Annotated in this window: 200 protein-coding genes and 1 tRNA gene (2 of these 201 running past the window's edge); 97 read left to right on the top strand and 104 right to left on the bottom strand. The window is 52.8% G+C overall.

Annotation, left to right across the window (positions count from 1 at the left end; translation table 11 throughout):
* Positions 1 to 86: the end of a TrmB family transcriptional regulator gene (locus Q399_RS0105590; protein ID WP_031566465.1), read on the top strand. 811 nt of this gene lie to the left of the window's left edge; the window shows 86 of its 897 coding nt (coding positions 812–897); its start codon lies beyond the left edge, outside the window; it ends in the stop codon at positions 84 to 86.
* Positions 83 to 1,588 carry a serine hydrolase domain-containing protein gene (locus Q399_RS0105585; RefSeq protein WP_031566463.1) on the top strand — a complete coding sequence of 502 codons (1,506 nt, stop codon included), beginning with the start codon at positions 83 to 85 and terminating at the stop codon, positions 1,586 to 1,588. Before Q399_RS0105590 ends, Q399_RS0105585 begins: the two co-directional genes overlap by 4 nt.
* 7 nt (positions 1,589 to 1,595) lie before the next feature.
* Here Q399_RS0105585 and Q399_RS0105580 read toward each other — a convergent pair whose 3' ends face one another.
* Complete coding sequence (locus tag Q399_RS0105580) at positions 1,596 to 3,476, bottom strand: S41 family peptidase (RefSeq protein WP_031566461.1); 1,881 nt, start codon at positions 3,474 to 3,476, stop codon at positions 1,596 to 1,598.
* A gap of 208 nt (positions 3,477 to 3,684) precedes the next feature.
* Between Q399_RS0105580 and Q399_RS0105575 the strand changes: the two genes are divergently transcribed.
* From Q399_RS0105575 to Q399_RS0105555, 4 genes are all read left to right on the top strand, one after another.
* Positions 3,685 to 4,155 carry a BamJ family beta-barrel-assembly machinery protein gene (locus tag Q399_RS0105575; RefSeq protein WP_031566458.1) on the top strand — a complete coding sequence of 157 codons (471 nt, stop codon included), beginning with the start codon at positions 3,685 to 3,687 and terminating at the stop codon, positions 4,153 to 4,155.
* A gap of 217 nt (positions 4,156 to 4,372) precedes the next feature.
* Positions 4,373 to 5,137, top strand: a complete 765-nt coding sequence (locus Q399_RS0105565; protein WP_031566455.1) for a hypothetical protein — start codon at positions 4,373 to 4,375, stop codon at positions 5,135 to 5,137.
* 190 nt (positions 5,138 to 5,327) lie between these two features.
* On the top strand, positions 5,328 to 6,320 hold the full coding sequence (locus Q399_RS0105560; protein WP_037045563.1) for a DUF1852 domain-containing protein: 993 nt from the start codon (positions 5,328 to 5,330) through the stop codon (positions 6,318 to 6,320).
* A gap of 30 nt (positions 6,321 to 6,350) precedes the next feature.
* Positions 6,351 to 7,412, top strand: coding sequence for a methionine synthase (locus Q399_RS0105555; protein WP_031566451.1), 1,062 nt, complete (start codon positions 6,351 to 6,353; stop codon positions 7,410 to 7,412).
* Positions 7,413 to 7,442: 30 nt separating this feature from the next.
* On the opposite strand, the gene Q399_RS0105550 is transcribed toward Q399_RS0105555, so the two are convergent.
* The 3 genes from Q399_RS0105550 to Q399_RS0105540 all read right to left on the bottom strand — a co-directional run bounded on the left by Q399_RS0105550 (position 7,443) and on the right by Q399_RS0105540 (position 8,708).
* Entirely contained in the window at positions 7,443 to 7,781 is a 339-nt protein-coding gene (locus tag Q399_RS0105550; protein ID WP_031566449.1) for a hypothetical protein, read from the bottom strand.
* A 164-nt stretch (positions 7,782 to 7,945) separates the two neighbouring features.
* Positions 7,946 to 8,305 carry a nucleotidyltransferase family protein gene (locus Q399_RS0105545; protein WP_245612835.1) on the bottom strand — a complete coding sequence of 120 codons (360 nt, stop codon included), beginning with the start codon at positions 8,303 to 8,305 and terminating at the stop codon, positions 7,946 to 7,948.
* Positions 8,298 to 8,708 carry a nucleotidyltransferase substrate binding protein gene (locus tag Q399_RS0105540; protein WP_031566445.1) on the bottom strand — a complete coding sequence of 137 codons (411 nt, stop codon included), beginning with the start codon at positions 8,706 to 8,708 and terminating at the stop codon, positions 8,298 to 8,300. The genes Q399_RS0105545 and Q399_RS0105540 overlap by 8 nt, the downstream gene beginning before the upstream one ends.
* Before the next feature lie 198 nt (positions 8,709 to 8,906).
* Here Q399_RS0105540 and Q399_RS0105535 point away from each other — a divergent pair, with 198 nt between their 5' ends.
* From Q399_RS0105535 to Q399_RS0105515, 6 genes are all read left to right on the top strand, one after another.
* Positions 8,907 to 10,274 carry a flavin monoamine oxidase family protein gene (locus Q399_RS0105535; protein WP_031566442.1) on the top strand — a complete coding sequence of 456 codons (1,368 nt, stop codon included), beginning with the start codon at positions 8,907 to 8,909 and terminating at the stop codon, positions 10,272 to 10,274.
* A 121-nt stretch (positions 10,275 to 10,395) separates the two neighbouring features.
* Positions 10,396 to 10,866 carry a hypothetical protein gene (locus Q399_RS0105530; protein ID WP_031566440.1) on the top strand — a complete coding sequence of 157 codons (471 nt, stop codon included), beginning with the start codon at positions 10,396 to 10,398 and terminating at the stop codon, positions 10,864 to 10,866.
* Between the two features lie 291 nt (positions 10,867 to 11,157).
* A complete protein-coding gene (locus Q399_RS0105525; protein WP_031566438.1) occupies positions 11,158 to 12,132 on the top strand; it encodes a hypothetical protein in 975 nt (324 codons plus the stop codon).
* Between the two features lie 185 nt (positions 12,133 to 12,317).
* Entirely contained in the window at positions 12,318 to 12,869 is a 552-nt protein-coding gene (locus tag Q399_RS0105520; protein ID WP_051685768.1) for a HEPN domain-containing protein, read from the top strand.
* 273 nt (positions 12,870 to 13,142) lie between these two features.
* Complete coding sequence (locus tag Q399_RS21855) at positions 13,143 to 13,478, top strand: AAA family ATPase (RefSeq protein ID WP_157836236.1); 336 nt, start codon at positions 13,143 to 13,145, stop codon at positions 13,476 to 13,478.
* Positions 13,439 to 14,851 (top strand): ATP-dependent nuclease, encoded by a 1,413-nt coding sequence (locus Q399_RS0105515; RefSeq protein ID WP_031566431.1) that lies wholly within the window; start codon positions 13,439 to 13,441, stop codon positions 14,849 to 14,851. The genes Q399_RS21855 and Q399_RS0105515 overlap by 40 nt, the downstream gene beginning before the upstream one ends.
* A gap of 135 nt (positions 14,852 to 14,986) precedes the next feature.
* Here Q399_RS0105515 and ilvA read toward each other — a convergent pair whose 3' ends face one another.
* From ilvA to ilvG, 4 genes are all read right to left on the bottom strand, one after another.
* Positions 14,987 to 16,546 (bottom strand): threonine ammonia-lyase, biosynthetic, encoded by a 1,560-nt coding sequence (gene ilvA / locus Q399_RS0105510; protein WP_245612842.1) that lies wholly within the window; start codon positions 16,544 to 16,546, stop codon positions 14,987 to 14,989.
* 143 nt (positions 16,547 to 16,689) lie between these two features.
* The gene (gene ilvD / locus Q399_RS0105505; protein WP_031566427.1) at positions 16,690 to 18,540 is read right to left on the bottom strand and encodes a dihydroxy-acid dehydratase; all 1,851 of its coding nucleotides are present in this window, start codon (positions 18,538 to 18,540) and stop codon (positions 16,690 to 16,692) included.
* A gap of 380 nt (positions 18,541 to 18,920) precedes the next feature.
* Complete coding sequence (ilvM, locus tag Q399_RS0105500; RefSeq protein ID WP_031566425.1) at positions 18,921 to 19,181, bottom strand: acetolactate synthase 2 small subunit; 261 nt, start codon at positions 19,179 to 19,181, stop codon at positions 18,921 to 18,923.
* 17 nt (positions 19,182 to 19,198) lie between these two features.
* Positions 19,199 to 20,866, bottom strand: a complete 1,668-nt coding sequence (gene ilvG, locus Q399_RS0105495; protein ID WP_031566423.1) for an acetolactate synthase 2 catalytic subunit — start codon at positions 20,864 to 20,866, stop codon at positions 19,199 to 19,201.
* Between the two features lie 523 nt (positions 20,867 to 21,389).
* Here ilvG and Q399_RS0105485 point away from each other — a divergent pair.
* Entirely contained in the window at positions 21,390 to 21,653 is a 264-nt protein-coding gene (locus tag Q399_RS0105485) for a DUF1289 domain-containing protein (RefSeq protein WP_031566421.1), read from the top strand.
* Here Q399_RS0105485 and Q399_RS21420 read toward each other — a convergent pair whose 3' ends face one another.
* The 4 genes from Q399_RS21420 to Q399_RS0105465 all read right to left on the bottom strand — a co-directional run bounded on the left by Q399_RS21420 (position 21,654) and on the right by Q399_RS0105465 (position 27,309).
* Positions 21,654 to 23,318, bottom strand: a complete 1,665-nt coding sequence (locus tag Q399_RS21420) for a sensor histidine kinase (RefSeq protein ID WP_031566419.1) — start codon at positions 23,316 to 23,318, stop codon at positions 21,654 to 21,656.
* 252 nt (positions 23,319 to 23,570) lie between these two features.
* On the bottom strand, positions 23,571 to 25,352 hold the full coding sequence (locus Q399_RS0105475) for an alpha-amylase family glycosyl hydrolase (protein ID WP_084164104.1): 1,782 nt from the start codon (positions 25,350 to 25,352) through the stop codon (positions 23,571 to 23,573).
* A 130-nt stretch (positions 25,353 to 25,482) separates the two neighbouring features.
* Positions 25,483 to 26,460: a catalase family peroxidase gene (locus Q399_RS0105470; protein ID WP_031566415.1), complete on the bottom strand. Its 978-nt coding sequence runs from the start codon at positions 26,458 to 26,460 to the stop codon at positions 25,483 to 25,485.
* A gap of 126 nt (positions 26,461 to 26,586) precedes the next feature.
* Positions 26,587 to 27,309: a putative 2OG-Fe(II) oxygenase gene (locus Q399_RS0105465; protein WP_157836235.1), complete on the bottom strand. Its 723-nt coding sequence runs from the start codon at positions 27,307 to 27,309 to the stop codon at positions 26,587 to 26,589.
* Between the two features lie 132 nt (positions 27,310 to 27,441).
* Between Q399_RS0105465 and Q399_RS0105460 the strand changes: the two genes are divergently transcribed.
* A complete protein-coding gene (locus Q399_RS0105460; RefSeq protein WP_031566411.1) occupies positions 27,442 to 27,915 on the top strand; it encodes a GNAT family N-acetyltransferase in 474 nt (157 codons plus the stop codon).
* Here Q399_RS0105460 and Q399_RS0105455 read toward each other — a convergent pair.
* The 8 genes from Q399_RS0105455 to Q399_RS0105420 all read right to left on the bottom strand — a co-directional run bounded on the left by Q399_RS0105455 (position 27,912) and on the right by Q399_RS0105420 (position 36,564).
* A complete protein-coding gene (locus Q399_RS0105455) occupies positions 27,912 to 28,475 on the bottom strand; it encodes a hypothetical protein (protein ID WP_157836234.1) in 564 nt (187 codons plus the stop codon). The genes Q399_RS0105460 and Q399_RS0105455 overlap by 4 nt on opposite strands.
* A gap of 100 nt (positions 28,476 to 28,575) precedes the next feature.
* Positions 28,576 to 29,280, bottom strand: a complete 705-nt coding sequence (locus tag Q399_RS0105450) for a hypothetical protein (protein WP_031566407.1) — start codon at positions 29,278 to 29,280, stop codon at positions 28,576 to 28,578.
* Positions 29,280 to 29,990: a HEAT repeat domain-containing protein gene (locus Q399_RS0105445; RefSeq protein WP_211253171.1), complete on the bottom strand. Its 711-nt coding sequence runs from the start codon at positions 29,988 to 29,990 to the stop codon at positions 29,280 to 29,282. The genes Q399_RS0105450 and Q399_RS0105445 overlap by 1 nt, the downstream gene beginning before the upstream one ends.
* A gap of 77 nt (positions 29,991 to 30,067) precedes the next feature.
* A complete protein-coding gene (locus tag Q399_RS22445) occupies positions 30,068 to 30,190 on the bottom strand; it encodes a hypothetical protein (protein ID WP_281172201.1) in 123 nt (40 codons plus the stop codon).
* A gap of 284 nt (positions 30,191 to 30,474) precedes the next feature.
* Complete coding sequence (locus tag Q399_RS0105435) at positions 30,475 to 33,675, bottom strand: efflux RND transporter permease subunit (protein ID WP_031566402.1); 3,201 nt, start codon at positions 33,673 to 33,675, stop codon at positions 30,475 to 30,477.
* The gene (locus Q399_RS0105430; protein ID WP_051685767.1) at positions 33,675 to 34,742 is read right to left on the bottom strand and encodes an efflux RND transporter periplasmic adaptor subunit; all 1,068 of its coding nucleotides are present in this window, start codon (positions 34,740 to 34,742) and stop codon (positions 33,675 to 33,677) included. The genes Q399_RS0105435 and Q399_RS0105430 overlap by 1 nt, the downstream gene beginning before the upstream one ends.
* Positions 34,743 to 35,015: 273 nt before the next feature.
* Positions 35,016 to 35,708, bottom strand: a complete 693-nt coding sequence (gene rsuA / locus Q399_RS0105425) for a 16S rRNA pseudouridine(516) synthase RsuA (protein WP_031566398.1) — start codon at positions 35,706 to 35,708, stop codon at positions 35,016 to 35,018.
* A gap of 67 nt (positions 35,709 to 35,775) precedes the next feature.
* Positions 35,776 to 36,564, bottom strand: coding sequence for a substrate-binding periplasmic protein (locus tag Q399_RS0105420; protein ID WP_084164100.1), 789 nt, complete (start codon positions 36,562 to 36,564; stop codon positions 35,776 to 35,778).
* A 290-nt stretch (positions 36,565 to 36,854) separates the two neighbouring features.
* Between Q399_RS0105420 and Q399_RS0105415 the strand changes: the two genes are divergently transcribed.
* A complete protein-coding gene (locus Q399_RS0105415; protein WP_031566393.1) occupies positions 36,855 to 38,201 on the top strand; it encodes a sodium-dependent transporter in 1,347 nt (448 codons plus the stop codon).
* 82 nt (positions 38,202 to 38,283) lie between these two features.
* On the opposite strand, the gene Q399_RS0105410 is transcribed toward Q399_RS0105415, so the two are convergent.
* From Q399_RS0105410 to sstT, 9 genes are all read right to left on the bottom strand, one after another.
* Positions 38,284 to 38,712 carry a hypothetical protein gene (locus Q399_RS0105410; protein WP_051685766.1) on the bottom strand — a complete coding sequence of 143 codons (429 nt, stop codon included), beginning with the start codon at positions 38,710 to 38,712 and terminating at the stop codon, positions 38,284 to 38,286.
* 207 nt (positions 38,713 to 38,919) lie between these two features.
* Positions 38,920 to 39,744, bottom strand: coding sequence for a DUF417 family protein (locus Q399_RS0105400; protein WP_051685765.1), 825 nt, complete (start codon positions 39,742 to 39,744; stop codon positions 38,920 to 38,922).
* 94 nt (positions 39,745 to 39,838) lie between these two features.
* Complete coding sequence (locus tag Q399_RS0105395; protein ID WP_031566385.1) at positions 39,839 to 41,437, bottom strand: methyl-accepting chemotaxis protein; 1,599 nt, start codon at positions 41,435 to 41,437, stop codon at positions 39,839 to 39,841.
* A 246-nt stretch (positions 41,438 to 41,683) separates the two neighbouring features.
* Complete coding sequence (gene cysQ / locus Q399_RS0105390; protein WP_031566382.1) at positions 41,684 to 42,463, bottom strand: 3'(2'),5'-bisphosphate nucleotidase CysQ; 780 nt, start codon at positions 42,461 to 42,463, stop codon at positions 41,684 to 41,686.
* A 15-nt stretch (positions 42,464 to 42,478) separates the two neighbouring features.
* Positions 42,479 to 43,105, bottom strand: a complete 627-nt coding sequence (gene cysC / locus Q399_RS0105385) for an adenylyl-sulfate kinase (RefSeq protein WP_031566380.1) — start codon at positions 43,103 to 43,105, stop codon at positions 42,479 to 42,481.
* A 213-nt stretch (positions 43,106 to 43,318) separates the two neighbouring features.
* Complete coding sequence (cysN, locus tag Q399_RS0105380; RefSeq protein ID WP_031566378.1) at positions 43,319 to 44,728, bottom strand: sulfate adenylyltransferase subunit CysN; 1,410 nt, start codon at positions 44,726 to 44,728, stop codon at positions 43,319 to 43,321.
* Positions 44,728 to 45,630, bottom strand: coding sequence for a sulfate adenylyltransferase subunit CysD (gene cysD / locus Q399_RS0105375; protein ID WP_031566375.1), 903 nt, complete (start codon positions 45,628 to 45,630; stop codon positions 44,728 to 44,730). Before cysD ends, cysN begins: the two co-directional genes overlap by 1 nt.
* Positions 45,631 to 45,678: 48 nt before the next feature.
* Entirely contained in the window at positions 45,679 to 47,091 is a 1,413-nt protein-coding gene (cysG, locus tag Q399_RS0105370) for a siroheme synthase CysG (RefSeq protein ID WP_037045559.1), read from the bottom strand.
* Between the two features lie 254 nt (positions 47,092 to 47,345).
* Positions 47,346 to 48,578 (bottom strand): serine/threonine transporter SstT, encoded by a 1,233-nt coding sequence (gene sstT / locus Q399_RS0105365; RefSeq protein ID WP_084164098.1) that lies wholly within the window; start codon positions 48,576 to 48,578, stop codon positions 47,346 to 47,348.
* Positions 48,579 to 48,758: 180 nt separating this feature from the next.
* Between sstT and Q399_RS0105360 the strand changes: the two genes are divergently transcribed.
* The 8 genes from Q399_RS0105360 to Q399_RS0105320 all read left to right on the top strand — a co-directional run bounded on the left by Q399_RS0105360 (position 48,759) and on the right by Q399_RS0105320 (position 56,838).
* On the top strand, positions 48,759 to 49,919 hold the full coding sequence (locus Q399_RS0105360) for a tetratricopeptide repeat protein (protein ID WP_031566368.1): 1,161 nt from the start codon (positions 48,759 to 48,761) through the stop codon (positions 49,917 to 49,919).
* A 130-nt stretch (positions 49,920 to 50,049) separates the two neighbouring features.
* The gene (locus Q399_RS0105355; protein ID WP_157836233.1) at positions 50,050 to 51,264 is read left to right on the top strand and encodes a hypothetical protein; all 1,215 of its coding nucleotides are present in this window, start codon (positions 50,050 to 50,052) and stop codon (positions 51,262 to 51,264) included.
* Positions 51,254 to 52,312 (top strand): sensor histidine kinase, encoded by a 1,059-nt coding sequence (locus tag Q399_RS21415; RefSeq protein WP_051685763.1) that lies wholly within the window; start codon positions 51,254 to 51,256, stop codon positions 52,310 to 52,312. The genes Q399_RS0105355 and Q399_RS21415 overlap by 11 nt, the downstream gene beginning before the upstream one ends.
* The gene (locus Q399_RS0105345; protein WP_051685762.1) at positions 52,309 to 53,139 is read left to right on the top strand and encodes a LytR/AlgR family response regulator transcription factor; all 831 of its coding nucleotides are present in this window, start codon (positions 52,309 to 52,311) and stop codon (positions 53,137 to 53,139) included. Before Q399_RS21415 ends, Q399_RS0105345 begins: the two co-directional genes overlap by 4 nt.
* A gap of 281 nt (positions 53,140 to 53,420) precedes the next feature.
* Entirely contained in the window at positions 53,421 to 53,981 is a 561-nt protein-coding gene (locus tag Q399_RS0105340; protein ID WP_031566360.1) for a hypothetical protein, read from the top strand.
* Positions 53,982 to 54,005: 24 nt separating this feature from the next.
* Complete coding sequence (locus tag Q399_RS0105335) at positions 54,006 to 54,707, top strand: ABC transporter ATP-binding protein (protein WP_031566357.1); 702 nt, start codon at positions 54,006 to 54,008, stop codon at positions 54,705 to 54,707.
* 14 nt (positions 54,708 to 54,721) lie between these two features.
* On the top strand, positions 54,722 to 55,939 hold the full coding sequence (locus Q399_RS0105330) for an ABC transporter permease (protein ID WP_031566355.1): 1,218 nt from the start codon (positions 54,722 to 54,724) through the stop codon (positions 55,937 to 55,939).
* 134 nt (positions 55,940 to 56,073) lie between these two features.
* Complete coding sequence (locus Q399_RS0105320) at positions 56,074 to 56,838, top strand: outer membrane lipoprotein-sorting protein (protein ID WP_051685761.1); 765 nt, start codon at positions 56,074 to 56,076, stop codon at positions 56,836 to 56,838.
* A gap of 53 nt (positions 56,839 to 56,891) precedes the next feature.
* Here Q399_RS0105320 and Q399_RS0105315 read toward each other — a convergent pair whose 3' ends face one another.
* From Q399_RS0105315 to Q399_RS0105305, 3 genes are all read right to left on the bottom strand, one after another.
* Complete coding sequence (locus tag Q399_RS0105315; RefSeq protein ID WP_031566350.1) at positions 56,892 to 57,626, bottom strand: phosphoadenylyl-sulfate reductase; 735 nt, start codon at positions 57,624 to 57,626, stop codon at positions 56,892 to 56,894.
* A 63-nt stretch (positions 57,627 to 57,689) separates the two neighbouring features.
* Positions 57,690 to 59,408, bottom strand: coding sequence for an assimilatory sulfite reductase (NADPH) hemoprotein subunit (gene cysI, locus Q399_RS0105310; RefSeq protein WP_031566348.1), 1,719 nt, complete (start codon positions 59,406 to 59,408; stop codon positions 57,690 to 57,692).
* Complete coding sequence (locus tag Q399_RS0105305; RefSeq protein ID WP_031566346.1) at positions 59,408 to 61,219, bottom strand: assimilatory sulfite reductase (NADPH) flavoprotein subunit; 1,812 nt, start codon at positions 61,217 to 61,219, stop codon at positions 59,408 to 59,410. Before Q399_RS0105305 ends, cysI begins: the two co-directional genes overlap by 1 nt.
* A gap of 315 nt (positions 61,220 to 61,534) precedes the next feature.
* Between Q399_RS0105305 and Q399_RS0105300 the strand changes: the two genes are divergently transcribed.
* Complete coding sequence (locus Q399_RS0105300; protein WP_031566344.1) at positions 61,535 to 62,344, top strand: DUF2884 family protein; 810 nt, start codon at positions 61,535 to 61,537, stop codon at positions 62,342 to 62,344.
* 98 nt (positions 62,345 to 62,442) lie between these two features.
* Here Q399_RS0105300 and Q399_RS0105295 read toward each other — a convergent pair whose 3' ends face one another.
* A complete protein-coding gene (locus Q399_RS0105295; protein WP_031566342.1) occupies positions 62,443 to 62,910 on the bottom strand; it encodes a hypothetical protein in 468 nt (155 codons plus the stop codon).
* Between the two features lie 184 nt (positions 62,911 to 63,094).
* On the opposite strand from Q399_RS0105295, the gene Q399_RS0105290 reads away from it, so the two are divergent.
* On the top strand, positions 63,095 to 63,442 hold the full coding sequence (locus Q399_RS0105290; protein WP_037045556.1) for a RidA family protein: 348 nt from the start codon (positions 63,095 to 63,097) through the stop codon (positions 63,440 to 63,442).
* A 3-nt stretch (positions 63,443 to 63,445) separates the two neighbouring features.
* On the opposite strand, the gene Q399_RS0105285 is transcribed toward Q399_RS0105290, so the two are convergent.
* The 5 genes from Q399_RS0105285 to ubiK form a co-directional block, all read right to left on the bottom strand.
* The gene (locus Q399_RS0105285; protein ID WP_084164096.1) at positions 63,446 to 64,033 is read right to left on the bottom strand and encodes an ankyrin repeat domain-containing protein; all 588 of its coding nucleotides are present in this window, start codon (positions 64,031 to 64,033) and stop codon (positions 63,446 to 63,448) included.
* 134 nt (positions 64,034 to 64,167) lie between these two features.
* Complete coding sequence (locus Q399_RS0105280; protein ID WP_031566333.1) at positions 64,168 to 65,688, bottom strand: catalase; 1,521 nt, start codon at positions 65,686 to 65,688, stop codon at positions 64,168 to 64,170.
* A 96-nt stretch (positions 65,689 to 65,784) separates the two neighbouring features.
* Entirely contained in the window at positions 65,785 to 66,630 is an 846-nt protein-coding gene (locus Q399_RS0105275; RefSeq protein WP_157836231.1) for an alpha/beta hydrolase, read from the bottom strand.
* Positions 66,593 to 66,745 carry a hypothetical protein gene (locus tag Q399_RS22070; protein ID WP_157836230.1) on the bottom strand — a complete coding sequence of 51 codons (153 nt, stop codon included), beginning with the start codon at positions 66,743 to 66,745 and terminating at the stop codon, positions 66,593 to 66,595. Before Q399_RS22070 ends, Q399_RS0105275 begins: the two co-directional genes overlap by 38 nt.
* 9 nt (positions 66,746 to 66,754) lie before the next feature.
* On the bottom strand, positions 66,755 to 67,015 hold the full coding sequence (gene ubiK / locus Q399_RS0105265; RefSeq protein ID WP_031566328.1) for a ubiquinone biosynthesis accessory factor UbiK: 261 nt from the start codon (positions 67,013 to 67,015) through the stop codon (positions 66,755 to 66,757).
* Between the two features lie 98 nt (positions 67,016 to 67,113).
* Between ubiK and Q399_RS22185 the strand changes: the two genes are divergently transcribed.
* Positions 67,114 to 67,293, top strand: a complete 180-nt coding sequence (locus tag Q399_RS22185) for a hypothetical protein (protein ID WP_169739300.1) — start codon at positions 67,114 to 67,116, stop codon at positions 67,291 to 67,293.
* Complete coding sequence (gene rep / locus Q399_RS0105260) at positions 67,268 to 69,283, top strand: DNA helicase Rep (protein ID WP_031566326.1); 2,016 nt, start codon at positions 67,268 to 67,270, stop codon at positions 69,281 to 69,283. The genes Q399_RS22185 and rep overlap by 26 nt, the downstream gene beginning before the upstream one ends.
* Here the strand turns inward: rep and Q399_RS0105255 are convergent.
* Together Q399_RS0105255 and Q399_RS0105250 are read right to left on the bottom strand one after the other, a co-directional pair.
* Positions 69,257 to 71,851, bottom strand: a complete 2,595-nt coding sequence (locus Q399_RS0105255; RefSeq protein ID WP_031566324.1) for a sensor domain-containing diguanylate cyclase — start codon at positions 71,849 to 71,851, stop codon at positions 69,257 to 69,259. The genes rep and Q399_RS0105255 overlap by 27 nt on opposite strands.
* Positions 71,852 to 72,141: 290 nt before the next feature.
* Positions 72,142 to 72,540, bottom strand: a complete 399-nt coding sequence (locus Q399_RS0105250; protein ID WP_031566321.1) for a c-type cytochrome — start codon at positions 72,538 to 72,540, stop codon at positions 72,142 to 72,144.
* A gap of 554 nt (positions 72,541 to 73,094) precedes the next feature.
* On the opposite strand from Q399_RS0105250, the gene polA reads away from it, so the two are divergent.
* Positions 73,095 to 75,884 (top strand): DNA polymerase I, encoded by a 2,790-nt coding sequence (gene polA / locus Q399_RS0105245; protein WP_031566318.1) that lies wholly within the window; start codon positions 73,095 to 73,097, stop codon positions 75,882 to 75,884.
* Positions 75,885 to 76,705: 821 nt separating this feature from the next.
* On the opposite strand, the gene yihA is transcribed toward polA, so the two are convergent.
* The gene (gene yihA, locus Q399_RS0105230; RefSeq protein ID WP_031566317.1) at positions 76,706 to 77,338 is read right to left on the bottom strand and encodes a ribosome biogenesis GTP-binding protein YihA/YsxC; all 633 of its coding nucleotides are present in this window, start codon (positions 77,336 to 77,338) and stop codon (positions 76,706 to 76,708) included.
* A gap of 196 nt (positions 77,339 to 77,534) precedes the next feature.
* Here yihA and Q399_RS0105225 point away from each other — a divergent pair, with 196 nt between their 5' ends.
* The 3 genes from Q399_RS0105225 to Q399_RS0105215 all read left to right on the top strand — a co-directional run bounded on the left by Q399_RS0105225 (position 77,535) and on the right by Q399_RS0105215 (position 79,845).
* On the top strand, positions 77,535 to 78,137 hold the full coding sequence (locus Q399_RS0105225) for a c-type cytochrome (protein WP_245612834.1): 603 nt from the start codon (positions 77,535 to 77,537) through the stop codon (positions 78,135 to 78,137).
* A gap of 651 nt (positions 78,138 to 78,788) precedes the next feature.
* A complete protein-coding gene (gene yihI / locus Q399_RS0105220) occupies positions 78,789 to 79,370 on the top strand; it encodes a Der GTPase-activating protein YihI (RefSeq protein ID WP_031566313.1) in 582 nt (193 codons plus the stop codon).
* Positions 79,371 to 79,374: 4 nt separating this feature from the next.
* Positions 79,375 to 79,845 (top strand): DUF2489 domain-containing protein, encoded by a 471-nt coding sequence (locus Q399_RS0105215; RefSeq protein ID WP_031566311.1) that lies wholly within the window; start codon positions 79,375 to 79,377, stop codon positions 79,843 to 79,845.
* A gap of 58 nt (positions 79,846 to 79,903) precedes the next feature.
* Here the strand turns inward: Q399_RS0105215 and Q399_RS0105210 are convergent, their stop codons facing one another.
* Entirely contained in the window at positions 79,904 to 81,184 is a 1,281-nt protein-coding gene (locus tag Q399_RS0105210; RefSeq protein WP_031566308.1) for a metal-dependent hydrolase family protein, read from the bottom strand.
* 119 nt (positions 81,185 to 81,303) lie between these two features.
* Here Q399_RS0105210 and hemN point away from each other — a divergent pair, with 119 nt between their 5' ends.
* Entirely contained in the window at positions 81,304 to 82,665 is a 1,362-nt protein-coding gene (gene hemN / locus Q399_RS0105205) for an oxygen-independent coproporphyrinogen III oxidase (protein WP_031566305.1), read from the top strand.
* Between the two features lie 22 nt (positions 82,666 to 82,687).
* Here hemN and Q399_RS0105200 read toward each other — a convergent pair whose 3' ends face one another.
* Positions 82,688 to 83,215, bottom strand: a complete 528-nt coding sequence (locus Q399_RS0105200) for a DUF1285 domain-containing protein (RefSeq protein WP_031566303.1) — start codon at positions 83,213 to 83,215, stop codon at positions 82,688 to 82,690.
* A gap of 93 nt (positions 83,216 to 83,308) precedes the next feature.
* Here Q399_RS0105200 and Q399_RS0105195 point away from each other — a divergent pair, with 93 nt between their 5' ends.
* The 3 genes from Q399_RS0105195 (at position 83,309) to Q399_RS21410 (ending at position 89,033) form a co-directional block, all read left to right on the top strand.
* A complete protein-coding gene (locus tag Q399_RS0105195; protein ID WP_084164092.1) occupies positions 83,309 to 84,157 on the top strand; it encodes a mechanosensitive ion channel domain-containing protein in 849 nt (282 codons plus the stop codon).
* Complete coding sequence (locus Q399_RS0105190) at positions 84,154 to 84,894, top strand: DUF481 domain-containing protein (protein ID WP_031566298.1); 741 nt, start codon at positions 84,154 to 84,156, stop codon at positions 84,892 to 84,894. Before Q399_RS0105195 ends, Q399_RS0105190 begins: the two co-directional genes overlap by 4 nt.
* Positions 84,895 to 85,067: 173 nt before the next feature.
* Complete coding sequence (locus tag Q399_RS21410; RefSeq protein ID WP_051685760.1) at positions 85,068 to 89,033, top strand: PAS domain S-box protein; 3,966 nt, start codon at positions 85,068 to 85,070, stop codon at positions 89,031 to 89,033.
* Between the two features lie 51 nt (positions 89,034 to 89,084).
* Here the strand turns inward: Q399_RS21410 and Q399_RS0105180 are convergent, their stop codons facing one another.
* Genes Q399_RS0105180 through Q399_RS0105170 form a run of 3 tightly spaced genes read right to left on the bottom strand, consistent with a single transcriptional unit; the run spans position 89,085 to position 93,079 of the window.
* Positions 89,085 to 91,346 carry a M14 family zinc carboxypeptidase gene (locus Q399_RS0105180; protein WP_051685759.1) on the bottom strand — a complete coding sequence of 754 codons (2,262 nt, stop codon included), beginning with the start codon at positions 91,344 to 91,346 and terminating at the stop codon, positions 89,085 to 89,087.
* A gap of 57 nt (positions 91,347 to 91,403) precedes the next feature.
* Entirely contained in the window at positions 91,404 to 92,000 is a 597-nt protein-coding gene (locus tag Q399_RS0105175; protein ID WP_031566290.1) for a response regulator transcription factor, read from the bottom strand.
* Positions 92,001 to 92,011: 11 nt separating this feature from the next.
* Positions 92,012 to 93,079: a sensor histidine kinase gene (locus Q399_RS0105170; RefSeq protein ID WP_037045553.1), complete on the bottom strand. Its 1,068-nt coding sequence runs from the start codon at positions 93,077 to 93,079 to the stop codon at positions 92,012 to 92,014.
* A gap of 270 nt (positions 93,080 to 93,349) precedes the next feature.
* Between Q399_RS0105170 and Q399_RS0105165 the strand changes: the two genes are divergently transcribed.
* Positions 93,350 to 94,438 carry a sugar-transfer associated ATP-grasp domain-containing protein gene (locus tag Q399_RS0105165; RefSeq protein WP_031566286.1) on the top strand — a complete coding sequence of 363 codons (1,089 nt, stop codon included), beginning with the start codon at positions 93,350 to 93,352 and terminating at the stop codon, positions 94,436 to 94,438.
* On the opposite strand, the gene Q399_RS0105160 is transcribed toward Q399_RS0105165, so the two are convergent.
* The 5 genes from Q399_RS0105160 to Q399_RS0105140 form a co-directional block, all read right to left on the bottom strand.
* The gene (locus tag Q399_RS0105160; protein ID WP_157836229.1) at positions 94,435 to 95,307 is read right to left on the bottom strand and encodes a substrate-binding periplasmic protein; all 873 of its coding nucleotides are present in this window, start codon (positions 95,305 to 95,307) and stop codon (positions 94,435 to 94,437) included. The genes Q399_RS0105165 and Q399_RS0105160 overlap by 4 nt on opposite strands.
* Positions 95,308 to 95,357: 50 nt before the next feature.
* Entirely contained in the window at positions 95,358 to 96,590 is a 1,233-nt protein-coding gene (locus Q399_RS0105155) for a sensor histidine kinase (RefSeq protein ID WP_031566281.1), read from the bottom strand.
* Positions 96,587 to 97,288 (bottom strand): response regulator transcription factor, encoded by a 702-nt coding sequence (locus Q399_RS0105150; protein WP_031566279.1) that lies wholly within the window; start codon positions 97,286 to 97,288, stop codon positions 96,587 to 96,589. The genes Q399_RS0105155 and Q399_RS0105150 overlap by 4 nt, the downstream gene beginning before the upstream one ends.
* On the bottom strand, positions 97,285 to 97,644 hold the full coding sequence (locus Q399_RS0105145; protein ID WP_157836228.1) for a DUF3019 domain-containing protein: 360 nt from the start codon (positions 97,642 to 97,644) through the stop codon (positions 97,285 to 97,287). The genes Q399_RS0105150 and Q399_RS0105145 overlap by 4 nt, the downstream gene beginning before the upstream one ends.
* 87 nt (positions 97,645 to 97,731) lie before the next feature.
* Positions 97,732 to 98,466 (bottom strand): sporulation protein, encoded by a 735-nt coding sequence (locus Q399_RS0105140; protein WP_031566274.1) that lies wholly within the window; start codon positions 98,464 to 98,466, stop codon positions 97,732 to 97,734.
* Positions 98,467 to 98,650: 184 nt separating this feature from the next.
* On the opposite strand from Q399_RS0105140, the gene Q399_RS0105135 reads away from it, so the two are divergent.
* Entirely contained in the window at positions 98,651 to 98,995 is a 345-nt protein-coding gene (locus Q399_RS0105135) for a hypothetical protein (RefSeq protein ID WP_157836227.1), read from the top strand.
* Between the two features lie 47 nt (positions 98,996 to 99,042).
* Here Q399_RS0105135 and sbcC read toward each other — a convergent pair whose 3' ends face one another.
* The 4 genes from sbcC to Q399_RS0105115 form a co-directional block, all read right to left on the bottom strand.
* Positions 99,043 to 102,381 carry an exonuclease subunit SbcC gene (gene sbcC, locus Q399_RS0105130; protein ID WP_031566271.1) on the bottom strand — a complete coding sequence of 1,113 codons (3,339 nt, stop codon included), beginning with the start codon at positions 102,379 to 102,381 and terminating at the stop codon, positions 99,043 to 99,045.
* The gene (gene sbcD, locus Q399_RS0105125) at positions 102,381 to 103,646 is read right to left on the bottom strand and encodes an exonuclease subunit SbcD (RefSeq protein WP_245612833.1); all 1,266 of its coding nucleotides are present in this window, start codon (positions 103,644 to 103,646) and stop codon (positions 102,381 to 102,383) included. The genes sbcC and sbcD overlap by 1 nt, the downstream gene beginning before the upstream one ends.
* A 60-nt stretch (positions 103,647 to 103,706) precedes the next feature.
* Entirely contained in the window at positions 103,707 to 104,585 is an 879-nt protein-coding gene (locus Q399_RS0105120; protein ID WP_031566269.1) for a CPBP family intramembrane glutamic endopeptidase, read from the bottom strand.
* 69 nt (positions 104,586 to 104,654) lie between these two features.
* Positions 104,655 to 105,446 carry an acyl-CoA thioesterase gene (locus tag Q399_RS0105115; protein ID WP_031566268.1) on the bottom strand — a complete coding sequence of 264 codons (792 nt, stop codon included), beginning with the start codon at positions 105,444 to 105,446 and terminating at the stop codon, positions 104,655 to 104,657.
* A gap of 103 nt (positions 105,447 to 105,549) precedes the next feature.
* Here Q399_RS0105115 and Q399_RS0105110 point away from each other — a divergent pair, with 103 nt between their 5' ends.
* Positions 105,550 to 105,897 (top strand): putative quinol monooxygenase, encoded by a 348-nt coding sequence (locus Q399_RS0105110; protein ID WP_031566267.1) that lies wholly within the window; start codon positions 105,550 to 105,552, stop codon positions 105,895 to 105,897.
* A 19-nt stretch (positions 105,898 to 105,916) separates the two neighbouring features.
* On the opposite strand, the gene Q399_RS0105105 is transcribed toward Q399_RS0105110, so the two are convergent.
* The 4 genes from Q399_RS0105105 to Q399_RS0105090 form a co-directional block, all read right to left on the bottom strand.
* Complete coding sequence (locus Q399_RS0105105; RefSeq protein WP_031566266.1) at positions 105,917 to 106,534, bottom strand: glutathione S-transferase family protein; 618 nt, start codon at positions 106,532 to 106,534, stop codon at positions 105,917 to 105,919.
* A 93-nt stretch (positions 106,535 to 106,627) separates the two neighbouring features.
* The gene (locus tag Q399_RS0105100; RefSeq protein ID WP_157836226.1) at positions 106,628 to 107,134 is read right to left on the bottom strand and encodes a DUF6436 domain-containing protein; all 507 of its coding nucleotides are present in this window, start codon (positions 107,132 to 107,134) and stop codon (positions 106,628 to 106,630) included.
* Positions 107,100 to 108,590 (bottom strand): methyl-accepting chemotaxis protein, encoded by a 1,491-nt coding sequence (locus tag Q399_RS0105095; RefSeq protein WP_051685755.1) that lies wholly within the window; start codon positions 108,588 to 108,590, stop codon positions 107,100 to 107,102. The genes Q399_RS0105100 and Q399_RS0105095 overlap by 35 nt, the downstream gene beginning before the upstream one ends.
* Before the next feature lie 123 nt (positions 108,591 to 108,713).
* Positions 108,714 to 109,367 (bottom strand): NAD(P)-dependent oxidoreductase, encoded by a 654-nt coding sequence (locus tag Q399_RS0105090; RefSeq protein ID WP_031566263.1) that lies wholly within the window; start codon positions 109,365 to 109,367, stop codon positions 108,714 to 108,716.
* 152 nt (positions 109,368 to 109,519) lie between these two features.
* Here Q399_RS0105090 and Q399_RS0105085 point away from each other — a divergent pair, with 152 nt between their 5' ends.
* From Q399_RS0105085 to Q399_RS0105070, 4 genes are all read left to right on the top strand, one after another.
* Complete coding sequence (locus Q399_RS0105085; protein WP_037045550.1) at positions 109,520 to 110,404, top strand: LysR family transcriptional regulator; 885 nt, start codon at positions 109,520 to 109,522, stop codon at positions 110,402 to 110,404.
* A 70-nt stretch (positions 110,405 to 110,474) separates the two neighbouring features.
* A complete protein-coding gene (locus tag Q399_RS0105080) occupies positions 110,475 to 110,978 on the top strand; it encodes a DUF2059 domain-containing protein (RefSeq protein ID WP_031566261.1) in 504 nt (167 codons plus the stop codon).
* A gap of 78 nt (positions 110,979 to 111,056) precedes the next feature.
* Positions 111,057 to 111,782: a type 2 periplasmic-binding domain-containing protein gene (locus Q399_RS0105075; protein ID WP_031566260.1), complete on the top strand. Its 726-nt coding sequence runs from the start codon at positions 111,057 to 111,059 to the stop codon at positions 111,780 to 111,782.
* Between the two features lie 78 nt (positions 111,783 to 111,860).
* The gene (locus Q399_RS0105070) at positions 111,861 to 112,550 is read left to right on the top strand and encodes a glutathione S-transferase family protein (RefSeq protein ID WP_031566259.1); all 690 of its coding nucleotides are present in this window, start codon (positions 111,861 to 111,863) and stop codon (positions 112,548 to 112,550) included.
* On the opposite strand, the gene Q399_RS0105065 is transcribed toward Q399_RS0105070, so the two are convergent.
* Positions 112,547 to 113,422: a DMT family transporter gene (locus Q399_RS0105065; RefSeq protein WP_031566258.1), complete on the bottom strand. Its 876-nt coding sequence runs from the start codon at positions 113,420 to 113,422 to the stop codon at positions 112,547 to 112,549. The genes Q399_RS0105070 and Q399_RS0105065 overlap by 4 nt on opposite strands.
* A gap of 137 nt (positions 113,423 to 113,559) precedes the next feature.
* Entirely contained in the window at positions 113,560 to 116,265 is a 2,706-nt protein-coding gene (locus tag Q399_RS0105060; RefSeq protein WP_031566257.1) for a choice-of-anchor B family protein, read from the bottom strand.
* 88 nt (positions 116,266 to 116,353) lie between these two features.
* Between Q399_RS0105060 and Q399_RS21405 the strand changes: the two genes are divergently transcribed.
* Together Q399_RS21405 and Q399_RS0105045 are read left to right on the top strand one after the other, a co-directional pair.
* Entirely contained in the window at positions 116,354 to 117,097 is a 744-nt protein-coding gene (locus Q399_RS21405; protein ID WP_031566256.1) for an MbnP family copper-binding protein, read from the top strand.
* Positions 117,088 to 118,269, top strand: a complete 1,182-nt coding sequence (locus tag Q399_RS0105045; protein WP_051685753.1) for an MbnH family di-heme enzyme — start codon at positions 117,088 to 117,090, stop codon at positions 118,267 to 118,269. The genes Q399_RS21405 and Q399_RS0105045 overlap by 10 nt, the downstream gene beginning before the upstream one ends.
* 23 nt (positions 118,270 to 118,292) lie before the next feature.
* Here the strand turns inward: Q399_RS0105045 and Q399_RS0105040 are convergent, their stop codons facing one another.
* From Q399_RS0105040 to miaB, 12 genes are all read right to left on the bottom strand, one after another.
* A complete protein-coding gene (locus Q399_RS0105040) occupies positions 118,293 to 119,732 on the bottom strand; it encodes a sugar porter family MFS transporter (protein ID WP_031566254.1) in 1,440 nt (479 codons plus the stop codon).
* A 78-nt stretch (positions 119,733 to 119,810) separates the two neighbouring features.
* Positions 119,811 to 120,899 (bottom strand): FecR family protein, encoded by a 1,089-nt coding sequence (locus Q399_RS0105035; RefSeq protein WP_031566253.1) that lies wholly within the window; start codon positions 120,897 to 120,899, stop codon positions 119,811 to 119,813.
* Positions 120,892 to 121,467: an RNA polymerase sigma factor gene (locus tag Q399_RS0105030; protein ID WP_037045548.1), complete on the bottom strand. Its 576-nt coding sequence runs from the start codon at positions 121,465 to 121,467 to the stop codon at positions 120,892 to 120,894. The genes Q399_RS0105035 and Q399_RS0105030 overlap by 8 nt, the downstream gene beginning before the upstream one ends.
* A 133-nt stretch (positions 121,468 to 121,600) precedes the next feature.
* The gene (locus Q399_RS0105025) at positions 121,601 to 122,305 is read right to left on the bottom strand and encodes a DUF6445 family protein (RefSeq protein ID WP_051685752.1); all 705 of its coding nucleotides are present in this window, start codon (positions 122,303 to 122,305) and stop codon (positions 121,601 to 121,603) included.
* Positions 122,306 to 122,309: 4 nt separating this feature from the next.
* Positions 122,310 to 123,038, bottom strand: coding sequence for a SapC family protein (locus Q399_RS0105020; protein WP_031566250.1), 729 nt, complete (start codon positions 123,036 to 123,038; stop codon positions 122,310 to 122,312).
* An 18-nt stretch (positions 123,039 to 123,056) separates the two neighbouring features.
* A complete protein-coding gene (locus tag Q399_RS0105015; protein WP_051685751.1) occupies positions 123,057 to 124,649 on the bottom strand; it encodes a tryptophan halogenase family protein in 1,593 nt (530 codons plus the stop codon).
* A gap of 352 nt (positions 124,650 to 125,001) precedes the next feature.
* Positions 125,002 to 125,550, bottom strand: a complete 549-nt coding sequence (locus tag Q399_RS0105010) for a glycine zipper 2TM domain-containing protein (RefSeq protein WP_031566248.1) — start codon at positions 125,548 to 125,550, stop codon at positions 125,002 to 125,004.
* Positions 125,551 to 125,673: 123 nt separating this feature from the next.
* A complete protein-coding gene (gene lnt, locus Q399_RS0105005; RefSeq protein WP_245612832.1) occupies positions 125,674 to 127,398 on the bottom strand; it encodes an apolipoprotein N-acyltransferase in 1,725 nt (574 codons plus the stop codon).
* A 21-nt stretch (positions 127,399 to 127,419) separates the two neighbouring features.
* Positions 127,420 to 128,286, bottom strand: coding sequence for an HlyC/CorC family transporter (locus Q399_RS0105000; RefSeq protein ID WP_031566246.1), 867 nt, complete (start codon positions 128,284 to 128,286; stop codon positions 127,420 to 127,422).
* A gap of 21 nt (positions 128,287 to 128,307) precedes the next feature.
* Positions 128,308 to 128,763 carry an rRNA maturation RNase YbeY gene (gene ybeY, locus Q399_RS0104995; protein ID WP_031566245.1) on the bottom strand — a complete coding sequence of 152 codons (456 nt, stop codon included), beginning with the start codon at positions 128,761 to 128,763 and terminating at the stop codon, positions 128,308 to 128,310.
* Positions 128,764 to 129,873 (bottom strand): PhoH family protein, encoded by a 1,110-nt coding sequence (locus Q399_RS0104990; RefSeq protein ID WP_051685809.1) that lies wholly within the window; start codon positions 129,871 to 129,873, stop codon positions 128,764 to 128,766. It lies immediately after the preceding gene.
* A gap of 92 nt (positions 129,874 to 129,965) precedes the next feature.
* Entirely contained in the window at positions 129,966 to 131,402 is a 1,437-nt protein-coding gene (gene miaB, locus Q399_RS0104985) for a tRNA (N6-isopentenyl adenosine(37)-C2)-methylthiotransferase MiaB (RefSeq protein ID WP_031566243.1), read from the bottom strand.
* 204 nt (positions 131,403 to 131,606) lie between these two features.
* Here miaB and Q399_RS0104975 point away from each other — a divergent pair, with 204 nt between their 5' ends.
* Positions 131,607 to 132,014 carry a type 2 periplasmic-binding domain-containing protein gene (locus tag Q399_RS0104975; protein WP_031566242.1) on the top strand — a complete coding sequence of 136 codons (408 nt, stop codon included), beginning with the start codon at positions 131,607 to 131,609 and terminating at the stop codon, positions 132,012 to 132,014.
* A gap of 38 nt (positions 132,015 to 132,052) precedes the next feature.
* Positions 132,053 to 133,198 carry a hypothetical protein gene (locus Q399_RS0104970; RefSeq protein ID WP_157836225.1) on the top strand — a complete coding sequence of 382 codons (1,146 nt, stop codon included), beginning with the start codon at positions 132,053 to 132,055 and terminating at the stop codon, positions 133,196 to 133,198.
* A 20-nt stretch (positions 133,199 to 133,218) separates the two neighbouring features.
* Here the strand turns inward: Q399_RS0104970 and Q399_RS0104965 are convergent, their stop codons facing one another.
* From Q399_RS0104965 to Q399_RS21395, 8 genes are all read right to left on the bottom strand, one after another.
* On the bottom strand, positions 133,219 to 134,073 hold the full coding sequence (locus Q399_RS0104965) for a DMT family transporter (RefSeq protein WP_245612831.1): 855 nt from the start codon (positions 134,071 to 134,073) through the stop codon (positions 133,219 to 133,221).
* 35 nt (positions 134,074 to 134,108) lie between these two features.
* Complete coding sequence (locus Q399_RS0104960) at positions 134,109 to 138,581, bottom strand: EAL domain-containing protein (RefSeq protein ID WP_245612830.1); 4,473 nt, start codon at positions 138,579 to 138,581, stop codon at positions 134,109 to 134,111.
* A 143-nt stretch (positions 138,582 to 138,724) separates the two neighbouring features.
* Positions 138,725 to 139,717 carry a cobalamin biosynthesis protein CobD/CbiB gene (locus Q399_RS21400; RefSeq protein WP_157836224.1) on the bottom strand — a complete coding sequence of 331 codons (993 nt, stop codon included), beginning with the start codon at positions 139,715 to 139,717 and terminating at the stop codon, positions 138,725 to 138,727.
* Between the two features lie 13 nt (positions 139,718 to 139,730).
* Entirely contained in the window at positions 139,731 to 140,429 is a 699-nt protein-coding gene (mtnN, locus tag Q399_RS0104950; RefSeq protein WP_031566233.1) for a 5'-methylthioadenosine/S-adenosylhomocysteine nucleosidase, read from the bottom strand.
* Positions 140,430 to 140,512: 83 nt separating this feature from the next.
* A complete protein-coding gene (locus Q399_RS0104945; RefSeq protein WP_031566231.1) occupies positions 140,513 to 141,397 on the bottom strand; it encodes a pirin family protein in 885 nt (294 codons plus the stop codon).
* Between the two features lie 86 nt (positions 141,398 to 141,483).
* On the bottom strand, positions 141,484 to 142,056 hold the full coding sequence (locus tag Q399_RS22440; RefSeq protein WP_031566228.1) for a methylated-DNA--[protein]-cysteine S-methyltransferase: 573 nt from the start codon (positions 142,054 to 142,056) through the stop codon (positions 141,484 to 141,486).
* A gap of 1 nt (position 142,057) precedes the next feature.
* A complete protein-coding gene (locus Q399_RS0104935; protein WP_084164089.1) occupies positions 142,058 to 143,512 on the bottom strand; it encodes a DNA-3-methyladenine glycosylase 2 family protein in 1,455 nt (484 codons plus the stop codon).
* Between the two features lie 80 nt (positions 143,513 to 143,592).
* A complete protein-coding gene (locus Q399_RS21395; protein WP_051685748.1) occupies positions 143,593 to 144,570 on the bottom strand; it encodes a hypothetical protein in 978 nt (325 codons plus the stop codon).
* A gap of 74 nt (positions 144,571 to 144,644) precedes the next feature.
* Between Q399_RS21395 and Q399_RS0104925 the strand changes: the two genes are divergently transcribed.
* Positions 144,645 to 144,989 carry a HopJ type III effector protein gene (locus Q399_RS0104925; protein ID WP_031566219.1) on the top strand — a complete coding sequence of 115 codons (345 nt, stop codon included), beginning with the start codon at positions 144,645 to 144,647 and terminating at the stop codon, positions 144,987 to 144,989.
* 40 nt (positions 144,990 to 145,029) lie between these two features.
* Here Q399_RS0104925 and Q399_RS0104920 read toward each other — a convergent pair whose 3' ends face one another.
* Positions 145,030 to 145,416, bottom strand: a complete 387-nt coding sequence (locus tag Q399_RS0104920; protein WP_031566217.1) for a response regulator — start codon at positions 145,414 to 145,416, stop codon at positions 145,030 to 145,032.
* Between the two features lie 271 nt (positions 145,417 to 145,687).
* Here Q399_RS0104920 and Q399_RS0104910 point away from each other — a divergent pair.
* The 6 genes from Q399_RS0104910 to pdxH all read left to right on the top strand — a co-directional run bounded on the left by Q399_RS0104910 (position 145,688) and on the right by pdxH (position 150,990).
* Positions 145,688 to 145,764 (top strand) — tRNA-Trp (locus tag Q399_RS0104910).
* Between the two features lie 33 nt (positions 145,765 to 145,797).
* Entirely contained in the window at positions 145,798 to 146,235 is a 438-nt protein-coding gene (locus Q399_RS0104905; protein WP_031566212.1) for a hypothetical protein, read from the top strand.
* Entirely contained in the window at positions 146,232 to 146,687 is a 456-nt protein-coding gene (gene rimI / locus Q399_RS0104900) for a ribosomal protein S18-alanine N-acetyltransferase (protein WP_031566210.1), read from the top strand. The genes Q399_RS0104905 and rimI overlap by 4 nt, the downstream gene beginning before the upstream one ends.
* 169 nt (positions 146,688 to 146,856) lie before the next feature.
* On the top strand, positions 146,857 to 148,455 hold the full coding sequence (gene prfC, locus Q399_RS0104895) for a peptide chain release factor 3 (protein WP_031566207.1): 1,599 nt from the start codon (positions 146,857 to 146,859) through the stop codon (positions 148,453 to 148,455).
* 26 nt (positions 148,456 to 148,481) lie between these two features.
* Positions 148,482 to 150,221: an arginine--tRNA ligase gene (argS, locus tag Q399_RS0104890; protein WP_031566205.1), complete on the top strand. Its 1,740-nt coding sequence runs from the start codon at positions 148,482 to 148,484 to the stop codon at positions 150,219 to 150,221.
* Positions 150,222 to 150,345: 124 nt separating this feature from the next.
* On the top strand, positions 150,346 to 150,990 hold the full coding sequence (gene pdxH / locus Q399_RS0104885) for a pyridoxamine 5'-phosphate oxidase (protein WP_031566203.1): 645 nt from the start codon (positions 150,346 to 150,348) through the stop codon (positions 150,988 to 150,990).
* A gap of 17 nt (positions 150,991 to 151,007) precedes the next feature.
* Here the strand turns inward: pdxH and trpD are convergent, their stop codons facing one another.
* Positions 151,008 to 153,401 (bottom strand): anthranilate phosphoribosyltransferase, encoded by a 2,394-nt coding sequence (trpD, locus tag Q399_RS21850; protein WP_084164088.1) that lies wholly within the window; start codon positions 153,399 to 153,401, stop codon positions 151,008 to 151,010.
* 196 nt (positions 153,402 to 153,597) lie between these two features.
* On the opposite strand from trpD, the gene Q399_RS0104875 reads away from it, so the two are divergent.
* From Q399_RS0104875 to Q399_RS0104845, 7 genes are all read left to right on the top strand, one after another.
* Complete coding sequence (locus tag Q399_RS0104875; protein ID WP_031566198.1) at positions 153,598 to 154,125, top strand: GNAT family N-acetyltransferase; 528 nt, start codon at positions 153,598 to 153,600, stop codon at positions 154,123 to 154,125.
* Between the two features lie 193 nt (positions 154,126 to 154,318).
* Positions 154,319 to 155,005 carry a TetR/AcrR family transcriptional regulator gene (locus Q399_RS0104870; RefSeq protein ID WP_031566196.1) on the top strand — a complete coding sequence of 229 codons (687 nt, stop codon included), beginning with the start codon at positions 154,319 to 154,321 and terminating at the stop codon, positions 155,003 to 155,005.
* Entirely contained in the window at positions 154,998 to 155,957 is a 960-nt protein-coding gene (locus Q399_RS0104865; protein WP_031566194.1) for an HlyD family secretion protein, read from the top strand. The genes Q399_RS0104870 and Q399_RS0104865 overlap by 8 nt, the downstream gene beginning before the upstream one ends.
* Positions 155,944 to 156,846 carry an ABC transporter ATP-binding protein gene (locus tag Q399_RS0104860; RefSeq protein WP_031566192.1) on the top strand — a complete coding sequence of 301 codons (903 nt, stop codon included), beginning with the start codon at positions 155,944 to 155,946 and terminating at the stop codon, positions 156,844 to 156,846. Before Q399_RS0104865 ends, Q399_RS0104860 begins: the two co-directional genes overlap by 14 nt.
* A gap of 270 nt (positions 156,847 to 157,116) precedes the next feature.
* Positions 157,117 to 158,238 (top strand): ABC transporter permease, encoded by a 1,122-nt coding sequence (locus tag Q399_RS0104855; RefSeq protein ID WP_031566191.1) that lies wholly within the window; start codon positions 157,117 to 157,119, stop codon positions 158,236 to 158,238.
* Between the two features lie 194 nt (positions 158,239 to 158,432).
* Positions 158,433 to 160,121 carry a M20/M25/M40 family metallo-hydrolase gene (locus Q399_RS0104850; RefSeq protein ID WP_157836223.1) on the top strand — a complete coding sequence of 563 codons (1,689 nt, stop codon included), beginning with the start codon at positions 158,433 to 158,435 and terminating at the stop codon, positions 160,119 to 160,121.
* Positions 160,122 to 160,226: 105 nt separating this feature from the next.
* Complete coding sequence (locus Q399_RS0104845; RefSeq protein WP_031566187.1) at positions 160,227 to 161,042, top strand: TatD family hydrolase; 816 nt, start codon at positions 160,227 to 160,229, stop codon at positions 161,040 to 161,042.
* A 9-nt stretch (positions 161,043 to 161,051) separates the two neighbouring features.
* Here the strand turns inward: Q399_RS0104845 and Q399_RS0104840 are convergent, their stop codons facing one another.
* Positions 161,052 to 161,690 (bottom strand): AhpA/YtjB family protein, encoded by a 639-nt coding sequence (locus Q399_RS0104840; RefSeq protein ID WP_051685745.1) that lies wholly within the window; start codon positions 161,688 to 161,690, stop codon positions 161,052 to 161,054.
* Between the two features lie 79 nt (positions 161,691 to 161,769).
* Between Q399_RS0104840 and serB the strand changes: the two genes are divergently transcribed.
* Together serB and Q399_RS0104825 are read left to right on the top strand one after the other, a co-directional pair.
* Entirely contained in the window at positions 161,770 to 162,801 is a 1,032-nt protein-coding gene (serB, locus tag Q399_RS0104830) for a phosphoserine phosphatase SerB (RefSeq protein WP_245612829.1), read from the top strand.
* A complete protein-coding gene (locus Q399_RS0104825) occupies positions 162,798 to 163,694 on the top strand; it encodes an alpha/beta fold hydrolase (protein ID WP_031566181.1) in 897 nt (298 codons plus the stop codon). Before serB ends, Q399_RS0104825 begins: the two co-directional genes overlap by 4 nt.
* 7 nt (positions 163,695 to 163,701) lie before the next feature.
* On the opposite strand, the gene Q399_RS0104820 is transcribed toward Q399_RS0104825, so the two are convergent.
* Positions 163,702 to 166,239: a PilZ domain-containing protein gene (locus Q399_RS0104820; RefSeq protein ID WP_031566179.1), complete on the bottom strand. Its 2,538-nt coding sequence runs from the start codon at positions 166,237 to 166,239 to the stop codon at positions 163,702 to 163,704.
* Positions 166,240 to 166,333: 94 nt separating this feature from the next.
* Between Q399_RS0104820 and radA the strand changes: the two genes are divergently transcribed.
* The gene (radA, locus tag Q399_RS0104815; protein ID WP_031566177.1) at positions 166,334 to 167,698 is read left to right on the top strand and encodes a DNA repair protein RadA; all 1,365 of its coding nucleotides are present in this window, start codon (positions 166,334 to 166,336) and stop codon (positions 167,696 to 167,698) included.
* Positions 167,699 to 167,751: 53 nt separating this feature from the next.
* Here the strand turns inward: radA and Q399_RS0104810 are convergent, their stop codons facing one another.
* Positions 167,752 to 168,501 (bottom strand): outer membrane protein assembly factor BamD, encoded by a 750-nt coding sequence (locus tag Q399_RS0104810; RefSeq protein WP_031566175.1) that lies wholly within the window; start codon positions 168,499 to 168,501, stop codon positions 167,752 to 167,754.
* Positions 168,502 to 168,626: 125 nt separating this feature from the next.
* Between Q399_RS0104810 and rluD the strand changes: the two genes are divergently transcribed.
* The 3 genes from rluD to clpB all read left to right on the top strand — a co-directional run bounded on the left by rluD (position 168,627) and on the right by clpB (position 173,104).
* A complete protein-coding gene (rluD, locus tag Q399_RS0104805; protein WP_031566174.1) occupies positions 168,627 to 169,601 on the top strand; it encodes a 23S rRNA pseudouridine(1911/1915/1917) synthase RluD in 975 nt (324 codons plus the stop codon).
* Complete coding sequence (gene pgeF, locus Q399_RS0104800) at positions 169,601 to 170,377, top strand: peptidoglycan editing factor PgeF (RefSeq protein ID WP_031566172.1); 777 nt, start codon at positions 169,601 to 169,603, stop codon at positions 170,375 to 170,377. Before rluD ends, pgeF begins: the two co-directional genes overlap by 1 nt.
* A 141-nt stretch (positions 170,378 to 170,518) precedes the next feature.
* Positions 170,519 to 173,104 carry an ATP-dependent chaperone ClpB gene (gene clpB, locus Q399_RS0104795; RefSeq protein WP_031566170.1) on the top strand — a complete coding sequence of 862 codons (2,586 nt, stop codon included), beginning with the start codon at positions 170,519 to 170,521 and terminating at the stop codon, positions 173,102 to 173,104.
* 50 nt (positions 173,105 to 173,154) lie between these two features.
* Here the strand turns inward: clpB and Q399_RS0104790 are convergent, their stop codons facing one another.
* Entirely contained in the window at positions 173,155 to 173,610 is a 456-nt protein-coding gene (locus Q399_RS0104790; protein WP_031566167.1) for a DUF4124 domain-containing protein, read from the bottom strand.
* Between the two features lie 162 nt (positions 173,611 to 173,772).
* On the opposite strand from Q399_RS0104790, the gene Q399_RS0104785 reads away from it, so the two are divergent.
* Together Q399_RS0104785 and gshA are read left to right on the top strand one after the other, a co-directional pair.
* Positions 173,773 to 174,216, top strand: a complete 444-nt coding sequence (locus Q399_RS0104785) for a CBS domain-containing protein (RefSeq protein ID WP_031566163.1) — start codon at positions 173,773 to 173,775, stop codon at positions 174,214 to 174,216.
* A 111-nt stretch (positions 174,217 to 174,327) separates the two neighbouring features.
* Entirely contained in the window at positions 174,328 to 175,923 is a 1,596-nt protein-coding gene (gene gshA / locus Q399_RS0104780) for a glutamate--cysteine ligase (RefSeq protein WP_031566158.1), read from the top strand.
* Positions 175,924 to 176,167: 244 nt separating this feature from the next.
* Here the strand turns inward: gshA and Q399_RS0104775 are convergent, their stop codons facing one another.
* Together Q399_RS0104775 and Q399_RS0104770 are read right to left on the bottom strand one after the other, a co-directional pair.
* Positions 176,168 to 177,436 carry an HlyC/CorC family transporter gene (locus Q399_RS0104775; RefSeq protein ID WP_031566157.1) on the bottom strand — a complete coding sequence of 423 codons (1,269 nt, stop codon included), beginning with the start codon at positions 177,434 to 177,436 and terminating at the stop codon, positions 176,168 to 176,170.
* Positions 177,437 to 177,505: 69 nt separating this feature from the next.
* Positions 177,506 to 178,303 (bottom strand): cytochrome C assembly family protein, encoded by a 798-nt coding sequence (locus Q399_RS0104770; protein ID WP_031566154.1) that lies wholly within the window; start codon positions 178,301 to 178,303, stop codon positions 177,506 to 177,508.
* Between the two features lie 135 nt (positions 178,304 to 178,438).
* On the opposite strand from Q399_RS0104770, the gene ffh reads away from it, so the two are divergent.
* From ffh to Q399_RS0104735, 6 genes are all read left to right on the top strand, one after another.
* Positions 178,439 to 179,806 (top strand): signal recognition particle protein, encoded by a 1,368-nt coding sequence (gene ffh, locus Q399_RS0104765; RefSeq protein ID WP_031566152.1) that lies wholly within the window; start codon positions 178,439 to 178,441, stop codon positions 179,804 to 179,806.
* 339 nt (positions 179,807 to 180,145) lie between these two features.
* Positions 180,146 to 180,397: a 30S ribosomal protein S16 gene (rpsP, locus tag Q399_RS0104755; RefSeq protein WP_031566147.1), complete on the top strand. Its 252-nt coding sequence runs from the start codon at positions 180,146 to 180,148 to the stop codon at positions 180,395 to 180,397.
* 28 nt (positions 180,398 to 180,425) lie between these two features.
* Entirely contained in the window at positions 180,426 to 180,950 is a 525-nt protein-coding gene (gene rimM / locus Q399_RS0104750; RefSeq protein ID WP_031566145.1) for a ribosome maturation factor RimM, read from the top strand.
* 17 nt (positions 180,951 to 180,967) lie between these two features.
* Positions 180,968 to 181,720 carry a tRNA (guanosine(37)-N1)-methyltransferase TrmD gene (gene trmD / locus Q399_RS0104745; RefSeq protein ID WP_031566142.1) on the top strand — a complete coding sequence of 251 codons (753 nt, stop codon included), beginning with the start codon at positions 180,968 to 180,970 and terminating at the stop codon, positions 181,718 to 181,720.
* A gap of 25 nt (positions 181,721 to 181,745) precedes the next feature.
* Positions 181,746 to 182,105 carry a 50S ribosomal protein L19 gene (rplS, locus tag Q399_RS0104740; protein ID WP_031566140.1) on the top strand — a complete coding sequence of 120 codons (360 nt, stop codon included), beginning with the start codon at positions 181,746 to 181,748 and terminating at the stop codon, positions 182,103 to 182,105.
* Between the two features lie 216 nt (positions 182,106 to 182,321).
* A complete protein-coding gene (locus tag Q399_RS0104735) occupies positions 182,322 to 183,548 on the top strand; it encodes a threonine/serine exporter family protein (RefSeq protein ID WP_031566138.1) in 1,227 nt (408 codons plus the stop codon).
* Positions 183,549 to 183,562: 14 nt separating this feature from the next.
* On the opposite strand, the gene Q399_RS0104730 is transcribed toward Q399_RS0104735, so the two are convergent.
* On the bottom strand, positions 183,563 to 184,294 hold the full coding sequence (locus tag Q399_RS0104730) for a substrate-binding periplasmic protein (protein WP_051685744.1): 732 nt from the start codon (positions 184,292 to 184,294) through the stop codon (positions 183,563 to 183,565).
* 384 nt (positions 184,295 to 184,678) lie between these two features.
* Here Q399_RS0104730 and Q399_RS0104725 point away from each other — a divergent pair, with 384 nt between their 5' ends.
* The 5 genes from Q399_RS0104725 to Q399_RS0104705 all read left to right on the top strand — a co-directional run bounded on the left by Q399_RS0104725 (position 184,679) and on the right by Q399_RS0104705 (position 189,941).
* Positions 184,679 to 185,737: a 3-deoxy-7-phosphoheptulonate synthase gene (locus Q399_RS0104725; RefSeq protein WP_031566134.1), complete on the top strand. Its 1,059-nt coding sequence runs from the start codon at positions 184,679 to 184,681 to the stop codon at positions 185,735 to 185,737.
* Between the two features lie 7 nt (positions 185,738 to 185,744).
* A complete protein-coding gene (gene tyrA / locus Q399_RS0104720) occupies positions 185,745 to 186,893 on the top strand; it encodes a bifunctional chorismate mutase/prephenate dehydrogenase (protein WP_051685743.1) in 1,149 nt (382 codons plus the stop codon).
* Between the two features lie 78 nt (positions 186,894 to 186,971).
* Complete coding sequence (gene mtgA / locus Q399_RS0104715; RefSeq protein WP_031566129.1) at positions 186,972 to 187,676, top strand: monofunctional biosynthetic peptidoglycan transglycosylase; 705 nt, start codon at positions 186,972 to 186,974, stop codon at positions 187,674 to 187,676.
* A 210-nt stretch (positions 187,677 to 187,886) separates the two neighbouring features.
* Positions 187,887 to 189,377 (top strand): alanine/glycine:cation symporter family protein, encoded by a 1,491-nt coding sequence (locus Q399_RS0104710; protein WP_031566127.1) that lies wholly within the window; start codon positions 187,887 to 187,889, stop codon positions 189,375 to 189,377.
* A gap of 54 nt (positions 189,378 to 189,431) precedes the next feature.
* Positions 189,432 to 189,941, top strand: coding sequence for a GNAT family N-acetyltransferase (locus tag Q399_RS0104705; RefSeq protein ID WP_031566125.1), 510 nt, complete (start codon positions 189,432 to 189,434; stop codon positions 189,939 to 189,941).
* A gap of 42 nt (positions 189,942 to 189,983) precedes the next feature.
* On the opposite strand, the gene Q399_RS0104700 is transcribed toward Q399_RS0104705, so the two are convergent.
* Positions 189,984 to 190,217, bottom strand: a complete 234-nt coding sequence (locus Q399_RS0104700; RefSeq protein ID WP_031566123.1) for a hypothetical protein — start codon at positions 190,215 to 190,217, stop codon at positions 189,984 to 189,986.
* Positions 190,218 to 190,383: 166 nt separating this feature from the next.
* Here Q399_RS0104700 and Q399_RS0104690 point away from each other — a divergent pair, with 166 nt between their 5' ends.
* Both Q399_RS0104690 and Q399_RS0104685 read left to right on the top strand, forming a co-directional pair.
* Positions 190,384 to 191,388, top strand: a complete 1,005-nt coding sequence (locus tag Q399_RS0104690) for a M14 family zinc carboxypeptidase (RefSeq protein ID WP_031566121.1) — start codon at positions 190,384 to 190,386, stop codon at positions 191,386 to 191,388.
* On the top strand, positions 191,373 to 192,110 hold the full coding sequence (locus tag Q399_RS0104685; RefSeq protein ID WP_031566119.1) for an alpha/beta fold hydrolase: 738 nt from the start codon (positions 191,373 to 191,375) through the stop codon (positions 192,108 to 192,110). The genes Q399_RS0104690 and Q399_RS0104685 overlap by 16 nt, the downstream gene beginning before the upstream one ends.
* Here Q399_RS0104685 and Q399_RS0104680 read toward each other — a convergent pair.
* Together Q399_RS0104680 and aceK are read right to left on the bottom strand one after the other, a co-directional pair.
* Positions 192,102 to 192,794: a tRNA-uridine aminocarboxypropyltransferase gene (locus Q399_RS0104680; RefSeq protein WP_245612826.1), complete on the bottom strand. Its 693-nt coding sequence runs from the start codon at positions 192,792 to 192,794 to the stop codon at positions 192,102 to 192,104. The two genes, Q399_RS0104685 and Q399_RS0104680, sit on opposite strands and share 9 nt — an antisense overlap.
* Before the next feature lie 61 nt (positions 192,795 to 192,855).
* Positions 192,856 to 194,604 carry a bifunctional isocitrate dehydrogenase kinase/phosphatase gene (gene aceK, locus Q399_RS0104675; protein ID WP_031566115.1) on the bottom strand — a complete coding sequence of 583 codons (1,749 nt, stop codon included), beginning with the start codon at positions 194,602 to 194,604 and terminating at the stop codon, positions 192,856 to 192,858.
* Positions 194,605 to 194,809: 205 nt separating this feature from the next.
* Here aceK and Q399_RS0104670 point away from each other — a divergent pair, with 205 nt between their 5' ends.
* Entirely contained in the window at positions 194,810 to 195,502 is a 693-nt protein-coding gene (locus Q399_RS0104670; protein WP_031566113.1) for a hypothetical protein, read from the top strand.
* An 86-nt stretch (positions 195,503 to 195,588) separates the two neighbouring features.
* Positions 195,589 to 195,882: a DUF1840 domain-containing protein gene (locus tag Q399_RS0104665; RefSeq protein WP_031566111.1), complete on the top strand. Its 294-nt coding sequence runs from the start codon at positions 195,589 to 195,591 to the stop codon at positions 195,880 to 195,882.
* Between the two features lie 25 nt (positions 195,883 to 195,907).
* On the opposite strand, the gene Q399_RS0104660 is transcribed toward Q399_RS0104665, so the two are convergent.
* From Q399_RS0104660 to gltB, 3 genes are all read right to left on the bottom strand, one after another.
* Complete coding sequence (locus Q399_RS0104660) at positions 195,908 to 197,440, bottom strand: amidase (RefSeq protein ID WP_051685742.1); 1,533 nt, start codon at positions 197,438 to 197,440, stop codon at positions 195,908 to 195,910.
* A 182-nt stretch (positions 197,441 to 197,622) separates the two neighbouring features.
* Positions 197,623 to 199,035, bottom strand: coding sequence for an FAD-dependent oxidoreductase (locus tag Q399_RS0104655; protein ID WP_031566107.1), 1,413 nt, complete (start codon positions 199,033 to 199,035; stop codon positions 197,623 to 197,625).
* A gap of 9 nt (positions 199,036 to 199,044) precedes the next feature.
* Positions 199,045 to 203,520: a glutamate synthase large subunit gene (gltB, locus tag Q399_RS0104650; protein ID WP_031566105.1), complete on the bottom strand. Its 4,476-nt coding sequence runs from the start codon at positions 203,518 to 203,520 to the stop codon at positions 199,045 to 199,047.
* 209 nt (positions 203,521 to 203,729) lie between these two features.
* Between gltB and Q399_RS22065 the strand changes: the two genes are divergently transcribed.
* Positions 203,730 to 203,897 (top strand): hypothetical protein, encoded by a 168-nt coding sequence (locus tag Q399_RS22065; RefSeq protein ID WP_157836222.1) that lies wholly within the window; start codon positions 203,730 to 203,732, stop codon positions 203,895 to 203,897.
* A gap of 36 nt (positions 203,898 to 203,933) precedes the next feature.
* Here the strand turns inward: Q399_RS22065 and folE2 are convergent, their stop codons facing one another.
* The gene (gene folE2, locus Q399_RS0104640; protein WP_422784840.1) at positions 203,934 to 204,848 is read right to left on the bottom strand and encodes a GTP cyclohydrolase FolE2; all 915 of its coding nucleotides are present in this window, start codon (positions 204,846 to 204,848) and stop codon (positions 203,934 to 203,936) included.
* A gap of 496 nt (positions 204,849 to 205,344) precedes the next feature.
* Here folE2 and Q399_RS0104635 point away from each other — a divergent pair, with 496 nt between their 5' ends.
* A complete protein-coding gene (locus tag Q399_RS0104635; protein WP_031566101.1) occupies positions 205,345 to 207,645 on the top strand; it encodes an ATP-binding protein in 2,301 nt (766 codons plus the stop codon).
* A gap of 91 nt (positions 207,646 to 207,736) precedes the next feature.
* Here the strand turns inward: Q399_RS0104635 and arcA are convergent, their stop codons facing one another.
* Complete coding sequence (arcA, locus tag Q399_RS0104630; protein WP_031566099.1) at positions 207,737 to 208,444, bottom strand: two-component system response regulator ArcA; 708 nt, start codon at positions 208,442 to 208,444, stop codon at positions 207,737 to 207,739.
* Positions 208,445 to 208,631: 187 nt separating this feature from the next.
* On the bottom strand, positions 208,632 to 210,278 hold the full coding sequence (locus tag Q399_RS0104625) for a HAMP domain-containing sensor histidine kinase (protein ID WP_031566097.1): 1,647 nt from the start codon (positions 210,276 to 210,278) through the stop codon (positions 208,632 to 208,634).
* A gap of 195 nt (positions 210,279 to 210,473) precedes the next feature.
* Between Q399_RS0104625 and Q399_RS0104620 the strand changes: the two genes are divergently transcribed.
* A complete protein-coding gene (locus tag Q399_RS0104620) occupies positions 210,474 to 210,872 on the top strand; it encodes a DUF3293 domain-containing protein (protein ID WP_031566095.1) in 399 nt (132 codons plus the stop codon).
* Between the two features lie 56 nt (positions 210,873 to 210,928).
* Here Q399_RS0104620 and Q399_RS0104615 read toward each other — a convergent pair whose 3' ends face one another.
* Positions 210,929 to 211,954: a methyltransferase gene (locus tag Q399_RS0104615; RefSeq protein ID WP_031566093.1), complete on the bottom strand. Its 1,026-nt coding sequence runs from the start codon at positions 211,952 to 211,954 to the stop codon at positions 210,929 to 210,931.
* Complete coding sequence (gene trmB, locus Q399_RS0104610; protein ID WP_037045542.1) at positions 211,954 to 212,712, bottom strand: tRNA (guanosine(46)-N7)-methyltransferase TrmB; 759 nt, start codon at positions 212,710 to 212,712, stop codon at positions 211,954 to 211,956. The genes Q399_RS0104615 and trmB overlap by 1 nt, the downstream gene beginning before the upstream one ends.
* A gap of 178 nt (positions 212,713 to 212,890) precedes the next feature.
* Between trmB and mutY the strand changes: the two genes are divergently transcribed.
* From mutY to rlmM, 6 genes are all read left to right on the top strand, one after another.
* Positions 212,891 to 213,877 carry an A/G-specific adenine glycosylase gene (mutY, locus tag Q399_RS0104600; protein WP_031566088.1) on the top strand — a complete coding sequence of 329 codons (987 nt, stop codon included), beginning with the start codon at positions 212,891 to 212,893 and terminating at the stop codon, positions 213,875 to 213,877.
* 106 nt (positions 213,878 to 213,983) lie between these two features.
* On the top strand, positions 213,984 to 214,259 hold the full coding sequence (locus Q399_RS0104595; protein WP_031566085.1) for an oxidative damage protection protein: 276 nt from the start codon (positions 213,984 to 213,986) through the stop codon (positions 214,257 to 214,259).
* 14 nt (positions 214,260 to 214,273) lie between these two features.
* The gene (locus Q399_RS0104590) at positions 214,274 to 215,215 is read left to right on the top strand and encodes a transcriptional regulator GcvA (protein WP_031566083.1); all 942 of its coding nucleotides are present in this window, start codon (positions 214,274 to 214,276) and stop codon (positions 215,213 to 215,215) included.
* Positions 215,215 to 215,880 carry an alpha/beta family hydrolase gene (locus tag Q399_RS0104585; RefSeq protein ID WP_051685741.1) on the top strand — a complete coding sequence of 222 codons (666 nt, stop codon included), beginning with the start codon at positions 215,215 to 215,217 and terminating at the stop codon, positions 215,878 to 215,880. Before Q399_RS0104590 ends, Q399_RS0104585 begins: the two co-directional genes overlap by 1 nt.
* A 13-nt stretch (positions 215,881 to 215,893) precedes the next feature.
* The gene (locus tag Q399_RS0104580; protein WP_031566079.1) at positions 215,894 to 216,307 is read left to right on the top strand and encodes a hypothetical protein; all 414 of its coding nucleotides are present in this window, start codon (positions 215,894 to 215,896) and stop codon (positions 216,305 to 216,307) included.
* Positions 216,304 to 217,386, top strand: a complete 1,083-nt coding sequence (gene rlmM / locus Q399_RS0104575; protein WP_031566076.1) for a 23S rRNA (cytidine(2498)-2'-O)-methyltransferase RlmM — start codon at positions 216,304 to 216,306, stop codon at positions 217,384 to 217,386. Before Q399_RS0104580 ends, rlmM begins: the two co-directional genes overlap by 4 nt.
* Before the next feature lie 11 nt (positions 217,387 to 217,397).
* Here rlmM and Q399_RS0104570 read toward each other — a convergent pair whose 3' ends face one another.
* The 3 genes from Q399_RS0104570 to Q399_RS0104560 all read right to left on the bottom strand — a co-directional run bounded on the left by Q399_RS0104570 (position 217,398) and on the right by Q399_RS0104560 (position 221,331).
* On the bottom strand, positions 217,398 to 218,060 hold the full coding sequence (locus tag Q399_RS0104570; protein WP_051685740.1) for an HAD-IA family hydrolase: 663 nt from the start codon (positions 218,058 to 218,060) through the stop codon (positions 217,398 to 217,400).
* Positions 218,061 to 218,092: 32 nt separating this feature from the next.
* A complete protein-coding gene (locus Q399_RS0104565) occupies positions 218,093 to 220,486 on the bottom strand; it encodes a GH92 family glycosyl hydrolase (protein ID WP_051685739.1) in 2,394 nt (797 codons plus the stop codon).
* Between the two features lie 110 nt (positions 220,487 to 220,596).
* Complete coding sequence (locus tag Q399_RS0104560; protein WP_051685738.1) at positions 220,597 to 221,331, bottom strand: FadR/GntR family transcriptional regulator; 735 nt, start codon at positions 221,329 to 221,331, stop codon at positions 220,597 to 220,599.
* A 314-nt stretch (positions 221,332 to 221,645) separates the two neighbouring features.
* On the opposite strand from Q399_RS0104560, the gene manD reads away from it, so the two are divergent.
* The 5 genes from manD to Q399_RS0104535 form a co-directional block, all read left to right on the top strand.
* A complete protein-coding gene (manD, locus tag Q399_RS0104555) occupies positions 221,646 to 222,854 on the top strand; it encodes a D-mannonate dehydratase ManD (protein ID WP_031566068.1) in 1,209 nt (402 codons plus the stop codon).
* A 39-nt stretch (positions 222,855 to 222,893) separates the two neighbouring features.
* Entirely contained in the window at positions 222,894 to 224,102 is a 1,209-nt protein-coding gene (locus Q399_RS0104550) for an AGE family epimerase/isomerase (RefSeq protein WP_031566066.1), read from the top strand.
* Between the two features lie 510 nt (positions 224,103 to 224,612).
* On the top strand, positions 224,613 to 227,318 hold the full coding sequence (locus tag Q399_RS0104545) for a TonB-dependent receptor (RefSeq protein WP_031566063.1): 2,706 nt from the start codon (positions 224,613 to 224,615) through the stop codon (positions 227,316 to 227,318).
* A 123-nt stretch (positions 227,319 to 227,441) separates the two neighbouring features.
* The gene (locus Q399_RS0104540; RefSeq protein WP_031566061.1) at positions 227,442 to 228,461 is read left to right on the top strand and encodes a LacI family DNA-binding transcriptional regulator; all 1,020 of its coding nucleotides are present in this window, start codon (positions 227,442 to 227,444) and stop codon (positions 228,459 to 228,461) included.
* Positions 228,462 to 228,637: 176 nt separating this feature from the next.
* Positions 228,638 to 230,686, top strand: the 5' portion of a protein-coding gene (locus tag Q399_RS0104535; protein WP_031566059.1) for a TonB-dependent receptor. Its footprint extends 627 nt past the window's final position; 2,049 of the gene's 2,676 nt are visible here — the first part of the coding sequence; its start codon is at positions 228,638 to 228,640; its stop codon lies off the right edge, out of view.

Here is a 230,686-nt window from a genome sequence, read left to right as displayed (position 1 = left end):
ACCAATTTAATCAACGCTATAGCGTCGCACGGCTTGATGCCAATACCAGCCAAAACAGCCAGCCAGATCAGGGAGAACCCGTATGAAACCATTGCTGCCCCAACTAAAACCGCTCTCAGCCCTGTTGTTGCTGTGCGGCAGTTTGTGCGTGCCGGCCAAAGCACAGCCCCTGACACCACAAGACTTTGCTGAACTGGACCAAGCCATTGCCACCGTGAAGACACAGGCCGGCTTGCCTTTTGGCAGCACCATTGCGCTTGTGCACAACGGCGAACTGATTTACCAGCACCACAGCGGTTATGCGGATATTCAGCGCCAGCTGCCGGTCAACGGTGATACGGCCTTTTATATTGCCTCCGCAACCAAGCCATTCACTGCACTGGCTTTTTTACTGCTAGCGCAACAAGGCAAGGTAAATTTAGAGCAAAGCCTGCAACAGATGTGGCCACAGCAGAAGTTTCCAAATATCGACGCCAGCCGCGTCACACTGCGCCAGCTGCTGAGCCATCAGTCTGGTTTAGACAATCAGCCACTGGTCTGGGCCACAGCGTACAGCGGTATTCATACGCCGCAGACGCTCAAGGCACTAACCAGCCAGTCGGTGCCGGACGCAGAAGCCAAATGGGGTGAATTCCGCTACAGCAATGTCGGCTATAACATCGCCAGCCTGTGGCTGGACGAGCAGAGCGGCACCGCCTGGCAGGACCATTTGCAGCAGCTGATTTTGAAACCGCTTGGCATGCAGCACAGCAGCGCGCGCCAAAGCGAAGCGGCAAAGTGGCCACTGGCATTGCCTTATTCGCTGCTAAAAAGTGCCGAGCCGCTGTATCTGCAAAAGACCGACGCCACTATGCATGCCGCCGGCGGCATGTTTGCTACGGCCGGCGATTTAGCCAGATTTGTCGCAGCGCAGTTACCGGGCGCAAAAAGCCCGTTGCCAGCCAGCGTGATCAGCCAGTCTCAGCAACCCCAGATCACCACCGAAAGCAGCTACGGCGATTTTCAGCGCACCGGCTACGCCTTCGGCTGGTACACCGGGCCTTATAAAGGTGAAGCGATGCTGCATCATTTTGGTGGTTTTCCGGGTTACAGCGCGCATCTGTCGTTGCTGCCTAAGCAGCAGATGGGTCTGGTGATTCTACACAATGAAGACGTGCTCAGCCGCGACCTCAATAATCTGATTGCCGATTATTGCTACGGTTTACTGCTCGGTGACGCTGGCACAAAAGCCAGAGTCAAAGCCGGTTTTGCCAAACTCGAGCAAAAACTGGCGCAGTTACCGGCAATGAAACAAGCGCAACAGCAAAAAATCCAGGGCCGTAAAACGCTGCTGAGCCTGCCAGCTGCCGCTTACGTCGGCCGTTATCAGCACCCACAGCTTGGCGAGATGACGCTGAGTCTCAACGCCCAGCAACAGCTGGTATTTCGCTGGGGTGCACTGCAGGCCATCGCCACTGGTTTTGATACAGCGGACGAACTACGACTGGAACTGGTGCCTAATTCCGGCGAAGTGGTGAAGTTTGCCGTAGCCCAAGGCAAGGTGCAGCATCTGACGCTAAGTGGCATGACCTTCAGCAAACAGCACTGACCGCTTTTCACGGCCGCGCCAGTCGCTGTTCGAGATAAGCCTGCGCGGCTTCTAATTGCACGTCCCGCCCTTCGCGCAGGCCTTTAGCGGTTACCGGCACCAACAGATCGGGCTGAATACCACGGCCAATCAAAGCACTGCCGTCATGCTGATTAACCTGCATGCCGGTGAAATAGCCGCTCAAGCCATTGCGCTCCGAACCACCGGCAATGCGAAACAAGGTGATATTGCCGTTGATGCCAAAAGTCGGCTCGCCCAGTACCGGAATGCCCATTTTCTGGATAAACCCCAGCAAATGCTCATTATTGCTGACGCTGTACCGCGAACTCAGCACTACAGCCGGCATACTCAGCTGCGGGGCAAGCGGCTGCACGAACTGCGGAATCGCACGCTGATAACGCCGGGCAAACTCAGGATGGTTGCTGAAACGGTAAAACATCGGTAAGGACGGCACAGCCTGTGCGGTCAGATGGGGCAAAAACAGCCGCCAGGCGGCACTGGATTCCGGATACAGCCGCAAATCCAGCACCAGCCCCCGGGCATTTTGCGCCTGTGCCAGCACTGCCGGCACATCACTGTCTTTTAGCCGGGCCAGATTGATATACAGCAACTGATTATTCAGCGAGCGCGACGTTTCTGTCAGTGGCTGAAATACCGCCTCGCGGGACGCCTGAGCAATAGCGCCAGACATAGTGGCAGTTAACTGAGTTTGATATTCAGTACCATCGGCACGGCGTAAAGTCAGGCGAAACTGCTGATTCTCCGTGCCGCGTAGCAGGTAAAACTGCGCGGCCCATTCCATACGCCGGTGTTCAGAGCGCAGCGAATAACTGCTGAGCTCGCGCACCAGTTCAGCTGCCGGACGATCATCCACACGCAGCAATTCGTCACCAACCGCAATAGCACTGCTACTGGCCGAAGCATCCTTATAAATCGCCAGCAACTTGCCTTCAATCCAGTCAAAACGCACCGGCGTGAAAAAACGGCCCAGCCAGTTGAAGTTATAGGCGGAATACAACCAAACGTGATTGTCCTGTAGCTGGGTCATGCTCAGATGCATTTGCCGAATAAAAGCCCGTCGGTCCGGCTCCAGACAGCTTTGTAGCATCGGCCGCAGCTGACTGTTCCAGTCGGTATTGATTTGGTCAAAGTAGGGAAAAAACTGATCTATCAATGACCATAGCTGGCCAGCAGCCGACAAACAGACCGCGATATGGTCCATATTGTCTGGCAGCACATATTCAGCGGAACCGGTAAAAGCGCGGCCCTGCGGCTGGGTCTGACCATTTTGTACCGCGACCAGCAGCGGCACTTCGGCGCGCAGTAAAGTGTCGGCATAAATATACAAAGCGGTTTGCGGCAATTCCGGCGAGTTTTCCAGGGCACTGTAGCTCAGGTCCTGCCGGCTGCGACTGTAGACATTGTCGGTATCCACCGCTTCGGCGTAACCATTTTGCCGGTAAGCGCGGATTTGACTGTTGTTACTGAGCGCCACCCTTTGCCCATTGTACTGATTCAGCGACAGGTCCGGCGCTATGCTGCTGAGTTGCAGCCAAATTTGTCGCTCCGCTGCCGCTGCATCGGCTGCTGTACCAATACGATAGATAGATTCGGCGAGGAAGGCATCCCAGTTCGTCGTGGCAGCGGCATCGCCGGGATAGTGATAACGGATCACGCCTGCTAAACGCAAAAACGACTGCAGATAAGGCAGCTGCGGGCCTGCATCAAAGGCAGGCAAAGTGATAGTGGGCGTTTGTGGTGGCTGTTGCACCGGTGGCGTCACGGCCGGCGGTGTACTGTCCGTACTTCCTCCGCCGCAACCGACCAGGGCCAGCAAGACCAATCCAAACAGCACCACCACGCTGCACCACCAAGACTTCTGCATCATCTGCGACACTCCTGTTCCTTGCCTTCCTGATGATAAAAAGCACAATAAAACAGCAATTGCAAATTTTTTGATAATTTTAAATGTTATTTTGGTAACGTGAATTACCAGGGCCATTACTGCAGCTTTGACCGCGCTGATTTTTGCCCCTATGATAGCGCCAACTTGTTGAACTCATTAGGGATCGTCTGGAAAACAGACAGGAATAACCATGAAAATAGCTCTGATTGTGATAGTCGTTGCAGCTGTGCTGTATTACTTCTACAACAGCATGAATAACCAGAAAATTGCCGCGCAGAATATCGAGTTGGGTGAAGTTTTTCTGGCCAATAACGCCAAACGGGACGGCGTGAAAACCACCGCTTCCGGCTTGCAATATGAAGTTCTTCACAGCGGCAACGGCGACAAACACCCGACGGAAATCTCTACCGTCAACGTGCATTACCACGGCACTCTGACCGACGGCACTGTATTCGATTCCTCCGTCGAGCGTGGTGAACCCATCAGCTTTCCGCTAAACCGCGTGATTAAAGGTTGGACCGAAGGCGTACAGCTGATGAAAAAAGGCGACAAATTCCGTTTTTATATCCCGGCAGATTTGGGCTATGGCAGCCGCAGCGCCGGTAAAATCCCACCGGGTTCGGTGCTGATTTTTGATGTTGAACTGCTGGCGATTGAGTAATGCTGTGCGCCGGTTCCGCGCTGGAACCGGCATCTTCCTGGCTGCCGGCGATCGCCGACTTATGGCAAGTGCAAATCAAAGCCTGTGGACAGCCAAAGTGCGGTATGCGTTTTAGTCTCAGTATCTGACGCAACAGGCTTGAAACTCGCCGCCGTCTTGAGTTTCACGGTTGAATATGATGTTATCCAACCATGTCTTTGTTGCAGGTTTGATGTAAATGAATACAAAGCAGGGCCAGGCCGACACTCTGGCGCAGACAGAACAGGCTGCAGTACCGGCAACGCCGCTATTGCATGGCGATGTTTACGACCAGAAAGTCGATTCGCTCACCAGACGCGCCGGCCGGTATCTGTTGTCGCAACCTGCACTGCTGCTGACCGGCAGTTATTTGTTTTGTAGCTTGCTCGGGATGATTTTTGTCGTGTCGTTGTTCGACAAATTTGATTTTGCTGTGCTGCCTTATCTGGAGATCTCCGATTTCCTGCTGGCCGCTTTGAGCAATCCCTGGACTATCCTGCAGTTTATATTCTGGACGCTTTGTGTCTACTTACTACTTTCGCTGGACCGCGCCGCCCGGCATCGCTTTCGCAGCTACGCCCGGTTCTCAGACCGCTTTTACAAACCACGGTATCAGCGCCTGAGCCTGTATATGTTCGCCAGTTTACCGGTGTTGTTTCTGATTGATATCGCGCTGTATGAAGCAACAGTTCAGTCCAAAGCCATTAAAGCCGGCACCACACCGCGTTTTAACCTGAGCCTGATCTATCCGGTGTTCGACGACAACAAAACCATGCAAATGGAGCAAATCCAAATCCTCGCCCGTAGTGTCAGTTATCTGTTCGTTTATCACCAAAACCAAATCAAAGTGATCCCACACGCCAATGTAGCGGGGCTGTTCCCGCTGCCGGTCACTCAAGCCGCAACCAGCAAAGCCAAAGTTGAGTCAGAAGCCAGCGCCAAGCCAGCGGCAAAAACGCCTTAACCAGCTTTTTCGCCAATCGCCGCCACAAAACACACTGACCAGCCAATCTGCTTGAATTTCTCTCAAGCAGATTGGCTGATTATTCATTTTTCTTCCCTGCATTCGCCGTATACAGTGCTCTCAACGATATTTAGACGTTTAGCCGTCCAAATAAAATGCAGCTTAGCTGCAGCAAACAGGAGAATCACTGATGGCAGCGCAGATCCACACCGCAACCGATTTAACCTTTAGCATTCAACGTCAGCCGTTTGATGAAGATTACCAGCCGGCCGACCATACGCGGCTGACCACCAACTTCGCCAATCTGGCACGCGGTGATGCCCGGCAGCAGAATTTGCGTAATACGCTGGCGATGATCAATCACCGCTTTAACTCGCTGGCGCATTGGGACAATCCGGCCGGCGACCGTTACAGCGTCGAGCTCGACATTGTGTCGGTGGATATTCATCTCGCCGGCGCCGCCAGCGCTTTTCCGTCGATTGAAGTGCTGCAAACCAGTATTCAGGACCACCACACCGCTGAGCGGACCAAAGGCCTGGTCGGCAATAATTTCTCGTCTTACCTGCGCGATTATGATTTCAGCGTGTTGCTGCCGGAACACAATAAAAACCAGCCGCAGTTCAGCATTCCGGCCGATTTTGGTGATTTACATGGCCGGCTGTTCCGCCAGTTTGTCCGCTCCAGCGCGTATCAGCAGCACTTTCATAAACTGCCGGTGATTTGTTTAAGCGTGTCAGACAACAAAATCTATCAGCGCAGCGCCAATTCTCACCCGGTGCTGGGGGTGGAATATCTGCCGAATGAAACCTCATTGACCGAGCAATATTTCAAAAAAATGGGCCTGCAGGTGCGCTATTTCATGCCGCACAACAGCGTCGCGCCGCTGGCGTTTTATTTCTTTGGCGACCTGCTGAACGACTACAGCAATCTGGAGCTCATCGCCACCATCAGCACGATGGAAACCTTTCAGAAGATTTACCGGCCGGAGATTTACAACGCCCACGCCGTGGCCGGACAAAGTTATCAGCCGAAGCTCAACAGCCAGGCGCATTCGTTAACCCGGATCCGTTATGACCGCGAAGAGCGCAGCCAATTGGCGGTGAAACAAGGCAAGTTTGCCGAACAGTTTTTTGTAAAACCCTATAAAACCCTGCTGGAACAATGGGCTGCCAGCTGCGCTTAACTTCCGGTTTTTTATTAAAAGGCATTGATCATGAGCATTTTATTACCTACCTCTACCGCCGGCAGCCTGCCAAAACCAAGCTGGCTGGCTGAACCTGAAACGTTGTGGTCGCCGTGGAAACTCGAAGGCGATCAACTGCATGCCGGCAAACAGGACGCGCTGCGTCTGGCGCTGCACGAGCAACAACAAGCCGGCATCGATATCGTCAGCGACGGCGAGCAAAGCCGCCAGCATTTTGTCACCACTTTTATTGAGCACCTGGCCGGGGTGGATTTCGAAAAACGCCAGACGGTACGCATCCGCAACCGCTACGACGCCAGCGTGCCGACCGTGGTTGGCCCTGTAGCCCGCATCAAACCGGTATTTGTCGAAGATGCGAAGTTTTTGCGCAGCCAAACCAAGCAGCCAATTAAATGGGCGCTGCCCGGCCCGATGACGATGATCGACACGCTGTATGACGCGCACTATCAAAGCCGCAAGGAATTAGCCTTTGAGTTCGCCGCCATTCTGAATGCCGAAGCGCACGAACTAGCGGCAGCCGGCGTTGATATCATCCAGTTTGATGAGCCGGCGTTTAATGTGTTTTTTGACGAAGTGAACGACTGGGGCATCGCTGCGCTGGAGCGCGCTATCGAAGGCCTGCCGTGTGAAACCGCTGTGCATATCTGTTACGGCTACGGCATCAAAGCCAATACCGACTGGAAACAAACGCTGGGCGCAGAGTGGCGCCAATACGAAGCGATTTTCCCGAAACTGCAGCAATCCAACATCGATATCGTGTCGCTGGAATGCCACAACTCAAGAGTGCCGCTGGAACTGCTGGCGCTCTTACGCGGTAAAAAAGTGATGGTCGGCGCTATTGATGTGGCGAGCCACAGCATTGAAACGCCGGAAGAAGTGGCTGCGACGCTCAGACAAGCACTGCAGTATGTCGACGCCGACAAGTTATATCCCTGCACCAACTGCGGCATGGCACCGCTGCCACGTGCAGTGGCCAGTGGCAAGCTTAAGGCGCTGCAGGCGGGGGCTGAGCTAGTGCGGCGGGAGTTGCGGCGGGAGTTGCGGCACGAGCTTCAGCAGGTCGCTGAGTAGTTTTAACAGGTGCAGCGCGGGCGGTGACTATCAACCACCGCCTGCTTTTTTGATCACCAGGCTGCTGGCATCGGCAGCGCTGTCTGTTTTAGTGGGTTCCAGACCATGTTTACGGTCTTTGGCCTTTTCGATGGCTTCATTCATTTGCTTCACCACCGGGTCGTTCGGATTATTTAATTCGCCATTTTGCAGTTTTTCTGCGCGGATTTTCTTCTGCAACTTCGCCCCTGCCACCACATAAGACGCGGCATCAACCACCTCATTACCGGTATCCAAAGTGATGGCCTTGTGCTTGCCCACGCTGTGGATAGTGCAGGCGCTGAAACAGAGCGGAGTTAACAAAAGGCAACAGCGGATAAATGTAGTCATAACATGTCCATATGGTGAAAAATATGAAACTAACCGCTTGTAAATGAATGATATCTGAACTGGCAGCGTGCAACCGGGCAGTAAGATCAGGAGCAACAGTTTGAATAAAGAAAGCGGTTTTACGGAATGGTCAGGCAAGGCTGGCCTGGTAAATCAATCAGCTTTTACTGCAACGCCACTTTGCAGGCCAAAATGCGTTGCCGGAACGTCTCCGATGTCGTAGCCCAGTCCACCAAATCGACTCTCCAGGGCAAATCAGATTCACTGAACGCTTCTGAGACTTCGGCCAGCAAAGCCAATGGCAATGGCTCGGTACTTACAATCACCAAATCCAGATCTGAATAGGTTTTACCGCGACCTTCAGCCCTGCTGCCAAAAGCCCAGACCGGATAATCGGCCAGCAGGCGTTGCAAAATACTATGTACCTGCTGCCACTGCCCGACGCTTAACTGCAAGCCGGCCGGCGGTGTGGCTGATGGGTCCATTGCCGGCTCATCTACCGACTGAATCACAGCTTTAGTCATGCTGCGCCCGTTGTTGTAACTGCGCAGCGAGGTATTCCGCTTCGTGCAAAAATGCCGGAATGCCCGCCACGACTTGCAACGCCACGTCCTCATCATAGGTATGGCTGGTTTTGCTGCGCATATCACGATACAAACGCCACGCCGGCCAGTCGCCCAGCAACAGCCCTTTTTCATTGCCGCTACGAATTAAATCAGCAAAAGACATCGCATCAAAAAGCTCAGGGTTGGCTGCCGTTTGCTCAAGAAAACGCTTGAGCATTTTGTGGCTGATTTCATAGGTAAACTCAAAGCGCTGCACTAAACCATCGCGAATTTGCGTATCAGAAACATCTTGCTGATAACGTTGCCAGCCTTCCTGCAAACGAGTGACGGCTTTCAGCAGAGGGCTGAGATCCAGCGACATAACAAGTCCTTATGAATTGGCGATAAAGCTAAAACAGGAATAGAGCAAAGCATAACTCAGCGTAACGGCGCAGGCTACTTGCACGGCATAAGTAGGAGCTGCGATGCTGGCACTTAGTTTTCGGCCAACTACAGTTAACGCAGAAATGTTCGAAACGAAGATGGCAATAGTAACCGAGTGCCAACCGCGAGTGTCAGCATGCAAAAACGCGAATTTTTACGTTTGTTCAGTCTGCTGTTATTAGCATCAGCGCCTGTGCTTGCGCAGCCATTCAAAGCCAAAACCCCAAAACGGATCTTAGTGATTGGCGCTGGTTTAGCAGGCCTGGCCGCCGCACGTGAACTAAGCCGTCATGGCCATGATGTCACTATTCTCGAAGCGCGGGACCGGATCGGTGGGCGGATTTGGACCAGCACCAAATGGCAGGATTTACCTGTTGATTTAGGCGCCAGCTGGATCCACGGCGTTGACGGCAATCCAATCAGCGCACTGGCGGATGAAATCAACACGACAAGGCTGGAAACCAGCTACGAGCGCAGCATGCTGCATGACAGCGATGGTTCAGTATTAAGCGCCGCTGCCGAAGCACAACTGGAAACACTGCGCAAACAAGTCGGCCGGGCGCTGCGACAAGCCCAGCAAAATACTGACAACGACCAGTCGGTGCGTGCAGCGCTGGCGGAATTAACTGCTGACTTAGCCAACTCGGCGCACGCCGGACAATCCGCCCGTTTTATCAATTTCATCTTATCCAGCAGCCTGGAGCAGGAGTATTCCGGCAGCGCTGCAGAGCTGTCTGTGCATTGGCACGACAGCGTCAAAACCTTCGGTGATGAAGATGTGTTATTTGCCGAAGGTTACCACCTCATCACCCAATATCTGGCGCGAGACCTAAAAATAATAACCGGTCAGGTGGTCAGCGCGATCCATTGGGGAGAAAACGGTGTGCAGGTGGTTTGTGCGCAGCAAACTTTTACTGCAGATCAGGTGATTGTCACAGTGCCGCTGGGCGTGCTGAAAAAGCACCAACCGCAGTTTGTGCCGGCATTACCGGCCGCCAAACGCGAAGCCATTGCCAAGCTTGGCATGGGTGTTCTCAACAAATGTTATCTACGTTTTGCCAAGCCGTTTTGGCCGGATGACGTCGACTGGCTGGAATATATTGCGCCACAACATGGCGAATGGACCGAATGGGTCAGTTTTTTACGCAGCACGCAAAAACCGGTGCTGATGGGCTTTAATGCCGCAGACCGCGGGCGCGCCATCGAAGCCCTGACCGACCAACAAATTGTCGACAGCGCCATGGCCACCTTACGGCTGATGTTTGGCCACGACATCCCCAACCCACTGGATTATCAAATCACCCGCTGGGCGACAGATCCATTCAGTTACGGCTCCTACTCCTTTAATGCCGTTGGCGCCACGCCAACCATGCGCCAAACTCTGGCCGCACCGCTCGGCCAACAAGTGTTTTTCGCCGGCGAAGCCACACAAAAAGAATATTTCGGCACCGCGCATGGGGCATATCTGTCGGGAATTGCGGTGGCGAAGCAGGTGTTGGGGTAAACCACTCATTAGCGGCACGAACCGGCCGCCACTCGACAACCAGAATGCCGGTAGGTAGATTATTACTGCCGTTGCGACTATCAGGTCACTCGGTGCCAAAGCCACTATCAGGATGATAAAAATGAACAAATACAAAGGAATGTTGGCCCTGTTGGTCTTGCAATTTGCCACCTCAGCCAGCGCCGCTGATGCGCGCACCGAATGCGGACAACAAGCCGATTTGGTCGAATTGATGCTGACCGTACGCGCCGACGGCTACCCGCGTCAGGGTGTTGAAGCTGAACTGCAAAAACGTTCTCCTACTGCGACCGCCGAATACTGGCAACAAGCCGTACCGCAACACTTATTGAGATTCGCCTATAAAACCGACGGCCTGAAACCCGTCGCCGCCCGCGAGTACTTCTTTAACATCTGCCTGACCGAAGTCGGCAACATCCACTCCGCCAAAACCTACACCGCCTTATTCGCCGTCGCCAAAGACTGCGAACAACAATTCGGCAGCGACAAAGCCAAAGTCAAAGCCTGCGCCGACAAAGCCGCAGTACCGATTATTACCGAGGCCTGGCATGCTAAAAACAAAGGGGCGAAATGAAAGGGCACCGCTCATAAACATCTGAGATGCACTGGCTGACAGGCATAACACAGTACCCCAGCCGTCGGCAGCCGCGGGAAAACTGCAACTTGCCATCTAAGATGAAGCGGCTATACCTGTTGTGGTCCGGATACCGGACAAAAGAAACACATGGATGTCAGGCACGTGTCGCGTTGTACCCCGCCGGGCTGCAGTTGCATCCGCAACCAATTGATACAACTTAAAAATGAGCCCATAGGCCAGTACTCCCCACTGCCGGAGTGTTTTTTTGCGCTCACATAAGGAATTGTGATGAAGACTACTAAACTGATACCACTCTTCGCAGCCAGCATCATCGTTGCCGGCTGTTCGAACGTTTACCACCATAAAGATGCCGATTTTTATGATGTAAAAACCACGCCACCTTTGCATCTGATGGAAATCATTGATAAAGATGGAAAAGATGCAAACCTAGAGCAAACACTAACTCTTAACTATGAAATCTCCGACCAGCATGTCTACAAGTTCACCTATCTGGTGGAAGACACCATGCGTAAACGCGTTGATCATGGCCGGGTCTGGGAAGAGGGGTTGTCGGCCATGCAGGTCATTCTGGCAGCTTTTGCTTCTGCTTTTTCGGCAGGCACGGGCGTGCATCCGGATGTGGTCACCACATTGGCGGGCCTTAGTGCCTTAACACCCGATATTGCCGATATCATCAACGCCGGCGACAAAGCCAAGGCGTATTCACAAGGGTTGGATTTGATTGAAAAAGCCAATGCGGCTTATATCAGTGCCCGCAGTACAGTTGTAACAGATAGCGACAAGCTGATTCCAGGTGACAAGCTTTCCCCCGAAGGTGCGGCGTTATTTGTTAGTGTAATGTCGACGCTCAAAGTGATGCGCGATGCGCTATTGCAAACCTTACCGTCCGAGGAAGACTTGGCCAAAGCCACCGGCAAATACAGCTTGTTTAGCCTCGATACCACCCAAGTGAACATCGAGCTTGCCAAGAACGGCCCGGCGGGATTATTGACTGCAACCGCAGGTCTTCCAACCGCGCTGACCGACGCCGGGCAAAACTACTACACACGGGTGGTCAGTGTGGTACGGGGCGGCAAATTAGCCCAATGTACGTCCGACGCGCCCAGTGTTGCCGTAGTCACAGCCTGCAGCGGCAGCGCCATGACCATTCAGCCGAAGATGTTCGGCACCGCACATGTCACAGTGGTCGCAGAAAATGGCAGCCGCGCTGTGGTGAAAGTGCTGGTGAAGCAATCCATGTAGATAACAGCGCTGCAAAGCGCTGTTTTTTTCCCGAACAAATAAACGAACCCGCCGCGCCTTCCATTGACCAAATAGTTACTTTTGTACCTATTACACCTTGTCAGTGCCCACCGATTGTTTTAACTTGGAACTATTGTGACAAGCCACCCGCCACAACGACGGGTTTGGCAATCAGGAGGACATGGATGGTTCAGACTGCAACGGCACCCACTGCCGCGCCGGAAAACCCCACTGCTATTTTTGATACCGCCATTGCTGATGCAGAGCGACTGCTTGAGCTATTCGATAAACTCTCACCTGCTGAGCGAAAAGATAATGAAGTGCTAAAGCGTGCTGCCCTGGTGATGACATTAACTGCCTGGGAAACCTTTATTGAAAGCTGGCTCAGAACACAAATGTGTCAAAAGCTAGCCGCGCTCAAAGGCAGTTTTGCCGGCGACTATATCCAGAAGAAATTCACCGACGGCATCAATCGGCTACATAACCCGGACGCCACTAAAGTACGGCAACTGAGTCTGGAGTTTTTGCAGTTTGATGTAACCGATCAGTGGCAATGGAACAACTTCGATAAGCAGATGGTTTGTACGCAACTGAATAAATATCTGGCCTTACGCGGCGAAGTGGTACATCAGGGCCGGTCGAGTCACGACCCGAAAAATCCGCATTTGGTAAAACGCGATGAGCTGGATAAAGCAATTCGGTTTTTTCGGGAGTTAGTGAAAGTGACAGTTGGATAGTGCCCGGTTTTCAAATGTAAGGCGGTAAGCTCAATGAATCGTCCACTCATCAGTAATAACGAAATGCTGCAGCCTGGTCGCTGCTTTCTTACGCCCCTCCAACAATCCTGTTTATACTCGTATCAGCGGCCTATTACCTAAAGCAACAAAGACACTACAATCTGCGTGGAATAAAAAGGATTAAAATTTCTAGGCATAATTATTTATAATTACGCACACTAAGAACAAAAAATAAAAACCACCACTGTAGAAAGTTATGGGGAAATAATAATAGTGAAAATTCGAGTAAAAAAATTTAAAAAGATTGACAATGTTGAAGTCGACCTTGCGCCAATAAATATATTCATTGGCACAAATAATTCTGGCAAAAGTAGTTTTATACAAGGAATCCAGTTTGCAATTTCAGCATGCCAAACACTGGAATTACTACGAGCAAGCTGGGTTAAAGATACAACTAAGACATTAGCATTAGACTCAAATGATTTTCTATACGCTCCTACAAGCGACATTTCATTTCTATACCACGGCAAGCGTCTTTCAGGTTACGAAAAAAAGAAGATCGAAACTGGATGGAGTTTAATTTTGAAAGTGACAACGATGCGACTTTGAAAATATCCAGAGGAAAGAATGGTGGATATACAACTCAGCTAGAAGGCAAAATTTTGGGGAGTAAACTTTCATCAATAGATTCACCATACTGCGTATATGTACCAGGGATTGCAGGCATTCCTGTAATAGAAAAATACGAAGTACCAATTGCAGTTAAAAAATCTGCTACTAGAGGAGACTCCAATAACTATTTAAGAAATATACTACACACAATAAACAAGGATTTAAATAAGTGGAAATCATTCATTGACTCAGTCAACTCTGTATACAAAGGTGTAGATTTACTAGTAGAGTTTAATGAACACGAGTCTGAATATATTTATGTTTATGTGACATCAAATGGTGGAATCCAATTACCTCTTGACTCTGTTGGCACAGGTTTACTTCAAGTAATTCAAATATTTGCTTATATTGAGTATTTTTCACCCAAAATCGTGCTCCTCGATGAGCCAGACTCACATATTCATCCAACCAAACAGAAAGAACTTGCTCGCGAATTAGTAAAGAGAGTAGAGGATAATCCAGACTTGAAAGTCGTTTTTTCGACTCATTCTCGATACATTCTAGAGTCTTTGGAAAACAAAGCTAAGGTTGTTCACTTTCAACTGGGCAAAACACTGGATGACATAAAGGGTAGTAATATACTGCTAGATATAGGTGCTGCAGATGCGGACTATCTCTTTGCAAAAAGAAATCTAAAATATGTGGTTGTCACAGAAGACAAAGTCGACAACATTTCTGAAAAAAAAGAATTTATAAAGAAATTTTTGATAGCAAACGGGCTGCCTGAAGACGAGTTTGTGCTTCATTCCTATGAAGGCTGTACGAAGGTAGATTTCGCCAAGTTGCTACAAGGATTTGTTAGAAAACAAATTCCAATAGCAAAGGTTATTCTCCATATCGACAGAGATCAGAGAGTTGATGGAGATCGAGAGCTCGAACGAATTAAATCAGACTGCCAAGATAGAGATATAATTTTGTTCGTAACAAAATTCCAGGAAATAGAATCCTATTTTTCTACACCCAGAAACATCGCAAAAGTATATGGAATACCTATCAAGCAGGCAGAGCAAGAATACAAGCGTATTATTGATTCTTTGAAAAATGAGACTGAACGAAAATTAACAAACTTTATACTCAGGGACCGACCTGAGTTAGGTAAAAATAAAGATGGAAAAACCGACATTGATGTGGTTAGAAGACTTGTAGACAAGTGGTATTTAGAGTTTGGTGTGGAGCTGACCCCTGGAAAGGAACTACTTGGTGCTGTAAAACAATATGCTCAACAGACCCTAAAAGACGACCCGAATAAAATAATTGGCTACTCGGATGAACTAGCAGATGATCAATTTAGAGTTTTGATCGGCGGATAGTTAGAAAATTAAATTCCGTCAACGTGGGCGACAACAAACTCGCATAAGTAGAAAAAATATAGGCCTTTACACCATAGGCTGTACAAAAGCCGCAACTGATGTTGCGCTTTTAAACCTCTTGGTAACTCTTATTTTTTACTGCGCCGTCAAAAAAGTCCGATAAGAGCTATTCCCACTCACCAGCTGATACGGATAACCTAAAGCCTCTAAATGGCCTTCAATCTCGGCAGGATCAGCAATCTCAAACCCCGCCAATACATCACCGGTCGCAGCGCCGTGGTTGCGGTAGTGGAACAAGGTGATATTCCATTTCTCGCCGAGGGTGTTGAGGAAGTTCATCAGGGCGCCGGGGTATTCCGGGAAGTTGAATTGGTAGACTTGTTCGTTGACCAGGCGCGGTGGCATGCCGCCGACCATGTGGCGGACGTGTAACTTGGCCAGTTCGTCGTCGGATAAATCCTGGAACTGATAGCCAGCGTCGGTCAGCGCCTGGGTGACTTGGGCCAGTTCCTGCGCGCCGTTTCGCAGTTTAATGCCAACAAAAATATGCGCTTTGTTGTCGGAGGCGTAGCGGTAGTTAAATTCGGTGATGGCGCGGCCGCCAAGGGTTTGGCAGAAGCGGCGGAAACTGCCTTTTTCTTCCGGAATAGTCACAGCGAACACCGCTTCTTTTTTCTCGCCCAGTTCACAGCGCTCGGAGACATACCGCAGCGTGTCAAAGTTTAAGTTGGCACCGCTTAATACCGCCGCCAGCTGGGTTTGTTCGTTCACATCGCCGGTCTGGCTATGTTGCTGGGCGTATTTTTTCAGGCCCGCCAGGGCCAAAGCACCAGCTGGTTCGGCGACGGCGCGTAAATCTTCGAAGATGTCTTTGATCGCGGCGCAGATCTCGTCGCTGGAGACAGTCACCACTTCGTCGCAAAACAACTGAGCCAGTTTAAAAGTCTCTGTGCCGATGCGTTTGACTGCCACGCCGTCGGCGAATAGACCAACGCGGTCCAAGGTCACCGGTTCACCGGCTTTGAGGGCTGCGTCTAAACAGGCGGCGTCGTCCGGCTCTACGCCAATCACGCGCACATTCGGCAGCACGGCTTTGATATAAACCGCCATGCCGGCGAGTAGTCCACCGCCGCCGACCGGAATAAACACTGCGTTGAGCTGGTTGTTTTGCGTCAGCAGTTCTTTCGCCACAGTGCCCTGGCCGGCGATGACATCAACATCGTCAAACGGCGGAATGTAAGTGGCGCCGGTGCTTTTTGCCAGTTCGATGGCGTGGCGGTTGGCTTCGTCAAAGGCGGTGCCGTGCAGCAGCACATTGCCGCCAAAACCGCGTACCGCGCTGACTTTGATTTCTGGTGTGGTGATCGGCATCACTATAGTGGCGTGCAGGCCCAATTTACTGGCTGATAAAGCCACGCCCTGCGCGTGATTACCGGCAGAAGCACAGATAACCCGCGGGCTTTCTGAAGTGCCGGCCCCTGCGCTCTTATCAGCAGCCGCTTTCGCCGCCACCTTGTGCAGCTTATGAAAAGCGCCCCGCAACTTAAAGGAATACACCGGCTGATGGTCTTCACGTTTCAGTTCCACCTGACAACCGAGGCGTTTGCTTAGTTTGGGCATTGCCTGCAACGGGGTTTCTACCGCCGCCTGATACACCGGCGACAGTAAAATTTCGCGCAAATAATGTTGTTGCAAAGCAGCACGTTCGTCCGCCGGATGAGCTTGTAACGCAGCAGTGCCCGAGTCTGGAGCAGGCACTTGTTGTAACGCAGTCATTTTTTTCGCCTTTCTGATGAACCGGGCTGTGGCTTTTTACCCACAGCGCCGGCCTGAAACTATTAGTCTTCCAGCTTGGACAAATCGCGCACGGCGCCTTTGTCGGCTGAGCTTGCCAATAAGGCATAGGCTTTTAATGCCGGGCTGACGTAACGGGTACGGTCAACCGGTTTCCAGCCTTGTTTGCCTTTGGCGTCCATCGCAGCGCGGCGCGCCGCCAGAGTTTCGTCAGAAATTCGAATATTAATACTGCGGTTTGGAATGTCGATGTCGATGCCGTCGCCATCTTCGACCAGCGCAATAGCGCCGCCGCTGGCCGCTTCCGGCGAGACGTGGCCAATCGACAGGCCAGAAGTGCCGCCGGAGAAACGGCCGTCGGTGACCAAAGCACAGGCTTTGCCGAGGCCCATCGATTTTAAGTAGCTGGTTGGGTACAACATTTCCTGCATACCCGGGCCGCCTTTTGGCCCTTCGTAGCGAATGACCACCACGTCGCCGGCTTTGACCACGCCGCCTAAGATGGCGGTCACGGCATCGTCCTGCGATTCAAACACCCGCGCCACGCCGTTAAACACCAGGTTGTCTTTGTCGACGCCGGCGGTTTTAACGATACAGCCGTTTGGCGCCAGGTTGCCGAATAACACGGCTAAACCGCCGTCCTGCGAATACGCATGTTCTTTGCTGCGGATACAACCGTTTTCGCGGTCATCGTCCAGCGTCGGGTAGCGGCAATTTTGCGAAAACGCCTGCGTAGTACGGATACCGGCCGGGCCGGCGCGGTAGAAATCTTTTACTGCTTGGTCTTGCGTCGTCATGATGTCAAAACGGCTTAATACATCACCGAGTGAACTGCCGGCCACATGCGGCGTGTCCGGGTTGACCAGGCCAGCGCGCTGTAATTCGGCCAGAATGGCCACCACACCACCGGCGCGGTGCACATCTTCCATATGGTATTTCTGCGTCGACGGCGCCACTTTGGACAAATGCGGCACGATGCGCGACAGCCGGTCGATGTCAGCCATGCCAAAATCAACTTCGGCTTCAATGGCAGCGGCCAGTAAATGCAGCACTGTGTTGGTGGAGCCGCCCATCGCGATGTCCAGCATCATGGCGTTTTCAAAAGCGGTTTTATTGGCGATAGAACGTGGCAAGGCGCTTACGTCATCGTTTTGATACCAGCGGCGTGTCAGTTCCATAATGCGCGTACCGGCGCTGACAAACAGCTCGCGGCGGTCGGCGTGTGTCGCCAGCATCGAACCATTGCCCGGCTGGCCTAAACCTAAGGCTTCGACTAAGCAGTTCATCGAGTTGGCGGTGAACATGCCGGAACAAGAACCGCAAGTCGGGCAGGCGCTGCGTTCGATTTTTTCGCTGTCGGCGTCTGATACATTCGGGTTGGCGGCGGAGACCATGGCATCAACTAAATCCAGCTTGATGATTTGGTCGGAAAGCTTAGTTTTACCGGCTTCCATCGGGCCACCGGAGACAAAAATCGCCGGGATATTCAGGCGCAGCGCGGCCATTAACATACCCGGCGTGATTTTGTCGCAGTTGGAGATACAGACCATCGCATCAGCGCAGTGGCCGTTCACCACATATTCGACCGAGTCGGCGATGATTTCGCGGGACGGCAGGCTGTACAACATGCCGCCGTGACCCATGGCAATGCCGTCGTCGATGGCAATGGTGTTGAATTCTTTGGCGATGCCGCCGGCGGCTTCAATGGCTTCTGCCACCAGTTTGCCGAGGTCGCGCAGGTGCACATGGCCCGGCACGAATTCGGTGAACGAGTTCACCACGGCGATGATCGGCTTACCAAAGTCGGTGTCTTTGACACCAGTGGCGCGCCACAAGGCACGGGCACCCGCCATATTGCGGCCTTCGGTGGTCGTGGCTGAACGTAATTTAGGCATGCAATTTACTCCTGCATAGGCAAATTTAAAGATGCGGCGCCAATCTGTTGTTTATCTGAAAGATGCAGGCGCCAGCATCGGGTTTTGGGTTCAGGGCCACTTGGTTGTAACGTCACCGCCTGTGGCGGTGATCATGCCGGGCTGTTATCGGTGCCCGTGCTTTTTTATGTTGCCGGATTTCGGTCCGGCGCCGTTTATTCATCAAACTCTGACAGCATTCACAGTCAGGGCTCAGAGATTGGTATTCACACTACGCAGACACGCCGTGAACCCATCCATGGGGGCTCCTCTGCGGCTTCCCTGCCGCAGAGGGTCTGCTCCGCGTGAATACCAACCTCTGTCAAATTCCTCTGCTTCGTCAATCTATTACAGATTCCGAATCAAGCCCTAAGCGCACCGGCTTCGGCCTGATGCAGCTCCAAATTCAGCACGTCGTACAGCTTATTCAGCTGATTAACCAGCAGGCTGATCGGCTTGTCGCTGACCACGCTTAAGGTTATCAGTAAACCACTCACATCAGCCAGCGGCTTTAGTTCAAGGCCGGCTAAAGTAAAACCACGGTAGCGGGTGACCTGCAGTAAACGTTCGACCGCGACGGCTTCGTGGCGGGTCTGGATGGTCAAAGTATGTTGGGCGCTCATGGCTGTGTTCCTCATGGTTATTCTTCCCACTGCGGTAAGTCGGTCATCATGTCGTGGTTGGCGGCACCTGGTGGTACTAATGGCCAGACGTTGTCCGTTTCGTCGATGCGTACGTGTAACAAATATGGCCCTGGCCAGCTGAACATGGCGTCTAAGGCGGATTCCACTTCGTCTTTGTGGCTGATGCTGTGGCCCGGAATGGCAAAAGCGGCAGCTAACGAGACAAAATCCGGGTTGTCGGATAAATCGGTTTCGCTGTAGCGGCCGGCGAAAAACAGCTGTTGCCATTGTTTCACCATGCCAAGGCGCTGGTTGTCGATCACGATGATTTTGACCGGCAGGCGGAAGCGTTTGATGGTGGCCAGTTCCTGCACGTTCATCATAAAAGAGCCGTCGCCGGTGACCAGTACGCTGGTGTCTTGCGGCCGTGAGATTTTCGCGCCGATCGCCGCCGGCAGGCCAAAGCCCATAGTGCCTAAACCGCCGCTGGATAAATGATTACGTGGTGAGTTAAAGCGCATATGCTGCGCCACCCACATCTGGTGCTGGCCGACGTCGCAGCTGACGACGGAATTGTCCGGCATGCGTTCGCTTAACTGCTTTAACAGCAACGGCGCGTAGATGCGCTCGCCCGGATGGTCGTAACGCCAGCCGTGTTGAGCTTTCAGCATGGCGCAATGTGTTTGCCAGTCGGCGTAGTTGCCTGAAGCAGTCATAGCAGGCAAAAGCGCTTTTAAATCGCCTAACATGGCAACTTCGGCAAAACGTAATTTGTTGATTTCCGCCGGGTCGATGTCGATATGGATGACTTTTGCTTCCGGCGCGAATTTCTTTAAATTGCCGGTGACACGGTCATCAAAACGCGCACCTAAACAAACCAGTAAATCGGTTTGTTGCACTGCTAAATTCGCCGCCTGCGTGCCGTGCATGCCGAGCATGCCTAAATACAGTGGATTGGTTTTTTCCACCGAGCCCATCGCTTTTAACGTGGTGACCGAAGGCATACCGGTGGCGGCTAAAAAGGCGTTTAATTCCGGCAAGGCATCGGCCATGTGCACGCCGCCGCCGATGTAGGCCATCGGTTTTTTCGCCTGTTGCAGCAAAGTGCGGGCGGCGGCGATTTGTGTGGCCAAGCCCGAGCAATCTGGCGCAGCAGTGGTGGCGGTCAGATGCAGCGGTTGATAATCCACTTGCGCCAGCTGTACGTCTTTGGGGATATCGACTAATACCGGGCCAGGGCGACCGCTTTGTGCCAGCGCAAAGGCTTCGCGCAGCGTGTCGGCTAAATCGGCGACGTCGCGGACATAAAAACTGTGTTTGGTGCAGGTCAGGCTCAGGCCTAATACGTCGACTTCCTGGAAAGCGTCGGTGCCGGCCACGGCTTGCGACACCTGGCCTGTGATGGCAACAACCGGCACAGAATCTAACAGCGCGTCAGCTAAGGCAGTGATGAGATTGGTGGCGCCGGGGCCGGAAGTGGCTAGGCACACGCCGGTCTGGCCAGAAGCGCGGGCATAACCGATGGCGCTGAAACCGCCGCCTTGCTCGTGGCGGCAGAGGTAGTGTTTGACCGGGCTTTGGTACAGCGCGTCGTAGATGGGCATGATAGCCCCGCCCGGATAACCAAACACGGAATGCACGCCGTGCTCTGTTAATAATTTCACTACCAATTCTGCGCCTGTCATGCCCGTATCCTCTGTCTGTCCGGCCTGTGCCGGCTTGTCTTTATTTGGTTCGCCTGTGTCCGCCAATTCCCACCGCGGTATTTTTTTCAGGGCCCAGAAAGTACAAAACCCCCGGACCTTGCGGTGCGGGGGTTTTGTCGGAATCTGATTATTTTACGGTCTCAGTCCCAAACAGCAGCCCCCGCGGCGACTAATAATCACCACGTTCACGAGGACCACAATAATGTTCAGGATGGTTGTTTTACGCATAATGTTTGTAGCAATAACTCTGTTGGTTATATGTCAAAAAACGGCAATGGCGCTTTGGCCACAGCAAAACGCTATTAGAAATAGCCGTCTGCACGGCCTGAGTCAACAGTTATTTTTGCTTTTCGCAAAAAAAGACGGCCATACGGCCAGCGTCTAATGATTAACCAGCTGATTTAACAGAAGTTCGCCAAATCTTCAGCACCATGTTGCCGGTGGCGCTGTCGACGCGGATTGAGTAGACTCAGGCCATCACGCCTTTTTCCGCCAGCGGCTTATGGATCAACTCGAGCTGTTTGACTTACCCAACCCCTGTATCGGGGTCTGCACCAGCAATAACCGCGGTTATTGCGTGGGTTGTCTGCGCTCGCGGGATGAACGATTTAACTGGCACAACAAACCGGTTGCCGAACGCGCCCGCATTTTGAAGTTACTGGAGCAACGCCGCATCCGCCGCGATGCCGCGCGCCTTGCCGGCAAACCGGACAGTAACCTGGAAGCTGATCAGGGGCCATCCACGCCGGATTTATTCGGTTTTTAATTACTCCACCAGCAGCGGAAAACGCAGTTCAAAAGTGGTGCCGATGCCTTCCTGACTGCTGAAACTAATTTGCCCGCCCATGTATTGCACCAGTTTTTTGCTGATAGACAAACCGAGACCACTGCCCGGCTGGGCTTCGCCGTCTTGTGGTTCCAGCCGGGTAAAAGGTTCGAATACTTTTGAATACTGCGCTTCAGGAATACCGCGGCCCTGGTCCTGAACAGCAATCACCAGCTGACGCGCCTCTGTGCGGGCAGACAGCATCACCACAGTGTTTTTGGGTGAGAACTTCACGGCATTGGACAGCAAATTGGCCAGCACCTGCTGTAAGCGGTCCGGATCCAAATTCACCACTGCGTGCGGTGCCTGATCGTTGAGCATGATCTTAGAACCAAATCCGTTTGCATAACTTTGCAGGTTTTCCGTACAGCTGCGCAGCAGCGGACTGGCATCCACCGGCACTGGCGTGATCTCCAGTTTGCCTTGTTCGATTTTTTGCAGGTCGAGTAAGTCATTGACTAAAAACAACAAACGCTCTGCATTGTGCTGGCAGATCCGCGCCATATCCTCGGCTTTTTTCGGCACGTCGCCAAAGATACCGCCGACTATCAGCCCAATGCTGCCGCGGATTGCGGTCAGCGGCGTACGCAGTTCATGGCTGACATTGGCGATAAATTCGTTTTTGTATTGCTCGGACAGCGCCTGCCGGCTGATGTCTTCGAAAACTGTGATGCCATAGCCAATCTCACCATCTTCGCGATAACCGGGCCAACCCCAGCAACGCACCACCGTTTCGCCCTGACTGGTTTTTAAGGTCGCGGCATCGATAAAATGATTTTCACCGCGAAGGGCGGCCGCGGCCGGCAACTGACTGGCACGCAACGGCGCGCCGGTGTTTTTATCACGTAAATGCGCCAGCAACTGCATCGGCACACCAGCTTGGGGCACACTGGCATGGGGCGCACTAGCCTGACTGTCTTGGCCAAATAAACGGCGGACGGCATGGTTTTGGTAATAAACTTTCTGTTCTAAATCAACCACCTCAAGCGCCAGCGGCAAATCATCCAGCCATTGCCGGTATTGGTGTTGTGTCACCGCCATCAGTTTTTGCTGCTGCGCCTGCACGGCGCGCAGCAAAATAAACACCATCATCACCGCAGTCAGCAGGAAGTTCAGCCAGGAACTGACGCCTTGCATGTATAAATCCAGGTTGGTTTGGGCCTGCAGAACCCCAGTGCTGTAGCCAATAAAATTCGCCAGAAAAATGCTCATTGCCAGAGCGCAAACCAGATGCAAAGTGCGGGCTGAATATAAAAATCCGGTGATCAGACAACCACAAATCAACCAGAACGTACCATTCGCCGCCAAACCAAAACTGTACAAACCACCGGCACCCAGCACCAGCATGATTGCGATAATCAGAACACCTTTCAGTTGCAGCGGTAGACGATGCCGGTACAACCCGGTGAGGATCACGATGCTGCCGATGCTCAGGTGGACCAGATACAAATCCAGCCAACCGGTGTGAAAAATGCGTAGTAACGACACCGGAAGCACTACGGCAGTCAGTATCAATAAGTCCCGCCACAAGGAATCAAGGAACTGTGCGGCAATTTGCGATTTTTGTTGTTGTAACCAGGAAGGGGCTTTGGACTGCTGTAACATTAGTTTTCGCTGATGGAAGACGACTGAACTTAAAGGTAGATCGCCGTAGCCAGAATGCCAGCCAAACCAACAAAGCAGTCAAAGATCTCAACAAGAAGGGGCGCCCGGCCCTTTAAAAAGTCCACAGTAACTGCACTTCCACACCAAACAGGGTGCGACCAACATCAGTCACAGGGGACCGGGGGTCAAACTCGGAACCAGGGCGCCAGACACAGGAAGTGGCAGCGGTCGGTCACAACCGCTGCCGGATAGTTAGTTCGACCAGCTGCGTAGCTGCCAGGCCGCAAGTTGCTTGGCGCTGGCTTCAGCTTCATTCCAGCCGTTTTGCAGGCTTGCGTCCTGCAGGAGTTCAGCTGGCAGCGCTTGTGGCTCTGCCGACAGGTTCAGCACAAATACTGATTTTTTTCCTGCCAATTCACGGCTGATTTGCAGCAATTTGCCGTCATTCAGCGCTTTGGCTTCATAGCTGCCGGCCACGCCAAATTCCGCACGCTGTTGTTTTTGTGTGATCAGGAATTTGTACAAAGACCACAGTGATTTGGCGTCTTGTTGCTGGTCAGCCACTGTAATTTTGGCGGCTTGCTGCGCTTGTAAAAACGGCGTCCACCAGCTGGTTTCACGCTGCGGCGGGAACAGTTGGTCAGATTGCACCCAGCTGCTTGCAGCTGTAGTGAAACCAGCCTGCGGGCTTTGGTCCCACAACATCGGCGCGCGGCGCTGAATATGTTCGGCATCTGAAGCCTGACTTAAGCCAATTTCTTCACCGTAATACAGATAAGTGCTGCCGGGGGATGTCAGTAACATTGCCGCAGCCAGCTTAGCTTTGGCTTGGTCGCCCTGTAACTGCCAGCCGATGCGCGGCTGGTCGTGGTTGGTCAAAAACGGGCTGAAATAACCCATCGGCACGCCAGCGGCTTTACGGGCGTTGAAATTGGCCTGCAATGGCTGTTCGGTCGCAGTTGCACCGGCAGTATTCATAGTGCCGAATTCAGCTTTAACGCCGCCGTTGCCTTGCAGCAATTCCAATACTTTGTAGCCAAATTCAAAATCAAAACCAGCATCCAGCGCCTTGCCATCCCCGGCGTATTTGGCCGCAACCGGTAAATCGGCCCAGGCTTCGCCGACCAGCATCGCATCAGGCTGCACTGATTTGACGTACTGGGTGAAATCCTTCCAGTATTCAATAGTTTCCGCAGTATCCGCCTGGCCGTCCGGCCCGGTTTCAATGGCATAGCGCACCGCATCTAAACGAAAACCAGCGACACCTAAATCCAGCCAGTATTTCGCCATTTTTTTCATCTCAGCGATAACATCCGGATGGGTCAGATTTAAATCCGGCTGGGAGGCGCCAAATGCAGCGTAATAATATTCTTTGCGGCCTTCGTGATAATGCCAGACTACTTTCGGGTCGGTTTTGCTGGCATCCCAGGCCGGGCCCCAGCCGTCGGTGGGTAGGTCTTTACGCCAGATAAAATAGTCTTTGTAAGGTGCTTCTCCGGCGGCAGAGCGTTTAAACCAGTCGTGTTGGTCAGAGATATGGTTAATGACTAAGTCGAGGATTATGCGGATATTTTTCGCTTTGGCGGCATCAATCAGCGCTTTGAATTCCTGCTGGCTGCCATAGTCGGTTTCGACCTGATAAAACTCGGTGAAGTCATAGCCGTGATAGCTCGGCGCTTCAAACATCGGTGTCAGCCACAAAGCATTGACGCCTAAATCGGCTAAATACGGCAGCTTTTGCGCGATGCCATTAAAGTCGCCGGTGCCATCGCCGTTGCTGTCAGCAAAACTACGTGGCCAAATTTGGTAAAACACCGCGTCCTGCCACCAGGGTTTGGTTGCACTGACAGCCGCAGTTGCCGGGCTGGCACTCTGGCTGCTGACAGGTTCAGTAGTGGCTTTGCTGGAATCAGGCGCCGGATTACATGCCGACAAAGAGGCCGACAACAATGCAGACAGCGCCAGTACAGGCAAAGCCCGGCGACACTTCGCAGCAACAGGAGATAAGGCAGTACGCAAAATAGTAGTGGTCATCGGCGGCTCCGCTGAAGAAAGACCGCCTCAGCTTAGACGAAGAACAGCAGCGCCGAACAGCACCGCTTTGGTGCAAAAACACTGCATACGATTGCAGCAGTGCATTTACACCGGTCTCCATGCAATAACATCAATGGCCGGTCAGGCGTTTGCCAAAAGAAATGGCATAAGCAGCAGAACGCATCGCCAAAATCGGATCGGTACTTGGACTGATGCCGGCGCTCAGCACATTGGGGTCAAAGTTGATGTTATCGCAGGCGTTATCACCCTGACTGCGCAGCGTCACCACACCGGCCTGCAGCGTTTTGCGCGACGCTGGCCACTGCACCGACGGGTCCAGCAAGTTATCACCGGCCTCTGCCAGCACCAGTTCTAACTTAAACTGCACCGGCCCTTGTTTCAGCCGTTCGGCCAGCCGCTGCTGCAGGAACTCCGTCGGTTTAGCGGCAATTTCGGCGGCAGTTAAACCTTTGACGCCATCGACCGGCTGCAGCTGCCAGCGCACGGCCTGTTGCTGGCCGGTGTTATTGCTCAACATAAAACTGTGCAGACCAAAATAGGGCGTGCTGGCATAGCTGGCTGGTGGTGCGGTGTCGGCCAGATATTTCGCCTGCGCCTGTGTATCCGGATGCGCAGCGCGATAGGCCGCCACTTTCGCTAAATCTGGTTTACCGTCCGGTCCCGGAATAAGGGTTTTTAATAAACCGAGAAAGGACTCAGGATCTTTGGCGCCAAACACCGGCGTCGACAGCAGCGCGAAGTGCTGCAGCTCGCCGTTATTGAGCTTAATTTGCAGCGCGAGGCCACGTGGTGAGCGGCTGTTTTCGGCAGCTTTGGGGTTGCCGCCTGCCATCGAAAACCTGCCGAGCAGCGGGTAAGTGTCGCCACTAAACAGCATCGAGCTGCTATACGTCTGCGCCGCACCTTCCCCTTTAAAGTCACCGGCGACACAAAAGCCCTTCGCATGGCCTTTCCTAATGCCGGGGTGTTCACCAAAAATTTTGGCAAAAGTATCAATAAATTCCGGCGCTGTGGCCGGTTCAGCAGCCTGTGTAGTGGCAGCGTTTAAAAAGGCGGTCAGGGCGGCAATATAAAAAACAGGGCGCATTGGTTAGTCCTCATCACGATTGGCAACAATAGTGTTGCCGCTCTGGACCCGGATTGCCGCATTTTTTGTGCAGTGGCCGCGATGAAAACGCTGATTTTCCAGTTAATTACCGGGAAGGAGTGCCGCTTAACTGATTTTCCGCAAAATTTTGCGGATCGCAGAGAAGCGTGGTTTGTCGGTTTTTTTCACCACCTGCAGCGCCGGATGCGAGGCATTAAACGCCAGACTGATGCGGGTAGCACTGCCGCGATAAGGATTGACCCGATGCCCAAGCCAGCTTGGGAAAATATACATATCGCCATCCTGTGGCGTGACTGAAAAACTTTGTTCCCGCAGCGGCACCGGGCTATGGATATTGAGCGGGCAACTCTGCTGATTAATAAATACGGTTTCACCACCCACGTCGTCACCACCACAACGCAGATAATAAAAACCGCTAACGACTACGCCACTGCGGAAATGATCATGGGCTTTATTAAAATGGCCGGTTTCATTGCAGTTGGCCCAGACTTCCAGTTGCCACAACGACGGGTCCAGCGGCGTGTCAATGGCAAAATAGTGTTGCGCCCAAACACTTAAATGTGCCGGAATTTGACTGACAAAACGGCTAATCGCAGGTTCAGGCCGCTCTTGCAGCACCGAAGGCGAATGCCAGCCGCCAACATTGGTTTTACTGGCAGACGGTAACTGCTGACGCAGCTGCAGCACTTCCGCAATTAAACCGGGCGCAAATTCTGCGGCATCAGGCCAGGTTACCCGTAAAACCTGACTGGGAAATAACGACAACACTTCGTGCATATTTTCGCCAAAACAGTAAGCAAATCTGGCGAAATGATAACGATTTTGCATAAAATTACCAAACTTTACTGTTTGGCAGCGGCGTGAACAACAGTGTCGCAGCCGGTCTGTTTCGACCAAAGACACATCTGCCGACAAGTCTGATAAACTGCCGTCGCTGTGTCCACTGAATCATGAAGCCCGATGCAACTGCAAAATCTGACGACCTGCCCTGACCTAATCCCCACCATAGCGCAATGGCATTTTGCCGAGTGGCATGCGTTGTTCCCGCATAAATCGGTGGAAGATTTCGCCGCCGACCTGCGTGAATCGCTGCAACCGGATGGGCTGCCGCAAACCTGGCTGTTGCTGGACGAACAAAATCAGCTGGCCGGCACTGCGTCTTTGTTGTTGTCGGATATGACCACCAATCAGGATTTAAGCCCCTGGCTTGCCAATATTTACATTCACCCACTGCAGCGCGGTAAAGGTTTAGGCAAAAAAGTGGTGCTGCATGTGATGAATGAAGCGCGTCAGCGTGACCTCACCACCCTCTATCTCTTTACCGAAGATCAGCAGGCTTTTTACGAAAAGCTAGGTTGGGAGCTGCATCACCGCGAGTTCTACGAGAACCATTGGGTAGCGGTGATGCAGTACGATTTTGCACTTGCCGGTTAGTTAGCCGGGCTGGTTTTACCAGACGGGTCCCGGATCACCACATCGCCACAAGCCGTACCTTTGTCAAAAAGATATTCATTGCCGCGACACAACCAGTCCCATTCCTCCTCCGGCATAAAGTTTACCATCCGCATCATCTGGCCCAACGACAGATAGCCGTAATCCGGCAGAAAACGATACTCCAGCTGCAACCGGCTGCTAAGCGCTGCATCGACTTGCTGCGACCAGGTTGGCTGTAACAGATATCGAAACCTGGGCCGCTGGTAACTGAATCGGGCCTGCTGAAACTGCTGATAAAATGCCGTACTCGCCGGGCTCAGCTGGTATTCATACCAATAATACTTGCCGTCCTGCTGTTCGCTTAACAAGATCAACGGCACCATCTGCCGCAGCCACTGCTCATCCAGCCAATAAGCCAGCTCCAGTTCAGCCTGTGCAGGCGACTGTAACGGCACCGGACTGCGCACACGAATTTGCCAGAGTTGGGTGTCAGACAACAATAATTCCGCACTGTAATAAGCGCTACGCACCCAATCCGGATAAGAATTCCGTACAGCCACCGGCTGCAACTTCCAGGTAGCCGTAGTGCCCTGTAACGTGCTTTTAGCGGCTTGCCCCAGCACTGAACAGCCCGATGTACCCAGCAAAACAATAAGCAGACTAAACCGTGAAAGTTTGCAAAAACTGGCGGCAGAACTGCAACGCCAGCTGATGGCTGCTATACACCACCTGATCCACCCGCTGGTTGCTGGCATCAAACACAAATTGTTTATTTTCATTGGTTTCAAATATCAGATTGAGTGACACACTGAATGCCTGTGGTGGGTGCTGTAAATGCACATCGACACTGGGTTCGTACCAGACAATCTGTCCGGGGCTGAGCTGATGTTCAAATTGCAAAGCCAGTGGCACTGGACTGCCGCACATCAAATCATCCTGGTACTGATATCGGTAAAACCGGGACACATACCCAGGCCCATAATAATTGGTGGTCAGAAAACCAAAGTTGTGGTCGTGCAGACACTGGTATACATCATATTTTTCCTGAGCCTGTTTGACCGCTTGCCGTGGGTGCCAGAAACAAACCCGGATTTGGAAGAACGGTTCCTGCTGGCTGTAAATCACTAATGCATCATTGCCATAACTGTTGCCCGCAGACTGCCCGGCGAATTCATGCTCTAACACATCACACAAATGATCCGTCAACCAGTGTTTGTCAGCGGCAAGCTTGCCGAGTAACTGAGCCAGACGGCCAATCATTTGTGGCTCTAATTGGTGTGGGCCTGTATAGATGGCATTGACCTGCCTGATAAATTCAATCAGGCCTATGGCAGGTAAAGCTTCATACTGAAAAATGACCGCCATCAGTAAACACCTTGTGTCGGTTTCAGCACCTGAGCAGACCGCTGCGATATCAGAGCAGATGGATGATGCTGAGCATATTGTTGCAATAAGGCCATGGCCTGCTGTGGAGATCGGGCAGAGACGCCTTCCAAAGCACGCCAGGCGATCTCCGGCACGGCAGACATTGTGAGCTGTTGCAGTAATTTTGCACTGCGTTCACTGCTTGAACGCGCCAGCACTTCAATAAAATTAAACAGCCGGGCGTCCTGATGTGAGCGCAACGAAACCCGACTCAGTTGCAGGCTCTGCTTGTCAAAGCAAAGGTGATGGCGATTGTTTTCTGACTTGCTGAAATGCAACATCAGCAGCGCGTCCGTGCTACAACTAAAATCCGCCGCCTGCCAGGCGTCCAGACTAAAGGCTGAGCCAGCATCAAAGCTCTGGCGTTCAACCTGCGGGCTACAACAACGGTAATGGATTTGTGTCGAGGTCATGACCGCCTCGCATCGGACCTGCTCCAGCTCAACTTCGCCAACCAGTACTCTGGCCTGTAATGGACCCAACGTCTGTAAAGTTCCCTGAAAAGGCCGGCGCCCCATGTAAAGCAATGTACGCTCGGCGGTGCTTTCACTTAGCACAAAAGAGCCGGCTTCCATCGAAACATAAGGGAAAGTGCCGCTCTGCAATGCCTGTTCAAACCAATGCACCAGCTGTGCAATCGACATCTGCATAAAATTCACAATCAGCTCTCTGTTTAAAACTGCCCGGATACAGGGACCGACCGATACACTGTCGGCCCCTGCGCGACTTATAAAGTTTTGGTCAGAATGATGATGATTGGAATCACAAAAACCGGATCCAGTACTTGCGGATCAAACATTGCTACATCAAAGTTCCCCAGCGCATTGACTGCCTCGATCATCAGATCCATTTGTATCTCCTTTCATTGTTTTTAAGTTCAGCGCCACATTGAGACGCAACATATTAATAACAATAAGAGAATGATTTGTTCAATCCGGAATAACCTGCCACAGCAAGCTGAACCAGCATTATCAGATTTTTATCAAACCGGTTATGGGCTGCTATTCAGGCCGAATTTCAAGCCTGGACAAAGGTTTGGCTGGTATAAATCGAGGCAGGAATGTAGAAAAAAATCAAAAAAATATCAGAGAATAGCCAGCCGGAGGACATGCTCCGGCTGGCTCAACAGCAGATTCAGGCCTGCCTGTCCTGATAATGATAGGCGTAATACACTACCGGGATCACGACGAGCGTCAGCACCGTCGACACACCTAAACCGGCAATCAGCGCCACCGCCAGACCACCGAAAATCGGGTCGTCCAGGATAAACATCGCGCCTAACATCGCCGCCAGTGCGGTCAGGATAATGGGCCGCGCCCGTATCGCCGAGGCGTGCACCACCGCCTGCTCCAGTGCAACACCAGCTGCGGTTTGTTGCTGAATCGCATCGACTAGCAAAATCGAGTTGCGCACGATAATCCCGGCCAGCGCTATCATGCCAATCATCGAGGTTGCGGTGAACTGCACGCCGAGCAACCAGTGCCCCGGCATAATGCCGATGATGGTCAGCGGAATAGGCGCCATGATCATCAGCGGCACACCATAGGATTTAAACTGCGCCACCACCAGCAGGTAAATCATGATTAACCCAACGCCATAAGCGATGCCCATGTCGCGGAAAGTCTCAAAAGTGATTTGCCACTCACCGTCCCACTTGATGCTGATGTGGTCGGTATCGGTGGGCACACTGAATAGTTGCTGTGGCATGGCGTTTTCGCCCTGTGAAAGCGCAGCTTTGACATCCAGCATACCGTACAGCGGGCTGTCCGGACCGCCGGCCAAATCGGCGGTGACAAAGACAACAGGGCGTAAGTCTTTGCGGTAAATCGTGTTTTCTCTTGTGGTTTCAACTTTGCGCGTCAGCTCTGACAACGCAATCAGCTGGCCGGTTTGGCTCACCACCGGCAACTGTCCGAGCGCTGTCCAGTTAGCCAGCACACCTTCGCCCAGTTGCAATTCAACCGGCGTCAGCTGGCGCTTATGGTCATCCCGAATAAAAGTGGCGGTCTGACCGGCTACAGCCATTTGCAGGGTTTGATTAATCGCATCGACCGACACACCAAGCAGTGCGGCTTTTTGCTGATCCGCCACCAGCTGCCAGCGCGGCTGTGGCGCTTCGACCGTGCTGTCGATATCAACCAGCAGCGGCGTGTTGGCAAACTGCTGTTGCAACTGCGTGGCGGCTTGCAGCTGCGCCTGATAATCCGGGCCATACACTTCAGCCACTAACGGCGCCATCACCGGCGGGCCGGGCGGTACTTCTACCAGCTTGATGCTGGCGCCGGTGCTTTGTTCCAGTTTGCTCAGCAGTGGCCGCACCCGCAGCGCAATGGCATGGCTTTGTTCGTCCCGTTGATGGCGGTCTTGCAAATTGACCTGCACGTCACCCTGCCAGGGCAGCTGGCGCAGATAATATTGCCGCACCAGGCCATTAAAATTCATCGGCGCAGCGGTGCCGGCATACGTCTGTAAATGCGTGACTTCCGGTAAGGTCAGAAGCGCCTGACTCACCTGATTTAACACCGCCTGGGTTTGTTCCAGCGTGCTGCCTTCGGGTAAATCCACCACCACCTGAAACTCGGATTTGTTATCAAACGGCAGCATTTTCAGCACCACCTGCTGACTGGTGACCAGCAGCACCGACATGGTAATAGCAGCAAGCAAACCGACCAGTAATTTGACCCGATTATTACGGCCGGCGCGGGCGCGCAGCATCGGTTGCATCAGGCGGCGGAAAAACTGCTCCAGTTTTTCATCCTGCGAGTGATGGGCGCCGGCCGCTGGTGTGCGGTGGGCGAACATTTTCAGGAATAACCAGGGCGTGAAAATAAAAGCCACTAATAAGCTCAGCAGCATGCCCATGCTGGCGTTCAGTGGAATTGGACTCATGTAAGGCCCCATCAGGCCGCTGACAAAAGCCATCGGTAATAACGCCGCGATGACTGTGAAAGTCGCCAGAATCGTCGGGCTGCCGACTTCCTCGACCGCCAGCGGTACTGCTTCAGCCAGTGGTTTCCCCCCCAATAACCAATGCCGGTGCAGGTTCTCGACCACCACAATGGCATCGTCCACCAAAATGCCGATGGAAAAAATCAGCGCAAATAACGACACGCGGTTTAAGGTAAAACCATAAGCCCAGGACGCAAATAACGTCAGCGCCAGTGTGATCACCACAGCGGCTCCAACCACTATGGCTTCACGTTTCCCGAGCGCAAGACCTACCAGCAGCACCACTGATGCTGTGGCAAAAATCAGTTTATGAATCAGCGTGTCGGCTTTGTCTTTAGCGGTCAGGCCATAATCGCGGCTGATACTGAGTTCGATATCCCGGCTTAAATAATCCTGCTGCAGCTGCGCCAGCTTGTCCTGCAAAGCGGCCGTGACATCGACCGCATTAAAACCCGGTTGTTTCGCCACAACCACAGTGACGGCGGTCGAGCTCAACGCATTACCCGTTGACCCCGACGGCTGCAGATGCTGCACATAAGTGTCAGGTTCAGCCACACCACGGCTGATGTCGGCCACGTCGCGCAAATAAACCGGCAACAATTCACCTGTGGCGCCGCTACGCACCGCCACTACCAGCTGCGCCACTTCATCGGCGCTGGTTAAAAAGCTGCCACTTTCCAGCTGCACTAATTGCTGCGGCGCGAGCATTGCCTGACTGCTGCGCACAGTGCCGGCTTGTTGCAGCGCCTGGCTTAATTGCGGCAATGACAGCTGATAGGCACTTAACCGCGCCGGGTCCAGCCGCACGCTGATTTGTTCGGCCTGCCGGCCGATGCTGTAGATATCGCGGCTACCCGGTACCTGCTGCAGCTGTTCTTCCAGCAGATTGGCGGCCGCTTGTAATTCAGCGCGGCCCAGCTGCGGGTTTTTGCTCCACAGCGTGACGGCAAACACTGGTACATCGTCGATGCCTTTGGGTTTAATCAGCACCGGGCCAATATTGGCAGCGGCCGGTTGCCAGTCGGCTTTGGCATAAAAAGCGTTATAGAGGCGTACTAAAGCGTCGGTGCGTTTTTCACCAACTTCAAACTGCACTGTTAATACTGTGCGGCCCGGTTCCGACACTGAATACACATGTTTGACGCCGGCGATTTCGGCGATAATTTTCTCGGCCGGCACCGCCACCTGCTGCTCGACCATGGCAGCCGATGCGCCCGGATAAGCGATAAAGACGTTGGCAAAAGTGACTTCAATTTGTGGTTCTTCTTCACGCGGTGTGACCAGCACCGCAAACAGCCCCAGCAACAAACTGACCAGCGCCAGCAAAGGCGTGATCTGATTTTGCTTAAAGGCTGCCGCTAAACGGCCCGAGATACCGAGCTGCATTATTGTGACTCCTGCGCGCTGCTGTTTTGCTGCAACAGCGCTTTAGCATCCACCGCGATTTGTTGCCCGGCGCTTAAGCCTGATAACACTTGGTAATGTTCATTTTGCAACTTCTGTACACGTACCGGCTGCAGGCTGGGTTGGGATGCTTGCTGCAGGTAGACCATCGCCACTTCGCCGCGCCACAACACAGCGCTCGCCGGGATCATCAACTGTGGCAAACTGCCGGTTTGCAGTTTCAGTTTGGTCCAGCTGCCCGGATACAGCTGCTGTGCACTGTAGTCGGCGACCGGCAATTTCAGCCGCAGCAGAAAACTATGGCTTTGGGCGTTGCCCTGTGGCGCTATGGTTAAATCCGGCGCACCTAAGCTCAGCGCACTGCCATCAGATAACTGCAGCTCGGCCGCGCTGCTTTGCCGCGCCGCAGCCAATTGTTGTTGTGGTAGCTGAGCGCTTAAACGCAGATGTTCGAGGCTGAGGCCGGTTAACAGAGGTTTGCCCGGGGTGGCCAGTTCGCCCAGCTCCACCAGCCGTTGCTGCAAAATACCGCTGTACGGCGCGCGCACAACGGTTTGCTCTAACTGCTCGCGGGCGGCACTGACAGCAGCACTGGCTTGCTGTTGCCGCGCTTTGGCGGCATTAAAATTGGCCTGTGCCAAATCCAGCGCGGCTTTAGCCACTAACCCCTGCTGATGGATTTGTTGTACACGCTTGAGTTCTTTGTCCTGCTCAGCGAACCGCACCTGCGCTTCACTCAAAGCGGCTTCTGCCTGCGCCAGCCGGGCTTTTTGTTCGGTATCGGTAAAACGCACCACCACAGCGCCTTGCGGCACTAAGTCATTCACATCAAAAGGTAATTCAATGATCCGGCCCGAGGTTTGCGCTGAAATAGTCGATTGCGCCACCGCTTCCACCAACGCCGGCAACTCGAGCCAGACCGACTGTTGTTGTGGCTCGAGCGTCAACCACTCAGTGGCGCTGGCCGCTACAGGCTGCACGGCCAGCAGCAGCGTGGTAAACAATGCGGTTACTGAAGCGTTCAGCTGTCCCAGTCGTTTCATCTGCATAAAGTCTCCAATTTGTTGCGGTGCTGCTGTACGGCATGTCCCATGAAGAGTTTCACGCGCCAGCGACAGTATAGTGACCACAATTTGCATTAGATAAATTTAATATAAGTATATATTAGAAAATTCTAATTAGAAAGTGCCGGCATTCCAACGCCGCAGTAGCGTGCTGGTCAGCACAGGTTGTAAATCAATGATGGATGATGCAAGAACAGCAGACAGGCGCGCAAAGTATTTAACCCTGACGCTTAGTCAGGGTTAAATACTTCATTTTTATCAATTAAATAAAGAGACTTCTTCCGGTGTGAGCTGTCGATATTCACCTTCAGCCAGGCTGGTATCCAGCGTCAGCGGGCCGACCCGTTCGCGGTGCAGCTGTACGACTTTGTTGCCGATAGCGGCGAACATGCGTTTGACCTGATGATAACGGCCTTCGTGAATAGTCAGCAGGCATTCGGTCGGGTTGATTATTTCCAGCTGCGCTGGTTTGGTCGGTGTCTTTTCGCCGCGCAGCATCACGCCTTCGGCAAACTGGGCGATGGCGCTGTCTTCGACCGGATCAGCCAGCCAAGCCCGGTAGGTTTTGGCACATTCATGTTTCGGACTGCTGATTTTATGTGACCACTGGCCATCGTCGGTGATGAGCAGCAAGCCGGTAGTATCCAGATCCAGCCGCCCTACGGTATGCAGCTTGTCGATATTGGGTTCATCCAAGAGCACAAACACCGTATTGTGGTCCGGGTCATCAGTAGAGCAGACGTAGCCGGCAGGTTTATGTAGCAGGATGTAACGCGGACCGGTCAGCCGCAGCGGTTCGTCGTCCAGCAGCACTACATCGCTTTCTTTGATTTGCTGGGCTGGTTGTTTACATAACAAACCATTGAGCTGAATTTCGCCTTGCCGGATCAGCTTACCGGCCTGACTGCGGGTCAACCCGGTGCAATCACAGACAAATTTATCTAAACGCATAAAAAGCCATCCGTTTGAAACAGGGCGCCAGTCTACTGAGCCACTGCAGCTGCTGCAAGCCAGGCACTCAAAGCGGTTTTAAGCCGTACAAGGCCAAACGGTCCAGCCAGTATTTTTGCTGACTGAGTTGTTGCAGCGCCTGTTCAAAGCGTGGATACAGCTGCTGATAATGGTGAGTAAACAGGATTTGCCGGCGATAAGCCGGGTACGGCTGGCCGGTGATTTTCAGCTTGCCAAGATATTGTGTCTGGCGGCCATAGTACAAAAAGCTGGAGCGGGTGATCACTACATGCTCCAGCTGTTTCTCGAGCAACAACGCCAGATTTTCTTTGTCGGAATCTGCATCGATCCGCTGGACTTTGCCCTCGGCAATTAATTCATTGAGACCCGGATAGCTGTAACCGCGGATAGCGCCGATGCGGCTACCGGTTAACTCACTAAGCTGATGAATTTTCTGGCTATGTTGCGCTGGGGAGACAAACACCTCCCGGTCTGAAAACAAAGTACCGGACCAGAGATAAGGCGGCTCCTGCGCGGCAAACCAGGCCGGATTGGTCCAGAGCGCGATAGTCGGCAACTGTGCCGCCAGCCGCTGATTCAATTCGGGACGGCTTAACAGCTGTAACCGCAACTGTACCTGGTCGCCCATTTCCTGCTGCAGAGCCCGCAGCAAATCGTAATTTAAGCCCGTCTCGGTATCGGCGTTAATGACAAAGGGCGGTGCCTGATGGTAGGCATACAAAGTCACCACAGTGCTTGCTGTAGCGCTTTGTAACCAAAGAAAGAAAACCAGCAAAAAGCCAAACCGCATACCGCAGAACTCCGCGTCGTCATAGGATCTAACCTTAGCCGTCATCACTGCGTTACGCCAACCCGGAAAATGTTACATTTTTGTTCGAAGCCAGCGCCCTGGTTGCGGGTTGAAACCTGTCCGGACGCATGCTGCACCAATGTTGCCGTCAACCGGGCTTTGCTAACCTGTTGCTAACCGCAACGGTGGATAGCTCAGCGTTTTTTGGTTGCATTTACCTGCGGCTTTCCTCTACATTGCTGCTGCCACTGTTTGTCTTCTGTGCAACAGCAGGACCGAGGTTGCCCGCCAACCCACATAATTATTAAAACGAATGATTCACCGACGAGAACATCATGACTGATCAATTAACTTCCCGGGGCAACTGGGGCTCACGCATCGGCTTTATCCTCGCCGCCGCAGGCTCCGCCGTTGGCCTCGGCGCAATCTGGAAATTCCCTTACGTCGCAGGCGCCAATGGCGGCGGCGTATTTTTGCTGGTGTACCTGGCTTGTGTGTTCTCTGTAGGTGTCGTGATGATGCTGGCCGAGATGATGATTGGCCGCAGTGCAAAAAAATCAGCCACTTCGGCATACCGGGTACTGGGACAAGGCAAGTGGCACTGGGCCGGCTGGATCTCGGTGCTATGTGTCTACTTAATCCTCGGATTTTATTGTGTGGTCGGTGGCTGGACCATTGCCTACATTGTCGAGGCAGTCAAAGGCGATATTCTGACCACAGACGCTAAAGTCCTCAGCGATACCTTTACCAACTTTATTGCCGACCCGACGGCCGCGCTGATTTACACCGCTGGTTTTATGGGGATCACAGCGCTGATAGTCGTAGCCGGTGTGCAGTCCGGTATCGAACGTATCTGTAAGGTGTTGATGCCGGTCTTATTCGCCCTGATGTTATTCCTGGTGTATCGCAGCCTGACGTTACCGGGTGCGATGGAAGGTGTGATGTACTTTATTACGCCGGACTGGAGCAAATTGTCGATTAAGATGGTGCTGGACGCGCTGGGTCTTGCCGTGTTCTCGCTGTCGGTAGGTGCCGGTCTGATGATCGCTTACGGCTCTTATTTAAGCGAAGAAACCAAAATTGTGAACGCCGGTTTGTGGATTGCCGGCCTCGCCACTATGGCGTCTGTACTGGCTGGCCTGATGATTCTGCCGGCGGTATTCGCTTTCCACGTTGACCCGGCTGCAGGCCCTGGCCTGACCTTTATTACGATGCCGGCGCTGTTTGCGCAGATGGCTGGTGGCCAGTTACTGGCGCTGGTGTTTTTCTCGTTATTGCTGTTTGCCGCTGTGACTTCATCGATTTCAATTCTGGAACCGGCCGTCGCCTTCCTGATTGATGAATATGCGCTGGCACGTCGCACTGCCACACTGATTGTCGCGATATCCAACTATGTGATCCTGGGTGTTCCGGCCGCTTTGTCGTTTGGCAGCATGGCAGAAAGCATGAAAGTCTTTGGCAAAACGCCGTTTGATCTGATGGATTTCGTTGCCTCTAACCTGCTGATGCCATTAGGCGGTATGTTTGCTGCGGTCTTTGTTGGCTGGGCCATCTGGCACAAAATCAAGCCGATTCTGCAAGACGAAATGCACAAACACGTGCTGTCAGGTTACCGCCTGCTGGCAGCGGTGGTAGCACCGTTGCTGATTGCGATTGTGGCTTACATGACGATTAAAGGCTGAGGTCGGGCGCTATAGCCCTTACTGACACAAAGCCAGCAAATGCTGGCTTTGTTATTTCTGCGCTGGTCATACACCAAACAGCTTAACTGTCGGTCTTTTTCACCGGCTTTGCTGCGGCAGAACCTGACAGCGCTTTGCTCGATTTACCCGGATGCAGGTATTTGTCTTTTGGCGCAAAAGCGCTTGGCATCACCTCAATGCCCAGTTTCCGCCCTAATTTGACAATCAGCGGAATAGTGATAGGGGCAAACGGCAAAATGGCGAATACACCAAGACCTGTGGCACGCAATACGTCAGCCAGTTGGGAATTGGCTTGCTGCAGCTCAGCCTTGCTGACCTGGCCAGTCACATATTGCTGATAAATACGCAGCATCTGCTTAGTTTCAGCTTTTTCCTGCGACAACGCACATTGCAGCCGGATCATGCCAAAGCGGATCCGCATCATACTTTTGCGACGTTGTAACCGGAGCACACGCACAGGCGCTTTATGCAGGTGACGTAACAGTCTCATTCCGATCCTCAGGGGTCGCAACACACCCTCAGGCGATACATCAAAAATGTGGCCGGGTGTACCTGCTATTATCGTCTTCTGCTGTAAAGAAAAACAGTGTTATTTGCTGATTTTTTACCCCTGCTTTGGTCGCAGTCATGACACTTCATCGTCTGATGCTATTTTCCTGCTGAACCGTCTGCCGGTGCCGGCTCTGCAGCTGCGCTGCTAAGCCAGCCGCGAGCCAGAGCGTTGCCACCATGCCTGTGCCAGCAGCAGCATATTGGCGATAAACCACAGATCTTTGATGATAAAGACACCGCTGCTGCTGAGTACACCCGGAGATGACCAAGATGCCGGAAAGCTGATTAAAAACGTCTGCGTGGTCAAAAACACCGAAGCACACATCAGAAACCCCGGAATAAATAACCGCGGCCAGCGATAACTGGCCGCCAACAGCAGCAACGCCAGCCAATCAAACAACCCAATCAGATTTGAAGCCATTTGCTCATCCGCGACCAGATACAACCAGCTTAACAACGGCGAACTACTGACTAAATCGACAATACCCTTGGCTTCAAACGGAAAAAATTTCATCCCGCCAATCCACAACAAGACCAGCCCAACCGGGAAAAAATTCAGCCAGAAGCGCTCGGTGGCAGTGGCAACCGGCCAGCGCCATAGCGTGATCCCCAAAGCGAGCAGCGCCAGATATTTAATCACGCCCTGGCCGGAACCCAGCATCGGGAAGCCGCCGAGGGCAGCGATATAATGCTGCGCACCAAATAAACTGATGAGCGGCAGCGCACTGAACAGGATAAGACTCAGCGCCAGCAGTTGCTGAGCCAGCCGCCAACGCAGGCTCAGTAATGCGAGGACGACCAGCGCCGACAACCCCCAAATTTGCGGTTGCGCCACCTGCGCCAGCAAGCCGGGCGATACCGGAGTATAAAACGCGACGATGGCGCTGAAGGAGCCATATTGACCCGCCTGCACAGACACAGCGATCAACGCAGCAGAAACGGCAAGAAGGAGTAACACGATGGGCAGCATAGCGGGCAACCTGATTCAAATGACGACGGGCAACGGACCGGCGCAGTGACCGAATGCTTTCACTGCACCTTGATCTTTTATCCGGACGACCGGATCACAGTTTAAATAAGGCCGCCGTTTTACTCAGTTGTCCGGCCAGCCCGGTTAGCGCCTGACTGGTCGATGCAACGGCCTGATTTGCCGCACTCACCGACTGGCCATTTTGTTCAAAGGCCGCAATGTCATGCTTGAGCGCACTGGCTTTCTGCTGAGACTGGTTGGCTAAATCAGCCGCTTCCTGACTCACTCCCGCCAGCGTCAGGATCACCTGTCGGCCCTCTTCCAGCGTCTGCACCAACTGCCCGGCCAGTTCCACCGAACGTTGCGCGGTTTCGCGGTTCGATTGCATATTGGTCACCGCAGCCTGGATCGAATCGACTATTTTGGCCAGCATATTGTTGATTTCAGCGGTCGATTGTTGGGTACGTACCGCCAGTGTGCGGACTTCATCTGCAACCACGGCAAAACCCCGACCGGATTCACCGGCGCGGGCGGCTTCAATGGCAGCGTTCAGCGCCAGCAGGTTGGTCTGAGAAGCGATATCTGCGATGGTTTTGACGACTCCGGACACTTCGGTCCCGGTCACTTGCAGCGTTAACAACATCTGCCCGGTGGTTTCGATATCACCGGATAACTGACTGATACTATCCGCCGTCTGCCGGACTTCACGCTGGCTTTGTGACATCGCCGCCGCCCCTTCATGTGCGGAGCGTGCAGCATGCACCGACCGGCTGACACTATCTTCCATCTGTTGTTCCAGCAGCGCCATGCTCTGGACTAACACCGACAAAGTTTGTTCCAACTGCAGCACTGCGCTGGAAGACTGCGCCGAACTGCCGGCCAGCGCGGTGACCGCCTGATTGATACCGGAGATGGCCTGGTAAATATCAGCGATGCCGCTTTTAAAGACGCGGAGCAACTGATTGATACTGGCGGCAACACTATTCACTTCCGCAACTGTGTCGGTGCCCAGGCTCCTGGTTAAATCTCGGCTATCGGCGACTTGCTGTAAATCGTCGGATAAACGGATGATCGGATTGGCAATTTGTTTTTGTGCCAGCAGGAAAAAACCGACGGCCACGCCCCCAATGAGCAGCAACAGCACCACCACGGTGCTGCTGTTTTGCGATAATGCGCCGCTGACATTGTCGGTGCGGGTCTGTGCATCCCGGGTGATTTTGCTGGCGAGGGTTTCAAGCTGCCGGTTTAACGCAGTGGCGGTCTGATTGATATCGCTGAGCCGGACACGGGCCTGGTCCCAATCGACTTGTTCGGCCTGCATCACCTGCAACAATTGCTGCAAGGCCTGTTGCAGTTTTTGTTGCTGTTGCTGAAGTGCATGCCCGCCGATTTCATTTAAAACGCTCAGATGCGGCTGCAAGCTTTGAGCTGTTTTCTGCTGTTGCTCGCTGAACTCGGCACTTTTGATCACAGTGCCATACAACTCATAGCCGGTCAGCACTTGCTGCCGCGAGGCATTTTGTAAGGCCGACACTGCTTGCAGGGCGGGCACGGAACGGTCAACAAAACCGCTCACTTCGTGCATCAGCTGGCGATTACTTTGGATCAGCAATACTGCAGCGACCAGGGTGACGAAAAAAATGGCGGCATAACCGATAAAAATACGACTTTTCACTGAACCTGAACGAGCCAAAACACACCTTCCTGCAGCTGCGGTAGTCTGATTGAATTTTATACAGAGTGGCAGAACCGCTACTTTCTTTCAGGAAATTGCAAAAAAACGTCGGGGTGGCTTGGAAAATCGTGAATACCAAGTGGCAGCGCGTGTCATGACTCCACAAAAAATGCATTCGCAAAGTCACTATACCGCAGCTGTAGGATAGCAGTGCGGCTGGCTTGGCTGCCGCACTGAGCGGGCAACAACACCAGCCGCAGCGGATTACGCCCTCACGACAAAATTGCCGTTGCGCAGATTTTCGCGCTGATAGGCCGGGCCTTCAATGCCGTCATACACGACGCTGGCACCCGCGGCGATAGCGATGATGTGGCCGGCGCCGGTGTCCCATAACATAGTCGGGCCAAAACGCGGGTAGATATGCGCCGCGCCTTCCGCCACCAGACAGAACTTTAACGAACTGCCGACCGCGACCAGTTCATGCTGTGGGAACTGCGCCAGGTATGGCTCCACTTCTGGCTGATAATGGCTTTTACTGCCGACCAGCCGTACTGTTTCACCGGCTTTAGGCGCCACGGCCTGAATAGGGCGTTCACCGGCGCTGTCGGCGACAAAAGCACCGAGCCCTTCTGCACCGCTGTAGGTTTTGCCCAGCACCGGCGCATGGATCACGCCAAGCACCGGCTCACCAGCATCAATCAACGCGATATTAACGGTGAATTCGCCGTTGCGTTTGATAAATTCTTTGGTGCCATCCAGCGGATCAACCAGCCAGAAGCGTTGCCAGTGCTGGCGCTCACTCCAGGGAATATCAGCGGCTTCTTCGGATAGCACCGGGATGTCCGGCGTCAGTAATTGCAGTTCGCGCATAATCAGCTGATGTGCAGCCAAATCCGCAGCGGTCAGCGGGCTGTCGTCGGCTTTATGTTGCACATCAATGGCTTGTGGCTGGTTGTAGATCGTCAGAATAGCATCGCCGGCAGCGACACTGATACGGCGGATGTGCGGCAGCCATTGGCTGAGTTCAGCGGGCGTGGTTAGCATTTACAAAGATCTCTGTCAGGCTTGTGGCCGGATAATGCCACGTTGTTCCAGCAATTGCAGCAGCTGCTGCACGCTGTCATCGAGTGACAACATTCCGGTATCCAGGCTGATTTCTGGTTGAAGCGGTGCTTCGTAAGGGTCTGAAATCCCCGTGAAATTAGCGATCTCGCCCCGCCGGGCTTTTTGGTACAAGCCTTTGACATCGCGCTGCTCACAAACATCGAGTGAGGTTGCGACATGGACTTCAATAAAACGCCCTTCCGGCAGACTGGCGCGAATGGCATCGCGCTGGCTACGCAGCGGCGACACAAAAGCGCTTAATACAATCAAACCGGCATCCAGCATCAGACCAGCCACGGCGCCGACGCGGCGCAGGTTTTCATTGCGGTCGGCTTCGCTGAAGCCTAAACCGGCGCATAAACCATGGCGCACGTTGTCGCCATCGAGCAGATAAGTGTGGGCGCCACGCTGCAGCAACGCCTGTTCCAGCGCGCCGGCGACGGTCGATTTACCGGCACCGCTTAAACCGGTAAACCACAGCACCACCGCTTGCTGCTGTTTCTGCGCCTCGCGGTCGGTGCGGCTAACCGCATGTTGTTGCCAGACGATGTTGTTGGTTTGGGAATTTATGTTTTGCGTCATTAATGCTACCGGACTTTTGTCAGACAAGACTGCTCTTTATCACTTCAGGCGATCGCGGTGGCAGTCAGCGCAACGCAGACACGCCGTGAATACATCCCTGTAGGCTCCTCTGCGGCTTCCCTGCCGCAGAGGGTCTGCTTATGCGCTGGCTGCCACTCGCTCCTTCGAGCCCTTCAACATCATTTGGTCAGGCTCTTTGACGGATCTGCAACATCACAACTTACTGATATCCAGCGCCTGCCAGTGCGGGAAATGTTTACGCACTAAGGCGTTAAATTCCAGCTCAAAAGCACTGAACTCAGTTTTGTTGCTGCTGGACGCCAGCGCGCTGTCGACCATACCGGCACCGACGGTGATATTGCTTAAGCGGTCGATAAAAATAAAGCCACCGGTGTCGCGGTTTTTGCTGTACGGGTCAAACACCACAGCTTCAGTCAGCTCCAGCTCCACCAGCGCGATACTGTTGAGCGCAAGTTCAGTCGCCGCATGCTCTTCCAGTGTATTGACATCAATGCTGTGCGCAATAGCGGTCACCGTGCCCGGTACTTTTTTCGTGCCGAGTTTGATGTTGTATTGTTTACCGATCACCAGCGGCTCTTCATGCATCCACACCACTTTGGCCAGAATACGGTTCGACACGCTGGCATGATGCTGTGCTTTGGCTATCACGTCACCACGGCTGATATCAATTTCATCGGCCAGTGTTAACGTCACGGCCTGACCGGCGAAAGCTTCGGGCAAATCGCCGTCAAAAGTCACGATAGATTTCACCACTGAGCTTTTGCCAGACGGCAGCGCGACGACGGCGTCGCCAACTTTAAAGCTGCCTGACGCCACAGTACCGGCAAAACCGCGGAAGTCCAGATTCGGCCGGTTCACATACTGCACCGGCAAACGCGCTTCAAAGGCGTGATTAAAACCAGTGACCGGCGCATCTTCCAACAGCGCCAGCAAAGTCGGGCCCTGATACCAGGGCGCCTGTGCCGAAGGGTTCACCACGTTGTCGCCGTTTAACGCCGACAACGGCACAAACTGAATATCCGGCACCTGCAGCTGCTCAGCAAAAGCTAAATAGTCGCGGCGGATTTCGTCATAACGCGCTTCTGAGAAGCCCACCAAATCCATCTTGTTAATGGCAACAACAAACTGCTTGATGCCCAAAAGCGCACAGATGAAGCTGTGGCGGCGCGTCTGCACCTGCACGCCGTAGCGCGCGTCGACCAGAATAATCGCCAGGTCACAGTTTGAAGCGCCGGTCGCCATATTGCGGGTGTACTGCTCATGGCCCGGTGTGTCGGCGATGATAAATTTGCGTTTGGACGTGGAGAAATAGCGGTAGGCTACGTCGATAGTGATGCCTTGCTCGCGCTCTGCCTGTAAGCCATCGACCAGCAACGCCAAATCGACCGCTTCGCCCGTGGTGCCGTGGGTTTTGCTGTCTTTGTGCAGTGCCGCCAGCTGATCTTCATAAATCTGCTGGCTATCGTGCAGCAAACGGCCGATCAGCGTACTTTTGCCGTCGTCGACCGAACCACAGGTCAGGAATTTCAGCAGCGATTTGTGCTGTTGTTGTCTGAGGTACTCTTCAATCCCCAGTTGTTCCAGTTCAATTGCGACTGACATCAGAAATACCCCTCACGTTTTTTCTTTTCCATCGAACCACTGGAATCGTGGTCAATGACGCGGCCCTGGCGTTCGCTGGAGCGCGATAACAACATCTCTTCGATAATGCCGGTCAGGCTGTCGGCGTCGGACTCGATAGCGCCGGTCAGCGGATAACAACCCAGCGTACGGAAGCGCACCAGTTTTTGCTCCGGCTGTTCGCCCGGATTAAGTGGCATCCGGTCATCATCGACCATGATCAGCGTGCCGTTGCGCTCCACCACCGGGCGGTAGGCGGCAAAATACAGTGGCACTATGTCGATGTTTTCCTGATAGATATATTGCCAAATATCCAGCTCAGTCCAGTTCGACAGCGGGAATACGCGGATACTTTCGCCTTTGTTGACCTGACCGTTGTAGGTATGCCACAGCTCTGGGCGCTGGTTTTTCGGGTCCCAGCGGTGATATTGGTCGCGGAACGAATAAATCCGCTCTTTGGCGCGGGATTTTTCTTCATCACGACGGGCACCACCAAAAGCGGCGTCAAAACCATATTTGTTCAGCGCCTGTTTCAGCCCTTCGGTTTTCATCACGTCGGTATGTTTGGCGCTGCCAAAGGTGAACGGATTCATGCCCATCGCCAAGCCTTCCGGGTTCTTGTGCACCAGCAGGTCAAAGCCGTATTCCCTCGCCACTTTGTCGCGAAATTCAATCATCTCGCGGAATTTCCAGTCGGTGTCGACATGCAGCAGCGGGAATGGGATCTTGCCCGGGTAAAAGGCTTTGCGCGCCAGATGCAGCAGCACCGACGAGTCTTTGCCAATCGAATACAGCATCACCGGATTATCAAATTCGGCCGCTACTTCACGGAAGATCTGAATACTTTCCGCTTCGAGCTGTTGTAAGTGCGTTAAGGTCGGCATATCAGTTACCTTGCTATAAAACTTATTAAATTCAATCTGTTTAAATTGTTATCCGTGTAGCGGCGTCAACTGCGCCCGCGGCTCCTGTGCGCCATACCAGGCTAATTTGGCTTGCAGCGCCACCACTTCGCCAATCACCAGCAAGGCCGGCGATTGCACCTGATGGGTTTCAATGAGTTCCGCCAGTTGGCCAAGCGTGCCGGTGAAAACACGTTGCTCGGGCCGGGTGCCGTTCTCCAGAATCGCCACCGGCGTGTCTGCCGCTCGGCCTGCGGCCAACAGCTGCGCCTGAATATGCGCCGATTTCATCAGGCCCATATAAATCACTAAGGTTTGGTTTGGCCGGCTCAGGCTGTGCCAGTCCGGCTCTTTACCGTCTTTCTGGCAATGACCGGTGACAAATTGCACGGCCTGGGCATAGTCGCGGTGCGTTAGCGGAATGCCGGCATAAGCGGCACAACCCGCAGCCGCTGTGATGCCCGGCACCACCTGAAATGGGATTTGATGCGGCAACAAGACTTCAATCTCTTCCGCGCCGCGGCCAAAAATAAAGGGGTCACCACCTTTTAACCGGCAGACTTTTTTACCTTCCAGCGCCAGTTTTACCAGCAAAGCGTTGGTCTCTTCCTGTGCGACGGAATGCGCGCCGGCTTTTTTGCCCACACAGATGAGTTCCGCGTCGCGGCGTACCAGCGCCATAATAGGTTCTGACACTAAATAGTCGTACACCACCACATCAGCCTGCTGCATCAGCTGCAGCGCTTTTAGCGTCAATAACTCCGGGTCGCCGGGACCTGCACCGACGACAAAAACTTCACCGCGCAGCGGCTGATGGCCGTCCAGCATTTGTTCCAGGGTGTCTTCTGCGGCCTGCGGCTGACCGCTTTGCAGCAGGCTCACCACTTTTGAGCTGAACACCTGTTCGTAAAACTGGCGACGGGCAGCGAAGTTGTCCAGCTTCTGCTGCACCTGCTTGCGGAATTTGCCAACCAGCGTCGCCAAAGGCCCGAGATGCTGTGGCAATAAGGTTTCTAACTGTTCACGCAAACGGCGCACTAGTACCGGCGCCGCACCACCACTAGAGATGGCGATTTGAATAGGCGCACGGTTAATAATGGATGGGAAAATAAACTCGCACTTGTCCTGGTCGTCGACGGTATTCACCCAGACCTGCCGCGCCGTGGCAGCCTGATGCACCGCCGCATTGACCGCGTCGTCGTCAGTGGCAGCAATGACTAACCAATGGCCGCTGATCTGTGCCGGCTGAAAATCGCCTGGCAGCAGCCTGGCTCTGCCTTGGCTGGCCCAACCGTGGAAATCCGTTTCAAACTGATGTGATACGACGCTCAGCACCGCACCGGCATCCAGCAGCGCCCGCGCTTTACGCAGCGCGACATGGCCACCGCCGACCAGCAACACGGCTTTGCCGGTTAAATCAGTGAAAATCGGTAAATACTGCACGTTAATATCCCCACGGGCTCCTGCCTTGATCAGGCTCAGATCGTCGACCCACCATACTGCATTTTTGCCAAAACGCGGTGTGATGATTCAATATGGCTGCGATATTAGACGTCTAAACGTCCTGAATCCAAGAAGCAAATCGGCTCAGATATAACTAAAAGGAATTAGCGGCTTGGTTTTCGGACTTTAAGCAGATGCGTAGACAAGTAATAAAACAGGGCCGGCGCTGTTAAGTGCCGGCCCTGGTATCAAGATCAGTGACCCGCGCGCTGACTAACTGCGGCGGTAAAGACCACATCAGTCGAACTGTTCAGTGCAGTTTCACAGGAATCCTGCACCACGCCGATGATAAAACCAACCGCCACCACCTGCATCGCCACTTCTGCCGGAATACCAAACAAGCCACAGGCGAGCGGGATCAGCAGTAAAGAGCCACCGGCGACACCGGAAGCGCCGCAGGCACAGACTGCCGCAACCACGCTTAATAACATTGCGGTGGCAAAATCAACCGGAATGCCGAGCGTATGCACGGCCGCCAATGTCAGCACTGTGATCGTGATAGCAGCACCGGCCATATTGATAGTGGCACCGAGTGGAATCGACACTGAATAGGTATCTTCATCCAGCTTCAGTTTCTCACAGAGCATCATATTGACCGGGATATTAGCGGCAGAACTTCTGGTGAAAAAGGCCGGGATACCGCTTTCACGCAGACAAGTTAGCACCAGTGGGTACGGATTACGTCGGGTGGTGATAAACACCAGCAGTGGATTCACCACAAAGGCAATCACCGCCATTGAACCAACCAGTACCGCCAATAAATGGCCATAACTGGCGAGGCCGGCAAAACCGGTGGTGGCTACTGTTTCTGCCACCAGACCAAAAATACCGATAGGCGCTAAACGGATGATTAAGGTCACTAAGTGCGACACGCCATGCGAAATATCACTGAAGACTTTTTTCGTCGTGCTGTTGGCATGATGCAAACCCAGACCAAAGCCAATCGACCAGGTTAACACGCCGATAAAGTTGCCGGTCAGCAAAGCATTGACCGGATTATCGACCGCCTGAAACAGAATGCCCTTGAGCACCTGCCCAATGCCTTCCGGCGCAGTGACGGCTTGTTGGGCGTCGCTGAGGACTAAACTGCTCGGAAATAGAAAACTGGCGCCTACGGCAGTCAACGCCGCCAAAAAGGTGCCCACTAAATACAACACCAGCACCGGTTTCATTTTCGCCTGACCACCGATTTTGCGGTTGGCGATGGCGGATGCCACCAGCACAAACACCAGAATAGGCGCGACCGCTTTTAACGCTTTGACAAACAAAGCGCCCAGCATGGCGACCGATTGCCCGGCCTCGGTCGACCAGCTCGCCAGCGCCACGCCTAAAATCATGCCCAATAAAATTTGTGGCACTAAACCAAAATGGGCAAAAAAACCTTTTTTCGGAATTTCAGCGCCTGTTACTGTTGTTTTTGTTGTCATTATAGGGATTTCCGCTTGAGTTGCTGCCTGATTCTGCCGTGTCCGGGCGGCTGGAGCAAGGCTGACCAGCAGCGACGGTCAGAAACTATGCGACGAATGCGGTAGACACCAGCCATTTTCCGCTGGAATTTGCTGTAGTTCATGTGTTAACAATATGAAAAATAATTCAGGAGCCTGAACATGCACCGGATCGCTTTATATCTGATGCTGAGTTTGACTGGTTGTGCGCAGCACGTCGCGCAGCTCCCTCAGGAAATGACGTCCACTCAACAGGCCTCAGTGCGGCTTGCTGCACCGCAGGTACCAGCACAGATTTTTGCTGCGGCCGCACCAGTGCCGCAGATGCAGGACTTACTCGCCCTGACTCCGGAGCAAAAACAAGATTTTCTTAGCTATTTTCAGCACCCACGCTATGCCAATGAGACACCTGAATACCGCCTGTTCAGCTACATGCAAAATGTTTTAGCGGTATTTCAGTTCAGTGGCAGCACCAGTCCGGCGCATGAAGTGATGCGCAGTGGTTCTGCCAACTGTGTTAGCCTGGCGTTGCTGACCAAAGCACTGGCTGATGTCGCCGGCATCGACGTGCGCTTTCGCGCGACTTACCGCGAGCCGGTGATTGACGTCCGCGGCGATCTGCTTTTACAGGCCACACATGTGCGCAGTTATCTCAGCTCTGCAGTCAGCGCCGATTCGATAAACTTCCGCCAGCTTTATATCGATTATTTCCGGGGTCCACTCAGTTATCAGGGGGATTTTCTCAGCGAAGCCCGCTTCAGAGCCACCGTCTACAACAATTTAGCTGCCGAAGCCTTGTTACGCGGTGAGCTGGACCAGGCCTATGCCCTGGTACAAACCAGCCTGCAGCAAGACGACCAGTTTGTCCCGGCAATTAATCTGATGGCGGTGTTGTTGCGACGCCAGCAGCAGCCTGAGTTGGCACAACAGTGGTATCAATATGGCCTGGCAGTCGCACCGCAACACCTGGCGTTATTGCATAACTATCAGGTGTTAGCGACCCAGCTTGGTGACCAGCCGTTAGCACAGCAATTAGAACAACAGCTGGCGATGGCCGACAGTGATGACCCCTTTGAGCTCTATATTCAGGCGGTGCAGGCAGAGCAGGCCGGACGGGAAGCGCTGGCCATCAGTTTCTATCAGCGACTGCAGAAAAAAGTACCGTACCTGTTACAAGCCAATCAGGCGCTGGTGCGACATTATCTGAAGAATCATCAATATCAGGCTGCGCGACAACTGCTCGAAGAAGCGCTGGAATACAGTTACGAGCCGGAAAAACGCTCTTTGCTGCAACATAAACTGGCGGTACTGCGCACTATGTAACCGGCCATATCAACAGCTGGTCGGCGTTTTTGACCTTTGGTCAGCGCACCGGGCAGTAACAACTCACTCCTTTTATCCTGACAGCATTGCCGGTGTGCCCGGACGAAGCTGATAGAAAAGGGGTTGTTCAATGTCTCTGCGCTTTCCACTCATAATGATCTTGCTATGCTGTGGCCTGGCAAGCGAAGCAGCACAACCAGATGTGCAATACCGCGTGCTTGGCAGTAACGCTAAGGGCGATAGTGTGCTGCGTGGGCCACAGCGCCAGCAGTTGTTACTCCAGACCCTGGATTTACAATGGCAACACCAGCCTGGCGCGAACCAGCAAATTCAGCTCGCCAGCACCTTGTGGCGCACAGATCAGCAATATCCCGCACATGCCACATCAGAGCAAAAACTGGAATTTTCAGAAGCCTACTGGAGCATCGATGCCGGCAACTGGAGTTTCAGTGCCGGTAAGCGCAAACGCGATTTTGATGTCAATTATGGCCTGCGTCCGCTCGATTTATTTTCGCCAACCGACACGCTTGCGCTCTATACCGTCGTTGCGCCCGGCGTCTGGCAAGCGTCTGCCGACTGGTTTGGTAGTGACAACGCCTGGACTTTATTGTGCAATCAGACTGAGCTGGGATTTCGTCGTTATGGTCGGCCTTTGCCAGCCAGCACCGGCTGTGGCGCGCGCTATTTTCAACAGTCTGGTGATTTGGAGTGGCAGGCGCTGGCGCATTATGACGCAGACATCGGCTGGCGGCTGGGTGCCAGTCAGGTCTGGGTGTTGAATGATAGCCTCGCACTCCAGGGCAGCCTGCTGTGGCAACAGCATTATTGGACCAATCAGTGGATCCACTGGCCCACACCCGGGCTGCCGGCGAGCATTACCGTCGATCGCCCCCTGGCGGATGCCGTGCAGCGACAAGGCGCCTGGCAACTCAGTACCGGCCTGAATTACACCCATACTGCCGGCTGGAATTTGCTGCTGGAATACAGCTATGACGGGCAGGCCAGCGCCGACGTGCATTGGCAGGCGCTGCAACAGCGGCTGCAAGGTTTGCCGTTGCAGGCCCTGGAGCGGCAAAGCAGTCTGCAACTGTTCAGCGGCCGCCAGCTGACCCGCCAGCAATGGCTGCTGCATCTGCGCGCTGAAGGAGACTGGCACCCCTCTCTGACGCTGCTGTATCAACCCGCGGTAACAGGATTGTTAATTTCTGGCGCTGTCAGTTATAGTGTCAGTGACAAGTTCAAAATTAACTTAGGGATCAAACACTTCGCTGGCCCTGCTGACAGCAGTTTCCGTCTGCTTGGCAAAAAACACGAAGTCGTGGCCGGAGCCCAATATGCCTTCTGACAACCCCTCCATCGATTGCAAAGACCCGCCACCGTTCTGGCGCGATCAGCTCAATCTGTTTGTGCCCTGCTCTTTGCTGGCACTGCTGTTCACTTTCTTTGGCATGGGGCCATTGTGGCTGCAATTGATCTATGCCAATGGTATTGGCCTGACAATGCGCACAACGATTCGCTGGCTGCAACGCAACAGGCCAGCGCTGTCGATGACTCTCAATACATTTCTCGCGCTCGCATTGGCCGGATTGTTGTGGTTTGGCTTGCCGATGGGTTGGACCTGGTGGCAGTTCAGTGCTGCCGGCAAAGAATTCAGGCCGGGCTTTGATTTGTCCTTGCTCGGTATTGTGGCATTGGTCAGCCTCGCGATGACGGCATTTTATTATCTGCTCGACCAAAAACATCAATTACAACAACAGTTAATGCAAACCGCGCTGAAACAATCAGAGCAGGAAAAACAGCTGCTGGAACAACAGCTGAAACTACTGCAGTCACAAATCGAACCGCATTTTTTGTTTAATACGCTGGCCAATGTACAGGCACTGATCCGGATTGAACCACAGCAGGCCAGCCAGATGCTGGCCGCATTAACCACCTTATTGCGCCAAAGCCTCGACCAAACCCGCGCCCAGCTGGTGCCGCTGGCCGATGAACTCAGCTTCAGCCGCGCTTATCTGCAAATTCAGCAAATTCGCCTGGGTGAACGTTTGCAACTGGACTGGCAACAAAGCGACGACTTACCACTACAACTACCGGTGCCGCCGGTACTGTTGCAACCTTTAATAGAAAACGCCTTGCAGCATGGCATTGAGCCACTGCGCAGTGGTGGCCAGCTGCAGGTACGGCTGTTTGTCGAATCGCAGAAACTTTGTTGTGTGCTTATAAATTCCATGCCGTCAGTGGCCACGGTTCAAGCTCCGGACGGCCGGCGCGACCACGGCATTGGCCTCAGCAATACCCGCACCCGGCTGCAACAACGCTATGGCGATTTGGCTGGTTTAACGTTAACGCTGGCCGACCAGCAGGCCATGGTTCGTCTGGAGATCCCGCTTTGAATACTGATATGAAGACCGCTACGAATACCGCAGCACCCCGCCTGTTGATTGCCGATGACGAGCCACTGTTGCGTCGCCATTTGCAGGCGTTGCTGACAGAATTTTGGCCAGAAGCGCAAACCACTCTTGCCGAAGACGGCAGCGCTGCGCTGGCACTGTGCCAACAGCAGCGCTTTGACATCGCTTTTCTTGATATTCAGATGCCAGGCTTAGATGGTCTGCAGTTGCTCCGTGAGCTACGCCGGTTGCCTGCGCCGCCGTTAGTGGTGTTCAGCACGGCTTTTAACCAGCATGCGGTCAGCGCTTTTGAGCTGGAAGCGGTGGATTATTTGCTCAAACCGTTAGAAGAAGCGCGGCTGCAGCAGTGCATCACACGCTTAAAACAACGGCTCAGCCTGGCGCAAAAACCGCAGGCTGATTTACTGCACTTACAACAGCTATTGAGTCAGCTTATGCCGCCCGCAGCTACGATGCACGAAGCTCCGACGGCACCAACGGCCGAGCCATTGCGCTGGATTAAAGCCAGTCAGCGCGACACCGTTCATCTATTGGATATCGCCGATATCGACTTTTTCCTCGCCGAGGATAAATACACCACGGTCGACAGCGCCGGCCAGCAGTACCTGATCCGCACCTCCATCGCCACGCTGGAACAACAGCTCGACCCGCAACTGTACTGGCGCATCCACCGCGGCTGCATAGTCCAGGTCAAAAGCATCCTGAAAGTCGAACGCGACGAGTTTGGCCATATGACACTGGTGCTGAAAAATAACCCGACTGAACTGGCTGTCAGCCGGGCTTATCAGCATTTGTTCCGGCAGCATTAAGCTGACAGCAAGCTGGATCAGCACATCGGTAGCGGATACACCCACTTTGTTCTGATCCGGCAGGAACACCAGTCTCAGCAATCATGCAAAACCCGGTTTAGTTGATTCATCAGGCCACTTGTTGCCAATCAGCACTTTACTGTCCGCCATTCAGCGCAGCTTTTTACCGTTCAGCGCCATTTTTGCCCGTCTGTCAGCTCAAGCTGCGGCTTGTGAACAAAGCCCTTATTGTCTCTCCATCAGGCCGCGACTACCGACCGGCCCAACTCAGGAGAGACCTTATGAACACCACTCTTTTATTCCGCCCACTGTTACTGACCTCCGCGCTGATGCTGGCCACACCAGCCCTGGCGGATAACTGGATATCGGTTTATCAGCAGGGCGTGCAGGGCGATGCCACGGCGAACGAACAGGCCATTGAGAAACTGACCACCGCCAGCGCTGCAGCCCCGGACAATTTGCAGTTACAGGCCATGTTAGGCGCAGTAGAGACCGCGGCCGCCAAACATGCTCTGCTGCCATGGAACAAAATGAAGGCGGCCGAACAGGGCCTGAGCAAACTAGACAAAACGCTGCGCCAGCTCAACCCGCAAGACCGCACACAGGCGGCTGTGACCATGCAGGTCCATACCATCGCCGGCTGTACTTTTATCAATTTGCCAGATCTGTTTAATCGCTTTAACGAAGGTTATGCCCTGCTAAAAAACCAGATTGAAGGCCCGGCCTTTGCGTACGCCCCTCAGGGCGCAAAACAAGCTTTGTATAGCTGCGGCGCCAAAGCCGCCAGCAAAGCCGGTGACGAAGCGCTGGCCAAAACCTGGCAACAGCAAAGCGCGCAGTAATACAGCGATAACAAGGAGCGGGCCATGTTGAAATTCGAACACTTGAGTAAAACCTACGGCAGCGGTTTGGCACAAAACACCGCGTTAAAAGATGTCAGTGCCGAGATTAGCTGTGGCGAGATGGTGGCGTTGTGTGGCCCATCCGGCAGCGGCAAATCCACTTTGCTGAATTTACTCGGCCTGCTCGACACGCCAAGCCAGGGCCAGATTTGGCTCAATCAACAACCGGTGCCCACTGATGTGGCCGCACTCAGTCAGTTACGCTGCCGGGCGATAGGTTTTATCTTTCAGCGCTATAACTTATTGCCAGTGCTGACGGCGCTGGAAAATGTTGAATATCCGCTGCAATTGCTCGGCGTCGCCAAAGCTGAGCGCCGCGCACGGGCCATGGCGCTGCTGGACGCGGTCGGTGTTGGCAAATTTGCCAGCCAAAGGCCGGATCAACTCTCCGGTGGCCAGCAACAACGGGTCGCGATTGCCCGCGCATTGGTCAAAGCGCCACCTTTAGTGATCGCCGACGAACCAACTGCCAACCTTGATGGCGTCAGCGCTGCACAAGTGATTGATTTGATGCAGCAACTGGGGCGGGATGCCAACACCACTTTTTTAATCGCCAGTCACGACCCAAGGCTATACGAGCGCTGCTCGCGGTTGTTGACACTCAAAGACGGCGTGCTGGTGGACAACCACAACAACACGCTTCCATCAGCGCGTCGCGCCAGTTAACAAGGAGAATCATCATGTTACATGCTGCCTGTTTAAATTTATGGCGTCACCGCCGCCGCACGCTGTTCACCGGCATGGTGTGCAGTGCTGCGATGACCGCGGTGTTGTTGGGTGCCGGTTTTGCTCTGTTTACCTATCAGTCCCTGGCCGAAAAAGCCGCTCGCGATTTGGGCCATCTGACGTTGAGCCACCCGGACTATTTCCTCGATAACGAGGATGTGCCGCTGCAACATGGCATCGACCGCAACCCGGCGTTGGAAAAACGCCTGCTGGCACGTGACGACGTCAAAGCAGTGTTACCGCGGCTGCAGTTTTCCGGCTTAGTGTCGAACGGCGAAAAGTCGACGATTTTCCTCGGCAGTGGCGTCGACGGCAGCGAATTCCAGCTAAAAGGCCCGTTCCTGAAAGTCAAAGCCGGCGGTGTATTACCGCCGGCCTACCTCAGTAAAGCCGACGACAGCATTCCACTGATGATTGGTGAAGGCCTCGCCGCCATTTTAAAAGCCAAAGTCGGCAGCGAACTGAGCCTGATGTCGGCCACCAGCACCGGCGCGCTGAATGCGTTAGATGTGGTGGTGGTTGGCATCTTCTCCAGCGGCGTGCCTGATTTGGATAAACGCCAGCTATATCTGCCGATCCAAGCCGGCCAACAATTGCTGCAAAGCGACAAAATCAGCGAACTGAATATCTATTTGTTAGACGACCAACAACAAGCCGGGCTCGCGACTGCGCTGCAGGCCGACATGCCGGCGCTGAAAGTGACCCCCTGGCAGGAGCGCGCTTTTGTATTTAAAGCGGTGCGTGACTTGTACAACCGCATCTTCGGCACCCTCGGCATCCTGATGTTATTGCTGGTGTTATTCGCCGTCGGCCATGGCATTTCACAAGTAGTGACTGAGCGCACCAGGGAGATTGGCACTATGGCTGCACTGGGCGAGCGACGTCACCGAATCGTCGGCAACTTTGTGCTGGAAGCCTTATTGCTGGGCGCCTTCAGCGCCATCGCTGCAACACTGTCGACGTTGTTATGCTGTGAATTGTTGCGCCAGTTTGAAGTGATGATGCCTCCGCCGCCAGGCTCCAGCCAGGGCTACCCGCTGATGATTAGTTTCAGCAGCGAACTGACGCTCTATGCCGCGCTGGTGCTGATGGTGGTTTGTATGTTGTTCGCGCTCAAAGCCAGCCTGAGCGCGGCGCGCAAGCCACTGGTCGATGCGCTGGGGTTTGTTTAACCAATACACCTTGGCAGCTGGTCCGCGCCGGCTGCCATCTGGCGGCGCCAGCAACCGTTGGTCAGCACGCCCTGCAACAACCGTCTGACTTGATTAATCTGCTGTTGAACATCAGCGCTATAAGGAACCGCACCATGACAGCCACACTGAATACATTTCGCCGTTTTACCACCGTAATCACAACATGCGTGCTGCTCGGCAGTAGTCTTATTTGCAGCTATGCCACTGCACTGCCATTGCCGCAGGCACAGCAGTACCTCGCAACTGCCGAGCAGTTTCGCGGACCTCAACAAAGTTTTGTACTGCAGGGCCGGATAGAAACTATCAAAGCCGGCCGTAGCGAAAAAATGCAGCCGTATCAGTTGTTATCCGGCGAAGATCGCAAGTCGCTGGTGATTTTCACCGGCGGCACCAGCCAAGGCCAAAAAGTGTTGTTGCAGGACCAGCAATTCTGGCTGCAACTGCCTGGCAGCCGCCGCGCACTGCGCATCACGCCACTGCAAAAACTGATGGGTGAAGCGTCCAGCGGTGATGTAGCGACACTGAACTGGCAACAGGATTATCAACTGGTGGCCGCTGACGAGCAAAGTGATGGTATTCAGCTCAGCTTGCAGGCCAAGCGCGAAGGCCTGAGTTACCAACGCATTGAACTGTGGGTAAGCAACACCGACCAATTTCCGCTTCGGGCCGAATTTTATCTGCCATCCGGCAAACAAGCGAAATCCGCCCGATTTGTTCGTAGCCAAGCCGGTGAAGCCCCGCGCGTCGTCGCGATGGAATTACTGGACCGGATGCACAGTAAAGACGTGACGGTGCTGCATTACGATATGGTGACGCCACAAACTCTGCCGGCACGGCTATTTAATCCACAGGCGCTCAGCACTGTGCAGGCGATATAACTGAAGTCAAAGATGAATTCGCCTGCGGCCAGACCGGCGCAGGCGTTTGCGTTTCAGATGCCATCACCGGCGACATGCAGACCACATTCACGGCCCATGCCATTAAAGCGGGTGTCTTCTTCGCTCATACCCAGCGACATTGGCGCACTGGAATGCGTGTCACCGACTGAGGCATAACCCTGCTCCCACAAGGGGTGATAGGGCAGACCATGCTCCTGCAGATAATAAAAAATATCTTTGTTGGTCCATTCGACAATTGGGTTAATTTTCAGTACGCCGCGCTGAATACCGACAATCGGCGTATCAGTGCGGCTGCTGCTTTGACTACGACGCAGGCCGGTAAACCAGCTGCTGACTTGCAGCTCCTGCAAGGCGCGTTGCATCGGTTCGACTTTGTTCAGCTGATTGTATTGCTTCAGGCCTTCCGGCGTGGTCCATAGCTGACCAAAACGCGCTTCCTGCCAGGCTGGCGTAATGACGGCACGATAGACCTTGAGATTGAGTTGTAACCGGGCGGTCAATTCATCGATAAAACGATAAGTTTCCGGAAACAAATAACCGGTATCGGTCAGCACTACCGGAATGTCAGCTTTGGCTTGGGTCACCAGATGCAGCATCACCGCCGCCTGAATACCAAAACTGGAACTCAGCATATGTTGACCGGGTAATTGGTTGAGCGCAAAAGCCACCCGTTCAGCCGGCGACAATGCGGCGAGCCTTTGGTTGATCTCAGCTAAAGCTTGCTGCTGCGCGGCCGGATCCAGCTGTAAAATCTGCTGATAACTCATTTATTTACCTGTGTTGCCTGGTTTGTTTGGCGGGTAACCGCGAGGGTTACCCCTACCGCTTCCTTACGCGTGGAAGTCGGTTTTGCTGACTTTGACTTCAGCAACCACGCCTACCCGGATGACAAAATCACCAAAACATTCGCCGGCATGGCGTTCATGCGCCCAGCGGCCAATCAGGGTGTCGAGCGCCGCCAGGATCTCAGCTTCCGCCACGTTGTCTAAATACAGCTTCGGAATACGGGTACCGGCGGTGTTGCCACCCAGATACAGATTGTATTTGCCAGGGCCACGACCGACTAAACCAGCCTCGGCCAGCATGGCGCGGCCACAACCGTTCGGACAACCAACTACCCGCAAAATAATGTGATCATCCGCCACGCCGTGTTTGGCCAGAATGCCTTCGACATGGGTGACCAAAGTCGGCAAATAACGCTCAGCTTCCGCCATTGCCAGCGGGCAAGTCGGCAGCGACACGCAAGCCATCGAGTTTTTGCGCTGCTCTGTGACAGTGTCTTCAATCAGACCATGGGCGCGGGCAATGGCTTCAATCTGCGCTTTATCTTCAGCAGCAACACCTGCGATGATCAGGTTCTGATTCGCCGTCATGCGGAAATCGCCTTGATGGATTTTGGCAATTTCCGACACGCCGGTTTTCAGCGGCTTGCCCGGGTAATCCAGCAAACGGCCGTTTTCGATAAACAGCGTTAAATGGTGTTTGCCATCAATGCCTTCGACCCAGCCAAAGCGGTCCCCGCGATGGGTGAAGGTATAAGGCCGGCTTGGCTGGAACTGTACGCCAACGCGTTTTTCCACTTCTTGTTTAAAAGTATCCACGCCGATGCGGTCGATGGTGTATTTGGTTTTGGCGTTTTTGCGATTCACCCGGTCACCATAATCGCGTTGCACTGTGACCACGTGTTCCGCCACTTTCAGCACGTGTTCGAGGCCAATAAAACCAAAATCTTCGGCGCGGCGCGGATAGGTGCCTTTATCGCCGTGAGTCATAGCAAGACCACCGCCAACCAGCACGTTAAAGCCCACCAACTGGCCATTCTCAGCAATAGCGACAAAGTTTAAGTCGTTGGCATGCACGTCGATATCGTTGTGCGGCGGGATCACCACTGTGGTTTTAAACTTACGCGGTAAATAGGTATCGCCTAATACCGGTTCGGTTTCCGTGGTTTCAACTTTTTCTTCATCGAGCCAGATTTCGGCATAAGCGCGGGTTTTCGGCAGCAGATGCTCAGAAATTTTCACAGCCCATTCATAGGCTTGCTGATGCAACACCGATTCGACCGGGTTTGAAGTACAAAGCACGTTGCGGTTTACATCACCTGCGGTGGCAATCGAATCGATACCAATGCTGTTCAGCATCTGGTGCATTGGTTTGATTTCTGGCTTAAACACACCGTGGAACTGGAACGTCTGGCGCGTGGTTAAGCGGATACTGCCGTACAGGGTTTTTTCGCTGGCGAATTTGTCGATGGCCAGCCACTGCTCGGGCTTGATAATGCCACCCGGCATCCGCGCCCGCAGCATCACGTTATGCAAAGGTTCCAGTTTTTGCTCGGCGCGTTCTGCGCGTAAATCGCGGTCATCTTGCTGATACATGCCGTGAAAACGCACCAGTAAGAAGTTATCGCCGGTGAAACCGCCGGTAATTTCGTCTTTTAAATCTGTGGTGATAGTGCCGCGTAAATGATGGCTTTCAGCTTTTAAGCGTTCGTTATCAGACAACGCGCCCTGCACCTGCAGTTCAGGGTTAATCGGATATTGGCTCATTAATACACGTCCTTCTGATAACGTTTGCTTTCACGCAGTTGTTCAAAATAGTCTGTCGCGGCTTCTGCGCTGAGGCCACCGTACTCGGCAGCAATCTCCAGCAGCGCCTGATGCACGTCTTTTGCCATCCGGTTGCCGTCGCCGCAAATATACAGGTGCGCGCCTTGTTGCAGCCAGGACCAAACCTCGGCACCTTTGGCTTTGAGTTTATCCTGCACGTAGATTTTCTGCGCCTGGTCACGGCTAAAAGCCACATCCAGTTTGCTCAACACACCGCGTTTTAAGTAGTCCTGCAGTTCAACCTGATAGAGGAAATCGCGGGTGAAATGCGGGTTGCCAAAGAATAACCAGTTCTGACCGGTGGCGCCGGCATTGTCGCGTTCCTGCAAAAAGGCGCGGAACGGCGCAATACCAGTGCCCGGGCCAATCATAATGACCGGCGTGTCATGGTCCGGCAGGCGGAAATTGTCATTGTGTTCAACAAAGACCCGCAGCTTGCCACCTTCTTCCAGACGCTCGGCCAAAAAGCCCGAAGCGCCGCCTAAATGGGTCTGACCAAAAGCATCAAAAAGCACCACACCAACAGTTAAATGCACTTCTTCGCCGACTTCCGCCTGACTGGAGGCAATCGAATACAAGCGCGGTTGCACTTTACGCAGGCAATCGACCAAGGCTTGCGCCGCTAAAACCGCCGGATGCTGCAAAATCACATCAGCAGTCTGGCGCTCGGCCAGATAAGCGCGCAGCGCGGTTTTGTCCGCTGCCAGTTGTTGTAATTCCGCATTGCCAGTGGCAGCAGCATATTTCTCAACAAAAGACGGGTAGGACTGGGTCAGTTCTAATTCACGTAACAGCGCATCGCGCAGCGTCAGGGTCTTACCACCCAGGCTGACTTCAGCATCACCGGCATTACCGGTCGCTTGCAGCACGGCATCAACCAGCGCCGGATCGTTGTCAAAAAACACGCCTAGTGCATCGCCAGGCTGATAGGTCAGGCCGGTATCGGCCAGGGAAATTTCAATATGCCGTACGTCTTTGGTGGAATTGCGCGCCGTGATTTTTTGATTAACCGCCAACTCTGCCGTGGCCGGGTGTTGTTTGTCGTAAGGGCTATGACTTCCGGCTGTTGCTGTACTGCCTGGCCATGCAATGACTTGGGCACTGGCGGCACCTGATGCTTTTAACAGTGGGCTGAATACATCTAATGCACCTTGTTGCCAGTTTGCGGCGGCATCGGCGTAATCAACATCCAGATCGGCGCGGGCAAACAAACGTTTGGCACCCAGCGCAGCTAATTGCTCATCAAAATCCACTGCTGTTTTACAGAAAAACTCATAGCTGGTGTCACCGAGGCCCAGCACCGCGTATTGCAGCTCCGGCAGTTTTGGCGCTTTTTTACCAAACAAAAATTTATGGAAACTCACCGCAGCTTCCGGCGGCTCACCTTCGCCATAAGTCGAAGTGACAATAATAAGGAATTTTTCTTTGGCTAAGGCATTGGTTTTATAAGACGCAATGTCTTGTAATTGTACCGCCACACCCTGCGCTTCGGCCGCAGCTTTGATTTTGCTGGCAACGCCTTTGGCATTACCGGTTTGCGAGGCATACAAAATAGTCAGCACTGCGGCTTGTTGTGGCGCCGGCGCTGCGCTGACCGCGTTCCCGCCGGAAGCCAGCTGTGCAGCCGCTGCCAGATAACCGCTGACCCAGGCTTGCTGGATGGGATTAAGCTGGCTGACCAATTTCTGTAAGTCCTGAACTTGCTGCGCACTAAGCGGGCTCGCTGGTGCGATCAGTGAAGTAAACGGCATAACGACACCTGTACTGTCAAAATTGTCGTTATTTTATCCATATAGACGGCTAAACCAGAAAGAATTGATCGGCACCACTTATTCGAATTGGTTATATGCCAAGATTGTCTGGCGATAGAGTTTTTTTAGCTAATTATTAGTGAAAAGTGCTAACTCTGTATTTTCACTTTCAGCAGAAAATTCAACATAATCATTCAAAATCAAAAGGATACTGATTGGCACAGCCTTTGCGATAGCAAATTATCTGTAACAGTCAGCATCCGTTCAGCCGGACCAGGACTGACATTATCACCGACCCGACGAAGGAATGAACTTATGAAACTGTTAATTGCCGCCACTTTATTCAGCTCTATCGCCATGGCCCACGAATCGGACCACAACTGCTCGCTGGAATTACATGACGATTTACTGGTGCAACGCGCCGATGTGCAGTTGCTGCGCAACGACACGCCATTATGGCGCATCAGCGACCAGGGTCAGCTGTGGATTAACAATCAAGCCGTCGACACAGATGCAGATACAGCAGTCTTATTACAGAAATATCAGGCCGGCCTGCGCACTAATGCCGAAGACACAGTAACGCTGGTGGCAGACGCCGTATCGATGGCATCAGAAGCACTGACCCGCGTGATGGCGCAGTTTGAAGTCGATAACGGCGAAGCGCAGGCCAACATTGACCGCGCCCTGAACAAAATGCGCACCAACCTCGACCAGATTATGCTACGCAGCGACAACGGTATCCGCATCAACGGTAGCAAACTGGCTGGCATCGACAACGGTTTTGATGACGAAATGTCCAAAGCGATTGAAGAATCAGTCGCCGAAATCACCGGCAATGCGCTGATGCTGGTCGGTAAAGCGATGAGCAGCGGCGAAGGCAATTTTGAACAGCGGATGGAAGCATTCGGTAAAAAAATGGACCAATTTGGCGAAGAGCTGGAAGCCGACATGAACGCCCGTGGCGACCAGCTGGAAACGCGTGGTCAGCAGATCTGCAGCTCGCTGCAACAGCTCGACGGTCTGGAAGCACAAATTCAGGCCAAAGTACCGGCCATGCAAAAATTTGATTTGATTCAGGTGTCTGAAAACAAAGCTGCCGACGACACCGCCAGCAGCGCTGAGTAAACCTTTATTTCCCACGAGAGTTTGCTGAAACCTCTCAACACCCGTTGCCCCGCGTTATGCGGGGCTTTTTTCTGTCTTATTTTGCCGCCTGCGAATGATCAGTCTTGCGGGAATAACCAGCGCGCCTGGGTTAATGCCGCAGTGAGTTGCTGCCGGATGGGTTCATATTCGGTATAGGGAATCAAAAACTGCCGTATTTCTGCAGGCACTGGAGCTTCGTGCTCAATTGTCAGATAAACATAAGCCCGCTGCTGATCAATCACCCCCATTTCAACCTGGCTAATTGCCTGTTGTGGCCAACTCTCGCCGCCAATACGCAGCGTGCCATCGTCCAGCTGTAGCTGAGCTTGCAGCGATGTGATCTCCGCCGCCAAGACTGCAGAATCTTCCCGGCGATGGCGTTGGATCAGCCAAATCACCAGCAGCCATGCGGCGAGCACTGAGCCCAACGTCAGCCAGTCTTGCTGTAACCAGCGCTGATAACCGCTGATGCCAAAAGCCAATGTTGTCAGTAGCAACAACAACCATTTGTTCAGGGTAAACTTGGGGACTGTTTTATTCGTCATAACCACACTTCAGTCGGCAATTAAAAAACGCTTATCTTGTTGCGACAGACATTGCGTTGCAACTGTCTGGCCACGATTCTACCGGCATTGTTATTGCCGATGCTGCTGAAACCCACTGCGCTCAACTGCTTGCCAAGCAAATCTCAGCCTGCTACAACAGCGCAATTTCAACGGAGAACAACTGATGATTCAACGTATTTTACCGGGCACCCGTTATTCCGAAGCCGTGATCGCCGGCGGATTTATCTTTTGCGCCGGCATGGTACCGAATGATACCAGCCTGGATATTCAGGGTCAGACCGCCGATGTGCTGGCACAAATCGATGCCTTGTTGGCGGAATGTGGCGCCAGCAAAGCGGCTATCGTCGACGCCACGATTTATCTGGCCGATATGGCCGATTACGCCGGCATGAATCAGGCCTGGGATGCCTGGGTTGCTGCAGGACAAGCACCGGCGCGAGCGACAATTGAAGCGCGACTGGCTGATCCGGCCTGGAAAATCGAAATCAAGGTGACGGCATTTCGCGGTTAACTACTATGGCTGAACTGCAGTCGTCGATGCCTGCGCCGCTGCGCTGTCCTGCAGCTGAGTTGCCAGCGCTTTAAACTTCTCCGTCTGACCAAACTTTTCGGCAAACTGCGCCGCCGTCATCCGGCTTTTGTCGGTGATGGCGTCTGTCGCTTCGGCGTTATTGCCTTTATCACAATCAATGGCGTAGAGCTGTTTGGCTATCTGCCACTCAGCTTTAATCATCGCGCCCATTAAAGCGGTGTGACCGCGTTTGTCACGGATACAGGCGTCTGCACCGGCTTTGAGTAAAACATTTACGGCGTTGGACTGGCCCTGATAGGCGGCAATCATCAACGCGGTGTAGCTGCCTTCATTGGGTAGGTCCACCGGAAAACCAGCCTGTAAAAATTCCTGCAACACGGCGGTTTCACCACTGCGTGCTGCGGCAAAGAAATACTGGCTCAGCGCCGTTAAAGCCTCCGGCTGTGGCTCTGCCGCTGCTGAGATCGATTCAGCTGTGGTGGTTTGCGGTGCGGGCTGTAACGGATCGGCCGCCACGTCGGCAAACAGCAACACCAGCGTCGCTGCGAATAACTGACGATAATTTTTCATCAACCTATCCTCTCAAACCAATTGAATGCCTGCGAAGCTCAACCCTAATTGCAGGAAGGAGCCAAAGAGCCTCGCAGGACTTTAACTTCCGCATATCCCGCCACTCCTGCCTGTAGCGGGACCGGACCACCTGCTTAGAGCGTTGCTGCCACAGCTTTCACTGTCTTGATATCGCCTTTGACCGCTTTCGTCAGCGCAGTGCCGTAATCCGCATCCGCTTTATAGAAATGCGCCAGCATCTTGTGTTTGGTGGCGCTATCTTGGACAGCTCCCAAATCACCGGCCAGATTGCGCACCAGATTCTGCTTCGCGGTTTTATCCAGTGCGCGGTACAACTCACCGGCCTGACTGAAGTTGTCTGTTTTGGCGATTATTTGCTGCTGCACTGTGCCTGACAGTGGCGTAGCCACAGCACGGGCTGCCGCCAACGCTGGTTTTGGCTCGATACTGGATGGTTCGTAGTTCACATTCGATTTGGTGTTGCCATAGTTCATCGCACCATCCTGATTGTTGCTGTTCACAGCAACCAGCGGCCGGTTAATCGGCAACTGCTGATGATTAGCACCAAGGCGGTACATCTGGGTATCGCTGTAACTAAAGATGCGGCCCTGTAACAGGCGGTCTTCTGACGGCTCAATGCCTGGCACCAGATTGGCAGGGGCAAAGGCGGCTTGTTCGGTTTCCTGGAAGAAATTATCCGGCATCCGGTTCAACGTCATAGTGCCGACTTTGATTTCTGCTACGTCTGGCCAGACTTTGGTCGCGTCCAGCGGGTTAAAACTGAAATCGTCCAGCTGCTCCGGTTTTAACGTCTGCACATACAAATCCCACTTCGGGAAATTGCCGGCATTGATTTCTTTGTACAAATCCCGCGTCAGATGGTTAAAGTCCATGCTTTGTACTTTGGCAACCTGCTCCGCGTCGAGGCTCTTAATACCTTGCTGGGATTTCCAGTGAAACTTCACATAAGTCGTTTCGCCTTTGGCATTGATGAATTTAAACGCATGCACACCAAAACCATCCATTTCGCGGTAGCTGGCCGGGGTACCGAGGTCGGAATAGACTTGAGTCAGCATATGCGTCGATGCCGGGTCTTGTGACATAAAATCAAACACCCGGTTTGGATCCTGCATGTTGTCGATAGGCGAAGGCTTCAGCGAATGCACCATGTCTGGGAATTTAATCGCGTCACGGATAAAAAATACCGGCAGGTTGTTGCCAACCAGATCCCAGTTGCCCTGATCGGTATAAAACTTAGTAGCAAAACCGCGTGGGTCGCGCAGCGTTTCCGGGCTGTGGTTACCGTGGATCACAGTAGAGAAACGTACAAATACCGGAGTCTTTTTGCCGGATTCAGCAAACAGACTGGCGATGGTTAAATCCGGGATGGCCTTGCTCACCACAAACTCACCATGAGCACCGGTGCCACGTGCATGCACGACACGTTCAGGAATACGCTCACGGGCAAAGCGTTGTAATTTCTGAATTAAATGCACGTCTTGCAGCAAAGTGCTGCCATTGGGCCCTGCGGTGATAGAGTTTTGGTTATCACCAACGGCTGCGCCGTTATCTTTGGTCAGCGTTTGCGCCTGCAAGGCGAAACTTCCACTTAAATGCGCCAATACCGCTAACGCGACGACTGTTTTGTTGTTCATTGGTTTGCCCTCTGTCTGAGTCAGCTCTTTCCTGCCTGATCAGCTTAGGGACATCATGTTGATTTAAAAAATGATATAAATAAATATATATAATCGTTAAAAACGATTAGCTTTTGCGATATTAGTTGGAGGGAAAAAATGCAGCAGCACATCGTCCAGCAGTGGCTGCCAGTTGTGCCAGTTATGACCAAACCGGACTTCCTGATAGGCAACGTTATAGCCTTTACGCTGCAGTATTTGATTGAATTTACGGCCGGCACCGAGGTTGTCGTTCAGGGTGCCAAAAGACAGCGACATTTTTAGCGGCAACAACGGCTGTTGCTGATAGAGCTTGGTTAACACCGCCAGATGATCTTTATTGCCGGGCGATTGCATCGCGAGATTGCCAAACTGATTGGGCAGTAACAGACCAAAACAGGCAGCATTAATCGCGCCAAATGACAGGCCGAGGATCACCCGATCGGTGCGCGCTGTTGATGGCTGATATTGTTGTTGCACAGCAGGCAGCAAGGTGTCGCGGAAAAACGCCGCATACTGCTTGTTGCACATAAATTGCTGATGGCGCCGGTTGACGGTTAAATCAGCCGGGTCGCGAGCGTCGACCAGCACCAGCAATAAAGGCCGGATTTTGCCTTCAGCACGCAACTGATTGATAAGCTCCGGTAACTGGCCCTGTTCGGCATACCAGGCGCCGTCGGTGGCATACAACACCGGGTCGCCGGGCTGATAACCCGGGCTTGGCAGCACTTTGTACTGCAAGTCATATTGCAGCTGCGGGCTGTGAATACGCTGCCAGTCTGCTGCCAGTGCATTGCACGGTGCGGCCAGCAGAGTAATCAGAGCACAGAAGTGCAGGCAAATACCCGGCATACGACTGTGCCTTGGCTGATGGTGCAGGCCGATGTCAGATTTTACAGGCGCCACCGGCGCAATCATCTTCATCCGGTAAGGCTTCTGCGGCCGCTGCGGCAGCATCTGCTGCGGCCAGTTTTGCGGCATTGTTTTGCGCTGCTGCATCAAAATCCAGATGGTCTAAATCCAGGTCAAAATCGTCCACGATGGCTCCTTATTCAGTTTTTTCAGCGGCTTGCGCGGCCAGCAGTTGTTGCACCTGCTGTTCCAGCGCTTCAAGTTTTTCGCGGGTCCGCAGCAATACCTGACGCTGCACATCAAACTCTTCCCGCGACACAAAATCCAGCGAGCTCAGTTTGGCTTGCAGTACTGCTTTGACTTTAGCTTCAACATCGTCGGCCACTTCACGAAATTTGGGCGGAATTGAGGCGCCAATCTGGCGGGCGATGTCTTCAATTTTTTTCGGATCTAACATAGCAGGGTCCTCAGTCGGAGGTCAGGATAGAACATCCAGTGTAAGGACTGAACATGGCGCTGGCGACTGTTTTTTCAAGGCTGGGACGCTGAATTAAAATGGCGGATCTTCTGGTGCTGTCTGCTTTGGGCTACACTAGCGCCCTCTTGCGAGACAAGGTGCGCGACAAGGTGCGCAACCACCTACGCAACCTCTGCCTGCATCAAGCGGCGCCTGACCGGACCACCCGGCTTTTAGTGACTGAAAACTCTGATGAAACTGAATACGCAACAAAATGACGCGGTGAAATATATTGCCGGACCTTGCCTGGTGCTGGCCGGCGCCGGCTCGGGCAAAACCCGGGTGATCACCAATAAAATTGCCTATCTGATTGAAGAGTGCGAAATGCCAGCCCGGCATATCGCAGCTGTGACTTTTACCAACAAAGCGGCCCGCGAAATGAAAGAACGGATTGGCCATCAGCTGGACCGCAGCAAATTGCGCGGTCTGACGGTGTCAACCTTCCATACCCTGGGCCTTGAGATCATCAAAAAAGAGCACAAAGCCATTGGTTATAAAGCCAATTTCACTTTGTTCGATGATCAGGACAGCATGGCGCTGCTCAAAGAGCTGACCGAACACGAACTGCTCGGCGACAAAGATTTACTGCGCGCACTACAAAGCAAAATCTCCAGCTGGAAAAATGACTTAATGCTGCCACAGCAAGCGCTGGCGCGGGCCAGCGATGCTCAGTCGATCAGTTTTGCCAATATTTATGCGCAATACGCCCAGCAACTGCGTGCCTACAACGCACTAGATTTTGACGACCTGATCATGGTGCCGACTTTGTTGTTTGCTTCTAATGTTGAAGTGCGCAGCCGCTGGCAGCAGAAAATTCAATATTTGCTGGTCGATGAATATCAGGACACAAACACCAGTCAGTACGAGCTGGTGAAATGGCTGGTCGGTGAGCGCCAGCGTTTTACTGTGGTCGGTGACGATGACCAGTCGATTTATTCCTGGCGCGGCGCCAAACCGCAAAATCTGGTGCTGCTTGGCAAAGATTTCCCCAATCTGCGCGTGATTAAACTGGAACAGAATTACCGCTCCTGCGAGCGCATTCTGAAAGCAGCCAATATTCTGATCGCCAACAATCCACACGAATATGACAAAGCGCTGTTCAGTGAACTGGGCTATGGCGTACCGCTCAAAGTGCTGCCAACGCGCAACGAAGAAGACGAAGCGGAAAAAGTGGTGGCCGAAATCATCTCGCATCGTTTTTTAAACCGCAGTCAGTACCGAGACTATGCGATTTTGTACCGTGGTAACCACCAGGCGCGGGTGTTTGAAAAAGCGCTGATGACCAACCGAATTCCGTACAAAATTTCCGGCGGCACTTCGTTTTTTTCGCGCAGTGAAATCAAAGACATCATGGCTTACTTACGCCTTTTGGTGAATCAGGACGACGATAATGCGCTGCTGCGCATCATCAACACGCCCAAACGCGAAATTGGTGCAGCGACGCTGGAGAAAATCGGCAGCCTCGCCAATCAGCTGCATATCAGCTTATTTGATGCCTGCTGCGCGCCGGAATTGTCGGACGAATTATCAGCCAAAAGTCTCGCGGCAGTGCGGCATTTTGCCAACTGGATTGTCGCGATTGCGGACAACGCAGTGCGGGCAGAACCGGCTGAAGCTGTGCGGGATCTCATTCGCCAGAGCCAGTATGAAGCTTATCTGTTCGAAACCAGTGCCAGTACCAAAGCGGCTGAGATGGCACTGAAAAACGTCAACGAACTGTTTCGCTGGATCACCGAGATGCTTAAAGGCGACGAGGAGCATGAGCCAATGACACTGGCTGAAGTCGTCACCAAGCTGACGCTGCGCGACATGATGGAGCGGCAGGAACAGCAGGATGACGCCGATCAGGTGCAGCTTCTGACCTTGCACGCATCCAAAGGCCTGGAGTTTCCGTACGTTTTTATGGTCGGCATGGAAGAAGGCATTTTGCCGCACCAGACCAGCATTGACGAAGACAATGTCGAGGAAGAACGCCGTCTGGCCTATGTCGGCATTACCCGGGCACAGCGCGAACTGATTTTTACTTATGCCCGCGAACGCCGGCAATATGGTGAAGTGGTGAAGCCTGAGCCGAGCCGTTTTCTCGATGAATTACCACAAGACGATTTGGAATGGGCCAAAGCGGCACCGGTGAAAACTGAAGAACAGCGCCAGCAAACCGGCCTCGCGCACTTAGACCGGTTACGCCAGTTGCTGAAGAAAGACTGATTCTTCCGGCACTGGTTGTAACTGTTTCACCAGCTCACCTTGCAGATAACAGCAACCGGCTTCAACTAATAATGCCCGCACAGCGTGCTCGTCGATGCCATCGGCAATCAGGCGGAATTTGTAGTTTTGCGCCAAAGTGATCAACAAATCCAGCAGCTGACGTTTTTGGCTCTGGCGCAGTAAGCTGCGGCAGAAGCTGGCTTCTAAGCGGACAAAATCAAATGGGTAGCTGGTCAGCAGGCCCAGCGGCATCATCTCAGCACCAAAATTTTCCAGCGTCAGCCGCACGCCGAGCCGTTTCAGATTATGCAGATAACTGAGTGCAGTATTGTTGAGTTTCATCAACTCGAATTCGGCAAAACCCAGGCTTAAGCGGTGAAGCAGTTGCTGTTTACTGCCGAGTAATTTGTGCAGCCGGTCAAAATGCTGCGGATGGGTAAGGTGCTGGACACAAAGCGGCAAGCAAATCACCGCAGGTTGTGACTGACTACTGAGTAAATCCAGAATTTGTTGCAGCAGCTGTAATTCAATTTGCGGCAGCACACCGGCCTGCGCCGCCTGCTGACAGAAATCCTGTTGCAGGCCTAACTGTGGATGCAACCATTGCATACGCGCGGCGTAACCGAGCGTATGATGTTTTTCGCTGCAGATAATCGGGTCGTAGGCAACCGAGAACTGCTGTTCTGTCACGGCCTGATGCAGTGCCTGTTCCAGAGACAGTTCCTGCAGCAACTGCTGACGCATCGATTCAGTAAAAATTACAAAACGATTACGACCCAGTGCTTTAGCCTGATACATAGCCGCATCGGCGTCTCGCAACATACCATCGGCATTAGTGTAACTGGCATCATAATGAGCGATCCCAACAGAGGCACCGGAATACAGGCTTTGGCCCTGTAATTCCATTGGCTGACGCACGGCTTCGATGATTCGATCTGCGACATCTTCTGCATCAGCATCCTGCTGTAACTGGGTCAGCAACACGACAAACTCGTCACCGCCAAGGCGCGCCACTAAATCATGTTCCCGCACCGTCAGCAGTAAACGTTGACTGATCTCAATCAGGAAAGCGTCACCGGCATGATGACCAAGCGTGTCGTTAATCAGTTTAAAGCGATCTAAATCAATGAATAACAGCGCAAATTTCAGATTAGCTTCACGATTACGCAGCGCAAATTTTTGCTTGAGCTGCAGCATAAACATCTGCCGGTTAGCAAGACCCGTCAGTGCATCATGGTTGGCTTCATGAAACAGCTTTTCTTCGGCTTTTTTCCGCTCTTCAACTTGCAGGCGCAAAAATAGATTGGTCTGACGCAATTCGCGGGTGCGTTCAAAAATCTTCCGTTCTAAATCTTCCTGGTGCAGTTTCTGTTGTTCGATATTCAGTCGGCGCTGAATAGCCACTGCGATATGCTGCGACACAAACCGTAAAATATTCAGTTCGTTATCGCCATAGATATAGTCCTGATGATATGACTGGACGGCAATAACACCTAGCGCCTGTTGCTCGATTAACAACGGTGCGCCCAGCCAGCTGGTGGAGTGCGGCAACGGACTACCAGCATTATCCTGTACCAGCCGGATCACTTCGCCTTGCGTCACTAACAAATCTGACAGTTCTTTATTGATTAACCGGGCTTCGCCCACCCGCAACACATATTCTGTGAAGCCTTTGCGTAGTGGCCTCTCCGTCGCAGGCGGACAATATTGGTCGACATAAAATGGGAAACTCAGCGATTTGCCACTTTCATCGAGCAAGGCGATATAGCAGTTTTCCGCCGGCATCAGGCTGCTGAGGATTTGATGTACCTGGCGGTAAAACGCCGCCATATCCAGTTCGGTGGCGGTGAGTTCTGAGATCTTGTACAAAGCAGCCTGCAGCTTTTCGGCGTTGCTGCGCTCACGAATTTCGCGTTGCAGTGACTGATTGGTGTTCTGGAGCTGACGGGTACGCTCGCGAACTGTCTGTTCCAGTAATTCGCGGCTCTTCACCCGGTCAATGGCGGTCACTGTGTGAACGGCAATTTCAGTGAGTAAATCGACATCATGCTGGGTGTATAAACGACCTTCTTCATACAGCTGTACCGCCATCACGCCGATAACCAACTGGCCGCGGCGCAGCGGTACACCCAGCCAGTGATGACTTGGAGTGCCCTGGGCTTCAATATCGCCGGCGGCTATCAGTTGACGGAATCTGGCGGCGTCGCACAGTAGTGGCTGACCAGTGCGGCAGACATAACCCGTCATGCCTCTGGCAAAATCAGCCGGATCCAGAGCTGAGTCATCCAGACAATCTTTTTCATCGGCATAATATTCAAGCTGAAAACGGCCGGTAGGTGGGTCGAGTAACACAACAAAGAAGTTGTCAGCGGCAAGGTGCTGGTTAACCAGCTGATGGATTTGTGGATAAAACTGCGCCATGTCGGTCAGCGTACTGGCCAGCTCTGACAGCTTCAGCAAAGCCTGCTGAACAGCATAAGCGAGCTGATACTTTTTCAGTAATGATGTCAGGCGACGAATTTGGCCGGATTGTTGCCGGTTCGTGGCGTGTGCAGTTAATTCCTTCAACGGACGCTCTTATTTTCGTTATTGACCCGGTGGTCGGATCTTTATACAGAACCGGTCCTATTATGCACAAAGATTAAACAGAGGAAAGAGCAGCCCGCCATTTTACGGCTGGATTTTTAGACGTTTTAGTTATTGTTGACGACTTGTTGGCAATAACATGGTTTTCAGTAAACCGATTGCAAGCAGCTCACAGTTTATGGCGCTGCGATCTGCGACAAATAGATGACAGCAGCGTAGCAATAACAATAAAAAAGGCCGCCCGCGGGCAGCCCATTGATCAACACAGCAGCTTAAATGCCGTCAGTCATAAACTTAATGGCATTTAAGATATCATCATCTGAACAATCACCACATGTACCACGTGGTGGCATCGCCCGGATCCCGTCGATCGCGTGTTTGTGCAGCGTTTCCATCCCTTGTGCCAAACGCGGTTTCCAGGCTGCAGCATCACCTTTTTTCGGTGCGTCTAATGCGCCGGTAGCGTGACAAGCAAAACAAGCGCCCTGATAAACCTGCTCACCGGTACGAGGACCCGTTGGTTTTGCCGCCACAGGTTCGGCACCTGCCAGATAAACCTGCCCGACTGGGGCAATGCGCGCTTTCAGTTCTTCCAGGCTTTTGTCTTCAGCCGGTGTTTGCGCCAGCACTGCAAAACTCAGCATGGCCACAGCAACAGTGATTTTTTTCATTGGTCGGGGTCCCCGGGGATTAAATGCCTTACAAAATTCAGGGCATTATAGCGTTGCGCCAGTAAATTGTGAAAGCCCTGCGAATCAACATCTGTCGCATCGTGGTGATCTTAAACAAAAAAGCGGATCTTTCTTCGGATCGGGGCGGATCCCTAATCGAACGCATCGAAATTAGCACTCCGAATCAAGCAAATTATTTTTGTTTTTTCTGCTTTGCATTCGCTGTGGTTGTGGTAGTCTGTTTTCCCGTTGACTGGTTTGTGTCGCAAATTTCGATACACCTTTTACAACAGCCAACGGCGTGGAAAAACTGTTTTCCACACACAGGAAGTAAAGAATAATAACAAGGGTCTGGCTGTCTCCCCCTTCGTTTTTTCTTAATAAACATCATCTTAGCCTCAAACTGCCGGATAAATCCGACGGTTCGCTTACTCGTTCACAAAATTTCTTCACAGACATATTCACAAGATATCCACAACTCGGACCAACCTGTATCGCTGGTTGTCCGGCTGCGCTTGTGGCATTCTTGCTAAAATTTCTCCGGAGCTCCTGCTATGCCGCAGATCCCTGCTGATCCCTTGATCCTGGTTGATGGTTCTTCTTATTTATTTCGCGCTTATCATTCGCCACCGCACCTGACAAATTCACGGGGTGAGGCCACCGGCGCCATCTATGGCGTGGTCAACATGCTGAAAAGTTTGTTGCGCCAATACAATCCAAGCCAGATGGCGGTCGTCTTTGACGCGAAAGGCCCGACCTTCCGTAACGAAATGTACGCCGATTACAAAGCTCATCGCCCGCCAATGCCGGATGATTTGCGCAGTCAAATCGAGCCTTTACACCACATCATTCGCGCGATGGGATTACCACTGTTGTGTATTTCAGGGGTGGAAGCGGACGATGTGATAGGAACGCTGGCAACTGAAGCCAGCGCTCAAGGTCGGCATGTTTTGATCTCGACCGGTGACAAAGACATGGCACAGCTGGTCAATGCCCATGTAACCCTGATAAACACCATGACCGACACTATTTTGGATCCGGAAGGCGTCAAAGAAAAATTTGGTGTTGGCCCAGATCTCATCATCGATTTTCTCGCGCTGATGGGCGACAAAGCCGACAACATCCCCGGACTGCCCGGCGTCGGTGAAAAAACTGCACAGGCGCTATTGCAGGGCATTGGCAGTATTACAGATCTATACCAACGGCTCGATGACATCGCCACCCTGAATTTCCGCGGTAGTAAAACCATTGCAGACAAATTACGCGAGCATCAGGAACAACTGGAGCTGTCGTACCGGCTGGCGACAATCAAGATCGATGTCGATTTGCCGCAAGCTTTTCATCAACTCCATATCCAGCCTGCAGATCTGACGCAGTTGGCTGAGCTCTTTGCACATTGTGAATTTAAACGCTGGCACAGTGAGATATTGTCCCAGCAGAAAAATGCCGGAACAAACACATCGGTTGCGACTGAAGAAGCTGTTGCCAGCGCCGTCAGTGCTATCCCGGCAAACGCAGCCTCTGCTATTGACCGTAGTCAATACCAGACCATTTTAAATGACGCGGATTTCCGCCAACTGCTGGCGACATTACAAAACGCAGCACTGGTCGCCTTTGATACCGAAACCACCAGTCTGGATTACATGCAGGCGGAACTGGTCGGTATGTCATTTGCCGTGGCTCCGGGCCAGGCCTGGTATTTGCCGGTCGGCCATGATTATTTAGGTGCGCCGGAGCAATTGCCGCTGGCTGAAGTCCTGAACTCTCTGAAACCCTGGCTCGAAGATACAAAAGCGGCCAAAGTCGGGCAGAACCTCAAGTATGATAAAAGTGTACTGGCCCGCTATAACATTGAATTACAAGGGATTGAGTTCGATACGATGCTCGAGTCTTATACTCTAAACAGTGTCGCCGGCCGTCATGATATGGACAGTCTGTCTGAACGTCACTTGCAGCATCAACCAATTTCCTTTGAGGATATCGCTGGCAAAGGCAGCAAACAACTGACTTTTAATCAGATTGAGCTGGAAAAAGCTGCCGAATACGCCGCTGAAGATGCAGATGTGACCCTACAGCTGCATTTAGCAATGTGGCCACAGCTGCAACAGGCGACAGGCCCGGCGCAGGTGTTTCGTGCTATCGAAATGCCGTTACTCAGTGTGTTATCACGGCTGGAACGCAATGGTGTGCTGATTGACGCGGCACTGCTCGGTAAACAAAGTGAATTTCTGGCCGGACGTATCAGCGAACTGGAAGCGCAGGCACATCAGGTCGCCGGTAAAGTCTTTAATTTGTCTTCGCCTAAGCAACTGCAGGAAATTCTGTTTGATGAGCAAAAACTGCCGGTGCTGAAGAAAACGCCGACCGGCGTACCTTCTACTGCTGAAGAGGTATTGGTTGAACTGGCACAACAATATGAATTGCCCCGTGTGATCATCGAGCACCGCAGCCTGACTAAGCTCAAATCCACTTATACCGATAAGTTACCGCAAAGCATCAATCCGCAAACCGGTCGGGTGCATACCTCTTATCATCAGGCGGTGGCAGCAACCGGTCGTTTAAGTTCGACTGAGCCGAATTTACAGAATATTCCGATCCGCACCGAAGAAGGCCGGCGCATTCGTCAGGCTTTTATTGCGCCTGCCGGCAAAAAAATTCTGGCGCTGGACTACTCACAAATTGAACTACGCATCATGGCGCATTTGTCACAGGACAAAGCGCTGCTGGAAGCATTTGCACAAGGCCGCGATATTCACCGTGCGACTGCGGCAGAAGTGTTTGGCGTGCCGCTGGCCGATGTCAGCAGCGAACAACGCCGGCGCGCTAAGGCGGTCAACTTTGGCCTGATTTACGGTATGTCAGCTTTTGGTCTGGCGCAGCAACTCGATATCAGTCGCGGTGAAGCACAACATTATGTTGATACCTATTTTGCCCGCTTCCCGGGTGTACTGGCGTATATGGAGAGGACACGGCAGCAGGCGCATGAACTGGGCTATGTAGAGACGCTATTTGGCCGCAGGCTCTATTTGCCGGAGATCCAGAGTAAAAACATGGGACGGCGTAAAGGCGCCGAACGTGCTGCCATTAACGCACCGATGCAGGGTACCGCAGCAGACATTATCAAACGTGCCATGCTCAGCGTCGACGCTTACCTGCAACAGCAGGATCCGGCTGGGATCCTGATGATTATGCAGGTGCACGATGAACTGGTGTTTGAAGTCAGCGAAACCGAATTGGTCAGGCATCAGGCAGCGCTGGTACAGCTGATGCAAAATGCGGTGCAACTGGACGTGCCGCTGCTGGTTGAGGCAGGCTCCGGTGATAACTGGGATCAGGCGCACTAGCGCACCTATAACGTTTCACACAACAGTAACAGCGATAGGCAGGGTAATCGCAGGCTTTGAAATTTTTGAAATATTTCAGAGAGCTGCTGAACTTTCCTCGGGATGATGACTCAGAGTAACTGTGAACATGTCCCGTTCCTGGTACGACACCCATTTAGCCCTGGCAATTTGCCGGGGTTTTTTTTACCTTTTTCATTGGGTCACAATCGAAAGTACTACCAAGTGCACTGCTAGTTCTGCTGCGGTCAGCCAGATTTTCACCATACTCTGTTGTGCTACTCAGACATTTTTACGACAAAAGGTTGTTTTATTACGAAATTCCTCATCAAGGCGAAAAAAACAACAAAAATTGTAGTTTTATTACGTAAACAGCTTGCTTTTTAATCCGCGATGCGTAAAATCGAAAACGTAGGGTACAGAGGTAAGATGTTCTATCTTTCAGTAGTTTCAGACGTTAGTCGTTGATTCTACATAGAAAGTAGGCTTATTTAGCCGCCCCACTGCTTGCAGTGGGGCGTTTTTTTTTGTCTTTTTCTGAAAATTAATTAGATTTTTTAGAGCAAATACTTCAAACATACAAAAATTGCTGTATAATGGCCCTGTCTTCTTCGTAAGACACCCTGTTGATTTGAAATTTATTGAATAGCTTCTCCCCGTTTGCTATGCCGGCAGTTCTCTGAACTGCCGGTTTTTTCTTTTTGGGGCTTCGCATGCGGCAAAGGTGACACCGCTGTGTATCGATGAATGGATTTGAACAGGGCTTAAATTGAAAACAGGACCTGGCGACTTACCGGGTCCTGCCGCAACCAGAGTAGTGGCATTTATTCTGCGTCGGTAACCCTGGTGGTTTCTCCGCTAAACCACCGATCCAGCACTTGCTCCAGCTCAGCCAAACCAATTTTGTTTAATGAGCTGAATGCTTCGACAGTCACATCCCCCATAAAGGCCAAAGACGCTTCGCGCACTTCCAGCACGGTCTTTTTGCGAGGACCGGGGCTTAGTTTATCTGCTTTGGTCAGCAGAATGAGCACCGACAAGCCGGATTGAACCGCCCAATGCACCAGTTGCTGATCCAAATCTTTCAGTGGATGGCGGATATCCATCAGCACGACGATGCCTTTCAGGCTTTGACGCTTCATCAGATATTCACTGAGCGACTTTTGCCACTTTTCTTTGACTTCCAGCGGCACTTTAGCAAAACCATAGCCTGGTAAATCGATCAGTCTTTTGTTTTCAGTAAGATGAAAAGTGTTGATCAACTGGGTGCGGCCCGGCGTTTTACTGGTGCGGGCTAAACTATTTTGCCGGGTCAGCGTATTCAGTGCACTGGACTTGCCGGCATTTGAGCGTCCGGCGAACGCCACTTCAATGCCAGAATCATCCGGCAAAGCCCGGATATCGGGGGCGCTGGTCAGAAATCTCGTTTGCTGGTAGTTAAATATTGCTTTGTACACGTCATACTCCGGACTCAAATTTGGCTATAGTTTAGCGGAAATCAATAATCTGCATAAGTATTGGGATTTTCTATCAGCAGGTTTCGTGTAAAATAGGCATAAAAAATAGGGTTATTATCTTCTAAGCCTGTTGCAAGTTGGGCAGGGTCACGCAGAACAGAGACAATTAAACATGAGAAAAATAGCAATTCCATTCATGCTTTTATTAGGGCTGGCCGGTCAGGCAGCTGCGGTTGAGGGCAATGTTGAAGCAGGTAAAGCGAAATCTGCCACCTGTGCAGCCTGTCACGGACCAGATGGTAACAGCCCAACTGATATGTATCCAAAGATCGCCGGGCAACATGCCGGTTATATCTATAAGCAGTTAAAAGACTTCAAACAAGGCGCAGCGACAGGCGGGAAAGAAGGTCGTAGCAATGCGGTCATGGCTGGTATGGTCGCAGCGTTGTCTGACGAAGATATGAAAGATTTATCCGCGTATTTTGCTTCACAGACCATGAAATCTGGCACCACGCCGGAAGACGTGGTGGAAGCGGGCCAAAAATTATTCCGCGCCGGTGATATGCAACGTGGTATTCCAGCTTGTATTGCCTGCCACGGTCCACGTGGTGTTGGTCACAGCCTGGCAGGTTTCCCGAAAATTTCGTTCCAGCATGCCGCTTATATTAAAACGCAGCTGGAAGCCTTCCGTGCCGGCACCCGCGCCAATGACCTCAATGGTATGATGCGTGATACCGCACACAAGCTGACAGATAAAGACATCGAAGTGCTGTCAAAATATCTGGGCGGTTTACACTAATCCCAGTCAGCATCAGGAAAAAACCGGACTCCGCTCCGGTTTTTTTATTTTCCACCATTTGGATTTGTGAGATATGTCTCACAAGCTGCGTGCGAAATAAACCCAAAACAAATCAGCAATAACCGACTCTTTGTCGTATTTAATCCGGCAAATAACTGAATTTATTTGACATTAATTTTTGGTTCATTTTTTTTCTGATTTTTTTTTAATCATAGTATTGCCATTCCGGCCAATCAGAGTAAATTAAACCCCGTTACTTTTAGTAACAACTCGACAAAACGGAAGTTTTGCATGGAAAGCAGCAGTGCTTTAGTACATTTGGAAGGACATCGTCACTGATGTCGGCGTTATTAACGCAAGCTCCACGGAAGACGAAAAAAGTATTAGGACGATCGCGAATAACAATTTCTGCACGGAAGCGACGCAACAATATACGGAAACTGCTCAGACAGGGTGTCTGCCACAGTTAGGATGACATAACAAAATTCAGTGCTGCTTGCACAAACTTTCAGACGGCGATGGCTTCAGGTTATCGCCGTTTTGTTTTTCTACGCGCTCCATTGCGCACTTCAATCGACTGTTGCGGAGAAAGCCTTGGGCTTTCCGGCAAAATCTGGTTAAAATACGCGCCCTTTTCTACAGGTACAGACCATGACACGCATCAAAAAGTCCCGCACAACAGGCCCGATCGGCAGCCGCCATAAACCTGCAGCCGAAGCGCGGCAATCGCGCGAGCGCCCGGTCGAGACCAAGAAAAAAGGCGCTGGGTTAAAATCCGGCAGCCGCAATGCACCTGTGCAAGAAAAACCACAGCACAGCGGTCAGACCAACAAAGACCCGCGCCATGGCAGCAAAAAGCCTATCGCTCTGCACGGCAATGAGACTGAGCAGCAACTGCTGCAACAAATGGCCGACTTAAAGCCCAAAGCGCAGCTGGCCAAAGTTAAAATCGCCCCATTAGCGCCCGAGCAGGAACTTGCCGCACTGGAGCAGGATGAGAAACTGCTGGCATTGGTTGAACGCGTCGAAAACGGTGAAATTCTGACCGGAAAAGATGCGAAATACTTCAATAGCAAAACCGCCCGTCACGCGGAATTACTGACCTTGTTGGGTCTGGACGATGAAGAAGCGTCAGACGAAGCCGAACAAGATACCCCAGAAGACATTGAAGAGTTAGATCCGCTGGCACAGTTTGAACGTACCGACTGGCGTAAAGACTTATTAGGCGAATAACTTGATGGCGATTTGGTGGGGACTGCTTGCGCTGGGCGTGTTGATTGTCAGCGTTTTGGCTTTTTATCTGGGCCGCTTATTGTCGCTCCTGCAAAAGCAAAAGCTGCAACAACAACAGGCGCAGGCTGAGCAACAACGTAAACAGGCTGAACATCAGCAATATCTGCTGGACAGTATTGTGCTGATTGGCCAGGCCACGTTAGAAGACCAGTGTGAGTTATCCGAAGCAGGTTTGCGTATCTGGGTATTGCTGGAAAACCTGCAACCTGAACTGGCACAGGCCTGCCGTTACCCGGGATTATTTGCGATGTATGACTGCGTCAAGGCGATGCCGACGCACGAAGCCCGCAAAGCGCTGGACAAAAAAGAGCTGCGCCACCTCGATCACATCCGCCAGCAAACGGAAATTCAGCTGGCCGCATCGATCAAACAGGATATCCGCCAGTTACTGGAAATTCTAAAACCGGTCCACTAGAACCTGCTCTCTAAAACGAAAAGCCGCATCGCTGCGGCTTTTTAGTTGCGGCAATCCGTTACTGCTTATAGACCTTGCCGGCCTTCATCACAAAACTAACTTTGCCCATCACACTGATGTCCTGCAGCGGGTTGCCCGGCACCGCAATAATATCGGCCATTTTGCCGGCTTTCAGGCTACCGAGGCTTTGCTCCATCTGCAGCAATCGCGCGCCTTCAATAGTCGCACTTAAAATCGCCTGATGCGCCGACATGCCGCCTTCAGTCATATAAACAAATTCGCGCCAGTTGTCGCCGTGCATACCGACGCCTGCATCAGTACCAAAAGCGATTTTCACCCCAGCTTTTTGCGCTTTGGTAAAAGTGGCCTGAATCAAAGGCCCGATAGTGGCGGCTTTTAACCGCACCATTTCCGGGAAATAACCCGGCTCTTTGGCTTTTTCCGCGACAAACTTACCGGCGCTGATGGTCGGCACAAAATAAGTGCCGTGCTGTTTCATCAGCTTGATGGTGTTATCGTCCATAAAAGTGCCGTGCTCAATCGACGTGACACCGGCTTTTATCGCCCGCTCCATCCCTTCTTTGCCATGCGCATGCACGGCAACCGTGAAACCGTAGTCTTTCGCCGTGCTGACAATAGCCGCCAGTTCTTCGTCGCTGAACTGGGCGTTCATGCCACTTTTAGCCACGCTGAGCACACCACCGGTCGCGGTGATCTTAATCAGGTCGGCACCTTCTTTGTAGCGTTGCCGCACGGCTTTACGCGCATCATCGGGGCCGTTAATGACCCCATCGTCCGGACCAGGGTCACCCATTCGCAGATAAGCCACGCCATTGGTCGGATCAGCATGGCCACCGGTGGTGGCAATCGATTTACCCGCCGTGAAAATACGCGGGCCTTTGGTGTAACCGGCGTTAATGGCTTTACGCAGCGCCGTACTAATCAGATGGCTGTCGCCTAATTCCCTTACTGTGGTAAAACCGGCCAGCAGCGTCTTTTCGGCATAGGTCGCCCCACGCAGTGCCACGTCGGCTTCATTCATCGTGAAACCTTCGCTATAGGCGCCCGGGCTGCTCTGATAGGAAAAATGCGTATGCATATCCATCAGGCCCGGTAATACCGTTTGTTTGGATAAATCAATCAGGGTGTCGGTGGCGGCAGGCTGACGATAACCGGCTTCAATGGCTTTGATCTGATCGTTTTCGATCACCAGCGTTTGTTTTTGCAGAATTTGTTCGCCTTCTGCGGTGATCAGAGTGCCGGCGTGGATCAAAGTGGCCGCCTGACCGGCCAGCGGTAACAAACCGGCCAGCAGCATTGCAGTAGTTATTTTGTTCATGGTTGTTCCCGGGTTATGAGGCTTGGCCTCTTATTGAAAGTCCAATCTGTTGTGTTGGATCAATATGCACTTCAACACAGTCTTTATACTGACGCCATTTCCGCTGTGGCAGATGCGATATGATGACGACATTTTGGGACGAAGCCCTGATTAAAAAATATAACGTCAAAGGCCCCCGTTACACCTCTTACCCGACCGCGTTGTTGCTGCGTAGCGGTTTTGCGCCAGAACGCGCCTTACAGGCACTGCACGACACTGGTCCGGCACTGAGCCTGTATTTGCATGTGCCGTTTTGCCGCGAACTTTGTTATTACTGCGGCTGCAATAAAGTTATCAGCCGCGATCAGAGCAAAGCCGACCGTTATCTCGACGCACTCGCCACTGAAATGGCCTTGTACCAAGACGCCTGCGCCGCCAAACAAGTGCATCAGCTGCACTTTGGCGGCGGCACGCCAACTTATCTGGATGAAGCCCAGCTGCGTCGCCTGATGCAGCTGCTGCGGCAGCATTTTCAGTTTCTGCCGGACGCTGAACTCAGTATCGAAATTGACCCGCGCAGTTGTGACGTTGAAAAGCTGGCATTATTACGCGAGCTGGGTTTTAGCCGCGTCAGCTTTGGCGTGCAGGATTTTGACCTGCAGGTACAGCAAGCGATCAACCGGGTGCAGCCTTACAGTATGGTGGAGGATCTGGTCAAAGCGGCGCGGGCTTTAAACTTCCGCTCAGTGAACCTGGATTTGGTCTACGGTCTGCCGCATCAGGCGGTGGAGAGTTTCGGTCAGACTTTAGCGCAGGTGATCAGCCTCGACCCAGATCGGATTTCGCTGTTCAGCTACGCGCATCTGCCGGAGCGCTTCGCGGCGCAGCGCAAAATTCCCGATGCAGCTTTACCCGGTGCCAGCGAAAAACTCGCGCTGCTGGCACTGGCGCTGGAAACACTGCAACAGGCCGGTTTTGTCGCTATTGGTATGGACCATTTTGCCAAAGCGACTGATCCACTCTGTAAAGCGCAGCAAGCGCAACAGCTGACCCGCAATTTTCAGGGCTACAGTGTGGATGCCTGCGATGCCTTGCTCGGGCTTGGCGTGTCAGCCATCAGTCAGGTCGGCAATTTGATCTGGCAACAACAAAAAGAGCTGAAGCACTATTATCAGGCGCTGGAGCAACAGCACAGTCTCGCCATCGATAAAGGCCTGACCTTAAGCCGCGACGACCAAATCCGCGCTGACTTAATCGCCCGCATTATGTGTAATTTTGTGCTGGATACCAAAGCGCTGGCGCAGTACTGGCAGATAAATTTTCAGGATTATTTCGCTGCGTCGCTGGCGCAGCTGCAGCCATGCTTCGAAGACGACTTGGTGCGCTGGCAGGGCGATAAGCTGGAAGTAACAGAGCGCGGCCGGCCATGGGTGCGGATCATTGCAGCGGCTTTTGACGCCTATCTAGTAGCGCAGCAACAGAGTTATTCAAAAGTGATTTAACTGGTCTTGCGGCTCATATACGTCAGCCGAGCCGGCAGCAATAGTCGCCGCTATACAACACGTAGTGGCGCTCACCTTCAACGATTTGCTCCTGCGCTTGTTCAGCCAGCTGGTAATACAAAGTCCGGCTGAATTTGGCGCGTAAGCCGCGTTTGAGTTGCAGATATGGCAACAACTGCCCACTGCCGGCTTCCGGCTGCAGCAACAGCGGATAATCCGGCCCCGCGATAAAACTCTGTTGCAGGTTAGTGGTCAGCTGCAAACGGCCATCTTCCAGCCACACCGCTTCGACCAGCACAAAAGGCGCATCATCGACGTCAATCTGCACCTGCTCGGCTGGTGTTGTCAGCAAATATCGTCCATCAACACAACTCAGTACCGCGGCAAACAGCCGTACTAACTCGGGCCTTTTGATCGGGCTGCCATGAAAATACCAGCTGCCGTCGCGGTCAATCCGAATGGGTACAGTGCCACAGAACGCCGGTTGCCATAGCTCCAGCGGGTATTCAGTGAGGCCACCAAGCTGACGTTGTAACGAAAACAGATCCATTTCTTACCTGAATTGCGTCTGCCAAATCCGGGTGAAGATGTTAGCATATTGGCAGGGCTGTTTTTTTATCCCGCTCAATTGGAGGTCAGCAAGATGCAACCCGAAGTGCAGGTCATCGAACAAAGCTTAACTTTTTTGCAGAAAAATCAGGACTTAATCGTCAGTTTCTGTCTGAAACTGGTGGTTGCCATCATCATTTTTTACGTCGGCCGCTGGGTTGCGCTCGGTGTATCCCGGCTGATTGGCAAGGCCTTACTGCTGCGCCATGTTGACCGCGCTGTGGTGTCGTTCCTGTCGAGCATCGTCTATGCCGCCGTATTAATTGCCTTTGCACTCATCGCCTTATCGCATCTGGGCATTCAGACTGCATCTTTCCTGGCCATTCTCGGTGCCGCTGGTTTAGCCGTCGCATTGGCACTGCAAGGTTCGTTATCCAATTTTGCCTCGGGTGTGTTGATCATCGTGTTCAGGCCGTTTAAGTCAGGTGATATGGTGGAAGTCGCCGGCATCAGCGGCATCGTGGAGCGGATTGATATCTTCCAGACCATTTTCAAAACCGCTGATAACAAAAAAATCATTGTGCCGAATTCGCAAATTACCGGCGGTGCTATCGTTAATTATTCCGCAGAAAAACGTCGCCGTATCGATTTAACAATCAGCATCAGCTACGACTCCGATTTACGCCGCGCCAAACAAATTCTGCACGACATCCTCGAGGCCGACAGCCGCGTGCTGAAAGAGCCGGCACCGGTAATTGCAGTGGGTGCTTTGGCCGATTCTTCGGTGCAGCTGGTACTGCGGCCGTGGGTTGAAGCCGCCGATTACTGGGACGTTTACTGGCATACGCTGGAACAGGTCAAACTGCAGTTTGATGACGCCGGCATCGAAATTCCATTTCCACAAATGTCTTTACATATGAAACCAAACAAGGATGAAGCATGAAATATCCATTTTTACTGGCAGCACTGGCGGCCAGCTCTTTGTCTGCTCAGGCGGCAGATGAGACCAAACTGGGTTGGGCAACGTCGGCAGAGCTGGGGGCTATCACTACATCAGGTAACACCAAAGGTACTTCTGTCACCGGTAAAATCGACGCCAAACAGGAGCTGGTGCAGTGGAGCAATGAATATGTGCTCAGTGCGTTTTTTAAAGAAGATGAAAAAACCGACGTTAACGGTAACCGCTACAGCGAAAAATCTGCTGAACGCTATTTTGTCTCCGGCAAAGCCGGCTACAAACTCGACACTGACCACGCCAAGCTGTTTATCTTTGGCTCACACACTGAAGATGATTTTGGCGCTTACACCAGCTACAGCCTGATCTCTGCCGGTTACGGCGACCGTCTGTATCAGGGTGATGGCATCAGTATCGACGCCGAAATCGGTCCTGGTTATTACACCGGCAAAACTGCCGGAGATGTCACCGAAAAAGGCGCTTTGGTCCGTACCGCCGGCAGTCTGGACTGGGTGATTTCTGACAGCGCGACGTTCCGCCAGCTGCTGAGTCTAGAGGCCAGCTCGGACAATAAAAGAACCCAGTCAGAAACCTCGGTCAGTGCCCGCATTAACGGCAGTATGCAGATGAAAGCCGCATTCACGGTGCAGCATGATTCTGAAGTACCAGCCGGTAAAAAGAATACCGACACCCAGACCTCACTGACGCTGGTTTATTCGTTTTAATCCAAATGGGACAGCACCCCCAGCTGCTGCTGTCCCGATTTGCCCTTCTATTCGCTTCGTCTATGCTTGATCGATACATGTAACACCCGCTTTCACGGGGCATTATTGCGCGCCGGTTCAGGCGCGACTTCACAATAAGACCGTGCGGGTGCCTACAACAGGGAAGATGACAGATGCCGTTTACTGCACCGCACACTGAAGCCTTTTCGCGCCGCGCCGAGCCTCTGCTGCTGTCTGTGCTGCTGTTTTATCTCGTCATCATCTTGCTGTGGTGGCTGACACAACAACCTGAATCTACCGCAGCCTGGTTATCTGCCAGCCAGCATGCGACCTTGCGCCAGACACTTGGCTGGTTACTCGGCGGCTGTGCCGTGCTTTTTCCGCTGTTGCTTTACACTTTGTTGCGCGCCAATTACCGCTTCGCCCGGTTGATGCAGCAAAAACTGGCCAGTACCTTCGATGAGGCCGCTGTCGGTATTGCGCACGTCGCCCTGTCAGGCCACTTTATTCAGGTGAATCACCGTTTTGCGCAAATGTTGCAGTATGACCCGGCAGACCTCGCCGGCAGTACTTTTCAGGACCTAACCCATCCGGACGACCTGGCCGACGACTTACAAATGTGTGATGAACTGGTGCGGGGTGAGCGTGAAAGCTTTGAGATGGAAAAGCGCTACCGCCGCCGTGATGGCCAGTTTGTCTGGGCCCATTTGTCGGTGTCTTATCATCGCAGCAGCGACAGTTCGCAGTGTTATTTTGTCTCAGTCATCGAAGATATTCATGCCCGCAAGCAAGCGCTGCTTGCGCTGCAGGCCAGTATGGCGCAAGTACAGCTGCTGCTAGACTCAACCGGAGACGCCATTATCGGCGTCAACCAGCATGCCGAAATCACCTTTGTCAACCAGGCAGCACAGCAACAATTGGGCTACGCCACTCCCAGCCAGCTGATCGGGTTACCGGTGCAAACGCTGGTCAGCAAACAAAAAGCGGCGCTGGCGCTGTGGCGGGAGATCCACAAAGCGCTGGAGCAGCCACAACCTATCAGCGGCGAAGCCGATTTGTTTATCAATTTGCATGGCGAAACGCTGCCGACTGCTTACCGGGCCATTCCGGTACCAAAATCGCAGGACGGCACTGTGCTGGTGCTTTGCTGGCAAAACATCCGCGAACGCAAACAACAGCAAATGAAACAGCAGGCGCAAAGTTACCTGCTGCACCGCTTGCTCGATGATGCCGCTTTACCTGATTTGCTGACTGAACTGGTGAAATTTATAGAGCAGCAGCTACCTCACCTGCGTGGTTCGATTTTGTTAGCGGACAAGCAGAATCAGGTGATGCGCGTGCTGGCCGGGCCAAGCCTGCCGGCCGATTACAATGCAAAAGTGGACAAATTACCGATCCGTTACGGCAACGGCTCCTGTGGCACTGCGGCCGCCACCGGACAGCCGGTTTATGTCGCCGATGTGCATAATGACATGCTGTGGTTGAATTTTCAGGACCTGATTGCTCCTTATGACTGGCTGCAAGCCTGCTGGTCGACACCCTTTTTTGACACCGAACGCCAGTTGCTCGGCACTTTTGGTATTTATCTGGCGGAAAAACGTGACCCGACACCGGATGAGCGCGACCTCATCCAGTTTACTGCCAGCCTGGCGGCATTTTTAGTTGAACGCAGTGACGCCAAAGGCCGGCTGGAGCTGTTTTCTAAGGCGATTGAACAAAGTCCGGTCGGTGTGCTGATTTGTGGCATTCAGGGCGATGTGCAGTATTTTAATCAGCGTTTTGTTCAGCTCAGCCAAATCCCGGCCAGTCAGCTGGAAGAACTGCCACAACTCAAAGACGTCCTGCCGGCCGACCAACAGCAATGGCTGGACAGCGTCTTTGCGCAGTTGCAGAGCGGCCAACATAAGGTCAGCCGGCAGGACCAACGGGCTCACGCCGCGCAACCGGTGCAGCAGCAATGGCTGGAGAGTTCGTTGTATGCCATTGTCGACCGGAACAATCAAATCAGTCATGTGTTGCTTGAGCTTGAAGACATCACCATGCAGAAACAAGCCGAGCAGCACTGGATGGAAAGCGAACTGCGTTTTCGCACTTTGCTGGACAATACACCGGAGATCTCGGTGCAGGGCTATGAAGCCGATGGCACCACTTTTTACTGGAACAAGGCCAGTGAAGTGTTATATGGCTACAGCAAAGAGGAAGCGGTCGGCAAAAGTCTGCTGGATTTAATTATCCCAGCACCGATGCACGCCGATGTACAGGCCGCCGTCCAGCATATGGCCGACAGTGGCGTACCGATCCCAGCGGGCGAACTGGTCTTACAGCGCAAAGGCGGCGAACCGGTGCATGTGTTCTCCGGTCATGCCGTGGTGCAGTTACCGGGGCGGCCGTCGCAAATCTTCTGCATGGACATCGACTTATCAGTCCGTAAGCAACAAGAAGCCAATCTGCGGTTGGCTGACGCGGTGTTTAACAGCAGCCGCGAAGGCATTTTGATCACCGATACCGACAAAGTCATTATTTCGGTCAATCCGGCGCTGGTGAGTCTTTTTGGCTACAGTGAAGCTGAATTACTGGGTCAAACACCATCGATGCTGCGCTCAGGCCAACACAGTGAGGAGTTTTATCAGCAGATGTGGCAACAGCTGACTGATCAAAATTACTGGCAGGGCGAGGTGGTGAACAAACACAAAAATGGCACTGTGCTGCCGGTGCAACTCAGTATCAGTGCAGTATTTAATGAGGCGAGGCAAATAAGCCATTATGCGGCCGTGTTTACTGATTTGTCCGAGATCCGCGCCACTGAAGCGGAGATGATGTTCCTCAGTGAACATGACGAGCTCACCCATCTGCCAAACCGGCAGCTGTTTATGCAAATTGCCGAACAGGCGATTAAAACCGCACGACGGGATCACGCCTACGCCGCAGTGTTAGTACTGGATTTAGACCACTTTAAAGATGTCAACGACTCCTACGGTCACCAATATGGCGATGAATTGTTGCTGCAAGTCGCCGCCCGGCTTAAACAAAAAGTGCGGGACACTGATGTGCTGGCACGGCTGGGCGGCGACGAATTTGCCATTTTGCTGACGGCGCTACCGGATAGCGGGGACGCGGCTATTGTCGCCACAAAGTTGCTGCAACATATGGGGCAATCCTGGAGCCTCAGTGACCAGGTCGAAGTGTCGCTGGGAGCCAGCATTGGTATCGCAGTGTTTCCGGATCATGGTGACAACACCACAGCGCTACTGCAGGGCGCCGACGCGGCGCTTTATAAAGCCAAGGCGGCCGGGCGTAATACTTTTACTTTCTACTCAGATGCTTACACTCAGGCTGCGCGCGATCGGCTGACAATTGAAGCTCAACTGCGTAAAGCGATTAAAGCCAATCACTTGCGGGTCTATTACCAACCGCAAATTGATATTTTCAGCGGCCGTATCATCGGCGCTGAAGCCTTAGTGCGCTGGTTTGACCCTGAACAGGGCATGATCTCGCCAATGCGGTTTATCCCGGTCGCCGAAGCTTGTGGGCTGATTAATGATATCGGTGAATTTGTGCTGACCGAAACCTGCCGGCAAGGCCAGCAATGGCTGGAAGCCGGCCTGCCCCGCCTGACACTGGCGGTCAACGTGTCACCGGCGCAGTTTAAGCGCTATGACATGCGCAAACAGGTCACTCAGGTACTGAACGACACCGGCTTTCCGCCACATTGCCTGGAACTGGAACTGACCGAAAGTGCACTGATGGAAAATCAAGAACTGGTGGTACAGGTGCTGGACGATTTGCGCCGGCTCGGTATCCGGCTGGCAATTGATGATTTTGGCACCGGTTATTCGTCTTTGGCGTACCTGAAACGTTTCCCACTGGATGTACTGAAAATCGATAAGAAATTTATCGATGATATTCCTCATAGCCAGGATGATATGGCGATCGCCACTGCGATTATCGGCATCGCCCATACCCTGGGTTTTAAAGTGCTGGCTGAAGGCGTGGAAACGGCGCAACAGCTGGAATTCCTGAAGGTACAGCGCTGTGACCGCTATCAGGGCTATTTGTGCAGTCCGCCGATCCCGGCTGACAAATTCCAGTTGTTATTGGAGCAGCAACAGCGGGCGTTGGCACTGCAACTGGTCCCCTGAGCGGAGCCATACAGAACAGGGCAGCCCTTCATCGGCAGCCCTCACACTGTGTTAAACCAGCCGCCGCCGTAAAATGCACAGCAACAGTAAGCTTACATAACCAACACTGCCGCCGGACGACGAGGATTTCGCCGCAGGTTCAGCTGGCGTCACCACCACCGGCGCTGTGACTGTGACACTCAGTGTCTTCTGCACTTTTTGCCCGGCGCTGTCGCTGACTTCTGCCAGCGCCTGATAAGTCCCGGCGGCCCCAAAAGTCACATTGACGCTTTGGCCATTGAGCGTCTGATTATTCACACTCCATTGCACAGTCCCCACCGGACCATTGGCGCTGCTGGCACTGGCAGTCAGGGTACAACTCAGGTTCTGACAATTGCTGCTGAGCTGTAACTGCGGTTCAGCAAAGACTTGCAGAGCTTTGCTGCGTTGTTCGGTTTGCCCGGCCATGGTCACCCGCAACACCGGCTGATATGTGCCGGCCGCGCTGTAGGTATACACCGGATCTTTCGCCGTGCTGGTCGCCCCTTCAGCGAAGGTCCAGCTGAACTCCAATGGCAAAGTTGCATCGCCTGGCGTGGTATTGCGGAACTGGCAGCGCAGGAACTGACATTCGACCGTAAAATCCGGTAGCGGCGGTTTAACTACCACCGGCGCTGTCACATTAAAATAACCGGCGTATACCGGGCCGCTGTTGCCGGCACTATCTTTGGCACGCAGGTACAGCGTGTGGCGGCCTTCACTAAGGCCGGAGACATCCAATGAGTGGCTGATAGTTTCATTGGCAGAATCAAATTTGCCGTCGGTGGCATTGATGCTGATACTGCTGCTCCCTGCCAGATCCGGCCACTGGTCCAGCGTCAGTTCGACACTTTGGATAACCTGGCTGGCCACACCGCCATTGTAACCGCTGCTTTGACTGTCGCTGACCAGCGCTTTGAGCTGTAGCGGCACGTTGCGCGGGATCTGGTTTGCGGTGGTATTGAGACTGAGCTGACTGACATCAGGCCCGGCCGGTAACAAATAAGGGGCTGTATTGACACGCAGCGCATAATACAGCGCACGCAGATTGTCCGGCAGCACATTTGCCTGATAGTTGGCGCAAGATTCAAAAAACGCTGTGCCAATTTCAAAAGTGATGGCGGCCACGCCGAGCTCACCATAACTGACCCCATCGCTGGTGCCGTCAGTCGGATATAAACCAATCGACTGGGTCGGTACATAGTTATTAAACCACGCAAGTTTGTGCCCCAATGCTTTTAATGCAGGGCCATTGGGCGCTGGGGTAGTGGTATCGCCCCAGGGCCACAACACCAGTTCGCTGTAACTATGCACGTCGATATGGATGCCGGCAGTATTGTCCGGCGCCGCGTCGGTGCGCGCCGGCCCGCGTTTATCCGGGTACAGGCTGCGGGCATATTGCTCCAGCGCCTGTACTTCAGGCTCTGAACCGGCACTGACCCCACGGTAGGTTAAATCGCAGCTGTTGCCGCTGCTGCCATTCGGGATAGCGAACCAGCCAAAGCTGAAATTGCGGTTCAGATCGACACCAAAGGTGGCGCTGTTACAGGCGGTATCGTTGATATTTTTGCGCCAGGACACACCGGTTTCGGCAATTTTCCGCCCTTCCGGATTGGTCTGCAGCACCAGATGCACTTCGTTTTGTGCCAGCATCCAGTCGACATCCGCATCTTTGCCGGCTTTACCCAGCAGGTCTTTGGCAAATTCCAGCGTCAGCGCTGCTGTGGCATATTCGCGGGCATGGATGGCGCTATTGACCAGCAACTTGGCTTTGTTGGCCGCGCCGCTGTTGCGATTGGTAATTTTCAGCACATACAGGTCATAACCAGTGCCGGTTTTGGTTTTAGCCCAGCCACTGCCGATCTTGTGCCAGCTGGCGTAGTCGGGATAATCGCGCACCAGCTGTTCGGCCTGACTGTAGGTTTCTTCCACCGTGGGATAACAGGCGTAGCCCGGAATGCTCTGGGCGCTGTCTGTCAGCGGTTGCGCCGCTGTGGCAGCCTGTTGCTGTTGCCAGAGATAAGCAGGATGGATCGACTCGGCATAAGGCGCTAACCGGGCCTCTGTTGCAGCATCCAGCTGCAGGATCAGACTACTGTCCTGCCAGCGCCCGCCAAGCAGCGCGTCATGCAGACTGATCGCCGCCAGCCGGGCTTGTTCCGGGCTGGCAAAACGGACGATGCGGGCATTGTCGCTGCTCAGTTGTTGTAACTGCTGCAGCTGCGCGGCGGATTGGTGCGGCGCTGCAGCCAGTCCGGCATTCAGCCAGACGGCTGCCAGTGAAGAAATCAACATGGCTTACCCCTGCATTATATTAACTTCAAGTTAACACGGGGCGCGCCATTTGACTACTCAGAGCCAGCCTTTTTGCTGGGCGATGCGGGCAGCTTCCACCCGGTTCACTGCATTGAGTTTCGCCATCGCCTCAGACAGATAATTGCGCACTGTGCCTTCGGCAATAAACAATATACCGGCAATTTCCGCGGTGGATTTGCCTTCACCGGCCAGCCGCAGCGCGCGGCGTTCTTTGTCGCTGAGCGGGTCCTGTTCACCCAGCGCCAGCAGCGCCAGTTCGCTGTCGATCACACGTTTACCGGCCAGTACTTTGTCGATAGCCGCCAGTAAATCATCCACCGGCGCGTCTTTGAGCAAAAAACCGCTGACGCCGCAATCCAGCGCACGGCGCACATAACCGCTGCGGCCAAAAGTGGTAATGACGATAACCTTGGTTTTACTCTGTTGTTGCTGCAGCCAGGCTGCGAGTTCCAGCCCGCTGCGGCCCGGCATCTCAATGTCGGTCAGCAACACATCAAAATGTTCGGCTTTGAGTAACTTTAGTGCACTGTCGCCGTCGGCCGCTTCGACCAGTTCATGATTGCTGGATAGTTTTAACAGCGAGGCCAACGCGCCGCGCACCATAGCCTGATCTTCCGCCAGTAAAATTCGCATATTTAGTTCCCTTAGCGGCTGTTGGCGTTTGGCAGCCAGATTTTTAACTGACAGCCGGCATCCAGTTGATAGTCCAGCTTAGCCTGCAGCGCGTGCAGCCGTTCAGTGACCCCGGTCAGACCGTTGCCAAAGCCGAAGTTTTTCACTTCGCCATTGTCGGCCACTTCCATCACAACACCTTGATCCTGTTCACGAAAACTAATGCGGCAGCTGTCACCTTTGCTGTGACGCAAAATGTTGGTGACCAGTTCAGTCAGTACCAGGATCAAGGCCGACTCTTCGCGCGCCGCCAGCTTTGGCACTTCGCCTTCCAACGTCACGGCAAAACCATGTTCGCGCAGGCGCTGTGCCAGAGTGCTGACTTCCGCCAACAGCCCTTTGTGTTTATAACCTGAAACGGTCTGCCGTACCTGTGATAACGAATCACGCGCGACCTGAGCAAGCTCAGTCAGATGTAAAGCCGCCTCTTCACTGTGGCCGGCTTTCAGTAAGGCTTTGGCCAGATCTGCCTTGAGCACAATACTCGATAAGCTGTGGCCCATGATGTCATGTAAATCCCGCGCAATACGTTCGCGCTCGACCATTTGTGCCAGCTGGGTGATTTCTTCCTGACTACGTTGTTGCTGGCGCAGCCGCATTTGCCGCTGCCGCTCCAGCAAACCAAAACTCGCGACCGCCACCAGCAATAAACCACCATAGAGCAGGAAATACGGCCCCTTAAAACCCAGCCAGCTATTCAGAGCAACCATGATCAACAGCACAGCAGTTACTGCAGCTATGGCCTGACGTAACGGCCAGGCAAAGCCGAGGAAAAAGCCAATATATGCAAATAAAGAAATGCTGCCGGGATTGAGCGGTGTCACGCCAATCGCCAGCACCAGCATACACAGCACTGGCCATTGCATTCGCGCCGTCGGCACCCGGTAGGCCCAGAAATAACACCAGACAAAAGCCGCTAGCACAGTAACTGCGACGGCGATTTGCCACGGCGCCAGCGGCAGATAAAACAACGGCACCAGATAAAACACCAGATTCACCAGATAAACCCAGCTCCACTTGCCGTCTAACTGCACTGTCATTATTGCCTCCACGCCGAGTCTGGATTTGCACGATTGGACACAGCTTAACCGAGCCAGGACGCAGGGAATAGTCTGTGTTGTCAGCAAAGCAGAATGACATTTGTCATGCTCTACGGCGCTGGCAACCCAATCAGCCTGACAACAACACTTCAACAGCAACGGACCAGAGGACCTGCGAGCGTCCAGATGTTGTTGCCTCCACTCGCCAATTCAGCTGTGTTGGCTACACTGGTGTGTGGATAAAAATTAACCAGGACGATGGAGTGTCGCATGAAACATCAATGGATTTGGATACTGCGGGATTATCTGCACGCCACCCTTTACGCTTGCAGTCAAATTCGTGGGTTCAGTACGCTCTGGCTCATCGCTGCACCTGTCTACTGCCGGTTGAAATATGGTATTGGTGCCCGCGATTTCACGATTTATCAATTGCCCAGAGTCGCTGTCAAAGACTGGGCGCAATTTCTCAAAAATGAACCCTTTAAACATGTGCTGGCCAGCCAGGCTTCAGTGCAGGGGCGTTTACTCTCAGACGACAAGTTCGCATTTTACCAACATTGCATGCATTTCGATGTCGCGACGCCAAAGGTTAGCTGCCTGCTATGCAGACCCGACCATGAACAGACAACAGACGTACCGCAACTCCATTGTGCCAGCCAACTGGTGCAGTATTTGCCCGATGGTCGTTACTTTACCAAACCACGCAGCGGCTCCCATGGTCAGAACGCCTTTGCCTTTGAACGGCAGGGCGACAAAATCATGACGGCACAGGGCTACTGCAACATAACAGATTTTGCCGAGCAGACATTTCAGTTAGTACAACGTGGTATTACGCTGCTGGTACAGCCGCAGCTGGTGAATCATCCGGAGATCCGTCAACTCACAGGATCACCGCATCTGTCGACTATTCGGGTCGTCTCTGTGATCGAACAGGGCGAAGTTCGGGCCATCGGCTCTTTTTTTCGCATCATCTGCGGTCAAAATCAAACCGACAATTTTTGTCACGGTGCCAGCGGCAACCTGATTGCGGCAGTGGACGTTAACAACGGTTGCCTGTTGTCGACGAAATGTGTGTGCAATCGACACTGGCCTGTCATGACAGAAATCAGCCGACACCCGGAGACTGGCGTCAATTTGCAGCTTTTTGTGCTGCCGTGCTGGCAAAAAGTGCTGGCGACAGTCGCTGGCGTCCACAAAACCATGCCATTTTTGAAAACTGTCGGCTGGGATATTGCGGTGGGTCCAGATGAGGTCTGGGTGGTCGAAGCAAACTGGCGTTATGATATCGACGCGCTGCAGGTCGCGCATACCAGAGGTTTCGCCCCGGTGGTTCAGCCGTTTTATGCGTTAAGGGCCTAACGCTGAGGGATGGCGCCTGACTGTCGTGTTGTGCTGAGGTTTGCCGGCAATTGCGGATTGTCCAACAGAATGCGACTGCGGGTATCCAGATTCAGCTGTTGCAGCGCGGCGCCAAAATGGCGCTGAAACAGGCGCTCGAAGCTGCCGTCGCGCTCGGCCTGCTGCAAGCCCTGCAGCAAGGCGTCCGCCAGCGCGTTATTGTCTTTGGCAACATAAAACCAGGTGGCGGTGGGGTATATCAACAGCAGATGCGGGTCTATCATCAGATGGGAATTCTGGTGGAGGCTGAGCTCATAGGCGACTTCCAACACGGAAAGCGGGAAATAATCGATACGACGACGCTCCAGCATGCCATACAAACCATGGCCGTCGGCGCTGGTTTCGACTTTAAGGTCATTACTGCGCAGGATCTGCGTGTCACTCCAGGTCAGAAACTGACCCGCGGTAAGCCGTCTAAGGTGCTGTTTACTGTGGATGCCTTTGAGGATATCCGGTGTTTGCCGGTTAATCAGCGCCACCCGCCAGCCGTTATAACCTTTTAAAATAGCAAAAGGGACACCGCGGTAATGCTGCAAACGCTCATGGCTGACGCTGCCGAACAGCACATCAATGCCACCTCGGGCATTCATCAGATCAAAAGCCCGTTGTTTCGGCATAAACAGGCCGGAAGCCTTCAGCTGATATGCTTTGCCGCTTGGGTAACTCAGCGCCAGCTGCAGGAGCTCAGTGTAATAATCCTGACGCGCCACGCCATGGTAATACACGGTTTGCACAGCAGAACCTGCTGCCGCAATCACCCCGCCCGGAGCCAGCAACCCAAACCACGCCAAACAAAAGGCAACAAAATGCGTCAGAGCGTTTCTGTACAACTTGATCTCCTGCCGAAGCATACCGGCATGCGCACCGGGCCCAGCGGTCATTATTGCTTAGCAGGCGCCGCTGTACCAGTGTCGGTATTGTTCCCTACCGGCAACTGTAAGCGGGCGATAGCACCGCCGCCCGGCCGCTCCAACTGCAACAGTTCACCGCCATGCTGATGCGCAACCCGCCGCACTATAGCGAGGCCAATGCCGTGATGCGGCACCTGATCGTTGCGGTGCACCGCCTGCTGCCAGCCGGCACCGTCGTCGCTGATATCAATCCTGCAGTCACTACCATGCCGGCTCAGTTCAACGCGGACCTGATGCGCACAATGGCGCAGCGCGTTGCTGAGCAAATTCGACAAAGCCCGGGCTAACAATTTGGCGTCGGCCTGAATGATCAGGCTGCTGTCGCCGTCCCAGCTCAGTTCGTGCTCGGTGTTGGCGCGAAATTTTTCCAGCAATTCGGCCACCACAGCACTGAGCTGCACCTGACTCAACTCCAGATCGGCGCGAAAATCCTGCTGCGCCAGGCGCAGGTAATCATACACATTGTCTTCAATTTCCTGCAGATTGCGCTGAACCTGGGCATATTGACCATCACTCATCCGGCTTTCCATGCCATGCAAAATAAAGCGCAACCGTGCCAGTGGGGTTTTGATGTCGTGGCAAACCGTATCCGCCATTTCACGCTGCAGCTGATTGAGATTGGTGATGGTCTGGTTCATCCGTGTCAGGGAGCGGGCCAGCGGTTGCAGGTAAGATTGTTTACTGAGGCGAAAATCCGGCAAGCGGCCCTGCCGTACTTCTTTCAGCGCACTAACGCGCAAAGTTTCCACATCTTTAAATACATTGCGGCTGAACCAAAACAGCGCCAACAGCAGCAACACCAGAAATACATGCACCAAATCAATCGTAAAATCAGCACCTTGCGGCAGATTGAGCTCACTTAAACACATCAGGTCGCCGTTGGCCATTTCGGCACACATCGAAGCATTGCCGTCGCCGTCGCGCAACACTTCAATGCTATAACTGACACCTGGCTGCGGTTGCCATAGATCTTTTGGGATCACCATATAAAGACTGCCGGCGCAATCGTTGTCGATACTGAGGCGGCAACTGAGCTGATGGTCAGCCTGACTGTGCTGATACACGTTGTGCAGCATAGTGCGGGCGGCTACGGTCATGTGGTCGCCCTGATAGACCCAGCTATACAGCTGGTTCAGGCTGAAAAATAACAGCAGCACCATCAGCACCACCGCCAGATAAAAACGCAGTAAGGTTGCACTCATCCGGCATCTCCGGCTGTGCTGACGCTGATGCTGTAGCCCTGGCCCCAGACATTTCGGATATTCCAGCGCGGGTCCACCGCCTGCAGTTTTTTGCGTAAGCGAGAGGCCCGGCCGTCGATAGTGCGATCGGCGCCATCATATTCACGATTGAGCTGTTCGCGAAACAGCCGTTCCCGGCACACTGCGAGCGGAAAATGCTCTAGCAATGTGATCAGTAACTGCAGTTCGGCGTTGGTCAGATTGAGCGGCGAACCGGCGAGGCTAACCTGACCGGACAGCCGGTCTATCCGCAGGTTGTCTTGTTGCAATACCGGATTGGCTAGCCCTTGTTGTTGCGGCAGTGGTAAAAACACGCGGATTTTTGCCAGCAGCAACCTCGGGTCTATTGGTTTGAGCAGATAATCCTGCGCGCCGAGCTCGAGGCCATGCAGCTGAGCTGTCACTGTGGTCTGCGCCGTCATAAACAAAATCGGGCCTTTAAACTGGCTGCGAATTTGCTGGACCAGCGCAAAACCGCTGCTGCCGGGCAACATCACATCACAAATCATCAGGTCAAAGCCTTGTGTGGCAAGCAGTTTTTTCGCTTTTAGCGTATTGCTGCACACCACGACGCTGTAGTCTTCACTTTGCAGATAATCCGCCACCAGCTTCGCCAGTTCCTGGTCATCTTCGACCAGCAGAATATGTTGCCGGCTCATTGGCTGCCCCAACGGCTGCGTTTTAGTAATTTGTCGCCGGCATTAAAATCGATGGTCAACACTTTGATGGTGCGCTCGGCCAGCATTTGCTTGCTGTCTGCCGTGCGTAGTTCAAACCGGCTGTCTTTGTTGAGCTGTAGCGCCAGTTCTTGTTGCAACCCGGCCGGACCGCACAGCAGCGGTTCCTTTTGCGGCGGTAAAAACAAACAGGCCGGGGCGTTTTGTTGCCAGCGCACTTTGAGGGTGATGGCGCAACTGTGGTGTTTTTGCTGCACGCAAATCAGCGGCGTCAGCACAAACTCAGCCGCGCTGGCAACGGCAGGCAATAGCAGGACAAACAACAACAGGTAGCGCATCCGCGTTTCCACCGGCAGCAAAACAGATCATGCTGTTAGTTGTACCGGTGAAAAGGCTGCGGTGCAAGTCTCAGGTCTGCCCCCGGCTTAGCCCAGAATGCCGCGTAGTGCCTGCTGGATTTGTGAGGTGCTGGCTTGTGGCGACAACCGCACCGTACGGTAACTGTCACCACGGAAAGTCCGGTCTACTTCGACCAGCAGTAATGTGTCGGCGCCGTCCGGAATAAAAGACAACTCGACTTCTTTCACGCCGGACAACCACTGGCGCGGCCGGAACTCAAATTCCTGATAACAGCCACTTTGGCTGCGTTTGCCAGGCACCTGCAGATAACCTTTTTCGACATCAACTTTTTGCAGCTGATACCCAAGCTCCAGCATCGCACTGATGCTGTTCAGCACCAGCGGCGAGGCGTCGATACGCAATAAGTCGTTGTCGGACGGATCCAGCGCCATGGTTATATCAGCTTCAGTGCACAGCCAGACTTTGCCAACGGTGTGATGTGGCAAATGCGTCACCGGAATTTCCGCGCTCAGGCGCAATTCAAACGGAATGCGGTGCTGGCTGCCAGGCTCGACCTGCATGGCGTCACTGAGTCGAAAACGTTGCAGACAGAAATTCTGGTAATGCTCGCCGTTGTCAGTGCTGACTTTAACCCGCGTCATCAGCGCCAGACTAAAGCCATTGATTTGTTGCGCGACCGCGCCGCCCTGGATCAGGATCTGACCTTTCAGGCTCCCGCCAGGCTCACATTGATTCGACTGCAGCTGTGTATCGATTTTGCAGGCCCCGATGCCTGCAGACGCCAGAAGTTGTTTCAGCATTTAAAATTCCCTTGGTAAAACATCGTTAAAATTCAGGTTATCTCAGATCTGAGGCCTGGCAAATCAATGATCAAGAGTGCAAAGCAACTGAATTGTTAACAGATTTTACTTTTATGTCAGATTACAGTACAAGACTGGAGGTTTAGTCATCGCCGCCTGAGGTATTCAGATGTTACCGTCGCAGATGTATGAAAGTTTGCCCTATCTTTATTTACTGGCAGGGGTCGCCTGTTTTGCCCTGTTACCGCATCCGCTGGGCGCCTGGGCGGGTGTATTGTTCATCAATTCGGGGGCTTTGGTATGGATCATGCGGGCAGAACGTCGCAGGCTGAACGCAAAATCCGGCGGAGATGGGCTGTTCCATATTCCTTTCTGGTTATATGAACTGCAACCTTTTTTATATTTCGGCAGCGGTACCTTTCTGTTTTTCCGCTTCGACAACGAATTTTTATACCCCTCAGCGTTTATTTTGTGCCTTTGTGGCCTGCTGATCTGGCGGCTGCGCTACCAAAACCGCTTTAAAGAGTAAGCCAGAACGCTGGTCCGGCCGTGCAAGTCTGCCAGTACAGGTCTAAGTCACCAGACTTGCGGCAACTCCAGCGTACTCCAGCCGGCACCCGCTTGTTTATGCACTTTAATCTGCACCGGAATGCGTTCTTTCAACGCTTCGACATGGCTGATGATGCCGATCATCTTACCGCCGGACTGCAGCTGATCGAGCGCCGCTAAAGCGCTTTCCAGTGTGTCCGGGTCCAAAGTGCCAAAACCTTCATCTAGAAATAGCGACTCGAGCCGGGTTTTATGGCTGACCAGCTCCGACAAAGCCAACGCCAGCGCCAGACTGACCAGAAAACTCTCACCACCGGATAAGGTTTTGGTGTCACGTGCGCTGTCGGCCTGCCAGCTGTCCAGCACCTGCAGTTCCAGCTCGCTGTCGGCTTTACGCGCCAGCTGATAGCGGCTGTGCAGCTGCTGCAACTGCCGGTTGGCGAGCTGCACCAGCTGTGCCAGCGTCAGCCCCTGGGCAAAACGGCGGTATTTGGCGCCGTCGGCCGAGCCAATCAGACTGTTCAGCTGTTGCCAGTCCTGATAAAGCGCCTGCTGCGCCTGAATTTGCTGATAGAGGCCAGCCTGTTGTTGCGCCAGTTCCTGCTGCTGTTTGAGTTGCTGATTCAGCTCGCCCAGTTGCTGTTGCTGCTGCTGTTGGCGCAGCTGTGCCTGTTCTATCCGGCTGGCCAGATCCGTGGCTTCGGCATCAACCGGCGGCTGTGCGCGTAATTGTTGCTCTTGCTGCTGCGCCTGCACCAGCAAGGCGTTGGCCTCAGTCCGCGCCTGCAGGATCTGTTGTTGTTGCAACTCTAATTCAGCTTTTTGCGCTTCGCTGAGCTGCGCCATTAAATAGGCCGTTTCACTGGCAAAACCAGCATGCTGCGCCTGTGTCAGCCAGTCCTGCTGCAGCGTGGCACTTTGTTGTTGCCATTTGCTGAACTGCTGCTGTTGTAATATGGCATTAGCCTGCAATCGTTCGATCTGCTGTGCCTGCTGCTGACAAAGTTGCAGGCTTTGTGGCTGCGGCCGTTCCGACAATGTCGCCAGTTCTGGCAACTGCAGCTGCTGTAGTTGCTGCCACTGCGTCAACAGCGAACCGGCTTGTTGCCCTTGCTGCTGAAGGTGCTGCAATTGCTGCTGCGTCTGTTGTTGTTGCAGTTGCAGCTGCTGAATGTGCTGCAGTTCCGCGCGACCAGCGTCGAGTGCCTGTATGCATACTGTCACCTCTGCAGTACAGCCCAGTGCTGTCGCCAATTGTTGTAGCACCTGGGTCACGCTCTGCTGTAACTGTCTGATCTGTATCTCTAACTGCTTTTGTTGCTGTTGCAACTGTTTGTAGCGCTGACGCTGCAGCTCCAGCGCGGCCTGACCATGTTGCAGCTGTTGCTGCGCCTGTTGTACATCTGTTTGCTTTACAAGCTGCTGCGCCTGCAGCTGTTGCGCCTGATCGGCTTGCTGTTGTAAGGCACTGATTTGCTGCTGTAATTCAGTTACTGCGTTGCTGAACTCAACGCCGGTTCCCTGCGCAAACCACTGTTGCTGCACTGCTGTCAGGCCGGTTAGCAAGCTGTTCAACTGCTGCTGGAACTGCTGTTGTTGCTGGGTCAGCGCTTGCTGCCGGGCACTGAAAGCCGCCCCATCATTACTGAGCTGCTCCAGTTGTTGCCGCAGCTGCAGCACCTGTTGTTGCTGCGCTGTTGGCTCCAGCTGCTGATAATGCGTCACCGCCGGATGGTCTGTGCTGCCACACAAAGGACAGGCTTCTCCGGCTTTTAATGCCGCGCGGTATTCACTGAGTTCTTTGATCAGCTGCTGTTGCGCCAGAATGGTTTCTTTATCCTGCAACACCGCCTGCAGCGCTTTGTATTGTTGACGTTTTTCCACCAGTTGTTGCTGCAACTCAGCCTGTTCGCTGCCCAGCACGAGTAATTGCTGTTGCAGTTGCCAGCCTTGCGCCGCCTGTAGCGCAGCTTTTTGCAATTGTTGCAGTTGAGGGTGTAACAACTGCAGTTGTTGCTGGATCTGAGCAGGCGCTAACCTCTGCAGCTGCACGGCCAGCTGCTTTGCCTGCTGCTGCGCCTCTGACAGCCGGGCTTCAGCCTGCGGTAGAGCAGTTTTCAACTGTTCGGCCTGAGCGACACAATCTTGTAGTTGTTGTTCCAGCGCGGGTTGCTGTTGTTGCAGCGTCTGTAATTCCTGCTGCTGACGCTGCACTGTATCGATGCCCGCTTGCTGCTGCGCCAGCTGTGTAGCCAGCACTGTCGCGTCCGGCGAAGCACTGAGCTGCATACTCAGTTGCTGCAGCGTGCTGTCCTGTTGCTGCAGCTGTTGTTGTAGCGTCTGAACTTGTTGCTGACTATCCGCCAGCCCCAAGGCCCGGCCAGCGGAAAACAACGGATACAGTTGCTGTAACTTACTTTGAGTAGCATGCAGTTCCTGCTCCGCCTGACCGCGTTGTTCGCGCGCCTGCAGCAGCTGTTGATACAAAGGTCGTAGCTGCAACACCTGCTGATGCAGCGCCAGTTTGGCAAGACCGACTTTGCCGGCTTCTGCCTGAGCCTCTGCAGCCTGAAGCTGCACACTGGCCTGTTGTTGCTGTGCCTGACTTTGCGCCAGTTGCAGCTGCCATTGCTGTGCCAGGCGTAGCTGCTCCAGCTCTTGTTGACTGTGTTGATGCTCCGTCAATAACTGTTGTTGCTGCTGTTCCAACAGCGCGAGCTGCTCAGCTGACAACAGGCTGATGCCCTGCAGCTGCGCCTGTAGCACCTCTTGTTGTTGTTTCAGCGTGCGGCATTGTTCAAACACCTGCATCGACAGCTGACCATAAATTTCGGTGCCGGTCAGCTCTTCTAACAGCTCCGCCCGTTCATTGGCGCTGGCATTTAAAAACGCAGCGAAATTGCCTTGCGACAACAACATCGAGCGGGTAAAGCGGGCAAAATCGAGACCGGTCAGTTGCTCAGTTAATTTAAGTTTTTCATTGGATTTATCGGTGAGGATCTCACCATCTGCCTTCGCCAGCTCAACTTTCGCCGCCTGCAAATTGCCATCGACCGCACCACGCGAGCGGCGCTGACTCCAGAAGGCGCGGTACTGCTGGTCGCGCACCGAAAATTCGACTTCGGCCAGACATTCGGCGGTGTGGCGACTCATCAGCTCATTGCTGGTCTGGCTTAATACTTTTAACCTTGGTGTCTGGTGATATAACGCCAGGCAAATCGCATCAAGCAAGGTACTTTTGCCGGCACCGGTTGGGCCTGTGATGGCAAATAAGTTACTTTGCGCAAAGGCCGGATCACGAAAATCGACTGTCCATTCGCCGCGTAAGGAATTGAGGTTTTGCAGCCGTACCGACAAAATCCGCATCAGGGTTGCTCCTCAGATTCAGCCTGCTGTAGCAAATCGAGCGCTTCCCGATGCAGCTGCTCCATGCGCTGCTGCATCTCATCGGACAATTCTTCCTGCGCCAGCCGGGCAGCGAATACATCCGCTGGCGTCAGTTCCTGCAGACTGAGACCACTGTCAGTGATGCCGGCGGCAGTGACTGGCCTTTCACGACGCAGCCGCAATAAATCAACCGGCAAAGGCGCCAGTAATTGTTCCAGCTGCAGTTGTACGTCGGATAACAAGGCACTGTCGCCGCAGAGCACCAGCTCCAGCCATAAACGCTGGCCGTCGGCTAAGTTCTGGAGTTCCGGCGTTAATAACGCCGGTAAGCTCGCCAGATCAGATTTGACCGAACACAGTGGCTGAAAACGCGGCAACGGCAAGGCCTCGACCTGCACGGTATTTGTATCGGTGCCGGCGTCGAGCGTGATCAACAGGCAATATTTCTGCTGCCGCGCTTCATCAAAACTGAGCGCCAAAGGCGAGCCGCTATAGCGGATAAATTCGCTGCCACCCACTTTTTGCGCCTGATGAATATGACCCAGCGCAATATAGGCAAAAGGCGGAAATGCACTGGCTGGCAAAGCGTCCAGCGTGCCGATGTAAATCTCCCGCACCGATTCCGTGCTGCTGGCACCAACTGTGGTTAAGTGGCCGCTGGCAATCACCGGCAAGGGCGCTCCGGGCGATAAAGCGTCGGCCTGCTGCAGCGCCGCCTGATAGAGTTCCTGATACACCTGACTGATTTGGTGCTGTAATTGCAGCTGTTTTTCGGCTGCTTCCACACCACTACTGCTACGAAAATCGGCCCGCTGCGACAAATCGCGTGGCCGTAAAAAAGGCACAGCAGCCAGCACCGCTGCCGGCTCACCGGCTTTGTTGTGTAAAGTCAGCAGATGGTTGGAAATCTCAGTGACATAACCCGGCACCACTGAGGTATTGAGGCAACGCAGCAATTCGGCGCTTTCGTTAAGCACAGCGACTGAGTCGTGATTGCCACCTAACAGCACCAGCTGTGCGCCAAGCGGCTGCATATCGACAATCAGCTGATGGTACAGCTCACGGGCATAACTCGGCGGCGTGGTGGTATCAAAAATATCGCCGGCTACCAGCATCACATCAATCTGCTGTGTTTTGATGGTGTCACACAACCAGCGGAAAAATGCCCGATGTTCCGCCTCGCGGCTTTTACCGATAAAAAACTGGCCTAAATGCCAGTCAGAAGTATGCAGGATGCGCAACATCAGCCGGAAATTCCCTGTCAGAAGCGGGGCAAAACCCCGATGATACCTGAAGGCTGCAGATCAGCGCAGCATCGGATAGGTCAGCAGACCAAAATGCAGCAGGTTGACGGCAAAATGGGTCAGCACTGCCACTTCAAGCCGGCCACTGCGCTGATAAGCCCAGCCATAACCAATACTGGCGACGGCGGCGACACCTGCATAAGCCCAGCCGCCCGCGAGGTGGGCCAGCCCAAATAACACACTGATCAGTGCTATCGCCAGCCAGCTGGCGTTTTGCGCAGTGTGCCCGCGCAGCGCCAGCCAATCCCGCAGCGTGCGCTGCAATACACCGCGAAACAACGCTTCTTCCGCCACACAAGTCAGCAGCACATTGCAGGCGATAAAACTCAACCAGAAATCCGGCCATTTCGGTGCCAGCTGCACCAGACCAAGACCAATCGCCAACCCCAGTGCCGCAAACACCGTCAATGGCAACACCGGCCAAAAACCGCGTCGGTAACACTGCCATAAATCACCTTGTTGCTGGTTGGGCCATAGTGCCAGCAGCAGGCACAAGCCGGCCCAGCCTTTATCGAAATTGGCGTAAAGCGTGTAAGGAATAGCGTCCGGCGTCAGTTGCTGCGCATCCACCAATAACGGATTCCGGATACCGGGCAGCCAATGCAGAGCAGTTGCCAGCGCCAGTAAGACCAGCAGCACCCAGCCGGAACCTGTTAACCAACGAGGCGCAGGGCCTGTTCTCAGCCAAAGCGCCAGCGCCAGTTGCAGTAACAGCAGCACTGCGGCGATCAGGCTGACCAGGTTGGCCTGCCAGGCCAACCCTAAAGCCAGCAAAGCAAAACCCACAGAGCAAACAGGCACAGTCGCAGATTGAAACCGCAGCTGAAATCCGGGCGTCAGCAGCGCTAGTGCCAGCGTGACAAATGCAAACAGCGTCATACATCCTCCATGAAAACGCTGCCAAGCATAACAAATTCAGCGCCTTAGCGACGCTGCTTTCCTAACAGGTCAGGCAAATACCGTCACAGTCTGGCGACTAATGGCGATTAAAGAACCATCAGGTGCCCAGCATTTGGCTTCGATATGATGATAACCGTCGGCGCCATGTTCGATATTCGCCAGATAACTCCACCAGTCACTGCCGCTGAAAGTCTGGGCCTGCGGCAATAATTCCAGCGTCCAGGTCAGGGAGCTGGCCGGTGCCGGGCCTGACATCAATCCCAGACTAACCGGCGGCCAGGCGTCGACCAGCGCCAGCAGTTCCGGCACGCCCACTTGTTCAGAAAATTCGCCGCGAAAGCGGATGGCACCACCCAGCGTACGGCTTTTGCCACCGCTGAATGGCGCGTTGCCTTGCTGAATTTGATAATCAAAATGGCGGGTGAATTCCGGCGCCATCTCACTGTCTGGCAAACAGATGCCTGGTGTAGTCCAGACGGGTGCTGTGACGGCACTGACACTGAGCTGCGACGGCCGCGACGCACCAAAACTGGCCAGCGCCACTAAGGCCACCTGACCGGCCTGCTCAATTTCCACCTGCGCCTGCAGCACTGATTTGCCCTGACGCAGAATGCGGCGACGCACCACAGCTTCGCCGCCGTTCAGTGGCGCAACAAATGACACCGATACCGAACGCAGCGGCATCCCGGCCGGAATAACGCTTTGCAGATGCGCCATCGCCAATGCCGCGGCCATGCCGCCAAACACAGCGCGGCCCTGACCCCAATGCGCCGGCACCTCAATCAGCCGTTCATCGGCCGCAGTGGCGGCGAATTGTTGCATCACATCCTGAAACTTCATGCTAAATTTCTCCACTTTTCGCCAACACGCAGCATTTTGTGCTGGCCATACCAGTTTAACCGGCCATTAGCCTGCCGAATTTCGTCCCGATAAGGAACCCGTCATGTCAAAAAAAGTCTATTGTCTTGCTGAGTTTAAGCCCAAACCGGGCAAAGCCGTCGAGTTATTCCGTGTGTTACAAAGTCTGGAACCCAATACATTACGCGAAGATGGCTGCCTGCAGTATCGGGTGACCCGACAGATCCAGTCTGACTTTGCGCCTGGTTCGGGCTTTCCGATTGTGTTTAATGAGATCTGGGCCGACATGGCAGCGTTTGAAGCGCATTGTCAGCGCGCGGAGATCCAACAGTTTTTCCAAACTTATTGCCTGGCAGAAGATGGTCTGGCAGCCGACTGGAACGTCTGTGTCTACAGCGACGAGCCGGAACAGTTTGATGCGCCGGTGTTATAAATCCGGCGCATCCGCCTGCTTAGCCGGCAAGCAGCGCCTGATCTAAAGCGCGGGCACGTTGCACCGCCGGCCGGGCGGCAAATCTTTCCAGATATGCGGCAATCTCCGGCGTGGCTTCGATTAAGCCAAAACGGGTCATCCAGCCGAGCGCCGTGCCCCACAGGCAATCCACCGCAGTGAATTGTTCACCCAAAAACCAGGGGCCTGCTTGCAACTGGCTACGCACCCATTGCTCGACCGCCGCCTGATTGCCATATGGGCTCATGCCGGGCTGACCGCTGTCGCGTTTCAACGCTTTGTCGATCATCGCCGGTTCAAAACTGCTGCCATAAAACGCCAGTGCACGCAGATAAGGGCCCCGCAGCGCATCACCGACCGCCGGGCTTAAACCCGCTGCCGGGTTCAGTTCGGCCAGAAACTGATAAATTGCCACTTGTTCTGTCACCACAGCACCATCAGCGATCAGCGTCGGCACTTTGCCAAGCGGATTGGCAGCCATTAACGCAGCGCTTTTTTCCGGCGCTTTAAAATCGACCAGCTCAAACTCGGCGGGAATAGCCAGCTCTTCCAGCAAAATCCTTACACCGGCAGAGCGACTTTGTGGGTTATGAAATAACTTCAGTTGAGGGTAGCGCATCAGTCACTCCTGTTGATTGGTCTAGCCAGCATGCCGTAACAATCTGCAGAATAACAGAGCGGGAAGGGTCAGGACGTGGCAATTTTCACCCGCTCACGACAGACACCGGCAAGCAACAGTTTCTGAATTCAACCAGACCCCGGCCAGTTGTTGCTTCCCCTGCAGCAAAGGCAGCAATAAATCACTGCTGCTGGCACACAAGGGGCCTTGCGCCAGCGGGCCTGCATAACGCAATTGTTGTTGCTGATACCACAACACCGCAGGTGTAGCAGGTAAGGCAGTGCCATACTGACGCCACTGCGCCGGCGTCAATTCTTGCAATACCAGTCCAGGGTTTTGTTGCTTCAGTTGTTGCAAATGGGCCCGTGCTGCGCGGGCACAACTACAATGTGGATCTATAACGGCAACCAGCAAATTGCCAGCAGGCATTGCCGCGCGTGGCTGCAGTTGTTGCAGCCGTCCTGTTGGATCAAACACGCCATAACGTTGTTGCTCAAACACCGCCAATACAGACAGTGAGATCAGTGCCCAACAGGCCAGCCCTAACCCAAGCAGCCATTGGCGTTTAATGTTTAACAACAAAACGCTCGGCTTTTTCACTGAGTTCACCAGTGATCGCTTCAACATGATGAGCAATATCAGTGACTTTAGCGCCCTGCACCTGTTGTTCGCTCGCTAAGGTGATGAGCTCTGCAGTGGAACGGGCGATTTCGGCGCTGGCCAGGCCTTGTTGCTCCAGCGTTCTGGACATTAGATCGGCAGACCCCAGCACTTGTTCCACCCGCTGCTGAATACCGCTCAGCACCTGATGACTTTCGCCGGCCGTGTTGACGGTCGCCTGCAATTCCTGCAGCGATTGTTCCACCGCGGACACCGATTCATTACTGCTTTGCACCAGCCGGGCGATCATCTGCTTAATTTCATCGGTAGATTTGTGGGTTTTCGACGCCAGATTACGCACTTCGTCAGCCACCACGGCAAAACCACGGCCTTGTTCACCGGCTCGCGCCGCTTCAATCGCAGCATTGAGCGCCAGCAAATTGGTTTGTTCAGCAATCGACTGGATCACATCCAGCACGCCTTTAATCTCCGAAGTGGAGCTGGCCATGCTGTTGACCTTGACTTTGGTTTGCTCCAACGTGCCAGACAAACTATTGATATTGTTGATGGTTTTATCAACCACCGATTTGCCGTCATTGGCGGCACCGGATGAATCCTGCGCCAGCACCAACACCTCGCGGGCCGATTCACCGAGTTCCTGAATCGACATCGACATTTGTTCAGTTGCAGTCGCAATCCGTTCCACTTCCTGCAGTTTATTGCTGATGCGATTGGATAAGGTACTACCCTCATACACCAGAGTTTCAGTTTCTTTAGTCAGCGTGGTGACGGCTGAATTAATAGTGGTCACGGTTTGTTGCAAGGTCTGTATCACTTTGCCAAAGTTACGTGTCAGGCGGGTTTCTGCTTCTGGTTTGCTGCTTTGTAACCAAATACGCCCATCATCATCGAGCATCTGTTCAGTGCTTTGTAGGAAGAATTCCGCCTGCTGCGCTTCTTTTAAGCTATTGCGGCAAATCAACACCAACACCACGGTTTCGGCCACGACATAAGCAGCATGCAACAGCACAATGTCAAAACTGAGTTCATTCGGCGGCAACACAAAGACCGCACTACCACCGGCTTGCAGCCACATAAACAACAAATGATGCACCGCAATAAAACCTGCGGCGACCAGCACCACCAGATAATCACGAAATGCGATCAGAATGGCGAGCAGCACAAAAATACCAAAGTGCATTTCCAGCATGCCCTGCGCTAAATGAATATGCAGCGCAGCAAATAACATATAACTGATGCCATAGGAGATGCGGGTAAGCGCCTGATCACCCAGCGATTGCAACAAAAACCAGGGCACCAGCGCCGCCGGCAGACCAATCAGCAAAGTTGGTAACCAGCTGGCAAAGACAAAACTAAACACCAGGCTCAGCACAAAAAGCCCGATGTTGACGTAATTAGCGATTTGGAAAGCTTCGGCACGGAAATGATATTGCATACAAACTCCGGATAACGCAGCCCCGCGCGACCACGGGGCTGTCAGTGAAGGACAAGCAATACTGTTATCCTAGCAGACCGGATCAAATCTGCGCTCTCCGGGAGGTGGAGGTCAGCTCAGTCCTCAATAAGCCACGCTGAAACGCTGACGACTGTGCTGCGGCTGCTCTGCTTCATTCAGCAGGGCAATAGCATAATCACCGGTCGAGATCCGGCTGCGGCCTTCGGCGTCGGTCAGCAGCAGGTCGCCACCGATGCGGAACTGACCCGTTGCAGGGCCCGGGAAAATCTCCGCTGCCGGCGATAAGTAGCTCCAGTTCAACGTAGTTTCTGCACGCAGCTGTTGCAGGGCGGCATAAGCGCTTTCTGCTGTTCCGCGATATGCCGCCGGGAAATCCGGACTGTCCAGTAACTTGCTGCCATCCGGCAACAACAATGAAGCCGCACCGCCGACCAGCAGAAAACGTTCCGCTGCACTTTGTTTCACCGCAGCCAGTATATTGGCAAAACCGCGTTGGTAATAACCGGCAACGTCGGCGTCGCTGTGGCCGCTGAACGCACTGATCACTAACTGTGGTTGCGCCAGAGCGGCTAATAACGCCGCGCTGTCCAGCACGTCCACGCTGATCACTTCCAGCTGCTGCGGATATTGTTGCTGCAACGCAGTCAGTTTGCCGGCATCCCGCACCAACGCGCGCACCTGATGACCGCGCTGCAACGCTTCTGTTGTTAACGCACTGCCGATAAAACCACTGGCACCAATAATGACGATTTGCATAGTTTTGCTCCGATAATAGTCTGAAAGGTCGGCTGGCATCCTGTCGATGCCGGCCGGGATGGACGTTATTATCGGCCTATGATTAACATCGAAAAATAGCCTAATTCACAATTCACTGTCATGATAATTAAAACAATTAAGTGGATTTGAACATGCTGGATTTAAACAGTCTGCAACTGGTGCAGGCATTGGCCTACAGCGGCAGTTTCACTGCGGCGGCAGAACGGCTCGGCTGTACCAAAACTAAAATCAGCCTGCAAATTAAAGCGCTGGAACAACAACTGGGTGTGGCATTGTTTCGCCGCACCACGCGCCAGGTCAGCCTGACCAGCGCTGGTGAGCAGTTAGTGGCACAGTGTCTGCCATTGTATGAACAGCTGCAGCTTGAACTGCAGCAGTTGCAACAGCAAGACAGTGTGCTGAGCGGCAAACTGGTGCTGACCGCGCCTGAGGACTATGCCAATCAGATTTTGCTGCCGGTGTTATTAGAATTCAGCCAGTCACATCCGCAACTCGACATCGAACTACACAGCAGTGACCAGGTGCGCGACTTAGTCCGAGAGGGGATTGACCTCGCTATTCGTGGCGGCTGGCTGCGCGATTCCAGTCTAAAAGCGCATAAACTCGGTGACTTTGGCCAGTGGCTGCTGGCGACACCACAATACCTGGCGCAGCATGCAGAGATCACAAAGCCGGCTGATTTAGCGGCGCATCCGCTGATCGCATTTAATCAGCTGCGTGCACCGCTGCACTGGAATTTCAGTCACGTCGGGCAACAAGTGGAAGTGCAATTTCGCAGTCGTTTTACCGTCAGCGCCACCGCCAGCATTCAGGCATTGCTGTTGCAACATGCCGGATTAGGGATTTTAACCGACTACACGGCACGGCCACTCATCGCCAGCGGCCAGCTGGTGCATGTCCTGCCACAGTGGCAACTGCCAGCCGGCGGCATCTATGCCGTATATCCACCCGGTTCACACCGGCCACTAAAAGTGCGGCGTTTTGTCGAGCTGTTACAACAGCGACTACAGCGCTGACAAATGGTTGCAAATTTGTTTATTTTTCCGCAAAGTGGTGGTGGCAACCCACAGATAAGGAAATGTCGTTATGCGTATCAAATTACTCAGCTGCGCCGCAGCGCTGTTATTCAGTCTGCAGGCACAAGCCGAACCAGCCACCCGCGCCACTATTGAAAAATTCCTGCAGGTCACTGAGGCCGCCAACATGATGGATCAGGCCTATCAGAATATGGACCAAATGACGGCCCAGATGCTGGCAAGCAGTGGCCTTGATGTCGAAAAAGATCCGCAAATTCAGAAAGATATGCAGGAAATGAATGCTCTGGTGCGTGCCGAGATGTCTTGGGACAAGCTGGAAGAACCGCTGATCGCCTTATATGGCAACGTGTTCAGTGAAGCCGAACTGCAGGACATTATTGAGTTTTATCAGTCGCCAGCCGGTCAGAAAATGCTGAAGCGCCAGCCAGAGCTCATTCAGGGCACTATGGTGATGATGCAGGAACAAATGCAAAACCTGATGCCAAAAATCAAAGCTCTGACTGAAAAGCAGCATGCTGCCCGCAAAGCCGCACAGCAAAAAAGTTCGCAGTGATCCCCGATAAAACGGCCGTGGTCATCCACGGCCGGCTATGCTTGTTTCATTGCTCCTTGTGCGCTGCCGGAGCCGGCAATGAAACTACTTTGCAGCGTTCTGCTGTTGTGTCTGAGCAGTTTTTTAGCTGCACGACCTGTCATTATTGAAACCAGTCTGTGGCCGGGCTTTACCAACGCCGACGGCTCCGGGGCTTATTTTGCGTTAGCCCGTTTGGTGCTGCCGCAAGACCAATATCCGCTGGTGATTAAACCCAACGATTTGGGTCGCGCCTGGCTCGCGGTAAAACGTGGTCAGGCAGATTTAACCTTTGGTCTGACTCATGCTGATATCCACAGCTTTGGGCTGGAATCCTCTACTTTAGCTTATGATACCGATACGATAATCGCGGTCTATCGGCCAGACCGGCTGGCACGTACAGACTTAACTTTGGCGCGACTGCCAACCCTACAACTTGGCTGGGAGAAAGCTTATAACTATGCGGCGGCGCTGGGGTTCGAGGCACAGGGCTTTGAAGTGCAAAATCCGGCCCACGCCATTCAGCTCCTGCAAGCCGGCCGTATTGAAGTCTATCTGGCCGAATCCGGCGATTTAACAGCAGTCGAGAAACAACTTAGAGACGCCGGCTTACATCAACATTGGCTGGCAGAAGTACCGGTTTACGTCGGCTTTAGCCCGACCGAACAAGGACGCCAATTAAAAACATACTGGGATCAAAGAGTTAGGCTGTTATGGCAAAATGGTCAGATGCAGGCGTTTTATCAGCGTTATCCGGCTTTGCAACGGCCGGATCCGGTGTTTTAATTCGGCCGGCACTCTTGAATCTGGCAGGTGCGGCGGGTATGTTCTGTTACAACACAATAACATTTGCAGGGCAGCGTGATGTATCAACTCTTTATCGCCGACAAAAACTATTCATCCTGGAGCCTGCGGCCCTGGTTACTGCTGACAGAGCTTGGCATCCCTTTTAACGAGCAACATAGCCGTTTTGACGGGCCTGATAACCGGCAGAAATTCCGCAACTTCGCGCCAAACGGCAAAGTGCCTTGTTTGCACCATGACGGCGAAGTGATTTGGGAGTCGCTGGCGATTGTCGAATATCTGGCTGAGCGGCATGCCGGCGTCTGGCCGACGGATGCCAAAGCCCGGGCTTTTGCCCGTTGTGCCGCCAGTGAAATGCATGCCGGTTTTACCACTTTACGTGGCACCTGCCCGATGAGTGTCGGCATTCGGGTACAACTGCATCAAATCAGCCCGGCATTGCAGGCCGATTTAGACCGACTCAGCGAGCTTTGGCAACAGGGATTACAACGTTTTGGCGGCCCTTTTCTGGCCGGTAGCGTTTTTACTGCTGTCGACGCCTTTTTTGCACCGGTAGCGTTTCGGGTGCAGAGTTACGGTTTGCCTTTACCAGCGGCAGCTCAGGCCTATATTGAGCAACTGCTGAGCCTGCAGGGTATGGTGGCCTGGCAACAAGCGGCATTGGCAGACCCTTATCGCGAAGCATCGCATGAAGCAGCACCACTCAACCATGGCGTTTTAACCGCAGATTTGCGGCACGCCAGCGTTTAACTGCGCTGTTGCTGCCAAATCAGGTAAAGCCCGCTTAACATGATCACGGCCGCCCCCAGCAACATGCTGGCGGTCGGCCAGACCTGCCACAGCACAATATCAAAACCTAAGCCCCAGACTAAAGCTGTGTATTCAAAAGGTGCGATCACTGAAGGCGGCGCCAGCCGGAACGCTTCAGTGATAAACACCTGACCAATAGCGCCGGTGATGCCAATCGCCAGAAAATACGGCCACAAAGCCCATTGCAGCGGTTGCCAGTCTGGCAGCGCCAGTAAACCGGCACCGATGCCAATCATCGTCATTAACCAGAACACCATGTTGCCGGCATAATCTGATTTCGCCAGCACCCGCACCGTGATGGCGGAAATGGCATAACAGAGTGCCGACAGCAATGCCATCAGCGCGCCGAGGCTTAACAAGCCATCTCCGGACGGCTTTAACATGTAAATCACTGCGGCTAGGCCCACCACAATGGCCAGCCATTGCCGGCTGTTGACATGATCTTTTAACCACCAGACCGACAACAGCGTAATAAGCAACGGCGCTGCGAAGAAAATACTGTAAGTGTCGGCCAGCGACAGCACGCTGACGGCATAAATAAACGACGCCAGCATCACAATGCCGAGCACCGCGCGCAGCAGATGCAGCGACCAGCGCGCCTGCAACAAATGTTGCAACCGGCCTGTCGTAGCCAGCCAGACCACGATAAAAGGCCAGGCACACGCAGCGCGGAAAAAGGTAATTTGCATGGCGCTGTAATGTTCGGTCAGCGTCTTCATCGCCGCATCCATACCGGAAAACATCAGCACCGCCAGCAACATCGCCAGAATGCCTTTGATTGGATGGTCCTGCGGTTGGGTGGTATGGGACAAGGGATGGCGCTCCGGCAAAAACCACGAGCTTACCATAGCCGCTGATTTACCGCAGTGACTCCAGGGCAGTCACAGCAGCTGCAGCGCTCAATCGCAGGAAATCAGCGACTGAGCGCGGAGCACAAGGCGACAGATGATTAAGGCCGGCGCCGCAGCAACAACAAACCGAGCAGTGTGAACCCGACCACACCGCCAGAACCACCGGAACTGCCGTTATTGACCGGCGTGGTGGTCGTCACTGTGCCTTTGACTTTAATGCCGAAGGTGACCGATGTGCCCAAGCCGCGGCTATCCATCACGCTGACACTGAACTGCAGATCGGCGTCGCGGTTTGGCGCGATAAAGCTGGCGCTGTCAGTCGATGCATTGCTGAGGCTCACTGTGTCGCCGCTGACTTGGGTCCAGCTGTAAGTCAGCGTATCACCGTCCGGATCTGTCGCTTGCGCTTTTAAGCTGACCTGAGCGCCGGCGTTTACTTCTGCCGGAAAACCAACCTGTACTTCAGGTTTACGGTTTTGTTCATTATCGCGAATTTTTATCAGCAAGCTGGCGCGCTCCGTCACCACAGTGCCGCTCAGTTGCAAGGTGAGTTGCTCCTCGCTCTCCAGCAAACTGTCATCGATTGGCGTCAAAGTGACGGTTTTATCTGCCGTATCGCCGTCAGCCCAACTCAATGTGCCGCTGCTTTGCTGAATATCGCTGCCGGTTTTAGCGCTATCATCTTTCAGTTGATAGCTCACGGTCAGCGCGCCGCTGCTGCCGGCAAAGCGGCCGATTTTGACGCTGACCGGGCCGCCGTTTTCTTCCAGCGTGACAGTACTGAGCTGAAAACCAGCGGCGCCCAGCTGGGCACCAGTACTGCCGATGGTCACCTGATGATAAGAAGGTGAGCCCAACGTCAGGCCGTTTTGCGGGTCAAACAGCCGGACAAAATAACTGGCATGTGCCGCCCACTGCGTATTACCGGCAATGCGGATCTCTTTGTCGGCGAAATCATCCGCCGCCCAATTCAGCCGGCCTTTGCCAAGCTGAGTATTTTGCCCGATACCAAAACCGTTCAGGGTTTCCCAGCCGACACTGACTGCACCGCTGCCAGAGGGCCGGCGCACTTTCAGCACGGCCGTTTCACCAGCCTTCAGGTTGCTGGCTGGCGTGACAAAACTGACCTGACCGGCTGTGCTTTGTTTAGTCTGATCCCGCAGCACAAACAGGCCACTGTTAATATCTGCCGAAATCACCAGGCCAGAAGGTAAATACGGATAAGTGCCCCAGACGCCATTAAAAGCCGCACTATCGCTGGATGGGAAAGAATCAAAAAAGCCGGCTTCAACCGGATTGGCCGGGTTGGTGATATCCAAAATGGTGGTGCCGCGCTGATAATTCGAAATGTAATACCGATTACCACGGGTATAACCGTTGTGGTCGATGGCGCCGGTCGGCCCGGTCCATTCTTTGACAATGACCGGCTGCTTCAGGTTATCAACATTCATCACCCGCACTGTGGTATTGAGGCCAAAATCACGTTCATCCAGTTCGTCGTGAATAAACACAAAACGTTTGTCTTCACTCCACCAGCCGGAATGGACATAACTCGCATTCGGGTAGGTTAAATCAGCGAGCGCGCCGGCGCCGGTCAGGGTGGTGATATCCCATAACCGCACCGACTGTTCGTTAAAATCCATCAGTACGGTACAGCTGTTGCGCTGGCAACCTTGTTGCGCCCTGTTGTCGTCAACCACCATCGACGCTGCGTCATGGGTATAGTCACTGCGTACGCCATTGCTGTGCAGATAATAAGGCGTCAGCGCTTCCGGATTTTTCAGGCCATAAGTGGTAAAAGCGCCGCCAACGGTTTTTTGCCCGACAATATGCAGCGTTGGTTCCAGGCCATCGAGCGCGGTGTTGGTGGTGTAGTCGACATGGCTGATATAGACGTTGTGTGCTGAAGTTACAGCTTTGTCAGCAGCGACCAGCCGTACCGAGCCTGGTAATTGGTTTAAATCGAGAATTTGAATATTGTCCGAGCCTTCCGAGCTGACGTAAGCATAAGCCCGCCAGCGCGCCAGACTGTCGTCGTAATATTGCAGCACTTTGATGTCGCGCCAGGACGTACGGCTGCCGGCAATAGCGCCCACTTCTTTTGGTGCGGCCGGGTCAGCCAGGCTAAACACTGCAGTGCCATTATTGAGACCAATAATGGCGTATTCAGTGCCGGTATTGAGGTCGGTATGGCCCCAGATATCGTTGGCTGCGCCAGGTTTGAGGCTGATATCCGCCAGCGCCACGTGGCTGACCAAATCAATGTTTTTACAAGGATAAATACCGGCCTTACCATCCACACAAGGCGTCGGGCCCTGGCTTTGCTGAAGCTGTTGCTGAGTTTGTTCCAGGGCGGCACTATCAGCAAAACGCTGCGAAAAACCGTCATTGACCACCACAAAACCCTGCAGTTGTAGCTGGCCGATGTATGCATCCGGCACCCCGGTCAGAATGGTGCTGTTGATGCCCGGCGCCTGATCGAGGAAATGGTCAAACTTGTTGTAACCGCCCAACACCGGCACTAATTTGCTGGTCAGATAAAATAAATCGTCGGCATTTTGTACTTTGTATTGTCCTTCAGCGACCAGCACCCGGTCGCCTTTACTGGCCTGCTGCACGGCATAACTGATGCTCTGGCAGGCGCGTACCGGGCTGTCACAGCGGCCTGCATCTTTACCGGTTGGCGCGACAAAACGGGCGCGGTCATGTTCAGCGTGGCTGAGTGCTGCAGCACTGAACAGCAGGCTGGTGAGCAGGGGGAGCTGTTTGAGCCTGAACAGGCAAAAAGCTGGGCGATGTGGCATGGTTCCGACTCCGGCACAGCAGGTAAAAACGTTGCGTTTTATCCGCTATTTGTTAAGGTGGCTCTGACCATCATATATAAATACGAAAATGCAAAACAGTAAACAAATTATTAATTTTTGCGCAATTTTTCTGCTGGTTGTGCTGGGCGGTTGCCAACCGCAGCACCCGGCACCGCTGCAACTACAACTGCAGTGGCAAGGCCAGCCGCTGCGCTGCGATTCGCCCATGACGCTGGCCGGCCAGACTTTTCAGCTCTCGCAATTACAGTTGTTTTTAAGCGATTTCCACCAGACCAAACCTATCGCTCTAACGCCCGGCCCGTACAGTAATGACCGGCTGGTGTTGCTGGGTATTGACTGCCAGAGCAATGACCTCGGCCAATGGCAGATCCCGCTGGCCACTGCCTTAACTCCAGGGCCACTCAACTTCACACTGGGAGTGCCGGCTGACCTGAACCATCAAAACCCATTGTTGGCCACGCCGCCATTGCAACAAACCGATATGCACTGGAGCTGGCAACACGGCTATAAATTCCTGCGGCTGGATTTAACCGGCCATGCCAACTGGTCGCTGCATCTGGGCTCGACCGGCTGCAAAGGCCCCAGTGTGATGCGGGCTCCCAGCACGCCATGTCAGCAGCCCAATCAGCTGCAAGTCCAATTGCAGTATAGCGGCCAGCAACAGCTGGTTTTGGATCTGGCGCCGCTGCTGCAGGATTTTGGGGCAAACGGGGAGAATTCCTGTATGTCTGACCCACAAACCCGCAGTTGCCAGCAGCTATTGCCGCGGCTTGGAGTTACGGCTTCAGCAGTGGAAGGCTTATGGCAATAACACTAGGACGGTTTGCGCTGACAAAAGCCGCTGTGGTGCTGGCGTTGACCGGGCTGCTGAGCTGCACGCCGGCCCCTCAGCCTTACCAGTGGCCGTTGCCAGAAGGTTTCCCCAAACCCGCAGTGCCGGCGGACAATCCGATGTCCGCTGCCAAAGCCGAATTGGGCCGCTATCTGTTTTACGACAAAGCGTTATCCGGGAATGGTCAGCAAAGCTGTGCCAGTTGCCATCAGCAGGCCAGCGCATTTGCCGAACCGAGCAGCGTTTCCACCGGCAGCACCGGCGAGAAACACCGGCGTAACGCCTTAGCGCTGGTAAATGTGGCTTATAACAAAACCCTGACCTGGGCCCATCCGGAGCTGCAACACATCGAGCAGCAGCTGCTCATTCCGATGTTTGGCGAGCAGCCGGTTGAACTTGGGATCAGCGGCCATGAAGCGCAAGTGCTGCAACAACTGCAGCGTGAACCTTATCCGGCGTTATTCGACGCTGCGTTTGGTGATGAAGAAGTGAGTTTTCAACTTGTGACGCAGGCCCTCGCCAGCTTTGTCCGCAGCCTGATTTCGCTACAATCGCCTTTTGACCGCTACGCCTATCAGGGCGACGACAACGCCTTAACGCCAGAGCAAATCAACGGTATGAACCTGTTTTTCTCTGAGCGGCTCGAGTGTCACCATTGCCATGGTGGCTTTAATTTCACCCAGTCGACCAGCCATGAAAAACAACCGCTGGACCGCCGGCCTTTTCATAACACCGGTTTGTATTTTACCGCCCGCCAGCAAGTGGAAGGGCTTGGGTACCCTGACAAAGACCGTGGCCTGGCAGAACTGACCATGCAACCCGGCGATGACGGTCGGTTTCGCGCGCCGACCTTGAGAAACATCGCGCTGACTGCGCCTTATATGCACGACGGCAGCGTGGCGACGCTGGAACAAGTGCTGGATTTGTATCAGCAAGGTGGCCGCAACAACACACAAGGGCCATGGCAGGGCGACGGCCGTTTGCATCCGGCCAAAAGTAACTTCGTTAAAGGCTTTGATTTAACGCCAGAAGAACGCGCCGCCGTGCTGGCCTTTTTGCACAGCCTGACCGATGCACATTTTGTCACTAACCCGGCCTATGCCGACCCTTGGCCGGCGCTACAAGCGGCAGGCGTCAGGTCCCAACCCTGACGCCTGCTAGACCCTGCCAGTACTTACATTTCTTCTAACTGTTTGCCACGCGTTTCACCGACATAACGCAGCACAAACCACAGGCTAACCATGGCTGAGAAGGCATAGAAGCCATAAGCCCCGGCGAGACCAACCGACCCCAGTAAAATGGGAAAGGTCATGGTAATAGCAAAGTTCGCCAGCCACTGTGCACTGGCTGCCACCGCCAATGCGGCGCCACGGATGCGGTTGTTAAACATCTCACCAAGTAACACCCAGACCACCGGCCCCCAGCTGATACCAAAAAACACCACAAATAAATTGGCAGTCACCAGGGCGACCAAACCTGTCTGGTCCGTCAGTTGCAGTTTGCCGGCGTCGTCCAAACCAGCGGTACCAAACAAAATCGCCAGCACAGTCAGGCTGATAAACATGCCCAGACTGCCGACAAGCAGCAGGGGTCTGCGGCCAATTTTATCTATCAGTGCGATGGCAATAAAAGTCGACACAATGTTCGTAGTGCCCGCCAACACATTGATAAATAACGACTGCGACTCGTCAAAACCGGCAGCCTGCCATAATTCCGCGCCGTAATAAAACACCACGTTAATCCCAACAAACTGCTGAAATACCGACAATGCAATACCAATCCAGATCACCGGCTGCAGTTTGCGGCTGCCAGCGATCAGGAAATCCGCCAGACCCGGTTTGGTTTCACCGGCCAAAGATTGCTGCACCAACGCAATTTGTTCTGCTTCGCTACCCGGACAGATCCGGCTGAATACTTGTTGCGCCTGCACCAGCTGACCTTGTGCCACCAGATACCGCGGCGATTCCGGAATAAAAAACACGCCAAGTAAAAACAACAACGACGGCAACAATTCCATCCAGAACATCCAGCGCCAGGCCGGCAAACCGAGCCAGAACAGCGCTTCGGCACTACCGGCACTGGCGGCAATCAGATAATTACTGACAAAAGCGGCAAACAAGCCCAGTACAATTGCTAATTGCTGCAAAGTCGCCAGTCGGCCGCGGTAAGCCGGCGGCGCCACTTCAGAGATATAGGCCGGCGCCAATACGGAGGCCGCGCCAATACCCAGACCGCCTAATAGACGGTACCAGATAAATGCAGTCGCAGAGTCAGCATCACCCGAGCCCCAGGCGCTGATGGCAAACACCAGTGCGGTGATTAACATCACGGGTTTGCGACCCAAGCGATCGGCAGCCGGCCCTGCCAGTAAAGCGCCGAGCGCGCAGCCCAGTAACACCGACGCCACGTTAAAACCAGTGGCAACGGCATCTGACTGAAACGCCTTACTAAGCGCAGTGACTGTGCCGTTGATCACGCCAGAGTCAAAACCAAACAGGAAACCGCCAATCGCGGCGACTGCTGAGATAAAAGTGATATACAACAGCGTGCCGCCGGAGCTGGCAGCATAAACAACATGCGGGCGCGACTGCGCGCCAGTGACGGACTGCGTCATCGGATATTTTCCTCGTATTGGAACCTGGCTACTGAATATCAATGGCCGGACCGCTTGATACCGGTCCGGCCCTGACGGTTAACCCGCGTATTTCAGCAGAATTTTGTCGCCACTCAGGCGTTCATGACTGATATTAAAATTGCTGCGGAAGATCTCCAGCAAGCCGTCGACATCTCCGGTTTTGAACATACCGGCGACATGGATTTTTTTCAGTTTCGCATCATCGGCCAGTTCAAACTGAATATCGGTGTAACGACTGATCTCAGCCAGCGCATCCTGTAAATTTTCGCCACGGAAAATCAGGTTACCGGAGCGCCAAGACAGGCTTGCAGCAAGTTCCACCGCATCGATTTTCTGCACCTGTTCGCGAGTTTTGCCACGAGGGTCCAGATCAACCCGTTCGCCTTTGGAGATCGCCAACGACGATTGCGGTAGACGCTTGGCCAGCGTCTGTGCTGTCGGCAGCTCTTTATCACTATTGCTGCCGACCAGCACTTTGCCGTCGGTGACAATCAGTTCGACATGGTCCTGGCGCAGATCGACGTTAAAAGCCGTACCCACCGCCTGAATGATTTTGCCACCGGCAATCACGCTGAGCGGCCTGGAGGTATCATGTGCCACGTCGATATTGATCTCTCCGCGCTGCAGCTCAATCACGCGGGCGCCAGCGGTATAACGCACCACCACAAAGCTATTAGTATTCAGCACCAGTTTGCTTTTATCCGGCAGCTCGATGGTATTGTTTTCACCGATACGGGTTTGATAAGTCGCTTGCATCGCCACTACCGCAGAAGCTGGCGTCGTATTCAGCGGGCTCAGGTCACCACGATAGAACAGCGCGCCAAGTAGCAGCAGGGCCGCTGCAGACGCGGCCATTGCCAAACCACTCAGTGGCCGGCGCTGCTGACTGATCTTCGGCTCCACCGCCGGGAACAATGCCGACAACCGGCTGAGCGCGTCCATTTTGTCCCACAGTTTGGCGACTGCTAATAACTCTTGCTGATTCAGCGCTGACGCCGCCAGCCATTGCTGCAGCGCCAGTTTTTCTTCATCTTGCAGTTCCCGGTCCAGCCGGGCGATCCACTCACAGGCCTGCTCCAGACGCTGCGCTTCCAGCAATGATTGCCGGCGTTTCGACTGCAGATGGATCTGGTGAATATTACTCATAGGATCCTCCTCTTGATTGTCGCTTCGCGAGTTGCTGGCCCTGTCCGGTTTCACCACCTGTTGCTTTACGCATAAACAGCGTGCAACTTTTTAAGCCGGTGGCGATATGTTTTTCTACTGTGCTTTCGCTGATGCGCAAATTCGCCGCAATTTCACGCTGCGAATAACCATAAACCTTTTTCAATACAAATACTTTGCGGCATTGCAGTGGCAACTGCCGTACCGCTTCACAAAAATGGCCAAACTCGCTACCCGACAACACCTGGTCATACACTTCGTCCCGGCAGTTGTCAGATAATAGCTGGTCCAACAGTTCAGCGTCTTCTACATGGTCCACATGGCGCACATTGGCCTGTTTGTGATAATCCAGCGCCAGATTGCGCGCAACGGTAAACATAAAAGATTTCGGCGAGCTGATTTGCGTCTTATCTTCAATCTGGCAAATCCGCACATAAGTTTCCTGCACGATATCTTCGATTTCGTGCGGCGGCACTATCCTCGACACCGCGCGGTAAATGCCACGCCGCGATGCCAGATAGATTTTATAAAACAATGAATCGTTTGACATTTTTCCCCGTTTTTTTGCTTTTTTATTGGTAGTCAGGCCAAGACTTCACAGTTGTTGTTCTTTGCAACGAATCTGCGCTGTAAAGACAGACGAAACAGCCGGGGAAAATCCGCCAGTGCCAGCGTAAATATTTTTAAAATAATTGCAAAAAACTACTGATGGTCAGCCGGCCCTGCGCCGGATCTGCCGCTTGCGCCGTGATTTGCCTGATCTCCCCCGAATGCAACAAATTACCCGGGTAAATTACCGCCCGGTTAAAACGGGCATCGACCTGGGCAATTTGCTGAAACAGCGCCGTACTGCCTTGCATATACCCCGGCGCTTCATGCAGCCGGGCAGCCATCGCTTGTTGTTTTAACACCGGGCCATAACTTTGCAGACGCTGCGCGCTGATCCGTTCAAAACCGGTATAACGATGGCGATAAAATGCCGTACCACCCTGCCGGGCATCACACAAATAATGCACCATCGCCAGTTGCAGCGGCTCCACCGTATCAAAATGCGGCAGCATCTGAATAGGTTTTAGCTGCTCCGGTGGCGTACAGGCCAGCGAAAACGCCGAACTGAGCACCCGGACTTGCTGCGCCTGTGGTGCGTACACTTGTTGTAGCAGGGGCAACAGGTTTTGCAGCGCGTCCTGATATGACTGTGGCGTCGGCGCCCGCACACCCGGATAAAAATTGGCCGGGTCGGCCTGATAAACGCCGTGCTGTGCTTGTTGCCATAACCAATCCGACGCGGGAAACAGCTGATCAATCACCAATAACGGCGTCTGCTCGGTGCCAATCAGCTGACATACCACCGCTGGTTTGGGCACTACAGGAGCTGCGCTCTGCATCGGTTTAGCCGACTAACTGCTGATTTTTACGCGCGATCAGGCCGTAGATTTGTGCGGCCGATCCGAGAATGGCGTAGATCGCCGCCAAATGCCCCTGTTGATGCAGGTGCACCACCTGCTCTGGCGCCAGGGCCGCCAGCTTGTCGGCATCGATGGTGTAGAGGCCGTTTAGTCGGGTGGTACTTTGATCGGCAAAAGTGATGTCGAGTGACATCGGCTGCAACAGCTGGCATTGCAGCAGCGCTTCAATCAGCGCATCGCGTTGCTGTTCGCCCTGCAGCAGCTGCACCAGCCGCTGTTTGGCCTGCCGGTAGAAGTCCGTTTCGCTGCCATCGGCTAAAAACAGCGGCTCAGCGCCGGCCGGTACTGGCTGGGTTTGACCGGTGGCCGGACTATCCAAATCAATACAGACCACATAATCGTTGGCTTCCGGCGCTGCTTTGCCGACAAAAAATGGCTGGCGCTGGATTTGTAGTGGCAGATACATCCCCTGCCATTGGCCCTGCTGCACCATTAAGTTTTCATTTGGCGCAAACCCCGTCAGCGCTGCAAGTACGAACTGGCCGGTCTGGCCATTTTTCGCCAGCACCAACGGCAGCTGTGTCGCCACATGGGTCAGCTCGGCTGGCACTACCGGAATAAGGTTTTGCCCGGCGGCATGGGTTTCAATCTGCTCCGGCACCACATACAAATGCTGATGCCGGGCCGGTTCTACTGCAACTAAATGAGCCATGATTTGCCTTCCTGCTGCTCAGATGGTCTGAAAACCATACTGACGAATTTTGTTGATAAGCTCGCGGTGCGTCGGCAGTGACGTCAGCGCCTGATCGATCATTTTGCGGTTTTGCTGCAACTGAGCCTTGGCGAAATCCCAATTATTCAGCTGATGCTGCAACCTGGTGGTGTCGCTGCGAAAACCCATGCCGTACAGCACATACTGATAGCTGGCCGCCGGGAACACCTCATTATTGCTGGTGAAATCCAAATCGCCCGGTGCACGGTGCGCCCACAGCTGCATCAGGTCCTGCAGGCTTTGCGGAATCGTCGCCGGGTCGCGGTTGTCGCGCCAGAACGCGCTGTCATCGCGTTGGCTCAGAATGTAATGCAGCTTCAGAAAATCGATGATTTTGTCCCAGCGGTATAAAAAGGTTTGATTAAAACGCCGCGCGACTATATCCATCACGCCACGGGTGGCCGGCAATTGTTCGGCAATCATCTGCGCGGACATTTCCACCAGCACCAGCGCTGAGGCTTCCAAAGGTTCGAGGAAACCGGCTGACAAGCCCACCGCGACACAGTTGTTTTGCCAGAAGTGCTGGCGATGGCCACTGACAATCGGGATCTTGCGCACCGCAAGGTCAGCGATTTTCGGCCCGACATAGGCCGCTAAAGTGTCGCGCGCCTGTTGTTCCGTGCAATAGCGGCTGGCATAGACATAACCAACCCCACGGCGGTGTTGCAGGCCAATATCCCAAATCCAGCCACAATCCTGTGCGGTCGAAATGGTATGGGAGGCAATAGGCGCATCGGGGTTTTGATAAGGCACCTGTACCGCAAGCGCCGTATCGATAAACAACACGTCGTCGCAGCGCTTAAACGGCACCTGATAATGCTCACCGAGCAGCAGTGATTTAAAGCCGGTGCAATCGACAAACAAATCACCGGCGATCAGGCCATGGTTTTGCGTTTGCACAGCGGCAATATCGCCATTGGCAGCGCTTTGCACGGCAATGACGTCATCCTGAATATGTTCCACACCGAGTTTTTCGATGCAGTGGCGCTGCAAAAACAGGCCAAACTTGCCGGAATCCAGGTGATAGGCGTAATTGGCAACCGCCGCATATTCAGCGTGCCGGATGGTCTTCGGTGCCAGCCCCTGCTCACAAATGGCTTCCTGATAACATAAATCGTTGGAAAAGGAACTGAGCGGGCCGGCTAGATCGGCCGCGGTTTTGCCGTGTAGCCAATACGCCGCCATATCCGCTTTGCCAAAGCCCTGCGGCAGCACCAGCGGATGGTAATAAAAATCGTCGGTCGCGCCGTTGACCCAACGGGCAAACTTAGCGCCTTGTTTAAAAGTGGCGTCACATTCGCGGATAAATTCGGTTTCACTGATGCCAAGCGCCAGTAAAGTGCTGCGCATCGTTGGCCAGGTGCCTTCGCCAACGCCAATCGGCGGCACACCGGGGGATTCGATCAGCACGACGCGGAGCGCTCCGGCCTGACAGTTATGTTTAGCCGCAATGCGTCCGGCGGTCAGCCAACCGGCATTGCCACCACCGACAATCACCACGGTCTGAATAGGTTGCTCTGCAGTGTTATTGTTGTTGTGCTGAGATTGCATCGGGTACTTCCTGCTTTGCCTCGCAAAAATGGAGTCAGCCAACTAGGGCGTGTTGATGTTTGGTGTTTGTTTTTGCAGCAGTTTGGCAGCTTTTTATGCAAGGCAGTGCGAGAGCCGTGTAGTAATTCTACACAAACGAGCACTAACGCAGCAGAAAGAGCTGCCAAACGCTGCCCTGCGGGTTCGTTTGGCGGCGCTTTGGGCTTTGTCACTCGTTGCTCACATAGAATCACTATGCCACGCGCCTCGTTTCGCGCCCCAAACGCCACCAACTCGAACAAAACTCAACCACCAAACGTCAACACGCCCTAGCTGTTGATGACCAGAGCGCTGCCGGGAACTGCAAAAACTGTTAGGAACTTGCGGGTTCCACCGCCATCAGCTTGCCATCCTGTAATAACATCCGGCCTGTGGGTTTTTGGCTCACTTGTGTGGTTTTCAGCTCACCATCGTGCAGGTAACGCACTTCATAACCGATAGTTTTCTCCACAGTCTTTTGCACCGTTTTACAGACTTGCCGCTCCTCGTAGCTCACATCTTTACGCTGCATGTCTTCCTGTACTTGTTTACCGGCATAACCGCCGGCTGCAGCACCGGCGACAGTGGCCAGTTTTTTGCCGGAACCACCGCCGACCTGATTACCGAGCACGCCACCCACCACAGCACCAATCACAGTACCGGCAATTTCGTGCTGGTCCTCAACCGGGGCGGTTTTGGCGATTTTTTTCGTGGTGCATTGTTGTTGCGGTTCAGTGCTGGTTTCGGTTAAGGCTTTGCTGCCGACGATCTCAACCCATTGCGGCTGACTGTCTTTTTGGCTGTTGTAATTGGTGGCCACTGCACCTAAAGCGGTAATAGCGGCAGCGCCTAACATAGACCCAATCATCATCATCTTGCTCATAAAATTCTCCGAAAAAGTCCGACTGACTTGACCGCAGACTAACTGGCTGAAACTGGATGGAAGCTGAATAAAACAAGAAGCCGCTAATTTAGCGGCTTCGTTGATGAGAGCTGAGGGCGCGACTTAGAAATGCGGTTCGATACGATCTTTTGGCGCTGTATTTGCCTCCGGCTGATCTGCCGTAAATGTGGCATCAGTCGTTTTGACCGAAACATCCGCTGTCTCTGCAGGTGCAGCGGGTTGCGTCGGTGCATTGCTGCTTGTACTGACAGTCAGTTGGCGCTTGCGCCAGAACAGCATTGCTGCTGCGGCAAGGCACAAGAGGTACAGCGGCCAGTCGCCCACCACGCTATACAGCGTACGACCTTGCGTTAACGGCACATCCAGCGTTAAAACGCCATCCTGAAACTGCGGCAGCTGGCCCAGTACTTTGCCATCAGCGTCAATCGCCGCAGTCACGCCGTTGTTGGTGGCGCGCAGTAGCGGCCGGCCAAATTCCAGCGCGCGCATCCGGGCAATTTCCAGATGTTGCCAGGGGCCGTGTGAATCACCAAACCAGGCGTCGTTACTGACGGTCAGTAATAAGTTGGTGTCAGCGCTGAAATTGGCGCGGATTTGACGCGGAAAAGCGATTTCAAAGCATAAAGCCGCCAGCAGCTGATAACCCTTGGCCTGCAGATTAGGTTGTAACCATTCGCCGCGGGCGAAGGAGCTGTTGGGTAAGTCAAAAAATGGTGCAACATCACGCAGGAAGCGCTCGAATGGCACAAACTCACCAATCGGCAGCAGGTGATGTTTTTGATAGCGATTGCGGGTTTCATAATGATAAATCTGGCCTTTCACGCCGGTATCGCCAAGCACAATCATCCCATTGTAGGCATCGCCATTGCGTTTTACATCAAGAATACCGCTAATAACGGCCGCTTGATTTTCCGCTGCCAGCATGTCCAGATTAAACAAATACGCCTGTGCATCCGGTTCCAGCTGCGGGATAGCTGCTTCCGGCCAAATCACCAGACGATTGGCAAGCTGTGGCCGTGTCAGCTGCATATACTTTTTCATCGTCGGCAGTTCTTGCTCTGGTGCCCAGCGCAGCTCCTGCCGGATGTTCCCCTGCACCAGCGCGACACTGGCCTGCGCGCCCGTTGGCTGCCAGCCTTTTAATACGTTAAGCACTGGCGCCAGTGCCAGCGATAACACGACGACGGCGAGTTGAGCCTGCTCGCTGCGCTGCAGCAGGTTGTTTGGACTGTCAGGTGGATTCAAACGACTGCGTTTGCGTGACAGGCGGAAAAAAGCAGCAAAGCTGCCGGCTGCGAATACCAGGATAAAAGTTATACCGGTTTCGCCAATCAGTGGGGCGTAACTGCTGAGCCAGCCATCGGTCTGACTGTAGCCCACTGATAACCATGGAAAGCCGGTGAACAGCCAGGAACGCAGATTTTCGGCAAAGGTCCAGCACACAGCCAGCAGTAAAGGCCAGTAACTGGGTTGGCCTTTAGCAAGGCGTGCTGCCAGATAAGCGGCCAGCGCCGGAAACAGCGAAAGATAAGCGACCAGTAGCGCCATAATGCCGAGACTGGCAATCAGTGGCATCCCGCCGAAAGTGGCGATACTGACGTGTACCCAGCTGACGCCAAGACCAAACCAGCCAAGGCCATAACAAAACGCCAGCCAGGCGGCCTGCGCCGGACTTTGGCTTTGACGCAGTGCCACCGCCAGAATGGTCAGGGTCAACAACGGCAGCGTGTGCCAGTCATAAGGTGCAAAAGCAAAAGTATTGATTAGACCTGCGCCAATCAGCAGCAGGCTCGTGAGCCCGGTCCGGGCAGAGATTCTGAATAGCACTGAATTTATCCTGTGGCGCCGTTACTCGTCATGGGTAGTTTCGATTTTAGGTTTAATCACTTGTAGCTGCACCAGCCGGCGGCTATTGGCTTTATTGACTTTAAACGTCAGACCGCCGAGATTGATACTTTCGCCTTTCACCGGCATATGGCCAAAGGCGTGCAGTACAATACCACCAATGGTGCTGGCTTCTGCCTCATCAAAACCGGTGGCAAAAGCCTCGTTAAATTCATCCAGTGGTGTTAAGGCACTGACTAAATACACATGACTGCCGAGTTTGCGGATATCTGAGCCTTCCACTTCGTCATGTTCGTCGTCAATTTCACCGACGATTTGTTCGAGGATATCTTCGATGGTGATAAGACCCGACACGCCGCCATATTCGTCGACGACGATGGCCATGTGGTAACGCTGCTGGCGGAAGTCTTTGAGCAGGGCATCGACTCTTTTACTCTCCGGAATAATCACCGCCGGGCGCAGTAAATCGCGTAACTGCCATTCGGTCTGTGGTTTTAACGCGTATTGCAGGATGTCTTTGACAATCAGAATGCCTTCAATATGGTCTTTATCTTCATTGACCACCGGGTAACGGCTATGATTGTTTTCCAACAGGATTGGCAGATATTCTTCCAGCGGCTGGTCGATATCGATAGTGGCCATTTGTGAGCGCGGCACCATGATGTCGCGGGCGCGCATTTTGGAAATTGCCAACACACCCTGCAACATGCCTTTAGTATCGGTGTCGATCAGCTGCCTGGTGTTGGCCTCAGAAATAATGGCTTCTAAATCAGTCAGGTCTTGGGGTTCTGCAGTAAAAATCGCGGCAATGCGTTCTAGCCAGGATTTCGCGGCAGAACCGCGTCCCGAGTGTGGATTGTCGTCACTCATGACTTCAGATCAGCTCCATGTTCAGTCAATCAGATAAGGATTGGGAAAACCAAGGTCGTGCAGGATTTGGATCTCTTCGGCTTCCATTTCCTCGGCATCAGCTTCATTTATATGGTCAAAGCCCAGCAAATGCAAGCTGCCATGCACCACCATATGCGCCCAATGCGCCTGCAGCGTCTTACCTTGCTCTGCCGCTTCACGGGCTACCACCTGGGCACAAATCACCAAATCACCCAGCAGCGGCAGTTCAATGCCGGGTGGACACTGAAACGGAAAACTCAGCACGTTGGTCGGTTTGTCTTTTTCCCGATAATCAAAGTTCAATTGCTGACTTTCCGCTTCATCAACAATCCGGATAGTCACTTCCGCATCGGCCTGAAAAGGTGTTACTGCGGCGTCCAGCACCCGTTGCAGTTCGGCTTCGGTTGGTAAATCTGTTGCTGTACTGGCTTGCTGTAAATCCAGAATAATCGCCATTTATACCTCTTTGCTGCGCCGGCGCGCCGGTTTTTCTGCGGGCGCGGCAGGCGCTTCTTGATTGGCTGCTTCCTGCGCTGCTGCCAATGCCTGTTCAGCGGCACGCGCTGCGGCTTTGGCTTCTGCCACGGCTTTGTCGTGTGCTTCATAGGCCATGACAATTTTTTGCACGACCGGATGGCGTACCACATCTTTGGCAGTGAAATAGTTAAAACTAAGCGCATCGACCTGAGACAACACATCAATGGCGTGTTTCAGGCCCGAATACTGACCGCGCGGCAAATCCACCTGGGTCACATCACCGGTGATCACCGCTTTGGAATTAAAACCAATCCGGGTCAGGAACATTTTCATCTGTTCAACTGTGGTGTTTTGGCTTTCATCCAGAATGATAAAGGCATCGCTTAAGGTGCGGCCGCGCATAAAGGCCAGTGGCGCGATTTCGATGGTGCCACGCTCTAAATATTTTTCGACCTTTTCAAAACCGAGCATATCAAACAAAGCGTCGTATAAAGGACGCAGGTAAGGGTCGACTTTTTGCGTCAGGTCGCCTGGCAGGAAACCGAGTTTTTCACCGGCTTCGACGGCAGGGCGGGTCAGCACAATACGCCGGACCTGCTGTTTTTCCAGCGCATCGACGGCGCAGGCGACCGCCAGATAGGTTTTGCCGGTACCGGCGGGGCCAATACCAAAAGTTACATCATGGGTTAGCACATTGGCGACATAGCGGCTTTGATTGGCATTGCGGCCTTTAATCAACCCTTTTTTGGTTTTAATACTCACTTCCTGCGTGCCGGCATCGACGCTGACCAGTGAGTTTGGGTTTTCAATGCTGCTGAGCGCTAAGTGCACTTGCTCAGGTGTTAACGGCTGCAATTTACCGGCCGCAGTGACAGTATCCAGATAAAGGCTTTCCAATAACTGACGTACTAAAGGCAGCTGCTCGGTCAGGCCGAGTAAACGGAATTTGTCTTCGCGGTTTTGAATTTGTACGCGGAAACGGCGTTCAATCTGGTGCAGGTGGTCGTCAAAAGGCCCACACAGCAAGGCAAGGCGTTGATGATCGGCCGGGGATAAGTTGAATTCGAGGCTACTGATTGGGTTGTCCAAATGTCCTTCTCTCATCGTCAGATAAAACAAGTCCGGCAGAAAAACCGGACTTGCTGGGGAAAACTAAAGACTGCCGTATTTATGTCTTTGGATCAAGGCTGATAAGTCGCTACACCCAAGGCATTTGGCGCGCTATCCGGCTTTTGCTGGCGCGCCATAATTTGTTGCGGCGATATTTCACGGCGCAGGCCCATCTCGGCTTCAGTGCGAACCACGACGCCCTTCAATGAGTTGGTGAATACGTCTGTGATGCGCACGTCCACGAACTGGCCAATCATATCAGGCGTACCTTCGAAATTCACCACCCGGTTGTTTTCGGTACGGCCGGTCAGTTCCATCAAATCTTTTTTCGACGGGCCTTCAACCAGAATTCTTTGTTCAGTGCCGAGCATGCCACGGGCAATTTGCAGCGATTGCTGGTTGATGCGGTCCTGCAGGATATACAACCGTTGTTTTTTCTCTTCTTCCGGTACGTCATCCGGCAGGTCGGCTGCCGGCGTACCCGGACGGGCGCTGTAGATAAAACTGAAGCTCATATCAAAACCGATGCTGCTGATAAGCTCCATCGTTTGGGCAAAATCTTCAGCGGTTTCACCCGGGAAGCCGATGATAAAGTCCGATGACATCGACAAATTCGGCCGGATCTTTTTCAGTTTGCGGATCTTGGCTTTGTATTCAAGCGCCGTATGATTGCGTTTCATCAGCGTCAGAATGCGGTCTGAACCGCTTTGCACCGGTAAATGCAGATGGTCAACCAGTTCCGGCACGTCACGGTATACTTCGATAATATCGTCAGTAAATTCAACCGGATGTGATGTGGTGTAACGGATACGGTCGATGCCGTCGATGGCGGCAACTAAGCGCAACAGCTCGGAGAAATGACAGATTTGACCATCGTGGGTCTCACCGCGATAAGCGTTGACGTTCTGCCCCAGCAGGTTGACTTCACGTACACCCTGTTCAGCCAGTTGGGCGATTTCCAGCAGCACGTCATCCAGTGGCCGGCTGACTTCTTCGCCGCGGGTGTAAGGCACCACGCAGAAAGTACAGTATTTGGAACAGCCTTCCATAATGGACACAAAAGCGGTCGGGCCTTCGGCTTTTGGCTCTGGCAGGCGGTCAAACTTTTCAATTTCAGGGAAAGATACGTCAACCACCGGTGAACGGTCGCCGCGCACTGCGTTGATCATTTCCGGCAGGCGGTGCAGTGTTTGCGGGCCAAACACGATGTCGACAAAAGGCGCGCGTTCGCGGATGGCAGCGCCTTCCTGTGAGGCGACACAACCGCCGACACCAATGATTAAATTCGGGTTTTTCTTTTTCAGCGGGCGCCAGCGACCCAGCTGGTGGAAGACTTTTTCCTGGGCTTTTTCGCGGATGGAGCAGGTGTTTAACAATATTACATCGGCGTCTTCGGCTTCTTCAGTCAGGGTATAGCCATGAGTGGCATCCAATAAGTCAGCCATTTTTGATGAATCGTATTCGTTCATCTGGCAGCCCCAGGTTTTGATGTGCAGCTTTTTACTCATGGTCAGAATTTGCCTGTAACAGTCGGACGGAAAAATGGCGCGTATTTTAACTGACACCCTGCTCAAGTACCAGTGTTGCGCAGCCAAATCCTGAACTGCCGGGGCCAAAATGGGCAAGTTTTGTAAATTTTGCTGTCAGTTCAATCGCTTCAGAATACTGGTCTACACTTGTTAAAAGTTGTAAGGCCAAAGTGGAGTGAGTCGATGAAAAAAATCCTGTTGGTGCCGTTGGCACTGTTTAGTCTGTCAGTGGCGGCAGAAATCGCAGTCGTGGTGCATCCTTCCAATGCTGCGGCATTAAACCCTGAAGCCATCGCGCAAATTTATCTCGGTCGTAGTAAAAGCTTCCCTGATGGTAAGGCTGCATTGCCCTTAGGCTTGCCGGAAGGCAGTAAAACGACAGAAATGTTCAATCAGAAAGTGCTGAATAAATCCGGTAGTCAAATCAAAGCTTATTGGTCGAAACTGGTGTTCACCGGCAAAGGCACCCCGCCAAAAGAAATCAGCAGCGACGCGGAAATGCTGGAGCTGGTCAGCCAGAATCCTAGCGTGATTGGGTATATCGATAAGGCCTCAGTCACGGATAAAGTTAAAGTGCTGGCGACTTTCTGAGGCGTACAGCGGGTTATCTTCTTTCCGGAGTAAACAACATGAATTGGCTAAATCCTATGCAGCGGTCTTTGCCGTTGTTGGTATGTGCATTGTTCGTTGCGAACGCCCAAGCCACAGAGTTTAACTGGAGTGGTTTTATGACTCTGGCTGCTGGCAAAACGATCAGCGGCTCAATTGAAGGCAAAAATGAAATTGGCATTGATTGCCCGTGCATGATTTCTGACTTTTCCCAGTCGGGAGTGATCGACAGCAGCTGGGACTTTGCGGCAGATTCAAAAGTCGGTTTGCAGGGGAATTTACAGATTTCTGATCAGCTTAGTCTGACCGCGCAGGTCGTGAGCCGGGGGGCTCGTGACTGGGACCTTAACTTAGAATGGGTCTATGCCGGCTGGCAGCTAGGAGACAACGACTTGTTGCAGGTGGGCCGTAAACGCTTACCGTTATTTTATTATTCAGAACAACAGGATGTCAGTTTCACCTACCCCTGGGTGCACCTGCCACCACAAACTTATGGCTGGGAAGCGGTGAATTACAACGGCATCAACTGGAATCACAGTTTTCAGGCTGGTGACTGGAGTGGCCTGATCAATACTTTTGCCGGCAGCGAAACGCGCAAAGATAATGATTACATGAAAATTTATAACGGTATCGACAGTGAAACCGACACAAAGTGGCGCAACATTTTCGGTGCCGAATTACTGATGAACCGCGACTGGTTTGAAGGGCGTCTGATGCTGATGAAATCTGATACCCAAAGTCGCCTGGTCAGTGACAATGAAGACTGGTCGGCACCAGCAGAACAAATGTTGTTTGGTGCATCTGGTTTAATTGATTATCAGGATTGGATTGTCAGTGCTGAGCTGTTTTTCTCAGATCGCACCGAATCATACGGTCGGGACTTAGCATATACCCTGACGGCTGGTAAACGCCTGGATGGTTGGACCTGGTATCTGACGCATGGCCTCTATCAGCAGAAAATCTATGCAGATAACCCACTGGAACTTACTGACGAAGCTGATCAGGAAAAACACCGGTTATCATCTCTTGTCGTGCGGTTTGATGTCAGCTCCTCGGCCGCGGTGAAAGTTCAGTTGGACCATTGGCAAGACAACAGTGGCGACTGGTTTAAACAGACTTATGGCGATGCAAATGCGATTAGTCTCAGTTATGACCGGGTGTTTTAATCACCGCACTCTGGCAGCGCTCAGAACAAGCGCTGCCGGCTGGTGACATAACCGGCGTAAAAGATAATCAGCACGCCGGCAAACCAGGCCATTGTTACCGGCTCCTGCCAGAACAAGTAACCAAATAGTCCGGCAAAGATCACACTACTATAGGTCCACATGCCGATGTCACTGGCAGGTGCCAGCGCATAAGCGCGGGTCATTGCCATCTGTCCGGCTGCAGCCAATACGCCCATACCGGCAAAAGCCCACCAGGCGATGGCCGGTAATGGATGCCAGTCAAATGGCACCGGAATAAACGAGATCATGGCAGTCAGCAACGAAAAATAAAAAACGATGCGGGCTGCGGGTTCGGTGTCGGACATATAGCGGATCGTAGTTTTGGTCACCGCGACCAACACCGCAGACAGTAATCCAATCGCCAGCATCAGCCAGTTGCCCGGGCTTTCGTTCAGCGGAATGGCAATAAATACGCCGACAAACCCCAGCGCAATAGCAAACAGCGTCAGTTTACTGGGGCGTTCATTGAGCCAGAACCGGGCAATAACCGGCACGACAAAAGGTGACAGCAACAGCACCAGCATGGCCTGCGCTAAAGGTAACTGGCTGATGACATAGAAAAAACAATACATCGAGATGATGCCGGTGCTGGCGCGGCTTAAGTGCAGATACCAGCGTTTGGTTTTGAGAATTTGCGCCCCCTGCAGGTAAATCCATGGCAGCATCACCAGCAAGGCAAAGAAATTGCGGAAAAACACTACCTGCACCTGACTGGCCGACTCGCTGGTCAGTTTGACCAAAGCGCCAATACCGGCAAAACAGGCTTCGGCCAGTAACAACAAGGCCGCAGCCAGATATAAACGGGAAACAGGCACCATCGACTCCGGTACAGGCGCTAGGGCTGTATAGTTTAATGCTGTTGCAGGCTTTGCAGCAATTGCGCTGCGGCCATCGGTTTGCCAAACAGGTAACCCTGGATCAGATGACAGCCGCGCTGACTGAAAAACGCCAGCTGTTGTTCGGTTTCAACACCCTCCGCGATGCAATACATGCCAAGACTGCTGGCCATACTGAGCATCGCGTCGATGATGGTTTCATCGTTGCGGTCGATGCCAATGTCTTTGACAAAACTCCGGTCGATTTTGATCCCGTCAATCGGCAGCTCTTTTAAGTACTTCAGTGAAGAGTAACCAGTGCCAAAATCATCCAGCGCCAGCTGCACGCCGAGTTCACTCAGTGCCAGCATAGTGGCAATGGCACTGTGATGGTCCTGCATCAGCGCACTTTCGGTCACTTCGAACCGCAGACAGCTCGGTGGCAACTGGTACTGTGCCAGCAAGGCTGAGGTCTCCAGCGCCAGATTTTGTTGCTCCAGATGACGCGGCGACAGGTTTACTGAAACGTAAAGCGGATAACCGGCCTGATGCCATTGCTGCAAATCAGCCAGCGCCCGCACCAACAGGGCTTGTGTCATAGGGACTATCAGCCGCAGATCTTCCGCCAGCGGGATAAAATCGTTCGGCGGTACCAGCCGGTCGGCATCCTGCCAGCGCATCAGCACTTCCACACCAACAATTTTTTGCTGCAGGCTGTCATAAATCGGCTGGTAATAGTTTAGGAATTCATTGTGTTGCCAGGCGCTTCTGAGCCGCGTTTCCCGAGCTAATTGCATCTGGGCTTTGTCATTCATTTCCTGAATAAAAAACTGGAAGTTGTTACGGCCTAAATCTTTGGCGTGATACATCGCCACATCGGCATGTTTGAGTAATTCGGTGGCATCAGCGGCGTCTTCCGGATACACCGCAATGCCGATGCTGGGCGAAACGCTGACGGAATGGCCGCCCAGCGACATGGGTTCGGCGATGGATTTCAGCATTTTACGTGCGACATGGCTGATATTGTCGTCATTTTTATAGCTTTCCAGCAAAACAACAAATTCGTCACCACCAAGGCGGGCGACAGTATCGGTCAGCCGTAAAATCGACGTCAGACGTTTGGCGACTTGTTTCAGCAGCATATCGCCGATATCGTGGCCGAGACTGTCGTTAATTTGTTTAAAGCGATCCAAATCGATAAAACACAGCGCGAGCGAACGTTTCTCACGTTTTGCTGTTTCAATGCCGTGCAGAATGCGGTCCATCAGTAAAGCGCGGTTAGGCAGACCGGTTAAAGCGTCATAATTGGCGAGGTAACGCAAATCATCTTCGGCCTGTTTTTGCGCCGTGATATCGGTAAATACCAAGACATAAAAATCGACGCCGTTTTCGTCGCCGACTGCGCTGATGTTGAGCAAAGTAGGGCGCTCAGTACCATCCGGGCTCAATACTATTTCTTCGCCCTGCCAGTGCTGGTTAGCTGTCATGCCGCTTAATAAACGCGTATAAAAACGCCGGCGCGACAAACTGATGCCGAGTTCATGCACACGTGGATTGGATAGATAGTCATCCATATTGCCAAACACGTCAGCAAACGACTGATTGGCGGCCAGCACCCGTTGTTCCGGGTCCAGCAACACCACCCAGTCCCGGGTTTGCTGGAAAGCTTCGCCAAACAAGCGGGCTTTTTCTTTGGTGGCGCGGGTTTCAGTGATATTGCTGTAGGTGCCGATGACACGCAGCGCCTTATCGCCCTGGGTTTCTGTCACTTTGCCAATATCGCGAAACCACAGCCAGCTGCCATCTTTATGCTGCATGCGGAAGGTGAAATCAAAGCTGCGCTCCGGCGCGGCAATAAAACGTTGCCAGGTTTGCTGATAACTGTCTCGATCATCCGGGTGGATCAATGCCAGATGTTGTTGCATCGACAGCGGATTCAGTTCTTCGCTATAGCCCAGCATGGCATGCACACGCTGTGCGTACATGCTGTTTTTCTGCACCAGATAATCCCAGACCCCGCTGTTCACCGCCTCCAGTGCCTGTTTTAAGCGTTGTTCGCTGGCGCGCACTTTATAGTGCGCCTGCGCCAACAAGCGTTTTTGTGCCAGCCGGTTGTGTTGCCAGATAAACAGCAAAATAAGGCCCAGCACGGCATAACTGACTAACGCAGTGGTCGAATACCAGGGGGCTGGTTCGATGCGAAGTGTTAAAGTGGCGGTTTGGCTTTCTTTGCCATTGTGCGGCGTCAGCGCTTTGACGTGAAAAGTGTATTGGCCGGGGTCAAGCTGCGGGAAAGTCACGCTGGCGTTATTTTGTTGCGGGAAACGGATCTCGCGATGGCCTTCCAGCCAGAATTTGTACTGAATTTTATCGCTGTCGCGAAAATTCAGTGCCGAGAAACTGACCTCAATGCCCAGACTGTCGTAGGCAAAGCGGAAAGACTGGCCGTCGAGATTGTCCAGTGTCGTGGAAGTGGCCTGATTCATCGCGCCGATGCCGGTAATAGCGATATTCGGTGCCTGTGCCGTCTCGGCCAGTTCGGCAGGATTAAACCAGGTCAGGCCTGAATTCGTGCCATAGGCCAGCACACCATTGGATAGCTTCAGACTGGCGGCATAACTGAAATCGCTGCCGGACAAACCGTCGCCTTTGTCAAAAGGTTCCAGCCGCAATGTGTCCGGATCCAACCGGGTCAGACCCTGTTGGCTGGCAAACCACAAGTGTCCGTCGCTGTCGGCCTCACAGGAGTAAATTGCATTATTTTGCAGGCCATTTTGTTTATGCAGATGATGTTTCAGTTGCAGGCTGGCGCCATCAAAACTCAGCAGTCCAAGACCGCGCACGGTAAACCAAAGGTTGCCATGGCCATCAACACACATTTTGTCTGCGGTGCGGGCGAGGCCGGGCTGATATGGCATCGCCTCATAGATTTTCCGCACCTGGCGTTTTTGTTGGTCGTACAGCCAGAGCCGGTCAGCTGCGCTGAAAAACATCCACTCTTTGTGCTGCGGATGTGGCCCTAGAAAGCGGCCTGCTCGGTGGGTCGGTTCGGCCTGGCGGAGTTCCGGCATCGCCTGCAGTGAGCCGTCTGCCGGCTGGTAGCGGTAATAATCTTCTGCGTTGTAAAACCAAAAGACGCCATCGTCATCGCGCCAGTGACCACGCGCGTTCAGTTGGATCAGCGATTGCTGCGTCTCGTCCTGCAACGGCAGTGGCAGGAATTGCTGAGTCTGGGTAGAAAACAGATGTAAGGCATTGCCGTTACGCAGCCAGAGTTTTTCCGCATGGTCCGGATAAATTCGCGCCACAACGGTTGAGAAGTTGGCCGGTAAAGTTGGGGGATAGGGAATATCGGTCAGGTTGCCTGAGTTGAGATCAAAGCGTTTTAAGCCGTTGAGAGTACTGAGCAGCAACTGATTGGCCGGACTTTCAGCCAGCGCCAGCACAGCTCTGGGGCTATAACCGGCCTGTAGTATCTGACCTGATGCAGCTGGCATTGGTAATTTCAGGTGTTGAAAGTGGGTGCTGCGCGGATGCCAGTAATACGCACCTTGCAGGCGGCTCGTCACCCAAAAGCCACCGTCCGGTGTCGCCGCCAGATCGGTAATGCTGTCCTGATCCACTTCGTATTGGCTATCAGTGAAGCGCCATAACAATCGCGGTTGCTGCTGGCCATGATCGAGCTGGAACAGACCTTTATTGGTGCCCAACAGCAAGCCTTGTGGGCGTGGCAGGATTTTACTGATCTGCAGCTCCTGCAGCATCGGGGTCATCGTCAGCTGTTGTGTCGCTGCGAGGCGCAGCTCGGCTTCGTTCAGCCGGTACAAGCCGGAACCGAGCGACAAATACAGTTGGTTGTCGATGATTTCAAGGGTTCTGACCAGATTGTCAAAGCGGCCTTGTCCGCTATTAGCCAGTTGTAGCGGCCAGTGCTGTTGAGTTTTCAGGTCGTAAATAAACAAGCCACGCGAGGTGCCAATCAGCAGCAACTGATTGAGTTTCTTTAAGATCCGCACCCGGGACATCAGGCTGTTGCCACCATCAAACTCAAAGATTTGCTTCAGTTGACGGCCTGGTAACTGCAACTGATAAACCGCTTTATTAATGGCCAGTAGCAATAAATCCGGTTGTTGCTCAATCACATCGTGTAGCAACGGAATGGTATCGCTTTCCAGTTGTTGCAGTGGGGTTAACAACTCGGCGGCGGCAGTGTTGCGGTCAAGCAGATACAGCCCTTGTTGCTGCGCTGCGATAAACAGCCGGCGCTGGCTGTCTTCCAACAGCGCCGATACATTGAGCTCAACCTGACTGTCATCGACCAGTGGCAACTGCCTGATCTGGTTGGCGTCAAAACGATTCAGGCCACGGTCAGTCGCCAGCCATAAAAAACCACTATGGTCGATCATGACTTTATTCACGACACCACTGCTGAGGCCCTGAGCGGTGGTCAATGGCTGTAATAACGGTGGTGGATTTTGCAGTTCGTTAGCAAAAACAGCCGGAAGCAACAACAGACTGCAGAGGCAACAACGCAGGAACTGGCTTAATTTGTGGCGAAACCCAGCGATATTTGTAGCCAATAGATTGCCCTGTTGTTGACCTGTGGCGGCGAACATAACGCAGAATCTGCTGAAAAGTCCAGCCTGTATCATCAGAGTGAATGTGGCCATTGATAGAGTAAAATCAAAGCAACACTACTGCAACACAACAACCATTGTGCCCGCAGAATTTGCTGTTCCATCACTTGCGCTAGCAACAAATCGGCCAGTGCCGGCGCCTGTTCGGGCCCAATCCGGTCGCGACGGATTTTCACGCCCTGATACATCATGGGCCCGGCCAGATTGCGCTGTAGCCCAGCACTCCAGGCCGATAAATACCAGCGCTCTGCCGCCGGCAAACCAGCCTGCTGACTGGCGCGAAAATACCGCACACTTGGCGCAAACCGGAACAATAGTGCAACCAGCGCCCCCTGTAACCAGCAAACCGGCCACAACATCAGTCGGCCAACCTTGCCGACTGCACTGCCAAACACACGCTGCTGACTGATTTTACCAGACCAGGCCTGCTGTAATTCAACCATTAACCGCCAGAGCAGCGCAGCTATTGCGCCGCCGACAAGAAACCAGAACAGGACCGCGGCAAAATGTCGCAGCTGACGCTGCGCCAACACTTCGATGCCGGCCTTGGCTAATCCGGTTGCAGAGAGCTGACCGCAATCACGTCGCAGCAGCGGTTGGAGCTGGTCTTTGGCCAGCTGCAGCTGCTGGCGTTGCAGACTGCCGGCCACAGTGGCGACCTGACTACTGAAATAACGGTGGTCTAAACAAAGGTACAGCAGCAAAGCGTCAAAACCGGCAGGCCATTCAGATAAGTGCCGGAAGGTCCAGGCCAGCGTCAGCAGCGGCAAAATCACAACCAGCAGCGCCAACATGCCGGCCAGGCGCTGCTGCGCCGGGCTGTCCGACGGCTTGTTCACTTTAGCGGCGACACGTTCTGCGAGCAGCCGCAATAAGGGCCAGGGCTGATATTGCAGCGGCAGCGCGGCGTAACGCGCCAGCAAAAGAGTCAGTAATAACAACAGGCCGGGTTCAAACACCGGCGTTTGCTGCAGGGCAGACCAATATTGCTGCATAGCGAATGGCACGAAATCAGGCCGTTTAAGCTAACTGCCGCAGCAGTTCCAGCACCATAGCACTGCTGTTTTTCGAGGCGATCTCCAGATAGGCTTCAAACGACGTCGGCGACTCTTTGCCGGCAATGTCACTTAAACTGCGGATCACCACAAAAGGTGTCTCGAGCTGATAACACACCTGCGCAATCGCCGCGCCTTCCATTTCCACCGCCAGCATTTGCGGGAAAGTGGCGCGGGTTTTGTTGATGCGCTCCGGATCACACATAAACACGTCACCAGTGGTGATAAGGCCGGTTTTGGTCTGGCAAAACCCGAGTGTTTGTATACTGCGCACCGCGGCGGCCACTAAAGCCGGATCTGCAGTGAAAGCGGCCGGCAGACGCGGCAGTTGGCCCGGTTCATAACCAAAAGCAGTCACGTCGACATCATGATGGCGTAATTCAGTCGACACGACGATGTCGCCGACATTGAGTTCAGGGTCAAAACCACCGGCCGAACCGGTGTTAATCACGGCCGATGGCTGAAATAACTGGATTAGTAGAGTAGTTGCGATAGCGGCAGTCACTTTGCCGATGCCGGACTGCACCAGCACCACATCGCGGCCCTGTAACTGGCCACGGTGAAATTCAAAACTGGCGACGCGGGTGGTTTCAATCTGATTCAGTTGCGCTTTGAGGATGGCAACTTCCTGTTCCATTGCGCCGATAATGCCGATTAATTGCATGAGGAAAATCCTGTGACAAAAAACGGCATTATACAAGCAGGCCGGACAATGTCCCAGCGCGATTTCGCGCCGGGTACTGTAGCTTAAATTTGTAGGACTTTAGCGGCGCGGTCTGTCAGTTTACCTTGCTGATAATCGGCAATGGCTTGCTCAATCTCTGCCACTGTGTTCATCACAAAAGGGCCGTATTGCACCACTGGTTCCTGCAGTGGTTTTCCGGCAAGCACAATCACCCGGGCCGGGCCTTCAGTACGAAGTTCCAGGCTGTCACCGTTGGTGAGTACACCGGCATGATGCAGCGGCACCCGGTGGGTGCCTAGCCAGACTTCACCTTCATAGGGATAAACCAGCGCGTTATGGCCGGCCGGTACGGCCAGTGCCAGCGTGGCTGCACTATGCAGCTGCAGGTCCAGATATAAAGGCTGCGTTGATACCGCACGGATTGGCCCTGTGGTGACTGGCAGCAGTGGCTCGCTTTCGGCCGGGCTTTGTAAGGTACCGGCGATGACTTTGATTTGGCCTTGTGGAATAACCACAGCCGGAATTTGTGCCGGGTCTAAATCCAGATAAGCCGGTTCCTGCATTTTTTCCGCCGCCGGCAGGTTCAGCCACAGCTGAAAACCACGCATCAGACCAGATTCCTGTTGTGGCATTTCGGAGTGAATTATGCCGCGACCGGCCGTCATCCATTGCACGCCGCCGCTTTTCAGGTGGCCCTGATTGCCCAGGTGATCCTGATGCAGCATATGGCCGTCCAGCATGTATGTGACTGTTTCAAAGCCACGATGCGGATGCGGTGGGAAGCCGGCAATATAGTCGGCGGCTTCATCGGAGCCAAAACAATCCAGCATCAGAAAAGGGTCAAGCCGCCACTGTGGCTGCAGGCCAATACTGCGGCGGATTTTAACGCCTGCACCGTCAGAGACTTGTTTGGCAGGCCAGAGTTGGGCGAGAGTACGTAGTTTCATCAGCGGGCTCCAGAATTTAAGGTGTACACGCTTAGTAAACCTTAAATCTTATCGAATTAATATTGCAATGAATCCCGCTATTTATTCTAAATATTCGAATGAATGACATTGGCGATGCGTTGTTCATGTTGTAACAACCAAACTTTGCGGTCAAGGCCACCGGCGTAACCGGTCAGTTTGCCGTCGGCACCAATGACGCGATGACAAGGCACGATAATGGCGATGGGATTACGGCCATTGGCGGCACCAACGGCACGCATCGCATTTTTATTGCCAAGCCGCAGTGCCAGTTCGCCATAACTTTGGGTTTGGCCATAGGGAATCCGGCACAGTTGCTGCCAGACTTGCTGTTGAAAAGCAGTGCCGCTGGCCGCCAGTGGCAGGTCAAAACTCTTTCGCACTCCGGCGAAATACGCTGCCAGCTGCGCTGCGGCTTGTTGCAGCAGCAATGCAATTTCTCCTTCTGCCTGCACCGAGAGCAGTTGGAAATCATCGCTTTGTGTCGCTGTCGAATTGACATCCTGATGCCTGGCTCCGGCCAGACTGCGATCTTTTTGCACGTCAGGGAAATGCACGGCCGAAATTCCTGCAGCATTGGCATAAATTTCCAGCGCGCCGAGCGGGGACAAACAATAGGCAACTTGCGGGGACTGCTTCACTTTATTCTCCTTGGACGGTTGTGCTGGTTGGTGAGTCGGCCAGACCAAACCAAAGTTGTAAGGTGGCATAACTGCGCCACGGTGACAGGGTTTGTGCATCAAAACCGGCATGTTGACGCGCCAGTGCTTTTTGAATGCCCAAATCACCGCCAAGCCAGACATCGGTTTCTGATAAACCGCGCATGCAGGCATATGCCACAGTCCAGGGGCCAATGCCTTTGATTGGCAGCCACTGCGATGGATGTTGTTCTGGCGCTGCCCACATGGTATCGGCCAGTGCCAGAATGGTCTGGCGCCGGGCGCCCGGCACTTTCAGCATCAATAACTCATCGGCGCCAACTTGTGCCGGCGTGGGAAATTGCCGCCAGGTTAGTTCTGGTGTATCAGCCGTAACCGCTGACGGCTTGGTTTGTTCGTTGCCCAATACCAGCAGCCGGTTCAACTGGGCCCGGGCGCCGGCAATACTGACTTGCTGGCCGAGAATAGCGCGGATGCCGGCTTCCCAGGCCGACCAGACACCAGGAATGCGCAGGCCGGTTTTTACACTGGCGCCAAGCTGGCTTTGCAGATGTTGTTCAATGACCTGTAAATCGGCGTCCAAATCCAGCAACCGGCGGATTTGTTTTACCACCGGTAGCAGGGTTTCATGGTCCGGCCAATGTAATGTCAGCTTCAGGGCGTTTTTGCCGGCGATAGGGGCGACGTTAAACCAGCCATGTTGCTGGCCATGACCCGGTGGCCAGTCAATAAGCCGGCCATAATGCTCGCCATGCAGCCACTCCAGGCCGGTTAATGTGCGTTGTTGCCAGAATTCCAGCAATAAATGCCAGGCCAGCGGCGGGCGATAACTCAGTTCCAGTTCAATGACCGCAGAATGCTGCGCCATACGTTGTCCCCGTATTTGTGTTGGTGTCAGTTGTAGTTGTTGTTTAAAGGCATCGTGGAAGCGGCGCAGGCTGTGAAAACCCGCCATCGCCGCGATATCTGTGACCGGCATTTTAGTTTGGTGCAGCAGCTGTTTGGCGAACAGGATTTGCTGATACAGCGCATATTGTTTGGGGGAGACGCCCAGATGTTGGGCAAACAGTTTCCGCAGGTACCGCTCGCTGATGCCAAGGCGTGCGCATAAGGATGTTTGGTCGCCGTCCTGCAAGGCGCCCTGATCAATCAGCTTCATCGCACGGCGCAAGCTGGTCTGATTGCCTTGCCAGGCGGGTGAGCCGGGCGCACTGTCTGGCCGGCAACGTAGGCAAGGCCGGAAGCCGGCGGCCGCTGCCGAAGCGGCGGAAGCAAAATATTGTACCTGATGTTCAGCCGGCGAACGCGCCGGACAGATGGGCCGGCAATAAATGCCAGTGCTGTTGACCGCAATGTAAAACAGCCCGTCAAAGCGCGCGTCACGGCTTAAACGCGCCTGCCGGCAAATTTCTGCGGCAGGGATAACTTCGGTGGACACAGGCAGTGCTCCGGCAAATTCAGCTGAGCACAGTGTAACGCGAAGTCCTGTGCCGGATCAGCCGGATCCGGCACTCACTGTCAGATATTCAAATCAACCTGCTGCAGCAGACCAACCTTGCCTTGTTCGGATAAAAAGATGCCGCTACGCGCAATACGGGCCAGCAGCGCCTCGCCATCATATAAGCCAAATGAAGTAGCCACAGATTGCGCTGAAAGTGCACCGATACCGGCAGTGGACAGGCTGGTTGGTGTTTCACCCGGCCGCCACAAGCGCAGTTGTTGCCACGCGCTGTCGCTGCTGTCGACAAAGCCGTCTTTGTCTTCATCCAAAGCAGCGAGTTCAGTAAATCCCTGGCCGGAGCTTGGCCCAAATAATTCTTTGCCTTGGCTGATCTGGCCGTCCTGATTCCGGTCATAACTCAGGTAATATTGGCCATTTGCTAACGTTGGTAACCCAGCACTTCCGCCGTTACTGAAGAAATCAAAAGCCTGACTGGCACCGGTCCACTGAAAGCTCTGCCCTGTGGTGCTTACAATTAATGGGTCTTGCAGTACGGCTTCCTGGCGGATGCTAAAACTGGTGTAGCTTTCCTGCAGACTGAAACTAAAAGCAAAACTCTGACTGCTGCCATCTTCTAATTGCACAGCGCCGGCGAAACTTGCTTCAACCGCTTGATAACGATAATTAAATTCCATGATAGTGCGCTCAGCGGGCACTTGGGACGGGGCGGTTTCTGCTTCCAGTTGTTGCTGCTGCGCCTGGATTTTGTCAAAGGCGGTGCCGTCGAGCCAGCTGAGTAATTTGCCGCAGCTGAGCTGCTCTAAAATCCGTTTGACGGTGCCAATACTTTCTTTGGCGCTGAATTGCTGACCATCTTCATTTTGTTCGTCGGATGGCTTAGACTCGACTTCGCTCTGTGGATCAACAGCTTGCGCTGTTGGCGAAGTCGCGGAGGTGGGGCGGGAAAGCGGTGAAGACTGAACTTCGAGCCGGCTTTGCTGAAATAACTGCTGTTCGCGGGCACTGAATGCCTGTGTGGCACTGATGACGTTCATCGGGTCCTCCCATCAGGATTGATGGCTGATTGAACGCACTATCGGCACGTTTTGGTCAAACTTTAGGCAACCTTATGTTGGAAACATTTTTTCGTCAGTTAAGTACCGATCCGGAAAGCATCAGCTTTCAGCAGACTATCGCATTGATTGATGCTTTGTATGATTTTACGCCGACAGCCTTTCAGAATGGCGAGCAGTTTAATGGTGCAGGGGAGAATAACGGCTCCTGTAAAATCCTGGCGTTTGCCTTGTTGCATCAGCTGTCGGAGCCGCAGACCTTGCAGTTGTTTGGTGATTTTTACCGGTTGGAAGTATTGCCAGACATCAAAGGCAGCAACCACGCCAATATCCGTAATTTTATGCGTACCGGCTGGGATGGCGTTGAATTCCATGGCAAACCGTTGACCGGCAAAGCCTAAACCCTATAGTTCAGGCTCGATTGTGCTCTGGCGGGGACTCTCAGGCCGTCAGGCTTTTTTTCTGGCACTTAATCAGCACAGACTCAATTTTCTTGGCGGAAAATGGCTTGGCAATAAAACCACAGGCGCCGGCCAGAATGCTTTGCTGCACATTCTCGACGGTGCTGTGTGCTGTCATAATGACCACATTGGCGTTGGGATTTATTTCTTTTAGCTGACGTAGCAAAGATTTGCCATCACAGTCCGGCAGTTCAATATCGAGGAATACGACATCCTGGTGCTGTTTGGTGTAACTGCTGATACCAAGACTGCCATTAGAAGCTTCGCTGACATGCGTGATACCGAGCAGCATCAGCGTCTGGCGTAAGTATTCTCTGACGGAGGGCACATCATCGATGATCAAAACGGAAAAGTCGGTCATTTTCATGCAAACATCCTTGGTAATCCAACATCCTGCACCTAAGTTGTAGCCTTTGTTGCCAAAGTCTGCAACCTGCCATTGGCAGAGGCGCGACATGCTAGCAAAGTAGTTCCTTTATTGCATCTTTTTTACACAGAGCCGCCGGGCTGGCCCATTGTTGGCGGTTGCAATTGCCTGCTTTCACAGCGTTCTGGCTGATTTCTGCGCAATTGATTGCTTTGTCTGAGATTTTTGCTTTACCTTTAAAAAGCCTTTTGTATAATGGCGCCTCAATCACAGGGGCATAGTTCCAATTGGTAGAACAGCGGTCTCCAAAACCGATGGTTGGGGGTTCGAATCCCTCTGCCCCTGCCAATTCTCTCAGGCAAGACCCAGCGAGGTACTGAGATGAATCCAGACGTGACAGACAACATCACTTCTTCCATGTCAGAACTGCAATTGCAGTTCTTACAGCATTTAAAAATCCAACCGTTACAAACGCATTTATCTGCACCGGAATACCAGCCAGTGGTGCCTGTTGCTTTCGAGACGCCGCAACCAGGATCTGCCACAGCTGAAGAATTCCCGCAGCAATGGCTGGCGGCAGATGTCAGCTTGCCGCTGGTGCAGGATTTGTTTTGTTGTTTGCAGCAAGCAGGTGTGAGTGCCCAGTGGTTTTATCAGGCAGACGTTTCCGACATCCGGCTCACCAATACCGGCCTTTATAGCGCCGAGCCCCTTAGTTTTCTGACGCCCGCGCGGAAGAAGCTACTCTGGCAGCGTCTCAGTGAGTTGTTACCCTTTGATGTAGCGGCAGATGCCCCGATCAATATGGACCTGACATGATCCAAATTCGCACTGCAACCACTGACGATATTCCGGCTATGCTGGCAACAGAACAAGCAGCCACAGCTTATCCCTGGGCAGAATCATCGTTTCAAAGTAGTTTTTCCGAACGCTATTTTAATGCGGTGGCGCTTATTGACGCGCAGATCGCCGGGTTTTATATCGGTGAGCTGGTTGCCGGCGAAGCCAGCCTGTTCGATATTGCGGTGCATCCAAGGCTGCAAGGGAAAGGCATTGGCAAAGCCTTACTAAACCATTTTCTCGATGAAGCAGAGCGCCGGCAAGCGACCGATTGCTGGCTGGAAGTGCGGGCGTCGAATCAAACCGCGATAGCGCTATACCAGCAGCTTGGCTTTCATCAGGTTGGTGTGCGGCCCGGATATTACCCGGCGCCTGGCGGCAACGAAGATGCCGTGCTGATGGCATTGTCGTTGGCGATGCCATCCCTTTAGCCATTCTGTGTTCTGACCTGTAAGTCCTGCGAATTAACTGGTAAAGCGATTTCGCCAAAGCGGCTGTTCCTGCTATAATCTGCGCCATTTTTCGCCGGACCCGGTACACAGTCTCGCACTGTGCCAGAACCGGCCGCCCATTTAGCTTAACTTCGGAACTCACTCAGGCATGGCCAGCGCAGAATTTCTTCAGGAAGTCAGTACACGCAGAACCTTTGCGATCATCTCTCACCCCGACGCCGGTAAAACGACTATTACCGAAAAAGTGTTGTTATTCGGGCAGTTAATCCAAAAAGCCGGTACTGTTAAAGGCAAAAAATCTGGCCAGTACGCCACGTCTGACTGGATGGAAATGGAGAAAGAGCGCGGTATTTCGGTGACTACTTCTGTGATGCAGTTCCCGTATGCCGATTGTCTGGTCAACCTGCTCGATACTCCGGGTCACGAAGACTTCTCGGAAGATACTTACCGCACCCTGACCGCAGTCGACAGCTGTCTGATGGTTATCGACGGCGCTAAAGGTGTTGAAGAGCGCACCATCAAACTGATGGAAGTCACCCGTTTACGCGACACACCAATCATCACATTTATGAACAAAATGGACCGCGATATCCGCGATCCTATTGATTTGCTTGATGAAGTAGAAAGCGTCTTAAAAATCGCCTGTGCACCTATCACCTGGCCTATCGGCTCTGGCAAAGAGTTTAAAGGCGTGTACCACATCCTGCGCGATGAAGTGATTTTTTATAAATCGGGCTTCGGTCACACTATTCAGGAAGTTGACATCATCAAAGGCATCAACAATCCGGAACTCGATGCCCGGATTGGTTATTTTGCTGCGGACCTGCGTGAACAAATGGAGCTGGTGCAAGGCGCCAGCCATGAGTTTGACCGCGACGCATTTTTAAAAGGCGAATTAACGCCGGTGTTTTTCGGTACTGCACTGGGTAACTTTGGTGTCGACCATATGCTTGACGGCCTGACTGAATGGGCGCCGGCGCCACAACACCGAGCGACGACGGGCCGCACTGTCGAACCGACTGAAGAAGGCTTTTCGGGCTTTGTGTTTAAAATTCAGGCGAATATGGACCCGAAACACCGCGACCGCGTGGCGTTTTTACGTATCTGTTCCGGCAAATACGAAAAAGGCATGAAAATGCATCACGTGCGCATCGGTAAAGATGTACTGGTGCCGCATGCACTGACCTTCCTCGCCGGTGACCGCGAGCACGTTGAAGAAGCATTCCCGGGCGATATCATCGGTTTACATAACCACGGCACTATTCAGATCGGTGACACTTTCACCGCCGGCGAAAAATTTACTTTCACCGGTATTCCAAACTTCGCGCCTGAGCTGTTCCGCCGCATCCGCCTGCGTGACCCGCTGAAACAAAAACAATTATTAAAAGGCCTGGTGCAGTTATCTGAAGAGGGCGCGGTACAGGTGTTCCGTCCACTGGATAACAACGACCTGATTGTCGGTGCTGTGGGGGTGCTGCAGTTTGATGTGGTCGTGCACCGGTTAAAATCTGAATACAACGTGGATGCGATTTACGAGAGCGTCAACGTCAGCACGGCGCGTTGGGTTTACTCAGACGATGCCAAAGCGCTGGAAGAATTTAAAAACAAAGCCAGCACCAACCTGGCACTGGATGGCGGGGATAACTTAAGTTATCTGGCCCCGACTATGGTAAACCTGAATTTGTCGATGGAGCGGCATCCGAAAATTCGCTTCCATAAAACCCGTGAACACGCGCACGCTGGTTAATAACAAGGTTTTACACAGGATTTAAAATGAATATCAAACAGTTATTGGCCGCAAAAACGCAGGCCGCGATGATCAAAGTTGGTTTGCCAGCGGATACCAATACCGCCGTCACGCAAAGCACCAAAGTAGAATTTGGTGATTACCAGATTAACGGCGCTATGGCCGCTGCCAAGTTATTAAAAACCAACCCACGCGCGTTGGCACAGCAGCTGGTGGAAGTGTTGGAACTTGCTGATATCGCTGACAAAGTTGAAATTGCAGGGCCTGGTTTTATCAACGTGACGTTAAAGCCAGACTGGCTGGCGACGCAGTTGCAGCAGGCAGTTGCTGACCCACGTTTAGGCGTCAGTGCCAACACAGCGCCGCAAACAGTGGTGGTGGATTATTCAGCACCAAACCTCGCCAAAGAAATGCATGTCGGTCACCTGCGTTCGACCATTATTGGGGACGCCGTGGTGCGCGCGCTGGAATTCTGGGGTGACAAAGTCATCCGGCAAAACCACATGGGCGATTGGGGCACACAATTTGGCATGCTGATCGCGCATCTGGAAGATAAGCTGGCTGCCGGTGTGGATTTAGAAACTGTGGCGCTGGCGGACTTAGAAGATTTCTACCGCGAAGCGAAAAAACGCTTTGACGATGAAGCCGGTTTTGCCGACAAATCGCGTGATTACGTGGTGAAACTGCAAGGCGGCGACGCGCACTGTCAAAAACTGTGGCAGCTGTTTATCGACACTTCAGTCAAGCACAGCGAAGAAGTGTATCGCACTTTAAATGTCACTTTGGGTCATGAGCATATCAAGCCGGAATCGGCCTATAACCCAATGCTGCAGCCAATTGTTGATGATTTAAAAGCCCGTGGCATTGCGGTGGAAGACCAGGGTGCTTTAGTGGTGTTCCTGCAGGAACTGGCGGACAAAGAAGGCAATCCGTCACCCTTTATCATTCAAAAAACCGGCGGTGGCTTTTTATATGCCACCACAGATCTGGCCGCCTGTCAGTATCGCAGCCATGAACTCAACGTTGACCGCATCATTATTTTCACTGACGCCCGTCAGGCACTGCACTTTAAACAAGTGGAGCTGGTGGCACGTAAAGCCGGCCTGCTGCGCGCGGAAACTGCTTATGAACATTGCCCGTTCGGCACTATGATGGGCGAAGACGGCAAACCGTTTAAAACCCGCACCGGCGGCACTGTCAAACTGGCGGAACTGCTGGAAGAAGCCGTGGTGCGCGCTGAAGCGGTAGTGAAAGGCAAGTCGACTGAACTTAGCGCCGAAGAAATCGCAGAAGTGGCGCGTAAAGTCGGTATTGGCGCGGTGAAATTCGCTGATTTGTCGAAAAACCGCACTTCAGACTACATCTTCAGCTGGGATGCGATGCTGAGCTTTGAAGGTGCCACAGCGCCTTACCTGCAATATGCTTATACCCGCGTCAGCAGTATTGTGCGCCGCGCCGGCATCAGCGACAGCTTCAGTGCGCCATTGATTCTGGCCGAGCAGCAGGAAAAACAACTGGCGCTTAAAGTGCTGCAGTTTGAAGAAACGCTGCAACAAGTGATGAAAGATGCGCAGCCAAACCTGCTGTGTAATTACCTGTATGAACTGGCCAGCCAGTACATGAGCTTCTATGAAGCTTGTCCGATTTTAAAAGACGGCATTGAACCGACGCTGCGCGACAGCCGTTTAATGCTGAGCATTCTGGTGGCGAAATTACTGGCCAAAGGCTTGGACCTGCTTGGCATCGATGTGATGGAACGGATGTAACGGTAACAAGGGCTGGTCGATACCGGCCCTTTGTTTATATGACAAGGGATGATTGGTAGTTCGTTAATGCTTGGCTGGAGTTGCCAAGCGCGCTGCGGGCTGCCGGGTTGAAGAGGAAATCTGTATGAGCGTCAATGTCGCGGATATCCGCCGTAGTTATGTCAAAGATAAATTGGATCTGGACAAATTAAACGCCGATCCTTTTGTGCAGTTTGAAGCCTGGCTCAAAGACGCCATCGCCGCTGAACTGCCGGACCCGACGGCCATGTGTGTCGCCAGTGTGGATGCCGACGGCCAGCCGTCGCAGCGGCTGGTGTTGCTTAAAGATGTCAGCAGCAACGGTTTTGTGTTTTATACCAATCTGGGTAGCCGTAAAGCGCAGGAACTGGCTGGTAATCCAAAAGTCTGCCTGCATTTTCCCTGGCATCCGTTGGAGCGGCAGGTCATTGTGTATGGCATCGCCGAACGCGTGCCAACGTCGCAGGTGCTGCATTATTTCACCTCCAGACCAAAAGAAAGCCAGCTGGCGGCCTGGGCTTCTGAGCAAAGCCGGCCGGTGTCGACGCGCCTCGCGCTGATGCAAAAATTTGCCGAGATTAAACATAAATTCGAACACGGCGAAATTCCGGTGCCGAGTTTCTGGGGCGGGTTTTTAGTTAAACCACATAAAATCGAATTCTGGCAGGGCGGTGAACACCGTCTGCATGACCGTTTTATGTATAGCAAACAAGCAGATGGTCACTGGAGCATTGAGCGGCTTTGCCCTTAAACGCCATTTATGCTGATTTATAGCCCGGTGCTTTGTGTTGAATCTGCCGGCACACTGCGATAACCCGGCGCCACCAGTGGCATCGTAAGCACAAAACAGCAGCCAGCGCCTGCGCTGGCGCTGACTTCCAAATCACCGCCTAACACACTGAGCGCCAGCCGTTTACACAGCGGCAGGCCAATGCCGGCACCTTTCGTCATATCCAGGGTGAAAAACGGATGAAATACCCGCGTCAGTGATGTAGGGGACAGGCCAATACCGTTGTCACGACAGCTCAGTAATAGTTGGTCACCACTGCGTTCAACAGTAATTTCCAGTTGCCGGTTGTCCTGAAAAGCTGCAGGAAAGGCGTGGATTACCACATTTTGCAGCAGATGACCGATAATTTTCGTCAGCGTCTCTGGATAACTGTCACAAATAACTGAGTCCGGACATTCTAATCTCAGCTGAATATCGGCGGCTACGAACGCGCTTTGCTGGGCGGCAACACAATTTTTCAGCAGCTTGCTTGCATCAAAATGGCCGCGCCGTTCGGCAATTTTGTCAGCTGATAATTGTTTAAAATCGCTAATAAGACTGGCGCAGCGGTGTGCTGCCTTTAGTTGCAAAGCCAGCATCTCCCGATTGTGGCTGATAAAATCCTGCAGGCCACTTTTTGATAAACGGCCTTGTTCCAGTTCGCTGTGTAGCCGCTGCAATTCAGTGTCGAGTGCGCTGCCCACCGTCAGAATGTTGCCAAGTGGCGTGTTCAGCTCGTGCGACAAACCGGCGACAATAGCGCCAAGCGCACTGAGTTTCTCGGCTTCCACCAGTTGTAACTGGGCCTGACGAAGCTGTGCTATCACATCGGTCAGCTGCGCAGTCCGCGCCTCAACCATAAACTCCAGCTGGTCGCGATGACGCAGCAGCTCCTGCTCAGTGCGCTTAAACGCCGTGACATCGCGTGCTATCGCCATGACTCCTTCGATGCTGCCGTCCTGGTTCACGAAAGGTGTCTGGATCACATCAACAAATTGTTGCTCGGTGTCGCCCTGATAACAAATCCATTGTTGTGTCAGTACTGCACGCTGTTGCTGCAGCGCGGTTTGTGCGGATTGGGTCAGCTGACTGGCCAAATCCGCGGGCAAAAAATCTGGCAATGTCAGGTCTTTCAGTTGTAGCTCCGGTAAACCGGCAAAGCGTTCAAAACGGGAATTACAGTTTAATAAATGGCCTTGCAAATCGGTCAGCCAGATCAGGTCGGGCAGGGTTTCAATCAGGGTTTTTAAGCGGGCGCGTTTATTTTGCTCAGAGCGTTGCAGCGCTTGAAATGCCGCATTGAGGTCTGATGGCGCTTCCATCGGTGTGATGGCTGGTGCTGCGGGAGCCGGTCGGTGCTGATGCACCGCACGGGTAAAGTCCTGCGAGCTTTCAATCAGTTGCTGTAACTTTGCCTGTGCTTTGCCCTCGTCCAGCAAGCTAGCGGCCAGCTTGATGCCTTCAGTAAAATCCGCCGCCCGGCCACACAGCATTAAAGCGCCGGCGCTGTTCAATAACACGGCATCGCGCCTGGCACCTTTAATATTGCCGGCAAACAGCTGGCGCATTAATTCGGCACTGACCAGTGGTACATCGGAGCGGATCTCATCAAGCGTGCAGCAAGTTAAACCAAATTGCTCAGGACTGATTTGATAGTGTTGCAGCTGGCCCTGAGCGAACTGATAAATCCGGCTCTGCCCGGTTAAGGCGATTTCATCAATACCGTCGATGCCATGCACCAGCAACACGTCCTGATATTCAAGTGCCGGCAGCACTTCGCGGGTTAATTCCAGCAAGTCAGCGCGATAAACGCCCAAAACATGCCGGCTTGCACCGGCCGGATTAATCAGCGGGCCAATCAAGGTATAAAAAATGGTTTTGATGCCAAGCGAGGCTTCGACCGGCAACAAACGCCGCATTACCGGATGAAAGTTCGGTGCATGCAAAAAACCAAGGCCAATCTGTTCAATCTGCCGGCAGACGGCTTCAGGCGGTAAATCAATAGCGACACCAAGGGCTTCCAGCACATCGGCGCTGCCGCAGTGGCTGCTTAATGAGCGGCTGCCGTGTTTGGCGACCGGAATACCGGCTGCGGCGCAGACAAAAGCGCTGGCGGTGGAGATATTAAAAGTGCTGAGCCCGCCGCCGGTACCGCAGGTGTCGAGTAAGGGTTCTGCCACGCGGGGGTTGATCCGGATGGCTTGCCGGCGCATCGCCGTCACAATCGCGATGGTTTCGGCAACACTGACGCCTTTATTCAGTAATGCCAGCAAAAAGCCGGCAAGCTGAGCGTCTGAGAGTTGATCGTCAGCCACCGCCTGGATCACAGCCTGAATTTGTTCAGCGGATAAATCTTGTCGTGTAGTTAATTGGGCCAAAATGTGCCGAAACATACAACTCCGCAGAACCTGATAAAAAAACGGGGGGAATGTTCAACAGTATGGCCAGTGGTTTTGGCGCTCTGCAAGCCGGGGTGCGGGAAATAACTCACTGCGACCTACATTCAGCAACACTTTGTTGCCGGACCTGCACTTGAAGCGCGTTGCTGCCAATGTTTATGCTAACGCACAATTCAAACAGAGACTTGAGATGACTCACTTACAAACGCCTTTAACCGGCTCCACTATACTACTGCGCCCGCTGCAACCTGATGATTGGCCTGCGCTGATGCAGGCAGCCAGCGATCCACTGATTTGGACTTTGCACCCGGAACCTGAACGCTACAAACCTGAGATATTCAAGCCGGTATTTGACGGTGGCCTCGCCAGCGGCGGCGCTTATCTGATTTGTGACAAACGAAGCGGCGAAGTGCTGGGGACTAGTCGCTATTACGAGTTTGATGCAACAAAACGCGAAGTGGCGATCGGCTACACCTTTTTAGTACGCTCGCGTTGGGGCGGGGCGACCAATACTGAGCTGAAGCAACTGATGCTGGACCATGCTTTCGATTTTGCCGATGCCGTCTGGTTTCATGTTGGAGAACAGAACCTGCGTTCGCGCCGCGCCGTGGAAAAGTTGGGTGCAGTCTATACCCATACCGAAACCACATCACCAACAGGTGCGACTCGTGCCACAGTGTTTTACCGGTTGGATAAGGCTATCTGGCTGGCGCGATAGGTTTTATGGTTGCAGCTCTGTCGGGCGCCAATCTGAATTGCGTTGGTATGATGCCCATCTGCATCATATCTACCAGTGGTAAACCGACGTGGCCTTTTATCCAAAACCGGCCCCGGCGGAGAATTAATCTCATCGCTTAATGTTGCACCGGCGACTAGCATATTCATCAGCTGGATAATTTGGAGACTTGCTGATGAATATCAAAGCCGGACGTCCCGCAGCTGCGGCGCAGGAGAGCAACACCCGGCACAATCTGCTGGTGCAGGCGCGGCTGCTATTTTCCGAACTGGGCTATGAGCGCGTCACCACAAGGATGATTGCCAAGGCCGCAGGCGTCAATGCCGGTATGATCCGCTATTACTTTGTCGACAAAGCCGGTTTGTTTGAGGCGATGCTGCGCGAAACCATCGCGCCTTTGTTGCAACTGGCCCAGCAGCAGGCGCGACTGGCAGAGCTGCGTGACCCGGCTGCCATAGTCGCCGCTTATTATGCCGTGATGGCCCCGCATCCATTGTTACCGACCTTAATTTTCCGTGCGCTGCATAATGTGGATTCGGCGGAATATCAGATTGTCAGCCGGGTTTTTGCCGGTTTTGTCCAGCAGATGCTGAGCAATCTGGCGCAGGTTTTATCGGCGCCCGGCCAGCTACAACCGGGTTTATTGCCGTTTAACGCTTTGCTGAGCTGTTTTAGCCTGGCAATTTTCCCTTTTGTCATTCCGCCTTTTATGAAACAGGCGCTCGGTCTGGAGCTGACGCCGGAATTTCTGCAACAACTGGCTGACCACCAGCGCCATGTGCTGCGTCACGGTTTGTTACCAACCATGCATAACAATGACGCCCCCTGCGAAGACATCCCCAACGGAGGCACTAATGCGTAACCTGGTTCCATTGAGTTTTAGCGCTGCGCTTGCTGCCTGCCAGCCGCAAGAGCCGCCGTCTGCTTTTGGCACGCTGGAACGGGAGCGGGTGCTGCTCACTGCACCGGCAACAGAATTGATCCTGACGCAATCAGCGCAGGAAGGCAGCAAGGTCAAAGCCGGTCAGGTGTTGTTGCAGCTGGACCCGCGGTTACAGCAACTGAAAGTTGATAAAGCCAGCGCTGAAGTGCAGCGGGCGCAGGCAGCTCTGGACTTACTGCTACAAGGCAACAGAGCTGAGCAAATCGCTGCTGCGGCGGCGCGGCTCGAACAGTCGAAGTTCAGACTTGCTGACAGCGAACGTCAGCGCAACAGGGCACGTCAGCTCCGTCAGCAGCGCCTGATTGCCCAGGCTGAGCTCGATGCCGCAGAACTCAGTAGCCAGGTCGCCCGCGCCCAATTTGCCGATGCAGCACAGCAATTACAGGAACTGCAGGCTGGCAGCCGGCCTGAGCAAATCAGTCAGGCCCGGTTTGCGCTGCAAAGTGCGCAGCAGTCACTCAATGTTGAGCTGAAGCTGCTGGCGGATTTAATGCTGGTCGCCAGTCGCGACGGCGTATTGGAAGACCTGCCGTACCATATTGGTGAACGGGTGCCACAAGGTGCAGTGCTGGCGGTGATCGCCGCCGACAGCGCTCCTTATGCCAGAGTTTATTTGCCTGAAACGGCGCTGGCGCAGTTTAAACCCGGTCAACAGGTGCAGGTTTATGCGGACGGCCAGACCGCATCTTTCGCCGGAACTGTACGCAAAATTGCGACCGAAGCCAGCTTTACGCCTTATTTTGCCCTGCATCAGGCCGAGCGGGCCCAGCTGATGTATGTCACTGAAATCAGCTTAAGCACAGATGTCACGCTGCCTACCGGTTTGCCGGTGCAACTGCCACTGCAGGAGGCAAACAATGCTGGCAATTGATGTGCAGGGCATGAGCCGGCGTTTTGGTGATTATCTGGCGGTGAATCAGTTGGACCTGCAGATCCCCGCTGGCTGTATTTATGGTTTTCTCGGGCCCAATGGCTGTGGCAAATCGACTTCAATCCGCATGCTGACCGGGTTGTTAACGCCCACTAGCGGCTCTATTCAAGTACTGGGGCTGGAACTGCCACGGCAGGCCGATTTATTACGGCAGCGTATTGGGTATATGACGCAGAAATTTTCGTTGTATGACAATTTAACGGTGGTGGAAAACCTAGAGTTTGTTGCAGGGATTTATCAGTTAGCGCGGCGCGACCGGCCCGTCCGCATCCGGCAATTATTGGATTTATATCAGCTGGAAGATAAGCGGCAGGTGCGGGCCGGCAGTTTAAGTGGCGGCCAGAAGCAGCGGCTGGCTTTGGCAGCTGCCACTATGCATCAGCCAGCGTTGTTATTTCTTGATGAGCCGACTTCGGCGGTCGACCCGGAAAACCGCCGCGAATTCTGGGAGCGCTTGTTTGACTTAAGCGACGCCGGCACAACTATTCTTGTCTCGACCCATTACATGGACGAAGCCGAACGCTGTCACCGCCTGGCGATTTTGGAACGTGGTGAAAAACGCGCCGACGGCAGCCCGGCCGATTTAATGGCACAGATGGCGGCGGATGTTTATGAAGTCAGCGGGCCCGACTTGCGGCAGTTGCGCCAGCAAGTGCTGCGCTGGCCGCAAATTATGTCGGCCGCGCAGATTGGTCAGTCACTGCGGTTGCTGGTCTATAAATCCGCCGGTTGGGGCTTGTCACTTTTACAACAGCAACTTGGGCCTGCTTATTTGGTTGAGCCGGTTCGCCCTTCACTTGAAGATGTTTTTGTAGAAAGGACGAGTTAATGCTTCAGTGTTGTTTTTGCAGTATTTTGGCCATTTTTTATGCAAGGCAGTGCGAGCGCGGTGTAGTTACTCTACATAAGCGAGCACTAACGCAGCAGAAAGAATGGCCAAACACTGCCCGCAGGGTTCGTCTGGCGCCGTTTTGGGCTTTGTCACTTGTCGCTCGCATAGAATCACTATGCCATGCTCCTCGTTTCGCGCCCAAAACGACTCCAGAACGAACAAAAATCAACATTGAGGCATCAACTCGTCCTTATACCGGAGCTGCTTATGTTGAGTCTGTCTCGCATTCACGCGATTTTTCGTAAAGAGATTTGGCAGTTAGCGCGCGACCGCATCACCTTTGCCATGATAGTGATGATCCCGCTGGTGCAGTTGATGTTATTTGGTTATGCCATTAACACCGATGTGCGCCACGTACCCGCAGCGCTGGTTGACCAAAGTAGCAGCAGCGCCGCCCGGCAGTTTGTCGCCGATGTGCAGGCTTCGCAGGCAGTGCGTTTTGTGCCGGATTTTACCGATATCAGCAAAGCCAAAGCAGCGCTGACAGCAGGAAAGGTTCATGCGATTTTAGTGATCCCAGCTGACTTTAATCGCAGGCTGGACGAACGCCGGCGCGGTGGTGGCAGAGCTATTGCGCAGTGGATCACCGACGGCTCAGATCCGATGCTGGGTAATGCCGTGAACGCCTTGCGCCAGATGCCGCTGCCGCAGCTTTCGCCCACGCATCGCGAAGCGGCGCTGCCGCCAAGTGCCTTATTTGAGGTGGTAAATTTTTATAATCCTGAGCGGCGTACTGCGGTCAACATAGTGCCGGGCTTAATTGCGGTGATCCTGACCATGACAATGATCCTGTTTACTTCTGCCGCCATAGTGCGCGAGCGTGAGCAGGGTAATATGGAGTTTTTGATTAATACGCCTATCCGGCCGCTTGAGCTGATGCTGGGGAAAATTCTGCCATATATCGCCATTGGTTTATTGCAGGTGGCAATCATTCTGGGCCTTGGCCATGCTCTCTTTGCGGTGCCGTTGCCTGAGCAATGGCTGTCGTTATGGCTGGTGACTCTGTTATTTATTCTGGCCAGTCTGACCCTGGGATTATTGATTTCGACCAAAGCACAAACTCAGCTGCAGGCGATGCAACTGACGGTGTTTATCCTGTTGCCGTCGATTTTGTTGTCCGGTTTTATGTTTCCTTATGTGGCGATGCCAAAACCGGCGCAGTACATCGCCGAATTATTGCCTGCCACTCACTATGTGCGGCTGGTGCGGGCCGTGGTACTACGTGATGCGCACTGGACTGCACTATTGAACGATATCATGGTGTTAGCGGCTTTTATTGTGGTTGGCATGACACTGGCGACGTTGCAATTTCGCAAGCGGCTGGATTGATGGGCCTGCACTGGCAAGCTGCTGGCGAATTGTCGTTGTAAATACTGTGTTTACCTCAAAGCCGTTGCCTTGTGGTTGTTGCTGGCTGAGTCTGAGCTTTGTCTGTCCCTGTCCTGGTAAAGGATCAGATAAATGGAACACCCTGTGGTCACATAGGGCATAAAAGCAAAAATAAACAAAGCGGGAACATGGTTATGCAACGAATGCTCAATAAAGCCGCCGTGTCAGTACTGGCACTGGCGGTATCACAGGTTTTGGCTGCTGATCTGGATGTGGCCAACAAAATCCGTCACGAAGGTCTGTATCAAAGTGAAGTACTGCACACGCTGGAGTATCTGACCGACAAAATCGGTCCGCGCCTGACCGCGTCGCCGCAAATGACGGCGGCCAACCACTGGACCAAACAACAACTGCAAAGCTGGGGCCTGAAAAATGCGCAATTACATGCCTTTGAATTTGGCCGCGGCTGGAGCTCTTCCTCGTCCAGCATTGCGCTGACTGCACCACGGACTGTGTCTTTGCACGGTATTCCGGTGGCCTGGACGCCGGGTACCAATGGCCCGGTCAGTGGCGAAGTGATGATGTTTGACGTCAACACCGAAGCTGAACTGGCCCAGTATGCCGGCAAATTACGTGGTAAATATCTGATGATGGGCGAAGATCTGAAAATTGAACCGCCAAATACCATCATTTTTGAACGGCTTGGCAGCGACAAACTCAATACCTTAAAAGATGCCGATGTCGGTGCGCGCCCGAGCTATGAATCGGCCATGACCAAAGCGCTGCGCGCCAGCCGCAAACAGGCCTATCAATTTAACAAAGCGCTGAGTGCCTTTTTAGTCAAAGAGCAGGCCGCTGGTGTCATCTACCGCTCCAGCCGTCAGGGCGGTCTGGTGCGCGTGTTTGGTAAATCACACAAAATCGGCGAAACCTTTGGCGTGCCGGCCATCATCATCGAGCAGGAAGACTATGGCCAGCTGTTACGGATGCTGGACCGCAAAGAGCAGCCGCAGCTGACGCTGGATATCAAAGCGCAGTTCCACGATGACGACAAAAACGCCTACAACACTATTGCCGAAATTCCGGGCACGGACAAAAACGGTGAAGTGGTGATGGTTGGTGCGCATCTGGATTCCTGGCACGCCAGTGACGGTGCTGTGGATAACGGCGCCGGTGTGGCTGTGGCGATGGAAGCGGTGCGTATTCTGTCCAAACTGAACATCAAGCCAAAACGTACTATCCGCATTGCGCTGTGGTCTGGCGAAGAGCAGGGCCTGTATGGCTCGCGCGCTTATGTTAACGACTTCCTGGCCAGTCGTCCGGCACCAACAGATCCGGCGGAAAAAGCGCTGCCGCGTTATTTGTGGTCAAGTCCGGGCTGGCCGATTTCGCCAAAAGCCGGTTACGACAAGCTGTCGGTTTACCTGAACATGGATAACGGCAGTGGCCGCTTCCGTGGGATTTACACTGAAGGCAACGTCGCGGTAAAACCGATCTTCACTGATTGGTTTGGCCCCTACATGGATTTAAGCAATGGCACCGTATCACCGCGTTCCACTGGCGGTACTGACCATGAATCATTTGATGATGTTGGTTTGCCGGGCTTCCAGTTTATTCAGGACCCGCTCGATTACAGCACCCGCCTGCATCACACTCATATCGATTCGATTGACCATGTGATTGAAGATGACCTGAAACAGGCATCGGTGATCATGGCTGGTTTCCTGTACGAAGCGGCGATGGCTGACAAAAAGCTGCCACGTAAACCGATGCCAACGCCGGCATCCGCGGTGCAGCAACAGCGGCAGGATCTGGAAAGTCAGAAAGAGCGGCGTAAAGCTGAACTGGAGGCAAAGAGCACGCTGGAAAGCGGTCAGCTCTGACACTAAAAAGAGAACCCGGCACTTGCCGGGTTTTCTTTTTGCGCCTTGCTTCAGGCGACTGGTTCTGCTGCAATGCGTCCAATCGCAGCCTGCTGAAGAGCCGAAATGCCATTGTCTGTGCCTGTTTTATTTGATACCCACTGTCATCTGGATTTACCGGAACTGGCCGCTGAATTGCAGGCTGTTCTTGCTGCTGCGGTGGAAGCTGGCGTTGGGCGTATTTTAGTGCCTGCTGTTGAAGCCGCGCGCTGGCGTACTTTGTTGCAGCTGCAACAACAAACCGCCGAGCTCAAGTTCGAACTGGCGCTTGGTATTCATCCCTGGTGGGCAGAAAGTGCAACAGAGCAACAGCTCGCTGAATTAGCCAGCCTGTTGCAAACCGAAGCCGGCATTTGTGCAGTAGGGGAAATTGGCCTTGATTTTGCCCGTTCTGGTGACGATGACGCGGCCACGCAGCAACGACATCAATGGCAACAGAAGATCTTCAGTGCCCAGTTAGCTTTAGCCGCGCAAGTGGGTAAACCCGTGGTGCTGCATCACCGCAAATCCCAGCCAGCGCTACTTGCCGAATTAAAACGCCAACAATTTTGCCATGGCGGCATTTTACATGCGTTTTCAGGGAGTCAGGCGCAGGCACATGCCTTTTTAGATCAGGGCTTTAAACTCGGTATCGGCGGTACTATCAGTTATGAACGGGCGCAGAAAACCCGCGACACGGTGAAAAAATTACCGCTGTCGGCATTGGTGCTGGAAACGGACGCACCGGCGATGCCGCTGGCCGGTTTTCAGGGCCAAGTCAACACCCCGGCGCAGCTGGCATTAGTGTTTCAGCATCTTTGTTTACTGCGGCCCGAATCGCCTGCTGTGCTGGCTGAGGCGCTGTGGCAAAACAGCCTCAGCGCATTACAGCTGCCGGTTTAGCTTTTGATATCAGGTTTTGGGCGGAATTTGATGTGTCTGATGTTCCGGGCTGTCCATCGCGGCATGATGTAAAGCTTTGTTTGACGCCAGTTTGTGCGATAGCGCCTGCAAAGAACCACGCAGCATCAGGGCAAGTAACGCGGCAAATGCCAGCATCCACAGCACTTGTTCCATCAGCTGATGCCAGCTGGAACTCACTGCATCAAAGCTGCTGTATTGCTTTAAGCTGATTTTGATATAACCCAGCAGCTGAGTGCCCTGATAGATTTCCTGCACCATCGGTAGCAGGTGATCAGGGGTTTGTGGCGCATATAACAAGCGTGCCGGTTCACTGCCGGCGGATTCACTCAAGCGTACGCCGTTGGCGTCATACACCACCACGTCGTGCAGATAAGGATTGGAGGCCATTTGCTGAGTCAGGGCTTTGAGGCCTTCAAGCTGGTCGTTTTCAATCAGATAAGCACAGGTTTGCGCTAAGGCTTTTAAGGTTTCGCGCATCAGCACGGCGCTTTGTTCGGCAAACAGTTGCTCGCCATGTTTGTTACTCTGTTGCCACCACTGCAACAACAGGATAAATCCACACACCGCGAGGATAAATTGTGCGCTGCGCCAGATTTTCGCTGATTTTTTTGGCTTTTTTACTGACATTTGTCTTGTTGATCCGCTGACAAGGCCGGAAAAATGCCGGTAGAATGCCACGCAGCCCACTTAAAGTACAGGTACGCCCGTGAGTCGTGTGACGTCTGATATTGCAGTTCCATCAACAACGCAGTTATTTTCTGAGTTATTTCAACAGCATCCATGCGTGCTTTTGCTGGAAACTGCTGAAGGTTTACAACTGAGTCCGGCATCAGCCGGGGCACCTGTCGCAGGAATTATCCGGATTTGGGCGCAGCAGCCAGACACGCTGACCAAGGCCTCACTACGCCAACTGCTGCAGCTTGTGGCACAGCCGGTCCTTGCTTTGTGTTATCAGCCACATGCGGATTTAGCGCCGGCGCTGGAGCTGCGTCTGCAGTCTCAGCTGACGGCAGATACTGTGATGCAACTGCGGGAGCTGGCCGCCACATTGTCGCTGGAGCTGAACTATCAGACGTCACAGCCAAAACTTACCACACCAGGCGTGCTGGTGATGGATATGGACAGTACAGCTATTCAGATTGAATGTATCGATGAAATCGCGCTGCTCGCCGGCGTTGGGCCAGAAGTAGCCGCTGTCACGGCAGCCGCGATGCGTGGTGAGCTGGATTTTGCTCAAAGCCTGCGCCAGCGGGTGGCCACGTTAAAAAATGCGCCTGAACAGGTGTTAGCGACAGTGCTGGCGCGCTTACCGCTGATGCCAGGGCTCGAAGCTTTGGTGGCTACATTGCAACAACACCAGTGGACAGTAGCCATTGCTTCCGGCGGCTTTACTTATTTTACTGAGGCGCTGCAGCAGCGACTTGGTTTGACCGCCACTTTTGCCAATGTGCTGGAGATCAAAGACGGCAAACTGACCGGACAAGTGCTGGGTGATATTGTCGATGCGCAAGTCAAAGCGCAAGTGGTGCAGCAGCTTGCCGGCGCGCGCGATATTCCTTACAGTCAGACGGTTGCAATCGGCGATGGCGCCAATGACCTGCCGATGCTGGCTGTAGCAGGGTTAGGTGTCGCATTTCATGCCAAACCGCTGGTGCAGGCTAAAGCGCAATATGCCATCCGGCAGGGCTCTTTACTGCAGTTATTGTATTTGTTCGATTGCACTGACAGCGCCGCATGAAGCATCAGCAGCATTCAGTTTATGTCGACCAAGGCGCGTATCAGCTGCATCTGAAAGCACTGGTGCCGCATCATGTCAGCGCGACACCGGTGCTGATGCTGCATGGCGCTATTGAGAATGGTCGTATTTTTTACAGCAGCTCCGGTAAAGGGCTTGGCTGTTATCTCGCCGACCAGGGGTTTTTGGTATACAGCGCCGATTTTGCCGGCCGCGGCCTGTCTAAACCTCATGTCAGCACTGGGTTTGACCAAAGCCAGCATCAATTGATTTGCCAGGATATCCCGGCCTTAATCAACGACGTCTATCAGCGCCATCAGCAAAAAATCAGTCTGGTTTGCCACAGCTGGGGTGGGGTTGTCGCACTTGCGGCTTTGGCGCGCCAGCCGGCACTGCTTAGTAAAGTGCGGGCTATCGTTTGTTTTGGCAGCAAAAGGCGCATCAGCGTGCGCTCCTGGCAAAAAACTCTGCAGGTGGATTGGGTCTGGAACAGGTTGTGTCCCTGGCTTGCCGGCAAACGTGGGTTTTTGCCGGCAAAGCAGTGGAAACTCGGCGCCGATGATGAACCGCAGCAGTTTTTACGCGATACCATTCATTGGATAAACCATCAGCATTTTGTTGACCCGACCGATGGCTTTGATTACAGCGCGGCGGCGCAGCAAGTGAACTGGCCGGCAGCCTGGTTTTTTGCGGCGGTTAATGACAAAGTGTTGGGACATGCCACCGATGTCAGATTGCTGATGCAGGAAAGCGGCTTGGCCGGCGCGCAATTTCGTTTGTTAGGTAAAGTGCAGGGCGATGCGCTGGATTATGACCATATCTCAATGCTGACGGCGGCTCAGGCCAAGAGCGGACATTTCCGCGATCTTGCGATGTGGTTAAAAACGTTGGAATAGGACGGCTTCAGCTGCTCTGTTCCAGCTGTTGAATAAAACTGCGGCGTTTTTGTTGTTGCGACTGGATTTGTTCGGTTGGAATGCTAAAACGCAGCAACACCTCGTCACTGATATCGATGACATCACCGACCCCAACCACACTCCATAACTCTTCTTCCAGCACTTTGGCTTTATGAATGGCATAGACGCTGATGTAACTCAGTTCTTTATTGATATGTTCAGTGTCGGGGCGGCCGGTGCGCGACAAATGGATGCGAAAGGCAAATAACAAATCGTTGGCTAAGGCGTCCTGAACGAAAAAGTGCTTAGCCTGCGTTGTTTTTAAATCGAAATCGAACTCAGTGACAAAACTTTGTTCCATTTTTTGCTGATTTTGCCGGTAACGGATAAAAACTTCATAAGTGCGCGGTGGATCTTGCCGTTTCATGCCTTTGAGCTGATTGGCAAAATGCAGGTTGGTGGCGCTGTTTTTCAACAGCGGCTGTAAGTTCGGTTTGGTCTTGTCCTCAGCCAACACGCCAAGCAGCCGGTGCAGGTTGTTTGGTTCGGCGCCTTGCCCCAGCACGTTTAGGTCATAACGGATGCCGTGACGGTGCATAAAAAACGGGAAGCTGTTCAGCGCTTTGACATACATATTGCGCAGCGCCTGACCGAGACCTGCGAATTTCGGCGTTTCTTCCGCCATGGTGAGCTTAGCTCTGTTGTTTTTAATCAGCTGTTCAAAAAATAACCGGCCCTGATGCGGTGCTTCCTGCTCGACAATACGTAAGTTCATGATCAGCTGATTTTTGCTGACCGCCATCACTTCGTATTCCAGATCCTGCAGACCGTATTTGCTGGATATTTTTTGCATATCCGGCAGTGCCAGCTGCACTTTGTCGCCTTTTTGATAGGCGATTTGTTCATGCGTTTCTATCTGCAGACCCCGCGAAGAAAAATCGCGGGTATGTGCTTCGATATATTGCTGGTTATTGATTTTCAGCAAAACGCGGGTTTTATATAAAAACCGGCCTTCAGCCCGCAAGTTGACATATTGCACCGCCACTGCCTCGAGCGGGGGCAATTCGTCTACTTTTGGATGACCAAAGATTTTCAGCTGACCCAGCAAAGTCTCATCGAAGCTGATTTGCTGATACAGCAAATTACTTTCATTGTGGTTAATCTCCGTCAGTGCAGCGATGTAGCGGAAATCCTGAATAAACTGTTGCACTATCGGCGGTGGCGGCTGATTAAGCTTTTGGATCTCCTGGTCTGCCGTATCTGGCAGTGACAGCAGCATATGCGAATCCTGCGGATGGGTGCGATGCACCACCAGGTGGAACACCCGCCAACTGGGTTTTTGCGCGCCAAAACCAAAAAACACGCTTTGCAGCTGTGGTTGCTGCGCCAGTTCGTCGGCTGTGGCTGAGTAAAAATATAATTTGCCTTTGGCCGCATGGGTAAAACAATAAAGGACGGTGGATCGCTCGACCGGGGCTTTTTGCAGGCAGGCTTTCAGTCGTTTGCCGGATAGAATCTGCATCAATACCGATTGTTGTCGTTCATCCTGAAAATACTGCACGTGCTGGCGGTTGTTTTCGGTGGTCAGTACGCACACCGGAACTGGCAAACCATCCCGCACCGCCAGAAACACTGGCAAGGATGCGATCCTTGGCAGATAAAACTGCTCATAGCCTTTGACGATCACTGCATCGAGCGTGTTATCCAGATTGACTTTATAGCGGCGTTTATTGCCGTGGATAAATTGCTTCAGGAAGTCAGTAAAACCACGTTCATCGGCCAGTGGCAAACGTTTGACCCGGACATACTGCGAGCGGTCTACTAATTCGCTGTCGATGACCTGATAAGGGATACCCTGCGACAGGCCTAAGGCAAACTCTTGCTCTAAACCGGTGAAATGCAGGGCAATTTTTTGCCCGCTCTGTAACCTGCGGCTACCCGGGACTTTGAGCTTACTGCCGGATACAGATAAATCGACGGTGCTTGCCTGAAAGGTTTCGCCATCATCCAGTTCCACTTCAATGTCGATAGTGAAATTCATCCGCTCTTCGCCGCGGCTGCAGTAGCTGGCGAACTGCACAATACGCGGACCAGCTTTATCAGTTTCCTGATCGGTATCCGGTGTTGGGTCTTTATTAACCAGCGGGTCACCGGCAATGACGGCCTGCAAACGTTGTTCTGTTTCCTGCTTGTGTCGAACCCGATAATTGTTATCGGTGTTCATCACTTCCTCGTACAAGCCCAGCGTGTATTGGCCGTAGCGCTTCAGGCCGCGTTCAAAAGCTTTGACGGCGGTGTCGTCCATATAATGGGTTTTGCCGCCATGTTCAAAAGGTCGCACTTCACCATCAACGCGACCGCGCAAATCAATGTAGTAGTTACAGGGTTGACCCAGACGCTTAAGTTCCATCTTCAACAGGAACTGTTTGGGTTTAGGGATCTCTTGGGTCAAAATAGTAAAAACCTCACTGAATTCATTGCTGTTCAGTAAGGGTTTTAACCTCTCAATAATGCCCAGATACGGGAGGAGATCCGGTGTTGTCATTCTGTCCTGTATAGCCACTTCACTGCAGCGGCATATGATAATATCAATACAATAAAAGCAATTATTATGCCTATCAATAATTTTGAGGCCAAAAATGGCAAAAACCAAGACTGCTTATGTCTGCAATGACTGCGGTGCTGATTTTGTGCGTTGGCAAGGCCAATGTACCGAATGTGGTGCCTGGAATACCATCAGTGAAGTTCGTATGGCGGCACCGTCTAAAAGTAGCCGCAGTCTGGCGGGCGGTTATGCCGGTGCTACCGCCGCGAAGATCATCCGCCTTGATCAGGTAGATTTACAGGAAGTGCCGCGGTTCAGCTCCGGTTTTGCCGAATTTGACCGGGTGCTGGGCGGTGGTATTGTGCCTGGCTCTGCCATTCTGATTGGCGGACATCCTGGTGCCGGTAAAAGTACTTTGCTATTACAAATCATGTGTTTTCTGGCGGGACAGGGGCCTGCGCTTTATGTCACCGGCGAGGAATCACTGCAGCAGGTGGCGATGCGGGCCAATCGTTTAGCTTTACCGATGCATCAGCTGCAGATGTTAGCCGAGACGCAGGTGGAAACCATCTGTGACCTGGCTTTAACCGTTAAGCCGCGCATTATGGTCATCGACTCCATCCAGGTGATGCAGATGGCGGATATCCAGTCTGCGCCTGGCAGTGTGTCTCAGGTGCGCGAAAGCGCCGCTTATCTGACCCGCTTTGCAAAACAGCAGAATATAGCTGTCATCATGGTCGGTCACGTCACCAAAGACGGTTCGCTGGCCGGGCCCAAAGTGCTGGAACATTGTATCGACTGCTCAGTGATGTTCGATGGCGACAGTGATAGCCGCTATCGCACGTTACGCGGTAACAAAAACCGCTTTGGTGCTGTGAATGAACTCGGCGTATTTGCCATGACCGGGCAGGGCATGAAAGAGGTAAAAAATCCGTCAGCGATTTTTTTAAACCGCGGCAAGGAAGAAGCGCCGGGGTCGTTGGTGATGGTGTTATGGGAAGGTACCCGGCCTTTACTGGTGGAAATTCAGGGGCTGGTGGATTATTCGCCGCTGAATAATCCGCGTCGGGTTGCGGTTGGGATGGAGCAAAACCGGCTGTCGATGTTACTGGCGGTGATGCATCGCCACGCCGGCATTCAAATGGCTGACCAGGACGTGTTTGTGAACGTGGTTGGCGGCGTGCGCGTCGGCGAGACAGGTGCTGATCTAGCCACTTTGCTGGCGTTGGTATCGAGTTTTCGTAATAAACCGCTGCCGATGGATTTGGTGGTGTTTGGCGAAGTGGGCTTATCCGGCGAGATCCGGCCAGTGCCCAGCGGTCAGGAACGGCTGCGGGAAGCGGCCAAACACGGGTTTCGCCGCGCTATAGTGCCGCATAGCAATGTGCCGAAGGAAATGCCGGAAGGCATGCAGGTTATTGGCGTCAGTAAGCTCAGTGAGGCGTTAGAAGCCTTGTAACTGAGCCTCAGACAGCAAAAAGGCCACTTCGGTGGCCTTTTTTGGCGGTTATCTTAGCTCTGCTGGTCCGGGAAGTTGAGCTGCAACACAGCTTTTGCGTCATCACGCAGTTTGGTCAGACCTAATTCGTCATAACTTTTTACCATCAGTGCTAATGCTTGTGGTACTAACGGCGAGTCGCGATAGGTTTCTAGCACATATCGGGCACGGTTAGCAGCGGCCAGGTGAGCACCACGGCGGCTGTAATAATCGGCGATTAACAGCTCATGACGCACCAGCTTCTCTTTGATGATAATCATCTGAGTTTTGGCAGCTGCGGCGTATTTGCTGTTTGGATAATTGCTGGTCAGGATCTTGAAGTCATCAAAAGCCTGTTTAGTGCTGGCGATATCGCGGTCGGCACGGTCGACACCAAAAAACTCCTGAAAGGAGTTTTCATCGGACTGCAGATTGCTGACGCCACGCATGTAATAGACGTAGTCCAGGTCCGGATGATTTGGATTGAGCCGGATAAAACGGTCAATGCTGGCCAGCGACTGCTTGATGTCACCAGACTGGTTATAAGCGTAAATCAGGTCAAGCTGCACCTGTCGGGCCATAGGGCCAAACGGATAACGGCTTTCCATACCTTTGAGCAGATCGATTGCGCGGCTGTAAAGGCCTGAATCTAATACAGCTTTGGCTTCGTTATAGGATTGTTGGGCGGTTTGATTGGTGTTGACCAGTTCTTCGGCTGGCTTGTTACCGGCGCAGCCGGCAAGCAGTGCAGCGACTGCTAAAACTGAGAAAAATTTCACTTTCATTAAAAAACCCACTCAGACTGCAGCCTTTAGCTGTCTAGTCCTGCATAAAATCGTTAAAATAGGCAGAATAATTTCGATTCTACCAAAGAGCGTGCAGCGATGCACAGAGGATAACCGGTTCCGACATGACAAAACAGATAAAACTTACAGAAACAGTACCTGATCATCTTTACGGTAAACGCTTGGATCAGGTTCTGGCCGAAATGTTCCCTGATTATTCGCGTTCGCGGATAAAAGAGTGGATTTTGGCCGGCTGGGTCAACGTCAATAACCGCCTGTGTGACACGCCACGGGAAAAATTGCTCGGTGGCGAACATATCGACATCAATGCCGAGATTGAAGAAGACGAACGGTTTGAAGCTGAGCCGATTGAGCTCAACATCGTCTTCGAAGACGAACATATTCTGGTGATCAATAAACCAGCCGGTTTAGTAGTGCATCCGGGCGCAGGCAATCACGATGGTACTTTGCTCAACGCACTTCTGCATCATTGCCCTGGCATCGCCGAAGTGCCGCGCGCCGGCATTATTCACCGTCTCGATAAAGACACCACCGGCCTGATGGTGGTCGCGAAAACTATCCCGGCCCAGACTCACCTGGTTGAGATGATGCAAAACCGTGAAATCACCCGCGAATATGAAGCCATAGTACACGGCGCTATGACTGCCGGTGGTATGGTCGATGAACCGATTGGCCGTCACCCGACCAAACGTACTCATATGGCGGTGACATCCAGCGGTAAACCAGCGGTGACGCATTACCGGGTGATGGAAAAATTCCGCAATCACACTCGCTTACGTTTACGGCTGGAAACCGGCCGGACGCACCAGATCCGTGTGCATATGACTTATATCAACTACCCGCTGGTGGGCGACCCGGTGTATGCCGGCCGGCCACGGCCACCGCGTAAAGCCGACGAAGCGCTATTAGAAGTGTTACGTGGCTTCCGTCGCCAGGCACTGCATGCTGCTATGCTGCGCTTTGCCCATCCCATCACCCTGGAATTAATGGAATGGCATGCGCCTGTGCCGGACGATATGGTGGCATTGACGCTTGCACTGCGTCAGGATACCCAATTGCATGGTATGGATAACAGCTGATGCAAGGTGCTGCAGTTGTCGACTTTCTGTTACCGGACTGGCCGGCACCGGCCAATGTCCGGGCGCTGTCTACCAGCCGTGGACTGGCGCAGCAACCGCCTTTTGGCGGTTCTTCCGGCGTGTATGCCGGCTTAAATCTCGGTACTCATGTCAGCGACAAGCCCGAAGTGGTGGCCGCAAACCGGCAGCTGTTGCAGCAATATTGCGGCTTCAAATGCGAGCCGGCCTGGCTGAATCAAATTCATGGCACCACAGTGGTGGATTTGGATAGCTGGCAAGGTGGACTGACCGATGCCGATGCCAGCGTCACCACTACAGAAGGTTTGGCTGCTGTGGTGATGACGGCAGACTGTCTGCCGGTACTGTTTTGTGACAAAGCCGGCAGCCGGGTTGCGGCAGCACATGCCGGCTGGCGCGGCTTGTGTGACGGTGTGCTGGAAACGACACTTGAGCATTTCCCTGAGCCTTCGGCCGTGTTGGCCTGGTTAGGACCGGCCATTGGGCCGCTGAACTTTGAAGTAGGCAGCGAAGTGCGTGCCGCGTTTATCGCGCACTCAGCACAGGCTGCTGAAGCTTTTTCACCTTCTGCCAATTCAGGCAAATATCTGGCTGATATTTATCTGCTGGCGCGGCAACGCTTGCAGGCCGTCGGTGTCACTGATATTTACGGTGGCGAGTATTGTACTGTGGCCGACCCGCAGCGGTTTTTCTCCTATCGCCGGGATGGCCAGACCGGCCGGCAGGCTAGTCTAATCTGGTTGAGCAGCTCAGGCTGAGCCCACAATACTGAAACCAGAATCCTGAGACAAAGCCCCACAGTTTTTTGACGTAAGTCAAATTTTTGACGGCTTGCGCTTGAAAAAGCAGCAGCACTTCCCCATCTATGCCATAACAATGTTTTCAGATGGGAGTTCACCATGCGTTTAGACCGCTTTACCAGCAAGTTTCAGGAGGCCATCGCTACTGCGCAGTCACTGGCGCTTGGCCGCGACCATCAATTTATTGAACCAGTGCATCTAATGCATGCCTTGCTCAATCAGGAAGGTGGCACGGTCCGCGACCTGCTGAGCAAGGTCGGTGTTAATCTGCACGATCTGCGTTCAAAAATCTCCCAGTCTATTGAGCGTCTGCCCAAAGTTGAAGGCAGCGAGGGCAATCTGCAGCTATCAAGCAGTATGATTAACTTGCTAAATTTATGTGACAAACTGGCGCAAAAACGCAAAGACCAATTTATCTCCAGCGAACTTTTTGTGCTGGCAGCCTGTGACGACAAAGCGGAGTTAGGCGCCTTGCTGAAAAGTCTCGGCGTCAGTAAAGACGCAGTAGAAAAAGCTATCGATCAACTGCGTGCCGGGCAGAACGTCGACGACCCGAACGCTGAAGACACCCGTCAGGCGCTGAATAAATACACTATCGATCTGACTGCGCGGGCTGAAGCCGGCAAGTTAGACCCGGTGATTGGCCGCGACGAAGAGATCCGCCGTTGTATTCAGGTGCTGCAACGCCGCACCAAAAACAATCCGGTACTGATTGGTGAACCTGGTGTCGGTAAAACGGCGATTGTTGAAGGTTTAGCGCTGCGTATCATCAACAAAGAAGTGCCGGAAGGCTTAAAAGACAAAAGGGTGCTATCGCTGGATTTAGGGGCTTTGCTGGCCGGTGCCAAATATCGCGGTGAATTTGAAGAACGCTTAAAAGCTGTGCTCAATGAACTCGCCAAAGAAGAAGGCCGGGTGATTTTATTTATCGACGAAATCCATACTATGGTCGGCGCCGGTAAAGCCGATGGCGCGATGGACGCCGGCAATATGTTAAAGCCGGCGCTTGCGCGCGGTGAGTTGCATTGTTTAGGTGCGACCACGCTTGATGAATATCGCAAATACATCGAAAAAGATGCGGCGCTGGAGCGGCGTTTCCAGAAGGTGTTAGTCGAAGAGCCTTCTGTCGAAGATACTATTGCGATTTTACGGGGCTTAAAAGAGCGCTACGAACTGCACCATGGGGTCGATATCACAGATCCGGCCATTGTGGCGGCCGCGATGCTGTCGCACCGCTATGTCGCAGATCGGCAGTTGCCAGATAAAGCCATTGATTTAATTGATGAAGCGGCTTCCAGCATCCGGATGCAGATGGACTCTAAACCGGAAGAATTGGACCGGCTGGAGCGGCGCATTATTCAGTTAAAACTGGAAGATAATGCGCTTGCCAAAGAAACCGACGATGCCAGTAAAAAACGCCGGGATTCTATCCTTGAGCAAATTCGTGAGTTAGATCAGAAATACAACGAACTGGACGAAGTCTGGAGTTCGGAAAAAGCTGCCTTGCAGGGCACGCAAAGTATCAAAGCAGATCTTGAGCAGGCGCGGCTGGATATGGAAGTCGCCCGTCGTGCCGGCGATTTAAACCGCATGTCACAGCTCAAATATGAGCGTATTCCCGCGCTGGAAAAGCGACTGGATTTAGCAGCCCAGGCCGAAATGCATGAAATGACACTGCTCAGAAACAAAGTAACTGAGCAGGAAATTGCCGAAGTGTTGTCCAAAGCCACTGGTATTCCGGTCAGCAAAATGCTCGAAGGCGAACGTGATAAATTACTCAGAATGGAAGAAGCACTTGGCCGGCGTGTCATCGGTCAGGTCGAAGCGGTAGGAGCCGTGTCCAACGCTATCCGCCGCTCCCGCGCCGGGCTGTCGGACCCGAATAAACCTATTGGTTCATTCCTGTTTTTAGGCCCGACCGGTGTTGGGAAAACCGAGCTGACCAAAGCCTTAGCGCACTTCCTGTTTGACAGCGAAGACGCGCTGGTACGTATCGACATGTCGGAGTTTATGGAAAAACATGCGGTGTCACGGTTAGTCGGTGCGCCGCCGGGATATGTCGGGTATGAAGAGGGTGGTTATCTGACCGAAGCGGTGCGCCGCCGGCCATATTCAGTGGTATTGCTGGATGAAGTGGAGAAGGCGCATCCGGATGTGTTTAACATCCTGCTGCAGGTGCTCGATGACGGCCGCCTGACCGATGGTCAGGGCCGTACTGTCGATTTTAAAAATACCGTTATCATCATGACGTCGAACTTAGGGTCTGATCTTATTCAGGAACATTATGCTGAACAAAGTTATGACCAGATGAAAAACATGCTGATGCAGGTGCTCACGCAGCAATTCAGACCCGAGTTTTTAAACCGTGTTGATGAAACTGTGGTGTTCCATCCACTCGATCACGCGCAGATTAAAAACATAGCCGGTATTCAGCTGAACCGTTTACGGCAGCGGCTGGCCGAACGGCAATATGGTTTGGAGGTGACAGAAGCGGCGCTGGATCAAATTGCGGCAGTGGGTTTTGATCCGGTGTTTGGTGCCCGGCCATTAAAACGCGCTGTGCAGCAATATGTCGAAAATGCGCTGGCACAAAGCCTGTTACGCGGCAATATTGCACCGAACAGCCTGATACGCGTTGATGTGGCGGACGGGCAGATGGTGATCAGCAGTCAGCCGCTGAACTAGTCTTTGAAAAACATCCTGCATACTGCGGGGTCAACCCGCAGTATGCTCGATTAATTTTTGGTGCTGGACTGACAAAATTCAGCGATATGGCGTTCGGCGATTTGTAGCTGCTCAGCACGCATTTCGGCATTTAACGGCACTGGTTTTCCTTCGGTGTCATTGAAGGCCACCGGAGCTTCGGCTTCCAGACGTTGCTTGTTTTCACGGGCCTGAGTGCAGTTTTGCACTTTTAACTGCGCATTGACCTGCTCAACCTGTTGTTGCAATGCTTTGACCTGCTGTTGGGTGATCGGCACTGGTGCTTTGTTTACAGTTTCTACCTTTACTTGCTGTGGAGGCTGTTTCGGATCCAACGACCATATCTCATAATCGAGGCCAGCCGGCGGCGGGATTTGACTCACATGTAGCTGGCCATTTTTATCCTGCCAACGATAGTATTCCTGTGCGTGCAAGCCAGATATCAGCAATGTGGCTGCCAACACAAAACATAGCCGGTTCAGTTGCATGATTCGATCCTTGGTGAGTCTGCGCTGATACTCAGTGTACCTGAATTACCTGCCTGTGCTCACGCTGATTTTGCCAGCACAGCGATACAGTCTGTCATTATGGGATTTGACGTCTGAAAATGCTAGAGTAATGATTATTAAGTGAAATTGGCGGAGGTTCAAATGTCAATTGAAGCCATAATGTCGAAAAAAGTCGTAGTCACAACGGCGGATGCTTCTTTGGCCAGTTTGCGGACTGTATTCACCGAAGCACACTTTCAGCATGTCCCTGTTGTGGACAGCATGCAGCGGGTGATTGGCATTGTTTCCGTGAAAGACTTTTACAAAGCGTTAAGTCCGGTCGCCGATTCAGCCTCTGCACAGACTGCACAACTCTTTGAAAATAATCGCAAGGTGCGGTCAATTATGACAAGTCCGGTGGTTTGTATCAGTCCGGACACTACGGTAATTGCAGCGGCGACTTTGTTGGTTGAGCGTAATATCAGTTGTTTGCTGGTGACTAACCCACAGCAGAAGCTGCTGGGTATTGTTTCCTGGAAAGACATTTTGCGGCTTATTGTCCAGCGCCAACAATTTAAACGCCGTAAACAAGAAGAAGAGGAATAAAAAGCGCCCCTTGTTTTTTAATAGCGCCTCCCCAATGATAAGGAAACCTTAGCAGCATTGCTGCCGCCGTTATATTTCAGGGCTGTTAATAAGACCCGATAAGGACTGCAATTGAGTCAGCTGTTTACTTCCCGTATCGCCGCTGTGCGTGCTGCACCATGGCACCAGAACATTGTTGGTATTCGCCGCGGGATCGAACGAGAAACACTGCGGCTAAAGCCGGATGGGACTTTATCACAGCAAGACCATCCGCTGGCTTTGGGCTCTGCATTAACGCATCCACTCATAACCACTGATTTTTCTGAAGCATTACTGGAGTTCATCACTCCGGCCACTAACAGCATCGAAACCACCATAGCGCAGCTGACGGATATTCACCGTTTCGCCATGCGTCAGCTCGGTGAAGAACGTCTCGGGGCCGGCAGTATGCCTGGTTATATTGCGCATCAGGACGAAATCCGGCTGGCCTATTATGGCGAATCCAATGTCGGCAAAATGAAAACCCTGTATCGCCAGGGCCTGAAAAATCGCTATGGCAGTATGATGCAGGCCATTAGTGGTGTGCATTTTAACTTCTCTATTCCGGAAAGTTTCTGGGCCAACTATCAGCAACTGCTCGGCGACAGCCAGCCGCTGCAGGATTTTATTTCAGCGCAGTATCTGCATTTAATCAGAAACTATAAAAGATACGTGTGGCTTATTGTGTACCTGTTTGGCGCATCGCCGGCGATGTGTCAGTCGTTTTTGCAGGGGCGCCAGAGCAAATACAATTTTCAGACTTTGGGTAGAGGCACGCTGTATCTGCCATATGCAACGTCATTACGGATGAGTGATTTGGGCTATACCAATAGCGCTCAGTCGAGCCTGGCGATCACCTATAACAGCTTACCGGACTATATCCGCGGTCTGCATCAGGCCATTACAACATCTTCGCCTGAATATGATGCCATCGGACTTGAAAAAGATGGTCAGTATCAGCAGCTCAACGGCAATATCCTGCAAATTGAAAACGAGTTCTACTCGACAATCAGGCCCAAACGCACCATCAAAAGCGGTGAGCGGCCAACTTGTGCGCTGGCCAAACGCGGGGTCGAGTATATTGAAGTGCGGGCTCTTGATGTCAATCCATTCAGCGCTGTCGGCATCACCGCCACGCAGATGCGGTTTTTGGATTTGTTCCTGCTGTATTGCCTGCTGGAAGACAGCCCTGAACTGAGCGCCGAAGCACAGGCGGTAACAGAACAGAATCTGAAAAAAGTAGTTACTGATGGCCGCAGACTCAATCTTGAGTTAGATCAGGATGGTCAGCCGAGACTGATGCAGGACTGGGCAGAAGAGATTTTCGCCGAACTGTCGCCAATCGCTGCCTGGCTTGATGAAGCCTATCAAACTGCAGATGATGAAGAGCGCTCTTATCAGGCAGTACTGAAGCAGCATTATTTGGCGCTGCTCGACCCGACCCGCACTTTGTCCGGCAAAATGCTGGGTCTCCTTCAGGCTAATCAGCAGGACTGTGGCGCTGTTGATCTGCAGCTGGCGGATTTGTATCGCCAGCAGCTACTCGCAGGTGATTACCAATATTATCAGCCGGAAGATTTCAGTCGGATGGCGGCCGAGTCACTGGCGGAACAACAACAGATCGAAGCGGCGGATACTGTCGGTTTTTCCGAGTACCTAAAGCAGTATTTCGCCGAAAAACCCTGCTGACCATCACCGTTGTTGCCGGTCATACAAACCCGCCAACCGGCGGGTTTTGTTTTTGCAAAGGCAGAAATTGCAGACAAAAAAACGGCCACATCAGTGGCCGTAAAACTAAGGATAGGGAGAATCCAGGGATGAAAACAAAAACTTGGCAGAATCCATTCAAATAGTCAGACGGGGCAGTCTGCGGAAAGTTCAGAAAAATTTGTTATTTTTTAAATTAATTTACAAGTCTTTGCTTTTATTGTGGTTATTCCTGATGCGTGTGTGGATGCAAACGGACCAGACTAATCATATTGTCCTGCACAGCGATAATTTCCAGCGGATACCCCAACAGCTTCAGACTCAGATTTGATTGTGGAATATCTTCCAGATATTCCAGGATCAAACCATTGAGTGTTTTTGGCCCGTCGGTTGGAAAATTCAGCTGCAATTCGCGGTTTAAGTCGCGCAGATTGATACTGCCTTCGACCAGATAAGAACCATCAGGCTGCGCTTTAATTTCTTCGCTGTTTTGCTCGGCCGTGTCGGTGGTGAATTCACCAACTACCTCTTCCAGTATATCTTCCAGCGTCACCAGGCCCTGAATATCGCCGAATTCATCGACGACCAGTCCAATCCGCTCTTTCGAATGCTGGAATTTAACCAGCTGAGTATTGAGGCTGGTACCTTCCGGGATAAAATAAATGTCATGTACCGCACGCAGCAGACTGGCTTTATTCAGCTGGTCTTTCAGCACCAGCCGCATGATGTCGCGGGTATGCAAAAAACCGAGCGCATCGTCGACGCTGTCGCGGTACAACAAGACCCGGCTGTGCTGCGTGATAGATAGCTGATGCAGGATATCTTTCCATTCATCGTTGATATCGATGCCGATCAGTTCATTGCGTGGCACCATAATATCTTCGACAGTGGCTTTTTCCAGGTCCAGCACACCGACCAGCATACTCTGGTGTTGGCCCGGTAAAATGGCGCTGGCTTCATGCACAACAGTACGCAATTCCTCGTTGCTCAGACTGTGGCCGTGATGCTGTTCGGCACTGACACCAAACCAACTCAGGAAGCTGTTACAAATCCGATTGACCAGCCAGACCGCCGGATAAAACAGTTTCATCAGCGGCCGCAGCATCAGACTGCTTGGAAACGCCACGCGCTCTGGATGCAGCGCTGCCAGGGTTTTTGGTGTCACTTCGCCGAAGATCAGGATTATTAATGTCAAGGCCGCAGTTGCTATGGCAATGCCGTAGTCGCCGTAAAGCCGCATACCAATCACAGTCCCGATAGCAGATGCAGCAATGTTCACCAGATTATTGCCTACCAGAATCAGGCCTATCAGGCGGTCGCGTCGCTGCAATAAGGCGTGAGTGCGCAGAGCGCCGGGGTGGTTTTCGTTTAATAAATGTTTGAGCCGGTATGGGTTTACCGACATCATCGCAGTTTCAGTTGCGGAGAAATAAGCCGAGCAGAGTACCAGAAACGCCAGAATAAGCAGCAGCGTACCGGTTGATATTGCGTCCAAAGCGGAATTTGCCTGTGTTGCCGTTCAGAGCCAATTAATATGCGAAATCGGTAACAGCGTCAAGCCGGACTACAGCAATACTTCTCTGACAAAGCGGCTGCCAAAGTAAGCCAGTGTCAGTAACAGACTGCCAGTCATGGTCAGGCCGTTGGCGATCCGGCCGCGCCAGCCGGCCAAATGATGGCCGGCCAGCAATACGACAAACACCGTCAAGCCAAGTGTGCTTAACACATTTTTATGCAGATTGTGTCGGGCAAACCAATCCTGACCGAACAGAGCGCCGCTGAACACTGTGATACCCAGCAGCAAAGTTCCCAGTAAAATCAGCCGGAACAGCAGTTGTTCTGCCTGCATCAGGGGCGGCAGCACAGTACCGGCCGGCAGCGGCGTTTTTTGTTTCAGCCGCTGACTGATGAGGCTGACCTGGAATGAATACAGGGTGGCCATAATCAGAATCACATAGGCGATAAAAGCTACCATTATATGGGCCAATAACCAGGGGCTATGTTCAAAATGCTGCAATTGGACGGTATCAGGCAGCAGGATCACCGCCAGCTGCACCATTGCGGCGAAGCCATAGACTATCGGCAGCAACAACAGGATTGGGGTGCGTAATGCCGTGACGGTGAAGGCGGCAGTGATGAGCCAGCACACTAAAGAACTGACATTGAGCAAACTGAAATTCTGACCTTCGGCGGTAAATAAACTCTGACTAAGCCCCAGCATATGCAGGACCACGCCGCTAATCGCGACACTGAACAACAGCTTCAGGCGCGGCCCTTCAGCATGATAGAGCCGCTGCGCCACAATACCGGTAGCAACCAGGTAACAAACCAGAGCGAGAACAGGCAAAAAAACAGCCGACATGCAAATAATTCCAATTTGAATGCATCTTTTTGCCCATTGTATGGGAAGAGGCGACAGATTGACAGAGCCTGAGGCTGACGCTTTGCTGGCGCTTTGTTATAATCGCCGCCATTTTTGATACAACCGGATTTGACCATGTTTGAGAATTTGTCGGATCGCCTGACCCGAACGCTGAAAAACATCAGTGGCCGTGGCCGCCTGACCGAAGACAACATCAAAGAAACCCTGCGTGAAGTGCGCATGGCGCTGCTGGAAGCTGACGTGGCATTACCCGTCGTGCGTGATTTCGTCAATCAGGTTAAAGAGCGTTCGGTTGGCCTCGAAGTTAGCAAAAGCCTGACGCCGGGCCAGGAATTTCTCAAAATCGTCAAAAAGGCGCTGGAAGAAGCGATGGGGGAAGCCAATGAAGAGCTTACCCTCAATACGCAGCCGCCGGCTGTGGTGCTGATGGCGGGTTTACAGGGCGCCGGTAAAACGACTTCAGTCGGTAAACTGGCCAAGTTTTTAAAAGAGCGCAAAAAGAAAAAAGTGATGGTGGTGTCCGCCGACGTTTATCGTCCGGCGGCGATTAAACAGCTGGAAACGCTGGCCAAAGATGTTGGTGTGGAGTTTTTCCCGAGCGACATTTCACAAAAACCCGTTGATATTGCCAATGCAGCGATCAGCGCAGCGAAATTAGGTTTCTACGACATTCTGCTGGTCGACACCGCCGGTCGTCTACACGTTGATAGCGAAATGATGAATGAAATCAAAGCGTTACGCGCGGCGATTAAACCGATTGAAACCTTGTTTGTTGTCGATGCGATGACAGGTCAGGATGCTGCCAATACCGCTAAAGCCTTTAACGAAGCGTTGCCGCTGACCGGCGTGATCCTGACTAAAGCCGACGGTGATGCGCGCGGTGGTGCAGCCTTATCTATCCGCCATATCACTGGTAAGCCGATTAAGTTTATCGGTATGGGCGAGAAAACTGATGCACTGGAGCCATTCCATCCGGACCGGATCGCGTCACGTATCCTCGGTATGGGCGACGTGCTCAGCCTGATTGAAGAGCTGGAGCAAAAAGTCGACCGCGAGCAAGCTGCTAAAGTTGCCGCCAAGGTGATGAAGGGACAGGGCTTTAGTCTGGAAGATTTCCGCGACCAGCTGGTACAGATGCGCAGTATGGGCGGCATGATGTCGATGCTGGACAAACTGCCAGGCATGAAGAATTTGCCGGCCGGTGCTAAAGATCAGATCAATAATAAAAGCTTCAACAAAATGGAAGCCATTATTAATTCAATGACACCAAAAGAGCGGCAATTTCCTGATTTGATTAAAGGTTCGCGTAAAAAACGCATAGCCGCCGGTTCAGGCACTCAGGTGCAGGACGTCAATCAGCTGCTGAAACAGTTTACTCAGATGCAGAAGATGATGAAGCAGATGAGTGGTAAAGGCGGGATGATGAAAATGATGCGTGCTATGGGGGGTAAATTGCCACCCGGTTTAGGTGGCGGTCGCTAAGTTTCAAGTGAATTGTTTTTCAGGGCCATTGTTCAGCAATGGCCTTGTTGTTTATCGCCGGCTGTGGCTGGGTATGCAAAGCAATCCAATTACCCAAATTGTTTTGCCAGATCACAGTAAGGATCCAATGGATCCGCGCTGTGGCTTCAGCACTTATCCCAACAGCTTTTCAAGAGCTTATCCACAGATTCATCCACTGCGGCGACTGGCCTGATAACCGGCCGCGAAGCCTGAAAATCCTTGCATTACAACGAAAAACGCGTACAATTCGGCGTCCCTGCGGCCCGACCGCGGGGATTTTGATTTACAAAAACCTGAACGATTGAAATAGAGGACGGTATGGTAACTATTCGTTTACAACGTGGTGGCGCGAAAAAGCGTCCATTTTACCAAGTTGTGGTCGCTGATAGCCGTTTTGCTCGTGATGGCCGTTTCATTGAGCGCGTGGGTTTCTTTAACCCAATCGCCGGCGGCACTGAAGAGAAAACGCGCATCGACCTGGACCGCGTTGATCACTGGGTTGCACAAGGTGCATCTCTGAGCGATCGCGTTGCGTCACTGGTAAAAGCTGCTAAAAAAGCTGCTGCTTAATTAGCAAACTGGGTAGGAATTAACCTTGATGGGTAAAGATTTAGTTGTCTTAGGTAAGTTTGGCGCCGTTTACGGCATCAACGGGTGGCTAAAAGTAATTTCCTACACAGATATCCCGGAAGGGATTTTTGATTACACACCCTGGCAGATCCAATCCCAGGGCAAATGGCAACCAGTGCAGATCTCCAGTTGGAAACGCCATAGCAATGGCTTAATCGTCAAACTGGAAGGTGTCAGTGACCGGGACCAGGCACAGATTTTCGTGAATGCGGAAATTGCTGTGACTCAGGCCAGTCTGCCCGCGCTTGATGACGGTGAGTTTTACTGGAAAGACCTGATGGGTCTGACTGTGGTGAACGAAGCCGGTTATGACTTAGGCGTAGTGGATGACATCATGGAAACGGGCTCGAACGACGTTCTCGTCGTCAAAGCAAACCGGACCGATGCATTTGGTAAAAAAGAGCGTTTAATTCCGTTTTTGACTGACTCTGTCATCAAAATTGTGGATAAAACGCAAGGACGAATCATCGTCGACTGGGACCCAGATTTTTAATGTCCGGACAGTTCAATATGTGGTTTGGGGTTATTACCTTATTTCCGCAAATGTTCGAGGCAATCACAAAATATGGTGTGACCAGCCGGGCAGTCAAAAACGGCCTGATCGATTTGCAGTGTTGGAATCCGCGGGATTTTACCTCGGATAAACATAACACGGTGGACGACAGACCTTTTGGTGGCGGCCCTGGTATGTTGATGATGGTGCAGCCATTGACCGACGCAATTCGCGCCGCCAAATCTGCCGCAGGGGAAGGGGTCCATACCATCTACTTATCGCCGCAAGGCCGCAAGTTAGATCAGGCAGGGGTCGCTGAACTGGCGAAACGTCCAAAGCTGTTGCTGGTAGCAGGTCGCTACGAAGGGATTGATGAACGCGTAATAGAGTCGGAAATTGACGAAGAATGGTCAATCGGCGATTACGTGCTGAGTGGGGGCGAATTGCCTGCGATGACGCTGATTGATGCGGTATCGCGACTGGTACCAGGCGTACTGGGGCATGACATGTCAGCAGTTGAGGATTCGTTTGCCTCCGGATTGCTGGATTGTCCGCACTATACTAGACCAGAAGTGTTAGACGGCAAACAGGTTCCCGCGGTACTACTCAGCGGACACCATGAAAACATCAGACGCTGGCGTCTGAAGCAGTCTCTTGGGAGAACATGGCTTCGGCGTCCGGAATTGTTAAATGCCCTGGCTCTGACTAAGGAGCAACGCAAACTTCTGGAAGAGTTCCAACAGGAACACCAGGCGTTGCAGCAACGATAGTTTATCCAGGTAAAGTGAGATTGTTATGAGCAAAGTTAGCCAAAACATCATCAAAGAACTTGAAAACGAACAGTTGAAATCTGACGTTCCAGCTTTCGGTCCAGGTGACACTGTGATTGTTCAAGTTAAAGTTAAAGAAGGCGATAAAACTCGTCTGCAGGCTTACGAAGGCGTTGTAATCGCTAAACGTAACCGTGGTTTACACTCATCTTTCACAGTTCGTAAAATTTCGAACGGTGAAGGCGTTGAGCGTGTATTCCAAACGCACAGCCCAATGATTGACAGCATCACGCTGAAACGTCGTGGTGCAGTACGCCGTGCCAAGCTTTACTTCTTACGCGATCGTTCAGGTAAATCAGCGCGTATCCGCGAAAAGCTTAACTAAGCACTTGAAGGCTGCCCCCGGGCAGCCTTTTTTTATCTCTGTTGCATGCAAGGTCTCTCGACCTGCTTCCCTGGCCTTGGTCAATTTCGTCGCATCTGAACATTTCCCCGACAAATAAATTCCTGACATGATTTGCCCTATTGTTTTGTCACGTCGCACTGTTAGTATGAACTTTATATACCGGCTGCATTATTGCTGTGTCACAAGGACTTACCAGTGCAATCCTCTGATTTTAATGAAAAAAGAAAATTCATCGTCAAGCTTGGCAAAATGCTGCATAAGTTTGGTACGCCAGCCTACCGGTTGGAAGCGCATTTGCAGGATGTCGCAAAAGACTTAAATATTGGTGCCTCATTTGCTATTACACCAACAGTACTGACCTTTGTGATTTGGGTGCCTGGCGAAGACAGCGAATATACCCATGTCGCACGTGTGATGCCCGGTGACCTGGATTTAGGTTCGTTATCCCGGGCTGATGAAGTGGTTGACGCCGTATTGAAGCATCAGATGACATTGCAGGAAGCGACCGAACGCTTAAATACCATAGCCGCGATGCCAAATCCTTATGCGCGCTGGGCGACGTTTCTGGCATACGGTGCCGCCGGTGGTGCTTTTGCCATGTTGATGCGGGCCAGCTGGCTGGACGTTGGTTATGCCACCGCGCTCAGTTTGATTGTTTACCTCTTTGTATTCTGGGCGGAAAAAAGCCGCCGGGTCACTCATATGCTGGAACCGCTGGTCGCGATGAGTTCCGCCTTAGGCGCCACTGCGCTGGCCGCTTATGTTGACCCACGGATCAATATTCCGATTGTAGTGTTGTCGGCCATTATTGTGTTTATCCCCGGCCTGGCGCTAACTTTGGGGTTTGCTGAAACCGCCGCACGGCATTTAGTGTCCGGTACCGCCCGTATTATGGATGCGGTGATGATCCTGTTTAAATTGTATTTTGGTGCTTTTTTAGGGCTGGCGCTGGGCGAACGCCTGTTTGGTAAAGTGCCTTATGTGGCAACTCAAGCCGTAGAGGCCTGGACTGCCTGGCTTGCGGTGGCGATTTTATGTGGCTCTCTGGTGATTGTGTTTCGTGCCCGGAAAAAGCATATCAGCTGGGGTTTGATGTCTGGTTTTATCGCCTATGGTGCCAGTCAGCTCGGCGGCATTTATCTCGATTTGGCCCTTGGTGCTTTTGTCGGTGCTTTTGCCGTAGGCGTATACGGTAACCTGTTTACCCGTTTAATGAATGCGCCGGCCAGTATTGTATCGTTGCAAGGCATGATAGTGCTGGTGCCTGGCAGTAAAACTTATATTGGTCTCAACAGTTTAATTTCTGGCGAGCAGATGGGGGCAACTGATCATCTGGGGCAACAGACCTTTTTGATCCTGATGTCATTGGTAGCCGGTTTTATCTTTGCCAATGTGGCGTTGCCGCCGAAGAAAAGCCTGTAAAAATCGTCAATCAGCTATCGAAAATTTTCAGACCAGCCGGCGACAATTTGGTTGAACCGGCCGTCTGATTTCATCACCTGCAGGCTCTGGCGCAGGCGCTGCACAGTGTCAGCTGACGTTTTCAAGCTACAAGCCAGATGGAAATCCAGCGGCAAATCCGGCAACACCAGTAGCTTACGAAAATCAGCCAGCGCCAGACCGGATTCTTGCGCCCGGTATTTCAAAATAGTTTCGTTAATTATCACCATATCAATGCCCTGACGTCGCCCTTCCAGCACATTGAGCATACTGGCGACGTTTTCCAGCAGATATAAATTTTCCCCTTCCACAAAACCGTGTTTTAGCAGGTAGTGATGCGTGACATCGTCGCGGGTCACTGCGATGACATATTTTTTGGCTTGTTCCAACGATTGCAATTGAATATCGCTGCGGCTGGCGAGACCATAAATCGCTGTGGTGTTGTAGGACAGCTCACCAATCCACTGAAACAGTGGCAAGCGTTCTTTACTCTTTGAAATCGAATAAATGCAGGTGTTCGGGTCGCGCAGCGCCAGTTGATAAGCCCGGCTCCAGGACTGAAATTCTATCTGATAGTTGATGCCGGCCCCCTGAAAGATTTGCCGGACCAAATCTGTGGCAAAACCAGCTGCAGCACCCGGCTGATCAATCTGATAAGGCGGCAGGTGCTCGGTGACGACGCGGATTTCTGCAGCCGTGACGGGGAACAAAAAAACTGATATCAGCATGCAGCTGCAGATTCGTAAAATTTGCACTCGGCTGCTACACCTTTGAAGTTCTCTGCAAACTACTGTAAACAGCTGACGGCCGGCAGGCAAGTGCCGGGCAGAAAATCCACTGTCCGATTCGGTTTGGCACAAAATCTTGCACCTTCGGCTGATTCATTACTTTAGTTTGCGTGTAATGATAAATGTACAATTTGCACAATGATTCAAATTAGCCTTGACGCGCTGTATCTATTGACTTCGTGTGTTGACATTGTCCCAGTATCTTTTTACTATGTCGGTCGTTTGTAATTATTAAAATACGTATCGTAAAAAAATGTATACAGCGAGATTAAGTGACTGGTCGCCATGCTGACACCAGCCTGCGCTGAGGAAAGGAGCAAAGCGATGAGCAAAATTGTTGATGATTTACGGATATTGGCAGAAAAACCATTAAGCCCGCCGTTAGTGCTGAAAAAGGCGTTACCGCTGTCTGAGCAAGGGGCCTTATTTGTGCAGCAGGCGCGCCGGGAAATTGCTGATATTGTGCATGGCCGCGATAAACGCTTGTTAGTGATCACCGGTCCCTGTTCTATCCACGACCCGGTGGCGGCGATTGATTACGCCAAACGTTTAAAAGAGCTGCAACTGAAGTACGCCGACAGCCTCTACATTGTGATGCGGGTCTACTTTGAAAAACCACGTACCACTGTCGGCTGGAAAGGCTATATCAACGACCCGCACCTTGATGATTCGTTTGATTTGGAAACCGGTCTGACGCGTGGTCGTGAATTGTTGCTGAAACTGGTGGAGATGGAATTGCCGACAGCGACAGAAGCTTTAGATCCAATCAGCCCGCAGTATTTGTCGGATTTAGTGTCCTGGGCTGCTATCGGCGCCCGCACTGTGGAAAGTCAGACTCACCGCGAAATGGCCAGCGGCTTGTCGATGCCAGTCGGTTTCAAAAATGGTACTGATGGCAATTTGAATATCGCCTTAAATGCGCTGCAATCAGCGGCCAGCCCGCACAGCTTTATTGGTATCAACCAACGCGGTGAAGTTGCGCTGGTGCAGACCGCTGGTAATCCGGACGGTCATATCATTCTGCGTGGCGGTACCAAGCCAAATTATGATGCGGAAAGTATTAACGCCGCGGTGGCCGTGCTCGACAAACATCAGTTGCCGCGGGGTATTGTGGTGGATTGCAGCCACGGTAACTCGAATAAAGACCATAACCGACAGCCGCTGGTCGCGGAAGCTGTTGTGGCGCAGCGGGTGCTGGGCAATGACGCCATTATCGGCCTGATGCTGGAAAGTAATATCAATGGTGGCAAGCAGAATATTGTGAATGGCAAAGCTGAGTTATACGGCGTGTCAGTGACGGATGCCTGTATTGACTGGGCAACAACGGCACAACTTCTGGCTGGTCTGCATCATCAGATGTTAGGCGTGTGTCAGGCTGCCTGAGGTTTTTATGAGCATTTCCACATCCGTCCAGGCCGCATCTGCCGCTGAACTGGCGCCGTTGCGCAGTCAGATTGATGCAATTGACACCCAGTTGGTTGAACTGCTGGCCGCACGCGCCAAAGTAACGGCGCAGGTCGGGCAGGTGAAACAACAATATGCGTTACCGCTGTATGTGCCGGAGCGGGAAAAAGCTTTGCTTGAGGCGCGCCGTGCGCAAGCACAAACAGCTGGCGTGTCGCCCGAGCTGGTTGAAGATGTGCTGCGCCGGGTGATGCGGGAGTCTTATTCTACGCAGGAAACCGGCTTCGTTTGCTGCCGTGACGGCGGCGGTAAAGTGGTAGTGGTTGGCGGCAATGGCGCACTCGGGCAACGCTTTGTCAGTTTGTTTCAGCGCTCTGGTTTTACCGTGTCAGTGCTGGAACAAGCAGACTGGCCGAAGGCCGCAGAAATGTGTGCCGATGCCGCGCTGGTATTGCTCGCAGTTCCAATTGCTGTAACAGAACAGGTGATCCGCCAACTGCCACAGTTACCAGCTGATTGTGTGCTGGCGGATATTACCAGTATCAAAGCAGCACCGCTCGCTGCAATGCTACAGCAGCACAGTGGGCCTGTGCTGGGGCTGCATCCGATGTTTGGTCCGGACATCAGCAACATCGTCAAGCAAGTGGTGGTGGTGTGTCATGGCCGCTCTGCAGCGCAATACCAATGGTTGCTGCAGCAATTTAGCGTCTGGGGCGCAGTACTCACAGAAAAAGACGCGCAACAACACGATGAGCTGATGCAGCTTATTCAGGCGATGCGCCATTTCAGCTCGCTGGTGTACGGCGTGCATCTTGCGGAAGAACACGCGGATTTGCCGCAGCTGCTGGAGCTGAGCTCGCCGATTTACCGGCTTGAGTTAGCGATGGTGGGGCGTCTGTTTGCGCAAAATGCTGAATTGTATGCCGACATTATGTTGAGTTCGGTTGCAGTCACCGGTTTACTACAACGCTATCAGCACCGCTTTAATCAGTTGTCGCATTTATTAGCGGCACGGGACAAAGCTGGATTGATGGCGGAGTTTGCCAAAGGCCAGGCGTTTTTTGGTCCTCTGGCCAGCCAGTTTCTGCAGGAAAGCCGGCGTTTGCTGCAAAAAGCTGCGGATGAGCGCAGTTAGCCGCTCGTTTTCTTACTGTTCAAGACCGGAGCCTAACGTTAGACTGGGCTCCGGTTTTCATTCAATGTTTATCATCTCTTGCTGAAATCATTCTGGCTCTGTCTATTGCGCAGGCTACTTTCTGTCTTGCGTTATGCCGGTATAGGCTTGCTGACGCTGGTGTTGCTGTTTGCCTATCTACCGGTGCCTTACACCGGTGTGATGCTGGAACGCCAGATCGACGCCTGGCTGGATGGCAATAGTCGCTATCAGGCACTGCATCAATGGCGGCCATTGACGCAAATTTCTCCGCATTTGTTACAGGCTGTAGTCGCTGCAGAAGATCAGAAGTTTTTGCAGCACAGTGGTTTTGATTTACAGGCGATTGAAAAAGCGCTGGTGTATAACAGCAAAGGCCGCAAGGTACGCGGCGCTTCCACTCTCAGTCAGCAAACGGCAAAAAATGTGTTTTTATGGACTGGTCGTAGCTGGTTACGAAAGGGGCTGGAAACAGGCATTACCCTGCTGCTTGAAGGGGCCTGGGGCAAACAGCGCATTCTGGAAGTGTATCTGAATAGTGTTGAATTCGGTCCCGGCATTTACGGCGCCGAAGCGGCGGCACAGCGCTTCTTTGGTGTGTCGGCACAGCGTTTAAGCCGGTCACAAGCCGCGTTACTGGCGGCCGTGTTACCCAATCCGCACCGATTTTTAGTGCAGTCACCGTCGCCTTATGTACGTAAACGCCAGCAATGGATCTTAAAACAAATGCAGCAGCTGGGGCCCGTACAGCGGCAACTGCGCTAAAACAGCTCCTACCTCTGTTCATTTTGCCGCTTTTCCCGGCAGAACTGCCGTACATTAGCGAAATAATACTGGGCGCATCCGACTTTAGTCGTTATCTTATGACGCTGATCTGCCGTGGGCTTTGGGACATCTTTCTGACCTTGCCAGACTCTTGTCAGACAACGGTGCAGCGATAGCACCGCATCATAACAATATCCGAGGAATCTACTGATGAATGAATTTGTTGCTGTGGTGAACGGCATCATCTGGAGCAAGGCGTTAATCGCTCTTTGTCTCGGGGTGGGCCTGTATTTCTCCATACGCTCGCGTTTCCTGCAATTACGTCATGTGCACGAAATGATCCGCCTGATGTTTGACGGCAAAAGCTCAGACAGCGGAGTGTCATCCTTCCAGGCGTTAACGATGACGCTGGCGGGCCGGGTTGGCACCGGCAATATTGCCGGTGTTGCAACAGCAATCACTTTTGGCGGCCCGGGCGCAGTGTTCTGGATGTGGATGGTGGCGTTTCTCGGCGCCAGCTCGGCGTTCGTGGAATCAACTTTAGGTCAGGTTTACAAAGAAAAAATCAACGGTCAGTATCGCGGCGGTCCGGCGTTTTATATTGAAAAAGGCCTCGGCATGAAATGGTATGCCTGGGTTTTTGCGATTGCGACCGTCATAGCCACAGGTCTGCTGTTGCCAGGTGTCCAGGCGAACTCTATCGCGTCTAGTCTGGAAACTGCAGTGGGTATTTCACCAAATGTAACCGCTGGTGTGCTGGCAATTGCACTTGGTTTTATTATTTTCGGCGGCGTCAAACGCATCGCTACTTTTGCCGAAATCGTGGTGCCATTTATGGCACTGGGTTACATCATCGTCGCTTGTGTGGTCATCGCACTGAATATTGAGCAATTACCTGTCGTACTGAAACTGATTGTGAACAGTGCTTTTGGTACTGAAGCAGCATATGGCGCTATTCTGGGCCTTGCGATCGAGTGGGGCGTTAAACGTGGCGTCTATTCAAACGAAGCCGGTCAGGGCACAGGTCCACATGCATCGTCCGCTGCTGCGGTATCGCATCCGGCGAAACAAGGTCTGGTCCAAGGCTTTTCGGTTTATGTTGATACGCTGTTTGTTTGTTCCGCTACGGCGTTTATGTTGTTAATCACCGGCCAGTACAATGTGCAGGCGGCTGATGGTCAGGCGCTGTATACCGGTGTCGCCGGTGTTGCGGCAGGCCCGGGTTATGTGCAAACCGCTCTTGAAAATGTGATGCCTGGCTTTGGGTCGTTGTTTGTTGCTATTGCCCTGTTGTTTTTCGCTTTCACCACTATCGTCGCTTATTACTACATCGCTGAAACCAACATCGCCTATATCAACCGAACCGTATCGCGGCCATGGCTGGGCTTCCTGCTGAAAGTTGGCATTATGGCAGCAGTGGTTTATGGCACTGTAAAAACAGCAGATCTGGCCTGGGCATTAGGCGATATTGGTGTAGGTTTGATGGCCTGGCTGAACATTATCGCCATTATTCTGCTGCATAAAACCGCCTTTAAATGTCTGCGGGACTACGAGGCGCAAAAAGCGGCCGGTAAAGACCCGGTGTTTCATCCGGAACAGCTGGGGATCAAGAATGCACATTATTGGGAAGGCAAAACAGACGATGAGCTGTTAAGTTCCAGCCTGACCAATCTGGCAGAACAAGACAGCAAACGGGTCTAATCTGAAACAGACAAAGCCAGTCCCTGACTGGCTTTGTTTTATGAGGAAAAGTGAATGGCTACCATCCTGACTACCAGCAGATTACGCTTACGCCATGCCGAGCTTCGCGATGCACCAGCCATGTTGCAGCTGGTCAATGAGCCGGAGTTTTTGCAAAACATCGGTGACAAGCAAGTCAGGAATTTGCAGCAGGCTGAGCAGTATCTGCAAAATGGTGCCATCGCCAGTTATCAGCAACATGGTTTTGGGTTGTATCTGGTTGAACGTTTGGCAGATGGCGCGACTTTGGGCTTATGCGGCCTGGTGCAACGTGATTATTTGCAGTACCCGGATGTCGGTTATGCCTTGTTCCGTGAGTTTAGCGGTCAGGGTTACATTTCCGAAGCGGCGCTGGCGGTGGTCGCTTATGCACGCACTGAACTGGGTTTAAAGCAACTTTGTGGTATTGTGGCGCCGGATAACCTGGCGTCTAAACGTATTCTGCAGAAAACCGGCATGCGGCCGGCCGGGCAAAAGATAGTGCCGGGTGCGGATAAGACGGTTGATTTTTATCTGCTTGAATAGGCCTGAAGGGCTTAAGGTGCCTGCTCAACCTGCGACAGCTGTTTAGCCCTCTGCGCGCTCTGCGTTAGTACGCTGACGCTGAAAATCCTCGTATTTTTTCGAAGCAACATCTTTAAGGCAACTCTCTGACAGTGGTGACGGTAATAACCGGCACTGCGCCCGCTGTTCGTCGCGCATCTTATTGAACCAATATTCTTCACTGCCGCGTTGCGGGTTCTGACAAGCGCTGAGCACCGGCAGTAACAAGCTGATAATTAACAGCGTTTTGTTCGACATGGTCCAATCCGTTTCTTAGTCCTTTGGGTACTATGCCACAGCAGGACAACGGTTTGCTACAGAGGATCTGTACAGTCGGTGGCGCTGTCAAATTTCACCAAACTGCCATAAATTTGCTGCTTTGGTACCTTATGCTGGTGCTTTGTCGCTAACCGCGGGAACTGCTTTGCAAGACTCACTGCCAGAACTGTATCAGCTTGAACTGTTGCTGCGCCATGCACCGGCACCAGTCAGTGCCGACGTACTGGCGATGGTCAGCGCTGGCGACCAACAATTTCCGCTGTATGCCATTGCTGTTGGTCAACCTAAGGCCGGCAAGCCGGTGTTATTGCTGACCGGCGGCATCCATGGCCTGGAGCGGATTGGCACCCAGGTACTACTGGCTTATCTGGAAAGCCTGTGCAGCCGTTTACGCTGGGATCTGCAGTTTGCTGAGCTATTTGATCGTGTTCAACTGTATATCCTGCCGTTGTTAAATCCCGGCGGTATGCTGCGCGGTTGGCGCTCTAATGCGCGCCATGTTGATTTGATGCGTAATGCGCCACAGGATTGTACCGAAGGCGCCGCATTTCTGGTCGGTGGCCAGCGTTATAGCAAATTTTTACCTTGGTATCGGGGGTATCCGGGGCAGCTGGAAACCGAAAGCAGGGTGCTGTGTGATTTTGTCCGGCAGCGTTTGTTTCAGGCGCCGTTTTCGCTGGTGCTGGATTGCCACTCCGGCTTTGGTCAGACCGACCGTTTGTGGTTTCCTTATGCCAAATCCAGTACTCAGCCTATTGCGCATCTGGCGCAAATGCACCGGCTGCGGGAATTATTGTTTCAGACCTATCCGCATCAGAATTACATTTTTGAACCGCAGTGCCGGCATTATTTATGTCATGGCGACTTATGGGATTATCTGTTTGATCAATCGTTGCTGGCGAAACATTTGATGTTGCCGCTGACTCTAGAGATGGGGTCGTGGAACTGGGTGCGAAAAAATCCGTTTCAGCTGTTCAGAAGCCACGGGCTGTTTCATCCGGTCAAACCACACCGGATAAAAAGAGTGCTGCGCAGTCACTTAATTTTGTTCGAATTTTTACTTCAGGCCACTGCCGCACACGCACATTGGCTGCCGACTGTAGACAGCCGCAACGCCATGGAGGCCAACGACTTATGGTACAACCGATAGTGTTATTGCGTGGCCTGGCGCGCGAGCAGGCACATTGGGGCGACTTTCCCGGAGCGCTTGCCAGGCAAACGCAAAGACCGGTGTATTGCCAGGATTTGCCCGGCATGGGCCAGTACCATCAGGAGCAGAGCCCGGCGGACATGCGTTCGCTGGCAGAGTTGATACTACCCAGGCTGCGGCGGCGCCATCCCGGCCCCTGGCATCTGGTTGCCATGTCGTTAGGTGCTATGCTGGCCGTACAGCTGGCGGTATTGGCACCGCAGCAGGTGGCGTCCTTGGTGCTGATAAACACCAGTGCCGGTGCTTTAACGCCGTTTTATCAGCGTTTACGCTGGCAGCAGTATTCAAAAGTACTGAGTGCTTTTATCGCGCCGCTGCGACAGCGTGAACAACTGATTTTACAACTAACCAGTCAGCGCTGGCAGCAACCGCAGTTGCAGCGTGCCGTTGATATCGCAAGGCACAGACCCGTGCAGCGGCTGAATGTACTGCGGCAGTTGCTGGCGGCGAGCCGGTTTCGCCTGAGCGAAAAACCACAGTGCCCGCTATTGTTGTTAAGTGGCGCGGCCGATCAATTGGTCGACCCCATTTGCAGCGAGCGGTTGGCGGACTATTGGCAGGTCGCGCATTTGCAACATCCGTTAGCCGGCCATGATTTAGTTTTAGATGCGCCAGACTGGCTACTGAGCCAGTTAGTGCAATTTTACGCCTGCTTAGACTGAAGATTCATCAAACTCCAGGTGTGGTTTACCCGCCATATACTGGCGGCGAAAAACCTGGAAGTATTGGCATAAGTCCGTGGCTGCCTGTTCATCCCCGGCCAGTTTTAGCACCTCAATGCCAACTTCAGCGGTACAGAGCTGATGTAAATGCGCTGCTTCGCGTAATTTGTAGCCAGAAGCGACCGTTGGATTAATGCCAAGCACCGGGAATTGGTCCAGATAAGGGCTTTTACTGAACATTTTCTTCGCTTCACGCCAGGTACCGTCCAGCATGATAAACAAAGGTTTTTTGCTGCCGGTTTGTAATTCTTGTGGGATAGCGCTGATACAGCGCTCTGCGCTGGCATATTCATGTGGAAACACCACCACAGGCGCCAGGTCTTCGCGCTGCAGTAATTGCAACAAAGCCGGATCCGGCTGAGTGCGATCCCAGACGAAGGCGTAACTGTCGGCCGCGACATCGGCAATCAGCCGGCCGGTATTGCTGGGTTTGTAGCATTCGCCGGTATACATCAGCAATAAAACCGCACTACGGGCTGATGGCGCGGGGATATAGGCGCAGAGGCAATCCGCTTTGGGCAGCAGACAACCGTCGCAACGGATCACCTTGCTGCCACGGGCGTTAAAAGGTTTAGTGGTTTTGGCGAGCTCGCGTTGGCGCAGCTCCAATACTACATTGGCCAAAATGATTTCCGCACAGCTGAACAGGCCGGCATTTTAGCGCAGTTCAGTGCACAAGTGTGTTTTAGCTTTTTACACCGAACTCTTGCGGGTACAAACTGATAAAACGTTGCTGTTGCGGATAAGCAAACACATCTTCGACGATGCCGCTTTTTATCCTGGCCTGTTTTTGTTGCCAGTAAGCGGCGTCAAGCAATTCAGGATGCAGCTCCTGTAACAACTGGCGTAATTCCGGCTGCGCTGTGACAAAAGTGGCGATTTGCTCCGGAAATACATCGCCGGGATGGATTGGATACCAGGGCTCGGCGCTCAGCATATCGTCCCAGTTGTCTGGTGGCGGAATAAAGCGGAAATTCATATCCAGCAGATACTGCACTTCGTCGTAATCGTAAAACACCACGCGGCCGTGCCGGGTTACGCCAAAGTTTTTCAGCAGCATGTCGCCCGGGAAAATATTGGCGGCGATCATGTCTTTCAGCGCCTGGCCGTAATCCTGCATCAGCCGGCGTTTTTCCGCCGGACTTGCTTGTTCTAATGCCAAATTGAGCGGCAACATCCGCCGCTCGATATACAGATGCTTAATCACGACTAAGTCATCTTCAATCTGCAAAGAGCCGGCGATAGATTGTTGTAGTTCGTGTAGCAGTTCGCTAGAGAAGCGGTTTTTTGGCAAAGCCACATCGGAATATTCCAGCGTGTCGGCCATCCTGCCAACCCGGTCATGCGTTTTCACCAGATGATAACGGCGTTTGACGGTATCGCGGCCAAAGGGTTTAGTGTCGGCGAATTTGTCCCGGATCACTTTAAATACATAAGGAAATGACGGCAGAGTGAACACCATCATCACCATACCGCGAATGCCGGGCGCAGCAACAAAAGCGTCGCGGCTTTGCGCCAGATGCTGTAACAGCTCACGGTAAAACTCGGTTTTCCCTTGTTTATGTAAACCGACAGAGGCATACAGTTCGGCCAGGGTTTTATGGGGCAGTAATTCGCGCAGAAAATGCACCAAAGCCGAGGGGACCGGCAAATCCACCATAAAATAAGCACGCGAGAAGCCAAAAATGATGGTCATTTGCTGGCTGTCGGTGATCAGGCTATCGACAAACAAACCACGGCTGCGCTGATGCAATACCGGCATAATAAACGGCTGCTGACCGTCCGGGCTGACTACCCGCCCCACCACATAAGCGGCTTTATTGCGATAAAACACTGATTTGAGAATATCAAAGCGGATTTGATGCACCGGATGGCGGCCATGGCTGGACTGGGCGACAAAAGTTTTCACGATTAAGCGGATATCGCGGTCCAGATTTTCAAAGGGAACCCCTAAGCTAAAGCCACTCAGAATACGGCGCAGGCAATGGCGCAAGCCGTCCTGCGCCGGAAAATAACTGTCATAAACAGAAGCCACCGGCGCCGGCAATTGCTGTTTGTTTAAAGTCGATTCGACAAAAATATTCTGATTGTGAAAATATTGCCGGTCAAATAGCTGGCAAAACACTGAGTTATAAAAAGTTTCTGCCAGCTCCGCCTGCGGATGAAACTGCAGATAGACCAGATAATGTTGTTTAACCTGCTGCCACAATGCTTCGTCCAGACAATGCACCGGCAATTCCTGTTGCAGCACCGCGATGGTTTCACTGACACGGGTGTCGTAATAGGAGATTCGCTCGGCATTGTCAGTTAAAAAACCACTCCAGTCTGCCGCCGCAAATCTTTGCTGCGCATTGGCAGTAATGTGCTGGAACAGCCGGAAATGGCGGCGAAATCCGCGCATGATAATGTCGGCGATGTGCTGCGCTTGTGGCATAGAATATTTAGAGTGAATGCTCAATTTATTGGTTATACCGCGTTCAATCTCAGCTGTAAATCTGACCTTAGTGCAAAAACAGCCGGTAGTCAGAAAACCTTTCGCAGCAATGGGTTGTATCTGTGCCTGCTAGTTGATATAAAAATGTTAATTGCAAGGCGGGTCTGGTTGCACTCGCATCAGTATCAGCAGGGGGAGAACAGCGGTGGCTGGCATTCATCAGGTAGTCCAAGCGACAACAGGCAAAGCGAATTCTGCAACTTTGATTAGTCACTGGCGGCAAGATCCGATGTATCAGCAGTTTCAGGCTGGTATCAGGTTCTGTCTGCGCTCTCCGGGTGTGGCGCTAAGTTTGTTATACCTCGCGGCCGGCCTGGCTGGATTATTGTTCAACATGGCGTTGTTAGCGTCATTTGGGCTTGATGTGTTGCCTTATCTGGAGATCAGTGACTTACTGCTGGCACCGCTGCATTATCCACAAATGTTGCTGTATTTAGCCGGCTCGTTGCTACTCTTTGTGGCGATTTGCGCCCTTGGTTTATGGCAAAGTTATCGTGGTGGTAAACCGAAGCAAGCCCACGGTTATGGCTGGCTTATTTGGCCTATTTTGTTGATTTATCTGGTGCTTGCTGCGCTGGTTCCTGCCAAGCAGCACATAGCAGCACTGAAAGAGGCAAATCATCTCAGCTATCGGATGCAGCTGGTGTACCCACATCAGGTGGTCAATGGCAAAAGTGTTACTTTGCTGCCGGCGGTGCAGCTCATCAGCCGGACGTCGGTTTATTGGTTTGTTCGCCAGGGTTCAGAGCTGTTGATAGTACCGCACGCCAATATCGCGACGTTACAGCCGCTGTTTAACACCGCCCCTGCAGCGGGTGCTCAGCCTCAGTCGCGTTAGTGGCAGGCTCTTGAGACACTGCCGGTGTGGGCGTATATTGAGATTAAAATCTGTATGAATGGTCAATCGAACAGGAGTACCAACCGATGCTGGTTACTTTTCATAGCAAAGATCATTACCCGATCACCATGTTCGGTGATCCGGCGTTACAGCTTATTCAGATGATGGGGGCTCAGCCCAAAGTTCCGGGCGCATTTTATGCCGACGACGTGCCGCAGGCATTGTGGCAATTGCAGGAAGCTTTAGCCGAGGTGGTGGATATGACTGCGCCGCCACAACCGGGAGAAGAGCCGGCTGTGGGGCTGAAGCAGCGTGCAGTACCGCTGCTGGATATGCTCAAAGCTGCGGTGAAAGCGCAGCATAGCATTCACTGGGATTAAATCCGCCACAGCGCCGGATCAGCACTTATAAGCTGCTACGGTAAGTGGGTGCCGCCACCGGGCCGCGCTGTTGCTCCAGTGCGTGGGCAAGGCCAATAATGCGTGCTTCCTGCCAGGGTTTACCGATGATACTGACACCCAGCGGCAAATGACCGTCAAAGCCTGCCGGCAGCGTCAACGACGGATAACCGGAAATTGCCGCAGCACTGGCTGAACCGAAGTTATATTGATCACCTTTGACATGGTCAATAGCCCAGGCCGGGCCTGTCGCCGGCACTATCACTAATGCACCATCCACCAAGTCTTCGTCCAATAAAGCCGCGGCCTGCTGTTGTGAGCGCTGGCGGGCTTGTTGATAGGCGGCTTTTTGTTTTTCCAAATCTGTGGCCTGTGCCTGCTCTAAATATTGCTGACCAAAAAACGCCAAAGCGGTTTTGCCTTGTTGCTGGTTAAAGGCAATGATGCTTTTAATATCTTTTGCTGCAGACGGTGCTTTGAAATCCTCTAACCACTGGTTCAAATCGCGTTTGTATTCATAGACTAAGACGTTAAATTCATCCTGATAGACTGAGTCTGGCAATTGCCAGGTCTGGCGTTCTTTGACTGTGACGCCTAGAGCGGTCAGTTGCTGTTTCAGCCGGTCGAGCATCTTTGCGATAGCTGGAAAGTCTTTGTCGTAGTGACGGACCAATACCACTGTTGGCACCACTTGCCTGACGCTTTGCTGCGCCAGAGCCTTGTTCAGATCACCAAAACGTTGTTGTGCTTGCGGTGTGGCGATGACTTGTAACAGCGCGGCAGCATCGGCGACATTACGCGTCATGGGGCCAGCGATATCCTGCGAACTCGCGATCGGGATAATGCCGTGACCAGAGACTGCACCATGCGTCGGTTTGATACCCACTACGTTATTAATTGCCGCAGGGCAGGTAATAGAGCCGTCCGTTTCAGTACCGACTGCTAGCAAAGTTAAATCGGCGGCTACCGCAACGCCGGAGCCGGAGCTGGAACCACAAGGGCTTTGGCTCAGCACATAAGGGTTTTTGGTCTGGCCGCCTAAGGCCGACCAGCCACTGGCTGAACCTTCACCACGAAAATTTGCCCATTCAGATAAATTGGTTTTGCCCAAAATGACCGCACCGGCGGCGCGCAATTGACTGACCAGGGTGGCATCGACACTAGTTTTAAAATCTTTCAGTACCAGCGCGCCAGCTGTGGTTGGCAGTTGGTCTGCTGTGGCGATATTGGCTTTTAGTAACACTGGCATACCATGCAAAGGGCCACGAATTTTGCCGGCTTTGCGTTCGGCATCCAGAGTTTTGGCCTGATTTAAAGCGTCAGGATTAGTATCAGTGACTGCATGTAGGGCAGGACCTGTATCGTCCAATAGTGCAATGCGTTTGAGGTAATATTCGGTCAGTTGTACAGAGTTTATCTTGCCTTGTTGCAGCAAATCTTGTGCTTGTGGCAGAGACAAACGGGATAAATCGGCGGTAGCCGCAGAAACACTCAAACTGGATAATGACAACAATAACAATGAACTACGTGACAGCGACATAACAGGCTCCTTTTTTCTCCATCCTAGCGGAGGAATGGGGCTGATATCCAACATTATATTTACAAGTCTGGTTGTACCAGCTGCTACCCGGGGCTGAACTGAGCTGGTTTACCAGATATCCGCAAAGCAGAAAAACAAAACCCGGCGTAACAGCCGGGTTTTCGTCAGGTATATCTGATAAGTCAGACCGCCAGATAGTCCAGAATGCCTTCAGCGGCTTTGCGGCCCTGAGCAATAGCTGTGACCACTAAGTCAGAGCCACGCACCATGTCGCCACCGGCGAAGATTTTCTGCTGGCTGGTTTGCAGCGGGAACAAGCTATCTTCTGCCGCCACAACCCGGCCTTTACTATCAAGGGCAACACCTTGATCTGCCAGCCATTTTGGCGGGCTTGGCTGGAAACCGAAGGCGACAATGACCGCATCTGCGTCCAGCAGTTGCTCTGAACCTGCCACCGGCTCCGGCGAACGGCGGCCTTTGGCGTCCGGTGCACCTAAAGCGGTAGTGACCACGTTGACACCTACAGCATGACCTTGCGCATTAACTTCAATGCCCAGCGGCTGCAGGTTAAACATGAACTCGACACCTTCTTCGCGCGCGTTTTGTACTTCACGGCGTGAACCCGGCATGTTGGCCTCATCCCGGCGATAAGCACAAATCACTTTGCTGGCGCCCTGACGGATTGCTGTGCGCACACAGTCCATCGCGGTATCACCACCACCTAACACCACCACTTTTTTGCCTTTTAAGTCGACAAAAGGGTGCTCTGTGGTCCAGCCGTGCAGGTTATTCACATTACCGATTAAATACGGCAGCGCTTCATAGACACCCGGCGCGTTTTCATTGGCAAGGCCACCTTGCATCGGCGTGTAGGTACCAAGTGCCAGGAACACCGCATCATACTGATCCAACAAGCTGTCGAAGCTGACATCCACGCCGACTGTGGTATTGAGGCGGAACTCAATGCCCATCGCAGTGAAAATTTCACGGCGCAACTTCAGTACATCTTTTTCCAGCTTAAATGGTGGAATACCAAAGGTCAGCAGGCCGCCGATCTCCGGATATTTATCAAACACTACCGGTGAGACGCCGTTACGGATTAACACGTCAGCACAAGCCAAACCGGCCGGGCCTGCGCCAATCACTGCAACTTTTTTGTCGGTTTTCACCACCGCGGATAAATCCGGCCGCCAGCCCATTTCAAAGGCTTTGTCGGTGATGTACTTCTCGATTGAACCGATAGTGACAGCGCCAAAACCTTCGTTCAGGGTACAGGCGCCTTCACAGAGCCTGTCCTGCGGACACACCCGGCCGCAAACTTCCGGCAACGAGTTGGTTTTGTGCGACAGCTCGGCCGCTTCAACAATACGACCGTCATTGGCCAGCTTCAGCCACTGCGGAATGTAGTTATGCACCGGACATTTCCATTCGCAATAGGGGTTGCCGCAATCCAGACAACGGTCGGCCTGACCGGCCGCCTGGGTCTCGGTCATCGGCTGATAAATTTCAACAAACTCAATAGTGCGGGCATCCAGCGATTTTTTCGGTGGGTCCACCCGCTTTACATCGATAAACTGATAAACGTTCTGAGCCATAGGTCCTCCTTACATCGCCTGAACCCGCAGCTCGGCGGACGAGCGGGCGCGGTGGCCCAGCAGGGTGTTCACGTCGCTGGTTTTTGGTTTCACCAGCTTAAATTTACTTAAACAGCTCTGGAACGACGACAAAATCTGATGCGCGCGTTCGGAGCCAGTGGCTTCAAAATGTTGATGGATAAGACTGCGTAAATGTTCCTGCAGAATTGGCGTGCTGACTTCCAGCGTTTCCACCAGTTCGCCGTTAACGCGAAGGTCCAGGTCATTCTGCTCGTCATACAGATAAGCAAAACCACCAGTCATGCCGGCGCCAAAGTTGACGCCAGTCTGGCCGAGCACCACGACCACGCCGCCGGTCATATATTCACAGCAGTTATCGCCAGTGCCTTCAATCACCGCAATAGCGCCGGAGTTACGCACCGCGAAGCGTTCGCCGGCGCGGCCTGCTGCATAAAGACGGCCGCCTGTGGCGCCGTATAAACAGGTGTTGCCGACGATAGTGGCGTTGTCTTTGGCGAAACTACAGCCTTTTGGTGGATACACTGCGAGCTGGCCACCGGTCATGCCTTTGCCGACATAGTCGTTGGCATCGCCTTGCAGCGACAGGTGCAGACCACCGGCATTCCAGACGCCGAAACTCTGGCCGGCAGTGCCGCTGAACTGCACTTCAATTGGCTCAGTCGCCATGCCCTGATTGCCGTGCGTGCGGGCAATAAGGCCTGACAACTTGGCGCCAACTGAACGGTCGGTGTTGCGGATAGCCAGATTGAGCCGGCCACCAGTTTTGTACTTGACCATGTCCGCGCAGCGTTCCACTAACAGCTGGTTTAACGGGCCGTTATCAAACGGGTCGTTGTTCTGCACGCAATACAGTGGTTTATCGGAGCTGACACCGCTTGCCTGCAGGATCGGCGTTAAATCCAGTTTGGCCTGACGGGTGGTTTCACCCGGTTTAACGCTGAGTAAATCAGTACGGCCAATCAGGTCGGTCAGCTGGCTAACGCCAAGCTCGGCCAACAGTTCGCGCACTTCCTGGGAGATGAACTTAAAGTAGTTCATCACCATGTCCGGCAAGCCGTTGAAATGGTCACGGCGCAGGGTGGCGTCTTGGGTAGCAACGCCGGTCGCACAGTTATTCAAATGGCAAATCCGCAGGAATTTACAGCCAAGCGCCACCATAGGGCCGGTACCAAAACCGAAGCTCTCGGCGCCTAAAATTGCCGCTTTGACCACGTCCAGACCGGTTTTCAAACCACCGTCAACCTGTAACCGCACGCGGTCGCGCAAGCCGTTTTCCACTAATGCCTGATGTACTTCAGCAAGGCCCAGTTCCCACGGGCTACCGGCATATTTGACCGAAGTCAGCGGGCTGGCGCCGGTGCCGCCGTCGTAGCCGGACACAGTAATAAGATCTGCATAGGCTTTGGCCACACCAGTGGCGATAGTGCCTACGCCTGGCTCTGACACCAGTTTGACCGAGATCAACGCCTGCGGATTGACCTGTTTTAAGTCAAAAATCAGCTGTGACAAATCTTCAATCGAATAAATATCGTGATGCGGTGGAGGGGAGATCAGCGTCACACCCGGCACTGAATAACGCAGGCGGGCAATTTCCGCGGTAACTTTTTCGCCCGGCAGCTGACCACCTTCACCAGGCTTGGCGCCTTGTGCCACTTTAATCTGGATGACTTCTGCATTAACCAGATAATGCGGCGTCACACCGAAGCGACCAGAAGCCACTTGCTTGATTTTACTGTTCTTTTCCGTGCCAAAGCGGCGTGGGTCTTCACCACCTTCACCTGAGTTGGAACGGCCACCGAGCCGGTTCATCGCAATAGCTAAGGCTTCATGCGCTTCCGGGCTTAAAGCGCCAATCGACATCGCAGCGCTGTCAAACCGCGGATACAGCTGTTCGGCCGGGGCGACTTTATCCAGCGCGATTGGCGTGGCTTTAGAGGTATCCAGCACAAACAAATCGCGGATATGCGCGACCGGACGAGTGTTCACCACATCGCGATAAGCTTTGTAGTCATCATATTCGCCGCTACGCACCGCTTTTTGTAAGGTTTGTACCACATCCGGGTTATAGGCGTGGTATTCACCATCATGCACGTATTTTAACAAACCTCCGTGCGTCAGCGGTTTACGCTTCAGCCAGGCGGTATTGGCGCGCACTAACACGTCTGCTTCAAAATCAGTGAAATCGGCACCGCCCAAACGTGACGGCACGTCCGGGAAGCAAAGCTGCATCACATTTTTATTGATACCAACTGCCTCAAACAGGTTGGAACAGCGGTAACTGGCCACTGTAGAAATACCCATTTTCGACATGATTTTGTACAGGCCTTTGTTAATGCCTTTGCGGTAATTCAGCACGGCCTGACGCGCGGTCAGGTTGATATTGCCTTTCTCCACCAGCTGTTCGATGGTCTCATAAGCCAGGAACGGATAAATGCCAGTCGCGCCTAAACCAACCAGCACGGCAAAGTGGTGCGGGTCGCGCGCACCGGCGGTTTCGATAATGATGTTCGAATCGCAGCGCAGCTGGTTGTCGACCAATGCGTGGTGCACCGCACCGACCGCCATCGCGGCCGGTACCGGCACAAAACCTTGCTGGATTTTGCGGTCAGTCAGAATGACCAGCACCACGTTTTCTTCACGCACCACTTGTACTGCTTCGGCGGCAATGCGACGCAGCGCATTTTCCAGACCCTCTTCCGGTGCGTAGTTAATCGAGATGATGTGGTGTTTGTAGAAATTCTGATCAGCAGTTTTTAACTGCTTCAGGTCAGAATACATCATCACCGGCGATTCAAACTGAATGCGACGGGCATAGCCGGCGGTTTCGCTGAACACGTTGTGTTCGCGGCCAATACTGGTCGCCAGCGACATCACGTGCGCTTCGCGCAACGGGTCAATTGGCGGGTTCGTCACCTGAGCAAACTGCTGGCGGAAATAATCGTAGAAAGTGCGTGGTTTACGTGACAACACTGCCATCGGCGTATCATCGCCCATAGAGCCAACGGCTTCCTGACCATCTTTGGCAAGGACAGTGATGACCTGATCAATTTCTTCATAGCTGTAGTTAAACAGCTTATGCAGCACCAGCATCTCATCGTCCGAGAACACGCGTTTGCCGATGAGATCAGTTTCAAACTTCTCGTATGGTACCAGACGCTGCACGTTCTGGTTCAGCCAGTGCCGGTAAGGGTGGCGTGCTTTTAAGTCGGCGTCGATTTCGTCGGAGCGCCAGATTTTACCGGTTTGTGTATCGATCGCCAGCATCTCGCCCGGGCCGACGCGGCCTTTTTCCAGCACTTCATCTGCAGTGTAATCCCAGATCCCGACTTCAGAAGCCAGCGTAATTAACTTGTCTTTGGTGATAACAAAGCGGGCAGGGCGCAGGCCATTGCGGTCCAGATTACAGGCCACGTGCTGACCATTGGTCAGAACGATACCGGCCGGCCCGTCCCACGGCTCCATATGCATGGAGTTGAATTCGTAAAACGCCTTTAAGTCATCATCCATGACTTTATTGCCTTGCCATGCTGGCGGCACCAGCAAACGCATGGCGCGGAATAAATCCATGCCACCGGCTAAAAACAGCTCCAGCATGTTGTCGAGTGAACTGGAATCTGAACCTTTTGTGCCAACGTAAGGCGCCGCCTGTGACATATCCGGAATCAGCGGCGAGGCAAATTTATATTGCCGCGCGCGCGCCCATTGCCGGTTGCCGGTGATGGTATTGATTTCACCGTTGTGCGCCAGAAAACGGAATGGCTGCGCCAAAGCCCAGCGTGGCATAGTGTTAGTCGAGAAGCGCTGGTGGAACACACAAATTGCGGTTTCCATGCGGATATCGGCTAAATCCAGATAAAACCCCGGTAAGTCGGCCGGCATCATCAGGCCTTTAAATACGGTGACCAGACTGGAAAAACTCGGAATATAAAAATCGCTGTCGTCCGGCAATTGCTCGGCGACTAGCTTTTCGGCGCGACGGCGCAGCATGTAGAGGCGACGCTCCAGGTCGTGGTCACCCCAGCCTGGCTGGGCACTGACAAACACCTGCATAATTTTCGGCATTGAGCTCGCCGCAATAGGCCCGAGCACTGTGGCGTCAGTTGGCACTTCGCGCCAGCCGACCAGTGTTAAGGTCTCGCGGGTAATTTCAGCTTCAATAATTGATTTGGCAACTTCGGCTTTCACCGGGTCCTGACTTAAAAAAATCATCCCGACGCCATACTTTTTGCCCAGCACCCAGTTATTTTCCGCGGCAATAGCACGGAAAAAACTATCAGGTTTCTGCATCAGCAAGCCGCAACCGTCTCCGGTTTTACCGTCTGCTGAAATGCCACCGCGATGCTGCATCCGGGCCAGACCGCTGATTGCAGTCCTGACGATCCGGTGACTTGCCACCCCTTCAAGATGGGTGATCAGACCAAAGCCACAGTTTTCTCTGGCCTGGCTGTGGTGATACAACGCCATGACACACTCCCTCCAACCTGTCCTGCATAAATAAAAATGTAAAAATAGTGAATTTATATTCTTTTAATTTTGGTTTTTACGTGTGAAAGAAAATAACGGTCGTACTTTCAAGGGTCAATGGCTGTTTGAGTTGTTATTTTAGTGGGGTCTGGACGTCTGAACGTAAAGACCTGCTATCAGATATACCGATTTTTGCTGAAAATTGCAAGATGACTTTTGGCAAAGCTCCGGTGATTCACCGCATCGGCCTGTTGCGCGTAAATGTAATAAAATTACAGAAATTGCTGTTTTTCGGTGCTTCTTTGCTGACAGGAGAGATAAAAAAAGCTGCCACCGGCAGCTTTTTGTTGGTTTTTAGTCGCAGATATATGCGCTAAATATGCGCGCTATTCAGCGCCGTGATGGGACAGCACCTAAGCGCGGTAGCCGCCCTGCAGACCTTTCACTGTCACCGCAACAGCGTCATGCGCATGCAGCGATTCATAGTGGTTGACCCGCAGCCAGAAATCTTCAAACTCGGTCAGACCATTTAAGGCATGTTTTAACCGGCGGGCGGCGTCTTCACAGAACATCAGATTCTGACCGTTTAAGCGGGCAAATTCCTGCTCATCGGCGCGTTTTACCGCAGCCTGCACCGGCGTTTTCAGCGCATCTTCAATCGCATCAATCAGCGCGACAATCGGGAATTCGCTGACACTGCGTTGCAGTTTTACTTTCACTTCGGCCACAGAACGTTGGCTGTGTGGCGTTGCCACTATGCCTTGGGTGGTGCCAAGCCAATCGACCACCAGTTCACTGCTAATTTGCTGCTGACCGGCAAAACGGGCGACAAAAGCTTCCTGAATAAGCTGACGCGCCAATGCCGCAGAGCAAGGGCAGGTTGATGAATATGGCACATTCACTTTCAGCTCAACCTGCAGCTGGTTCTCCACCACCTGACCTGTGATTGTCACAGGATAAGCTTTCCAGCCCTGTTTTTCGGTGATCAGTGCCTTGCGGCGTAAATGCAGGTCAAAATCAAACTTCACAAAAGCCTGATTGCTTAAATCTTCATGAGTGGTAATAAAGGTGTCGAGCAACTCACACAAGGTGGCATGGCTTAAGCTGGATTCGCGCGACAACTCGTCGAGCGCGAGATACAGCCGCGACATGTGAATACCTTTGGCTTTCGGGTCTGCCAGGTTAACGAATGCTTCTACTTTAGCACTGACCTGACGCGGCGCTTCGCCGTGTAATGCCAGCATCAGCGGCACTTCAATTTGGCTCATGCCAACCCAGTCTAAAGTGCCTTCGGTGGTGGCACATGATTGGTTGGCTACATCTGGCATCGCTATCGGCATGAAATCTCCGGGTCTGTCTGTTGCGACTACTTCAGCACGCTTGGTCTGGAAAGGGCGGCATTCTATCAAGCTTCACACATTTGTCTTATGAAAAATTTGCAAAGGTGCCATCCATTTTTTCGCTCGATTAGCGTACCGGCGTTGAACTTCATCTGTGGTGCGCTGCTATTTGTGGGCCGGCGCTCTAATACCTGATAAAATTAGTCAGGTATTTTACTCCTTTCATTTACGCACTGACAAGTCAGCCGGATCAGTCAGGCTTTGAGTTGATGTCTTGCTGGGTTCAGGATCTGTCCGCTATGCCGGTGTACTGCCCGTTAACTGCAATTGGCAAACTAGTCAGGACAAGATAATCTAACGGGAACAAATCAAGCCGTCACGACACAGATAAGATGCGGTTTCTCTTCGAATTTTCACCAAGGTGCCGGTGTGCTGAAAAAGGCGCAAAATACGGCTGCGCAGGCACAAAAGAGGTTGTCACTGCATGAGTCAATACCGGATCCATCCCTGGGTCAGTCAGCTGGCGCTGGTGCTGAAGCAGTGGGGGTGGTTGCAATTATTCAGCCTGACCACCTTGCTGATTATTGTGGCTTCGGGCCTGATAGCGCTGGCATTTAGCCTGACTTTACATAATAGAGTGGACTGGGATCTGATCAGCGGCGCTTTGTTGTTTGCCTTGGTCGCCGCGCCGCCGTTAGTTTCTGCCTGTCTTTATCTGATTAAACACCTCGATGCCACCTTGTTTTATCTGCAGGACTCCGCGCGGCAGGAAAAACGTCTGAACGAAAATCTGCAAGAGAATATCCGTCAGCTGAACTTTGAAATTGAAGAGCGGAAAAAAGCCTTCCAGGCCAAACGTCAGGCGGTTGATGAGCTGCGAAAAGAAATCACTGAGCGTAAAAAGACCCAACTGTTAGTGGAAGAACAGAGTTTACTTATGAAGTCGATTGTCGACAGTTCACCGGACCTGTTTTATTACCGCGATGAAACCGGCCGCTTCGCCAGCTGCAATAAAATGTTTGAGAGGATGATTGGCAAAAGCTCCAGCGAACTGATTGGCCATTATCCGTCAGAGATTTACGCGCCAGATATGGCACCGGCAGCCATTCTGACCGACCATGAAGTTTCAGTAAACCAGGCAGAACTGACGTTGGACGTGGAGTACAACACGCCGGATGGACAGTTGATGTGGTTTGAGATGCGCAAAGTGCCGTTTTTTGACCGCCAGGGCAGGTACATCGGTTTACTCGGCTTTGGCCGGGACATCACGTCGCGCAAAATGGCGGAGCAAGCGCTGGAGCGCGCATATCAGGATAAAGGCAAATTTATCGCGACTTTAAGCCATGAGCTGCGCACCCCGCTCAATGGTATTGTCGGTTTAACCCGGCGGCTGCTGGAAACAAGGCTCACCGACGAGCAGCGCAGCTGGGCCAATACCATTTTTAGCAGCGCTGAAACCTTAGGTAATATCTTTAACGACATTATCGATTTGGACAAAATTGACCGGCAGGATTTGGATATTCTGTATCAAAGCACTGATATCGCGCAGTTTATACTCGATATTGCTAATTTCGCCGAATTGATTTGTCAGCAAAAAGGTTTGAGTTTCAAGCTACAGCAAGTCGGTGAACTGCAAGGGCATCTTAAATTGGACCCGACCCGGGTGCGCCAGGTGCTGTGGAATTTACTCAGTAACGCAGTGAAATTCACCGCCCGCGGTGAAATTAGTCTTTATGCTGAGTTGTGTGATAACGAGCTGATTTTTGTCGTCAGTGATACCGGCATCGGCATTTCAGCACATGAACAACAGCGCATTTTTGACATGTACTACAAATCCAGCGATGGCCGGCGTTTAAGTATTGTCGGTTCCGGCATCGGGTTGTCGGTGTCCAAAGCTTTAGTTGAGGCGATGGGCGGTTCGGTGACGGTGCAAAGTCAGCTCAATCAGGGCAGTCATTTTACCGTGCGCCTGCCGACAGAACTGCAACAGGCGCCTGAGCTCAGCCAGTTAATGGTATGCCCTGAACTGACGGTATTGCTGGTGGAAGATGTGCCGCTGAATGCTGAAATCGCCACCAATTTGCTGGAGCAACGCGGCCATACTGTGGTGCATGCTGAAACTGGTGAAGATGCGCTGGCTCTGCTGGAAACCGAAGATGATATTGATTTGGTTCTGCTGGATATGCAGCTGCCGGATATGACCGGTGACCAGATCGCCCGTTTTATGCAACAAGAGCCGCATCTGGCCCAAATTCCGATTGTAGTGTTAAGCGCCAACGTGCGCAAAGCTGAGCAGCAGCTTGAAGGCATCCAAATCGCCGGGGCTTTAGCAAAACCGATTAATACTAATAAATTAGATCAGGTACTGGCGCGGTTGTTTTCACCTAGTGCGATGCGGCAAAGTCAGAGCACAGATCCTGATGACAACGAAGCAGCAGACACTGTGCTTGATACCTCAACTTTACAGGACTATCTGCAGTCGCTTGGCAAAGCGCCGATGCAGCGCAGTATGCAGCTGTTTCAGCAGTTAGTGCCGGGCTATGTCAATAAAATGGTGGAAGCTGCGACACTGCAGCAATTGCAGGAATTTCAGGACGCGGCGCATAAATTGAAAGGTGCAGCTGCTTCTGTCGGTTTACTATGGGTGCAGCAACAGGCCAAACAATTAGAACAGCTGGAACAGCCCAACTGGCCGGCAATAGAGCGGCAACTGATAGAATTTCATCTGACGATAGATACACATTTGCAACTGTTGGCTGAGTATCTGGACGCTTATGAAGGCTAGCTGGTGGCGCCGGGCTCTGAGTATCCTGATAAAAGATGCAAAATAAAGACGGCGACCTGAGTCGCCGTTTAATTATCCGATAGCAAGCTGATTATTTTTCCAGCTTGCCAACAAAGCGATAGCCTTCGCCGTGGATAGTGCTGATCAGCTCCGGGCTGTCGATGTCTGATTCAAAGTGTTTACGGATGCGGCGGATAGTCACGTCCACAGTACGGTCGTTTGGACGTAAATCACGGCCTGTCATGTGGCGGATTAATTGTTCGCGGGTGAAAATTTTACCCGGAGTATCCAGCATCAGACGCAGCGCGCGGTATTCGCCTTTTGGCAGACGACGTGACACGCCTTTTGGCGACGTCAGGTTGCGGCTGTTTTCATCCAGCGTCCAGCCATTGAACTTAACCACACTCTTATGCTCTTCGACCACTGGCTGAGCCACAGTGCGGCTTAACAGGTTGCGGGCGCGAATAGTCAGTTCACGTGGGTTAAATGGTTTGGTCAGGTAGTCGTCGGCGCCAATTTCCAGACCCAGGATACGATCAACTTCGCTGTCGCGGCCGGTTAAGAAAATTAAACCGATGTTTTCTTTCTGGCGTAATTCACGCGCCAGAATTAAGCCATTTTTCCCTGGCAGATTAATGTCCATAACAATCAGATTGACGGTATTGTCGGTCAGTTGCTGATGCATCTCTTCACCATTTACGGCTTCAAGTACATCGTAGCCTTCGCCTTCGAACAACTGGACCAGATTTAAACGGGTTACTTCCTCGTCTTCAACGATCAAAATCACCGGCGTCTGCATGGAGATAAACCTTATGTTAACTATGTTGGATTTTCGCGCGTGTCGAGATTGGTCAAATGACAACCAGTTGCCATTTTTTTTGCAATTATAGCTTTGGGTCCATTTGTTAACAAGTGATTTTGTTAACAATTAGATTTTTCTTAATTACTGAGTGCGGTATTGGTGTTTGTCTATGCAAAACAAATACTTAACTGTGCGCTAGCGTGGATGCTGTACTGGCTTTGACTATGACCGGGAAATCAAACAGGATGTCTACGCCTTCACCTAAAGCACTTTCCAGACTGATTTTACCGTTCAGTGCCTGAGTCACCAGGTTATAGACCAGATGCATGCCCAGACCGCTGCCACCTTCACCGCGTTTAGTCGTGACGAAGGGGTCAAAGATGCGTTTTTTGATATTTTCAGGCACGCCTGAACCGTTATCTTTGTAGTGAATTTGGCAACGATTTTGCTCCACTTTGACGCTGATGCTGATAGTGCCATGGTCGGTATGTTCAAAGGCGTGGATCAGGCTGTTCATAATCAGGTTAATCAAAATTTGGTTGATCGGGCCTGGTTTACTGTCGATTTCGAGGTGTGGGTCGCACTCAATTAAAACCTGATGCTGAGTTTTCTTTAAATTTGGCCGCAACGACAACAGCACTTCATTCATCAATTGCAACATATTGAATTGACGGCGGTTCTCATTAGATTGATCAACAGCAACCTGTTTAAAACTGCGGATCAGGCTGGCAGCTCGTTCCAGATTCCGGTAGATAATGCCGAGATTTTCTTTGCTTTCACTGAAGAACTTCGCCAGCTGATTCGACGTCAGTTTTTTCTCGTCAAAGGCTTTTTGAATGTCGCTCAGTTTATCCTGCATCAGCGTGGAAGCCGTCACGCCCAGACCAATCGGCGTATTAACTTCATGCGCTACACCTGCGACCATCTGGCCAAGACTGGCCATTTTTTCAGTTTCAACAATTTGATTCTGGTATTGATGCAGGGTTTCCAGCGTGTTCAGTAAGTCCTGGTTTGAACTCTTCAGCGCCACAGTCCGTTCGTTAATTTTGGCTTCAAGCCCTTGGTTTAATTGCCGAATTTCCTGTTCTGCCTGCTGCAGCTTATTAATTTGCTGTTCGATGCGTTCGAGCATGTTATTTACGGCTCGGCCAAGCATTTGCAACTCTTCTATGTCAGTCAATGGCATGCGCACGGAATAGTTTTTTTCTTTGGTGACTTTTTGCACAGTTGTAAGCAATGTTTCAATCGGTGCGGTAAAACGCTTTTGTAGTAGTCGACTAATAAAATAAGCGCACAACAAAGCAATGACGGCAATCAGCAAATCAAAAAGAATACGGCTTTGTACGTACTTGCTCAGCTCTTCCATGCTGGCGCGAATATAGATGTAGCCTAGTTTTTTACCTTCAAATTCAACAACCTTGCTAATCTCTACAATGTCGCTCTCGAACTGCGGTTGCTGCAGTTGACTGACTTTGGTGAATTGAGTGGGGTGAGGGCCGACGTCGCGTCTGTTATAACTGGAAAAAAAACTGAGCTCGCCGGTTTCAGCTGTTAATTTGTAGATATGAATGTTGTGCAAAATATCAACAGCGGCAAAGGACTTCAGCCGGTTTTCTTCTATTTCCGGGTCGTCATACAAGATACCGGCAACAGAGTTAAATGCGATGATGTTGGCATAGGCATGTAACTGATCAATCAGTTTTTTCTTCTGAAAACTGATGTCCTGCAGTGTAGAAATAGTCAGCGATGCCAGCAAGGTGACGCTGCAAATCAGCATCACGACCCAGCTTAATGCGGCTTTAATAGATGTCGTGCGTAATAAGGAATTCATGTATCCGTTCACAGCCCCTTACAACATTTTTATCAGGTCCATTGCCAACATCTGATTGATTTGGCGGAGACTTTCACTTCCTGATAAGCGTTGTCTGATGTTATGCACATTCAGTTAATTAAGCAAACGGCCTGACAAAAATCTTTGGCTCAGTTATAGTGTTCCGCGGCATGCATTTGCTGACAGGAGCCGTTGATGGATCTTTGGGAAAGCTATAAAACCAGCGTGTTCTTGTGTCATCAGCCACTAGGTGACCAAATCAATTTCGCCATTATCAGTGCGCAAAATCCTTTTGGTGATGTAAAACACCATCAATTAAATTTAACCTTAGATTGTCAGTTCGAAACCCGCCTGAATGCTGCTCATCTGCCACATCGCCGCCTGATTGGGGCATCACCGGATCTGTCCTTTCAGGAACAAAGCTGGGCTGTGTTATGTGACAAAGCGACTGCTGTTGATTTGGCTCGTAAGTTCTCACAGAACGCCATTTATTGGGTAGAAGGTGGTGACTTGTATTTGGTGCCGGCGCTTTTTCAAAATCGTGAAGAATATCTTGGCAGTTACCAAAGCCGGCAGATTTATCTGGCCGATTGACTAATTTCGGGATTAAAAAAGGCGCCTTGGGCGCCTTTTTTATCTAAAGCAGCCTATCAGCCGCTGAATTTACTTTGATACACCACGAAACCTTGCTGCCGCGCCAGTTCTTTGACATTGCCAAAAGCCGTCTGCAGCCACTGCGCATAAGGTAAATGCGCGTTAGCGACCAGAGTCAGCGTGCCGCCACTAGTAAGATGTTGCTTACATTGGCTGATAAAAATCTCCGCTACCGACAAATCCGTTTTCAGGCCAGTGTGAAAGGGGGGGTTAGTGACAATATGCTGAAATTTCGGCAGGTCGGCAGTTAATCCATCCTGACAACGTACCTGGCCCTGTAACTTGTTCAGTGCCAGCGTGGCTGTGGTTGAAGCAGCAGCCAGTGCGCAGATGTCAGTGGCATAAAGCTCAATCGCCGGCTGCTGTAACTTCAGCAGTGCGCCGATAATGCCGGCACCACAGGCAAAATCCAGCACTTTGCCGCTTTGTACATGGCCAAGCTGCTGCAACAACAAGGCAGTGCCTGCGTCCAGTTTACCGTGGTTAAACACACCCGGCAGCGAGCAGAATTCGAGGTCTTTGCTGACGCCAGCTATTTGGGCGCTTAGTTTAAAGCGGCCAAAATCCTGTTTCGGCAGTGGTTTTGCAAAAAGCCCGGTTAAGGCAAACCATAAACAGTGTTTGGCGTTATCGAGTTTATGCGCATGTAAGCCAAATTTCGCTGCATGCGCGACCAGGCTTTTAATGCCGCCTTTGTTGTCGCCAACCAGATAAATCTGACTGTCGGTGTGCAGTACTGCGCTAAGTTCGGCCAGTGTAAAGGCCAGTTGCTCTTTGCTTTTTGGGTAAAACAGCACCACGGTGTCGAATTTGTCTGTCGTTTCAAGCCTTGCAGCAAAATAACAGGCGTTGGCACGGCTGAATGCTTTAGCGACGGCCGCATCTGTGCAATAAACACTGAAATCGACGCCGGCGCGGGTCAGCTCCTGTGCCAAATCATCGGCCATAGGTTCAACCAGCAGTACTTTGCCTTGTAAATCGTTGAGGTTGCGCAGCAGTAGCTGGCTTTGCGGGAATAACATCAGGCTTTACGCTCAAACATTAAATCCCAAACGCCGTGGCCAAGATTCACGCCGCGGTTTTCGAATTTAGTTAAAGGCCGGTGATCCGGGCGCGGCACATATTTTTGGTCTGTCGCGAGGTTGCGGTAACCTTCGGCAGCGCTCATCACTTCCAGCATATGCTCGGCGTAGTTTTCCCAGTCGGTTGCCATATGGAACACTCCACCGATTTTGAGCTTCTGCCGTAGCATCTGCACAAAATCCGGCTGGACTATACGGCGTTTGTGATGGCGTTTTTTATGCCATGGGTCCGGGAAAAATAACTGGATAGTGTCTAAAGATGCATCGGCAATACAGTCGCGCAGTACTTCAACCGCGTCGTGTTCAAATAACCTAAGGTTAGAAACACCGGCTGTTTCTGCTTCACCAAGACAAGCGCCAACACCGGGTTTGTGCACTTCGATACCGATAAAATCCTGCTCCGGTGCGGCTTTGGCCATAGCCACCAGCGATTTACCCATACCAAAACCGATTTCCAGTACGACAGGGGCTTTACGGCCAAAAACCTGTTCTAAATCATAAAGTTCGTTTTGGTATTCCAGGCCAAGTGTTGGCCAGAATAATTCCAGACTACGTTGCTGGCCTTTAGTCAGACGGCCTTCCCGCAGGACAAAACTGCGGATCCGACGCAGATATTTCGGCTCATCAGCCGCTGTTGCTGCATCCGGCAAATCCGGTTGCGCTAATACTGACTGGTCGGGATTGGCTTGCTGACTCATCGGGAACTCCGCTTAAAAAAGGCCGCATATTATGCCGTTTGCGCGCCCTTTGCTCAACCAACATCTGCAGCTGTTGGCAGTTCGGGCCCGGCCGTTTAGACTGCGCGCAGCAAATCAGCAGTGAGAACCTGTAGTGAGCAATAGTCAGAATCAGCCAACACCGGCAAATCAGAACCAGTTGATCACACAACTAGTGATTAACTGGCAACAAAGCCATGGCCGCCATCAGTTGCCATGGCAGCAGGATGTGACGCCATATAAAGTGCTGGTGTCGGAACTGATGCTGCAACAAACCCAGGTCGCAACTGTCATTCCTTATTTTCAGCGCTGGATGCAGATTTTCCCGACAGTGCAGGCGTTAGCTGCAGCGCCGGAAGATGAAGTGATGCGGCTATGGCAGGGGCTTGGTTATTATGCCAGGGCGCGCAATTTGCAAAAAGCCGCGCGTTTTATCACTCAGTTGGGTGAGTTCCCGGCCACGCTGGAAGCCTTGCTGCAAGTACCGGGAGTTGGCCGTTATACCGCCGGCGCCATTATGTCTTTTGCTTATCAGCAGCATGGGCCAATTGTCGATGGCAATGTGCGGCGGTTGTATTGCCGATTGTTTGCGCTTGAAGGTGTGCCGAATACGCCGGCGCTTGAAAAGCAGTTATGGGCCAAAGCTGAACAGCTGACACCGCAACATCAGGAGCCGCACGCCGATTGTCGCGCTTTTGCGCAAGGCCTGCTGGATTTAGGCGCGACGGTTTGCAAACCCCGTCAACCGCTTTGTGAGCAGTGCCCGCTCGCCAGCCATTGTCAGGCATTGGCGCAGCACCGCATCAGTGATTTCCCCAACGCTAAACCGAAAAAAATTGTGCCGGTGAAAGAGGGGCATTTTTTGCTGGTGCGCAAAGCGCAGCAGGTGCTGCTGGTGAAAAGACCCGGCGCCGGTATCTGGCCAGCGCTTTGGTGTTTACCACAGCCGGCGCAGGCGCCGCTGAATGCTGAGTTAGTCGGTGAATTCAGTCATCAGTTCACCCATTACAAGCTGCAGGCCAAAGTCTGGTCGGCTGAAGTGAGCATGGCAGAGGCGGAGCAAGCCTGGATAGATGCCGCGAATCTGGCGGATTTTGGCTTGCCGGCGCCAGTGCGGGTCTATCTTGAGGCGTTGCTGGAGGCTTAAGAAAAACGCCTGCACTCGAGTTAAAACGCCTGCACTCGAGTTTAAGTGCAATTAAGCAGCCAAAATGCATTACAATAGCGCCACTTGTGCTATTCGGAGGTAAGACATGGCCCGCGAAGTGTATTGTGTATTCCTGAAAAAAACTGCTCCTGGTTTGGATTTTCAACTGTATCCGGGTGAACTTGGCAAAAAAATCTTCGACAACATCAGCAAAGAAGCTTTCTCGCAATGGCAAAGCAAACAGACCATGCTGATCAACGAGAAAAAACTCAACATGATGAACCTTGAACACCGCAAACTGCTGGAAGAGCAGATGCAGAAGTTTTTGTTTGAAGGTGAAAGTGTCGAGATTGAAGGCTACGTGCCACAAGCCAAGTCTTAAGCCGGAATTGATTTATGGCCCGTCGCCTGCCGCCGCTCAACGCATTAAAAGCCTTTGAAACTGCTGCCCGGCATTTAAGTTTCACCAAAGCGGCAGAAGAGATGTTTGTCACTCAGGCCGCTATCAGTCATCAGATTAAAGCGCTGGAAGACCATCTGGGACTCAAGCTGTTTATGCGGAAAAACCGCTCTTTGCTGCTGACTGAAGAAGGCCAGAGTTATTTTCTCGACATCAAAGAGATTTTCCTGCAGCTGCACGAAGCCACCGAAAAACTGCTGGCGCGTGGCGCCAAAGGCGCGCTGACCGTCAGCCTGCCACCCAGTTTTGCCATTCAGTGGCTGGTGCCACGCTTAAGTTTATTCAGCGAATTAAACCCGGATATCGACGTGCGTATCCGTGCTGTCGATTATGAAGAAGGCTCTTTGACCGACGACGTCGACGTGGCGATATATTATGGTCGCGGCAGCTGGCGTAATTTACACGCTGACAAACTTCACACCGAGTATTTGGTGCCGGTCTGCTCGCCAATGCTGCTCAACCGCGCCAAGCCGCTGAACGAACCCGCCGATTTGCGGTTTCATACTTTATTGCATGACGGCACCCGCGACGCCTGGAAAGCCTGGTTTACCAGCCAGGGTTTTAAACATTTTAACGTCAATCAGGGGCCGATTTTCAGTCACACCGCTATGGTGTTGCAGGCAGCTATTCACGGTCAGGGCGTGGCACTGGCGCACAACGTGCTGGCGCGGCCTGACATCAATTCCGGCCGGTTAATAGTGCCGTTTAATCATGTGCTGCAAAGTAAAGATGCTTATTATCTGGTGTGCCGCGACAATCAGATTGAGCTTGGCAAAATCGCCGCCTTCCGCGACTGGATGAACAAACTGGTGGCGCAGGAGCAAGAAGCTTTTAACGAGCAGCAATTTAATATCGCTATAGCGTCGGAACAAGATTAATGCCGCTGGTCAGCAAACATGATGTAGCGGCGCCTCGTGCGCGTTTATTGTTGTTACACGGCGCCGGCGCCCCTGTGCAATCGGCTTTTTTTCAGCAGCTTATTCCTCTGCTAAACGCTCAGGGCATTGTGGTTTTTGCTGCCAATTTTGATTTTATGCAGCAAAGCTTGTTGGGTAAGCGCCAGGTTGCGCCTAAAGCCGACAAGTTGCTGGCAGAGCTGGAACAGCTAATTGCTGCTGTGCCTGCAGACGATCATCTACCGCTATGGCTTGGTGGCAAAAGTCTGGGCGGCCGCGTGCTGAGCCTGTATCTGGCTGGTACACAAGTTGCGCCAGAAGTTGCAGGTGGTGTGGTGTTTGGTTATCCGCTGTGCCCGCCGGCACAAGCCAAAGATGCAGCAAAAGCAGCTTTGACAGTCAAAGCACGCAGCCAGTGTTTGCAGCAGCTGCAGCGACCATTATTGCTTTGTCAGGGCAGCCGCGACCCTTTTGGCAGTGCTGATGCGCTGCGGCTGGTGGCAGGTACAGCGCAGGTTGTTGAACTAACCGGCGCCGATCATGATTATGCGCTTCCAAAACGGGCAGGTTTACCGGCTGAGCAGGCTTTTAGTTTGGCGGTAGCGGCATGTGGCGAATTTATCCGCCGCCACAGAACTACAACTTAGCAGGAGCGACCTGATGAAAACGCTGTGGAAATGCAGTTTATCTTTAGCTGGCTTATATGGTGCCGCCGTCATTGGTATGAGTGCGGCAATTTCGCATTATTTCCAGTTCAATATGGTGACGGAAGAATTCAGCCGGCTGGTGTCGAGCACTGCGGTTTTGGCGTTTCAGGCCTTGGCGATATTAGTGCTGTCGCTGTATGGCCAGTCTGACGCACGGCGCAACGAATTGAATAAAGCGCAGCACTGGCTGCTGGCGCTGGTGTTAGTAGGATTTCATCTGGGCCTCTGGTGTTTTGTCTACACTGTCTGGGCCGGATTATTTGAGTTACCGCTGTATTGGCGCCAGTTAGCGCCGGTAGGTGGTCAGATGCTGATTTTATGCTGGGCCGGCCTGATGCTGTTGCCCTGGTTGCGGAAAAACAAATGAAACAATTATTGCTCTACTGTCGTTCAGGTTTTGAAAAAGAATGCGCGGCAGAAATTCAGGATAAAGCCGGCCAGTTTGGTGTTTTTGGGTATTGCAAACTCAAAGCCAACGACGCTTTTATCATTTTCGAAGCTTATGACGGCGCAGCTTTAGAGCGCTTTTTCAGCGATTTCCCGTTTTCCAAACTGATTTTTGTCCGCCAGTGGGCCTTAGTGATTGGCGACTGGCTGGAATTGCCGGCAGGCGACAGGGTAACGCCTGTACTGGAAACTCTGCGTAGCGTCGAAGAGGGCAGTGAAATTAGCAGTATCGGTGAACTCAGGATTGAATATCCGGATACCAACGATGGCAAAGAGCTGTCAACGCTGGCGCGCAAACTGACAGTGCCGCTGCGCCAGAGCCTGCGTCAGGCTGGTCTGATGCTGAAAAAAGAAAATCTGCGTGCGCCTGTGCTGCATATGTTTATGCAAAGCGGGCAAAAAGCCTTGTTGGCTGTGTCTTATCCGGAGAATAACAATTCGCTGGAAAACGGCATCCGCCGGCTGAAATTTCCGTCTGATGCGCCAAGTCGTAGCACGCTGAAACTGGAAGAAGCCTTCTTGGAATTTATTCCGCGTGATGAGTGGGACACCCGCTTAGCATCCGGCATGCGGGCGGTGGATTTAGGCGCTTGTCCGGGCGGCTGGACTTATCAGCTGGTGAAACGCTCGATGATGGTGGTGTCGATTGATAACGGCGCTATGGCAGAAAGCCTGATGATGACCGGCCAGGTTAAACACTATATGGTCGACGGTTTTAAATACAAACCGGAGAAAAAGAACGTGTATTGGCTGGTCTGCGACATGATTGAAAAACCGCAGCGGGTTGGTCAGCTGATTTGCGATTGGCTTATTAACGGCTGGTGTCAGGAAAGTATTTTTAACCTGAAACTGCCAATGAAAAAACGCTATGAAACCGTGCAGGAAGTGCTGGCAGAAATGCAGCAACGTTTTGACGAAGCCGGCATCAAAGTGAAATTCCAGGCGCGGCATTTATTCCATGACCGCGAAGAAGTCACAGTGCATTTGTGCAAAGCCTGAGATTGTTCACTTTAAAGCGCTGTCAGCAAGTCTGACAGCTGCTTAATCTCAATAGCGCCGGCCGGGCAAGGCTCGGCGTAGTGATTTAAGAAAAACGTCTTCACCCCGGCCGCAAGGCCGGCCTGTACACCGGTTGGGCTGTCTTCGACTATCACACATTCAGCGCTCTCCAGCCCTAACGCCTTGATCGCATACAGATAAAGCGCCGGATCTGGTTTAAACAAATTGCAGTCATAAGCGCTGAACAGCCGCTGAGGTTCGTTGTTATCGCAGAAATATGCAAGCAAACCACAATGCGCCAGCGTAAAGCGCATTTTGCTTTGCGGCCCGTTGCTGACCACAGCCAGCTGTAACTGTTGTTGTTTGAGCTGTTCGAGCACAGCAGCAGCGCCGGCAATTGGCTGCAACGCTTTGGTAAACAGCTGCTGCAAACGGGCGCGGTATTCGGTTTCATAGTTTGCCGGCCGGCTGATGTGATGGGCCAGACACAGCCTGCTGAAAATATCACTGAGCTTGCCGCCGCGGTAATGCAGCAGCAACTCATCCAGCGATATGTTTATTCCGTAATCGGCAAATTGTTGCTGCAATGCCAGATTACACAGATATTCGCTGTCAACCAGGGTGCCGTCGTTGTCAAACAGCACAGCGCGGATGCGAGTTGCCGGCTCTTGCATGCACGAGCTCATGGCTGTGTTAGCGCCCACGCTCATGGCTGCGCGGCCATCTGCAGTTCCAGCTCACCGCCGGCCATAATCTCGCTGTGCAGCAGATAAGTACGTGACAGCACTTTGCCATTCAATTTGATTTGGCGGATATAAGGCCGCTCGGGGCTGTTGTTCAAGGTCTTGATACAGAAGCTGCGTTTGCCGGCCAGTTGCAGGCAGGCTTCGTCAAATAACGGGCTGCCGAGCTGATACACCGGGTCGGCCTCTAAGCCACCACTTAACTGGAATAAACCGAGTTTCAATAGCACAGCCAGGCTACCCATCAGGCCCTGATCTTCATCGCCATTGTACCCACGCTCCGGGCTTAAATGGCTATACACAGTGTCGCTGATCCGGCGTGACCAATATTGCGTTTTCGCCACATCGCCGGCCGCAGCAAAGATAAATGCGGTTTGGATACTGGGCTGGTTGCCATAGTTGATGGGCGTGCGGCGATATTCCGGATGGCCTTCCTGCGCATGCGCGGTGCCGGCAGTGAAATCCTGTTTGGCGGCCTGTTCAAACGCCTGTTGCAGCCGGTTAATTAAGGCGGTTTTGCCACCCATAAGTTTGGCCAGGCCTTCAATATCATGGGGGACAAACCAGCTGGCCTGAGCGGCGTTGGATTCGATAAAACCGGCTTCGTATTCCAGTGGGTCAAAAGGTGTGCGCCAATTGCCATCCACTTCCTTGGGTCTGATATACCCGGTTTTGCCGTCATACAAATTCTGCCAGTTTTGGCTGCGCTTGAGGTATTCCCCGGCGATGTCTGTTTCGCCGGCTTTTATCGCCAGCTGCGCCAGCGCGAAATCCTGATAGGCATATTCCAGAGTCTGACCGGCACCGCGTCTGTGGCTGCCGTAACTGCTTTCGGATTCCGGCAGCGGGTAGGGTACATAGCCGCGTTGAAGGTAATAACTGAAGCCGCCGCCGGTGGCGCTATAGTGCTCGTAGCCAGCTTTGGCCATCAGGCCCGCGCTACTGTGGTTTTTCTCTAACATCGGCAGCAGCTCGGTTGCTGTGGTTTGTAGTAGACCTTTTTGTGCCAGCGAAACTAAAAACGGTGTCATCGGCACGCTGGGCATCACCAGCGTGTCTTGCCCACCGGACGGACCGCGTGGGATCAGGCCAAAATCCCGGCCGTATTGGATCAAGCTTTCCCCCAGCGCTGTTGCTTTTTCCGGAAAAGCCAGCGGCCATAAAGTCGCGATGGTCCACTGCGCACCCCAGAATGAATCTGAGTTATGCATAGCAAATTTGGGCTGGCCTTGGCTATCAAGCGGCAACTGCCGGACTTTAGGTGCAAAACCTGATAAATCGGCATATTGACCATTGACGTCGGAAACCACACGCCGGCCTTGCAACGCGTGCCACAGGTCAGTGTAGAAGCGCCGTTGCTGCTGTTCGCTGCCGCCTTTGATTTGAATGCGTGATAGCAGTTGGTTCCACTCGTTATAGGCTTGCGCGCTGGTGCCGGCAAAATCCCAGCCGGGCTGTTCAGTATTCAAATTTAACCGGGCATTGTCAGCTGAGACATAAGAAAAACCGGCTTTGACCAACACAGTCTGGTCTTTGCTTTGAAAACTCAGCCGCACCCCGGTGTTGTCGCCGCTGATGCCACTGACATTGGCAAATAACATGTCGCCGCGCCAGGCATCAAACTGCTGCACCGGTGTGGAAAACGCCAGGTGGAAAAACACTTTGACCGGTTTGACGCGCCGCTCTGTGCCTTGATTGGTGATAAAACCGGCGATGTTTTGTGCGTCGATTTGCCAGACTTCAGCATGGCCAAGCTTAGAAGGGCCCTGCACGCCGCCTAATTGCAGTAGCAGCTGTTGCGACTTGGCTTTTTGATACTGATAACGCGAAAAACCGACGCGGGAGGTGGCGGTCAGGTCAACTTTGATACCGTAGCGGCTTAATTGCAACTGATGAAAACCGGGCCGGACTTGTTCAGTGTCATGCGAAAACTCAGAAGCGTAATCGGCTTTTTGTTCAGCCAACGAACGCTCGTCTGAGAGTGGCATCAGCGATAAACCAGCCAATTGCCATTCGTGGATATGGTTAAAACCTTTGACTGTCGGCTCGTGATAACGATAACCGCTACCCCATTCACCGTCGATGGCGGTATCAGGAAACAAACTGACCATGCCAAAAGGCCGCGCTGCTGAGGAGAAATAAAACCAGCGGCTGTTGGCGGTATCCAAAAACGGATATACCAGTGCCGCTGGCTCTTTGGCGAAGCTTGCCGGCGCTGTGCTATTTTGTACTTTATCTTGAGCCAACGCCGAGATTGCGGGCAATAACAGCAGGCAACTCAGCAGTTTAGGCAAAACTTGCCGGCGCATTACCGGACGGAAATTCAACGGCATGGCGAGATAGTTCAGGACAGGCATCAACCAGCTCCTTTATGAGGTCTGCGCTGGTTATATCAATTGGCCTGTCCAATTGCAACAGGCCTGACCGGTTGAGGGTGGTTTGTCCGGAGATTCTCCGCGCAGCCAGGTCACTCGCCAATTAAAAGTACATAAGCTTCAGTCACCTGCGCTATATGCGATTGCATCGCTGCTTTGGCGCCCGCGGCGTCCCGCCGGCTTAAACACAAATAGATTTTTTCATGCGCTTCGATGTTGGGGCCTGCGACCTGGCGGCGGATTTTCTCGGCAAACAGCTGGCTGAGCTCTGAGCTTTCACGCAGCGCCCACAGCCATTCAATCATTGATTGCAAAGCACTGTTACGGGTGGCGCTGGCGATGAGCTGGTGGAATTTTCCATCAAAAGTCTCAGCTTCGGCTGATCTTTGTTGCTGCACCAGACTAATCATCTGATTTAAATAAGCCTTTAATTTCAATAGCTCTTCGTTACTGATCCGCTCTGCCGCCAGCGCGGCCGCATCGCCTTCGAGTAATAAACGTGCTTCCATAATCTCCAGCGGGCCTGGTGCGTTTTCTGCCAAAAGCGAACTTTTCAGACTAGCTTCCTGCAATACATAAACACCGGAACCCGGCCGGATATCGACCAGTCCTGAAACTTCCAGTGCAATCAGCGCTTCCCGCACAGTCTGGCGGCTGACGTCATATTGCTGTGCCAGGTCGCGTTCGGCCGGTAATCGCATGCCTGGTTTAAGCTGGCCGGCGTTGATTTGCTGCGCCAGTTTATCGGCGATTTGCAGATAGAGTCTGGAGTTTGGTGCCGGAGCCTGGCGACTGTTGGCCAAGGAAAGAAGCGTGTTGTCGTTCATGAGTTTCCGTAGAAGTGGTTTGACCAAAAATTTATAGTTGCAAATTGGCCTGTCCGGATGTAAGTTAAATTCAACAGGCTTGACCAATTTAGCCGCGAGGCGCAGCAGACGCAACTTTTCAGCGTTTAGTTTGTAAGCGGTCAGACCAGATGGCGAACCAGCACAGCAGAAACAGCTGCTGATAGCAGGCCAGTGCCGCGAAAGGCCATAAAGAAAAAAAACCGCAGCGTTGTCTGTAAAAACAAATGCCAGCGGTGGCAGTAGGGTTTTATAGCATTTAAGTAGTTCCGTGTGCGGAACCTCAGAGGAACCAGATGAAAATCATTGATGCAAAAGTCATTATTACCTGCCCGGACCGTAACTTTGTCACGGTCAAAATCACCACGGATCAGGGGCTGTATGGCATCGGTGATGCGACCTTAAACGGCCGCGAGCTGGCGGTCGCCAGTTATTTGCAGGACCATCTGATCCCTTGCCTGATTGGTCGTGACGCCAGCCGCATCGAAGACATCTGGCAATTTTTTTACCGTGGCGCTTACTGGCGCCGTGGCCCGGTAGGTATGACCGCCATCGCCGCTATTGACGTGGCGTTGTGGGATATCAAAGCCAAAGCCGCTAATATGCCGCTGTATCAGCTGCTCGGTGGCCGCAGCCGTGACGGCGTGATGGTGTATGGCCATGCTAATGGCAATACCATTGCGGAAACGGTGGCGGAAGTCGGCCGTTATATCGAGATGGGCTACAAGGCCATTCGCGCCCAGACCGGTGTGCCAGGCCTTGCCAGCACTTATGGTGTGTCAAAAGACAAAATGTATTACGAGCCGGCCGACAACGACCTGCCAAGCGAAAACGTCTGGTCCACCAGTAAATATCTGAACAGCGTGCCGGAGCTGTTTAAAGTGCTGCGCGAAACCTATGGTTATGACCACCATCTGCTGCATGACACACACCACCGCCTAACGCCGATTGAAGCGGCGCAGCTTGGTAAGTCACTGGAACCGTACAAATTATTCTGGTTAGAAGATGCGGTACCGGCCGAACTGCAGGAAGGTTTCCGTTTATTCCGCCATCACACCACGACGCCTATCGCGGTTGGTGAAGTGTTTGCCTCTATCCATGATTGCCAGCAACTGATTAGTGAGCAGCTGATTGACTACATCCGCACCACCATTGTGCACGGCGGCGGTATCACTCATCTGCGCCGGATCGCGCATCTGGCCGAACTTTATCATGTCCGCACCGGCTTCCATGGTGCGACTGACTTAAGCCCCATCACGATGGGCGCTGCGCTGCATTTTGATACCTGGGTACCAAATTTCGGTATTCAGGAATACATGCGCCACACCCCGGCCACTGACGAAGTGTTCCCACATGATTATCACTTCGCCAATGGCTATTTATATGCCGGCGAAAAACCGGGCCATGGCGTCGATATCGACGAAAAACTGGCAGCGAAATACCCGTACAAACGGGCTTATCTGCCGGTCAACCGGTTAGAAGACGGCACTATGTTTAACTGGTGATGAGCAGTTTTTTTAATCAAGCAGGCAGGAACACAGCTGATGCAACCAGCAACCACTGAATTTTATAGCGCCGGTTTTATCCGGCAGCATTGCAGCGACATCCTCGGGTTTTACGACCCGCGGGTGATTGATACTGCCGGTGGTTATTTCCAGAATTATTATGATGACGGCAGCTTGTTTGCGCCTGAATTTCGCCAGCTGGTCAGCAGCACCCGCATTATTGTCAATTACGCCAGAGCCAGCCGCGAGCTGGCAGGGCGGAGTGATCAGCAAGAACTGGCGGAAAAGTACCGCGCTTATGCACTGCACGGTCTGAAGTACCTTGAAACTGTGCATTTTCAGAGCGCGACCCAACAATACGCCTGGACTTTACGTCAGCATCAGCCCGAAATCATGACGCAGCAGGCTTATGGTTATGCCTTTGTATTGCTGGCTTATGCCCATCTGCAGCTGGCTGAAATTGCCGATGTCAGTGAAAAGCTGAGCCAAACCTGGGATTTACTGGAACAGCGGTTTTGGCAGGCCGGGTATGGCCTGTATGCCGATGAAATCAGCCGTGACGGCGTGTTAAGCGAATATCGCGGCCAGAACGCCAATATGCATTTGTGTGAAGCCATGCTGGCGGCGTATCAGGCGACACAGCAAAGCCATTTTCTCGAACGCGCGCAGCTGCTGGCGCACAACATCACAGTGCGTCAGGCCGCGTTAAGCGGTGGGCAAGTGTGGGAACACTACACGGTGCAGTTTCAGCTGGACCTTGAATACAACAAAGACGACCCGAAAAATCTGTACCGGCCCTGGGGCTTTCAGCCTGGTCATCAGACTGAGTGGGCGAAGTTGTTGTTGCAGCTGAACCGCTTAGCACCGGACCCGGCGTTAGTGCGCCGTGCCGCCGAATTGTTTGACCGCGCTTACGCTCTGGCCTGGGACCATGAATATGGTGGTCTGGTCTACGGCTATGATTTGGACGGCGTCTGCTGCGACGACGACAAATATTTCTGGGTACAGGCCGAATCTATGGCCGCAGCTGCCCTCTTGTATCAAACCACTGGCGATGCGGCGTATTTACAGAAATATCAGCAGCTGTGGGGCTATTGCTGGGAGCATTTTGTCGACCATCAGCACGGTGCCTGGTATCGCCTGCTAAACCGGCAAAACCAACAAGTTTCCAATGAAAAAAGTAGTGCCGGCGCTAAGTGTGATTATCACACGCTGTGCGCTTGTCTGGATGTATTGGCCGCGTTTTGATGCGCGGCCAGGGTATTGACCTGTGACTGAGAGTTTGTAGTCCTCAGTTTTTCGCTGCAGCGGGTGAAATACCGTCTTGAGATCCGGCCGGTTTGGTGCAGTAAAAAAACAGTGCTGCGCCAAATTGGTTAGGGCGTGTTGATGTTTGGTGGTTGAGTTTTGTTCGAATTGGTGGCGTTTTGGGCGCGAAACGAGGCGCGTGGCATAGTTATTCTATGTGAGCAACGAGTGACAAAGCCCAAAGCGCCACCAAACGAACCCGAAGGGCAGCGTTTGGCAGCTCTTTCTGCGGCGTTAGTGCTCGTTTGTGTAGAATCACTACACGGCGCTCGCACTGCCTTGCATAAAAAGCTGCAAACTGCTGCAAAAACAAACACCAGACGTCAACACGCCCTAAAACTGTGGTAAAAAAAACGCCATAGCTGACACCGGTGTCACATTACTTTCACTGTAAAGCTGAGACTGGTAAAAAAAGGCGATAAAACAAACACATCAGAAACAGGGGTAGATATGTACAAACAGCAGAAAACAGCGGTTGCGCTGGCCGTGCTTGCCGCACTTGGTGCCGCATTCAGTGCCGGCGCCCAGCAAACCAACCAGAATAATAAAGCCGAAGAAACTGAAGTCATTGAAGTTAAAGGCTTCCGCGACTCGGTGATCAAAGCCAAAGATTTAAAACGTGAAGCCATGGTGGCGCAGGATTCTATCGTCGCTGAAGACATCGCTGATTTCCCGGACCAGAACTTAGCCGATTCACTGCAGCGCGTGCCAGGTATTGCCATCACCCGTGAAGGTGGTGAAGGCCGGCAAATTTCTCTGCGCGGTTTAGGCCCGGATTTCACCCGCGTGCAGGTCAATGGTATGGAAGCGCTTGGCACTTCATCCTCGCCAATGGACAGCCGCGGCGCAGTGGGCCGCTCGCGTGCTTTTGACTTCAACATTTTCGCTTCTGAACTGTTTAACCAGATTGACGTGAAAAAATCATATTCTGCCGATCAGGACGAAGGTGGTATCGGTGGTACAGTTAACTTAAGAACAGCCAAGCCGTTTGACTACGATGGTTTTCAGGGCGCGGTTGGCGGTCAGATTGGCACTAATACCAACGCAGATGAAACCAACCCACGTTTAGTTGGGATGGTGTCCAATACCTGGGGTAAATTCGGCGCGCTGGCGTCTGTCGCTTTCAGCCAGAAAAACTCACGCGAAATGGGTTATAACACTTACCGCTGGCGTCAGGTCCGGGCTACTAACGGCATCGCCAGCACTGTAGATCCTACGCTGGCCGCACAGGCTGCAGCCGGCACCATCTGGTTTGCCCGTGGTAACCGTTATTCAGTGTGGAATAACGACCAGGAGCGTTTGGGCGTCACGACTTCATTACAGTACCGCCATAGCGACGACTTAAAGTTTGGTCTGGATTATATGTATGGCGCTTTGGAAAACACCCTGGACGAACACCATATCTCCACCGGCGGAGCTTCCAGTACTGCGCTTGGCCGCATTGAAGAATTGCGCGTGCTGGATAACAACGGCGATAAAGAAGCTGTGTTTGCCCGTTTCAGCAATTCGACCATCCAGACCGAAAACCGCGCTGACTACAACGAGTCAGTGTTTAATCAGGTGTCGCTCACTGCCGACTGGCAAATCAGTGATAACTTAGGCGCCAAGTTTATGTTTGGTACCAGCACTTCAGATTACGACCAGCCGCGTGTGGATAAAGTGAACCTGATCCGTACCGGCGGTATCACCACAGATTTCACCAAAGACCGCTATTACGGCGTCAACACTTATGACTTCGACCCGGCACAACTGGCCGGCTGGGCGGTGAAAGACCTGTATTTCCGCGAAGACTATATCGCTACTGATTTTGACAATATCAAAGCCGATTTCCGTTATGACGTGTCAGATACCAGCAATCTTGATTTTGGCTTTAACCTGAAGAAATTCAAAAACAGCGGTGATAACCGTGAAGATGCTGGTTATGTGCAGTCAAAAGCGACGCCGCTGAATAATGGCGTGAAAACTGTGACCGACGCGATCAGCTCGGTGTACAGCGTGCACCCGAATATGTCCTGGCGTCAGGCTGATGTTGCTGCGTTGCAGGCGTTTTATGGCATTTCGGACCTGAAACTCGGCACTGACAAAATTATCCAGACCAACTCTTACACAGTGGAAGAGAATACCGATGCGGCTTACACCCAATACAGCTGGGAGAGCATGATCGGCGGCAAAGTGCTGCGTGGTAATGTCGGTGCCCGTTATTACAAAACTGATCTGACTTCTATCGGTGTGTCGCAGGGCAAACCGGTTGAAATTACCCGTGATTACTCTGGCGTTTTACCGAGCCTCAACCTGGTGTATGAACTGGAAGATGATTTATTGCTGCGCGCCGGAGTCAGTAAAAACCTGACCCGGCCGGCGCTGAGCGCCATTTCGGTCTCAGCCAACGTGGCGCAGATGACAGGTTCTCCTGGTGAAGTCGGTAAAATCACCGTTGGTAACCCGGATCTGGAACCCTTTGAGTCGGTGAACTTTGACCTTGCCATCGAGCAGTACTACGAAGGCGTGGGCTCTTTGTCGGCAGCTGTGTTCAAAAAAGACATCGAAAACTTCATCGTGACCGAAGTGACAACAGTGAAGTACAGCGACACCGGTCTGCCAGCGTCTCTGCTGCCAAACGGTGCCACTATGGATTCACTGTTTGATGTGACGTCACCGCAAAACTCGGATGAGTCGACTATCAAAGGGGCTGAGATTGCATTCCAGCGCGACCTGGATTTCCTGCCGGCACCTTTTGACAAGTTGGGTATTATTGCCAACTACACCTGGGTAGATGGTACTGCGCTGTACCGCAACGTGCAGGGAACCGGTCAGACACAGGAGAAGAGTTTCCCGGGCCTGTCGAAAAACAGCTACAACATGACGCTGTACTACGAAGCGGACAACTGGGGTGGCCGGATCGCAGCAGCCAACCGCAGTCAGTACATCAGTGTAGTGGAAGGTGGCCTGCGTGATGAAGATGAACGCGGTTTCCATAAAACCACTTTCGTAGATTTCTCGGCTTTCTATCAGCTGTCAGAAAATCTGAAGTTCACGGTTGAAGCGATTAACCTGACCAACGAACGTGAAGAGCAATACAGTGACTCGAACGACCGTCAGTACAACACTACCACCAGTGGTCGTACTTACAGCGCGGGCTTCAGTTACAAGTTCTGATAAGACCCAGTCATCACAGCCGGCTTGATGCCGGCTGTTTTGGCTGTGGTATTCCGGTCGGTCTCTGTATAAAGTCGTCATAGTTTTTTATTCATGACCTCTCTCAGGTGCAGGGAAAACGCAGTGAAAAAACCTACCATTAAAGACGTCGCCAGCCTGGCCGGCGTATCGTTTAAAACCGTCTCCCGCGTCGTCAACAACGAAGCCTGGGTCAGCGAAGACATCAAAGCCAGAGTGCAGTCTGCCATTGCTCAGTTGCACTACCAGCCGAACCGCACAGCTCGCTTAATGCGCACCGCGCCTTTTTCGCTGGCTTTTGTTTATGACAACCCGAACAGTCACTATGTGATTGAAATGCAGACAGGTATTTTGTCGCAGTGCCGGCAAAAGGGTTTTGAGCTGGTGATCCATCCGACCGATTCGACCTCGGATCAGGTCCGGCAGGAACTGGCCAATATGATTGGCAGTAATCAGGTCGGCGGGGTGATCCTGACGCCGCCTTTGTCTGAAAATAATGATTTGGTCAAAGAATTGTTGGCGCAACAGGCCAAAGTAGTGCGGATTGTGTCCGGTGCCGTCGCGCCGGACGACCTATGTCCAACTGTCTATGTCGATGATGAACAGGCCGGTTTTGCTATTACCGACTATTTACTGGCACAAGGTCATCGCCGTATCGCCTTTCTTGGCTACCAGCCGGCGCACCGTTCGTCGCTTGGGCGTTACCGCGGTTTTTGCCGGGCATTCGCACAAGCGGGGATGGAACCAGATCCGCGCCATGTGCTGGCCGGTGATTTTACTTTTGAGTCTGGTATAGAGATGGCTACTGCATTGTTGGAGCAGGGCAGTGAAGTCAGCGCCATTTTTGGCTGTAACGATGAGATCGCCGCAGGCGCTTTATTTGCGGCGCGCTTACATGAAATCCCGGTGCCTGGCCAGTGGTCAATTGTCGGTTTTGAAGACAGTCCGTTTTCACGCCAGACCTGGCCACGACTGACAACCGTCCACCAGCCGAATGCAGAAATAGCCGCCAGTGCCGCACGTTTGCTGATCAGCTGGATGTTGGATGAACCACAGGAACAGAATACCGAGGGTTTTGTACTGAACTTAGTGAAACGCGATTCTGTGCTGCCGATGCTTAGCTAAGCTAATGAAAAATATGGCAATAAATTATATGACAACGTTGACAGTAATTGTATTGACAACGTTGACAGGCTGGTGATAACTTGAACGCAGAGTGATGAATAAATCACCGCGTATTGACCTGAATTACAAGGATATGGCGTCTCCATGACACAGATTGGCAACGCAGAGAACAAATCATGAACAGGTTACATCAGCACAAGTTAGGGCAAAAAACACTGCTGGCGGCGGCTTTAGCGTCGCTTTGGTTGCCAGCGGTGGCACAGCAAACAACTACAACGCAAAAGCCGGCTGCAGATAAAAAGGCCGAACAGGAAATGGAAGTCATTGCCGTCACGTTCCGTGGCAGTCTGGTGGCTGCCGCCGATATCAAGCGACAAGACACTAAAGTGACAGACGCTATTACTACCGAAGATATCGGTAAATTTCCCAGCGAAAATATCGCTGAAGCTATCCAGCGTATCCCCGGCGTACAAATTTCTAACGTCAACGGCCGCGGCTCGACCATAAGTGTGCGGGGGCTTGGTTCACAATATGCCCGCACGACGTTGAACGGCCAGACCATGCAGAGCGCAGATTTCACCAGCGGCTTTCGTTTTGACATTATTCAGACCGAACTGGCCTCGACCATCGAAGTGATCAAATCACCGACCGCAAATATGGATAGCGGTGGTCTGGCCGGCACTATCAATATTGATACCGCTTCGCCTTTGTCATTTACTGAAACCAAAGTGTTATTGTCCGGCAAAGCGCAGTATTCAGAATTCTCGCCTGACAGTGGCGTCACGCCTAAAGGCAACATCACTTATATCGACCAGTTTGCTGATGGCACAGTCGGTGTGTTACTGAACCTGGGTTATCAGGAACTGAATGACCGGGTGGACAATTTCTGGATGGATCGCTGGTTTGTTGACAGTGCCGGTGATGTCACGCCGCGCCGGCCGCGTTACCGCCGGATTGACCGCGAAACCGATCGCGAACTGTTCAATGGCACTGTGCAATGGCGGCCGAACGATCAGTTTGAAACCAAGCTGACAGCAGTCTACGCCGGTGACGACACCAAACAGGATCTGAATCAGCAAGTGTTTTTGTTTAATGCCAATCAGATCACCCGGCTTGAAAGTGCCAGCAACAAGCTGTACGACAATATCCTGATTAAAGGCTTTACCACTGAGAATAACCGGCAGCTGGAAAGCAAAGACGCCACCAGTGACGCCTACACATTGGAATCAAAATACGAGCTCGACGACTGGACTTTCAAAGGTGTCGCCCATTACACCTCAGGCGAAGCCGAACACAACGAAGAGGCCGCAATTCTGGCAACTGTAATTTCACAGGCGCGGCTGGATATTTCTGACCCGTCCAATGTGATTTTCGAAATTGCCGACAATCTTGCCAGCGCAGCGTTGTACCCAACGGTGATGCCGCGTAACGAATATCCGAACGGTGCCAGCCGGCTGATGCAATCCGACGAAACTGCTTTACAGTTTGATGCGCAACGTGAATTAGAGTGGGGTTGGCTGCGACAAATTGACACCGGTGTCAAATTCCGCCGCGAAACTATGGACCGTGCTGTGTACCGTACCGACCGCGCCACTATTGGTCAGGCTGCGGCATCCGCTTTGCCTTCGATGGCGCAAACCGGCGAGCTGATCACTGATTTTCTCGATAACCAGATGTCGATCCAGCACAGCTGGATAGCGCCGAACATTCAGGCTTACCGTGATGCATTGGCAAAAGAAGGGGTTGTGGTGCCGACGCTGTTTGCAGCGCAGTCGAGTTACGGCGTTGAGCAGGACATCAAGTCGGTCTATCTGATGACCAACTTTGAGACCGAGCTGGCCGGCTTACCGCTGCGCGGCAATCTGGGTGGGCGCTATGAGGAAACGGAACGGGATATTGATACCTACATCACAGGCGCCAACCATCCGAATAACGAAGAGATCAAACTGGTGGTCGGTCAACTGACGCAGACGTTCAGCTACGACAACTTCTTGCCAAGTGCCAACCTGGTACTGGAATTGAATGAGGATATGCAGTTGCGTCTGGCTGCCGCCAAAGTACTGGTGCGGCCTATTCTGACGTCCAATACTCAGCTGGCCGCATCAGAAAGCTCAGCTGCCAACTCAGTCGGTAGCCGCACTTACACCGTCAACCTCGGTCAGCCGGAACTCAAAGCACTGACAGCGGATCAGTTTGACCTCGGCTGGGAGTGGTATTACAGCCGT

The sequence above is a fragment of the Rheinheimera texasensis DSM 17496 genome (genome assembly GCF_000711985.1).
GTDB classification, from domain to species: domain Bacteria; phylum Pseudomonadota; class Gammaproteobacteria; order Enterobacterales; family Alteromonadaceae; genus Pararheinheimera; species Pararheinheimera texasensis.
Note: the sequence above shows the minus strand (reverse complement) of the source record. Positions and strands in the feature narration are given on the sequence as shown.

Coding starts and splice junctions, on each gene's coding strand:
- Q399_RS0105585 (WP_031566463.1), top strand. CDS start 83: ATGAAACCATTGCTGCCCCAACTAAAACCGCTCTCAGCCCTGTTGTTG.
- Q399_RS0105580 (WP_031566461.1), bottom strand. CDS start 3,476: ATGATGCAGAAGTCTTGGTGGTGCAGCGTGGTGGTGCTGTTTGGATTG.
- Q399_RS0105575 (WP_031566458.1), top strand. CDS start 3,685: ATGAAAATAGCTCTGATTGTGATAGTCGTTGCAGCTGTGCTGTATTAC.
- Q399_RS0105565 (WP_031566455.1), top strand. CDS start 4,373: ATGAATACAAAGCAGGGCCAGGCCGACACTCTGGCGCAGACAGAACAG.
- Q399_RS0105560 (WP_037045563.1), top strand. CDS start 5,328: ATGGCAGCGCAGATCCACACCGCAACCGATTTAACCTTTAGCATTCAA.
- Q399_RS0105555 (WP_031566451.1), top strand. CDS start 6,351: ATGAGCATTTTATTACCTACCTCTACCGCCGGCAGCCTGCCAAAACCA.
- Q399_RS0105550 (WP_031566449.1), bottom strand. CDS start 7,781: ATGACTACATTTATCCGCTGTTGCCTTTTGTTAACTCCGCTCTGTTTC.
- Q399_RS0105545 (WP_245612835.1), bottom strand. CDS start 8,305: ATGACTAAAGCTGTGATTCAGTCGGTAGATGAGCCGGCAATGGACCCA.
- Q399_RS0105540 (WP_031566445.1), bottom strand. CDS start 8,708: ATGTCGCTGGATCTCAGCCCTCTGCTGAAAGCCGTCACTCGTTTGCAG.
- Q399_RS0105535 (WP_031566442.1), top strand. CDS start 8,907: ATGCAAAAACGCGAATTTTTACGTTTGTTCAGTCTGCTGTTATTAGCA.
- Q399_RS0105530 (WP_031566440.1), top strand. CDS start 10,396: ATGAACAAATACAAAGGAATGTTGGCCCTGTTGGTCTTGCAATTTGCC.
- Q399_RS0105525 (WP_031566438.1), top strand. CDS start 11,158: ATGAAGACTACTAAACTGATACCACTCTTCGCAGCCAGCATCATCGTT.
- Q399_RS0105520 (WP_051685768.1), top strand. CDS start 12,318: ATGGTTCAGACTGCAACGGCACCCACTGCCGCGCCGGAAAACCCCACT.
- Q399_RS0105515 (WP_031566431.1), top strand. CDS start 13,439: ATGGAGTTTAATTTTGAAAGTGACAACGATGCGACTTTGAAAATATCC.
- ilvD (WP_031566427.1), bottom strand. CDS start 18,540: ATGCCTAAATTACGTTCAGCCACGACCACCGAAGGCCGCAATATGGCG.
- ilvM (WP_031566425.1), bottom strand. CDS start 19,181: ATGAGCGCCCAACATACTTTGACCATCCAGACCCGCCACGAAGCCGTC.
- ilvG (WP_031566423.1), bottom strand. CDS start 20,866: ATGACAGGCGCAGAATTGGTAGTGAAATTATTAACAGAGCACGGCGTG.
- Q399_RS0105485 (WP_031566421.1), top strand. CDS start 21,390: ATGGATCAACTCGAGCTGTTTGACTTACCCAACCCCTGTATCGGGGTC.
- Q399_RS21420 (WP_031566419.1), bottom strand. CDS start 23,318: ATGTTACAGCAGTCCAAAGCCCCTTCCTGGTTACAACAACAAAAATCG.
- Q399_RS0105475 (WP_084164104.1), bottom strand. CDS start 25,352: ATGACCACTACTATTTTGCGTACTGCCTTATCTCCTGTTGCTGCGAAG.
- Q399_RS0105470 (WP_031566415.1), bottom strand. CDS start 26,460: ATGCGCCCTGTTTTTTATATTGCCGCCCTGACCGCCTTTTTAAACGCT.
- Q399_RS0105465 (WP_157836235.1), bottom strand. CDS start 27,309: ATGCAAAATCGTTATCATTTCGCCAGATTTGCTTACTGTTTTGGCGAA.
- Q399_RS0105460 (WP_031566411.1), top strand. CDS start 27,442: ATGCAACTGCAAAATCTGACGACCTGCCCTGACCTAATCCCCACCATA.
- Q399_RS0105450 (WP_031566407.1), bottom strand. CDS start 29,280: ATGGCGGTCATTTTTCAGTATGAAGCTTTACCTGCCATAGGCCTGATT.
- Q399_RS0105445 (WP_211253171.1), bottom strand. CDS start 29,990: ATGCAGATGTCGATTGCACAGCTGGTGCATTGGTTTGAACAGGCATTG.
- Q399_RS22445 (WP_281172201.1), bottom strand. CDS start 30,190: ATGGATCTGATGATCGAGGCAGTCAATGCGCTGGGGAACTTTGATGTA.
- Q399_RS0105435 (WP_031566402.1), bottom strand. CDS start 33,675: ATGCAGCTCGGTATCTCGGGCCGTTTAGCGGCAGCCTTTAAGCAAAAT.
- Q399_RS0105430 (WP_051685767.1), bottom strand. CDS start 34,742: ATGCAGATGAAACGACTGGGACAGCTGAACGCTTCAGTAACCGCATTG.
- rsuA (WP_031566398.1), bottom strand. CDS start 35,708: ATGCGTTTAGATAAATTTGTCTGTGATTGCACCGGGTTGACCCGCAGT.
- Q399_RS0105420 (WP_084164100.1), bottom strand. CDS start 36,564: ATGACGGCTAAGGTTAGATCCTATGACGACGCGGAGTTCTGCGGTATG.
- Q399_RS0105415 (WP_031566393.1), top strand. CDS start 36,855: ATGACTGATCAATTAACTTCCCGGGGCAACTGGGGCTCACGCATCGGC.
- Q399_RS0105410 (WP_051685766.1), bottom strand. CDS start 38,712: ATGAGACTGTTACGTCACCTGCATAAAGCGCCTGTGCGTGTGCTCCGG.
- Q399_RS0105400 (WP_051685765.1), bottom strand. CDS start 39,744: ATGCTGCCCATCGTGTTACTCCTTCTTGCCGTTTCTGCTGCGTTGATC.
- cysQ (WP_031566382.1), bottom strand. CDS start 42,463: ATGCTAACCACGCCCGCTGAACTCAGCCAATGGCTGCCGCACATCCGC.
- cysC (WP_031566380.1), bottom strand. CDS start 43,105: ATGACGCAAAACATAAATTCCCAAACCAACAACATCGTCTGGCAACAA.
- cysN (WP_031566378.1), bottom strand. CDS start 44,728: ATGTCAGTCGCAATTGAACTGGAACAACTGGGGATTGAAGAGTACCTC.
- cysD (WP_031566375.1), bottom strand. CDS start 45,630: ATGCCGACCTTAACGCACTTACAACAGCTCGAAGCGGAAAGTATTCAG.
- sstT (WP_084164098.1), bottom strand. CDS start 48,578: ATGACAACAAAAACAACAGTAACAGGCGCTGAAATTCCGAAAAAAGGT.
- Q399_RS0105360 (WP_031566368.1), top strand. CDS start 48,759: ATGCACCGGATCGCTTTATATCTGATGCTGAGTTTGACTGGTTGTGCG.
- Q399_RS0105355 (WP_157836233.1), top strand. CDS start 50,050: ATGTCTCTGCGCTTTCCACTCATAATGATCTTGCTATGCTGTGGCCTG.
- Q399_RS21415 (WP_051685763.1), top strand. CDS start 51,254: ATGCCTTCTGACAACCCCTCCATCGATTGCAAAGACCCGCCACCGTTC.
- Q399_RS0105340 (WP_031566360.1), top strand. CDS start 53,421: ATGAACACCACTCTTTTATTCCGCCCACTGTTACTGACCTCCGCGCTG.
- Q399_RS0105335 (WP_031566357.1), top strand. CDS start 54,006: ATGTTGAAATTCGAACACTTGAGTAAAACCTACGGCAGCGGTTTGGCA.
- Q399_RS0105330 (WP_031566355.1), top strand. CDS start 54,722: ATGTTACATGCTGCCTGTTTAAATTTATGGCGTCACCGCCGCCGCACG.
- Q399_RS0105320 (WP_051685761.1), top strand. CDS start 56,074: ATGACAGCCACACTGAATACATTTCGCCGTTTTACCACCGTAATCACA.
- Q399_RS0105315 (WP_031566350.1), bottom strand. CDS start 57,626: ATGAGTTATCAGCAGATTTTACAGCTGGATCCGGCCGCGCAGCAGCAA.
- cysI (WP_031566348.1), bottom strand. CDS start 59,408: ATGAGCCAATATCCGATTAACCCTGAACTGCAGGTGCAGGGCGCGTTG.
- Q399_RS0105305 (WP_031566346.1), bottom strand. CDS start 61,219: ATGCCGTTTACTTCACTGATCGCACCAGCGAGCCCGCTTAGTGCGCAG.
- Q399_RS0105300 (WP_031566344.1), top strand. CDS start 61,535: ATGAAACTGTTAATTGCCGCCACTTTATTCAGCTCTATCGCCATGGCC.
- Q399_RS0105295 (WP_031566342.1), bottom strand. CDS start 62,910: ATGACGAATAAAACAGTCCCCAAGTTTACCCTGAACAAATGGTTGTTG.
- Q399_RS0105290 (WP_037045556.1), top strand. CDS start 63,095: ATGATTCAACGTATTTTACCGGGCACCCGTTATTCCGAAGCCGTGATC.
- Q399_RS0105285 (WP_084164096.1), bottom strand. CDS start 64,033: ATGAAAAATTATCGTCAGTTATTCGCAGCGACGCTGGTGTTGCTGTTT.
- Q399_RS0105280 (WP_031566333.1), bottom strand. CDS start 65,688: ATGAACAACAAAACAGTCGTCGCGTTAGCGGTATTGGCGCATTTAAGT.
- Q399_RS0105275 (WP_157836231.1), bottom strand. CDS start 66,630: ATGAAGATGATTGCGCCGGTGGCGCCTGTAAAATCTGACATCGGCCTG.
- ubiK (WP_031566328.1), bottom strand. CDS start 67,015: ATGTTAGATCCGAAAAAAATTGAAGACATCGCCCGCCAGATTGGCGCC.
- Q399_RS22185 (WP_169739300.1), top strand. CDS start 67,114: ATGGCGGATCTTCTGGTGCTGTCTGCTTTGGGCTACACTAGCGCCCTC.
- rep (WP_031566326.1), top strand. CDS start 67,268: ATGAAACTGAATACGCAACAAAATGACGCGGTGAAATATATTGCCGGA.
- Q399_RS0105250 (WP_031566321.1), bottom strand. CDS start 72,540: ATGAAAAAAATCACTGTTGCTGTGGCCATGCTGAGTTTTGCAGTGCTG.
- polA (WP_031566318.1), top strand. CDS start 73,095: ATGCCGCAGATCCCTGCTGATCCCTTGATCCTGGTTGATGGTTCTTCT.
- Q399_RS0105225 (WP_245612834.1), top strand. CDS start 77,535: ATGCTTTTATTAGGGCTGGCCGGTCAGGCAGCTGCGGTTGAGGGCAAT.
- yihI (WP_031566313.1), top strand. CDS start 78,789: ATGACACGCATCAAAAAGTCCCGCACAACAGGCCCGATCGGCAGCCGC.
- Q399_RS0105215 (WP_031566311.1), top strand. CDS start 79,375: ATGGCGATTTGGTGGGGACTGCTTGCGCTGGGCGTGTTGATTGTCAGC.
- Q399_RS0105210 (WP_031566308.1), bottom strand. CDS start 81,184: ATGAACAAAATAACTACTGCAATGCTGCTGGCCGGTTTGTTACCGCTG.
- hemN (WP_031566305.1), top strand. CDS start 81,304: ATGATGACGACATTTTGGGACGAAGCCCTGATTAAAAAATATAACGTC.
- Q399_RS0105200 (WP_031566303.1), bottom strand. CDS start 83,215: ATGGATCTGTTTTCGTTACAACGTCAGCTTGGTGGCCTCACTGAATAC.
- Q399_RS0105195 (WP_084164092.1), top strand. CDS start 83,309: ATGCAACCCGAAGTGCAGGTCATCGAACAAAGCTTAACTTTTTTGCAG.
- Q399_RS0105190 (WP_031566298.1), top strand. CDS start 84,154: ATGAAATATCCATTTTTACTGGCAGCACTGGCGGCCAGCTCTTTGTCT.
- Q399_RS21410 (WP_051685760.1), top strand. CDS start 85,068: ATGCCGTTTACTGCACCGCACACTGAAGCCTTTTCGCGCCGCGCCGAG.
- Q399_RS0105180 (WP_051685759.1), bottom strand. CDS start 91,346: ATGTTGATTTCTTCACTGGCAGCCGTCTGGCTGAATGCCGGACTGGCT.
- Q399_RS0105175 (WP_031566290.1), bottom strand. CDS start 92,000: ATGCGAATTTTACTGGCGGAAGATCAGGCTATGGTGCGCGGCGCGTTG.
- Q399_RS0105170 (WP_037045553.1), bottom strand. CDS start 93,079: ATGACAGTGCAGTTAGACGGCAAGTGGAGCTGGGTTTATCTGGTGAAT.
- Q399_RS0105165 (WP_031566286.1), top strand. CDS start 93,350: ATGAAACATCAATGGATTTGGATACTGCGGGATTATCTGCACGCCACC.
- Q399_RS0105155 (WP_031566281.1), bottom strand. CDS start 96,590: ATGAGTGCAACCTTACTGCGTTTTTATCTGGCGGTGGTGCTGATGGTG.
- Q399_RS0105150 (WP_031566279.1), bottom strand. CDS start 97,288: ATGAGCCGGCAACATATTCTGCTGGTCGAAGATGACCAGGAACTGGCG.
- Q399_RS0105145 (WP_157836228.1), bottom strand. CDS start 97,644: ATGCGCTACCTGTTGTTGTTTGTCCTGCTATTGCCTGCCGTTGCCAGC.
- Q399_RS0105140 (WP_031566274.1), bottom strand. CDS start 98,466: ATGCTGAAACAACTTCTGGCGTCTGCAGGCATCGGGGCCTGCAAAATC.
- Q399_RS0105135 (WP_157836227.1), top strand. CDS start 98,651: ATGTATGAAAGTTTGCCCTATCTTTATTTACTGGCAGGGGTCGCCTGT.
- sbcC (WP_031566271.1), bottom strand. CDS start 102,381: ATGCGGATTTTGTCGGTACGGCTGCAAAACCTCAATTCCTTACGCGGC.
- sbcD (WP_245612833.1), bottom strand. CDS start 103,646: ATGTTGCGCATCCTGCATACTTCTGACTGGCATTTAGGCCAGTTTTTT.
- Q399_RS0105120 (WP_031566269.1), bottom strand. CDS start 104,585: ATGACGCTGTTTGCATTTGTCACGCTGGCACTAGCGCTGCTGACGCCC.
- Q399_RS0105115 (WP_031566268.1), bottom strand. CDS start 105,446: ATGAAGTTTCAGGATGTGATGCAACAATTCGCCGCCACTGCGGCCGAT.
- Q399_RS0105110 (WP_031566267.1), top strand. CDS start 105,550: ATGTCAAAAAAAGTCTATTGTCTTGCTGAGTTTAAGCCCAAACCGGGC.
- Q399_RS0105105 (WP_031566266.1), bottom strand. CDS start 106,534: ATGCGCTACCCTCAACTGAAGTTATTTCATAACCCACAAAGTCGCTCT.
- Q399_RS0105095 (WP_051685755.1), bottom strand. CDS start 108,590: ATGCAATATCATTTCCGTGCCGAAGCTTTCCAAATCGCTAATTACGTC.
- Q399_RS0105090 (WP_031566263.1), bottom strand. CDS start 109,367: ATGCAAATCGTCATTATTGGTGCCAGTGGTTTTATCGGCAGTGCGTTA.
- Q399_RS0105085 (WP_037045550.1), top strand. CDS start 109,520: ATGCTGGATTTAAACAGTCTGCAACTGGTGCAGGCATTGGCCTACAGC.
- Q399_RS0105080 (WP_031566261.1), top strand. CDS start 110,475: ATGCGTATCAAATTACTCAGCTGCGCCGCAGCGCTGTTATTCAGTCTG.
- Q399_RS0105075 (WP_031566260.1), top strand. CDS start 111,057: ATGAAACTACTTTGCAGCGTTCTGCTGTTGTGTCTGAGCAGTTTTTTA.
- Q399_RS0105070 (WP_031566259.1), top strand. CDS start 111,861: ATGTATCAACTCTTTATCGCCGACAAAAACTATTCATCCTGGAGCCTG.
- Q399_RS0105060 (WP_031566257.1), bottom strand. CDS start 116,265: ATGCCACATCGCCCAGCTTTTTGCCTGTTCAGGCTCAAACAGCTCCCC.
- Q399_RS21405 (WP_031566256.1), top strand. CDS start 116,354: ATGCAAAACAGTAAACAAATTATTAATTTTTGCGCAATTTTTCTGCTG.
- Q399_RS0105045 (WP_051685753.1), top strand. CDS start 117,088: ATGGCAATAACACTAGGACGGTTTGCGCTGACAAAAGCCGCTGTGGTG.
- Q399_RS0105040 (WP_031566254.1), bottom strand. CDS start 119,732: ATGACGCAGTCCGTCACTGGCGCGCAGTCGCGCCCGCATGTTGTTTAT.
- Q399_RS0105035 (WP_031566253.1), bottom strand. CDS start 120,899: ATGAGTAATATTCACCAGATCCATCTGCAGTCGAAACGCCGGCAATCA.
- Q399_RS0105030 (WP_037045548.1), bottom strand. CDS start 121,467: ATGTCAAACGATTCATTGTTTTATAAAATCTATCTGGCATCGCGGCGT.
- Q399_RS0105025 (WP_051685752.1), bottom strand. CDS start 122,305: ATGCAGAGCGCAGCTCCTGTAGTGCCCAAACCAGCGGTGGTATGTCAG.
- Q399_RS0105020 (WP_031566250.1), bottom strand. CDS start 123,038: ATGGCTCATTTAGTTGCAGTAGAACCGGCCCGGCATCAGCATTTGTAT.
- Q399_RS0105015 (WP_051685751.1), bottom strand. CDS start 124,649: ATGCAATCTCAGCACAACAACAATAACACTGCAGAGCAACCTATTCAG.
- Q399_RS0105010 (WP_031566248.1), bottom strand. CDS start 125,550: ATGAGCAAGATGATGATGATTGGGTCTATGTTAGGCGCTGCCGCTATT.
- Q399_RS0105000 (WP_031566246.1), bottom strand. CDS start 128,286: ATGAGTGACGACAATCCACACTCGGGACGCGGTTCTGCCGCGAAATCC.
- ybeY (WP_031566245.1), bottom strand. CDS start 128,763: ATGGCGATTATTCTGGATTTACAGCAAGCCAGTACAGCAACAGATTTA.
- miaB (WP_031566243.1), bottom strand. CDS start 131,402: ATGAGTAAAAAGCTGCACATCAAAACCTGGGGCTGCCAGATGAACGAA.
- Q399_RS0104975 (WP_031566242.1), top strand. CDS start 131,607: ATGAAAAAAATCCTGTTGGTGCCGTTGGCACTGTTTAGTCTGTCAGTG.
- Q399_RS0104970 (WP_157836225.1), top strand. CDS start 132,053: ATGAATTGGCTAAATCCTATGCAGCGGTCTTTGCCGTTGTTGGTATGT.
- mtnN (WP_031566233.1), bottom strand. CDS start 140,429: ATGCAATTAATCGGCATTATCGGCGCAATGGAACAGGAAGTTGCCATC.
- Q399_RS0104945 (WP_031566231.1), bottom strand. CDS start 141,397: ATGAAACTACGTACTCTCGCCCAACTCTGGCCTGCCAAACAAGTCTCT.
- Q399_RS21395 (WP_051685748.1), bottom strand. CDS start 144,570: ATGAACGTCATCAGTGCCACACAGGCATTCAGTGCCCGCGAACAGCAG.
- Q399_RS0104925 (WP_031566219.1), top strand. CDS start 144,645: ATGTTGGAAACATTTTTTCGTCAGTTAAGTACCGATCCGGAAAGCATC.
- Q399_RS0104920 (WP_031566217.1), bottom strand. CDS start 145,416: ATGAAAATGACCGACTTTTCCGTTTTGATCATCGATGATGTGCCCTCC.
- Q399_RS0104905 (WP_031566212.1), top strand. CDS start 145,798: ATGAATCCAGACGTGACAGACAACATCACTTCTTCCATGTCAGAACTG.
- rimI (WP_031566210.1), top strand. CDS start 146,232: ATGATCCAAATTCGCACTGCAACCACTGACGATATTCCGGCTATGCTG.
- prfC (WP_031566207.1), top strand. CDS start 146,857: ATGGCCAGCGCAGAATTTCTTCAGGAAGTCAGTACACGCAGAACCTTT.
- argS (WP_031566205.1), top strand. CDS start 148,482: ATGAATATCAAACAGTTATTGGCCGCAAAAACGCAGGCCGCGATGATC.
- pdxH (WP_031566203.1), top strand. CDS start 150,346: ATGAGCGTCAATGTCGCGGATATCCGCCGTAGTTATGTCAAAGATAAA.
- trpD (WP_084164088.1), bottom strand. CDS start 153,401: ATGTTTCGGCACATTTTGGCCCAATTAACTACACGACAAGATTTATCC.
- Q399_RS0104875 (WP_031566198.1), top strand. CDS start 153,598: ATGACTCACTTACAAACGCCTTTAACCGGCTCCACTATACTACTGCGC.
- Q399_RS0104870 (WP_031566196.1), top strand. CDS start 154,319: ATGAATATCAAAGCCGGACGTCCCGCAGCTGCGGCGCAGGAGAGCAAC.
- Q399_RS0104865 (WP_031566194.1), top strand. CDS start 154,998: ATGCGTAACCTGGTTCCATTGAGTTTTAGCGCTGCGCTTGCTGCCTGC.
- Q399_RS0104860 (WP_031566192.1), top strand. CDS start 155,944: ATGCTGGCAATTGATGTGCAGGGCATGAGCCGGCGTTTTGGTGATTAT.
- Q399_RS0104855 (WP_031566191.1), top strand. CDS start 157,117: ATGTTGAGTCTGTCTCGCATTCACGCGATTTTTCGTAAAGAGATTTGG.
- Q399_RS0104850 (WP_157836223.1), top strand. CDS start 158,433: ATGCAACGAATGCTCAATAAAGCCGCCGTGTCAGTACTGGCACTGGCG.
- Q399_RS0104845 (WP_031566187.1), top strand. CDS start 160,227: ATGCCATTGTCTGTGCCTGTTTTATTTGATACCCACTGTCATCTGGAT.
- Q399_RS0104840 (WP_051685745.1), bottom strand. CDS start 161,690: ATGTCAGTAAAAAAGCCAAAAAAATCAGCGAAAATCTGGCGCAGCGCA.
- Q399_RS0104825 (WP_031566181.1), top strand. CDS start 162,798: ATGAAGCATCAGCAGCATTCAGTTTATGTCGACCAAGGCGCGTATCAG.
- Q399_RS0104820 (WP_031566179.1), bottom strand. CDS start 166,239: ATGACAACACCGGATCTCCTCCCGTATCTGGGCATTATTGAGAGGTTA.
- radA (WP_031566177.1), top strand. CDS start 166,334: ATGGCAAAAACCAAGACTGCTTATGTCTGCAATGACTGCGGTGCTGAT.
- Q399_RS0104810 (WP_031566175.1), bottom strand. CDS start 168,501: ATGAAAGTGAAATTTTTCTCAGTTTTAGCAGTCGCTGCACTGCTTGCC.
- rluD (WP_031566174.1), top strand. CDS start 168,627: ATGACAAAACAGATAAAACTTACAGAAACAGTACCTGATCATCTTTAC.
- pgeF (WP_031566172.1), top strand. CDS start 169,601: ATGCAAGGTGCTGCAGTTGTCGACTTTCTGTTACCGGACTGGCCGGCA.
- clpB (WP_031566170.1), top strand. CDS start 170,519: ATGCGTTTAGACCGCTTTACCAGCAAGTTTCAGGAGGCCATCGCTACT.
- Q399_RS0104790 (WP_031566167.1), bottom strand. CDS start 173,610: ATGCAACTGAACCGGCTATGTTTTGTGTTGGCAGCCACATTGCTGATA.
- Q399_RS0104785 (WP_031566163.1), top strand. CDS start 173,773: ATGTCAATTGAAGCCATAATGTCGAAAAAAGTCGTAGTCACAACGGCG.
- Q399_RS0104770 (WP_031566154.1), bottom strand. CDS start 178,303: ATGTCGGCTGTTTTTTTGCCTGTTCTCGCTCTGGTTTGTTACCTGGTT.
- ffh (WP_031566152.1), top strand. CDS start 178,439: ATGTTTGAGAATTTGTCGGATCGCCTGACCCGAACGCTGAAAAACATC.
- rpsP (WP_031566147.1), top strand. CDS start 180,146: ATGGTAACTATTCGTTTACAACGTGGTGGCGCGAAAAAGCGTCCATTT.
- rimM (WP_031566145.1), top strand. CDS start 180,426: ATGGGTAAAGATTTAGTTGTCTTAGGTAAGTTTGGCGCCGTTTACGGC.
- trmD (WP_031566142.1), top strand. CDS start 180,968: ATGTGGTTTGGGGTTATTACCTTATTTCCGCAAATGTTCGAGGCAATC.
- rplS (WP_031566140.1), top strand. CDS start 181,746: ATGAGCAAAGTTAGCCAAAACATCATCAAAGAACTTGAAAACGAACAG.
- Q399_RS0104730 (WP_051685744.1), bottom strand. CDS start 184,294: ATGCTGATATCAGTTTTTTTGTTCCCCGTCACGGCTGCAGAAATCCGC.
- Q399_RS0104725 (WP_031566134.1), top strand. CDS start 184,679: ATGAGCAAAATTGTTGATGATTTACGGATATTGGCAGAAAAACCATTA.
- tyrA (WP_051685743.1), top strand. CDS start 185,745: ATGAGCATTTCCACATCCGTCCAGGCCGCATCTGCCGCTGAACTGGCG.
- Q399_RS0104710 (WP_031566127.1), top strand. CDS start 187,887: ATGAATGAATTTGTTGCTGTGGTGAACGGCATCATCTGGAGCAAGGCG.
- Q399_RS0104705 (WP_031566125.1), top strand. CDS start 189,432: ATGGCTACCATCCTGACTACCAGCAGATTACGCTTACGCCATGCCGAG.
- Q399_RS0104700 (WP_031566123.1), bottom strand. CDS start 190,217: ATGTCGAACAAAACGCTGTTAATTATCAGCTTGTTACTGCCGGTGCTC.
- Q399_RS0104685 (WP_031566119.1), top strand. CDS start 191,373: ATGGTACAACCGATAGTGTTATTGCGTGGCCTGGCGCGCGAGCAGGCA.
- aceK (WP_031566115.1), bottom strand. CDS start 194,604: ATGCCACAAGCGCAGCACATCGCCGACATTATCATGCGCGGATTTCGC.
- Q399_RS0104665 (WP_031566111.1), top strand. CDS start 195,589: ATGCTGGTTACTTTTCATAGCAAAGATCATTACCCGATCACCATGTTC.
- Q399_RS0104660 (WP_051685742.1), bottom strand. CDS start 197,440: ATGTCGCTGTCACGTAGTTCATTGTTATTGTTGTCATTATCCAGTTTG.
- Q399_RS0104655 (WP_031566107.1), bottom strand. CDS start 199,035: ATGGCTCAGAACGTTTATCAGTTTATCGATGTAAAGCGGGTGGACCCA.
- gltB (WP_031566105.1), bottom strand. CDS start 203,520: ATGGCGTTGTATCACCACAGCCAGGCCAGAGAAAACTGTGGCTTTGGT.
- Q399_RS22065 (WP_157836222.1), top strand. CDS start 203,730: ATGACTTTTGGCAAAGCTCCGGTGATTCACCGCATCGGCCTGTTGCGC.
- folE2 (WP_422784840.1), bottom strand. CDS start 204,848: ATGCCAGATGTAGCCAACCAATCATGTGCCACCACCGAAGGCACTTTA.
- Q399_RS0104635 (WP_031566101.1), top strand. CDS start 205,345: ATGAGTCAATACCGGATCCATCCCTGGGTCAGTCAGCTGGCGCTGGTG.
- arcA (WP_031566099.1), bottom strand. CDS start 208,444: ATGCAGACGCCGGTGATTTTGATCGTTGAAGACGAGGAAGTAACCCGT.
- Q399_RS0104625 (WP_031566097.1), bottom strand. CDS start 210,278: ATGAATTCCTTATTACGCACGACATCTATTAAAGCCGCATTAAGCTGG.
- Q399_RS0104620 (WP_031566095.1), top strand. CDS start 210,474: ATGGATCTTTGGGAAAGCTATAAAACCAGCGTGTTCTTGTGTCATCAG.
- Q399_RS0104615 (WP_031566093.1), bottom strand. CDS start 211,954: ATGTTATTCCCGCAAAGCCAGCTACTGCTGCGCAACCTCAACGATTTA.
- trmB (WP_037045542.1), bottom strand. CDS start 212,712: ATGAGTCAGCAAGCCAATCCCGACCAGTCAGTATTAGCGCAACCGGAT.
- Q399_RS0104595 (WP_031566085.1), top strand. CDS start 213,984: ATGGCCCGCGAAGTGTATTGTGTATTCCTGAAAAAAACTGCTCCTGGT.
- Q399_RS0104590 (WP_031566083.1), top strand. CDS start 214,274: ATGGCCCGTCGCCTGCCGCCGCTCAACGCATTAAAAGCCTTTGAAACT.
- Q399_RS0104585 (WP_051685741.1), top strand. CDS start 215,215: ATGCCGCTGGTCAGCAAACATGATGTAGCGGCGCCTCGTGCGCGTTTA.
- Q399_RS0104580 (WP_031566079.1), top strand. CDS start 215,894: ATGAAAACGCTGTGGAAATGCAGTTTATCTTTAGCTGGCTTATATGGT.
- rlmM (WP_031566076.1), top strand. CDS start 216,304: ATGAAACAATTATTGCTCTACTGTCGTTCAGGTTTTGAAAAAGAATGC.
- Q399_RS0104570 (WP_051685740.1), bottom strand. CDS start 218,060: ATGCAAGAGCCGGCAACTCGCATCCGCGCTGTGCTGTTTGACAACGAC.
- Q399_RS0104565 (WP_051685739.1), bottom strand. CDS start 220,486: ATGCCTGTCCTGAACTATCTCGCCATGCCGTTGAATTTCCGTCCGGTA.
- Q399_RS0104560 (WP_051685738.1), bottom strand. CDS start 221,331: ATGAACGACAACACGCTTCTTTCCTTGGCCAACAGTCGCCAGGCTCCG.
- manD (WP_031566068.1), top strand. CDS start 221,646: ATGAAAATCATTGATGCAAAAGTCATTATTACCTGCCCGGACCGTAAC.
- Q399_RS0104550 (WP_031566066.1), top strand. CDS start 222,894: ATGCAACCAGCAACCACTGAATTTTATAGCGCCGGTTTTATCCGGCAG.
- Q399_RS0104545 (WP_031566063.1), top strand. CDS start 224,613: ATGTACAAACAGCAGAAAACAGCGGTTGCGCTGGCCGTGCTTGCCGCA.